This is a genomic window from Streptomyces sp. NPDC033178 (assembly GCF_055577685.1).
The window spans coordinates 1-205,730 of the sequence record NZ_JBVIPT010000021.1; the positions used below are offsets into that span (position 1 = coordinate 1).

At 70.3% G+C, this 205,730-nt stretch carries 160 protein-coding genes, 1 tRNA gene, 1 rRNA gene, 1 pseudogene and 1 riboswitch; of the genes and pseudogenes, 108 read left to right on the plus strand and 55 right to left on the minus strand.

Annotated features, from left to right (window positions below; genetic code table 11):
- The 3 genes from rrf to ACZ5VQ_RS39570 form a co-directional block, all read left to right on the plus strand.
- Positions 1-94: ribosomal RNA gene (gene rrf, locus ACZ5VQ_RS39560) — 5S ribosomal RNA — on the plus strand; the annotation flags it as partial.
- A gap of 114 nt (positions 95-208) precedes the next feature.
- Positions 209-871: a DegT/DnrJ/EryC1/StrS family aminotransferase gene (locus ACZ5VQ_RS39565; RefSeq protein WP_469109348.1), complete on the plus strand. Its 663-nt coding sequence runs from the start codon at positions 209-211 to the stop codon at positions 869-871.
- 82 nt (positions 872-953) lie between these two features.
- Positions 954-1,026: transfer RNA gene (locus ACZ5VQ_RS39570), tRNA-Thr, on the plus strand.
- A gap of 72 nt (positions 1,027-1,098) precedes the next feature.
- Here ACZ5VQ_RS39570 and ACZ5VQ_RS39575 read toward each other — a convergent pair.
- Positions 1,099-3,846 carry a SpoIIE family protein phosphatase gene (locus ACZ5VQ_RS39575; protein ID WP_469109243.1) on the minus strand — a complete coding sequence of 916 codons (2,748 nt, stop codon included), beginning with the start codon at positions 3,844-3,846 and terminating at the stop codon, positions 1,099-1,101.
- 321 nt (positions 3,847-4,167) lie between these two features.
- Between ACZ5VQ_RS39575 and ACZ5VQ_RS39580 the strand changes: the two genes are divergently transcribed.
- The 9 genes from ACZ5VQ_RS39580 to ACZ5VQ_RS39620 all read left to right on the plus strand — a co-directional run bounded on the left by ACZ5VQ_RS39580 (position 4,168) and on the right by ACZ5VQ_RS39620 (position 18,868).
- Positions 4,168-9,654: a HAMP domain-containing protein gene (locus tag ACZ5VQ_RS39580; RefSeq protein WP_469109244.1), complete on the plus strand. Its 5,487-nt coding sequence runs from the start codon at positions 4,168-4,170 to the stop codon at positions 9,652-9,654.
- A gap of 305 nt (positions 9,655-9,959) precedes the next feature.
- Positions 9,960-10,646 (plus strand): response regulator, encoded by a 687-nt coding sequence (locus ACZ5VQ_RS39585; protein WP_469109245.1) that lies wholly within the window; start codon positions 9,960-9,962, stop codon positions 10,644-10,646.
- Between the two features lie 214 nt (positions 10,647-10,860).
- Positions 10,861-13,626, plus strand: coding sequence for a DNA translocase FtsK (locus tag ACZ5VQ_RS39590; protein ID WP_469109246.1), 2,766 nt, complete (start codon positions 10,861-10,863; stop codon positions 13,624-13,626).
- A gap of 289 nt (positions 13,627-13,915) precedes the next feature.
- Complete coding sequence (locus tag ACZ5VQ_RS39595; RefSeq protein WP_469109247.1) at positions 13,916-14,758, plus strand: helix-turn-helix domain-containing protein; 843 nt, start codon at positions 13,916-13,918, stop codon at positions 14,756-14,758.
- A 112-nt stretch (positions 14,759-14,870) separates the two neighbouring features.
- Positions 14,871-16,361 (plus strand): 30S ribosomal protein S12 methylthiotransferase RimO, encoded by a 1,491-nt coding sequence (gene rimO / locus ACZ5VQ_RS39600; RefSeq protein WP_469109248.1) that lies wholly within the window; start codon positions 14,871-14,873, stop codon positions 16,359-16,361.
- Positions 16,358-17,113, plus strand: a complete 756-nt coding sequence (gene pgsA, locus ACZ5VQ_RS39605; protein WP_469109249.1) for a CDP-diacylglycerol--glycerol-3-phosphate 3-phosphatidyltransferase — start codon at positions 16,358-16,360, stop codon at positions 17,111-17,113. Before rimO ends, pgsA begins: the two co-directional genes overlap by 4 nt.
- Positions 17,110-17,655, plus strand: coding sequence for a CinA family protein (locus ACZ5VQ_RS39610; protein WP_200395531.1), 546 nt, complete (start codon positions 17,110-17,112; stop codon positions 17,653-17,655). The genes pgsA and ACZ5VQ_RS39610 overlap by 4 nt, the downstream gene beginning before the upstream one ends.
- A gap of 109 nt (positions 17,656-17,764) precedes the next feature.
- On the plus strand, positions 17,765-18,139 hold the full coding sequence (locus tag ACZ5VQ_RS39615; RefSeq protein WP_055509692.1) for a helix-turn-helix domain-containing protein: 375 nt from the start codon (positions 17,765-17,767) through the stop codon (positions 18,137-18,139).
- A 258-nt stretch (positions 18,140-18,397) separates the two neighbouring features.
- Positions 18,398-18,868, plus strand: coding sequence for a Dps family protein (locus tag ACZ5VQ_RS39620; RefSeq protein WP_306937386.1), 471 nt, complete (start codon positions 18,398-18,400; stop codon positions 18,866-18,868).
- Positions 18,869-19,480: 612 nt separating this feature from the next.
- Here ACZ5VQ_RS39620 and ACZ5VQ_RS39625 read toward each other — a convergent pair.
- From ACZ5VQ_RS39625 to ACZ5VQ_RS39635, 3 genes are all read right to left on the minus strand, one after another.
- A complete protein-coding gene (locus tag ACZ5VQ_RS39625; RefSeq protein WP_469109250.1) occupies positions 19,481-20,245 on the minus strand; it encodes an SDR family NAD(P)-dependent oxidoreductase in 765 nt (254 codons plus the stop codon).
- An 80-nt stretch (positions 20,246-20,325) separates the two neighbouring features.
- Positions 20,326-21,126: an Fpg/Nei family DNA glycosylase gene (locus tag ACZ5VQ_RS39630; RefSeq protein ID WP_469109251.1), complete on the minus strand. Its 801-nt coding sequence runs from the start codon at positions 21,124-21,126 to the stop codon at positions 20,326-20,328.
- Between the two features lie 150 nt (positions 21,127-21,276).
- A complete protein-coding gene (locus ACZ5VQ_RS39635; protein ID WP_469109252.1) occupies positions 21,277-26,262 on the minus strand; it encodes an ATP-dependent helicase in 4,986 nt (1,661 codons plus the stop codon).
- A 191-nt stretch (positions 26,263-26,453) separates the two neighbouring features.
- On the opposite strand from ACZ5VQ_RS39635, the gene ACZ5VQ_RS39640 reads away from it, so the two are divergent.
- Genes ACZ5VQ_RS39640 through ACZ5VQ_RS39650 form a run of 3 tightly spaced genes read left to right on the plus strand, consistent with a single transcriptional unit; the run spans position 26,454 to position 28,383 of the window.
- Positions 26,454-27,446 (plus strand): AraC family transcriptional regulator, encoded by a 993-nt coding sequence (locus ACZ5VQ_RS39640; RefSeq protein WP_469109253.1) that lies wholly within the window; start codon positions 26,454-26,456, stop codon positions 27,444-27,446.
- On the plus strand, positions 27,347-28,078 hold the full coding sequence (locus tag ACZ5VQ_RS39645) for an AzlC family ABC transporter permease (protein ID WP_469109349.1): 732 nt from the start codon (positions 27,347-27,349) through the stop codon (positions 28,076-28,078). Before ACZ5VQ_RS39640 ends, ACZ5VQ_RS39645 begins: the two co-directional genes overlap by 100 nt.
- Positions 28,075-28,383 (plus strand): AzlD domain-containing protein, encoded by a 309-nt coding sequence (locus ACZ5VQ_RS39650; protein ID WP_359715782.1) that lies wholly within the window; start codon positions 28,075-28,077, stop codon positions 28,381-28,383. The genes ACZ5VQ_RS39645 and ACZ5VQ_RS39650 overlap by 4 nt, the downstream gene beginning before the upstream one ends.
- A gap of 144 nt (positions 28,384-28,527) precedes the next feature.
- Here ACZ5VQ_RS39650 and ACZ5VQ_RS39655 read toward each other — a convergent pair whose 3' ends face one another.
- A complete protein-coding gene (locus ACZ5VQ_RS39655) occupies positions 28,528-29,472 on the minus strand; it encodes a hypothetical protein (protein WP_469109254.1) in 945 nt (314 codons plus the stop codon).
- Between the two features lie 80 nt (positions 29,473-29,552).
- Between ACZ5VQ_RS39655 and ACZ5VQ_RS39660 the strand changes: the two genes are divergently transcribed.
- The 6 genes from ACZ5VQ_RS39660 (at position 29,553) to ACZ5VQ_RS39685 (ending at position 37,137) form a co-directional block, all read left to right on the plus strand.
- Complete coding sequence (locus ACZ5VQ_RS39660; protein ID WP_055618504.1) at positions 29,553-29,747, plus strand: DUF3046 domain-containing protein; 195 nt, start codon at positions 29,553-29,555, stop codon at positions 29,745-29,747.
- A gap of 60 nt (positions 29,748-29,807) precedes the next feature.
- Positions 29,808-31,067 carry an AI-2E family transporter gene (locus ACZ5VQ_RS39665; RefSeq protein ID WP_469109255.1) on the plus strand — a complete coding sequence of 420 codons (1,260 nt, stop codon included), beginning with the start codon at positions 29,808-29,810 and terminating at the stop codon, positions 31,065-31,067.
- 274 nt (positions 31,068-31,341) lie between these two features.
- Complete coding sequence (gene recA, locus ACZ5VQ_RS39670; RefSeq protein ID WP_362079241.1) at positions 31,342-32,469, plus strand: recombinase RecA; 1,128 nt, start codon at positions 31,342-31,344, stop codon at positions 32,467-32,469.
- 3 nt (positions 32,470-32,472) lie between these two features.
- Positions 32,473-33,474 (plus strand): recombination regulator RecX, encoded by a 1,002-nt coding sequence (gene recX / locus ACZ5VQ_RS39675; RefSeq protein ID WP_469109256.1) that lies wholly within the window; start codon positions 32,473-32,475, stop codon positions 33,472-33,474.
- A 388-nt stretch (positions 33,475-33,862) separates the two neighbouring features.
- Complete coding sequence (locus ACZ5VQ_RS39680) at positions 33,863-34,609, plus strand: helix-turn-helix domain-containing protein (RefSeq protein ID WP_469109257.1); 747 nt, start codon at positions 33,863-33,865, stop codon at positions 34,607-34,609.
- Positions 34,606-37,137, plus strand: a complete 2,532-nt coding sequence (locus ACZ5VQ_RS39685; protein ID WP_469109258.1) for an ABC transporter permease — start codon at positions 34,606-34,608, stop codon at positions 37,135-37,137. Before ACZ5VQ_RS39680 ends, ACZ5VQ_RS39685 begins: the two co-directional genes overlap by 4 nt.
- Positions 37,138-37,366: 229 nt before the next feature.
- Here ACZ5VQ_RS39685 and ACZ5VQ_RS39690 read toward each other — a convergent pair whose 3' ends face one another.
- The 8 genes from ACZ5VQ_RS39690 to ACZ5VQ_RS39725 all read right to left on the minus strand — a co-directional run bounded on the left by ACZ5VQ_RS39690 (position 37,367) and on the right by ACZ5VQ_RS39725 (position 43,734).
- Positions 37,367-37,825: a rhodanese-like domain-containing protein gene (locus ACZ5VQ_RS39690; protein WP_469109259.1), complete on the minus strand. Its 459-nt coding sequence runs from the start codon at positions 37,823-37,825 to the stop codon at positions 37,367-37,369.
- Positions 37,822-38,367, minus strand: coding sequence for a cupin domain-containing protein (locus ACZ5VQ_RS39695; protein WP_469109260.1), 546 nt, complete (start codon positions 38,365-38,367; stop codon positions 37,822-37,824). Before ACZ5VQ_RS39695 ends, ACZ5VQ_RS39690 begins: the two co-directional genes overlap by 4 nt.
- Positions 38,368-38,447: 80 nt before the next feature.
- Entirely contained in the window at positions 38,448-38,534 is an 87-nt protein-coding gene (locus tag ACZ5VQ_RS39700) for a putative leader peptide (RefSeq protein WP_313960178.1), read from the minus strand.
- Positions 38,535-38,599: 65 nt separating this feature from the next.
- Complete coding sequence (locus tag ACZ5VQ_RS39705) at positions 38,600-40,195, minus strand: FAD-dependent monooxygenase (protein ID WP_469109261.1); 1,596 nt, start codon at positions 40,193-40,195, stop codon at positions 38,600-38,602.
- 190 nt (positions 40,196-40,385) lie between these two features.
- Complete coding sequence (locus ACZ5VQ_RS39710; RefSeq protein WP_362079262.1) at positions 40,386-41,300, minus strand: amino acid ABC transporter permease; 915 nt, start codon at positions 41,298-41,300, stop codon at positions 40,386-40,388.
- Positions 41,297-41,962, minus strand: coding sequence for an amino acid ABC transporter permease (locus ACZ5VQ_RS39715; RefSeq protein WP_359943436.1), 666 nt, complete (start codon positions 41,960-41,962; stop codon positions 41,297-41,299). Before ACZ5VQ_RS39715 ends, ACZ5VQ_RS39710 begins: the two co-directional genes overlap by 4 nt.
- A gap of 89 nt (positions 41,963-42,051) precedes the next feature.
- Positions 42,052-42,897 (minus strand): glutamate ABC transporter substrate-binding protein, encoded by an 846-nt coding sequence (locus ACZ5VQ_RS39720; protein ID WP_469109262.1) that lies wholly within the window; start codon positions 42,895-42,897, stop codon positions 42,052-42,054.
- A gap of 60 nt (positions 42,898-42,957) precedes the next feature.
- Positions 42,958-43,734 carry an amino acid ABC transporter ATP-binding protein gene (locus ACZ5VQ_RS39725; protein ID WP_143638069.1) on the minus strand — a complete coding sequence of 259 codons (777 nt, stop codon included), beginning with the start codon at positions 43,732-43,734 and terminating at the stop codon, positions 42,958-42,960.
- 280 nt (positions 43,735-44,014) lie between these two features.
- Here ACZ5VQ_RS39725 and ACZ5VQ_RS39730 point away from each other — a divergent pair, with 280 nt between their 5' ends.
- Together ACZ5VQ_RS39730 and ACZ5VQ_RS39735 are read left to right on the plus strand one after the other, a co-directional pair.
- A complete protein-coding gene (locus tag ACZ5VQ_RS39730; protein WP_362079268.1) occupies positions 44,015-44,701 on the plus strand; it encodes a response regulator transcription factor in 687 nt (228 codons plus the stop codon).
- A 9-nt stretch (positions 44,702-44,710) separates the two neighbouring features.
- Positions 44,711-46,114: a sensor histidine kinase gene (locus ACZ5VQ_RS39735; RefSeq protein ID WP_469109263.1), complete on the plus strand. Its 1,404-nt coding sequence runs from the start codon at positions 44,711-44,713 to the stop codon at positions 46,112-46,114.
- A 67-nt stretch (positions 46,115-46,181) separates the two neighbouring features.
- Here the strand turns inward: ACZ5VQ_RS39735 and ACZ5VQ_RS39740 are convergent, their stop codons facing one another.
- Positions 46,182-47,180, minus strand: coding sequence for a TAXI family TRAP transporter solute-binding subunit (locus tag ACZ5VQ_RS39740; protein WP_469109264.1), 999 nt, complete (start codon positions 47,178-47,180; stop codon positions 46,182-46,184).
- Positions 47,181-47,313: 133 nt separating this feature from the next.
- Between ACZ5VQ_RS39740 and miaB the strand changes: the two genes are divergently transcribed.
- Positions 47,314-48,834, plus strand: a complete 1,521-nt coding sequence (gene miaB, locus ACZ5VQ_RS39745) for a tRNA (N6-isopentenyl adenosine(37)-C2)-methylthiotransferase MiaB (protein WP_469109265.1) — start codon at positions 47,314-47,316, stop codon at positions 48,832-48,834.
- A gap of 85 nt (positions 48,835-48,919) precedes the next feature.
- A complete protein-coding gene (locus ACZ5VQ_RS39750; protein ID WP_469109266.1) occupies positions 48,920-49,711 on the plus strand; it encodes a class III extradiol dioxygenase subunit B-like domain-containing protein in 792 nt (263 codons plus the stop codon).
- 491 nt (positions 49,712-50,202) lie between these two features.
- Here the strand turns inward: ACZ5VQ_RS39750 and ACZ5VQ_RS39755 are convergent, their stop codons facing one another.
- Together ACZ5VQ_RS39755 and ACZ5VQ_RS39760 are read right to left on the minus strand one after the other, a co-directional pair.
- Positions 50,203-50,487, minus strand: coding sequence for an antitoxin (locus tag ACZ5VQ_RS39755; RefSeq protein ID WP_362079285.1), 285 nt, complete (start codon positions 50,485-50,487; stop codon positions 50,203-50,205).
- Between the two features lie 24 nt (positions 50,488-50,511).
- The gene (locus ACZ5VQ_RS39760) at positions 50,512-50,796 is read right to left on the minus strand and encodes a hypothetical protein (protein ID WP_469109267.1); all 285 of its coding nucleotides are present in this window, start codon (positions 50,794-50,796) and stop codon (positions 50,512-50,514) included.
- Positions 50,797-50,978: 182 nt separating this feature from the next.
- Between ACZ5VQ_RS39760 and miaA the strand changes: the two genes are divergently transcribed.
- The 6 genes from miaA (at position 50,979) to hflX (ending at position 59,171) form a co-directional block, all read left to right on the plus strand.
- Entirely contained in the window at positions 50,979-51,917 is a 939-nt protein-coding gene (gene miaA, locus ACZ5VQ_RS39765) for a tRNA (adenosine(37)-N6)-dimethylallyltransferase MiaA (protein ID WP_466778511.1), read from the plus strand.
- 108 nt (positions 51,918-52,025) lie between these two features.
- On the plus strand, positions 52,026-52,547 hold the full coding sequence (locus tag ACZ5VQ_RS39770) for a hypothetical protein (protein WP_362079468.1): 522 nt from the start codon (positions 52,026-52,028) through the stop codon (positions 52,545-52,547).
- 159 nt (positions 52,548-52,706) lie between these two features.
- Positions 52,707-53,576: a diaminopimelate epimerase gene (dapF, locus tag ACZ5VQ_RS39775; protein ID WP_469109268.1), complete on the plus strand. Its 870-nt coding sequence runs from the start codon at positions 52,707-52,709 to the stop codon at positions 53,574-53,576.
- 172 nt (positions 53,577-53,748) lie between these two features.
- Positions 53,749-55,890 (plus strand): RelA/SpoT family protein, encoded by a 2,142-nt coding sequence (locus tag ACZ5VQ_RS39780; protein ID WP_469109269.1) that lies wholly within the window; start codon positions 53,749-53,751, stop codon positions 55,888-55,890.
- An 87-nt stretch (positions 55,891-55,977) separates the two neighbouring features.
- A complete protein-coding gene (locus ACZ5VQ_RS39785; RefSeq protein WP_469109270.1) occupies positions 55,978-57,495 on the plus strand; it encodes a M1 family metallopeptidase in 1,518 nt (505 codons plus the stop codon).
- 182 nt (positions 57,496-57,677) lie between these two features.
- Entirely contained in the window at positions 57,678-59,171 is a 1,494-nt protein-coding gene (gene hflX / locus ACZ5VQ_RS39790) for a GTPase HflX (RefSeq protein ID WP_469109271.1), read from the plus strand.
- 104 nt (positions 59,172-59,275) lie between these two features.
- On the opposite strand, the gene ACZ5VQ_RS39795 is transcribed toward hflX, so the two are convergent.
- Both ACZ5VQ_RS39795 and ACZ5VQ_RS39800 read right to left on the minus strand, forming a co-directional pair.
- Entirely contained in the window at positions 59,276-60,475 is a 1,200-nt protein-coding gene (locus ACZ5VQ_RS39795; RefSeq protein WP_469109272.1) for a trypsin-like serine peptidase, read from the minus strand.
- 245 nt (positions 60,476-60,720) lie between these two features.
- Positions 60,721-61,950 carry a trypsin-like serine peptidase gene (locus tag ACZ5VQ_RS39800; protein ID WP_469109273.1) on the minus strand — a complete coding sequence of 410 codons (1,230 nt, stop codon included), beginning with the start codon at positions 61,948-61,950 and terminating at the stop codon, positions 60,721-60,723.
- Positions 61,951-62,283: 333 nt separating this feature from the next.
- Here ACZ5VQ_RS39800 and ACZ5VQ_RS39805 point away from each other — a divergent pair, with 333 nt between their 5' ends.
- The 5 genes from ACZ5VQ_RS39805 to ACZ5VQ_RS39825 all read left to right on the plus strand — a co-directional run bounded on the left by ACZ5VQ_RS39805 (position 62,284) and on the right by ACZ5VQ_RS39825 (position 71,194).
- Entirely contained in the window at positions 62,284-63,792 is a 1,509-nt protein-coding gene (locus ACZ5VQ_RS39805) for a diaminobutyrate--2-oxoglutarate transaminase family protein (protein WP_469109274.1), read from the plus strand.
- A 243-nt stretch (positions 63,793-64,035) separates the two neighbouring features.
- Positions 64,036-66,150, plus strand: coding sequence for an IucA/IucC family protein (locus ACZ5VQ_RS39810; protein WP_469109275.1), 2,115 nt, complete (start codon positions 64,036-64,038; stop codon positions 66,148-66,150).
- Positions 66,151-66,189: 39 nt separating this feature from the next.
- Complete coding sequence (locus tag ACZ5VQ_RS39815; RefSeq protein WP_469109276.1) at positions 66,190-67,041, plus strand: GNAT family N-acetyltransferase; 852 nt, start codon at positions 66,190-66,192, stop codon at positions 67,039-67,041.
- A 57-nt stretch (positions 67,042-67,098) separates the two neighbouring features.
- The gene (locus ACZ5VQ_RS39820) at positions 67,099-69,057 is read left to right on the plus strand and encodes an IucA/IucC family protein (RefSeq protein ID WP_469109277.1); all 1,959 of its coding nucleotides are present in this window, start codon (positions 67,099-67,101) and stop codon (positions 69,055-69,057) included.
- A 124-nt stretch (positions 69,058-69,181) separates the two neighbouring features.
- Positions 69,182-71,194, plus strand: coding sequence for an ATP-dependent DNA helicase (locus ACZ5VQ_RS39825; protein WP_469109278.1), 2,013 nt, complete (start codon positions 69,182-69,184; stop codon positions 71,192-71,194).
- Between the two features lie 116 nt (positions 71,195-71,310).
- Here ACZ5VQ_RS39825 and lexA read toward each other — a convergent pair whose 3' ends face one another.
- Positions 71,311-72,090: a transcriptional repressor LexA gene (gene lexA, locus ACZ5VQ_RS39830; protein ID WP_362079322.1), complete on the minus strand. Its 780-nt coding sequence runs from the start codon at positions 72,088-72,090 to the stop codon at positions 71,311-71,313.
- Positions 72,091-72,611: 521 nt separating this feature from the next.
- Here lexA and nrdR point away from each other — a divergent pair.
- Positions 72,612-73,163, plus strand: coding sequence for a transcriptional regulator NrdR (gene nrdR, locus ACZ5VQ_RS39835; RefSeq protein ID WP_469109279.1), 552 nt, complete (start codon positions 72,612-72,614; stop codon positions 73,161-73,163).
- Between the two features lie 148 nt (positions 73,164-73,311).
- Positions 73,312-76,206: a vitamin B12-dependent ribonucleotide reductase gene (locus tag ACZ5VQ_RS39840; protein ID WP_469109280.1), complete on the plus strand. Its 2,895-nt coding sequence runs from the start codon at positions 73,312-73,314 to the stop codon at positions 76,204-76,206.
- 88 nt (positions 76,207-76,294) lie between these two features.
- On the opposite strand, the gene ACZ5VQ_RS39845 is transcribed toward ACZ5VQ_RS39840, so the two are convergent.
- Positions 76,295-76,828: a TerD family protein gene (locus tag ACZ5VQ_RS39845; RefSeq protein ID WP_469109281.1), complete on the minus strand. Its 534-nt coding sequence runs from the start codon at positions 76,826-76,828 to the stop codon at positions 76,295-76,297.
- 154 nt (positions 76,829-76,982) lie between these two features.
- Between ACZ5VQ_RS39845 and ACZ5VQ_RS39850 the strand changes: the two genes are divergently transcribed.
- The 4 genes from ACZ5VQ_RS39850 (at position 76,983) to ACZ5VQ_RS39865 (ending at position 81,428) form a co-directional block, all read left to right on the plus strand.
- Positions 76,983-77,588 carry a YdbC family protein gene (locus ACZ5VQ_RS39850; RefSeq protein WP_055617265.1) on the plus strand — a complete coding sequence of 202 codons (606 nt, stop codon included), beginning with the start codon at positions 76,983-76,985 and terminating at the stop codon, positions 77,586-77,588.
- Between the two features lie 82 nt (positions 77,589-77,670).
- On the plus strand, positions 77,671-78,330 hold the full coding sequence (locus tag ACZ5VQ_RS39855) for a histidine phosphatase family protein (RefSeq protein WP_200395492.1): 660 nt from the start codon (positions 77,671-77,673) through the stop codon (positions 78,328-78,330).
- 12 nt (positions 78,331-78,342) lie between these two features.
- Positions 78,343-79,254: an ADP-ribosylglycohydrolase family protein gene (locus ACZ5VQ_RS39860; protein WP_469109282.1), complete on the plus strand. Its 912-nt coding sequence runs from the start codon at positions 78,343-78,345 to the stop codon at positions 79,252-79,254.
- A 374-nt stretch (positions 79,255-79,628) separates the two neighbouring features.
- Complete coding sequence (locus ACZ5VQ_RS39865; protein WP_469109283.1) at positions 79,629-81,428, plus strand: DUF4153 domain-containing protein; 1,800 nt, start codon at positions 79,629-79,631, stop codon at positions 81,426-81,428.
- A gap of 178 nt (positions 81,429-81,606) precedes the next feature.
- Here the strand turns inward: ACZ5VQ_RS39865 and ACZ5VQ_RS39870 are convergent, their stop codons facing one another.
- Positions 81,607-83,160: an MFS transporter gene (locus ACZ5VQ_RS39870; protein WP_469109284.1), complete on the minus strand. Its 1,554-nt coding sequence runs from the start codon at positions 83,158-83,160 to the stop codon at positions 81,607-81,609.
- A gap of 204 nt (positions 83,161-83,364) precedes the next feature.
- On the opposite strand from ACZ5VQ_RS39870, the gene ACZ5VQ_RS39875 reads away from it, so the two are divergent.
- From ACZ5VQ_RS39875 to ACZ5VQ_RS39885, 3 genes are all read left to right on the plus strand, one after another.
- Complete coding sequence (locus ACZ5VQ_RS39875) at positions 83,365-83,988, plus strand: TetR/AcrR family transcriptional regulator (RefSeq protein ID WP_469109285.1); 624 nt, start codon at positions 83,365-83,367, stop codon at positions 83,986-83,988.
- 93 nt (positions 83,989-84,081) lie between these two features.
- On the plus strand, positions 84,082-84,783 hold the full coding sequence (locus ACZ5VQ_RS39880; RefSeq protein WP_469109286.1) for a ribonuclease HII: 702 nt from the start codon (positions 84,082-84,084) through the stop codon (positions 84,781-84,783).
- A 68-nt stretch (positions 84,784-84,851) separates the two neighbouring features.
- Positions 84,852-85,481 carry a hypothetical protein gene (locus ACZ5VQ_RS39885; RefSeq protein WP_469109287.1) on the plus strand — a complete coding sequence of 210 codons (630 nt, stop codon included), beginning with the start codon at positions 84,852-84,854 and terminating at the stop codon, positions 85,479-85,481.
- Between the two features lie 605 nt (positions 85,482-86,086).
- On the opposite strand, the gene ACZ5VQ_RS39890 is transcribed toward ACZ5VQ_RS39885, so the two are convergent.
- The 3 genes from ACZ5VQ_RS39890 to ACZ5VQ_RS39900 all read right to left on the minus strand — a co-directional run bounded on the left by ACZ5VQ_RS39890 (position 86,087) and on the right by ACZ5VQ_RS39900 (position 89,367).
- Positions 86,087-86,713, minus strand: a complete 627-nt coding sequence (locus ACZ5VQ_RS39890) for a hypothetical protein (RefSeq protein WP_469109288.1) — start codon at positions 86,711-86,713, stop codon at positions 86,087-86,089.
- A 223-nt stretch (positions 86,714-86,936) separates the two neighbouring features.
- Complete coding sequence (locus tag ACZ5VQ_RS39895; RefSeq protein ID WP_469109289.1) at positions 86,937-89,099, minus strand: RecQ family ATP-dependent DNA helicase; 2,163 nt, start codon at positions 89,097-89,099, stop codon at positions 86,937-86,939.
- Between the two features lie 28 nt (positions 89,100-89,127).
- On the minus strand, positions 89,128-89,367 hold the full coding sequence (locus ACZ5VQ_RS39900; protein WP_469109354.1) for a hypothetical protein: 240 nt from the start codon (positions 89,365-89,367) through the stop codon (positions 89,128-89,130).
- On the opposite strand from ACZ5VQ_RS39900, the gene ACZ5VQ_RS39905 reads away from it, so the two are divergent.
- The 7 genes from ACZ5VQ_RS39905 to ACZ5VQ_RS39935 all read left to right on the plus strand — a co-directional run bounded on the left by ACZ5VQ_RS39905 (position 89,278) and on the right by ACZ5VQ_RS39935 (position 100,682).
- Positions 89,278-91,059 carry a DUF4192 domain-containing protein gene (locus tag ACZ5VQ_RS39905; protein ID WP_469109350.1) on the plus strand — a complete coding sequence of 594 codons (1,782 nt, stop codon included), beginning with the start codon at positions 89,278-89,280 and terminating at the stop codon, positions 91,057-91,059. The two genes, ACZ5VQ_RS39900 and ACZ5VQ_RS39905, sit on opposite strands and share 90 nt — an antisense overlap.
- 734 nt (positions 91,060-91,793) lie before the next feature.
- Positions 91,794-93,869: a glycogen debranching N-terminal domain-containing protein gene (locus ACZ5VQ_RS39910; protein ID WP_469109290.1), complete on the plus strand. Its 2,076-nt coding sequence runs from the start codon at positions 91,794-91,796 to the stop codon at positions 93,867-93,869.
- A gap of 128 nt (positions 93,870-93,997) precedes the next feature.
- Positions 93,998-94,756 carry an NUDIX hydrolase gene (locus tag ACZ5VQ_RS39915; RefSeq protein ID WP_200395482.1) on the plus strand — a complete coding sequence of 253 codons (759 nt, stop codon included), beginning with the start codon at positions 93,998-94,000 and terminating at the stop codon, positions 94,754-94,756.
- A 217-nt stretch (positions 94,757-94,973) separates the two neighbouring features.
- Positions 94,974-96,737, plus strand: a complete 1,764-nt coding sequence (locus ACZ5VQ_RS39920) for an ABC transporter ATP-binding protein (RefSeq protein ID WP_469109291.1) — start codon at positions 94,974-94,976, stop codon at positions 96,735-96,737.
- Positions 96,738-96,899: 162 nt separating this feature from the next.
- Entirely contained in the window at positions 96,900-97,787 is an 888-nt protein-coding gene (locus ACZ5VQ_RS39925; RefSeq protein WP_469109292.1) for a FadR/GntR family transcriptional regulator, read from the plus strand.
- A 399-nt stretch (positions 97,788-98,186) separates the two neighbouring features.
- Positions 98,187-99,734, plus strand: a complete 1,548-nt coding sequence (locus tag ACZ5VQ_RS39930) for an RNA polymerase sigma factor (RefSeq protein ID WP_362079365.1) — start codon at positions 98,187-98,189, stop codon at positions 99,732-99,734.
- 132 nt (positions 99,735-99,866) lie between these two features.
- Positions 99,867-100,682 (plus strand): S1 family serine peptidase, encoded by an 816-nt coding sequence (locus ACZ5VQ_RS39935; protein WP_469109293.1) that lies wholly within the window; start codon positions 99,867-99,869, stop codon positions 100,680-100,682.
- 137 nt (positions 100,683-100,819) lie between these two features.
- Here ACZ5VQ_RS39935 and ACZ5VQ_RS39940 read toward each other — a convergent pair whose 3' ends face one another.
- Positions 100,820-101,050: a DUF7455 domain-containing protein gene (locus ACZ5VQ_RS39940; RefSeq protein WP_055513118.1), complete on the minus strand. Its 231-nt coding sequence runs from the start codon at positions 101,048-101,050 to the stop codon at positions 100,820-100,822.
- A 441-nt stretch (positions 101,051-101,491) separates the two neighbouring features.
- On the opposite strand from ACZ5VQ_RS39940, the gene ACZ5VQ_RS39945 reads away from it, so the two are divergent.
- The 6 genes from ACZ5VQ_RS39945 (at position 101,492) to ACZ5VQ_RS39970 (ending at position 108,393) form a co-directional block, all read left to right on the plus strand.
- Complete coding sequence (locus ACZ5VQ_RS39945) at positions 101,492-103,615, plus strand: DNA gyrase/topoisomerase IV subunit B (RefSeq protein ID WP_269648658.1); 2,124 nt, start codon at positions 101,492-101,494, stop codon at positions 103,613-103,615.
- Between the two features lie 240 nt (positions 103,616-103,855).
- A complete protein-coding gene (locus tag ACZ5VQ_RS39950) occupies positions 103,856-104,380 on the plus strand; it encodes a DUF1453 domain-containing protein (RefSeq protein ID WP_469109294.1) in 525 nt (174 codons plus the stop codon).
- The gene (locus ACZ5VQ_RS39955) at positions 104,377-105,528 is read left to right on the plus strand and encodes a sensor histidine kinase (RefSeq protein ID WP_469109295.1); all 1,152 of its coding nucleotides are present in this window, start codon (positions 104,377-104,379) and stop codon (positions 105,526-105,528) included. The genes ACZ5VQ_RS39950 and ACZ5VQ_RS39955 overlap by 4 nt, the downstream gene beginning before the upstream one ends.
- Positions 105,525-106,211 carry a response regulator transcription factor gene (locus ACZ5VQ_RS39960; RefSeq protein WP_469109296.1) on the plus strand — a complete coding sequence of 229 codons (687 nt, stop codon included), beginning with the start codon at positions 105,525-105,527 and terminating at the stop codon, positions 106,209-106,211. Before ACZ5VQ_RS39955 ends, ACZ5VQ_RS39960 begins: the two co-directional genes overlap by 4 nt.
- 104 nt (positions 106,212-106,315) lie before the next feature.
- Positions 106,316-106,804 carry a DUF485 domain-containing protein gene (locus ACZ5VQ_RS39965; protein ID WP_362079383.1) on the plus strand — a complete coding sequence of 163 codons (489 nt, stop codon included), beginning with the start codon at positions 106,316-106,318 and terminating at the stop codon, positions 106,802-106,804.
- Positions 106,801-108,393, plus strand: coding sequence for a solute symporter family protein (locus ACZ5VQ_RS39970; protein ID WP_307520947.1), 1,593 nt, complete (start codon positions 106,801-106,803; stop codon positions 108,391-108,393). The genes ACZ5VQ_RS39965 and ACZ5VQ_RS39970 overlap by 4 nt, the downstream gene beginning before the upstream one ends.
- 85 nt (positions 108,394-108,478) lie before the next feature.
- Here ACZ5VQ_RS39970 and ACZ5VQ_RS39975 read toward each other — a convergent pair whose 3' ends face one another.
- A complete protein-coding gene (locus ACZ5VQ_RS39975; RefSeq protein ID WP_362079389.1) occupies positions 108,479-109,171 on the minus strand; it encodes a response regulator in 693 nt (230 codons plus the stop codon).
- 160 nt (positions 109,172-109,331) lie between these two features.
- On the opposite strand from ACZ5VQ_RS39975, the gene ACZ5VQ_RS39980 reads away from it, so the two are divergent.
- Both ACZ5VQ_RS39980 and ACZ5VQ_RS39985 read left to right on the plus strand, forming a co-directional pair.
- Positions 109,332-109,838, plus strand: coding sequence for a hypothetical protein (locus ACZ5VQ_RS39980; protein ID WP_469109297.1), 507 nt, complete (start codon positions 109,332-109,334; stop codon positions 109,836-109,838).
- A gap of 229 nt (positions 109,839-110,067) precedes the next feature.
- The gene (locus ACZ5VQ_RS39985) at positions 110,068-111,123 is read left to right on the plus strand and encodes an ABC transporter substrate-binding protein (RefSeq protein WP_469109298.1); all 1,056 of its coding nucleotides are present in this window, start codon (positions 110,068-110,070) and stop codon (positions 111,121-111,123) included.
- A gap of 136 nt (positions 111,124-111,259) precedes the next feature.
- On the opposite strand, the gene ACZ5VQ_RS39990 is transcribed toward ACZ5VQ_RS39985, so the two are convergent.
- From ACZ5VQ_RS39990 to ACZ5VQ_RS40005, 4 genes are all read right to left on the minus strand, one after another.
- Positions 111,260-111,940 carry a response regulator gene (locus ACZ5VQ_RS39990; RefSeq protein ID WP_200395468.1) on the minus strand — a complete coding sequence of 227 codons (681 nt, stop codon included), beginning with the start codon at positions 111,938-111,940 and terminating at the stop codon, positions 111,260-111,262.
- Positions 111,937-113,619: a sensor histidine kinase gene (locus ACZ5VQ_RS39995; protein ID WP_469109299.1), complete on the minus strand. Its 1,683-nt coding sequence runs from the start codon at positions 113,617-113,619 to the stop codon at positions 111,937-111,939. Before ACZ5VQ_RS39995 ends, ACZ5VQ_RS39990 begins: the two co-directional genes overlap by 4 nt.
- Before the next feature lie 72 nt (positions 113,620-113,691).
- The gene (locus tag ACZ5VQ_RS40000; protein ID WP_469109300.1) at positions 113,692-114,642 is read right to left on the minus strand and encodes a sucrase ferredoxin; all 951 of its coding nucleotides are present in this window, start codon (positions 114,640-114,642) and stop codon (positions 113,692-113,694) included.
- A gap of 51 nt (positions 114,643-114,693) precedes the next feature.
- Positions 114,694-115,953, minus strand: coding sequence for a citrate synthase (locus ACZ5VQ_RS40005; protein WP_469109301.1), 1,260 nt, complete (start codon positions 115,951-115,953; stop codon positions 114,694-114,696).
- A gap of 97 nt (positions 115,954-116,050) precedes the next feature.
- Here ACZ5VQ_RS40005 and ACZ5VQ_RS40010 point away from each other — a divergent pair, with 97 nt between their 5' ends.
- Positions 116,051-117,217 carry a citrate synthase gene (locus tag ACZ5VQ_RS40010; RefSeq protein ID WP_469109302.1) on the plus strand — a complete coding sequence of 389 codons (1,167 nt, stop codon included), beginning with the start codon at positions 116,051-116,053 and terminating at the stop codon, positions 117,215-117,217.
- Positions 117,218-117,494: 277 nt separating this feature from the next.
- On the opposite strand, the gene ACZ5VQ_RS40015 is transcribed toward ACZ5VQ_RS40010, so the two are convergent.
- The gene (locus ACZ5VQ_RS40015; RefSeq protein ID WP_143638156.1) at positions 117,495-117,731 is read right to left on the minus strand and encodes a hypothetical protein; all 237 of its coding nucleotides are present in this window, start codon (positions 117,729-117,731) and stop codon (positions 117,495-117,497) included.
- Positions 117,732-117,940: 209 nt separating this feature from the next.
- A complete protein-coding gene (locus tag ACZ5VQ_RS40020) occupies positions 117,941-118,483 on the minus strand; it encodes a DUF6082 family protein (protein ID WP_361995455.1) in 543 nt (180 codons plus the stop codon).
- Positions 118,484-118,805: 322 nt separating this feature from the next.
- Here ACZ5VQ_RS40020 and ACZ5VQ_RS40025 point away from each other — a divergent pair, with 322 nt between their 5' ends.
- A complete protein-coding gene (locus tag ACZ5VQ_RS40025) occupies positions 118,806-119,987 on the plus strand; it encodes a CobW family GTP-binding protein (RefSeq protein WP_469109303.1) in 1,182 nt (393 codons plus the stop codon).
- Here ACZ5VQ_RS40025 and ACZ5VQ_RS40030 read toward each other — a convergent pair.
- On the minus strand, positions 119,984-122,434 hold the full coding sequence (locus ACZ5VQ_RS40030) for a DNA gyrase/topoisomerase IV subunit A (RefSeq protein ID WP_469109304.1): 2,451 nt from the start codon (positions 122,432-122,434) through the stop codon (positions 119,984-119,986). The two genes, ACZ5VQ_RS40025 and ACZ5VQ_RS40030, sit on opposite strands and share 4 nt — an antisense overlap.
- 373 nt (positions 122,435-122,807) lie before the next feature.
- Between ACZ5VQ_RS40030 and ACZ5VQ_RS40035 the strand changes: the two genes are divergently transcribed.
- From ACZ5VQ_RS40035 to ACZ5VQ_RS40050, 4 genes are all read left to right on the plus strand, one after another.
- Positions 122,808-124,169, plus strand: coding sequence for a M16 family metallopeptidase (locus ACZ5VQ_RS40035; RefSeq protein ID WP_469109305.1), 1,362 nt, complete (start codon positions 122,808-122,810; stop codon positions 124,167-124,169).
- Entirely contained in the window at positions 124,166-125,554 is a 1,389-nt protein-coding gene (locus tag ACZ5VQ_RS40040; protein WP_469109306.1) for a M16 family metallopeptidase, read from the plus strand. Before ACZ5VQ_RS40035 ends, ACZ5VQ_RS40040 begins: the two co-directional genes overlap by 4 nt.
- A gap of 237 nt (positions 125,555-125,791) precedes the next feature.
- A riboswitch (cyclic di-AMP (ydaO/yuaA leader) is annotated at positions 125,792-125,952 on the plus strand.
- A 12-nt stretch (positions 125,953-125,964) separates the two neighbouring features.
- A complete protein-coding gene (locus ACZ5VQ_RS40045; RefSeq protein ID WP_469109307.1) occupies positions 125,965-126,738 on the plus strand; it encodes a M23 family metallopeptidase in 774 nt (257 codons plus the stop codon).
- Between the two features lie 321 nt (positions 126,739-127,059).
- Positions 127,060-127,755, plus strand: a complete 696-nt coding sequence (locus ACZ5VQ_RS40050; RefSeq protein ID WP_200395457.1) for a GntR family transcriptional regulator — start codon at positions 127,060-127,062, stop codon at positions 127,753-127,755.
- A gap of 334 nt (positions 127,756-128,089) precedes the next feature.
- Here the strand turns inward: ACZ5VQ_RS40050 and ACZ5VQ_RS40055 are convergent, their stop codons facing one another.
- Positions 128,090-128,371, minus strand: a complete 282-nt coding sequence (locus tag ACZ5VQ_RS40055) for an HPr family phosphocarrier protein (protein WP_003981826.1) — start codon at positions 128,369-128,371, stop codon at positions 128,090-128,092.
- Between the two features lie 289 nt (positions 128,372-128,660).
- Between ACZ5VQ_RS40055 and ACZ5VQ_RS40060 the strand changes: the two genes are divergently transcribed.
- From ACZ5VQ_RS40060 to ACZ5VQ_RS40075, 4 genes are read left to right on the plus strand one after another with little or no spacing between them, the layout of a single operon-like run.
- On the plus strand, positions 128,661-131,501 hold the full coding sequence (locus ACZ5VQ_RS40060) for a bifunctional acetate--CoA ligase family protein/GNAT family N-acetyltransferase (RefSeq protein ID WP_469109308.1): 2,841 nt from the start codon (positions 128,661-128,663) through the stop codon (positions 131,499-131,501).
- Positions 131,502-131,542: 41 nt separating this feature from the next.
- On the plus strand, positions 131,543-132,130 hold the full coding sequence (locus tag ACZ5VQ_RS40065; RefSeq protein WP_143638176.1) for a DUF5998 family protein: 588 nt from the start codon (positions 131,543-131,545) through the stop codon (positions 132,128-132,130).
- On the plus strand, positions 132,130-133,317 hold the full coding sequence (locus ACZ5VQ_RS40070) for an alkaline phosphatase family protein (protein ID WP_469109309.1): 1,188 nt from the start codon (positions 132,130-132,132) through the stop codon (positions 133,315-133,317). The genes ACZ5VQ_RS40065 and ACZ5VQ_RS40070 overlap by 1 nt, the downstream gene beginning before the upstream one ends.
- Before the next feature lie 52 nt (positions 133,318-133,369).
- Positions 133,370-134,026: a thymidine kinase gene (locus ACZ5VQ_RS40075; protein ID WP_362079430.1), complete on the plus strand. Its 657-nt coding sequence runs from the start codon at positions 133,370-133,372 to the stop codon at positions 134,024-134,026.
- Between the two features lie 98 nt (positions 134,027-134,124).
- Here the strand turns inward: ACZ5VQ_RS40075 and ACZ5VQ_RS40080 are convergent, their stop codons facing one another.
- Positions 134,125-134,919 (minus strand): VOC family protein, encoded by a 795-nt coding sequence (locus ACZ5VQ_RS40080; protein ID WP_362079433.1) that lies wholly within the window; start codon positions 134,917-134,919, stop codon positions 134,125-134,127.
- A 314-nt stretch (positions 134,920-135,233) separates the two neighbouring features.
- Here ACZ5VQ_RS40080 and ACZ5VQ_RS40085 point away from each other — a divergent pair, with 314 nt between their 5' ends.
- Entirely contained in the window at positions 135,234-136,061 is an 828-nt protein-coding gene (locus ACZ5VQ_RS40085; protein ID WP_469109310.1) for a sulfurtransferase, read from the plus strand.
- 150 nt (positions 136,062-136,211) lie between these two features.
- Here ACZ5VQ_RS40085 and sepH read toward each other — a convergent pair whose 3' ends face one another.
- From sepH to ACZ5VQ_RS40100, 3 genes are all read right to left on the minus strand, one after another.
- The gene (gene sepH, locus ACZ5VQ_RS40090) at positions 136,212-137,300 is read right to left on the minus strand and encodes a septation protein SepH (RefSeq protein ID WP_469109311.1); all 1,089 of its coding nucleotides are present in this window, start codon (positions 137,298-137,300) and stop codon (positions 136,212-136,214) included.
- Between the two features lie 463 nt (positions 137,301-137,763).
- A complete protein-coding gene (locus tag ACZ5VQ_RS40095; protein WP_469109312.1) occupies positions 137,764-139,083 on the minus strand; it encodes a D-arabinono-1,4-lactone oxidase in 1,320 nt (439 codons plus the stop codon).
- Complete coding sequence (locus tag ACZ5VQ_RS40100; protein ID WP_469109313.1) at positions 139,043-140,281, minus strand: MFS transporter; 1,239 nt, start codon at positions 140,279-140,281, stop codon at positions 139,043-139,045. The genes ACZ5VQ_RS40095 and ACZ5VQ_RS40100 overlap by 41 nt, the downstream gene beginning before the upstream one ends.
- A gap of 162 nt (positions 140,282-140,443) precedes the next feature.
- Between ACZ5VQ_RS40100 and ACZ5VQ_RS40105 the strand changes: the two genes are divergently transcribed.
- Together ACZ5VQ_RS40105 and ACZ5VQ_RS40110 are read left to right on the plus strand one after the other, a co-directional pair.
- Positions 140,444-141,571 carry a ferrochelatase gene (locus ACZ5VQ_RS40105; RefSeq protein WP_469109314.1) on the plus strand — a complete coding sequence of 376 codons (1,128 nt, stop codon included), beginning with the start codon at positions 140,444-140,446 and terminating at the stop codon, positions 141,569-141,571.
- Positions 141,568-142,392: an inositol monophosphatase family protein gene (locus tag ACZ5VQ_RS40110; RefSeq protein ID WP_469109315.1), complete on the plus strand. Its 825-nt coding sequence runs from the start codon at positions 141,568-141,570 to the stop codon at positions 142,390-142,392. Before ACZ5VQ_RS40105 ends, ACZ5VQ_RS40110 begins: the two co-directional genes overlap by 4 nt.
- A 100-nt stretch (positions 142,393-142,492) precedes the next feature.
- On the opposite strand, the gene ACZ5VQ_RS40115 is transcribed toward ACZ5VQ_RS40110, so the two are convergent.
- On the minus strand, positions 142,493-142,666 hold the full coding sequence (locus ACZ5VQ_RS40115) for a hypothetical protein (protein WP_189841132.1): 174 nt from the start codon (positions 142,664-142,666) through the stop codon (positions 142,493-142,495).
- 391 nt (positions 142,667-143,057) lie between these two features.
- On the opposite strand from ACZ5VQ_RS40115, the gene ACZ5VQ_RS40120 reads away from it, so the two are divergent.
- The 4 genes from ACZ5VQ_RS40120 (at position 143,058) to ACZ5VQ_RS40135 (ending at position 146,550) form a co-directional block, all read left to right on the plus strand.
- Positions 143,058-143,711 (plus strand): response regulator transcription factor, encoded by a 654-nt coding sequence (locus ACZ5VQ_RS40120; RefSeq protein WP_055615445.1) that lies wholly within the window; start codon positions 143,058-143,060, stop codon positions 143,709-143,711.
- 6 nt (positions 143,712-143,717) lie between these two features.
- Positions 143,718-144,950: a sensor histidine kinase gene (locus ACZ5VQ_RS40125; RefSeq protein WP_362079480.1), complete on the plus strand. Its 1,233-nt coding sequence runs from the start codon at positions 143,718-143,720 to the stop codon at positions 144,948-144,950.
- Between the two features lie 393 nt (positions 144,951-145,343).
- Positions 145,344-145,640, plus strand: coding sequence for a DUF4193 domain-containing protein (locus tag ACZ5VQ_RS40130; RefSeq protein ID WP_005481602.1), 297 nt, complete (start codon positions 145,344-145,346; stop codon positions 145,638-145,640).
- Between the two features lie 13 nt (positions 145,641-145,653).
- The gene (locus tag ACZ5VQ_RS40135; RefSeq protein WP_469109316.1) at positions 145,654-146,550 is read left to right on the plus strand and encodes a hypothetical protein; all 897 of its coding nucleotides are present in this window, start codon (positions 145,654-145,656) and stop codon (positions 146,548-146,550) included.
- Between the two features lie 150 nt (positions 146,551-146,700).
- On the opposite strand, the gene ACZ5VQ_RS40140 is transcribed toward ACZ5VQ_RS40135, so the two are convergent.
- Positions 146,701-147,165, minus strand: coding sequence for a DUF3093 domain-containing protein (locus tag ACZ5VQ_RS40140; RefSeq protein WP_200395445.1), 465 nt, complete (start codon positions 147,163-147,165; stop codon positions 146,701-146,703).
- A gap of 58 nt (positions 147,166-147,223) precedes the next feature.
- Here ACZ5VQ_RS40140 and ACZ5VQ_RS40145 point away from each other — a divergent pair, with 58 nt between their 5' ends.
- The 3 genes from ACZ5VQ_RS40145 to ACZ5VQ_RS40155 are packed head-to-tail and all read left to right on the plus strand — an operon-like array spanning position 147,224 to position 149,089.
- On the plus strand, positions 147,224-147,808 hold the full coding sequence (locus ACZ5VQ_RS40145) for a PaaI family thioesterase (protein WP_469109317.1): 585 nt from the start codon (positions 147,224-147,226) through the stop codon (positions 147,806-147,808).
- Positions 147,805-148,326, plus strand: coding sequence for a dUTP diphosphatase (gene dut / locus ACZ5VQ_RS40150; protein ID WP_469109318.1), 522 nt, complete (start codon positions 147,805-147,807; stop codon positions 148,324-148,326). The genes ACZ5VQ_RS40145 and dut overlap by 4 nt, the downstream gene beginning before the upstream one ends.
- A 1-nt stretch (position 148,327) precedes the next feature.
- Positions 148,328-149,089: a DUF3710 domain-containing protein gene (locus ACZ5VQ_RS40155; protein WP_055615449.1), complete on the plus strand. Its 762-nt coding sequence runs from the start codon at positions 148,328-148,330 to the stop codon at positions 149,087-149,089.
- 80 nt (positions 149,090-149,169) lie between these two features.
- Here the strand turns inward: ACZ5VQ_RS40155 and ACZ5VQ_RS40160 are convergent, their stop codons facing one another.
- From ACZ5VQ_RS40160 to ACZ5VQ_RS40175, 4 genes are all read right to left on the minus strand, one after another.
- Positions 149,170-150,531 carry a carotenoid oxygenase family protein gene (locus tag ACZ5VQ_RS40160; RefSeq protein ID WP_469109319.1) on the minus strand — a complete coding sequence of 454 codons (1,362 nt, stop codon included), beginning with the start codon at positions 150,529-150,531 and terminating at the stop codon, positions 149,170-149,172.
- A gap of 126 nt (positions 150,532-150,657) precedes the next feature.
- Positions 150,658-151,179 (minus strand): SRPBCC family protein, encoded by a 522-nt coding sequence (locus tag ACZ5VQ_RS40165; RefSeq protein ID WP_469109320.1) that lies wholly within the window; start codon positions 151,177-151,179, stop codon positions 150,658-150,660.
- 35 nt (positions 151,180-151,214) lie between these two features.
- Positions 151,215-152,672, minus strand: a complete 1,458-nt coding sequence (locus ACZ5VQ_RS40170; RefSeq protein ID WP_469109321.1) for an MFS transporter — start codon at positions 152,670-152,672, stop codon at positions 151,215-151,217.
- A 173-nt stretch (positions 152,673-152,845) separates the two neighbouring features.
- Positions 152,846-153,412 (minus strand): TetR/AcrR family transcriptional regulator, encoded by a 567-nt coding sequence (locus tag ACZ5VQ_RS40175; protein ID WP_362085541.1) that lies wholly within the window; start codon positions 153,410-153,412, stop codon positions 152,846-152,848.
- Positions 153,413-153,610: 198 nt separating this feature from the next.
- Between ACZ5VQ_RS40175 and ACZ5VQ_RS40180 the strand changes: the two genes are divergently transcribed.
- The 7 genes from ACZ5VQ_RS40180 to ACZ5VQ_RS40210 all read left to right on the plus strand — a co-directional run bounded on the left by ACZ5VQ_RS40180 (position 153,611) and on the right by ACZ5VQ_RS40210 (position 161,395).
- A complete protein-coding gene (locus ACZ5VQ_RS40180) occupies positions 153,611-154,510 on the plus strand; it encodes a peptidoglycan-binding domain-containing protein (RefSeq protein ID WP_469109322.1) in 900 nt (299 codons plus the stop codon).
- 196 nt (positions 154,511-154,706) lie between these two features.
- The gene (locus ACZ5VQ_RS40185) at positions 154,707-155,933 is read left to right on the plus strand and encodes an alginate lyase family protein (RefSeq protein WP_469109323.1); all 1,227 of its coding nucleotides are present in this window, start codon (positions 154,707-154,709) and stop codon (positions 155,931-155,933) included.
- A 59-nt stretch (positions 155,934-155,992) separates the two neighbouring features.
- The gene (locus ACZ5VQ_RS40190) at positions 155,993-156,685 is read left to right on the plus strand and encodes an ABC transporter ATP-binding protein (protein ID WP_055615456.1); all 693 of its coding nucleotides are present in this window, start codon (positions 155,993-155,995) and stop codon (positions 156,683-156,685) included.
- A gap of 181 nt (positions 156,686-156,866) precedes the next feature.
- Positions 156,867-159,425, plus strand: coding sequence for a sensor histidine kinase (locus tag ACZ5VQ_RS40195; RefSeq protein ID WP_469109324.1), 2,559 nt, complete (start codon positions 156,867-156,869; stop codon positions 159,423-159,425).
- Positions 159,422-160,105, plus strand: a complete 684-nt coding sequence (locus ACZ5VQ_RS40200) for a response regulator (RefSeq protein WP_362085552.1) — start codon at positions 159,422-159,424, stop codon at positions 160,103-160,105. Before ACZ5VQ_RS40195 ends, ACZ5VQ_RS40200 begins: the two co-directional genes overlap by 4 nt.
- A gap of 168 nt (positions 160,106-160,273) precedes the next feature.
- The gene (locus tag ACZ5VQ_RS40205) at positions 160,274-160,672 is read left to right on the plus strand and encodes an OB-fold nucleic acid binding domain-containing protein (RefSeq protein ID WP_143638218.1); all 399 of its coding nucleotides are present in this window, start codon (positions 160,274-160,276) and stop codon (positions 160,670-160,672) included.
- A 3-nt stretch (positions 160,673-160,675) separates the two neighbouring features.
- The gene (locus ACZ5VQ_RS40210; RefSeq protein ID WP_266760783.1) at positions 160,676-161,395 is read left to right on the plus strand and encodes a DUF3159 domain-containing protein; all 720 of its coding nucleotides are present in this window, start codon (positions 160,676-160,678) and stop codon (positions 161,393-161,395) included.
- A 143-nt stretch (positions 161,396-161,538) separates the two neighbouring features.
- On the opposite strand, the gene ACZ5VQ_RS40215 is transcribed toward ACZ5VQ_RS40210, so the two are convergent.
- Positions 161,539-162,216 carry a potassium channel family protein gene (locus ACZ5VQ_RS40215; protein ID WP_143638222.1) on the minus strand — a complete coding sequence of 226 codons (678 nt, stop codon included), beginning with the start codon at positions 162,214-162,216 and terminating at the stop codon, positions 161,539-161,541.
- Entirely contained in the window at positions 162,216-162,887 is a 672-nt protein-coding gene (locus ACZ5VQ_RS40220) for a potassium channel family protein (RefSeq protein WP_055615461.1), read from the minus strand. The genes ACZ5VQ_RS40215 and ACZ5VQ_RS40220 overlap by 1 nt, the downstream gene beginning before the upstream one ends.
- Positions 162,888-163,324: 437 nt before the next feature.
- On the opposite strand from ACZ5VQ_RS40220, the gene ACZ5VQ_RS40225 reads away from it, so the two are divergent.
- Both ACZ5VQ_RS40225 and ACZ5VQ_RS40230 read left to right on the plus strand, forming a co-directional pair.
- A complete protein-coding gene (locus ACZ5VQ_RS40225) occupies positions 163,325-165,376 on the plus strand; it encodes an APC family permease (RefSeq protein ID WP_469109325.1) in 2,052 nt (683 codons plus the stop codon).
- 113 nt (positions 165,377-165,489) lie between these two features.
- Complete coding sequence (locus ACZ5VQ_RS40230; protein WP_362085560.1) at positions 165,490-166,830, plus strand: class I SAM-dependent RNA methyltransferase; 1,341 nt, start codon at positions 165,490-165,492, stop codon at positions 166,828-166,830.
- A gap of 63 nt (positions 166,831-166,893) precedes the next feature.
- On the opposite strand, the gene ACZ5VQ_RS40235 is transcribed toward ACZ5VQ_RS40230, so the two are convergent.
- Entirely contained in the window at positions 166,894-167,487 is a 594-nt protein-coding gene (locus ACZ5VQ_RS40235; protein WP_469109326.1) for a TetR/AcrR family transcriptional regulator, read from the minus strand.
- 119 nt (positions 167,488-167,606) lie between these two features.
- Here ACZ5VQ_RS40235 and ACZ5VQ_RS40240 point away from each other — a divergent pair, with 119 nt between their 5' ends.
- The gene (locus tag ACZ5VQ_RS40240; protein ID WP_469109351.1) at positions 167,607-168,383 is read left to right on the plus strand and encodes an NADPH-dependent F420 reductase; all 777 of its coding nucleotides are present in this window, start codon (positions 167,607-167,609) and stop codon (positions 168,381-168,383) included.
- A 124-nt stretch (positions 168,384-168,507) separates the two neighbouring features.
- Here the strand turns inward: ACZ5VQ_RS40240 and ACZ5VQ_RS40245 are convergent, their stop codons facing one another.
- A complete protein-coding gene (locus ACZ5VQ_RS40245; protein WP_469109327.1) occupies positions 168,508-168,963 on the minus strand; it encodes a MarR family winged helix-turn-helix transcriptional regulator in 456 nt (151 codons plus the stop codon).
- Positions 168,964-169,195: 232 nt separating this feature from the next.
- On the opposite strand from ACZ5VQ_RS40245, the gene ACZ5VQ_RS40250 reads away from it, so the two are divergent.
- On the plus strand, positions 169,196-170,671 hold the full coding sequence (locus ACZ5VQ_RS40250; RefSeq protein ID WP_469109328.1) for an MFS transporter: 1,476 nt from the start codon (positions 169,196-169,198) through the stop codon (positions 170,669-170,671).
- A gap of 69 nt (positions 170,672-170,740) precedes the next feature.
- Here the strand turns inward: ACZ5VQ_RS40250 and ACZ5VQ_RS40255 are convergent, their stop codons facing one another.
- Both ACZ5VQ_RS40255 and ACZ5VQ_RS40260 read right to left on the minus strand, forming a co-directional pair.
- Positions 170,741-172,393 (minus strand): hypothetical protein, encoded by a 1,653-nt coding sequence (locus ACZ5VQ_RS40255; protein ID WP_469109352.1) that lies wholly within the window; start codon positions 172,391-172,393, stop codon positions 170,741-170,743.
- 221 nt (positions 172,394-172,614) lie between these two features.
- Positions 172,615-176,643 carry a molybdopterin-dependent oxidoreductase gene (locus tag ACZ5VQ_RS40260; RefSeq protein WP_469109353.1) on the minus strand — a complete coding sequence of 1,343 codons (4,029 nt, stop codon included), beginning with the start codon at positions 176,641-176,643 and terminating at the stop codon, positions 172,615-172,617.
- A gap of 353 nt (positions 176,644-176,996) precedes the next feature.
- Here ACZ5VQ_RS40260 and ACZ5VQ_RS40265 point away from each other — a divergent pair, with 353 nt between their 5' ends.
- The 4 genes from ACZ5VQ_RS40265 (at position 176,997) to ACZ5VQ_RS40280 (ending at position 179,840) form a co-directional block, all read left to right on the plus strand.
- Positions 176,997-177,386, plus strand: coding sequence for a cell division protein SepF (locus ACZ5VQ_RS40265; protein WP_200395422.1), 390 nt, complete (start codon positions 176,997-176,999; stop codon positions 177,384-177,386).
- Positions 177,387-177,619: 233 nt separating this feature from the next.
- Positions 177,620-178,813 (plus strand): AAA family ATPase, encoded by a 1,194-nt coding sequence (locus ACZ5VQ_RS40270; RefSeq protein ID WP_469109329.1) that lies wholly within the window; start codon positions 177,620-177,622, stop codon positions 178,811-178,813.
- Entirely contained in the window at positions 178,810-179,142 is a 333-nt protein-coding gene (locus ACZ5VQ_RS40275) for a nucleotide pyrophosphohydrolase (protein WP_469109330.1), read from the plus strand. Before ACZ5VQ_RS40270 ends, ACZ5VQ_RS40275 begins: the two co-directional genes overlap by 4 nt.
- Positions 179,143-179,378: 236 nt before the next feature.
- Entirely contained in the window at positions 179,379-179,840 is a 462-nt protein-coding gene (locus ACZ5VQ_RS40280; RefSeq protein WP_362085578.1) for a DUF6099 family protein, read from the plus strand.
- A 100-nt stretch (positions 179,841-179,940) separates the two neighbouring features.
- Here the strand turns inward: ACZ5VQ_RS40280 and ACZ5VQ_RS40285 are convergent, their stop codons facing one another.
- Positions 179,941-180,099 carry a hypothetical protein gene (locus ACZ5VQ_RS40285; protein ID WP_469109331.1) on the minus strand — a complete coding sequence of 53 codons (159 nt, stop codon included), beginning with the start codon at positions 180,097-180,099 and terminating at the stop codon, positions 179,941-179,943.
- 236 nt (positions 180,100-180,335) lie between these two features.
- On the opposite strand from ACZ5VQ_RS40285, the gene ACZ5VQ_RS40290 reads away from it, so the two are divergent.
- Positions 180,336-181,259: an LLM class F420-dependent oxidoreductase gene (locus ACZ5VQ_RS40290; RefSeq protein WP_469109332.1), complete on the plus strand. Its 924-nt coding sequence runs from the start codon at positions 180,336-180,338 to the stop codon at positions 181,257-181,259.
- 191 nt (positions 181,260-181,450) lie between these two features.
- Here ACZ5VQ_RS40290 and ACZ5VQ_RS40295 read toward each other — a convergent pair whose 3' ends face one another.
- The 4 genes from ACZ5VQ_RS40295 to ACZ5VQ_RS40310 all read right to left on the minus strand — a co-directional run bounded on the left by ACZ5VQ_RS40295 (position 181,451) and on the right by ACZ5VQ_RS40310 (position 185,696).
- Positions 181,451-182,104 (minus strand): response regulator, encoded by a 654-nt coding sequence (locus tag ACZ5VQ_RS40295; protein ID WP_469109333.1) that lies wholly within the window; start codon positions 182,102-182,104, stop codon positions 181,451-181,453.
- 4 nt (positions 182,105-182,108) lie between these two features.
- Positions 182,109-183,605 carry a sensor histidine kinase gene (locus ACZ5VQ_RS40300; protein WP_469109334.1) on the minus strand — a complete coding sequence of 499 codons (1,497 nt, stop codon included), beginning with the start codon at positions 183,603-183,605 and terminating at the stop codon, positions 182,109-182,111.
- A 108-nt stretch (positions 183,606-183,713) separates the two neighbouring features.
- Positions 183,714-184,991: a hypothetical protein gene (locus tag ACZ5VQ_RS40305; protein WP_469109335.1), complete on the minus strand. Its 1,278-nt coding sequence runs from the start codon at positions 184,989-184,991 to the stop codon at positions 183,714-183,716.
- Between the two features lie 267 nt (positions 184,992-185,258).
- Positions 185,259-185,696 (minus strand): cytidine/deoxycytidylate deaminase family protein, encoded by a 438-nt coding sequence (locus ACZ5VQ_RS40310; RefSeq protein ID WP_469109336.1) that lies wholly within the window; start codon positions 185,694-185,696, stop codon positions 185,259-185,261.
- Between the two features lie 268 nt (positions 185,697-185,964).
- Here ACZ5VQ_RS40310 and ACZ5VQ_RS40315 point away from each other — a divergent pair, with 268 nt between their 5' ends.
- The 12 genes and pseudogenes from ACZ5VQ_RS40315 to ACZ5VQ_RS40370 all read left to right on the plus strand — a co-directional run bounded on the left by ACZ5VQ_RS40315 (position 185,965) and on the right by ACZ5VQ_RS40370 (position 205,542).
- Positions 185,965-186,507 (plus strand): pyridoxamine 5'-phosphate oxidase family protein, encoded by a 543-nt coding sequence (locus tag ACZ5VQ_RS40315; protein WP_469109337.1) that lies wholly within the window; start codon positions 185,965-185,967, stop codon positions 186,505-186,507.
- A gap of 459 nt (positions 186,508-186,966) precedes the next feature.
- Positions 186,967-188,448, plus strand: a complete 1,482-nt coding sequence (locus tag ACZ5VQ_RS40320; protein WP_469109338.1) for a 3' terminal RNA ribose 2'-O-methyltransferase Hen1 — start codon at positions 186,967-186,969, stop codon at positions 188,446-188,448.
- The gene (locus ACZ5VQ_RS40325) at positions 188,445-191,015 is read left to right on the plus strand and encodes a polynucleotide kinase-phosphatase (RefSeq protein WP_469109339.1); all 2,571 of its coding nucleotides are present in this window, start codon (positions 188,445-188,447) and stop codon (positions 191,013-191,015) included. Before ACZ5VQ_RS40320 ends, ACZ5VQ_RS40325 begins: the two co-directional genes overlap by 4 nt.
- Before the next feature lie 128 nt (positions 191,016-191,143).
- Positions 191,144-192,718 carry a VMAP-C domain-containing protein gene (locus tag ACZ5VQ_RS40330; protein WP_469109340.1) on the plus strand — a complete coding sequence of 525 codons (1,575 nt, stop codon included), beginning with the start codon at positions 191,144-191,146 and terminating at the stop codon, positions 192,716-192,718.
- Positions 192,715-193,773, plus strand: a complete 1,059-nt coding sequence (locus ACZ5VQ_RS40335) for an AAA family ATPase (protein ID WP_469109341.1) — start codon at positions 192,715-192,717, stop codon at positions 193,771-193,773. The genes ACZ5VQ_RS40330 and ACZ5VQ_RS40335 overlap by 4 nt, the downstream gene beginning before the upstream one ends.
- Positions 193,773-198,035, plus strand: coding sequence for an FxSxx-COOH system tetratricopeptide repeat protein (fxsT, locus tag ACZ5VQ_RS40340; RefSeq protein WP_469109342.1), 4,263 nt, complete (start codon positions 193,773-193,775; stop codon positions 198,033-198,035). Before ACZ5VQ_RS40335 ends, fxsT (ACZ5VQ_RS40340) begins: the two co-directional genes overlap by 1 nt.
- A 71-nt stretch (positions 198,036-198,106) precedes the next feature.
- Entirely contained in the window at positions 198,107-198,235 is a 129-nt protein-coding gene (locus tag ACZ5VQ_RS40345) for a hypothetical protein (RefSeq protein WP_469109343.1), read from the plus strand.
- A gap of 342 nt (positions 198,236-198,577) precedes the next feature.
- Positions 198,578-200,266 carry an HEXXH motif domain-containing protein gene (locus tag ACZ5VQ_RS40350; protein ID WP_469109344.1) on the plus strand — a complete coding sequence of 563 codons (1,689 nt, stop codon included), beginning with the start codon at positions 198,578-198,580 and terminating at the stop codon, positions 200,264-200,266.
- Positions 200,267-200,504: 238 nt separating this feature from the next.
- Entirely contained in the window at positions 200,505-203,042 is a 2,538-nt protein-coding gene (gene fxsT, locus ACZ5VQ_RS40355; protein ID WP_469109345.1) for an FxSxx-COOH system tetratricopeptide repeat protein, read from the plus strand.
- 293 nt (positions 203,043-203,335) lie between these two features.
- Positions 203,336-203,545 carry a hypothetical protein gene (locus ACZ5VQ_RS40360; protein WP_469109346.1) on the plus strand — a complete coding sequence of 70 codons (210 nt, stop codon included), beginning with the start codon at positions 203,336-203,338 and terminating at the stop codon, positions 203,543-203,545.
- Between the two features lie 272 nt (positions 203,546-203,817).
- Positions 203,818-204,048: pseudogene (locus ACZ5VQ_RS40365) on the plus strand (IS5/IS1182 family transposase); the annotation flags it as partial.
- A gap of 234 nt (positions 204,049-204,282) precedes the next feature.
- Positions 204,283-205,542 carry an IS256 family transposase gene (locus ACZ5VQ_RS40370; RefSeq protein ID WP_469109347.1) on the plus strand — a complete coding sequence of 420 codons (1,260 nt, stop codon included), beginning with the start codon at positions 204,283-204,285 and terminating at the stop codon, positions 205,540-205,542.
- Positions 205,543-205,730: the final 188 nt, after the last annotated feature.

Here is a 205,730-nt window from a genome sequence, read left to right on the forward strand (position 1 = left end):
AACGCCCGGTTACATTCCGAACCCGGAAGCTAAGCCTTACAGCGCCGATGGTACTGCAGGGGGGACCCTGTGGGAGAGTAGGACACCGCCGAACTATTATTAATAGAGCTGGTCCCTGAACTTCGGTTCAGGGACCAGCTCTTTTTTGTTGTGCGTCACTTGGAGTTCACGTTGCGCGACCAACATCCGTCACATGGGTACTGCTGCAATGCTCCGGGCCGCGGGCGTGGGAATCGGTGACGAGGTCATCGTGCCGGCGTTCGGCAACGCCGAGGTCGCCGAGGCCGTGATCCAGGCCGGTGCGATGCCAGTCTTCGCCGACATAGACCCGGCCACGTACTGCCTGGACGTCGTCGAGGTGAACGCGGCCGTCGGTCCTCGGACGGTCGCTGTCGTCGCCGTGCACCGCTTCGGGCGGCCCGCTGACATCGCGAGGCTCCGGGATGTCGGGCAGCGGCACGGGCTGCTCGTGCTGGAGCAGGGCGAGTCCGAGGCGCCGTACGACGAGATCGAGGAGCGCAGGGCGCATGCGGCGTTCCTCGACGGGCGGTTGAGGGGCGTGCGGACGCCGGTGCGCGGCATCGGACACACGTACCAGCAGTACGTCGTGCGGGTGCCGGGGAACGGGCGGCCGGACCGGGACGCCTTCGCGCGGGCCGTGCGGGCCAAGGGAGTCGAGTGCCGGGTGCCGGTGAAGACGCCCGTGCACCGGATGCCCGTGTTCCGGCGGGACGTCTGTCTGCCGGAGACCGAGCGGGCCGCCGACGAGACACTGGCTCTGCCTGTCGACGCCTCGTTGTCGAAGCGGGAGATGCAGCGGATGGTGTCCGCGTGCAATGCGCTCGGTGGGCTCCTGCAGCCCGCCTTCTAGCGTCCGAACAGGGTTGGGAGCACGCCGCCGTTCGGGGTATGATCTATTCCGTTGCCACGAGGGAGACCTCGAAAAGTAACTGGCCCCCCTAGCTCAGTCGGCAGAGCGTCTCCATGGTAAGGAGAAGGTCAACGGTTCGATTCCGTTGGGGGGCTCAGACAAAAAGGCCTCCGCCCTTGTGGGCGGGGGCCTTTCGTGTGTCCGGGATCGGTTCCCCCGGGCCGGGATCAGTCGTTCTGAAGGCCGGGAACGCGCATCGCGAGAATGGCCATGTCGTCCGACGGGGCGTCCGACGCGAAGCGTTCCACTGCGCGCATGATGCGAGCTGCCACTGCTCCGGCCGTGAGGCCCGTGCAGGTGGTGAGGACGTCGATGAGGCCGTCGTCGCCCAACATGCGGGTGCCCTCGCGGCGTTCGGTGACGCCGTCCGTCACGCACAGCAGGACGTCGCCCGGGTCGAGCGTGATCGTCTGCTCGTACAGTTCCAGGTCTTCCATCACGCCGAGGAGCGGCTGAGGTTCGGCGGCCGGTTCGACCGTGCCGTCCTGGCGGAGGCGCAGGGGGAGCGGGTGGCCGGCGCAGACGACCTTGAGAAGCGCCGAGCCGTCCTCCTGGGGCCACAACTCCCCGTAGAGGAGCGTCAGGAAGCGGCTGCGGGCGCCCTCGTCGAGGATCGCGGAGTTCAGGCGCTCCAGGACCGCAGGGCCGCCGAAACCCTCGCGGGCGAGCAGACGCAGCGCGTGCCGGGCGAGGCCCGTGACCGCGGCCGCCTCCGGGCCCGTACCGCAGACGTCTCCGATGGCGAAGCCGTAGGCGCCGTCGCGGATGGGGAAGAGGTCGTAGAAGTCGCCGCCGACTTCGTTGCCCTCGCCCGCCGCGCGGTAGATGACCTCGACCTCCACGCCGTCGATCTGGGGGAGTTCCGGGGGCAGGAGGCTGCGCTGGAGGGACTGGCTGATGGCCGTGCGCTCCGAGTACAGGCGGGCGTTGTCGAGGGCCAGGGCGGCCCTGCGGCTCAAGTCCTCGGCGAGTTCCAGGATTTCCTGGCGGAAGTGTTCGTCCGACGGCTTGCCGAGCGTCAGCATGCCGATGACGCGGTTGCGGGCCACCAGGGGGAGTACGACGGTCTCGCCGCCGACCGCGGCGGCCGTCTGCAGGGTCGTACCGATGCCGGAGCTCACCGTGGCGGGCTCGCCCAGGCCGAGGCTGCGCATGGAGGTGCGCAGGGCGGCCTGGTGGGCGGCCTCCGCGGGAGCGGCCCAGACGCGGGCCCCCGGGGTCGGGACGGGGTCCGGAGGGGCGATCTTCGACAGGAGGGCCTTGAGGCCGTCGATGCGGTCCTCGTCCTCGTGCAGGACGTACGAAAGATAGGGATCCGATGCCTGGTCGGCGATCGTGTAGACGGCGCACCAGGTGGCCAGGGTCGGGACCGTCATCTGGGCCATCAGGGCCAGTGTCTGGTCGCGGTCCAGCGTGCCCGCGAGGAGGTCCGAGGCCTCGACGAGGAAGGACAGGGAACCGCGGCGCAGGCGCTCCAGCTCGCCCAGGCGCGCCGACTCCACGGCGAGCGCGATGCGGTCGGCGGCGAACTGGAGGCGCAGGGCCTCCTCGTTCGAGTACCGCCCCTGGGCCTCGGCCGCGACGCCGAGCGAACCGGTCAGGCGGCCCTCGACCTTGAGGGGGACCGTGACGACCGAGCGCATGCCCGTGCCGCTGAGCAGCGGTACGGCGCCCGGAACGACCGTCAGGTCCTCGTGCACGGCGGGCATACGGGCCGAGCCGTAGCGGCCGGGGCCCGCTTCCACGGGGACGCGGGCGAAGCGCTGGCGGGCCGAGGGGAGGCCGGTGGAGGCGCGGACCTCCAACTCCGTTTCGTCGTCGGTCGCCAGGAGGAGGAAGGCGGAGTCGCCGTCGAGCATGTCGCGGGCGCGCTCCACCGTGCGCTGGAGGAGGCCGTCCAGGTCGTCCGGGGCCGGCGAGCCGATGAAGACCTCGAAGGGGTCCGACGCCTGGCCCTCCGAACTGGTGGTCGTGTCCGAGGCGTTGACGCGCAGCGGGGTCTGCAGGACGGCGCGTTCGTGGTCGCGGACGAGAAGGCAGACCGTCGAGGGTTCGCCGCCGGTGTCCCGGACGCGCAGATGCGAGGCGTAGACCGGCGTCACACGGCCGTTGGCGGCGCGGAGGCCGTAACTGCCCTCCCAGCGGGAGAGCTGGAGCGCCTCGACGATGCCGGTGCTGGTGCCGGGCGTGTGCGGCCAGGCGGCGAGATCGGTGAGGGGCTTGCCGATGACCTGCTCGGCCGCGTACCCGAAGAGTTCCTCCGCGTCCTCGTTCCAGGCGTTGATGGCGCCGGTGCGGTCGATCTGGATGACCGCCACACGTACGCGGCCGTCGGCGAGCGGGAGGAGGTTGGCCGGGAGGGCGGGGCCGGCCGTACGGGTGCCCACCGAGCGTTCCGGCAGTTCCAGCTGGAACCAGACCTGCTTGTGCGTGGGTGTGTACTCGACGCCCCAGCGGCCGGCCAGGGCTGCGCAGAGCTGCAGGCCGCGGCCGCCCTCGCGGTCTGGGCTGCCCATGTTGATGGCGGCCGCCTGGAGTGGAATCTCACGTTCCGGGTAGCGGTCCCCCACCTCGATCCGTACGCCCTCGTCGCTGCGCAGGCACAGGACGTCGGCGGACGTGCCCGCGTGCACCACGGCATTGGTGACAAGCTCGCTGGTGAGGACCACGGCGTCGTCGACGATGTCGGCAAAGCCCCAACCCTGGAGGGTGTCACGGACGAAGGACCGAGCGGTCGCGACGGACCGCCCGACAGGATCGAAGCTGGCGGCCGCGCGCGCGGTGATCACAGAACTCCTTGTCCGGTTGTCGGAGGGCAGCGCTGCGTGGCCGACCCGCTCCTGCCGTGGCAGGGGCTGGTTCCCCGTCGGCCGGGGATCCTGGGGTGGTCCCCCGGGATGCAGTTCGGTGGTCATGGTGCGGTGCCCCTCCGATGCCTGCCCGCTCGTGCTCGTGCCACCGCCCAGGCCGGAAGGACCGGCGTGGCTGGACAGCCGCATGCAAGGTTACTTACCTTCGCCGTCCATGCGGATGCCGGTCACCACTGTTTCCACTCCGGAGCGTGTGTGCGGACCATGTGCGAAGCTGCCGAACTGTTATGGCCTGGTTCAGCCATGGTGAAACACTGGGCAAGCTTCCAGGGAAGGTCCGGGCAGGCAGAGTGCCTTCCAGTACGCCGAGCAGTAGTACCCGAGTACGCCGAGCAGTAAATGGTCGACCCTTGCGGGAGGGACACAGTGGAGTCTGGCGCAGCGACGCGGGGCACTAAAACGCGCGCGAAAGGCGGACAGTCCCTGAGTAACCAGCGCAAACCACGCAATGGCACCACCGACGTGGACACGGCTGCCCTGAACAGGCTGCTGGCGGCCCTGGTGTCGATGCGGGACGGCAACTTCCGTAAGCGGCTCACGGTCTCGGGCGATGGTGTGATGTCCGAGATTGCGGCGGTCTTCAATGAAGTGGCTGACCGAAATCTGCATCTGACGGGCGAGCTGGCGCGTGTGCGGCGCATGGTCGGCCGTGAGGGGAAGTTGACGGAGCGGCTGGAGTCGGGCGCTTGCGAGGGCTCCTGGGCCACCGCGATCGACAACTCCAACGCGCTGGTCGACGATCTCGTGCGGCCCGTCTCCGAGGTCGGGCGGGTGCTGTCCGCCGTGGCGGAGGGCGATCTGTCGCCGCGTATGGAGCTGCGGGCGCAGGCCGCGGACGGGAACGGGCATCCGCTGCGCGGAGAGTTCCTGAAGGTCGGGCGCACGGTCAACAACCTGGTCGACCAGCTGTCGACGTTCACCGACGAGGTCACGCGCGTGGCCAGCGAGGTGGGCACCGAGGGCAAGCTGGGCGGACAGGCGCGAGTGCGTGGAATGTCCGGTTCGTGGAAGGACCTCACGGACTCGGTCAACACCATGGCGTACCGGCTGACGGCTCAGGTGCGGGACATCGCGCTCGTGACCACGGCGGTCGCCAAGGGCGACTTGTCCCGGAAGGTCACGGTTCACGTGGCCGGCGAGATGCTGGAGCTCAAGAACACCGTCAACACGATGGTGGACCAGCTGTCCTCTTTCTCCTCCGAGGTGACGCGAGTCGCGCGCGAGGTGGGCACCGAGGGGGAGCTCGGCGGCCAGGCACAGGTGCCAGGTGTGGCGGGTGTGTGGAAGGACCTCACCGATTCGGTGAATCTTATGGCCGGCAATCTCACCGCACAGGTGCGCGGGATTGCCCAGGTGACGACCGCGGTGGCCAACGGTGACCTGTCGCAGAAGGTGACCGTGTCGGCGCGCGGCGAGGTCGCGCAGCTCGCCGAGACGATCAACCAGATGACCGAGACGCTGCGTACGTTCGCGGACGAGGTCACCCGCGTGGCCAACGAGGTCGGTGGCGAGGGGCGGCTCGGCGGGCAGGCGAACGTGCCGGGTGCGGCGGGAACGTGGAAGGACCTCACCGATTCGGTGAACACGGTCTTCCGGAATCTCACCACTCAGGTGCGGGACATCGCCACGGTGACGACGGCGGTGGCCAGCGGTGACCTGTCGCAGAAGGTCAGCGTCGAGGTCGCCGGCGAGATGCTGGAACTGAAGAACACCGTCAACACGATGGTCGACCAGCTGTCGAGCTTCGGTGCCGAGGTGACCCGCGTGGCGCGGGAGATCGGTGTCGAGGGTGAGCTGGGCGGCCAGGCGGCGGTGCCGGGCGCGGCCGGTACGTGGAAGGACCTCACGGACTCCGTCAACACGGCGTTCCGGAACCTCACCGGACAGGTGAGGAACATCGCCCAGGTGACGACGGCGGTGGCGAACGGCGACCTGTCGCAGAAGGTCACCGTGGACGTTTCCGGAGAGATGCTCCAGCTGAAGAACACCGTGAACACGATGGTGGACCAGCTCTCGAACTTCGCCGACCAGGTGACGCGGATGGCGCGTGACGTGGGCACGGAGGGCCGGCTGGGCGGCCAGGCGCGCGTGGACGGTGTGTCCGGCACCTGGAAGGACCTCACCGACTCCGTCAACTTCATGGCGGGCAACCTGACGTCCCAGGTGCGGCAGATCGCCCAGGTGACGACGGCGGTCGCCCGGGGTGACCTGTCGCAGAAGATCGAGGTCGACGCGCGCGGCGAGATCCTGGAGCTCAAGAACACCATCAACACGATGGTCGACCAGCTCAGCGCCTTCGCCGAGCAGGTGACCAGGGTGGCCCGTGAGGTGGGCACGGACGGCCGGCTGGGCGGTCAGGCGCAGGTGCCCGGCGTCGCCGGTGTCTGGCGCGACCTGACCGACTCCGTGAACGGCATGGCCGGCAACCTCACCGCCCAGGTGCGCAACATCGCGCAGGTCGCGACGGCGGTGGCCCGGGGCGACCTGTCGCAGAAGATCGACGTGGATGCGCGCGGCGAGATCCTGGAGCTCAAGAACACCCTCAACACGATGGTGGACCAGCTCTCGAACTTCGCCGAGCAGGTCACGCGGGTCGCCCGCGAGGTGGGCACGGAGGGCATCCTCGGCGGACAGGCCGAAGTGCAGGGTGTCTCCGGCACCTGGAAGGACCTCACGCAGTCCGTGAACTTCATGGCGAACAACCTGACCATTCAGGTGCGCAACATCGCCGAGGTCACGACCGCGGTCGCCATGGGCGACCTGTCCAAGAAGATCACCGTCGACGCCAAGGGCGAGATCCTCGAACTGGTCACGACCGTCAACACGATGGTCGACCAGCTGTCGTCGTTCGCCGAGCAGGTGACCCGGGTGGCCCGCGAGGTGGGCACCGAGGGCCAGTTGGGCGGCCAGGCGCGGGTGCCCGGGGTCACGGGCATCTGGAAGGACCTGAGCGACAACGTCAACCTGATGGCCTACAACCTCACCATGCAGGTGCGGAACATCTCGCAGGTCGCGGCGGCCGTCGCCAACGGCGACCTGACGCGGACGGTGACGATCGAGGCGCGCGGCGAGGTCGCGCAGCTCGCCGACACCTTCAACACCATGGTGAAGACGCTGAGTTCGTTCGCGGACCAGGTCACCAAGGTGGCCCGCGAGGTGGGTACGGACGGCATCCTCGGCGGCCAGGCGCGCGTACCGGGTGTGTCCGGTACGTGGAAGGACCTCACCGAGTCCGTGAACGGCATGGCGTCCAACCTCACCGGCCAGGTGCGCAACATCGCGATGGTCACCACGGCCATCGCCAAGGGCGACCTGACCAAGAAGATCGACATCGACGCGCGCGGCGAGATCCTGGAGCTGAAGACCACCATCAACACGATGGTCGACCAGCTGTCGTCCTTCGCGGAGGAGGTCACCCGAGTCGCCCGCGAGGTGGGCACGGAGGGCCAGTTGGGCGGCCAGGCGCGTGTCCGTGACGTCGACGGCACCTGGCGCGACCTCACCGAGTCGGTGAACGAGATGGCCGGGAACCTCACCCGGCAGGTGCGTGCCATCGCGCGCGTGGCGACCGCGGTGACCCGTGGTGACCTCAATCTGAAGATCGACGTGGACGCCTCCGGCGAGATCCAGGAACTTCAGGACTACATCAACAAGATGATCGCCAACCTCCGCGACACCACCATCGCCAACAAGGAGCAGGACTGGCTGAAGGGCAACCTCGCCCGGATCTCCGGTCTGATGCAGGGCCGGCGCGACCTTGCCGACGTGGCCTCGTTGATCATGAGCGAGCTGACTCCGGTGGTCTCGGCGCAGCACGGCGCGTTCTTCCTGGCGATGCCGCTGGACGACGGCAAGGACGTGGGCGCCGCGCACGACGACTCGTACGAGCTGCGCATGCTCGGGTCGTACGGGTACTCCATGGGCTCCATGCCGACGTCGTTCAGGCCCGGTGAGACGCTGATCGGGACGGCGGCCAAGGAGAAGCGGACGATTCTCGTGGAGAACGTGCCGCCGGGGTATCTGAAGATCGCCTCCGGGCTCGGTGAGGCGCCTCCCGCGCATGTCATCGTGCTGCCGGTGCTCTTCGAAGGGACCGTCCTCGGCGTGATCGAGCTGGCGTCGTTCCACTCGTTCACGCACATCCAGAAGGACTTCCTCAGCCAGATCGCCGAGATGATCGCGACGAGCGTCAACACGATCGCGGTCAACACGAAGACCGAGGTACTGCTCAAGCAGTCGCAGGAGTTGACCGAGCAGCTGCGGGAGCGGTCGGCCGAGCTGGAGAACCGGCAGAAGGCCCTCCAGGCGTCCAACGCCGAGCTGGAGGAGAAGGCCGAGCTGCTGGCCCAGCAGAACCGCGACATCGAGGTCAAGAACACCGAGATCGAGGAGGCGCGGCAGGTCCTGGAGGAGCGCGCCGAGCAACTCGCGGTCTCCATGCGCTACAAGAGCGAGTTCCTCGCCAACATGTCGCACGAGCTGCGTACGCCGCTCAACTCGCTGCTGATCCTGGCCAAGCTGCTCGCCGACAACGCGGACTCCAACCTCACCCCGAAGCAGGTCGAGTTCGCCGAGACGATCCACGGCGCGGGGTCCGACCTGCTCCAGCTGATCAACGACATCCTCGACCTTTCGAAGGTCGAGGCGGGCAAGATGGACGTGTCGCCGACGCGGATCGCGCTGGTCCAACTCGTCGACTACGTAGAGGCCACTTTCCGTCCGCTGACGGCAGAGAAGGGCCTCGATTTCTCCGTACGGGTGTCGCCGGAACTGCCGGCCACGCTGCACACGGACGAACAGCGGCTCCTCCAGGTGCTGCGCAACCTGCTCTCCAACGCGGTGAAGTTCACCGACTCCGGAGCGGTCGAACTGGTCATCCGGCCCGCGGGCGCGGAGGTGCCGGTCGCCATCCGGGAACAGCTCCTGGAGGCGGGCTCGCTGCGGGACGCGGACGCCGATCTGATCGCGTTCTCCGTGGCGGACACGGGAATCGGGATCGCGGCCAGCAAGATGCGCGTGATCTTCGAGGCGTTCAAGCAGGCGGACGGCACGACGAGCCGCAAGTACGGCGGTACGGGACTGGGGTTGTCCATCTCCCGGGAGATCGCGCGGCTGCTGGGCGGCGAGATCCACGCGCAGAGCGAACCGGGACGCGGCTCGACCTTCACGCTGTATTTGCCGCTGCACCCGAGCGAACTGCCCCCGCAGGGCTATCCGCAACTCGGTACGCCCATGGAGAACGGGGCGCTTCCGGCGGGTTCGGACGACGAGAACGGGGGCCATGTGGAGACCCCCGCCGAGGTCAAGTCGTACCAGGAGACACAGAACGGGGCCGCCGCGCTCTTCAGGCGGCGTCGCAGGGCGATGCCCTCGGCCCAGCAGCGGCCCGCCCTTCCGGGGCCGCAGACGCAGGCCAGGGACACCTGGTCCGTTGCCGACGAGGAGACGTCCGTGCACTCGCGCGGTGTCATCCGCTTCGAGGGCGAGAAGGTGCTGATCGTCGACGACGACATCCGCAACGTGTTCGCGCTCACCAGCGTCCTGGAGCAGCACGGGCTGTCGGTGCTGTACGCCGAGAACGGCCGCGAGGGCATCGAAGTGCTGGAACAGCACGACGATGTGACGGTCGTCCTGATGGACATCATGATGCCCGAGATGGACGGATACGCGACCACGACGGCGATCCGTCGGATGCCCCAGTTCGCCGGGCTGCCGATCATCGCGCTCACCGCCAAGGCGATGAAGGGCGACCGGGAGAAGGCGATCGAGTCGGGCGCTTCCGACTACGTGACGAAACCGGTCGATCCCGATCATCTGCTCGCGGTGATGCAGCAGTGGATGAGCGGACAGTGACAGGGTGACAGGGTGGCGGGAGTGATCGGCAGGCCGGGAACGGCCGGGTGGCCAGGGGTGTCCGGGCGGTGGCCCGGGCTCGCCGGGCTGTTGACTGAGTGTGCCCGAGGCGGTGTAGAAACCCGGGATTCGGGGAACCTTCTGGTCTCCCGCTACGTTTCTGCTACGTGCACAGTGACATCGCGGTGACAGGGTGTGGCGACAGGCGGGGTGCGGCTACCATGACCGGCACAAGGACGGGCGACGCAAGGGAGTCGTCCCCTGGGGCGGCGCCCGGTGCACTGCCGGGGCGAGGAGGGCGGGCCATGGTGCAGAAGGCCAAGATCCTCCTGGTCGATGACCGGCCGGAGAATCTGCTGGCGCTGGAGGCGATTCTCTCCGCGCTCGATCAGACACTGGTTCGGGCATCTTCCGGGGAGGAAGCGCTCAAAGCACTGCTCACGGACGACTTCGCGGTCATTCTGCTGGACGTCCAGATGCCAGGCATGGACGGTTTCGAAACCGCCGCGCACATCAAGAGGCGAGAACGGACCCGGGACATCCCGATCATCTTCCTCACGGCGATCAACCACGGCCCGCACCACACCTTCCGGGGATACGCGGCGGGTGCGGTGGACTACATCTCGAAGCCGTTCGACCCGTGGGTGCTGCGCGCGAAGGTCTCGGTCTTCGTAGAGCTCTACATGAAGAACTGCCAACTCCGGGAGCAGGCCGCGCTGCTGCGGCTCCAGCTCGAAGGCGGGGGCGGCAAGGCGTCGGTCGGCAACACCAAGGAGCCTGCCGGGCTGCTCGCCGAACTCTCCGCGCGGCTCGCGGCTGTCGAGGAGCAGGCCGAGGCCCTCTCCAAGCAGCTCGACGACGACTCGGCTGACGCGGCGGCGGTGGCAACCGCGGCCCATCTCGAACGCAAACTCACGGGGTTGCGGCGGGCGCTGGACGCGTTGGAACCGGGGACGGGGAGCGGGGCGGCCTCGCTGCCCTCGCAGAACTGAGTCGCACCGGGTTCGTCAAGACCGGTGTGTGGCTTACGGGTTGGTGGGCGCGGACCGTGCCCACGCGGCGGAGCCGCACATGGTGCGGCCCCGCGCCCCTTACGGGCTTCGCCGGTTGAGGCGGCGTCAGTTCGGTGCCCTCTGTGGGCGACACGAACGGGTGAAGCAGTAGGCACACGTGTCCGCAGTGGTCTCCACCGGTAACCTCACACTCATGGCCCCACGTCAGTCCGCAGCCAAGAAGGCGCCCGCGAAGAAGGCGGCCGCTCCGCGGAAGGCTGCGGCGAAGAAGGCCCCCGCGAAGAAAGCTCCGGCGAAAAAGGCGCCCGCGAAGAAGGCCGCGACCAAGAAAGCCGCTCCTCCGAAGCCGGCGCCCAATCCGACCGGGGGCGTGTACAGGCTGGTGCGCGCCCTGTGGCTGGGAGTCGCGCACGCCGTCGGCGCCGTGTTCCGCGGCATAGGGCGGGGCGCGAAGGGGCTCGACCCGGCGCATCGAAAGGACGGTCTCGCGCTGCTGCTGCTCGGGCTGGCACTGATTGTCGCCGCCGGGACCTGGTCCAACCTCCGTGGTCCGGTGGGTGATCTCGTCGAGATGCTGGTGACCGGTGCCTTCGGTCGCCTCGACCTGCTCGTGCCGATACTGCTCGGGGTCATCGCCGCGCGCCTCATCCGGCACCCCGAGAAGCCCGAGGCCAACGGCCGCATCGTGATCGGTCTGTCCGCGCTCGCCATCGGTGTGCTCGGCCAGGTCCACATCGCCTGCGGAGCGCCCGCGCGCAGCGACGGCATGCAGGCGATAAGGGACGCGGGCGGGCTCATCGGCTGGGGTGCGGCGACACCGCTGACGTACACGATGGGCGAGGTCCTCGCCGTGCCGCTCCTCGTGCTGGTCACGGTCTTCGGGCTGCTGGTGGTCACCGCGACACCGGTCAACGCCATTCCCCAGCGGCTGCGCATGCTGGGCGCCCGGCTCGGCCTCGTACACCCTCGTGAGACCGACGACGGTTTCGGCGAGGACGACGAGCGCTACGACGACCAGTGGCGCGAAGCGCTGCCCGCGAGCCCCCGGCGGCGCCGGGCGGCGTCCGAGGAGTACGACCCGGACAGTGCCGAGCAGGAGGCGCTCTCCGCGCGCCGGAGCCGCCGCAGGCGGCCCGCCGTGCAGCAGCCCGCGCTGGACAGGCCCATGGACGCCGTGGACGTGGCAGCGGCCGCCGCCGCGGCGCTCGACGGTGCCGTGATGCACGGGATGCCTCCCAGCGCGCTGGTGGCCGATCTGACGCAGGGCGTCGGCGTGGACCGCGGGGACCGTCAGGACACCGGCGGACAGGACTCGGGCGGGCGCGGGGAGCCGACGCCGGTGCCCGCCGCGCGTGCCAAGGGGACCAAGGGCGCCAGGCCCAAGCAGGAGATGCTCAAGGCCGAGGTCGCCGACCTGACCAAGCCCGCTCCCGAGGCACCGCGCGACCTGCCTCCGCGCGCCGAGCAGCTCCAGCTTTCCGGCGACATCACCTACTCCCTGCCGTCGCTCGACCTCCTGGAGCGCGGCGGCCCCGGCAAGACGCGCAGCGCCGCCAACGACGCCGTGGTCGCCTCGCTCACGAACGTCTTCATGGAGTTCAAGGTCGACGCCGCCGTCACCGGCTTCACCCGCGGCCCGACCGTCACGCGGTACGAGGTCGAGCTCGGCCCCGCCGTGAAGGTCGAGCGGATCACGGCGCTGGCCAAGAACATCGCGTACGCCGTCGCCAGCCCGGACGTGCGGATCATCAGCCCGATCCCCGGCAAGTCCGCGGTCGGCATCGAGATCCCCAACACCGACCGCGAGATGGTCAACCTGGGCGATGTGCTGCGCCTCGCGGACGCCGCCGAGGACGACCACCCGATGCTGGTCGCACTCGGCAAGGACGTCGAGGGCGGCTATGTGATGGCCAACCTGGCGAAGATGCCGCACGTCCTGGTGGCCGGAGCGACCGGTTCCGGTAAGTCCTCATGCATCAACTGCCTGATCACGTCCGTCATGGTCCGCGCGACCCCCGAGGACGTGCGCATGGTCCTCGTCGACCCCAAGCGCGTCGAGCTGACCGCGTACGAGGGCATCCCGCACCTGATCACGCCGATCATCACCAACCCGAAGCGGGCCGCCGAGGCGCTGCAGTGGGTCGTACGGGAGATGGATCTGCGGTACGACGACCTGGCGGCGTTCGGGTACCGGCACATCGACGACTTCAACCAGGCCATCCGCGACGGCAAGCTCAAGACGCCGGAAGGCAGCGAGCGGGAGCTCAAGACCTATCCGTATCTGCTGGTGATCGTCGATGAGCTCGCCGACCTGATGATGGTCGCGCCACGGGACGTCGAGGACTCGATCGTGCGCATCACGCAGCTCGCGCGTGCGGCCGGCATCCACCTGGTGCTCGCCACGCAGCGGCCGTCCGTGGACGTCGTCACCGGTCTGATCAAGGCGAACGTGCCGTCGCGGCTCGCCTTCGCCACGTCGTCGCTCGCGGACTCGCGGGTCATCCTCGACCAGCCCGGCGCCGAGAAGCTGATCGGCAAGGGCGACGGGCTCTTCCTGCCGATGGGGGCGAACAAGCCGACCCGTATGCAGGGCGCGTTCGTCACCGAGGACGAGGTCGCCGCCGTCGTCCAGCACTGCAAGGACCAGATGGCGCCGGTCTTCCGGGACGACGTCACCGTGGGCACCAAGCAGAAGAAGGAGATCGACGAGGACATCGGCGACGACCTCGACCTGCTGTGCCAGGCCGCCGAACTGGTCGTCTCCACGCAGTTCGGGTCGACCTCGATGCTCCAGCGCAAGCTGCGCGTCGGCTTCGCCAAGGCCGGTCGGCTGATGGACCTCATGGAGTCCCGCAACATCGTCGGTCCGAGCGAGGGTTCCAAGGCACGTGATGTTCTTGTGAAACCTGACGAGATGGACGGAGTGCTCGCGGTGATCCGTGGGGAGGCTCATCCGTAGAGAAACGGGGAAGTCCGTTTCCTCTTGCGGATGGGCCACGGCCACGTGGGTGAGCACGTCAGGGCCACGTGGGTGATTCGAACGTGACTCACCCGTAAGGGAACCGTGAGCAACCGTTTCCCTTCGTCGCACGTCAAGTTGAGGGAAGCGAAAGACGCGTGTCCCACCATCAGGATGACCGGCCGTTCTGATGGCGTACAAAGTCCCACCGCCCGGTTGCCCCACCCTTTCGCAACCCCCCTAGACTGAACCTCCAGCACAGGTGGCTACACGCTCGAAAGGCGCCCCCGTGTCCATCGGCAACTCCCCTGACGACAACTCCCCTCAGGACGAGCCTCCCATCGAAAAGGCTGATCGCCCTTCGATCGGCCGTGCTCTGCAGCAGGCGCGCATCGCGGCGGGGCTGACAGTCGACGACGTCAGTAACGCCACCCGGGTCCGCATCGCCATCGTGCACGCGATCGAACAGGACGACTTCACGCCCTGCGGCGGCGACGTGTACGCGCGCGGTCACCTCAAGACGCTGGCGCGCGCCGTCCACCTCGATCCGGCGCCCCTCCTCGCCCAGTACGACGACGATCACGGCGGGCGGCCCGCGCCGACCCCCGCGGCACCGATGTTCGAGGCCGAGCGGATCCGTCCGGAGCGCCGGGGTCCCAACTGGACCGCCGCCATGGTCGCCGCGATCGTCGCGGTGATCGGCTTCGTCGGGTTCACGATGGTCAAGGACGACTCGGACGGCTCGAAGACGCAGGTCGCCGAGGGATCCACGCCCACCGCCAGCAAGCCCGTCAAGACCAAGCCGACCGCGACCAAGCCCGCCGACCCCAAGCCCGACCCGTCGGACAGCGCCATCGCGGCCGCGCCGCAGGACAAGGTGACCGTCCAGGTGACCGCCCCCGACGGGCGCAGCTGGATCTCCGCCAAGGACCACAACGGCCGACTGCTCTTCGACGGCTTCCTGAAGCAGGGCGACTCCAAGACCTTCCAGGACAAGGAGAAGATCGACCTCGTCCTCGGTGACGCGGGAGCCCTCCAGCTCTACGTCAACGGCAAGAAGATCGAGGACGAGTTCCAGCCCGGTGGCGTCGAGCGCCTCACCTACACGAAGGGCGACCCCGAGGTCGGATGACCGACCCCGAGGTCGGACAAGCGACCTCAAGGGGCATGCGGGTACGGGGTTGGCCAAGATCGGCCAACCCCGTCGACGTGGGCTGTCAGTGGGACGAAGTAGTCTTGAGCCCATGCCTGAACGCCGTACCGTCGCACTCGTCACTCTTGGCTGCGCCCGTAACGAGGTGGACTCGGAGGAGCTCGCAGGCCGCTTGGAGGCGGACGGCTGGCACCTCGTGGAGGACGCCGAGAACGCGGACGTCGCGGTCGTCAACACCTGTGGCTTCGTCGAGGCCGCCAAGAAGGACTCCGTCGACGCCCTCCTGGAGGCCAACGACCTCAAGGGCCATGGAAGAACGCAGGCCGTGGTCGCCGTCGGCTGCATGGCCGAGCGGTACGGCAAGGAGCTCGCCGAGGCCCTGCCCGAGGCCGACGGAGTGCTCGGCTTCGACGACTACGCCGACATCTCCGACCGGCTCCAGACCATCCTGAACGGCGGCATCCACGCCGCCCACACCCCGCGCGACCGGCGCAAGCTGCTGCCGATCAGCCCGGCCGAGCGGCAGAGCGCGGGCACGGAGGTCGCCCTTCCGGGGCACGCTCCCGTCGATCTTCCGGAGGGCATCGCTCCGGAGTCCGGCCCCCGCGCACCCCTGCGCCGCCGGCTCGACGGCTCACCGGTCGCCTCGGTGAAGCTGGCCTCCGGCTGCGACCGACGCTGCTCCTTCTGCGCCATCCCGTCCTTCCGCGGCTCCTTCATCTCGCGGCGGCCGTCCGACGTCCTGGGCGAGACGCGCTGGCTGGCCGAGCAGGGCGTCAAGGAGGTCATGCTGGTCTCCGAGAACAACACCTCGTACGGCAAGGACCTCGGCGACATCCGCCTCCTGGAGACGCTGCTGCCCGAGCTCGCCGACGTCGACGGGATCGAGCGGGTGCGGGTCAGCTACCTCCAGCCCGCCGAGATGCGGCCCGGGCTCATCGACGCACTGACCTCGACGCCGAAGATCGCGCCCTACTTCGACCTGTCCTTCCAGCACTCCGCCCCCGGGGTGCTCCGCGCGATGCGGCGCTTCGGGAGCACCGACCAGTTCCTGCAGCTGCTCGACACGATCCGCTCCAAGGCCCCGCAGGCCGGTGTGCGGTCCAACTTCATCGTGGGCTTCCCCGGCGAGACCGCGGACGACCTGGCGGAGCTGGAGCGCTTCCTGACCGGCGCGCGGCTGGACGCGATCGGCGTCTTCGGGTACTCCGACGAGGACGGCACCGAAGCGGCGACGTACGAGAACAAGCTGGACGAGGACGTCGTCGCCGAGCGGCTCGCGCGCGTGTCCCGGCTCGCCGAGGAGCTGGTCTCCCAGCGGGCGGAGGAGCGCGTCGGGGAGACCTTGCAGGTGCTGGTCGAGTCCCTGGGCTCCGCCGGTTCCGACGGCGAGGAGGAGCCCGCGTACGGCCGTGCCGCGCATCAGGCACCCGAGACCGACGGCCAGGTGCTGTTCACAAGCGGCGAAGGTCTCACCGTCGGCCGTATGGTCGAGGCGAAGGTAGTCGGTACGGAAGGTGTCGACCTGGTGGCCGAGCCGCTCCCGGGCTCGCTCGCATGTACAGAGGAGGCGGCCAGATGACCGGAGTCCCGGCATCCGCGGCGGGCGGCCCCGGTGCGCCCGGTACGCGTGGTGCTGCCGGCGCTTCCAGCGCCTCCGGCAAGGGAACCTCCGGTACGGGTGCCACCGGTACCCAGGGCTCGAAGACACCACGGGGCGCGAAGCTGAGCGCCGCGGCCGTCAACCAGGCCAGCCTGTGGAACGTGGCCAACCTCCTCACCATGCTCCGGCTCGTGCTCGTGCCGGGCTTCGTGGCGCTGATGCTGGCCGACGGCGGGTACGACCCCGTGTGGCGGGCTTGGGCCTGGGCCGCCTTCGCCGTAGCCATGATCACGGACGTCTTCGACGGTCATCTGGCGCGTACGTACAACCTCGTCACCGACTTCGGGAAGATCGCCGACCCGATCGCAGACAAGGCGATCATGGGAGCGGCGCTCATCTGTCTCTCCTCGCTCGGCGATCTGCCATGGTGGGTGACGGGCGTGATCCTCGGGCGTGAACTGGGGATCACCCTCCTGCGCTTCGTGGTGATCCGTTACGGCGTGATCCCCGCCAGCCGCGGCGGCAAGATAAAGACGCTGACGCAGGGAGTGGCCGTCGGGATGTACGTCCTGGCGCTGACGGGGCCGCTGGCGACCCTGAGGTTCTGGGTGATGGCTGTGGCGGTCGCCCTGACTGTCGTCACCGGGCTCGACTATGTGAGACAGGCCATTGTGCTGCGGCGTCAGGGACTGGCCGACCGAAAGGCCGCCGCCGAGGAGGCGGAAGCGTGACCTCCACGGCCGCCGAAGTGCTGCGACTACTCACGGTGAGGGGCGAGACGCTCGCTGTGGCCGAGTCGCTGACCGGCGGTCTGGTGGCGGCGGACCTCGCGGCGGTGCCCGGAGCCTCCAAGGCATTCCGCGGCTCGGTGACCGCGTACGCCACCGACCTCAAGCGCGATGTACTCGGCGTCGACGCCACTCTGCTGGATCAGCGCGGAGCGGTGGATCCGCAGGTCGCGGCCCAGATGGCGGCCGGCGCTCGCAAGGTGCTCGGCGCGGACTGGGGCATCTCGACGACCGGTGTCGCCGGCCCCGAACCCCAGGACGGACAGCCCGTCGGCACGGTTTTCGTTGCCGTGGACGGGCCGCACGGCACCTCCGGCGAAGGCGTTCTTGGCGGGAAAGTGGTGGCGTTGCGGTTGAACGGCTCCCGGACGGAAATCCGTATGGAGAGTGTACGGAGCGTGCTCGCACTGCTTCTGGAGCAGCTCGTGGGCGAACTCACTGAGAATGAGCGGGCACAGGATACGGAACAGAACGGGGGGTTTTGATGTTTGCAGCCCTGAGTGAACACGACATCGCTCCCCGCACGGCCGCGGCGCAAGGCGGTACGGTGGGGCGAGAAGGATGCGGCTACGCGGTCCGAGGAGGGAGCCACCGATGATTCTGCTCCGTCGCCTGCTTGGTGACGTGCTGCGTCGGCAGCGCCAGCGCCAGGGCCGTACTCTGCGCGAAGTCTCCTCGTCCGCCCGAGTTTCACTCGGCTATCTTTCCGAGGTGGAGCGGGGGCAGAAGGAGGCTTCCTCTGAGCTGCTCTCCGCGATCTGCGACGCGCTGGACGTACGGATGTCCGAGCTCATGCGGGAAGTGAGCGACGAGCTCGCACTCGCCGAGCTGGCCCGGTCGGCAGCGGCTACCGAGCCTGTGCCCACACCGGTGCGCCCGAGGCTCAATTCCGTATCGGTGACCGGTGTGCCGCCGGAACGGGTGACCATCAAGGCGCCTGCGGAGGCGGTCGACGTCGTCGCCGCCTGACGCTCACGGGCTCGCGCCCGCGAGCTGAGATGCGAAGAACTGTGTGAGAGCCCCGGCCGGGGCCTTCTCCGGGGAGACCTGGAGGGGGCGGTCGGGGCTTTTGCGTAGGCGGGTGAGGGTCGGGGAGGGCGTGGGCCGGGGGAGGGCGTGGGTCGATGACGCGGCGGGGTTTGTCAGCGTTTGCCGGTAAGGGGCGGGGCGGCCATGGTGGAGGAGCGGGGGCTGAAGCCGGGGGTCGTTGCTGACCGGAGGATGTCCATGTACGTCGTGAAGAGCCCGTTGACCGATGCTGATCTGAAGACCGTGGCCGAGGCGCTGCAGGGTGCGCTGGTCGATCTGGTGGATCTGTCACTCGTGGCGAAGCAGATTCACTGGAACGTGGTCGGACCGCGCTTCCGGTCCATCCATCTCCAGCTCGACGAGGTCGTGGACACCGCCCGGCTGCACTCCGACACCGTGGCCGAGCGTGCCTCCACGCTCGGGGTCTCGCCGGACGGACGTGCGGCGACCGTCGCGACCAGCAGCGGCATCGGGGCCACGCCGGACGGGTGGGTGAAGGACACCGACGCGGTGGGGGCGCTGGTGGACGCACTCGCAGCCGTCATCGAGCGGATGCGGGAGCGGGTCGGGGCGACGGGGGAGGCGGATCCGGTGAGCCAGGACATCTTCATCGGGATCACCGCGGATCTTGAGAAGCATCACTGGATGTTCCAGGCGGAGAACGGGTGAGGGTGGCTCTGCCGGGTTACGTGGGCTGTGGCTGTGGCTGTGGGGTTGGGGATGGCCTCGGCTTCGGTTTTGGGTGTGCGGTTGTGGGGCGGGCGCCGGTGGTGTGCGCCGGGCGCCCCATTCGTGTCGATGCGCCCTGTCGATGGGTGAACTCGGCGGTCTAGCGTCGGGCGTCCGGCTGGAGGTGGTGCCATGGCGGGGCGGATGGGGCGAATAGGCAGGTGGGGGCTGGCTCTCGGAGTTGGAGGGCTGTGGTGGTGGGCCGTGATGCGGCTGGCGTTCGCGTCGGACGCCGGCGTGCTGGAGGGGGCGGTCGCGGCCGGCGGGTGGGGGCTGAGTCTGCTTCCGGTGCACTGTGTGCCGAAGGGGCGCGCTGCGGGCGCGGCCGGGTCGGACCAGTGGGCGCGGCGCGTTTCGGAGGCTTGGCGGAGGAGGCGGGGGCCGCTTCTGGGGCGCGGGGGGTCTTCCTGAGGCGCTTTCCGAAGGGCTTCGGAAAGCCTGGGCGAGCTTGGGATGGGCTCGCGGCGGCTTCGGGGAAGGGCTCTGGAGGAGGCGTGCGCCGGTGGATGGGGGAGGGCGGCGGGTGGGTGCGGGGCGTGCGTCGGTGCCTCGCTACCAGGGCATTGCCACGCCCCCGTTGGGACGGAGGATCTGGCCCGTTGTGAACGACGAGGCGTCGGAGGCGAGATGCAGGACCGCGTGAGCGATGTCCTCCGGCTCACCGACCCGGCCCAGTGGTGACATCCGGGCCATGAACCCCTCGGTCCGCACCTGGGCCTCGCCGTCGTGGCGGTCCGTCATGGGCGTACGGATCCAGCCCGGCGCCACCGCGTTGACGCGGATGCCGTGCGGGCCCATCTCCGTCGCCAGGGTCTTCGTCAGCTGGACGACGGCTGCCTTCGCCGCTCCGTAGCAGAGCAGGCCCGGTCCGCCGGTGTCGACGGCTCCGGACGCCATCGTGACGATGCTGCCGCGCGTGCCTGACGCGATCATCGTGAGGGCCGCCTCCTGGCAGGCGTACAGGACACCCTTGAAGTTGACGCCGAGTACACGGTCGAGGTCCTCGTCCCGGGTCTCCAGGACCGGGCTGCTGTGCATGATCCCGGCGACCGCGGCCATGACGTCCAGGCGCTCACAGGCCGCGACCGCCTCCTTGAGCTGGGCGCGGTCGGTGACGTCGAGGGGGTGCGGGTGTGCGGTACCACCCGTGTCCTTGATGAGGGCCGCTGTCTCGTCCAGACCCTGGGCGTCGCGGTCCGCGCAGTGGACGGTGGCACCCGCCTCCGCGAGCAGCACGGCACTGGCGCGGCCGATACCGCTTGCCGCGCCGGTGACGAAAGCGGTGCGTCCGGTGAGGTCGTACGCCGTGACGGACATGAAGGGACCGTACGAGGGTTTCTGACGGGTCGTCAATTGGTCGTGCGTGGCGGGTTGTACGCGGTGGGGCCGGCCATTGGTCAGGGGTGCGGGGACGGGCCCGGCTGGCAGGTCGGGCACCAGTACGTGGGGCGCTCTCTGGAGCCGTCGCCCTGGTTCGCGGTGCGGATCGACGTGCGGCAGCGCAGACAGGGGCGGGGTGCGCGGCCGTAGACGTACAGGTTCTGGTCGTGGCGGCCTGTGGTGCTGCGGGCCGGGCGGTCGCGGTTGGCTTCGAGGAGCTTCCTGGCGAGGGCGGGCAGACGGGCGGCGTGTTCGGCGGGGAGGGCGCCGATGGGGAGCCAGGGGGTCGCGCGGAGCAGGAAGCAGAGCTCGCTCTTGTAGATGTTGCCGATGCCGGCGAGGTTGCGCTGGTCGAGGAGGGCCTCACCGAGGGGGCGGGCCGGGTCGCGCAGGAGGTTCGCCAGGGCCTTGCCGGGGTCCCAGTCCGGGCCCAGGAGGTCGGGGCCGAGGTGGCCGACGGCTCGTTCCTCGTCGGTGGTGCGGAGCAGATCCAGTACGGGGAGCCGGTAGCCCACGGCCGTGCGGTCGGCGGTGCCGAGGATCACCCGGATCTGGTGGCCCGGGCCGCCGCTCCAGCGCTCGCCCGGGGCGTACACCTTCCAGGAGCCGTCCATCCGAAGATGCGAGTGCAGGGTCAGGCCGCCCTCGATGCGGGTGAGCAGGTGCTTTCCGCGCGGAGTGACGTCCAGGACCGTGCGTCCGGTGAGGTCGGCCGTGGCGTACTTGGGCACCCTGAGGTCGGAGCGGGTGAGTACGTGGCCCGCGAGCGCGGTGTGCAGGCGCCGGGCGGTCTGCCAGACGGTGTCTCCTTCGGGCATGGGGTCCAGGGTGGCACGGGGCGGGCGGTGTGTCTTGTGTGGCGGGGAAGGCCGAGGAGGGGGCCGGGCGGGCAGCGAGGGGAGCGGGTGGGGACAGGACCGGTGGCGACGGGTGGGCGTTGGGCGGGCGGCTCTACGCCGCGGGCTGCTCTACGCGCGGAGGCGCAGCCCTCGTGGGGTCGCGTGGAAACCGGCTCCTTCCAGGAGGGTGCCGAAGGGGGATGTCAGTGCGGAGGCGCCGTTGACCCGCTCCACCGTGACCGTGCCGAGGGATCCCGCGCGGGCGGCCGCGGCGAGTGCCTCGGCGGCTGTGCGCAGGCGTGGGTCGTGGAGCGCAGAGTCGTCGGGGGGTGAACTGTCGGAGGGCGAGCCGTCAAGGGTGGACGGCCAGGCCAGGAGCGTTTTGCCGCCGCGCTCCATGTAGAGGGTCAGCTCGCCGTCCACCAGCACGACCAGGGAGCCCGCCTTGCGGCCCGGCTTGTGACCGGCGCCGGTGGGGGGTTCTGGCCAGGGGAGGGCCGCGCCGTAGGCGTTCGCGGGGTCCGCGGCGGCGAGCACGATGGCGCGGTTGCCGTTGCCCGCGCGCGTACGGGAGGCGGGGCCTCCGGGGAAGGCCTGCGGGGCCGTACGGGGGGTGTCGGCGAAGCGGGGCGGATATCGGTGGTCGGAGTCGGGCGTCGGGGCACCGGGGAAGGGCGGTCCGGAACCGTCGCGCAAGGAGTACGGGTCGTTGTCCGACCGGAGTGCGTCGGAGGCGGGGAAGCCCGTGTCGCCCATGTCGTCGAAGGGGGCCGGGTGTTCGGTGGGGCCGTCGGTGGGACCCGGTGTGCGTGCGCCCGGGCGGCCGCCGGGCAGGGGCATGCCCGGGAATCCGGGCTCCGGCAGGGCTTCGCCCCGCTCGCGGGCGTTGGCCGCCGCGCGCAGCCGGTCCACCGCGCCGTCCATCGCGAACTGGGCGGCGCCGAGTCCCTCCACCACATAGCCGCGGCGGGCCTGGCCGCTCTCCTCGAAGGCGGACAGGATGCGGTAGACGGCGGAGAAGCCGCCCTCCACGCCCTCCGCGGCGACCGCGCCCCGGGTGACCACGCCGTGCCGGTCGAGCAGGGTCCGGGCCAGGGCATGTGCGCGGACCGTGGCGTCGGGCTCGAGACCGGGGAGCAGTGACCAGCGGCCCGCGACGGTCGGCGGGCCCGTCCGGGACTGGGGGCGTGCGGCGGCCGTCAGGCTTCCGTACCGTCCGCGGGGCACCGTCCGTTTCGCGCGGTGCGCGGTGGAACCGGCGGTGCGGCCCGAGCCGAGGAGGGAGCGCATCGGGCCGAGTGTGTCGTTCGTCAGACGGCCCGACCAGGCCAGGTCCCAGATGGCGTCGGCGAGTTGGGGATCGGTGGCATCGGGGTGTGTGGTGGCACGGATCTGGTCGGTGATCTGGCGGAAGAAGAGGCCGTAGCCCCCGGAGAGGGCGTCCAGGACGGACTGGTGGAGCGCGGTCAGCTCCAGGGGATGCGGGGGTGGCAGGAGGAGGGGAGCGGTGTCCGCCAGGTAGACGGACACCCAGCCGTCCTTGCCGGGGAGCGCGCCCGCCCCGGCCCAGACGACCTCTCCTGCGGCGGTCAGCTCGTCGAGCATGGCGGGGGCGTAGTGCGCGACGCGGGACGGCAGGACGAGCTTCTCCAGTGCAGACGCGGGCACCGAAGCGCCCTGCAACTGCTCGATGGCGCGCACGAGTCCGTCGATGCCGCGCAGGCCGTGTCCGCTGCCGAGGTGCTGCCACTGCGGCAGGAACTGTGCGAGCGCGGCGGGCGGCACCGGCTCCAGCTCATGGCGCAGCGCGGCCAGCGAACGGCGCCGCAGCCGGCGCAGCACCGTCGCGTCGCACCACTCCTGACCGATCCCCGCCGGGTGGAACTCCCCTTGGACGACGCGACCGGCCGCGGCGAGCCTCTGCAGTGCCCCTTCGGTCACGGCCGGACCCAGGCCGAAGCGGGCCGCCGCCGTGGTCGAGGTGAACGGGCCGTGCGTGCGCGCGTACCGGGCGAGGAGGTCGCCGAGCGGGTCCTTGACCGGTTCGGTGAAGGCCTCCGGGACGCCGACCGGCAGCGCCGTGCCGAGCGCGTCACGCAGCCGGCCCGCGTCCTCGATCGCCGCCCAGTGGTCTGCCCCGCCGATCCGGACCCGGATGGCGCGGCGGGCCGAAGCCAGGTCCCGGGCCCACTCCGGTTCGGCGCCGCGCTCGGCCAGTTCGGCGTCGGTGAGCGGGCCGAGCATCCGCAGGAGGTCCGCGACGCTTTCGGTGTCCTTGGCGCGGCGGTCTTCCGTGAGCCACTGGAGCTCGCTCTCCAGCTCCGTCAGGACGTCGGCGTCCAGGAGCTCGCGCAGCTCCGCCTGGCCGAGGAGCTCGGCGAGCAGACGCGAGTCCAGCGACAGGGCCGCGGCACGCCGCTCGGCGAGCGGGGAGTCTCCCTCGTACAGGAACTGGGCGACATAGCCGAACAGCAGTGACCGGGCGAAGGGTGACGGCTCCTGTGTCGTGACCTCGACGAGCCGCACCTTGCGGGACTCCAGGTCACCCATCAGTTCCGTGAGGCCCGGTACGTCGAAGACGTCCTGGAGGCATTCGCGAACCGCTTCCAGAACGATGGGGAAGGAGCCGTACTCGCTGGCCACCTGGAGTAGTTGGGCGGCGCGTTGGCGCTGCTGCCACAGGGGGGTGCGCTTGCCGGGGCTGCGGCGCGGCAGGAGCAGGGCGCGGGCGGCGCATTCGCGGAAGCGGGACGCGAACAGGGCGGAGCCGCCGACCTGGTCGGTGACGATCTGGTTGACCTCTCCCTTGTCGAACGCGACGTCCGCCGCGCCCACGGGGGCCTGCTCCGAGTCGTACTCCGTGCCCAGCTTGGTGGGTTCCTGGTCGAGCAGGTCCAGGCCCATCAGGTCGGCGTCCGGGAGGCGCAGGACGATGCCGTCGTCGGCGTGCATGACCTGGGCGTCCATGCCGTACCGCTCGGAGAGGCGGGCGCCCAGCGCGAGGGCCCACGGGGCGTGGACCTGGGCGCCGAAGGGCGAGTGCACGACGACCCGCCAGTCGCCCAGCTCGTCACGGAAGCGCTCGACGACGATGGTGCGGTCATCCGGGATGTGGCCGCAGGCCTCGCGCTGTTCGGCCAGGTAGGACAGGATGTTTTCGGCGGCCCAGGCATCCAGGCCCGCCGCGAGGAGGCGTAGGCGGGCGTCGTCCTTGGGCAGTGATCCGACCTCGCGCAGGAAGGCGCCCACCGCGCGGCCCAGTTCGAGCGGACGCCCGAGCTGGTCGCCCTTCCAGAACGGCAGTCTGCCCGGCACACCGGGGGCGGGGGACACCAGGACGCGGTCGCGCGTGATGTCCTCGATGCGCCAGGAGCTGGTGCCGAGCGTGAAGACGTCTCCCACCCGGGACTCGTAGACCATCTCCTCGTCGAGCTCGCCGACCCGGCCGCCGCCCTTCTTGGGGTCGGCGCCGGCGAGGAAGACCCCGAAGAGGCCGCGGTCGGGGATGGTGCCGCCGGAGGTGACGGCGAGGCGCTGGGCGCCGGGGCGGCCCGTGACCGTACCGGCGACGCGGTCCCACACCACACGCGGCCGCAACTCGGCGAAGGCGTCGGAGGGGTAGCGGCCCGCGAGCATGTCGAGCACCGCCGTGAACGCCGACTCCGGAAGTGACGCGAAGGGGGCCGCGCGGCGGACCGTGGTGAGCAGGTCGTCGACCTGCCAGGTGTCGAGCGCGGTCATGGCGACGAGCTGCTGGGCCAGCACGTCCAGGGGGTTGGTGGGGATGCGGAGGGACTCGATGGAGCCGGTGCGCATCCGCTCGGTGACCACGGCGGCCTGTACGAGGTCGCCCCGGTACTTGGGGAAGACCACGCCTGTGGAGACCGCCCCGACCTGGTGGCCCGCACGGCCCACGCGCTGGAGGCCGGACGCCACGGACGGGGGTGACTCGACCTGGACGACGAGGTCCACCGCGCCCATGTCGATGCCGAGCTCCAGGCTGGACGTTGCGACCACCGCGGGCAGGCGGCCCGCCTTCAGGTCCTCCTCGACGAGGGCGCGCTGCTCCTTGGAGACCGAGCCGTGGTGGGCGCGGGCGATGACCGGCGGGGCACCTTGGGCCGCCCCCGAGCCCCCCATCAGCTCGGCCGGCGCGTGGTGCTCCTCCAGGGGCTCGCCCGTCGCCCTCTCGTACGCGATCTCGTTGAGCCGGTTGCAGAGGCGCTCCGCCAGACGGCGTGAGTTGGCGAAGACGATCGTCGAGCGGTGGGACTGGACCAGGTCGGCGATCCTCTCCTCGACGTGCGGCCAGATCGAAGGGCGCTCGGCTCCCGTGTCGGAGTCCGCGACGGGGGAGCCGCCGAGCTCGCCCAGGTCCTCGACGGGCACGACCACGGAGAGGTCGAATTCCTTGCCGGACGGGGGCTGGACGATCTCGACCCTGCGGTGGGGGGAGAGGTAGCGGGCGACCTCGTCCACCGGGCGGACGGTGGCGGAGAGGCCGATGCGGCGGGCCTGCTTCGGGAGCAGTTCGTCCAGGCGCTCCAGGGTGAGGGCGAGGTGGGCGCCGCGTTTCGTGCCCGCGACCGCGTGCACCTCGTCCAGGATCACCGTCTCGATGCCTGTCAGCGCGTCGCGCGTGGCCGACGTGAGCATCAGGAACAGCGACTCCGGGGTCGTGATCAGGATGTCGGGCGGGCGGGTGGACAGTGCGCGTCGCTCGGCGGGCGGGGTGTCGCCGGAGCGGATGCCGACCTTCACCTCGGGCTCGGGCAGGCCCAGGCGCACCGCCTCCTGCCGGATGCCGGTCAGCGGGCTGCGCAGGTTTCGCTCCACGTCGACCGCCAGGGCCTTCAGCGGTGACACGTACAGGACCCGGCAGCGCTTCTTCGGGTCGGCGGGGGGTGGGGTCGAGGCCAGCTGGTCCAGGGCGGCGAGGAACGCGGCCAGGGTCTTGCCCGAGCCGGTGGGGGCCACGACCAGCACGTCCGAGCCCTCGCCGATGGCTCGCCACGCTCCGGCCTGGGCCGCGGTGGGCGCGTCGAAGGCACCCGTGAACCAGGCACGGGTCGCTGGTGAGAAGCCGTCCAGGGCTCGGTGTGCGGAGCTGACCATGCGTCCATCCTGCACCCGGCCACTGACATCGGGGCTGACCTGCGGAGGGATCGGTTGTGAGGGGTTGGTGGCGAGGGGTTGGCTGCGAGCCGGTGGGTTGCGCGGCCGCTGTCGCTGTGAGTCGGGGCCGGCGGCTGCGGGGCGTGGGATGTGCCCGTCCCGTGTTTGCCCCGATGGCGGAGACTGGGGGCATGGCTGGAGCGGGGAAGGAGCGGGCTCGGCACTGGCAGTATGCGGAGCTGCCCGGTGTCGATCTGCTGCGGGCTCGGTATGTGCAGAAGACCTTTGTCCGGCATACGCATGAGAACTTCGTCATCGCCGCAATCACCGATGGTGTCGAGGTCTTCCGTCACGGCGGGGCGGATCAGTACGTGGGGGTCGGTTCGCTGGCGCTGGTCAACCCCGATACGTCGCACACGGGGCGGGCAGGAGTGCCCGAGGGCTGGCGGTACGGGGCCGTCTATCCGTCGCCGGAGCTGGTTGCGGAGATCGCTGCTGAGACCACCGCTCTTCGTGGTACTCCGGGGTTCGTGAGCCCGGTTCTCGATGATCCGTACGCCGTGACGCTGGTCCATCAGGTGTTGCGGGCCGCCGAGGAGGGCAACGCGCTGGCAGCCGACACGTTGTTGCGCGTTGCTGTGACCCGGCTGCTGCGGGTGAACGGAGGGCCACTGCCGGAGCGGGTCCTGCGGACCGCGGGAGCCAGGGTGGCGGCACGCGCGCGTGCCGTTCTCGAGGAACAGATCGTGGAGCCGCCCACCCTGGAGCGGCTCGCCGCCGATCTGGGGACCAGTCCCTTCGCGCTGTTGCGCGCTTTTCGGGACGCCTATGGGATGCCCCCGCACGCGTGGCTGACCGACGTCCGGGTACGGCGCGCGCGTCGGTTGCTGGACTCGGGTGTCGCGCCCGCGGAGGCGGCCGTCGCGGTGGGGTTCACGGACCAGCCGCACCTCAATCGGCACTTCACGCGGATCGTGGGCGTGCCGCCGGGCGCGTACCAGCGCGAGCGCAAGAACGTACAAGAATCGCGGCGGCAGATTCTCGTACCGTCCGGGGCGTGGCAGAACATGCAGCTCTCGCAGACATACGCAGTGAAGACGGCGGAAAACCCGACGCCGCCGTCGTACGGGACGCCCTCGGAGTCGGGGTTGCCGTCGGACTGTCCGGTTTCGCCTTCGGAGTGACCTCGGTGGGCAGCGGGCTCACGCTGCTGCAGACCTGCGCACTGAGTCTTCTGGTGTTCACCGGCGCCTCCCAGTTCGCCCTGGTGGGTGCGCTGGCCGGCGGGGGCAACCCGTTCACGGCCGCGGCGGGCGCGTTCTTCCTGGGGGTGCGCAACGCCTTCTACGGGCTGCGGCTGTCGCAGTTGCTGGCCCTCCCGCGCGCGGTGCGGCCTTTCGCCGCCCAGTGGGTCATCGACGAGACCACGGCCGTGGCCCTCGCCCAGCCCACGCGGCGCAGCGTACGGATCGGCTTCACCGTCACCGGGCTCACCCTCTACGTGTTGTGGAACCTCACCACGCTGCTCGGCGCGCTCGGCGCCGACGCCATCGGCGACACCGACGCCTGGGGCCTGGACGCGGCCGGGCCCGCCGTCTTTCTGGCGCTGCTCGCGCCCATGATCAAGACCACCATGGAGCGGGTTGTCGCGGGACTCGCGGTCGTCCTCGGGCTCGGGCTGTTGCCTGTCCTGCCTGCCGGTGTCCCCGTCCTGGTGGCCGCGCTCGCCGCCCCGGCCGTCCTGTGGGCGGAAGGGCGCCGCCGGACGCGTACCGGGCCGGACGAAGACGACGACACCGTGGGGGAGGGGCGTTGAACATCTGGATCGCCATCGGCCTCACCGCCGTCGGTTGCTATGCCGTCAAGCTCATCGGGCTGCTGATTCCTGCGGGCCTGCTGGAGCGGCCGCTCGTCCAGCGGCTCGCCGCACTGTTGCCCGTCGCCCTCCTGGCCGCCCTCACGGCCCAGCAGACCTTCGCCGACGGACGCGTCCTGGTGCTGGACGCGAAGGCGGCGGGGCTTGCCGCGGCCGCCGTGGCGCTGGTGTTGCGTGCCCCGTTCCTGCTGGTCGTCGCCGCGGCCGTGCTCGTCACGGCGGGGGTGCGGGCGATGACCGGCTGAGGAGGGGCCGGGCCGAGGTGATCTGGGCTGAGGAGGGGGCACGCGTGCGTGTGCCCCCTGATCAAGGCCCTGCCGACGATCGGAAGCGGCACCTCACGACCGGTGATCGGCTTGGCCAGGACGGCGAGCGGACGGGCGACGGCGTCATCCGACGGACAGTCCATGGGCCCGCAGGGTGCGCAGGGCCTCGATCGTCACGATCGGGCGTGCCTCCAGGGCCGCACTCGGTGCCCACTGGCGCCGGCGGATCGGCCAGCCGCCGTCCTCCTGCTGCCGGCTCACCAGGAACTCCAGGGAGCCCGTCATCTCGGCGTCGGTGAACCACGCGCGCGCGAGTGAGCCCGGGGTCTTCGCGTAGTCGTACGGGAAGAGGTGCTCTCCGGGCGCGTAACCGGGGGCCACGGGGAATGCGTCAAGACGTGCCGGGTCCAGCGCCGCGAGCCGGTGCTCGCGCACCAGGCGGCCGAGCCGGTCGGCGGCCGCCTCCGCGCGCGGGCGGTCGGGCGCCGAGTCCAGGAAGGCCACGGCCGCCTCGATCTCGTACGGATGCGACTTGTCCAGGGAGTCCACCGCCTGCCAGCAGAAGTCGGTGGCCCTGAACAGCCAGGCGTGCCAGACCTCGTTGCGGTGCAACAGGCCCACCACGGGGCCGGTGGCGAGAAGTTCGCTGGGCGGGTCGTCGACGATCGGCAGGAAGGGCGCCGCCGGATAGCCGCGCTGGCTGGGATGGATCGTCGGCAGTGCGCCGTCCTGCGTCGACACGGAGGTCAGATAGCGGCACATGCGCTCCACCCGCTGCCCGTCACAGCGCCCGATCGAGTCCAGGACGCGCAGCGCGTGCCCGGTGTGCAGGGGCTGGCTGACCGGGCCGCGCAGACCGGGTTCCAGTGCGTGACCGTACCCGTCGTCCTCGTTGCGGTAGGCGGACAGCGCGGTCTCGACCGCGTCGGCGCCGCCGCCCAGGAAGTGGTACGCGAAACGGCGCTGCTCCAGCACGCGCGCGGTGAGCCAGACGAAGCGCTCGGCGCGGGCGAGGGGGGTGTGCGCCGGGGGCGTCGGGGGGAGTGGGGATGCTCCTGTTTCGGCCATGAGTCAGACCGTAGGACGGAAAGCGTTCTCGGCAAGCGCTCCCGGCTCGGGCCCACTCTCAGGGGCGGGATACTGGAGTCATGCGGTTGACGGTCTTCTGGCAGCGAATGGCGGATCACTTCGGAGCGGGGTACGCCGATACCTTCGCGCGCGACCACGTGATGTCGGAACTCGGCGGACGCACGGTGCGGCAGGCGCTGGACGCGGGCTGGGAGGCGAAGGACGTGTGGCGCGCGGTGTGTACAGCGGTGAACGTTCCCTACGAAAACCGCTGACGGGACCCGAAGATCCGGGGCCAGGGGTCGATTGTCGGAGGTGTGGGCGAGACTTGGTCCGTGGCATCGACAGATGAGACCGCGCACGTCGGTCAGCAGGCATCCCCGCTCGGCACGACACCCCCCAGGCCCCCGGCCGGGAGCGCGGCCGGGACGGGTGCCCGCATGCCGCGCTGGCTGCCGCGCGCCATGGTGCTCGCCCTCACTCTCATCGCCTGTTTCCAGCTGGGCAGCTGGGCCTTCCACGAGCTGACCGGGCTGCTGATCAACATCCTGATCGCGTTCTTCCTGGCCCTCGCCATCGAGCCCGCGGTGAGCTGGATGGCCTCGTACGGCATGCGCAGGGGCCTGGCCACCGGGATCGTGTTCCTCTTCGTGATGATCGCCAGCGCGGGCTTCGTCACGCTGCTCGGCTCGATGCTCGCGGGACAGATCATCGACATGGTCGAGGACTTCCCGAAGTACGTCGACTCGGTGATCAGCTGGATCAACACGACCTTCCACACGGAGCTCAGCCGCGTCGACATCCAGGAGGGCCTGCTGCGCTCCGACTGGCTGCGGAAGTACGTGCAGAACAGCGCGAGCGGTGTCCTGGACGTGTCCACACAAGTGCTGGGCGGACTCTTCCAGCTCCTGACGATCACACTGTTCGCCTTCTACTTCGCCGCCGACGGCCCGCGGCTGCGGCGCGCCCTGTGTTCCGTACTGCCGCCCGCCCGGCAGGCCGAGGTGCTGCGCGCGTGGGAGATCGCCGTCAACAAGACCGGCGGCTATCTGTACTCGCGCGGGCTGATGGCCCTGATCTCCGGCGTCGCGCACTACATCCTGCTGGAGTCCCTCGGCGTGAACTACGCGCCCGTGCTCGCCGTCTGGGTGGGTCTGGTCTCCCAGTTCATCCCCACCATCGGTACGTACCTCGCGGGCTCCCTGCCGATGCTGATCGCCTTCACGGTCGACCCCTGGTACGCGCTGTGGGTGCTGCTCTTCGTCGTGGTCTACCAGCAGTTCGAGAACTACGTGCTGCAGCCCAAGCTGACCGCGAAGACCGTGGACATCCACCCGGCGGTCGCCTTCGGGTCGGTCATCGCGGGCACTGCACTCCTCGGCGCCGTCGGCGCGCTGATCGCCATCCCGGCGGTCGCCACGCTGCAGGCCTTCCTGGGGGCCTACGTGAAGCGGTACGACGTCACGGACGACCCCCGGGTCCACGGGCGCCGCGAGCGGGGCACGAGCACTCTCCTCGCACGCATACGACGCGCGCTGAAGGGGCCCCGGGAGGCGCGGCCGGCGGAGGACGAAGAACCCCGCGACGCCTCCTAGCGCACCGGCGCGGCGCCCGTACGACCCTGGAAACAGCCGGGAGATACGGCCCGCGACACGCTCCCGTCGAAGCGCGTGGTGCGCTTGACACCAAAATCGAACATCCATTCTGATGGAGGCTCCGGCGAAGCCCGAGACAGGACGTCGACGGGGATTTTGGTGGAGAAGCGCCCGAGTTATCCACAGGCCGGACGGGCGTCGGGGCGCATTGTCAGTGGCAGGCGTTAGCGTCTTTGACGTGAAGCGATCGACACAAGCAAATCGGGTGGAACCAATGGCAGCAGGCACTGACCGCGAGAAGGCGCTCGACACCGCACTCGCACAGATTGAACGGCAATTCGGGAAGGGCGCGGTGATGCGCCTCGGCGAGCGGCCGAACGAGCCCATCGAGGTCATCCCCACCGGGTCGACCGCACTCGATGTCGCCCTCGGCGTCGGCGGTCTGCCGCGCGGCCGAGTGGTCGAGGTGTACGGCCCGGAGTCCTCCGGCAAGACGACCCTGACCCTGCACGCGGTGGCGAACGCGCAGAAGGCCGGCGGCCAGGTGGCCTTCGTCGACGCGGAGCACGCCCTCGACCCCGAGTACGCGAAGAAGCTCGGCGTCGACATCGACAACCTGATCCTGTCGCAGCCGGACAACGGCGAGCAGGCTCTGGAGATCGTGGACATGCTGGTGCGATCCGGCGCCCTCGACCTCATCGTCATCGACTCCGTCGCAGCCCTCGTCCCGCGCGCGGAGATCGAGGGCGAGATGGGCGACTCACACGTGGGTCTCCAGGCCCGGCTGATGAGTCAGGCGCTCCGCAAGATCACCGGCGCGCTGAGCCAGTCCCAGACCACCGCGATCTTCATCAACCAGCTGCGCGAGAAGATTGGCGTGATGTTCGGCTCCCCGGAGACCACGACCGGTGGCCGGGCGCTCAAGTTCTACGCCTCGGTGCGGCTCGACATCCGCCGTATCGAGACGCTGAAGGACGGCACGGACGCGGTCGGCAACCGCACCCGCGTCAAGGTCGTCAAGAACAAGGTCGCCCCGCCCTTCAAGCAGGCCGAGTTCGACATCCTCTACGGGCAGGGCATCAGCCGCGAGGGCGGCTTGATCGACATGGGCGTGGAGAACGGCTTCGTCCGCAAGGCCGGCGCCTGGTACACGTACGAGGGCGACCAGCTCGGCCAGGGCAAGGAGAACGCGCGCAACTTCCTCAAGGACAACCCCGACCTCGCCAACGAGATCGAGAAGAAGATCCTGGAGAAGCTGGGCGTCGGTGTGAAGCCGGAGAAGCCCACCGCCGAGCCGGGCGCGGACGCGGCGGTGTCGGCAGCGTCGGACGAGGCCGCGAAGACGGTTCCCGCTCCCGCCGCCAAGGCCGTCAAGCCCAAGGCCGCGGCGGCCAAGAGCTAGTCCGTGACACGGCGAACCGACTGGGCCGAGTACGTCCACCCCGCAGCCTCCGAAGGGAAGAGGCGCGGGGGTGGCAGCGGCACGGCCGGAGACAGCGACAGGGCGTACGACGTTGACGGGCCGTACGGTCTCGGGGCCTGGGACGCCGAGGCCGCGTACGGCGATCCGGAGGGGGACGGGCGGCCGGACGACGGTCCGCGCCGCGATGACGGTCCGCGCCGCGATGACGGTCCGTACCGCGGCGACGATCCGCGGGACGGTGACACCACGCCGAGCGGCGGATCGCGTCGCGGCTCCGGCCGGCGCGGTGACGATGGCTGGTCGTACGGGGGCGACGGGCCGCAGGGCACGGGGGAGCGGGATGCTGGAGCCCCGCGCGGTGGCGGCCGTGGTGGACGTGGCCGCGGTCGGCGGCGTGGTTTCGGCGAATCGACTGCAGGCGGCGACCCACAGGACGGAGGCCCCTCTTCCTCGTCGAGGGCCGAGAAGGGGGAGCCCCCAGGGGACCCGGCTGAGCGGGCGCGGGGCATCTGCCTGCGCCTGCTCACCGGGACCCCGCGCACGCGGAAACAACTCGCGGACGCGTTGCGCAAGCGCGAGATCCCGGACGACGTGGCGGACGAGGTGCTCTCCCGCTTCGAAGAGGTCGGGCTGATCAACGACAGTGCCTTCGCGGACGCCTGGGTGGAGTCACGGCATCACGGCCGGGGCCTGGCCCGGCGGGCGCTCGCCCGGGAGCTGCGGACCAAGGGCGTGGACTCCGCACTGATCGACGAGGCCGTCGGACAGCTCGACTCCGAGCAGGAGGAGACGACCGCACGCGAGCTCGTCGCCCGCAGGCTGCGCTCCACACGCGGCCTCGACCGCGACAAGCGGATACGACGCCTCGCGAGCATGCTCGCCCGCAAGGGCTACTCCGAAGGCATGGCCCTCAGAGTGGTCCGGCAGGCGTTGGAGGAAGAAGGCGAGGACACGGAGTTCCTCGATGACGGCGAGGGCTTCTGAGACAGGCCCTTGAGGAGGCGTGAGGTTGCCTCCGGGCCGACCTGTTCCGGGCCCCGGGCACGGTGGACGCGCGGGGGCGCCCATCGCGTCCGGGGCCGGGACGGGTGGAGCGGGGCAGGGCGGAGGCCAGCTGGGCGGAGCGCGTGCTTCCGACACCAGCGCCAGCACCGATGTCAGCGCCGACGCCAGCGCCAGCTCCGATGTCAGCGCCGACATCGGAGTCGGAAGCCCGCGCCGGCGCCGGAGAGCCTCGACCCTGACCCCGGACGAGTGACAACTCCCTTCCGGGGAGCCCCTGTTGCCATGAGCGATGGTGGGGTTAACCCCCGGTCCAAGACGCTGGCCGACCGCAATGCACAGACCCCTGTGCACAGGCGACTGTGTACGCATGGCACAGGAACCCGGCGCCACCGACCCCGCTGAGCCGGGACACACACGTCCCGATCCCGCGAAGCCCGAGCACACAGCTCCCGACCCCGACCCTCGCCCGGCCCCCGTCGAGCTCTCCGACCTCGCCGCGCTCAAGGCACTTGCCCAGCCCCGGCGGCAGTGGATGCTGCAGCACCTCACCGTGCACGGCCCCGCCACATCCGCGACGCTCGCCAGGGCGCTCGGGCTCAACACCGGGGCCACCAGCTACCACCTGCGCGAACTCGCGCGCTACGGCTTCGTCGAGGAGACGGGTGCCGCCGGACACGGCCGCGAACGTTGGTGGCGAGCCGTCCCCGGTGACCGTCGCTTCCCGCCGCGCAGCCGCCAGAGCCCCGAGATGCGGCTCGTGATGGACGAGCTGAACCACCACGCGTACGCCGCCGACCTCGAACTCTTCGAGCAACTCCAGCGGGACGCGGCCGACGAGCCATGGGCCGACGCCTTCCCGTACTCGCGAGGCACGATCCGGCTGACGCTCCCCGAACTGCGCGAGTTCTTCGAGGAGTACATCGCGCTCCTCAACCGCTACAAGCGCCCCGAGGCGGACACGCCGGCCGACGCACGCACGGTACTCACCCGGTTCCTGGCCTTCCCCGCCCAGGCCGCCTCCGCAGAAGCGCCCACCCGCGATACCTCGCCCGACTCGGCGCCCGGCTCCACTCCTGACACCGCAGACGACGGAAGAGAGACCGAGACCTCATGATGCTTCGCTACGCCCTGCGGACCGTCCGCCACCGCAAAGGCGGATTCCTCGGTGCCTTCCTCGCCCTGATGTGCGCGGCCGCACTCATCACGGCCTGCGGCACCCTCCTCGAAACCGGACTGCGCGGCACCATCGGCACCGAGCGCTACGCCGCCACCCCCGTCGTGGTCTCCGCCGACCAGAACGTCCACCGGACCACCGTCAAGCACAAGAAGGGCAAGACGAAGACCAAACACAAGGCCAAGCCCATCGCCGAACGGGCCTGGTTGTCCGAGAACCTCACCACGACGCTCAGCCGAGTCCCCGGCGCCGATCGCGTCATCCCCGAACTGACCTTCCTCGCCGAGCCGTTGACGCCCACCGGCACAGGCGGTCGCACCACCTACGGCCACGCTTGGGACTCCGCGGCCCTCACCCCGTACACCCTCACCACCGGAACCCCGCCCCGCGCCCGGGACGACCTGGTCGTCGACCGCTACCTCGCCGACCGAGCCCGGCTGAAGCCGGGCGACCGCCTGACCGTCCAGTCCACCCGGAGCCCGCGCACGTATCGCGTCACCGGCATCGCCGCTCCCACCGGAGACGAGATACGCCACCAGACCTCGCTCTTCTTCTCCACCGCTGAAGCCCGGCACCTCGCCGCGCACCCCGGGCGGGTCACGGCGATCGGCGTCGTCCCGGCGAAGGGCACCGACACCGCCGACCTCAAAGCGGCCGTGGCCAAGGCGCTGCGCGGCACGACCGCGCAGGTCAGCTCGGGTGACGAGCGCGGTCCCGTCGAGTTCCTGGACGCGGCCGCCGCGCGGATCAAGCTCGTCAGCATGGGCGGAGCGATGGGCGGCACGTCCCTGCTCGTCGCCGTACTCGTGGTCGTCGGCACCTTCGCGCTCTCCGTGCAACAGAGGCACCGCGAACTCGCCCTGCTGCGCGCCATCGCCGCCACACCAGGACAGATCCGCAAGCTCCTCGGCCGCGAGGCACTGCTTGTCGGCGCGGCAGCCGGAGTGGCCGGAGCGCTCGCGGGGCTGCCGCTCGGCGGCTGGCTGCACGGCAGATTCGTCGCCCTGGGCGCCGTGCCCGCCACGCTTCAGCACACCGTCAGTGTGTTCCCGGTGTTCGCTGCCATCGCCGCCACGCTCATGGGTGCCTGGGCCGCCGCCCGTGTCTCCTCACGCCGCATCGCCCGTATTCGCCCGGCCGAGGCGCTCGCCGAGGCCGCCGCCGAGCGCGGCCGCCCCGCCTGGGGGCGCATCCTCGCGGGGCTCGTGCTGCTCGCCGGAGGTACGGTCCTCGTCGCCGTACTCAGCATCCTGCGCACCGAGCCGGCGTCGACTCCCGTGACGTTCCTGGCCGTTGTCGTCCTCGCCTCGGCCGTCGCGCTGCTCGGCCCGCTCCTGGTGAGGGCGGCCGCGGCGGTCCTGGGCGCCCCGCTGCGACTCAGCGGCCCGGGCGGCAGGCTCGCCACCGCCAATCTGCGGGGCAACGCCGCCCGCATGGCCTCCGTTGTCACGCCGCTCACCCTCCTCATCGGTATGACCTGCACCGTCCTCTTCGTCCAGCCGACCCTGGGACACGCCGCGCGCACCCAGGCCCGCGAGGGCATCCGCGCGGACTGGGTCCTCACCGCCGAGGGCCCCGGCGTCCCGGCGCAGGCCGCACGGCAGTTGCGTACGGACCGCGATGCCGCCACCGAGGTCGTCCGGACGACCGTCCGTGTCGGCCTCGACAAGTACGCGGCACAGGGCGTCAGCCCCGCCGGCCTGACCCGCACCTGGGACCCCGACGTCACCGCGGGCTCCCTCGCCGAGCTTACGTACAACACCGTCGCCGTCAGTGAACTCGCCGCGGACCAGCTCCACTTGAAGCCCGGCAGCACGCTGAAGCTCACCCTCGGGGACGGCACGCCCGCCACCCTCACCGTCGTCGCCGTCTACGCCAAGGGACTCGGCTTCGGCGACCTCACCATGGCCCACGACCTGGTCGCCCGCCACGTCGACAACCCGCTCGCGGCCACCGTCCTCGTCTCCACCGCCCGTTCACAGGAAGAACTCGCGGCCGCCGTCCGGAAGTTCCCGGGCGTCCGGGTCGTCTCGCCGGCCGCCGCGGACTCGTTGCAGGCCGAGCGCCTGCAGGCGAACGCCGAGGTCAACTACTTCGCCATGGGGCTCGTTCTCGCCTTCACCGCCATCGCGGTCGTCAACACGCTCGCCATGTCGGTCTCCGAGCGCGTACGGGAGTTCGCATTGCTCCGCCTCGCCGGTGCCACGCGGCGCCAGGTACTGCGGATGCTGCGGATCGAGGCCCTGTCGGTGCTGCTCCTGGCCACGACCCTCGGCAGCGGCATCGCGCTCGCTGTCCTCACGGCCTTCAGCATCGGGATGACAGGCAGCGCGGCGCCGGCCGTCACACCCCTGGTGTACGTGACGGTGGTCGCCGCCGCCGGACTGCTCGCCCTCGTCGGCACCGCGCTGCCGGGCCGGGTGGCCCTCAAGGCGCGGCCGGTCACGGTGGCAACGGCCAGGGAGTGACCTGAGGGGGCTGGGGGTAAGGGGTGGTGCGCAATGGTGGGGGCCCCTTACACGAAGGGGCCCCCACCGCTACATATGCCCAAGTAGGCGCCGGAGTACGCCGGCGGGGGAGGCTCTGTGTACGGCAGGAATCGCTGCCACGCACTCCGGGCAGGGGCGTGTGCCTCCGACCTGGTCCAGGCAGGGCCGCGGCTCCGACCCGCGCACACAGTTGTGACGGACGCCGGGATCAGGAAGTCTGACCGGAGCCGCAACCGGAGCTCTGACCGGAGGTCTGGGATGCCACCGGCAGGCCGGCCGCACGCCAGGCCTGGAAGCCGCCCACCAGATCTGTCGCCCGGTGCAGTCCCAACTGGCGCAGGGACGCGGCCGCGAGGCTCGATGCGTAGCCCTCGTTGCAGACGATCACGACGCGCAGGGCGTGGCTCGTCGCTTCGGGAGCGCGATGGCTGCCCTGGGGGTCGAGCCGCCACTCCAGTTCGTTGCGCTCGACGACGAGGGCGCCGGGAATCAGCCCGTCGCGCTCGCGCAGTGCCGCGTACCGGATGTCGACCAGCAGGGCCTCGCCCGCCCGCGCGGCCTCGTGGGCGGCGTCGGCCTCGACCCGGTCGAGGTCCTCACGAACCCGCTCAAGCAACTCGTCGATCCCGACCGGGGTTTCGGCTCGCAGGGGACCTTCGGCGGTCACTGCCAGTCCGCCGGGCGCTCGACCTGCTCAAGGCGCAGGACGTGGCCGCTGCGGCTGTAGCGGCGGATCCGCGGCAGCGGCGGGTAGTACGCGTGGACGGAGATCGCGTGCTCCTGCGTGGACTCGTTGAGCACCTCGTGCACATGGTGGCGACCGAAGGAACGGCCCTTGCCGGCCCCCAGACGCCGTTCACGGTCGATGCCCTCGGTCAGTTCGAGGGTCTTCCAGCCGTCGGTGGGCAGCCGCGCGGTGAGCGAGTGCTCCTTGAGCTCGCCCGACGCCGTGAGGAAGGCGCCGACCGACTCGGCGTGGTCGTGCCAGCCGGTGCCCGTACCGGGCGGCCAGCCGATGAGCCAGGCCTCGCTGCCGCCGGGGCCTTCGAGGCGTACCCACGTACGGCCCTCGGGATCGAGAGGGAGAGAGGCGATCAGCTCGGCGTCACCGGCCGTGCGCCGGACGAAGTCGAGCAGCTCGGCCTGCGTAGGGCCGTGAGCCGGAGCGGCGGCAGAGGCAGCGGGCGTCAGGGAAGGGGAGACAGACACGGGTACCGTCCTGGTTCAGCGTTCGCGTGGGAGCGCGCGGGAACGACGTCGCGACGCGCGCGGGTGGAGAGGATGCGAATTCAGCAGGACGGGCGACACACGCAGCCCGCATAGCGGACGAGGTCCATATGGACCCTCCGCCACAGGCGCACACAGGTGTCGGTCACGATCCGGAGTACACCATGACGGTCCGGACCGGTCAACTCAGTGTCACCGACTGGACAGCGCGCACTCAGGAGGTACCCGCAGCGGCCTCCGCCGTGGCCCGGGGGCCGCCCAGAGCCGCCTCCGCCGCCTCGTACAGATCCGCCGGGCGCACCCCGCTCAACGCCGTGACCAGGTGTCCGTCGGGGCGGATCAGCAGCACCGTGTGCGCCGCCGCACCCGGGTAGCTCTCGGCGACCAGCAGCTCGGCGTGGTGCGGCAGCGCGGTCACGGCGGCCGCGAGGCGCGGCATGATCCCGGCCGTCACCCAGTGCTTGCGCTCCCACACCCCGGTCCCCGGCGCGATCAGCAGGACCAGCAGCGCCCCGTGGCCCAGCCGGTCCCGCAGCCGTACGAAGGAACCGTCCTCCGCCGTCACCCGTACATCGGCAACCTGGTCGCCCACCGCCGTACCGACCTCGGCCGACGACTCGGCGCGTGGAGGCGAGAGAGGCGAATCGGCGTACGCCCCCGGCGCGCCCAGCGGGCCGCGCCCCAGATGACCGTCGGTGAGCAACGAGTCATGGCCGCGGGCCGACCCGGGCACCGCGGAGCGGAGTCCTCCGGCACGCAGTATCGGCAGCGCCTGGTCCGCGGCGCGCAGGCGCGCGGCGACGACCGCGCGCCGCTCCACCTGGTAACTGTCGAGCAGCGCCTCGTGCGGGCCGTGGTGCCAGGCGAGGGACAGCTTCCACGCGAGGTTGTCGGCGTCCCGCAGCCCGTCGTCGAGGCCCTGCGTACCGAGCGCACCGAGCAGATGCGCGGCGTCCCCGGCCAGGAAGACACGGCCGGCCCGCCACCGGCGCGCCAGCCGGTGGTGCACCGTGTGGACTCCGGTGTCCAGCAGCTCGTACGGGGGTGTGGTGCCCCCGCTCCAGCCCGCGAGGGTCTCGCGGACGCGCGCCACCAGCAGATCCGGCGTGACCAGGTCCTTGCCCGGCGGCAGCAGCCAGTCCAGGCGCCACACGTCGTCGGCGAGCGGGCGGGCGGTCACCTCCCCGGCCGAGGGGCCCGACGTCCGCCACGGCGGCATCCGGTGCAACAACGCCTCGCCGGGCCACGGAAGTTCCGTACGCAGCGCGGCGACGGCGTGTCGCTCCACGGCGGTGCGACCGGGGAAGCGGATGTCCTGGAGCTTGCGCACCGTCGAGCGCGGTCCGTCGCAGCCGATCAGGTAGCTGCCGCGCCACCAGGTGCCCTTGGGTTCGCGGGTGTGCGCCGTGACACCCGAGGTCTCCTGCTCGATCGAGTCGAGGCGGCTGTCCACGGCGACCTTGACCAGACGCTCGGTCGCGATGGCGGCCCTGAGCGCGGCGGTCAGTACGTGCTGGGGGACGTGCAGCGGTGCGGGCTCGTCGTCGCCGAACGTGATCTGCCGCATCACCTGCTTGCGCCGCATCGACCGCCATCCGGCCCAACGGAAACCGGCCTCGGCGAGCGGGAACCCCGTCAGCCGCTCGACCAGCGCGGTGGTGTCCTCGCGCAGTACGACGGTCCGCGCGAGCCTCTGTTCGTCCTTGCCGGGACCCTCGTCCAGCACGATGGACGGGACCTCCTGGCGGGCCAGCGCCAGGGCGAGCGTGAGTCCGACGGGCCCCGCTCCGACGATGATCACCGGGTCCACGACGCGGCGCCCCCTGCCCGGAGAGGTGTACCGAGGGTCTTACCGGGAGTGGCAGGTGGAGCGGGGTGCACGATCACAGAACGTATGCAACCCATTGCCGGTGCTTGCGTCAAGTGACGGAGGCAGTGGCGATCATGCCACTGCCTCCGGTTGCTCACATCTCGTCAGTTCTTCGGTCTGCGAGGGTCGTTCACGGACCCTTGTCGACCTCGTGGGTGACGTCCACGTGGTCGCCGGGGGCACTGAGCTCGTCGACCGCGTCCACTCCGAGGACCGCGCCGGTGGACTTCTTGCCGCGGCGCAGCCTGCCCTCCAGCCAGCTGGCGAAGGACGTGAGGGAGAAGTTGATCGCGATGTAGATCGCGGCCACGACCGTGAAGCTGGCGATGGTGTTCGCGCCGTAGTAGCCGCTCATCGTGTTCGCCGAGGCGAGCAGCTCGGAGAAGGTGAGGATCGCGCCGCCGAGCGCCGTGTCCTTCACGATCACCACGAGCTGGCTGACGATCGCCGGCAGCATCGCCGTGACCGCCTGCGGCAGCAGGATGAACCGCATCACCTGGTTCTTGCGCAGACCGACCGCCAACGCGGCCTCGGCCTGACCCCTGGGCAGCGACAGGATGCCTGCCCGGACGATCTCCGCGAGGACCGAGGAGTTGTAGAGCACCAGGCCGGTGACGACCGCGTACAGCGGACGGTCGTCCGAGCTGACGCCCGTGTACTCGGAGTACGCCGCGAGGGCGAAGATCATCAGAATCAGGACCGGAATGGAGCGGAAGAACTCCACCACGGCGCCGGCCGGGATACGGACCCAGGCATGCTCGGACAGACGGGCGATACCGAAAACCGCACCGAGCGGCAACGCGATGAGCATCGCGAGCGCCGCTGCGATGAGCGTGTTCTTCAGGCCCGGCCAGATGTAGACCGTCCAGGCCTCCGTGCCGGTGAAGAACGGCTTCCACAGGACCCACTCGAGCTGGCCCTTGTCGTCGAGCGTCTTGAACACCCACCACAGCACCGCGGCGAGGGCCACCAGGAACAGCACCGTGAAGATGACGTTCCGGCGCTTGGCACGCGGCCCCTGTGCGTCGTAGAGGACCGAGCTCATCGCTTCACCGCCACCTTCTTGCTCACCCAACCGAGAATCAGGCCCGTCGGCAGGGTGAGGCACATGAATCCGACGGCGAACACGGCCGCGATCAGCAGTAGCTGTGCCTCGTTCTCGATCATTTCCTTCATCAGCAGAGCCGCTTCGCCCACACCGATCGCGGCCGCCACCGTGGTGTTCTTCGTCAGCGCGATGAGTACGTTAGCCAGCGGGCCGACCACCGAGCGGAACGCCTGCGGCAGCACGATCAGCGTCAGGACCTGGGTGAAGTTCAGGCCGATGGCGCGGGCCGCCTCCGCCTGGCCGACGGGCACCGTGTTGATACCGGACCGCAGCGCCTCGCACACGAAGGCCGAGGTGTACAGGATCAGGCCGAGCACGGCGAGCCGAAAGTTGATGGTGTCGAACTTGTCCGCACCGAGACTGATGCCCAGCGTCTGGTTGAGGCCGAGCGAGGAGAACAGAATGATCACGGTGAGCGGGATGTTCCGCACGATGTTGACGTAGGCGGTCCCGAAACCGCGCATCAGAGGCACCGGACCGACACGCATGGCGGCCAGGAGGGTTCCCCAGATCAGGGAGCCGATGCCTGAGAGGACGGTGAGCTGCACCGTCGTCCAGAAGGCTTCCCACAGGTCGTAACCTTCAAGAAAGTCGAACACGATCTCCCGCGCTTCCGCGTGTGTGGAGGGCTCTTTCGAGCAGGTGCGCCGCCCCCGGGGGCGGCGCACCTGTCACATCAGGACCCGCTTCACTTGACGATGTTGCCGATCTTCGGGGCGGGCTCGTTCTTGTAGTTCGCCGGGCCGAAGTTGGCCGTCACGGCCTTCTCCCACGCACCGTCGGCGACCATCTTCTCGAGAGCCGTGTTGATCTTGGCCTTGAGGTCGCTGCCGTTCTTGACGCCGATGCCGTAGTTCTCGTTGGTCATCTTGAAGCCGCCGAGCTTGAACTTGCCCTTGAAGCTCGCCTGGGATGCGTAGCCGGCGAGGATCGAGTCGTCCGTGGTCAGCGCGTCGATGGCCTTGTTCTGCACACCGGTGAGGCATGCCGAGTACGTCGGGTACTCCTGGAGCTGCGCCTTGGGAGCGAGCTTCTCCTTGACGTTCTGCGCCGAGGTCGAGCCCACCACCGAACACAGCTTCTTGTCGTTGAGGTCCGCCGGCGACTTGATCGAGTCGTCGTCGGCACGGACGAGGACGTCCTGGTGGGCCAGGAGGTACGGACCGGCGAAGTCGACCTTCGCGTCACGCTCGTCGTTGATCGAGTAGGAGGCGGCGATGAAGTCGACGTCACCACGCTGGAGCATGGTCTCGCGGTCGGCGCTCTTCGCTTCCTTCCACTGGATCTGGTCCGCGTTGTAACCGAGCTGCTTGGCGACGTACGTCGCGACGTCGACGTCGAAGCCCTCGTAGCCCTGCGGCGTTTTCTGGCCGATACCGGGCTGATCGAACTTGATGCCGATGGTGATCTTCTTGCTGCCGCCGGAGCCGGTGTCAGCGCTGTCGCTGTCCTTGTCGTCCGAACCGCACGCGGTGGCCGTGAGGGCGAGTGCGAGGACGGCGGCCGAGGCGGCGGTGACCTTGCGGAGCTTCATGGTGAACATCCTTTGAGTGGTGAAGATGTGCGATCCGTCGGTGGCGGGTGACGCAGGCCGTCAGTGGTGCAGGATCTTCGACAGGAAGTCCTTCGCCCGGTCGCTGCGGGGGTTGCTGAAGAACTGGTCCGGCACAGCCTCTTCGACGATGCGCCCGTCCGCCATGAAGACGACGCGGTTGGCGGCCGAACGGGCGAAACCCATCTCGTGTGTGACTACAACCATCGTCATCCCGTCACGCGCAAGCTGCTGCATGACTTCGAGGACCTCGTTGATCATCTCCGGGTCGAGAGCCGACGTCGGCTCGTCGAAGAGCATGACCTTGGGGTCCATCGCCAGCGCCCGCGCGATCGCGACACGCTGCTGCTGGCCACCGGAGAGCTGCGCGGGGTACTTGTCCGCCTGCGTGGCGACACCCACCCGGTCGAGCAGCCCGCGGGCCTTCTCCTCCGCGGCCTTCTTGTCCGCCTTACGGACCTTGAGCTGGCCCAGCATCACGTTCTCGAGCACCGTCTTGTGCGCGAAGAGGTTGAAGGACTGGAAGACCATGCCGACATCGGCCCGCAGCCGGGCCAGTTCCTTGCCCTCCTCGGGCAGCGGCTTGCCGTCGATCGAGATGTCTCCCGAGTCGATCATCTCCAGGCGGTTGATGGCGCGGCACAGGGTGGACTTTCCGGACCCGGAGGGCCCGATGACCACGACGACCTCACCACGCGCGATCGTCAGGTCGATGTCCTGCAGCACGTGCAACGCACCGAAGTGCTTGTTGACGTTCTTCAGTACGACCAGATCGTCGGCCGCGGGTACGGCGTCCTTGGTCACCGATACTTCGGTCATCGGCCTCTTGCTCCGTCCTCCTCGGTTGCGGAGGACAGTAGTGATGCCGCACGACCAGCGTCATTACATCTGAGGGGAAATTGAGCATAACGATCTGGTAGCAACCGGACACTCTTCGTGAAGGCCGCGGCGGGCACGTACCGGCTGCGTAACGGAACTCGGCCGCGCCCCGAACACACTTGACGCCGTCAGCGTCATCGGACTGACTTCCAGGGGGCACGCGCGCGTGCCCACGTCTATCCACCGAAAACGTACGACCGATGAACCGAAGGGGGCCGGGATGAGACTGCTCCTCGTCGAGGACGACAATCACGTGGCCGCCGCTCTGTCCGCGGTCCTCGCACGTCACGGCTTCGACGTCACCCACGCGCGCAGCGGCGAGGAGGCCCTCCAGGCGCTCGTCCCCGAAGGCGCCGGCTTCGGAGTGGTGCTCCTCGACCTCGGCCTGCCCGACCAGGACGGCTACGAGGTCTGCGGCAAGATCCGCAAGCGCACCAGCATCCCCGTGATCATGGTCACCGCGCGCGCCGACGTGCGCTCCCGGATCCACGGCCTCAACCTCGGCGCCGACGACTACGTGGTGAAGCCGTACGACACCGGGGAGCTCCTCGCCCGTATCCACGCCGTCAGCCGGCGCACCGTCGCCGACGAGGCCGCGGCCCCCGGTGAGACCGCGCTGCACCTCGGGTCCGTACGGATCGAACTGCCCACCCGTCAGGTCAGCGTGGACGGTTCGGTTGTCCAACTGACCCGCAAGGAGTTCGACCTTCTCGCCCTCCTCGCCCAGCGTCCCGGCGTCGTGTTCCGGCGGGAACAGATCATCAGCGAGGTCTGGCGCACCAGCTGGGAGGGGACAGGCCGCACCCTGGAGGTGCACGTCGCGTCCCTGCGCTCCAAGCTGCGCATGCCGGCCCTGATCGAGACCGTGCGCGGCGTCGGGTACCGGCTCGTCGCGCCCGCCGCGTAGCGGGGCCAGGTGCGCGCACGTCTCCTCCCGCTGCTCATCGTCCTGATGGCGGCGGTACTGCTCGCCCTCGGCGTCCCCCTCGCCGTCAGCCTGGCGGCCGCCCAGCAGCAGAAGGTGGTCGTCGACCGGATCGACGACACGGCCCGCTTCGCGTCCCTCGCACAGTTCGTCACCGACCCGCCCAAGGGCTCACGGGTCGAGTCCTCGGACGAGCGCCTCAACACGCTCGGCAGGGAACTCATCAAGTACAACGGGCTGTACGGCATCAAGGTCGGCGTGTTCTACCGCGACACCATCATGGCCAAGGCGCCCGTGGACTGGTACATCCCCGTGAAGGGCGAGGCCCGTGACGCCTTCGACGAGGCCTTCCAGAGCCGCCGCAGCCACGACCCCGCACAGGTCTGGCCGTGGCAACGGGACCGTCTCGTCGTGGCGTCCCCCGTCATCCGGGACGGTGACGTCATCGCCGTCGTGGTCACCGACTCGCCCACCGGGCAGATGCGCTCGAAGATCCTGCGCGGCTGGCTGGTCATCGGCGTCGGCGAGATCGCCGCGATGCTCCTCGCGCTCAGCGCCGCGCTGCGCCTGACCGGCTGGGTGCTGCGGCCCGTACGCGTCCTCGACGCCACCACCCACGACATCGCGACCGGCCGCCTGAAGTCCCGCGTCGCGGCCGCGGGCGGGCCGCCGGAACTCAGACGCCTGGCCCGGTCGTTCAACGAGATGGCCGACAACGTCGAGGACGTGCTGGAACAGCAGCGCGCCTTCGTCGCCGACGCCTCGCACCAGCTGCGCAACCCCCTGTCCGCCCTGCTGCTGCGCATCGAACTGCTCGCCCTGGAACTCCCCGAGGGCAACGAGGAGATCGCCTCCGTCCGCACCGAGGGCAAGCGCCTCGCGCAGGTCCTGGACGATCTCCTGGACCTCGCCCTCGCCGAGCACGCCGAGGCGGACCTGCGGCTCACCGACATCGGCGAGCTGACCGCCGAGCGCGTGGCGTCCTGGTCGCCGGTCGCCGACGACAAGGGCGTACGACTCGTCGGGACCTGCCCCGCCACGACCGCCTGGGCCGACCCCGTCGCCCTGTCCAGCGCCCTGGACGCGGTGATCGACAACGCACTGAAGTTCACCCCCGAAGGAGAGTCCGTCGAGGTCGAGGTGGCGTCCAACGGCGAGGTCTCGACCATCGTCGTCACCGACCTCGGTCCCGGCCTCACAGACGAGGAACTCACCCGCGTCGGCGACCGCTTCTGGCGCAGCCCCGGCCACCAGAACATCAAGGGCTCGGGCCTCGGCCTGTCCATCTCCCGGGCCCTGCTCTCGGCGGGCGGCGGCGCCATCGCGTACGAGCACCACGAGCCGCACGGCCTGAAGGTGACGGTGAGCGTGCCGCGGACGGTGCCGGGAGCCTGAAACCGCCCCGCGAGCGGCGCCCGTGCCGTGCCTGTGCCGTCGCCCCGGCCTGCCGCCGTACGAACCGCTACGGCTTGACCGAGCGGTAGTAGCGGCTCGCACCCTCGTCCAGGTCCAGCGGATCGGTGTAGATGGCGGTCCGCAGGTCCACACGCTGTGCCGCGTGCACCTCCTCGCCGATGCGGTCGCGACTGTGGATCACCGTGCGGGTCATCCCCTCGGTCAGCTCCGTGTCCGTTCCCGCCCGGGTGACCAGCAGGTTCGCCACCGCCACCGTCTGCACGGATTCTCCGGACTGGGCACGGGGATAGGCATCGGCCGGCATGACGGCGGACCGGTAGTACTCGGCTTCCTGCCCTTGCTTGTGCAGTTCCTCCACGAGGTCGGGGGTGATCTGGAGCAGCCTGATGTCGGATCTGTTCGAGAGGTCGCTCACTGCTTTCGTCGGGAGCCCGCCGGACCAGAAGAAGGCGTCGATCTTCTTCGATTCGAGCAGCTCCGGCATTTCTCCTATGCCTACGGACACCGGCTGGATGTCCTTGTCCAGGTCGAGGCCGGCCGCTTCCAGCACATGCTCGGCGATCAGCCGCACCCCGGAGCCGCGCGGCCCCACCGCGACCCGCTTGCCCTTCAGCTCCGCGATGGTCTCGACGGGGGAGCTCTGGGGGACGATCACGTGCACGTAGTCGTCGTACAGCCGGGCACAGCCGCGGAGCAGTTCCGCGCCCCGGCCGCCCTCCCGCTGGTACTTCGCCACCGCGTCGGCGGCCGCGATGGTGAAATCGGCCTGCCCGGTGGCGACCCGCTGCACGTTCTGCTGCGAGCCCACGCTTCCTTCGAGCTCCACCTTCAGACGAGGCATGTCCTTCGCGAGCGCCTCCTGCAGCAGCGTCCCGTACAGCTGGTACACGCCGGACGCCGACCCCGTACTGAAGGACACCGTCCCGCCCGGTGAGCTCTTGCCCAGGGGCAGCAGCCACCACAGGAGCAGCCCGAAGGCCACGAAGGCGGCGGCCGAACCCTGCAGGGCCCGGCGTCTGCCAATACGGGAAAATGCCTGGAACATGGGCGCGATCCTGCCAGCACACCGCCCACGATGACCAGGGCCGGGCCCCCGGAGGCGGGCGCCGCGGCCCGCACGCCCCCGCACGACAGGCGCCAGGGCCGGACGTACTCCGGGCACCGCCTACCCTTGTCGCATGAGCAGCAGCGACCGGAGCCGTGCAGTGGACCTGACGAGAACGTATGAAGTACGCACTTACGGATGTCAGATGAACGTCCACGACTCGGAACGGCTCTCCGGACTGCTCGAGGACGCCGGGTACGTACGCGCGCCCGACGGCTCCGACGGTGACGCCGACGTCGTCGTCTTCAACACCTGCGCGGTGCGGGAGAACGCCGACAACCGTCTCTACGGGAACCTCGGCAGGCTCGCGCCGATGAAGACGAAGCGGCCCGGCATGCAGATCGCCGTCGGCGGCTGCCTCGCCCAGAAGGACCGCGACACCATCGTGAAGAAGGCGCCCTGGGTGGACGTCGTCTTCGGTACGCACAACATCGGCAAGCTGCCCGTCCTCCTGGAGCGCGCCCGCGTACAGGAAGAGGCACAGGTCGAGATCGCCGAGTCGCTCGAAGCGTTCCCCTCGACGCTGCCGACCCGCCGCGAGAGCGCGTACGCGGCCTGGGTCTCCATCTCCGTCGGCTGCAACAACACGTGCACCTTCTGCATCGTCCCGGCGCTGCGCGGCAAGGAGAAGGACCGCAGGACCGGCGACATCCTCGCCGAGATCGAGGCCCTGGTCGGCGAGGGCGTCTCCGAGATCACGCTGCTCGGGCAGAACGTAAACGCTTACGGCTCCGACATCGGCGACCGTGAGGCCTTCAGCAAGCTCCTGCGGGCCTGCGGGAAGATCGAGGGCCTGGAACGCGTCCGCTTCACCTCGCCGCACCCGCGCGACTTCACGGACGACGTCATCGCCGCGATGGCCGAGACACCGAACGTCATGCCGCAGCTGCACATGCCGATGCAGTCCGGTTCGGACACCGTCCTGAAGGCGATGCGCCGCTCGTACCGGCAGGAGCGCTACCTCGGGATCATCGACAAGGTCCGCGCCGCGATCCCGCACGCCGCGATCACCACCGACATCATCGTGGGCTTCCCCGGCGAGACCGAGGAGGACTTCGAGCAGACCCTGCACGCGGTCCGCGAGGCCCGCTTCGCGCAAGCGTTCACGTTCCAGTACTCCAAGCGCCCCGGCACCCCGGCGGCCACCATGGAGGGGCAGATCCCCAAGGAGGTCGTGCAGGCGCGCTACGAGCGTCTCGTCGCCCTCCAGGAGGAGATCTCCTGGGACGAGAACAAGAAGCAGGTCGGCCGCACGCTGGAGCTGATGGTCGCCGAGGGCGAGGGCCGCAAGGACGGCGCCACCCACCGCCTCTCCGGCCGCGCCGCCGACAACCGCCTGGTGCACTTCACCAAGCCCGACACCGAGGTCCGCCCCGGCGACGTCGTCACCGTCGAGATCACGTACGCCGCTCCGCACCACCTGCTCGCCGAGGGCGCCGTCCTCGACGTGCGCCGCACGCGCGCGGGGGACGCCTGGGACAAGCGCAACGCCACCGAGGCCGCCAAGCCGGTGGGCGTCATGCTGGGGCTGCCGAAGATCGGGGCGCCTGAGCCGCTGCCGGTCGCCACGGGCAGCGGGTGCGGCTGCGACTGAGGGTCTGCCGCAACACGGACGGGGAAGTGACACCCGGCCGCCGAGGAGTGCCGTCCGGCCGTCGCACGGGGCTACGCTGCCGATCATGCTTGTCGCCGCTGCCGTCTGCCCCTGCCCGCCCCTCCTCGTGCCCGACGTCGCCGCGGGCGCCGCACCCGAACTGGACGCCGCGCGTGCCGCCTGCGCGGACGCGCTGGGGGTACTGGCCGCCGCGCGGCCCGACCGGCTGGTGGTCGTGGGTCCCGCCGCGCAGAGCGGCCGTGGACCCCACCCGGAGGGCGCGCGGGGCACGTTCCACGGCTTCGGCGTGGATCTCGACGTCAGGCTGGGGCGGAACGAGGATCGGCTGGGCCGGAATGGAGATCGCCTGGGCCAGAACAGGGCCCGGACGCCAGAGGGCCCGGCCGGATCCGGACCCGTCGAGGGCGCCGATCGGCCCCTGCCGCCGTCGCTCGCGGTCGCTGCCTGGCTGCTCGGTCGTACGGACTGGTCGGACGCCCCCGTCGAAGGTCTCGGCGTGGGGGAACCTCTCGCGGCCGAGCGGTGTATCCAAAGCGGAAGGGAAATCGCCGCGCGGGCCGAGAGAGTGGCGTTGCTGGTGATGGGCGACGCCAGCGCATGCCGCACGCTCAAGGCACCCGGGTATCTGGACGACCGGGCGGCAGGCTTCGACGCGGAGGTGGCGCATGCGCTCGGAACGGCCGACGTGGCCGCGCTCAAGACGCTGGACGCGGAGCTGGCGTACGAGCTGAAAGCCTCCGGCCGCGCGCCCTGGCAGGTGCTCGCGGGCGCGGCCGAGGGGGCGGGGCTCGCGGGGTCGCTCCTGTACGAGGACGCGCCTTACGGCGTGGGATACGTGGTGGCGGCCTGGTCGTAGTGACTGGGCCGGGTGTGGGGCTTGGGCCTGGCGTAGGCCCCCTGCCTGGCGTAGGACCCGGCTTGGCGTAGGACCCGGCTTGGCGTAGGACCCGGCTTGGCGTAGGACCCGGCTTGGCGTAGGACCCGGCTTGGCGTAGGACCGGAGCCGGCCGGTCTGCGCGCCCGGGGTGGTCGGTCGTAGCGTCCGAGACGGTCGTAGCACCTGGGGCGGTTGTAGTGACCGCGCTCGCCCTGGCCCTGTGCTGGTCGTGGTGCCGGCGCGTGTCGGGTGCGCGGCACCGTCGGGATGCCATCTGTGCCTTCAGTGCCTTCTGTGCCCCTGCCGGGACTCGGGCAGGGGCGAAGCCGACAGACGCGGGGCGGCAGGTAGGGGGGCGGCGGGGGTGACAGGCACGGGGCGGCGGGACCGCGGGGCGCCAGGATGCCGCCAACACGGCGGACGGCCCGGAGCTCAACGTGCTCCGAGGCCGTCCGCCGATGTGGTGTCGCTCAGGATGCCGAGGGCGGTGATGCCGGGGGAGACGGGGGCGTCGCGCCGCCGTCCGTACCGTCACCCTCCTTGTGCGCGAGTCGGTCCAGGGCGCCCTTGGCCTTGCCCGTGCCCGTCTGGATCTTGTCGCTGTACTTGCCCTTGGTCTTCTCATCGGCCAGCTTCGCGGCCTTGTCGAGACCCTGCTCGATCTTGTCGATCTTTCCCCCGTGCTGCTGCGCGAGGTCGGAGACCTTCTCCTTGGCAGGCGCGAGCCTGGCCTTCAGGTTGTCCAGGAGACCCATGGTTCACCTTCCCTCGCGGGACAGTTACTTGCGGGCGCCCTCGCCGGCCTCGCTGTCGGCCGCCTCCTCGGCGGACTGCTGCTTGGGGATCTCGACGCCCTCCGCCGCGGAGTCCTCGGACTCCGCCGACTCCGTCGCCGCTCCGGACTCGGCCTCGGTCTCGGCCTTCGCCGACCCCTTCGCCGCGTCCTCCGCATCCGCCCCGGACTCGGCCGTCACCGTGTCGGCCTCGGCCTCAGCGGTCGACGCCTCCTCCGAACCCTTGGACTTAGGCCCATCTTTACGAAGAAGCCGTGCAAAAACGCCCATATCATCTCCATACTCTACTCATGTGGGCGAAATTCCGCGCTGCCCGGTGCGTCCCATTGCGTCGCCCGGGTCACCGGCCCTCACGACCGGCGGCTGGAACCTCGCAACAGGCAACGACCCCGGCCCCGCGCCGTCACGTAGCTCGTTCGAGAAGAGGCCCCGAGGTTTGCGAGACTGTTGCGGTGAGTAGTCCTGCCCCCGCCCCGCGGGTCATCGCCGTCGTCGGTCCCACCGCGGCGGGAAAGTCCGATCTCGGCGTCCATCTGGCCCAACGCCTGGGCGGCGAGGTCGTCAACGCCGACTCGATGCAGCTCTACCGGGGGATGGACGTCGGTACCGCCAAGCTGACGCCCGAGGAACGGGGCGGCATCCCGCACCACCTCCTGGACATCTGGGACGTGACGGTCACGGCGAGCGTCGCCGAGTACCAGCGCCTCGCGCGCGACCGCATCGACGCACTCCTGACCGAGGGACGCTGGCCGATCCTCGTCGGCGGCTCCGGGCTGTACGTCCGGGGAGCCGTCGACAACCTGGAGTTCCCCGGCACCGACCCGGAAGTACGGGCCCGCCTGGAGGAGGAGCTCACCCTGCGTGGCTCCGGTGCCCTGCATGCCCGGCTCGCCGTCGCCGACCCCGAGGCCGCCCACGCGATCCTGCCCAGCAACGGCCGCCGGATCGTCCGGGCCCTGGAGGTCATCGAGATCACCGGCAAGCCGTTCACCGCCAACCTCCCCGGCCACGACTCCGTCTACGACACCGTGCAGATCGGCGTCGACGTGGCGCGCCCCGAGCTCGACGACCGCATCGCCCTGCGGGTGGACCGCATGTGGGAGGCCGGCCTCGTCGAGGAAGTGCGCGCACTGGAGGCGCAAGGGTTGCGCGAGGGGCGTACGGCGTCGCGCGCCCTCGGCTACCAGCAGGTGCTCGCGGCGCTCTCGGGGGAGTGCACGGAGGACGAGGCGCGTGCCGAGACCGTACGGGCCACCAAGCGCTTCGCGCGCCGTCAGGATTCCTGGTTCAGACGCGATCCACGGGTGCATTGGCTGAGTGGGGCTGCGGCGGATCTCACAGAACTTCCGCAGCTCGCGCTGGCATTGGTCGAACGACCGGTCACAGCCTGATCACGTCCTGGCATCGGGACGCTCCGGCCGTCATCCCGGTCTCCGAGGCCGTGCCATCATCGAGCTTCGATCGACCAAGTGGAGTCCGAGTTGGGAGGGCGCGTGGCGATGGAGGCCGGCCCTCGCGACACCGCACAAGGCGCGGAACAAGGCACCGCCACCGGCGGGGCGCACGACACCGCACAGGAGCAGCAGGACCCCGATGAGGACCGACTGAGCCCGGACGGGCCCGACGAGATCACCGGCGGGGTCACCGCCGACGGTCCCGAGCCCGACGAGATGTTCCCGGGGCCCGAGGTCGAGGTCGAGCTGCGGCCACAGCGGCGCATGCGCATCTGGCAGCTCGCACCCATCGTGAGCCTCGCCGCACTCGGCTCCCTGATGTTCGCCTTCCCGCTCGCCTTCGACTTCGGCGACAGCGGGGCCATGATCGCCATGCTCGGCCTGCTGATCTGCTCCTGTGCCGCCGGCTGGGGCATGATGGCCGCCCGCCGCGTGGGTTACACGTGGCCAGGCCTCCCGCAGCGCGGCTCCGGCCGCCGCCCGGACTGGCGGGTCGTGATCGCGTACGCGGTCGTCGTCGCCGCGGTCGTGGTGCTTGCTGTGGGGCGCGTGGCGCGGCTGCGCTGAGCCTTCTGGGCGGCCTGCCCGGCGTGCGCGGTCCTGCTGCCTGACAGGTTCCGCCCCTGAGGCCTCTGTCGGTGAGGTCCGGTTGCCTGTGAGGTCCGCCGTGGTCCGGCTGCCGGACCACACGGCCGGGTTGTCGTACCGACCCCTTACGATCGAGGAATGAGCACGCGGATCGCCTTCCTCAAGGGGCACGGGACCGAGAACGACTTCGTGATCATCCCCGACCCCGAGAACGTCATCGACCTGCCCCCGGCCGCCGTCGCCGCCCTGTGCGACCGCCGCGCGGGCATTGGCGGGGACGGTCTGCTGCACGTCGTGCGGTCCGCGGCGCACCCCGAGGCACAGGCGATGGCGGCCGAAGCGGAATGGTTCATGGACTACCGCAACGGCGACGGCTCGATCGCGGAGATGTGCGGCAACGGAGTTCGTGTGTTCGCCCACTACCTCCAGCGCGCCGGACATGTGGCCGAAGGTGACATCGCCGTCGCCACGCGCGGAGGCGTCAAGACGGTGCACATCGCCAAGGAGGGCGACATCACCGTCGGCATGGGCAAGGCGCTCCTCCCCGAAGGGGACGTCACCGTGAGCGTCGGCGACCGCAGCTGGCCCGCGCGCAACGTCAACATGGGCAACCCCCACGCGGTCGCCTTCGTGGAGGACCTCGACCACGCCGGAGATCTGTACACGGCGCCGCCGTTCAGCCCCGCCTCCGCGTACCCGGACGGCGTGAACGTCGAGTTCGTCGTCGACCGTGGTCTTCGTCACGTCGCTCTGCGTGTCCACGAGCGCGGCTCCGGCGAGACCCGCTCGTGCGGCACGGGCGCGTGCGCCGTGGCCGTGGCGACGGCACGCAGGGACGGCGCCGACCCCGCGGTGACCGGCGCACCGGCGACGTACACGGTCGATGTGCCCGGCGGGCGTCTGGTGATCACCGAGCGGCCCGACGGCGAGATCGAGATGACCGGGCCCGCGGTGATCGTCGCAGAGGGTGAGATCGACGCCGGATGGCTCGAAACCGCGACCCCCTGAACCTTCGCTCGAATGGGTGATCCGTTTCACGCTCGGCGAGAGGCGGTCAGCCGGGCGTGGTGGGCTCGGTAGCATCAAGCACCGGCCCGGACGGGGGAACGACGCCATCCCCAGAGCCGCGCAGTACGCCATGGGGCACCCCGTCCGCCGGTCCACGCAGCCGGAGGTGCCCATGAGTGCGGAGGCCACGAACCCCGCGACGCCCGGCCCCATGACGCCCGGGGCACAGCGCAGGAGAAGCCGCCCCCGGATCGACCTGCGACGCCTCGGCCGGGCCGCTCTCCTGGGGCCCACAGTCCGCGGCCGGCTGCCCGACGCGATCGGCCACGTGGTCGAGGCCCATCGCGCCCACCATCCCGACGCCGACCTGGACCCGCTGCGCCGCGCGTACGTCCTCGCCGAGTCCTCGCACCGCGGCCAGATGCGCAAGAGCGGCGAGCCGTACATCACGCACCCGCTCGCCGTGACGCTGATCCTCGCCGAACTCGGCGCGGAGACCACGACTTTGACGGCGTCTCTGCTCCACGACACCGTCGAGGACACGGAAGTGACACTCGATCAGGTGCGTGAGGAGTTCGGCGAGGAGGTCCGCTATCTCGTCGACGGCGTGACGAAGCTGGAGAAGGTCGACTACGGGGCGGCCGCCGAGCCCGAGACGTTCCGCAAGATGCTCGTCGCCACCGGCAGCGACGTACGCGTGATGTCGATCAAGCTCGCCGACCGGCTGCACAACATGCGCACCCTCGGCGTGATGCGCCCCGAGAAACAGGCACGCATCGCCAAGGTGACGAGGGACGTGCTGATCCCGCTCGCCGAACGCCTGGGTGTGCAGGCCCTGAAGACCGAGCTGGAGGACCTCGTCTTCGCGATTCTGCACCCCGAGGAGTACGCCCACACCCGCGAACTCATCGTCAACAACGCCTCGCGCGCCGACGATCCGCTCGACGAGATCGCCGAAGAGGTGCGGGTGGTCCTGCGCGAGGCCGGTCTGCAGGCCGAAGTCCTCATCCGGCCACGGCACTTCGTGTCCGTGCACCGTGTCTCGCGCAAGCGCGGCGAGCTGCGCGGCTCCGACTTCGGACGCCTCCTGGTGCTCGTGAACGAGGACGCCGACTGCTACGGGGTCCTCGGCGAACTGCACACCTGTCTCACGCCCGTGGTCTCGGAGTTCAAGGACTTCATCGCCGTCCCCAAGTTCAACCTGTACCAGTCGCTGCACACCGCGGTCGCCCGCACCGACGGCCAGGTCGCCGAAGTCCTCATCCGTACGCACCAGATGCACAAGGTCGCCGAGGCCGGCGTCATCGCGCTCGGCAATCCCTACGCTCCTCCTTCGGAGGAGCAGACGGACGGCGACGGCACGCGCGTCGGCGACGCGGTGGACGGCGAGCGCGCCGACCCGACCCGTCCCGGATGGCTCTCCCGCCTCCTCGACTGGCAGGAGGCGGCCCCGGACCCCGACACGTTCTGGTCGACGCTCCGCGAGGACCTCGCCCAGGACCGGGAGATCACCGTCTACCGGCCCGACGGCGGCACACTCGGGCTGCCCGCGGGCGCCAGTTGTGTCGACGCCGCGTACGCCCAGTACGGCGAGGACGCGCACGCCTGCATCGGCGCGCGCGTCAACGGCCGCCTGGTGAGGCTCAGTACGGTCCTGAGCGACGGCGACACCGTGCAACTGCTCATGGGCCAGGACGCGGCCTCCGAGCCCTCCAGGGAGTGGCTGGAGCACGCGCACACGCCCGTGGCGCGGATCGCCATCACCCGCTGGCTGGCCGCGCACCCCTCACCCGCGACACCGCCCGAGGCGCCCGCCACGACCCGCCGCCCCTCCGCGGACGCGCCCGCCGCGCGCCCGGCCGCCGCGGACGTCGTCGTCGACCACCCCGGCGCGACCGTACGCCTCGCGGGCTGTTGTACGCCCGTGCCGCCCGACGACATCACCGGCTTCGCCGTACGCGGCGGAGTGGTGACCGTGCACCGCGTCGAGTGCGCGGGCGTGACCCGCATGAAGGACCTAGGGCGCACGGAGGTCTCGGTGCGCTGGGGCGACACCTCGGAGTGCCGCGTCACCCTCTTCGTCGAGTCCTTCGGCCGGCCCCACCTGCTCGCCGACCTCACCGAGGCCATCGCCCTGGAGGGCGTCGACATCGTCTCGGCGACCGTCGAACCGCCCAGCCAGCAGCGAGTACGTCACACCTACACGCTCCAACTCCCCGACGCCGCCCACCTTCCCGTGCTGATGCGCGCGATGCGCAACGTTCCGGGTGTCTTCGACGTGGGCCGCGCACAGCACCAGACGACGACTCCGTAGAACAGCGACTCGGCGGAAAGCGCCCGTTCGGGTGGGCTCGGCGCGAGTCGTCGCCGCGGGGCGGGCGGTCGCTGATAGCCGTGGTCCATGCTGCGCACCCCCAGGACCACCCCCCGTACCGGGACGCCACGTCAGAAGGTCCCCCGACGGCTCCGCACGGCGTTCCTCGCCTCCGCCGCCTCCGTCTGCCTCATCGCCGCGAGCGCCCCCGCTCCGGCCCCGCTCGGCATCGGCGACCGGCTCTTCCCGCACCTGGGCAACCCCGGGTACGACGTCACGGCGTACGACCTCGCCTTCACCTATCCCGGCAGCAACAGCAAGCCGCTGCCGGCCGTCACCACGATCGTGGCCAGGCCGACAGACTGGCTGGAGCAGGTCAATCTTGACTACTCGCTCGGAACAGTGCGATCCGTCGAGGTCAACGGCGAGCCCGCGGAGTTCCGGAGTGCCGGGGAGGACCTGGTGGTCACACCCGCGGAGCCGCTGCCGCCCGGCATCCGGATGCGGATCACCGTGCGCCACGACAGCAACCCCGTGTCGAGCAAGGACCAGGACAGCGGCTGGGTGCGGACCGAGGACGGCCTCGCGATGGCCAACCAGGCCGACGCCGGCCACCGGGTCTTCCCGAGCAACGACCACCCCTCGGACAAGGCCCTGTTCACCTTCCGGGTCACCGCGCCCAACGGCTACACGGCTGTCGCCAACGGGCTGCCCCTGGACGTGAACCGGCGCGCCGCGGCGACCACCTGGACGTACCGGACCGAGCACCCCATGGCCACCGAGCTGGCCCAGATCTCCATCGGCCGCTCCTCCGTGCTGCACCGGAGCGGGCCGGACGGCCTTCCCGTGCGCGACGTCGTACCCACCAAGGACCGCGAGCTGCTGGAACCGTGGCTCAGGAAGACACCCGACCAGATCGCCTGGATGCAGGAGAAGGTCGGCGACTACCCCTTCGAGACCTACGGGCTGCTGATCGCCGAGGCCCGCACCGGGTTCGAACTGGAGACACAGACGCTCTCCCTCTTCGAGAAGGAGCTCTTCACGCGGCCCGAGTACCCGAAGTGGTACGTCGAGGCGATCATGGTGCACGAACTGGCGCACCAGTGGTTCGGCGACAGCGTCTCCCCGCGCACCTGGTCAGACCTGTGGCTCAACGAGGGCCACGCCACCTGGTACGAGGCCCTCTACGCCGAGGAGAAGGCCGACAAGCCCATGGAGGCGCGGATGCGTGCCGCCTATCGGGCCTCCGACACCTGGCGCGCCACGGGAGGCCCGCCCGCCGCGCCCAAGGGGGCCGCGCCCGGCGAGAAGCTCAGCATCTTCCGCCCGAACGTCTACGACGGCAGCGCCCTGGTCCTGTACGCGCTGCGCGAGGAGATCGGCCGCCGCTCCTTCGAGCAGCTGGAGCGGACCTGGGTGAGCACCCACCGCGACGGGGTCGCGGACACCGCGGACTTCACGCGCCTCGCCTCGGGCATCGCGGACCGTGATCTGAGCGGATTCTTCGAGGCATGGCTCTACGGGGAGAAGACCCCGCCCATGCCGGGCCACCCCGACTGGCGCAGCGAGAAGCCCGTGGAGAAGCCCGCCAAGCCCACGCGATAGCCGCAAAACCCGATGACGAGACGGGCCGTGCCGTGCGAACATCTTCACGTCGACGCCACTTCGGGTCGGCGGCACGGCCCTTCGGAATCCGGACGGGAATCTCCCGGCGGCCCCGGACGTTGTCGTGAATGTCGGACGGAAGTCCGTCGTCCCACAGGTATCCCCATCGACGTAAGGACCCAATGACCTCCTCTTCTTCCCCTTCCCAGGACACGCAGAGCTTCGCGCAGAACTACCCCGACGGTCTTCGGGCCGATGCCCTGATGGAAGAGGACGTCGCCTGGAGCCACGAGGTCGACGGAGACCGGGACGGCGACCAGTTCGACCGCTCCGAGCGTGCGGCCCTGCGCCGCGTCGCTGGCCTCTCCACCGAGCTCGAGGACGTCACCGAGGTCGAGTACCGACAGCTCCGTCTGGAGCGCGTGGTGCTCGTCGGTGTGTGGACCTCCGGGACCGCGACCGATTCGGAGAACTCCCTCGCGGAGCTCGCCGCCCTCGCCGAAACCGCGGGCGCGCTCGTGCTCGACGGCGTCATCCAGCGCCGCGACAAGCCCGACGCGGCCACCTACATCGGCTCCGGCAAGGCCAACGAGCTGCGGGACATCGTGCTGGAGACCGGCGCGGACACCGTCATCTGTGACGGTGAGCTCTCGCCGGGCCAGCTGATCCACCTCGAAGACGTCGTCAAGGTCAAGGTCATCGACCGTACGGCCCTGATCCTCGACATCTTCGCCCAGCACGCCAAGTCCCGAGAGGGCAAGGCACAGGTCGCGCTCGCGCAGATGCAGTACATGCTGCCGAGGCTGCGAGGCTGGGGTCAGTCTCTGTCCCGTCAGATGGGCGGCGGCAAGGGCGGCGGCCTCGCCACCCGTGGTCCCGGTGAGACCAAGATCGAGACCGACCGGCGCCGCATCCGCGAGAAGATGGCGAAGATGCGCCGGGAGATCGCGGACATGAAGGTCGGGCGCGAGATCAAGCGCCAGGAGCGCCGGCGCAACAAGGTGCCCTCGGTGGCGATCGCCGGCTACACCAACGCCGGCAAGTCCTCGCTGCTCAACCGCCTCACGGGCGCGGGCGTGCTGGTGCAGAACGAGCTGTTCGCCACCCTCGACCCGACCGTGCGCCGTGCCGAGACGCCCAGCGGGCGGATCTACACACTCGCGGACACCGTCGGCTTCGTCCGGCACCTGCCGCACCACCTCGTCGAGGCGTTCCGCTCCACGATGGAGGAGGTCGGGGACTCCGACCTGATCCTGCACGTGGTCGACGGTTCGCACCCGGCGCCGGAGGAGCAGCTGGCAGCCGTGCGCGAGGTCGTCCGCGACGTGGGTGCCACCAAGGTGTCCGAGATCGTGGTGATCAACAAGGCGGACGCGGCCGACCCGCTGGTGCTCCAGCGGCTCATGCGGAACGAGAAGCGGTCCATCGCCGTCTCGGCCCGCACGGGCCAGGGCATCGCCGAACTGCTCGCGCTCATCGACGTGGAACTGCCGCACCCCTCGGTCGAGATCGAGGTGCTCGTGCCGTACACGCTCGGCCGACTGGTCGCGCGCGCCCACTCCGAGGGCGAGGTGATCTCCGAGGAGCACACTCCGGAGGGCACCCTGCTCAAGGTGCGGGTGCACGAGGAGCTGGCGGCGGAGCTGGCGGCGTACGTTCCGGTGCCGGCTGTCTGATCCGATCGCATACGGCGAAGGCCCGCCCCCTCTGGCAGGGGGCGGGCCTTCGCCGTATCCGTGGCGCGGATGCCCTGGGCGTGGCGCCGACGTGCCTACGGCGCCTACTTGGCGCCGTACTCCTTGCTCATGTTGTCGAAGAGCGTCTTGGCGCCCTGGCCCAGCTGCGGTCCCGCGAGCCAGGTGTTGTCGGCCGGGCCGATCGAGGTGTTCGAGACGAGCACGGTCTTGCCGTCGACGACCCGGAACCAGCCGCCGCCCGACGACCCGCCGGTCATGGTGCAGCCGATGCGGTACATCGTCGGCAGGCTCGGGCTGAGCGAGAGCCTGCCCGGCCGGTCGACGCACTTGTGCATGATCAGACCGTTGTACGGCGGCGCGGCCGGGTAACCCCAGGCGCCCATCGTGCCCGCGTCCGCCGCGGCGGGGGTGGAGAAGTCGACGTCCAGCGCCGTACCGACGGTCTCCTCAAGGGACTTGGAGCCCGACTCCGGCTTCACGTGCAGCACCGCGTAGTCGTACGCGGCACCCGCGCCGCCCGACTCAGAGCCGCCCTTGATCCACTCGTTCGAGGTAGACGCCCAGTCCGCCCAGTACTGGCCGTACGGGGAGATCTCCTGCTGTGTCGCGTTGGCCAGCTCGGCCTCGGACTTGCCGAGGTCGTTGTAGGCGGGCACGAAGGCGATGTTGCGGTACCAGCCGCCGCCACCGCCCGCGTGGACACAGTGGCCGGCGGTCCACACGAGGTTGGACTTCCCCGGGTTGCGCGGGTCCTTGACGACCGTGCCGGAGCAGACCATCGAGCCCTCGGGGGAGTCGAAGAAGACCTTCCCGACCGGGGCGGCGTTGTCGTGGTACGGGGTCTCTTCCCGCGTCGCGGTGACCGGTGCAGGCGCCGGGTCGCTCACGCCCTGGTCGGCCGAGGCGTCCTTCGCGGAGATCGTCTTGTCCGGGTCCTTGGCGGACTTCATCCGCTCGGGCTTCCAGAGGCCCTCGATCACCGGGTTGACGAAGTCCTCGGCCTCAGTGAGCCACTTGTCCTTGTCCCAGTTCTTCCATTCGCCGTCCTTCCAGTCGTCGACATCGATGCCGTGTTCCTTGAGCCTGTCGGCGATGTCGGCCGGAATCTCGATCTTGTCGCCGCCGGAGGCCCCGGAGCCGCCGGCGACCGGCTTGTCGGCGGCGTTGTCGTCGCCCGACTCGCAGGCGGTGGCGGTGAGAGTCAGAGTCGCCGCCAGCCCGGCGGCGACGAGGACGCGGCGCCGCCCGCGCATCCCCGAGAAGGACGGACGTGTGGAACGCATCGTGTTGTTACCCCCGATAGAACGTGCAGCTTTCGTCTGCGGGTCAGGCGCGAAGAGCGCGAAAAGGGCTCTCCGCGGAGCCCGTGTCACCGCGACACCCCACTATGCCCGGGGAGTCGAGGACGAACGGCGGCCGGGCGGTGAAGGTTTCCGTGAGGCCCCACCCTGCCGCCGTCCGTCCTCGTGCCGCTACTGCTGTGCTGCTACGGCTACGCCGCTGTTGCCGCGTCGCTACTGCCGCGCTGCTACTGCTGCGCCGCGAACTTCTTGCTCACCGCGTCGTAGATCCCCTTGGCCTCCGTGCCCAGGTGCGGGCCCGCGAGCCAGCCCGCGGTCACCGGGCCGATCGAGGTGTTGGACACCAACGAGGGCTTGCCGTCCGAACCCGCCGCGACCCAGCCGCCGCCCGACGAACCGCCGGTCATGGTGCAGCCGATGCGGTACATCGTCGGCTCGGACTCGGCGATCGAGAGCCGGCCCGGCTTGTCCGCGCACTGGAACATGGTCTCCCCGTCGAACGGCTTCGCCGCCGGGTAGCCGGTCGCGGTGATGTCCCCGACCTCCGACACGGCCGGAGCGTTGAAGTCCACCGGGAGCGCCGAACCGACGGTCTCCTCAAGGGACTTGCCCCCGCTGCCCTTCTCCGGCGTGACATGAATGACCGCGAAGTCGTACGAGGCGCCGTCGCCGCCCGTCGCGCCACCCTGCTCGATCCACTGGTCCGAGGTCTGCGCCCAGTCACCCCACCACAGACCGTACGGAGCGACCTCTTCCTTGGTGGCGGTCGCGAGCTCCGCCGCCGACATGGCGTCGTTGTTGTACGAGGGCACGAAGGCGATGTTGCGGTACCAGCCGCCCTTCTTGCCGGCGTGCACACAGTGGCCCGCGGTCCACACGAGGTTGGACTTGCCCGGGTGGGCCGGGTCCTCGACCACGGTCGCCGAGCAGACCATCGTGCCCTCGGGGGAGTCGAAGAACACCTTGCCCGCCTCGGGCGCGTTCTCGTGGTACGCCGCCGGGACGGCCTTCGCCTCCACGGGCGCGGGCTCCGGGTCGGTCACGCCCTGGTCACCCGAGAGGTCGTTCTCGTCGACGCCCTTGCCCTGGTCCGGATCCTCGGCCTCGCGCATACGGTCCGGGTCCCACAGATCCTTGATGATCGGGTTGATGTAGTCCCCGGCCTCGCGCAGCCAGTCGTCCTTGTCCCAGTTCTTCCAGGCGCCGCCCTTCCACTGGTCGATGTCGATCCCGTGCTCTTTGAGCCTGTCCTTGATGTTGTCCGGGATCTTGATCTTGCCGTCACCCGCCGCGGACGCCGACGCCTGAGCGCCCGCGTCGGTGTCCTCCTCCGAACCGCAGGCGGTGGCGGTCAGCGCCAGGGCGGTGGCCAGTCCGACCGCGGCCAGTATGGGGGAGGTTCTGCGGCGCGAGCTCCTCCCTCGACGGGCGGCGAAGAGCGGGCGTATGGGTCGCATGGTGTGACTCCCCCTGGAGGTGAACGAACAACTCTGTGCTGCCACATGGGACTTCGTACGGATCCGGTGACCCGGATGTGTCCGACGTGGACCGTGGGTGCTGATCAGCGGGGATTCGCTGAACGGCACCACAGACTATGCCGTTGCTGTGGGGGACTTCCGACGGAACCGCAACGGTTCCGTCACGGCAAGGATCTTCGCCCCACCGTTGCCCCTCGCGGTCCTCGTCGTTGGTACGTACGGGGGACGTTCCGGCTGCGTTCATTCCCCTGTCGCCTCCCACCGGGCGGCCGAGCAACTCGCCTCTTCTGGACAGCGGGAGGACCGACAGACGTGGCTGTGACCGAGTCTGCGCCCGAGACGGCGCCCGCGATGCCCGAGGCCGCGGGGGCGCGCGCGACACAGGAGAACGTCGGGGCGCGCACGGCGCACGAGGGGATCCTGCGGCGCCAGGCGGCGCGTGAATCCGCGGCGCGCACCTATGCACGCGCCCTGCCGATCGTCCCCGTCCGCGCGCGAGGCCTGACGATCGAGGGTGCCGACGGGAACCGCTACCTCGACTGCCTCTCGGGCGCCGGGACGCTGGCCCTCGGCCACAACCACCCGGTCGTACTGGAAGCCATCAGGAAGGTCCTCGACTCCGGGGCGCCGTTGCAGGTCCTCGACCTGGCCACGCCTGTCAAGGACGCCTTCACCACCGAGCTGTTCCGCACGCTGCCGCCCGGTCTCGCCGACCACGCGCGTGTGCAGTTCTGCGGGCCCGCCGGTACGGACGCCGTGGAGGCCGCCCTGAAACTCGTGCGCGCCGCGACCGGGCGCAGCGGGATTCTCGCCTTCGCCGGCGCGTACCACGGGATGACCGCGGGGGCGCTCGCGGCATCCGGGGGCGCGTCCGACGTACGTGTCGCGCGCCTGCCCTATCCGCAGGACTACCGCTGTCCGTTCGGCGTCGGCGGCGAGCCGGGTGCCGAACTCGCCTCGCGCTGGACCGAGTCCATCCTCGACGACACCAAGTCCGGCGTGCCGAACCCCGCCGGGATGATCCTGGAACCTGTGCAGGGTGAGGGCGGAGTGATTCCGGCCCGCGACGACTGGATGCGGCGGATGCGGGAGATCACCTCGGCGCGCTCCATCCCGCTGATCGCCGACGAGATCCAGACGGGAGTCGGGCGGACCGGCGCCTTCTGGGCGGTGGAGCACAGCGGCATCACACCCGACGTGATGGTCCTCTCCAAGGCCATCGGCGGCAGCCTGCCGCTGGCGGTCGTCGTCTTCCGCGAGGACCTCGACGTGTGGGAACCGGGCGCCCACGCGGGCACGTTCCGCGGCAACCAGCTCGCCATGGCCGCCGGCGCCGCGACGCTCGCGTACGTCCGCGAGAACGGCCTCGCCGAGCGGGCCGCGGCTCTGGGCACCCGCATGATCGCCCAACTCCAGAGCCTTGCCGACGACTTCGGCTGCGTCGGCGACGTGCGCGGCCGTGGGCTGATGATCGGCGTCGAACTCGTGGACCCCGAGAAGCCGCCGTCGTCCCCCGGCGGACCGCCTCCCGCGGCTCCCGAACTGGCGGCCGCCGTCCAGAGGGAGTGCCTGCGCCGCGGGCTGATCGTGGAACTCGGCGGACGGAACTCCAGTGTGGTGCGTCTGCTTCCACCGCTCACGATCACCGACGAACAGGCGAGCGCGGTGCTCAACCGGCTGGCGGACGCGGTGTCGGAGGTCGCCAAGGCGCACACCGGCTCGGCGGCCGAGGCCACCCGGCGGACAGCGACCGGGCGCACCCAAATGGTCGGGCACGCCCAGGGCACCGAGCACACCCAACGGGGCGAGCGATCCGGATAGCAGCCGGTCCACTGGACGGCTCGGCAGTGGGGCCCCGGAGACGTCGTCCTCCGGCGCCACCCGCGAGGCACCACCGGAACTGCCTCCTTCGCCCCGCACCCCCGAATCCAACCCCGCACCCCTGCAAACCGGACGACACCCGCACTCGCACCCGCGTCAACCAGGAATCGCACGGGTCCAACGCACGCCGGAACAGCCCCGGTTCGTCACCGCACGAACCTGAACCACCCCCGAGGAAGCCTCTTGAACGCCATCCCCGCACCCGACGGCCACCCCTACACCCACGAGCGAGGAGGGCGCGGCACACAGGCCCCGCTCGGGTCGGGGGCCGAATCGGTCCCCAGGCAGAAGACAGGGTCCCAGGAGTCCGAACGGCTGCGCGGCGCCACCACCGACCTGCTGGAACACCCCGATCCCCACACCGCGGCCCAGGCCGCCGCCATCGAGAACCTGCTGCGCTGCTGGGTACGTGAGCACGACCTCGCCGCCCCCGACGACGGCACCCTCCGCATCTCCCTCCCCGCGAGCGGCACAGCCCTGGTCGTTCCGGTCCACTACTGGTCCCCCACGGGATGGCACCGCCTCGGCCCGCCCTACCTCTCCGACGCCCCCGACCAGGCGCCTCCCACGGACGCGGTGACCCTCGCCGCCCTCCTGGGACGGGAGACCCCGACGACCGGAGCGCCCACCCAGCCGACCGCCCTCACGGCCCCGGACGCTCCCCACGCCTCCACCGCCCCGGACGCTCCCGCCGAGCCAATCGCCTCCGACGCCCCGGATACTCTTGGCGAACCCCAAGCCTCCGGTGCCCCAGACGCTCCTGCCGAGCCCCACGCCTCCGCCACGACGGACGCCCTCGACGCCCCCGCCCACTCCCACGCCTCGGTCGACGGCGGTGACCTGGTCGGCCGAGTCGCCGACTCCGTACGGCGGACCGTCGTCTTCATCACGGACCGCCGGGAAAATCCCGCCGACGGCCCCGACCTCTTCCTCTCGGCCGAGCAGGCGCTGCTGCTCGGCCATCCGCTGCACCCCACCCCGAAGAGCCGCGAGGGACTTTCCGGGGCCGAAACCCGCCTCTACTCACCAGAGTTGCGCGGCTCCTTCCCCCTGCACTGGATGGCCGTCGCCCCCTCCGCGCTCGCCACTGACTCGGCCTGGACCGAGCGAGGCCGCCTCGTGCCCGCAGAGCAGCTCACCACCCGGCTTGCCGGCGCCGGACTGCGGCTGCCCGACGGATACGCCGTGCTGCCGATGCACCCCTGGCAGGTCCGCGAGATCCGCCACCGCCCGGATACGGCGAAACTTCTGGACGCCGGCCTGCTCCTGGACCTCGGTCCCCATGGCTGCCCGTGGTACCCCACCTCCTCCGTACGCACCCTCTACCGCTCCGGCGCCGCCGCGATGCTGAAGCTCTCGCTGGGCCTGCGCATCACCAACTCCCGCCGGGAGAACCTCCGCAAGGAACTCCACCGCGGTGTCGAGGTCCACCGGCTGCTGCGCGCCGGCCTCGCCGAACAGTGGCAGGCCGCCCACCCGGGCTTCGACATCGTCCGCGACCCGGCCTGGCTCGCGGTGAACGACCCGGACGGCAACCCCGTGCCCGGCCTCGACGTGATGATCCGCCACAATCCGTTCACGCCGACGGACGACGTCTCCTGCGTCGCCGGACTCGTCTCGCCCAGGCCCCAGGCCCAGTCCACCGGACAGCAGCACCCCGAGCAGAGCAGGACCACGACACGGGCCAGGCTCACCGAGATCGTCACCCGGCTCGCCGGACGCACGGGCCGGCCACGCGGCGCCGTCGCCGCCGAGTGGTTCCTGCGCTACCTGGAGCAGGTCGTCCGCCCCGCCCTCTGGCTGGACAGCGAGGCGGGCATCGCGCTGGAGGCCCACCAGCAGAACACCCTGCTCCTGCTGGACCAGGAAGGGTGGCCCGCGGGCGGCCGCTACCGCGACAACCAGGGCTACTACTTCCGCGAGTCCCGGCGCGCGGAACTGAACGAACGGCTCCCCGGCATCGGCGAGAACAGCGACACGTTCGTCTCCGACGAGGTCACCGACGAGCGCTTCGCCTACTACCTCGGCATCAACAACGTGCTCGGCCTCATCGGGGCCTTCGGCTCCCAGCGCCTCGCCGACGAACGGCTGCTGCTCGCCGCCTTCCGCCGGTTCCTAACCGACGTCGCCACGGGGTCCGCCCGACTGCGTACCTCCCTGCCCGCCCAGTTGCTCGACTCACCCGTGCTGCGCTGCAAGGCCAACCTGCTGACCCGGCTGCACGGCCTCGACGAACTCGTAGGTCCCGTCGACACCCAGTCCGTCTACGTCACCATCGCCAACCCCCTTCATTCCTGAGGAACATGACCCACCCCGTCTCCTGAGAGGAGCGTCGCCGTGCCTCCCACCGATGCGAGCACCGACGCCGGTACCGCCCCCCACACCACCGCCGGCAGCGACACGGGTCCCGGTGCGGACACCGAGGACACCCTCGATCTGCGCCTGCCCGACGAATTCCTCGCCTTCTTCGCAGAGAAGGCCGGGGAAGCGAAGGCCGAGGCGGCCGGGGGAGCCGCGGAACGGGCAGAGCGGAACGGCGGGGGCCGGAACACGGTGGACACGGCGCGGGGCTCGGCGCCGGGCACAGCGTGGCCCGCCCCGGTCGCCCCGGCCGGAGACGACTTGCTCGACCGCGTCGGTGACTGGGGGCCGATCGCCACCGCCGCGGGCGTCTTCCATCTGGCCCCCGTACACCTCGACCGAGACCTCCCGCTCATCAGCCGCTGGATGAACGACCCTGCGGTGGCCGCTTTCTGGGAGCTCTCCGGACCCGGGACGGCGACCGAGGACCACCTGCGTGCCCAGCTCGGCGGCGACGGACGCAGCGTCCCCTGTCTCGGCGTGCTGGACGGCACGCCGATGAGCTACTGGGAGATCTACCGGGCGGACCTCGATCCCCTGGCCCGCCACTATCCCGCCCGCCTTCACGACACCGGTATCCACCTCCTCATCGGCGGTGTCGCCAATCGTGGGCGTGGACTCGGCACGACTCTGCTCAGAGCCGTCTCCGACCTCGTCCTCGACCGTCGTCCCTCATGCGCACGCGTCATCGCTGAACCCGACCTCCGCAACATCCCCTCCGTGTCCGCCTTTCTCAGTGCCGGCTTCCGGTTCTCCGCCGAGGTCGATCTGCCCGACAAGAAGGCAGCCCTCATGGTCCGGGACCGGGCCCTGCGCGATCTGTTGTAGCGCCGTCACTTTTAGTACACCGCTCGCCCCGATCAGGTTCCCAGTCGAGGAGTCCCCGTGCCGAACCCGTCCGCCGCCCCGACTCCCGGAGAGCCGTCGTGGCTCTACGACCCGCCCGAACTGAGCCCGGAGCGATGGGAAAGAGCGGGGCGCCGCCTGCTCGCCAAGATGATCGGGGAGTTCGCGCACGAGGAGATCCTGGTACCCGAGGCGGACGGGAACCACGCAGGTGCTGCGGCGCCAGCCACCTGCCCTCCCAAGGCCATGGCACCGGTCGGAGCCCCGGACCCCAGAGGAGACGATTCGCCGCCCGCCGCAGGCGCCGATGACGAGCGTTCGTACACCCTCCGCCTCGACGCCGGCGGCATCGTCGGCTTCCGTGCCCGCCGCGGCGCGTACGACAGCTGGCAGGTCGATCCCGCTTCACTCACCTTGACCGAGGCAGCCGCAGCGACCAGCGAGACCCCGGGACCGGAACCCTCGCGCCGCTACACCGACCCCCTCGACTTCCTCACCCGCGCCCGCGCCACCCTCGGGCTCGACGGCGCCACCCTCGGCCACGTCATCAGAGAACTGACCACCACACTCGCGGCGGACGCGCGCCTCGACCACACAGCGTTGCCCGCCGCCCGGCTCGCCGATCTCGGATACGCCGAGCTGGAAGGCCATCAGACGGGCCACCCCTGGATCGTCCTCAACAAAGGCCGCCTTGGCTTCTCCGCCACGGACGCCGCCCACTGGGCACCCGAGGGCCGCAGAGGGACGGCCCTGCCGTGGATCGCGGTGCACACCTCACTGGCCACCTACCGGGGCGTCGCGGGCCTGGAGACCGCCGACGAGCTCTATGCGCGCGAGCTCGATCCCGCCACCAGGGAGTCCTACGCCGTCGCACTACGCGCGCGTGGGCTCACGCCGGAGTCGTATCTCTACCTGCCCGTGCACCCCTGGCAGTGGAACGACGTCGTGCTGCCGCTCTTCGCGCCCTCCGTCGCCGTCGGCGCCATCGTTCCGCTGCCCCCGGACGCCGATTTACGCCTGCCCCAGCAGTCGGTCCGTACCTTCCTCAACACCTCACGCCCGGACCGGCACACCGTCAAACTGCCGCTGTCCGTCCTCAACACCCTGGTGTGGCGCGGCCTACCGACGGAACGCACTCTCGCGGCACCCGCCGTCACCGCCTGGATGCACGGCCTGCGCGACGCGGACCCCTTCCTGCGCGACACCTGCGGCGTCATCCTCCTCGGCGAGGTCGCGTCCGTCACCGTCGGGCACCCCGTGTACGACACGCTGCCGGAGGTCCCGTACCAGTACAAGGAGTTGCTGGGCGCGATCTGGCGCGAGCCGCTCGCCCGCCATCTGGCGCCCGGCGAACGCGCCCGCACCCTGGCCGCTGTCCTGCACACCGATCCTGACGGCCGAGCCTTCACGGCCGAGCTCGTCGAGCGCTCGGGCCTGGCCCCGCGGGTCTGGCTGCGCCGTCTCTTCGCCGCGTTGCTGCCGCCCCTGCTGCACTTCCTCTACCGCTACGGCACTGTGTTCAGCCCACACGGCGAGAACGCGATCGTTGTCTTCGACGACCACGACGTACCCGTCCGGCTCGCGGTGAAGGACTTCGTGGACGACGTGAACGTCAGCGCCGAGCGGCTGCCCGAGCACGCCTCCATGCCGGACGACGTACGGGCCGTTCTGCTCACGGAACCGGCCGCTTTCCTCACGCAGTTCATCCACTCCGGGCTCTTCGTCGGGGTCTTTCGCTACCTGGCACCGCTCTGCGAGGCGCAACTGGGTGTTCCGGAGGCCGAGTTCTGGTCGCTCGTACGGGCGGAGATCCTCCGTCACCACAGGCTCTTCCCGGAGCTCAAGGAGCGTTACGAAACGTTCGACCTGCTCACTCCGCGTATCGAGAGGCTGTGCCTCAACCGCAACCGGCTGCACCTGGACGGCTACCGTGACCGCCCCCAGCGCCCGCACGCCGCCGTGCACGGCACCGTTCCGAACCCGCTGCACCAGCCGTGATCACCGACGACGTGACCGACCCCGTCACCGACCCCGTCACCGACCGTGCACCCGTCTTGATCGCGTCCCTCGGCCCGGCCTTGATCGACCGGTTGTCAGTGCGGCCCCGTAGGGTGGTCGGGCTATGACAGAGCCCTCACTCCCCGAACTCCTGCATGCCGCCGTCACAGCCGTCGGCGGTACGGAGCGCCCTGGCCAGGTGACCATGGCCGAAGCCGTCGAGCAGGCCATCGACGACGGCTCCCATCTGCTGGTCCAGGCCGGCACGGGTACCGGAAAGTCGCTCGGATACCTGGTGCCCGCGCTCGCGCACGGGGAGCGGGTCGTCGTGGCGACGGCCACCCTGGCGCTCCAGCGCCAGCTCGTGGAGCGGGACCTGCCGCGCACGGTGGACGCGCTGCATCCACTGCTGCGCCGCCGCCCCGAGTTCGCGATGCTCAAGGGCCGGTCGAACTACATGTGCCTGCACCGCCTCCATGAAGGCGTTCCGCAGGACGAGGAGGAGGGCCTCTTCGACCAGTTCGAGGCGGCCGCTCCCACCAGCAAGCTGGGCCAGGACCTGCTGCGGATGCGGGACTGGGCGGACGAGACCGAGACGGGCGACCGTGACGATCTCACCCCGGGTGTCTCGGACCGTGCCTGGTCACAGATCTCGGTGTCCTCCAGGGAGTGCCTCGGCGCCTCGAAGTGTGCCTACGGAGCGGAGTGCTTCGCCGAGATGGCCCGCGAGCGCGCCAAGCTCGCCGAGGTCGTCGTCACCAACCACGCCCTCCTCGCGATCGACGCCATCGAAGGCGCCCCGGTCCTCCCGCAGCACGAGGTGCTGATCGTGGACGAGGCGCACGAGCTGGTCTCCCGCGTCACCGGAGTCGCGACCGGCGAGCTCACCCCGGGCCAGGTCAACCGCGCCGTGCGCCGCGTCTCGAAGCTCGTGAACGAGAAGGCGGCCGACCAGCTCCAGACAGCCGCCGAGGGCTTCGAGCGTCTGATGGAGCTCGCTCCGCCCGGCCGCCTGGAGGAGGTCCCCGAGGATCTCGGGTACGCGCTGATGGCCCTGCGGGACGCCGCGCGTACGGTCATCTCGGCGATCGGAGCGACCCGCGACAAGTCCGTCAGCGACGAGGACGCGGTCCGTAAACAGGCCCTCGCCTCAGTGGAGTCGGTCCACGACGTGGCGGAGCGGATCACGAACGGCTCGGAGTGGGACGTCGTCTGGTACGAGCGGCACGACCGCTTCGGCGCCTCCCTGCGAGTCGCCCCGATGTCCGTGTCGGGCCTGCTGCGCGAGAAGCTCTTCACGGATCGCTCCGTCGTCCTGGCCTCGGCCACGCTCAAGCTCGGCGGCGACTTCAACGGCGTGGGCGCCTCACTGGGCCTGGCCCCGGAAGGCATCGAGGGTGAGGACATCCCGCCCTGGAAGGGCATCGACGTCGGTTCGCCCTTCGACTACGGCAAGCAGGGCATCCTGTACGTCGCGAAACACCTCGCGCGCCCCGCGCGTGACAGTGACCGCGGGGACATGCTCGACGAGCTCACCGAGCTGATCCAGGCCGCCGGCGGTCGCACGCTCGGCCTGTTCTCCTCGATGCGGGCAGCCCAGCTCGCCGCGGAGGAACTGCGCTCCCGCATCCCGGAGTTCCCCATCCTGCTCCAGGGCGAGGAGACGCTCGGCGAGCTGATCAAGAACTTCGCGGCGGACCCGAAGACCTGCCTCTTCGGCACACTCTCGCTCTGGCAGGGCGTGGACGTCCCGGGCGCCAGCTGCCAGCTGGTCGTCATGGACAAGATCCCTTTTCCTCGCCCCGACGACCCGCTGATGAGCGCCCGCCAGAAGGCGGTCGAGGACGCCGGGGGCAACGGCTTCATGGCCGTCGCGGCCACCCATGCGGCCTTGCTGATGGCCCAGGGCGCCGGCCGTCTCGTACGGGCGACGGGGGACCGCGGTGTGGTCGCCGTGCTGGACCAGCGGCTCGCCACGGCTCGGTACGGCAGCTATCTGAAGGCGTCACTGCCCGAGTTCTGGTTCACCACGGACCGTAACCAGGTGCGAAGGTCCCTGGCCGCCATCGACGAGGTGGCGAAGAAGGCGGAACAAGACACACAGGGCACAGAAGAGGCCAAGGCAGAAGAGGGGTAGACGTCAGTGGCCTGCCCCCGGCCTCAGCCGGGGGAAGGCCACTGACGTGCGCAACCGGGGACAGCACAGGGCCCCGGAACCGGCGCAGGGGTCCCGGGGCCCGGTCAGGGGCGGAGTCAGATCCGCCGCAGCACCGCCACGACCTTGCCGAGGATGGTGGCCTCGTCGCCGGGGATCGGCTGGTACGCGGAGTTGTGCGGGAGCAGCCAGACGTGGCCGTCCTCGCGCTTGAAGCGCTTGACCGTGGCCTCGCCGTCCAGCATGGCCGCCACGATGTCGCCGTTCTCCGCGACCGGCTGGCGGCGGACCGTCACCCAGTCTCCGTCACAGATCGCGGCCTCGATCATCGAGTCTCCGACGACCTTCAGGACGAACAGCTCGCCGTCACCCACCAGCTGCCGGGGCAGCGGGAACACGTCCTCGACCGACTCCTCGGCGAGGATCGGGCCACCGGCGGCGATCCGGCCGACCAGCGGGACGTACGACGCGGCCGGCTTGCCCGCCGTGTCGGTGGGCTGCGCGCTGGACTGGTCGGACCCCCGGACCTCGTAGGCCCGCGGTCGGTGCGGGTCGCGGCGCAGGAAGCCCTTGCGCTCCAGTGCCATCAGCTGGTGTGCGACCGAGGACGTGCTGGAGAGGCCCACGGCCTGTCCGATCTCCCGCATCGACGGCGGGTATCCGCGCCGCTGCACAGAGTCCCTGATGACCTCGATCACCCGGCGCTGCCGGTCGGTGAGTCCGGAGCTGTCCGCCCGGATACCTGGAGGTCGGCCCGGCAGGGAGCGTGTGGGCTTGGGCCCCTCCTGGTTCACTTCATTCATGGCATGCACCGGCTCAAATCGGCCCTGGGAGCGGTCCTGGGCAGTGATGGTGGCACTGTCTGCGGTGGTGGTCACGTCGGCCCCTCTCGTTCGTCTCCCTGCTGGACAACGGTAGTTGCTTTCGAAAGGTTGCGCCAAACACACGTTCGAGTGAAAAAGTGTGGATGGCCTGACGTGATCACGTGTCTGGGTGTATGGCTAACGCTGCACCGGGCGGACAAAAGCGCTCATTGCTGTACTCTTCACCGCCGGGGCGATGGCCTTGTGGGCCGGAGCGGGGCGAGGGCCAGTCTGCCACCAGGTGTCCCGTCGGCCGGGAACCGGCCCCCTGCCCCTGTGGCGCCCACCGTATCCCCGTACGCCTCTCACGGGTATGGCCGTGCGGCACATGCCAATACGGGTCCGACACGCGCGCCGGGTGCGAATTTACGAGCCAATCCCCACATCTAGTGGTTGGATTGCAACAGCAGCCCAGAAGTTGTGGTCCCCCGGTCTTCCGGACCCATGGTCATCGCCTATGCTGGGGGCTGCTTCGAGGGGCTCAAGGGCCCTGTCGAGGCTATTGAGTCGTGCTTGTGAAGGAGGGTTGGAGTCCGATGCACTGCCCCTTCTGCAGGCACCCCGACAGCCGTGTCGTCGACAGCCGTACGACGGACGACGGTACGTCGATCCGCAGGCGCCGCCAGTGTCCCGACTGCTCCCGTCGTTTCACGACCGTGGAGACGTGCTCGCTCATGGTGGTCAAGCGGTCCGGAGTCACCGAGCCCTTCAGTCGTACCAAGGTCATCAACGGCGTGCGCAAGGCGTGCCAGGGAAGGCCTGTCACGGAGGACGCACTCGCTCAGCTCGGCCAGCGGGTCGAGGAGGCGGTGCGGGCCACCGGAAGCGCCGAACTGACCACCCACGACGTGGGACTGGCCATACTCGGCCCCTTGCAGGAGCTCGACCTCGTCGCCTATCTGCGCTTCGCGTCCGTGTACCGGGCGTTCGACTCGCTGGAGGACTTCGAGGCCGCCATCACTGAACTCAGGGAAGAGACGCAGCCCCCCGCCGCGGCCGACGAAGACGCGGGCGAGGGGTGCCAGGGAATCGACCGCGGGTCCGGAGTGACTGTAGAAGTCCCCGTGCCCGCCAGCGCCGCCGACTGACGAGAGGGGCCGGCCCGGCCCGGACGGCGGCGACCACAGACCTGTTGCGAGCGGACGCGTACGCGGAGCTCGTGGCATTCAGACACACACCGTGCCACGGGAAGAACGAGGCACTTCTGGGCGTTTTAGCCCGATACAGGGAGGCGGCATGACAGAGACGGCGAGCGGTCCGGCACGGAGTTCCCGAGCCAAGGGGACGAAGGCGAACAAGGGACTGCGCATCGAGCGGATCCACACGACCCCGGGGGTGCACCCGTACGACGAGGTCGAGTGGGCGAGCCGTGACGTCGTCATGACCAACTGGCGCGACGGCTCGGTCAATTTCGAGCAGCGTGGCGTCGAGTTCCCCGCCGAGTGGGCGGTGAACGCGGTCAACATCGTCACCAGCAAGTACTTCCGCGGCGCTGTGGGCACCCCGCAGCGCGAGGTGAGCCTCAAGCAGCTCATCGACCGCATCGTGAAGACGTACCGGAAGGCCGGCGAGGACAACAAGTACTTCGCCTCGCCCGCCGACGCCGAGATCTTCGAGCACGAGCTGGCCTACGCCCTCCTGCACCAGATCTTCAGCTTCAACAGCCCGGTGTGGTTCAACGTCGGTACGCCCCAGCCCCAGCAGGTCTCCGCCTGCTTCATCCTGGCCGTCGACGACTCCATGGAGTCGATCCTCGACTGGTACAAGGAAGAGGGAATGATCTTCAAGGGTGGCTCGGGCGCCGGCCTGAACCTCTCCCGTATCCGTTCCTCCAAGGAACTGCTCTCCTCGGGCGGCAACGCCTCGGGTCCCGTCTCCTTCATGCGCGGTGCCGACGCCTCCGCAGGAACGATCAAGTCGGGCGGCGCCACCCGCCGCGCGGCCAAGATGGTCATCCTCGACGTCGACCACCCCGACATCGAGGGCTTCATCGAGACCAAGGTGAAGGAAGAGGAGAAGATCCGTGCCCTTCGGGACGCGGGCTTCGACATGGACCTGGGCGGCGACGACATCACGTCCGTCCAGTACCAGAACGCCAACAACTCGGTCCGCGTGAACGACGAGTTCATGAAGGCCGTGGAGAACGGCGACAAGTTCGGCCTGCGCGCCCGTATGACCGGCGAGGTCATCGAGGAGGTCGACGCCAAGGAGCTCTTCCGCAAGATGGCCGAGGCGGCCTGGGCCTGCGCCGACCCCGGCATCCAGTACGACGACACCATCAACGCCTGGCACACCTGCCCGGAGTCCGGCCGGATCAACGGCTCGAACCCGTGCAGCGAGTACATGCACCTGGACAACACGTCCTGCAACCTCGCCTCGCTGAACCTGATGAAGTTCCTGAAGGACGACGGCCTGGGCCACCAGTCCTTCGAGGTCGAGCGCTTCTCGCAGGTCGTCGAGCTGGTCATCACCGCGATGGACATCTCCATCTGCTTCGCTGACTTCCCGACGCAGAAGATCGGCGAGAACACCCGCGCCTTCCGCCAGCTGGGCATCGGCTACGCCAACCTCGGCGCCCTCCTGATGGCGACCGGCCACGCGTACGACTCCGACGGCGGCCGCTCCCTCGCCGGCGCCATCACCTCGCTGATGACCGGCACCTCGTACAAGCGCTCCGCGGAACTCGCCGCGGTCGTCGGCCCGTACGACGGCTACGCCCGCAACGCGCAGCCGCACCAGCGCGTCATGAAGCAGCACTCCGACGCCAACGCCGTGGCGGTCCGCGTGGACGACCTGGACTCGCCGGTCTGGGCCGCCGCCACGGAGGCCTGGCAGGACGTGCTGCGCCTCGGCGAGAAGAACGGCTTCCGCAACGCGCAGGCCTCGGTCATCGCCCCGACCGGCACCATCGGTCTCGCGATGTCCTGCGACACCACCGGCCTTGAGCCCGACCTCGCGCTGGTCAAGTTCAAGAAGCTGGTCGGCGGCGGCTCGATGCAGATCGTCAACGGCACCGTCCCGCAGGCCCTGCGCCGCCTGGGCTACCAGGAGGAGCAGATCGAGGCGATCGTCGCCCACATCGCCGACCACGGCAATGTCGTCGACGCCCCGGGCCTCAAGCACGAGCACTACGAGGTCTTCGACTGCGCCATGGGCGAGCGCTCCATCTCCGCGATGGGCCACGTCCGCATGATGGCCGCGATCCAGCCGTGGATCTCCGGCGCGCTCTCCAAGACGGTCAACCTGCCGGAGACGGCGACCGTCGAGGACGTCGAAGAGGTCTACTTCGAGGCGTGGAAGATGGGCGTCAAGGCGCTCGCGATCTACCGCGACAACTGCAAGGTCGGCCAGCCTCTCTCCGCGAAGACCAAGGAGAAGGAGAAGGTCGAGGTCACGGCCAAGGCCGAGGAGACCATCCGTACCGCGGTCGAGAAGGTCGTCGAGTACCGCCCGGTCCGCAAGCGTCTCCCCAAGGGACGTCCCGGCATCACCACCTCCTTCACGGTGGGCGGCGCCGAGGGCTACATGACCGCCAACTCCTACCCGGACGACGGTCTCGGCGAGGTCTTCCTGAAGATGTCCAAGCAAGGCTCCACCCTCGCGGGCATGATGGACGCCTTCTCGATCGCCGTCTCCGTAGGCCTGCAGTACGGCGTGCCCCTGGAGACGTACGTCTCGAAGTTCACCAACATGCGCTTCGAGCCGGCCGGTATGACGGACGACCCGGACGTGCGGATGGCGCAGTCGATCGTCGACTACATCTTCCGCCGCCTGGCGCTCGACTTCCTGCCCTTCGAGACGCGCTCCGCGCTCGGCATCCACTCCGCCGACGAGCGTCAGCGTCACCTGGAGACGGGCTCGTACGAGCCGACCGACGAAGAGCTGGACGTCGAGGGTCTCGCCCAGTCCGCGCCCCGCGCTCAGGAACTGAAGGCTGTCGCCGCGCCGAAGGCCGTGGTCGAGGCGGCCAAGCCCGCCCCTCAGCAGGCCCACACCAGCGCCGAACTGGTGGAGATGCAGCTGGGTATCCAGGCGGACGCCCCCCTGTGCTTCTCCTGCGGTACGAAGATGCAGCGGGCCGGCTCCTGCTACATCTGCGAGGGCTGCGGCTCTACCAGCGGCTGCAGCTGATCCGCACCGGCAGTTGATCCACATACCGTGAGGGGCGGTACGGCCACCGGCCGTACCGCCCCTTCGGCGTGCGTGAGTGCGTTGCGGGTCAGGACTCCTGGGGGCTGCCCATGATCCTGGCGAAGGTCGCCGGGTCGGCGTCGAAGCCGCGGATGTCCGATCGGAAGGTCCACTCTCCGGAGTCGTCGCGCACGAAGTCCGCGACTGTCGTGGCCGTCGACCCCAGAACGCTGCCGAAATCACCCTCGGCCAGGACGTTGTAGCCCTCGCGGATCCGCAGGCCCGGGTTGTGCACGCCGACGAAGGTGGACCGTCCGGAGCGCTGCTGGATGGCGACGCCGACGACCACGCGCGCGTACCGCTTGTCGAGGCGGGTGAGCTCCAGGGTCATCACCTCGTCCCAGCCGAAGCCCTTGCCGTCCTTGCTGTCCCGGTTGAGATAGATCGTGCCGTCCGGTGAGCGGCTGTCGAAGTGCACTACGTAGTCAGGGTTTTTGTGTGTGTCGGTCGCGAGGTAGGTGGCGGCGACGATGTCGAGATCGGTGGCCGGTTCGCCTGTGGGACTGGGATCCCATTTCACCGAGATCTCGACCTTGTTGATGCCCTTGTTGAGGCCGTTCACCGGTTCTCCCCTCGTGGTCACCCTGTGTCGGGCGCCTCAACTGCCTGGCAGGTGAGGCGTGTTGCCCATCGTGCCACGCGCATGGGGGCGCACGGGCGGCCGCAGTCCGCCCGAGCGTGACCGACGCCACGTTCCTGGGCCGTACGATGGCGCGGTGCTGGTCAAGTGGATTCGCTGCACCGTGGTGGACCGCCGCGGTTTTGAACGGGGGCAGCGGAAATGGGCGGGACTTCTGGGGGAGCCGGGTTTCCGGGGGCAGGGCGGGGGCTGGAGCCGGGGAAGGCCCGGGGTGGCCCACATCTTCGCCTTCTGGGAGAGCCGTGCCTTCTACGACTCCTTCATGGCGCGCTCCCATGACCGGCTGGCCGCTGCCCAGTCGGGCACCTTCAAGGACGCGCAGAGCAAACTCTTCGATCACCGTTTCGACGTGAAGACCGGCTTCGAGCCGCGCTTCACGGAGACCGATCTGGTCCGGGTGGCGCACTGTCGCGTCCACGAGGAGCGCGCCGAGCACTTCGCGCTGATGCAGGAGAAGGTGTGGAACCCGGCGATGGCCGGCTCGCCCGGAATGGTGAGGGGTCTGTTCGGCGAGGCGCCCGGCCACGAGTTCCTGGTCCTGTCCATGTGGCAGTCGGCCGCCGAGCACGGCAAATACCGGGCCGAGCGGGTGGAGCGGCTCGCCCTGCGGGCCCAGCTGGAGGCCGACGTCGCGGCGCTCACGGGCGACATCGTCCAGTTGGAACCGTCCTGGACGGTCTGAGACGCGCGCGATTCATGTGACCTGTGCCGTATAGAGCCCGTACGAGTGCTCGATCGGGCGTAACTCGATCTAGGGTTTCGGTATGGCACGTCCACGGCGCATCGTCCTTGTCCGGCACGGCGAGTCGGTGGGCAATGCCGATGACTCGGTGTACGAACGTGAACCCGACCACGCCCTGGCGCTCACCGAGAAGGGGTGGCGGCAGGCGGAGGAGACGGGCACACGCATCCGAGAGGTCCTCGGCGACGAGCGCGTAAGCGTTTACGTCTCCCCGTACCGCCGCACGCACGAGACCTTCCGGGCCTTCCACCTCGACCCGGGGAAGGTACGCGTACGCGAGGAGCCGCGGCTGCGCGAACAGGACTGGGGAAACTGGCAGGACCGGGACGACGTACGGCTGCAGAAGGCGTACCGCGACGCGTACGGGCACTTCTTCTACCGCTTCGCGCAGGGCGAGTCCGGCGCCGACGTGTACGACCGGGTCGGCGGCTTCCTGGAGAGCCTCTTCCGGAGCTTCGAGGCCCCCGATCACCCGCCGAACGTGCTCCTCGTGACCCACGGCCTCGCCATGCGGCTGTTCTGCATGCGCTGGTTCCACTGGACGGTCGCGGAATTCGAGTCGCTGTCGAACCCGGGGAACGCGGAGGTGCGCATGCTCGTTCTCGGGGAGGACGGCAAGTACACCCTCGACCGTCCTTTCGAACGCTGGCGTGATCCGGAACCGTACGGAGTCACCGGATAGAGTGGCAGGGCGATGACCGCTGACTCCTCTCCCGATTGGCGCCTGGACCGCGCCCTGGCCAGCCTGCGCGGACTCGCGGTCGGGGACGCGCTGGGCTCGCAGTTCTTCGTGCCCGCGAACTATCCGCTGCTCAAGCGCCGCGGGCTGCCGCCCGGCCCCTGGCAGTGGACCGACGACACGGAAATGGCCTCCTCCGTAGTGGCCACTCTGGCCGTCCACCGCCGCATCGATCAGGACGCGCTGGCCCGCTCCTTCGCCGAGCACCACGACTTCGACCGCGGTTACGGACCAGCGGTCAACCGGCTGTTGCGGCAGGTCCGGGAAGGCGGCGACTGGCGCGAGCTGGCCTCGGCCCTGTTCAAGGGACAGGGCTCGTGGGGGAACGGCGCGGCGATGCGGATCGCTCCCCTGGGCGCCTGGTACGCGGACGATCCGGAGCAGGCCACGCACCAGGCCGAGATCTCGGCCTACCCCACGCACCAGCACCGCGAAGCCGTGGTCGGCGCCATGGCCGTGGCCGCGGCGGCCGCGCTGACCGCCGCGCCGGGCGGTCCACCGAGCCCCGGGGCGCTGCTCGACGGCGTCATCGCCCTGGTGCCGCGCAGTGCGGTGGAGGCCGGTCTGCGGCGCGCCCGGGACATGCTCGACTACGGCGACACGACGACCGTTGCCGCGGTCCTCGGCTGCGGGCGGCGTACGACCGCGCACGACACCGTGCCGTTCGCCCTCTGGTCGGCGGCGCGGGCCCTCGGTGACTACGAAGAGGGCTTCTGGGCGACCGCCCAGGTCGGCGGCGACATGGACACGACCTGCGCCATCGTCGGAGGCGTCGTGGCCGCGGGGAAGGCCGGGGCGCCGCCCGCGGAGTGGGTGGAGCGGACCGAGGCGGTTCCGGAGTGGCTGTCGGCGAAAGTCGCTGGTTGAGGCCGGAAGCGGGGGCCGCAGGTTAGCCGGCGGCGAGGGTCGTGGGCCAAGGCTGTGGATGAGGGCTGCGGGGCAGGGCTTGCGTTCGGCTGTCGGCGTGGGCGCCGGGCCTGCTCGTTCCCTCCCGCCCCATGCGTCTGTCACTGTCACAGCACTGCCACAGAGAGCCTGTGACCGGCTGCGCCGCGTGTCCCACGGTTAGCCTTTCCGCCACGCCGCCCGTTGATCATCACGGGCGTGCGCCGACGAGACACCGGTCCCTGGGCTTCCGCGGCAGCCACGAGCCGCGCTGCCCGGACCGGTCGGGAGGGGGTCCCGTGTCCGACACGCCGTCCGAGGCCGAGCCGAGAGGGTCGGCCTCGAAGGATTCAGGGGTGAAGCCCGGCACCGATGCCGAGGAGCCCGAAGCGCCGGAGGCGACCGAGGTGCCGGAGGCGCCCGCGGACGAGGTGCCCGCGGCCCGCACCGGTTCAGTCGGGGCTGGTTCGAGTGGGTCCGGTTCGCGCGGGACGGATTCGGGCGGGACGGATTCGGGCGGGACGGATTCGGGCGGGACGGATTCGGGCGGGACGGATTCGGGCGGGACGGATTCGGGCGGGACCGATTCCAGGAAACGCAGCGTCGCCACGCGAGACGTCGACCGGCAGGGCGCCGACGATGAAGAGGGCGAAGAGTGGGACGGCCCCGTAGTCGAGTCCTGGTTCGCCGGCGTCCAGGCGGAGCGCCCGGCCCCCATCAGCAACGCGACGCTCTGGGCCGCCCTTGCGACCGGGGTACTCAGCATGCTCCTGCTCGGCGACGGCCTGGCCCTCAACCTCCTGCTGGTGGCGATACCGGCCGCGCTCGGCGCGTCCTACGCGGCTCAGGCAGCGGGCCGGCGACCGCACCGCTGGACACTGGTGTGGGGCGTGGGAGGGCTTGCCCTGCTGAGCGTGCCGGCGCTTCGCGACGCCGACTGGCCGTCGTTCCTCGCCGTCGTGGCCGCCGTGGCGGCGGGCTCGCTCGCCCTGCACGGCGGTCGCACCTGGACAGGGGTGCTGTTCGGCCCGATCGGTCTCTACACCTCGCTGGTCACCGGTCCCCTCTGGGGCTGGAGCGGCCTGCGGGAGCGGTCCGGTGGTGCCCGGGGCAACCTGGGCCCGGTGGTCCGCGCGCTCGCCGTCGCCGTGGTCCTGCTGGTGGTCTTCGGCGCGCTCTTCGCCGGGGCGGACGCCGCCTTCGCGGACCTTCTAAGCGGTCTCGTGCCGGACGCGTCGGTTTCGGGAGGGCCCTGGCACGCCGTCCTGTTCGTGATCGGCGTGGTCGGGGCGCTGGTGGTGGCCCACACGGCCGCCGCACCCGTTCAGTGGGACCGCGTCGAGGTTCCGGCGGGCCGCCCTCGCGGACGCGTCGAGTGGGCGCTGCCCCTGATCGTGCTCGCCGCGCTCTTCGCGGTCTTCAACGCTGTCCAGCTCGCCGTCCTGTTCGGCGGATACGACGCCGTGCTGGACAAGACCGGCCAGACGTACGCCGAGTACGCGCGCCAGGGCTTCTGGCAGCTGCTGCTGGTCACGCTCCTCACCCTGCTCGTCATCGTCTTCGCCCTGCGCTGGGCCCCTCGTGACAGCTCCGGCGACTGGACGCTGGTGCGTGCCGTCCTCGGAACGCTGTGCGTCCTCGCGCTCGTCGTCGTGGCCTCGGCGGTGCGGCGCATGGACATGTACGTGGAGGCGTACGGGCTGACGCGACTGAGGATCTCCGTGGTCAGCGTGGAGCTCTGGCTCGGTCTGGTCATCGTGCTCATCATGGCGGCCGGCGTCTGGGGCGCCCGCTGGCTGCCGCGTGCGGTCCTGGCGAGCGCCGCCGCGGGGGTGCTCGCCTTCGGGCTGGTGTCGCCGGACGCCCTGATCGCCGAGCGCAACGTCCAGCGGTACGAGGCGAAGGGCTCGTTCGACCTCGACTACGCGCGCGGGCTGTCCGCCGACGCCGCACCGGCTCTCGACAAACTTGACGAGCCGCTGCGTTCCTGTGCTCTGCAGTCCATCGCGCTGGGCCTGGCGGGGGCGGACGAGTCCTGGTACGCCACCAGTCTGGGGGAGGCGCGCGCCCGGGACATCCTCGACCGACGGCCGCTGTCCCCCGACGTCGACTGGAGCGTGTGCAACCGACTGGGCACCGAGCTGGCGTACCGCTGAGAGGGGTCGCGCACGGACCCTGCGTACCAGCCTGCGAGGAATCCTCGTTGACAGGCCCGTACGAACAGGGATGTTCGGTCTCCGATCCGTGCGAGCAGTGATCCACGACGTCGGACGCGTACGAACGACAAGGCCGGGCCGCCGTCCTGGGGACGGCGGCCCGGCCTTGTCGTGTCGCTCAGCCCGCGGCGGGTCCGGCCCCTGCCGTGCCCGCCAGGGCGTCGAGGTCGCTCTTGCGGACCCGGATCACCAACGCGGCGACGGCCAGGGCGAGCACCGCCATCGCGACGGCCGGGATGAAGGCCGTGGAGATCCCCTGGGACAGCACCTCGTGGCTCCAGGGAGCAGGCAGCTGCTGGGTCTTGGCGAACTCCGCCTTCTGTTCGGCCGAGGCGGTGGCCATGAAGTCCGCTACCTGCTTCTCCGCCTCGTCACGGCTGGCCGTGCCGAAGACCGTGGTCAGGATGGAGAGGCCGAGCGAACCGCCCACCTGCTGCGTGGCGTTGAGCAGGCCGGATGCCGCTCCCGCCTCGTGCACGGCGACCCCGGAGACCGCTGTCAGGGTCAGCGTCACGAAGTTCAGACCCATGCCGAAGGCGAACAGCAGCATCGGACCGAGCACCCCGCCGACGTACGTACTCCCGGGGTCCATGAAGGTCAGCCAGCCGAGCCCGAGTGCGACGAGGGCCGAGCCGACGATCATGAACGGCTTCGGGCCGAGCACCGGCAGGAACCGCTGCGACAGACCCGCACCGACGGCGATCGCGACCGTCACGGGGAGGAAGGCCAGGCCTGCCTCGATCGGCGTGTAGCTCAACACGTTCTGCACGAAGAGAACGATGAAGAAGAACATGCCGAACATCGCCGCGGCCAGGCTCAACATGATCACGTACGTACCGGAGCGGTTGCGGTCGGCGAACATCCGCAGCGGTGTGATCGGTTCCTTCGCCCGGGACTCGACCAGCGCGAAGGCGGCCAGTAGGACCACAGCCGCGCCGAAGGACCCGATGGTGAGGCTGTCACGCCAGCCCTCTTCCGCGGCCCGGATGAAGCCGTAGACGAGCGAAGCCATACCGGCCGTCGAGGTCAGCGCGCCCGCGATGTCGAAGCGCCCCGGATGCCGTTCGGACTCGCTGATGTAGAGCGGCGCGAGCACGGCGATCAGCACACCGATGGGTACGTTGACGAAGAGCACCCAGCGCCAGTCGAGCCACTCGGTGAGCATGCCGCCGGCCAGCAGACCGATCGCGCCGCCGCCTGCCGAGACCGCGGCGAAGACTCCGAACGCCCTGTTGCGCTCGGGCCCTTCGGGAAACGTCGTGGTGATCAGTGCCAGCGAGGTCGGTGACGCGATCGCCCCACCGACACCCTGGAGGGCGCGTGCGGCCAGCAACTGCCAGGGCTCCTGGGCGAATCCGCCGAGCAGCGAGGCAAGCGTGAAGAGCAGGATGCCGGTCATGAAGACCCGGCGACGGCCGAGGATGTCACCGGCCCGGCCGCCGAGCAGCAGCAGACCGCCGAAGGTGAGTGTGTACGCGCTGACGACCCAGGTGAGGTCGGTGGTGGAGAACTCGAGCGCGTTTTGAATGTGCGGGAGGGCTATGTTCACAATCGTCGCGTCGAGTACCACCATGAGTTGGCAGGCCGCGATGACGGTGAGCGCGATGCCGGGATGCCCCTCCCGGCGGGCCGCTCCTGGCTTCGGTTCCTTGGTCAATGGAGAGGTTGTCACTATCAAGTCCCCCACGAGTGCCTTAGTGAACGCTCGCGTTCACTGCCGCGTCAAACGGTAGTGAGTCCCCGACAGTGAACGCAAGCGTTCACTGAAGTCGCTGCCGCTTTGCGTTACTTGACCGCTTGCGGACCCCCGGTCCGCACGGCACGTCTGCACGCGCGTGCGTGCGTGCCGCTTGCCCGCTCAGACGGAGACACGCTCATGGTTACTTCGAGTTGGACGGCCGCCTCCGCTCAGGCGGCCTCCCCGCGCCGCCGTGGTGCCGTACTCGAACGTGCGATCCTCGAAGCCGCGCTGGATCAGCTCAGTACGGTCGGCTGGAACGGACTCACGATGGAGGGCGTCGCCGCCGGCGCCCAGACCGGCAAGGCCGCGGTCTACCGCCGCTGGCCGTCGAAGGAGGATCTGGTCGCGGACGCACTCCAGGCGGGGCTGCCGCCGTTCGAGGACGTGCCCGACATGGGGAGCGTGCGGGACGACCTGCTGGAGCTGTGCCGCCGCGCGCGCGAGGCGATGTTCTCGCGCCCCGGGTTCGCACTGCGCTCGGTGATTCACGAATGTGACGCATCGCAGGCCCAGCGCTTCCAGGAGGTGATCTTCGGAGGTGCCGTGGAGCCGACCATCCGGCTGCTCGGTGAGGTCGTCGACCGTGGAATCCAGCGGGGAGAGGTGCGGCCCGACGCGGCGAACTCGTATGTCTTCGACGTCATTCCGGCGATGATGATGTACCGGTCCAAGGTGTGCGCGAGCGAATGGAGCGAGCGGGACATCGAGGAGATGATCGACCGGCTCATGGTTCCGCTGCTGCGGCCGACGAGTGAGTGAGCGGTCTCTGTGACCGTGGGGCCGGAGCGCCGAGGTTGCCTGGGGAAACCTGGGTGTCGCGTGGGGTTCCGAGCGGCGTAGGCTGAGGGCGCCATGCCGTACGAACCACCAACCCACACTGTCGAGCGCTCCCTGCGCGCCACGACCGGAGCGAAGGTCATCGCCGGTGTCGACGAGGTGGGCCGAGGCGCCTGGGCCGGCCCGGTCACCGTCTGCGCGGCGATCACGGGCCTGCGCCGCCCGCCCGAAGGCCTCACCGACTCCAAACTCCTGACCGTCAAGAGGCGCACCGCGCTCGCCGAGATACTGGCGAACTGGGTGACGTCGTACGCCCTCGGGCACGCCTCTCCGGAGGAGATCGACGACATGGGGATGACGGCTGCGCTGCGACTGGCCGCCTGCCGTGCCCTCGAAGCCCTGCCGGTGCGTCCCGACGCGGTCATCCTCGACGGGAAGCACGACTACCTCGGGGATCCCTGGCGGGTCCGTACGGTGATCAAGGGCGACCAGTCCTGCGTCGCCGTCGCGGCGGCCTCGGTGATCGCCAAGGTGCAGCGCGACAAAATGATGGCCGAACTGGGTATCGACCATGCAGACTTCGGTTTTGCGGCCAACGCCGGGTATCCGTCACCGGTACACAAGGCCGCGCTGGAGATGCGGGGCCCCACCCCGTACCACCGGATGACGTGGGCGTATCTTGATGCGCTGCCCCAGTGGCGGCACCTCAAGAAGGTCCGCAGCTGGGCGGATGGAAGCGTTCCGGAGATCGAAGGGCAGCTCGGCTTCGATTTCTGACGGTTCCGCTCGCACTCATGTGCCACCCGCCGAGGCGACTCGCACCGGCGTTTGATAAAAATCAGCTCATGCCTCTCATTCCCGAGGAGCCTCAGATTCACGAGAGTGCCCAGGGTCCCCGCGCCACTCCGGCCGCCGGCCGTACCGCGCCGACCCCCCGTCCCGTACCCGGACCCCGTCCCGCGGCTCCGCCGCGTCCTGGCCGTCCGGGTCCTGTCCGGCCTGCGCCGCCGGTGCAACGCACGCCGCGCGACACGGCCGTGGCCAAGCCGGGGCCATCCGCCCCGGCGGCCCCCACCGCCCCCTCGACTCCGCAGATCCAGCTGATCCCGGCCTCGGCCGAGGGCGCGCTGGACGCGGCCGAGGAAGCGGTCGACCTGCTCCTTGACTCGGGCCGCGTCCCCGGTGAGGTTCTGGTGATCACCACCGGCGAACCGCACCCGTGGGCCGCGCACGAGCTCTCGTTCGGCGAGGCCGCCTACTGGGCCCAGCACGACGCGGGAGACGACGTCTTCTACGCCGACGCGTCCGCCCTCGGTCGTGCCGCGTCCCGGCCCGTGGTCGTCGTCGCCGTGAACGGCGGAGCCGACGCCACTGCCGCCACCGCCCTGCCGCTGGCTCTCGGCCGAGCCGGCACCCTGCTGATCGTCTGCGGGGATCCGCAGCAGATCAACTCGGTGCTGGGCGCGGGGGTCTGAGACCCCCGTTCTTCTGGGGGTACTCGGGGGGTGGAGTGCCACTGCGGCCCAGGCTGCGGTGGCATGAGCACGGCGGACGGTTCGACGTGTGCCGGTACGGGGGGACGTGCCGGCCGCCGCGGCGCGGCTGTCAGGGGCTGCGTGGTCGGCGGGGCCGTTCGGCGTTGTTGTCGCACGTGTACGAGCACCGCGCGTGTACGAGCGCGCCGTGTGTGTACGAGCGCGCCGCGTGTGTACGAGGGGACCGTGCGGGTTCGAGGGTGTGTGTGGGCGCCTCGGTGTCGTCACTTGGGTGAGCTCTTGTACGGGGTGCCCCTCCCGTGCGCGCTGAGCCCTTGTATGCGCTGAAGGTCTGTACGTGTTGAGGGTTTGTACGTGTGCCCTTGTGCGGGTTCGGGGCACCGGGTTGGCCTCTGCCTCGCGGTCTTCGGTTCCCTTGCAGTCTTCTGCAGTCTTCGGCCGACCGGTGTTGTGGCCGTCTGCCCGTCCTGCCTCAGCGAGGCCGGTGGTCCTCCGTGGCTACGCGGCGGTCGGTGGGGCCAGTGCTGAGGGTCTGCCGGACGAACGGCCGACCAGTGCCGCGTGCGGCGGTCGCGGGCTCCGCCTCAGCGGGCCGCCGCGCGGCGCAGCACCTCCGAGGCCGAGCCACCGGTGCGTGGCTGAATGGCCTCGACCGCGGCGAGGGCGTCCAGGGACTCCGGCTTCGAGTCCGCGCTCGGCCGACGTCCGCCGCGTCCTTCGCCGAGAACCTGCCAGCCCCCACGCGTCAGCGTGATGTACGCCCCGCAACGCAGCCCGTGCAGCGTGCAGGCGTCCCGCAACCCCCACATCCACGCCCCGTCCTCCTCCGTCCATCGCCCGTCGCCCTCACGGCAGTAGAGCAGGACGGCCGTACGCACCGGGGTGCGGCGCCGCAGGTCGTGCGGGATGACCCGGCGCAGCTGCGCGAGCAGCGCGTTGCGGAACATCCAGCCGTCCGCAGGGGCCGGCCGCCGGACGAACGAGGCGCTGGCCCTGAGCCGTTCGTCCGGATCGAGGACGGCGACGATCGCGGTGTCCGGCCCGGGCCGATGCCGGGAGTGCAGCCCGCTGACGATTTCCCGGGGATTGCGCAGCAGCGGAATCCCCGCGGCGGCCCATTCGGCGGGTTCGAGCATCCGGGCGAGTGAGTTGGCGGAAGTGGCGGACGTCGACATCGATGCCGCCGAGGACGGAGCGAATCCGAAGGTCACGGTCCTCCCTTCGGCTACGCGCCCATACAACGGGCGGGGGTCGGACTTGGGGGAGCGCACCGCGACACAGCCCGAACGGGCGGCCCTGAAAGGACCGCGCGGGGCGCGAGGCCAATTCTTCCTGTCGAACTTGGTTGCGGCAACGAGCAATTGGGGCCACCGACCGTTATCCGGTGATCCGCCTCATATATCCCTGCCCGTAACCTGCTCTGTCACGCCTGGATCACCCTTGCACGGCAAGGACCAGCGGCAACACCCCCTGTGCACCGGCCCGCCGGAGCAGACGTGCGGCCACCGCCAGTGTCCAGCCGGTCTCGGTCGAGTCGTCCACGAGCAGGACGGGTCCCTTGGCCTGGGCCAGCGTGTCGGCCAGACCGGGCGGCACCACGAGCGCCCCGTCGAGGGCCTTCAACCGCTGCGCGCTGTTGCTCCTGGAGACCTGCGCCGCCCCGGCTCCCGGGGCGTACTCGATGGAACCCAGCCGGGGCAGGCGTCCGACCTCGGCGATCCGGGCGCCCAGCGACTGGATCAGGCGCGGTCGGCCGTGCGAGGCCATGGTGACGACACCGACGGGGCGAGGCTGGGCGTCGGGGCTCCCCGAAGCCCAGCCGCCGGGACCCTTCGCCCAGTCGGCCAGCACACCGACCACGGCCTTCGCCACATCGTCCGGAACGGGCTCGTCAGGGGCCTGGGGCGAGAGCATCGGCCGCAGCCGGTTGCCCCAGCCGATGTCCGAGAGCCGTCCCAACGCCCGCCCGGACGCGGCCTGTTCACCGGCCGGAATGCGCCCCTTCAGGTCGACACCGACCGCAGGCAGGCCCGTCGGCCACATCTTCCGGGGCTCGACCTCGACACCCGCCCGGCCCAGCTCACCACGCGCGGAGTCCAGGGACGACGAGGACACGGCGTCGGTGAACCGGGGACCCGCGCACATGTCGCAGCGACCGCACGGAGTGGCTCCCTCGTCGTCCAGCTGGCGCCGCAGGAACTCCATCCGGCAGCCGGTCGTCGTCACGTAGTCGCGCATCGCCTGTTGCTCGGCCGCACGCTGTTTGGCGACCCAGGCATAGCGCTCGGTGTCGTACGTCCACGGGTCGCCCGTGGAGATCCAGCCGCCCTTGACGCGGTGCACCGCGCCGTCCACGTCCAGGACCTTGAGCATCGTCTCCAGACGTGACCTGCGCAGCTCCACCAAGGGTTCGAGCGCGGGCAGCGACAGCGGCCGACCGGCCTGGGCGAGGACGTCCAGGGTGCGCCGGACCTGCTCCTCCGGAGGAAAGGCGATCGACGCGAAGTACTGCCAGATCGCCTGGTCCTCCTTGCCCGGCAGGAGCAGCACCTCGGCATGTTCCACGCCGCGCCCCGCACGGCCGACCTGCTGGTAGTACGCGATGGGGGAGGACGGCGACCCCAGGTGCACCACGAACCCGAGGTCGGGCTTGTCGAATCCCATGCCCAGCGCCGACGTGGCCACGAGGGCCTTGACGCGGTTGGCGAGCAGATCCTCCTCGGCCTGCTGCCGGTCCGCGTTCTCCGTCTTCCCGGTGTACGAGGCCACTGTGTGCCCGCACTGGCGAAGGAACGCGGTGACCTCCTCGGCCGCGGCCACCGTGAGCGTGTAGATGATTCCGGAGCCGGGCAGCTCGCCCAGATGCTCGGCCAGCCAGGCCATCCGGTGTGCGGCGTCCGGCAGTTGCAGCACACCGAGGCTCAGGCTCTCCCGGTCCAGCGGGCCGCGCAGGACGAGAGCGTCCGTGCTGCCACCTGTGCCCAGCTGCTCGGCGACATCGGCCGTCACGCGCGCGTTGGCCGTGGCGGTGGTGGCGAGGACCGGGACGCCCGGCGGCAGATCCGCGAGCATCGTGCGCAGCCGACGGTAGTCCGGCCGGAAGTCGTGGCCCCAGTCGGAGATGCAGTGTGCTTCGTCGACCACGAGGAGGCCGGTCGCGGCGGCGAGCTTGGGCAGCACCTGATCGCGGAAGTCCGGATTGTTGAGCCGCTCGGGGCTCACCAGGAGGACGTCCACCTCGCCCGCGGCCACCTCGTCCTGGATCGTGTCCCATTCCTCGGTGTTGGACGAGTTGATGGTCCGCGCCCGGATGCCGGCGCGCGCGGCCGCCTCCACCTGGTTGCGCATGAGGGCCAGGAGCGGGGAGACGATGACGGTGGGACCCGCGCCCTGCTCCCTCAGCAGCGCCGTCGCCACGAAGTACACGGCGGACTTGCCCCAGCCGGTGCGCTGCACGACCAGGGCTCTGCGCTTGTCGGCCACCAGTGCCTCGATGGCGCGCCACTGGTCCTCGCGCAGCCGGGCGTCACCCGCCGGGGCGCCGACGAGGCGGGCGAGGACGATGTCGGCCGCGGTGCGCAGCTCTGCGTTGCTCATGACCCCATGCAACCCGATGGGTCGGACATCACGCGAATGAGGCGGTCAGCCTGTGGACAAGTTCTGACGTGATCATGGCCGTGGTTATCCACAGGTCAAAGCGGAACGCCGGGATCCGCGGGATGGTCACGGCATGACGAATCACAGCGAAGCAGCCGGGAATCTCGGCGACGGTGACATGAGCGGATGCGGCGAGCGTGGCGAGCGCGAGGGGTTGGAAGGGCAGGGCGAAGTCGGTGACGGACGTGGGGCAGGGCGTGGCGGGCATGGCTCAGCGCGTGGCGGACAGGGCTCAGAGCACGGTGTGGACAGTTCAGGTAGCGGTGGGCGCGGTTCGGCGAACGGAGTACATGGTTCGGGGAGCGGAGGGCACGGCTCGGGACCGGGTGCACGGGGTGTGGGCCGTGGAGGTGAGAGCCGTGTCGGCCCCGCACACGGCGCGTCCGGAGTCCCGTTCGCCGAGCATCAGGTCACACTCCGCACTCCCGCCGAACTGGCAGACGCGCTCCCATACCTGCTCGGATACCGGCCCGAGGACAGCATCGTGCTCGCCGCCCTGCACGACAGGGACGGGCGCGGCAGGTTCGGCGGACGGGCCCGGCTCGGCATCCCGGGCAACGCGGACGACTGGGCGTCCGTCGCCCGCCAGCTGACCGATGGACTAGTGAAGGGCAGCGAACGCAGGGGCGCGCTGCCCGAGAGCATGGTCGCCTTCCTCTGCCAGGACCCCAAGGACGGAGAGTCGGCCCGGGAAGTCATGGAACGACTGCGCCCACTCGCGCAGTTGCTGCGCACGGCCTGTGGTGCCCTGGACGTGCCCGTGATCGAGGCCCTGTGCATCTCGGACGGCCGCTTCTGGTCGTACTGCTGCCCCAGTGAGCAGTGCTGCCCGTCCGACGGGACACCCATGGGGCTGCCCGGCACGTCTGTGCTGGCCGCCGCAGCCACCTACGCCGGCCTTCAGATTCGGGGATCCCTGCGGGAGTTCAGGGCGAGGCTCATTCCGTGGGAGACCGCGGCCGCACTGGAGCAGGAGTCCGCGCTCAACGCGGTGAGCATGGCGCTGATCCCCCGAATCCTGGACGACGAGAGCCGCACAGCTGTGGCGACCGAGACCTTGGACCTGGCTCATCGGGTCATGCGCCGATTCGCCGACACCACGTCTGCGGCGGGTGCGCCGGGTGTTTCCGGTGTGTCTGCTGCATCTGCTGTGTCCGGTGCCGCAGGTGTGTCCGGCGCCCTGTCGGCGGATCTCCGGGACGACGAACTCCTGCGCCACGACGAGGCAGCCACCTTGATTCTCGGCCTCCAGGACCGTGCGACGCGCGACCGGGCGGCGGAGTGGATGGAGGGCGACGAGGCCGGCCCCGCCCTTCGTCTCTGGCGGGCTCTCGCCCGACGCTGTGTCGGCCCGTACGGCGAGCATGCCGCGGCGCCGCTCACCCTCGTGGGATGGGTCGCTTGGTCCTCCGGTGACGAGCTGGAGGCTCGCGAAGCCCTGGCAATGGCCCTCGGAGCGGATCCGGGATACCTGTTCGCCCGCCTTCTCCACCAGGCGTGCAACGAGGGACTGGACCCGGAGTCGATTCGCCGCTGCCTCCGCAAGGAACGTGTGGCTCGTGCCGACGCGGAGGTGATCGTGTCCTCGGAGTCCTCGGAGTCCTCGGAGCCCTCGGAGCCCACGGAGTCGCCGGTCGACGCCGGCGGACCGTCCGGGCCCGCCTCGACACCGTCGACCCGGGTGGCTTCCCGTCGCCGACGCAAGCCGCGATCGGCGGGGAGCGCGGTGAGCCGACCGGGTTCCCGGGCCTCAGGGACCGTGGGCGCACGCCGTCCCCGGGCCGGCGCCGGCGGCTCCGCGGCGTCGGAAGCACCCACCGGGGCAGGTGACGGTACGGGCGATGGTGCCCGGTCCCGACGAGGGGGCGGTCGGCATGGGGCAAAGCAAGGCGAGACATGAGGGTGGGGGAGCGGCGCCGAACGATTTGGCCGACTCGGTCCGGATGGTCGCCCTGGCTGCTGCGGGTGATGGCTTGGGGGCTGGCAGGGCTCGGGTTGGTGTGGGGGTCTGCCGGACTTGGGGGATGCGGAGTGGGGTGCGTGGTCGGGTCCCGGGAAGTGCGTCCGACCCGAGGCGTCGGCCGGAAGGCGCACGCGGTCCGAGCGGCCCGCCGAAGGCGAGTGGAGTGGCGCTCCGCGAGGCGGAGGGCGTTGCCCGGTTCCGGGCCGCCGGACGCGGCGAAGGCGACGAAGCGGTTGTTGTGCCACTCGCCCCCGTCGTTCTCTGCCTGCGGCCCTTCCCGGCCGGAGCTCCTGACCGGGACCTCCCGCAGGCGACAGCCGGTCGGCACATGTGCCACCCCCAGAGCGGGGTCCTCCGCGTATGCCGCCCCCAGACCGGCCTCGCTCCGGCTCTCGGCCGCACGTACCCAAGCGTGACGTCAGGGCAGCCCGCGCACGCACGCGCCCACCCCGCTCCGGGGAGCAGCCGCGACCGCACCCCGGAGCCCTCGGCTCACCGCCAATCGGTCGGCTTCCGTGAACCGGGGCGTGACCCGGGACAGGCCCGTTCCGTTCACCTGAGTGGCGCAGCCCGCGGCCGGGCCGTGCCATCGCATCGAACCCGCCCTTCCGGAGCCCCTCACACGCCGCTGAGTGCGCACTCAGCGCACGGAGCACAGAAGAAGCCGCCCCATGCCCCTGCCCACCCAGTCCTCCACTCAGCACGACAACCACCCTCTGCTCCGCAGGCCCGCACAGCTCCCCATAACCCCCGGAGGTGCCACAACTCCGAAGGCACCCCTGTCCCTGCCGCACCCGACGGCGAATCTGCCTCCCGCGCACAACGCGCTGATCTGCGTTGCGCTGCCCGGGCTTGCTGTCTCCACGGAGGACGGCCAGCTGACCGGGCAGGGACTGGAGGGCTTCTACCGCGCGGGCCGACGCATGCTCTCCCGATGCCGACTGCGCGTTGCGGGGCGGGAGCCTCTCCCGATCCAGGCCCGGATGATCGCGGCCGACCAGGCCCGTTTCGTGGCGACACTGAGTCTGTTCGCCGATGGCGGCCCCGACCCGGATGTCATCGTCGAGCGGATGCGATACGCGGACGGCACGGAGCGGATCACTCTGCGCAGCGCGGCCCACCGCCATCTGCGCCTGCCCGTCGAGGTGTCGCTCGGCACGGACCTGGCGGAACTGGGCGCGGTCGCCTCAGGGCGGGCCGGTCCCGAGCTGCCTGCCAGCGTTCACGACTCGGGCATGCGGTGGTCCTGCGCCACCGGGCACTCCGTCGTTACGGCCAACCCGCCGCCCTCGGACGCGCTGGCCTCCGCGGGGCTGCTCCGATGGGAGCTCGAACTGCCACCCGGCGACACCCGAAGCGTGGAGCTGAGAGTGCGGCCGACCGGTGCAGGTCCCATCCGGGTCGTCGCCCGCGCTGCCACGAGTCCGCTTGCCCCCGCACGGGCCGTGAGCGACGACCCAAGAGTCGAGGCGCTCCTGCGCACCAGCATCGAGGACCTCCAGGCCCTGTTGCTGCGTGACCCCGCGAATCCGTCCGACAACCACCTCGCGGCCGGTGCGCCTTGGCGCTGCGGCATGGCACCGGCCGATGCGCTGGCGGCGGCGCGCATGACCCTGCCGCTGGGCACGCGGCTCGCCGCGGGCACCCTGCGCACCCTCGCACGCACCCAACTGGTGGGCGCGGGGCCGCGATCCGGACTGCTCCCCGGGCCGCGACGGCACGCCGGTACACACCTGCCACCGAGCTGCACGGGTGAAGAGGCGACCCTCCTGTTCCCCGTCGTGCTCGCGGAAGCCAGGCGCTGGGGGCTCCCTGAACAGGAGACAGAGGAACTGCTCCCTGTGGCCGAGCGCTGCCTGCAGTGGCTGCGGACGGCGGTCGGCGACGGCACGTATCTGTCCGACCCGCGCCCCGGCGGACCGTGGCGCTGCGAGACCCAGGCGCACGCCCACCGGGCCGCGCTGCTGGGCGCCGATCTCCTCGACGCGTACGGCAGGGGAGGCGGCCCCGAGTTGCGGGGGTGGGCTCGCGAAATGAGAGCCGCGTTCCAGGAGGACTTCTGGATCGAGGACAGGGGAGGCGGCAGACCGGCCGCGGCCCGCCTGCCGGACGGACGGATCGTGCCGCACCTCGGCGCGGCCGGCGTGCACCTCCTCGACACCGGGCTGCTCGGCGTGGGCACCCCGGCCCAGGGGCTGCTCGACAAGGTACAGACGGAACAGCTGGCACGGCTGCTCGGCGGGCCCGCCATGGACTCGGGCTGGGGACTGCGCAGCCTCGGCGCGAAGGAGGTGGCGTACAACCCGTTCGGGCATCGAGGCGGGGCCGTGCGTGTCCACGAGACGGCTGTCGCCGTCGCGGGACTGGCCGCGGCGGGCTACGAAAGGGAGGCGAGTTCACTGCTGAGGGGTGTGCTGTCGGCGGCAGAGGCCTTCGGGCACCGGCTGCCGGAGATGTACGCGGGGGAGCAGCGCACGGAAGGCGGTGCCCCGCTGCCGCATCCGGCGGCCTGCCGGCCCGCGGCCACGGCCGCGGCCGCAGGGGTCCTTCTGCTCACCACCCTCGCCGGAATCCGTCCGGACGCCCCTGCCGGGACGGTGACGCTGCGGCCGGTCCGTGGCGCGCCCCTGGGCGAGATCGGGCTGACCGGCCTGCGCGTCGCGGGTGCCCCCTTCTCCGTACGCGTCAGCAGGCTCGGCCTCGCCATGGTCGAGGAGGCTGCCGACGGGCTCCAGCTGGGAGTGTGAGCGGGCGGAAGCCGACGAGGGGCGGGTCGGTGGTGTCCCCGGTGCCCATTCCGGAGAGCAGTGGATCAGCCACTGAAGCGACCGACGAAGGGAGTGTTTATCGTCAGGCAGACGACTATGATCGCGACATGCCCTACGACCCGTCAGCCTTCCCGCCGTTTGCCGTCACCGTTGACCTGGTCGTGCTGACCGTGCGTCGCCATGCCCTGTGCGCGTTGGCGGTACGGAGGGGTGAGCCGCCCTTTCAGGGGCGGTGGGCGCTGCCCGGCGGCTTCGTACGGCCGGACGAGGACCTGGCGCAGGCGGCGGCGCGGGAACTGGGTGAGGAGACCGGGCTCTGCGCCCATGACCCGGCCGCCCCCGCCCAGGCCAACGGCGCGCACCTGGAGCAGCTCGCCACCTATGGGGACCCGAAGCGTGACCCGCGGATGAGGGTCGTCAGCGTCGCCCACCTCGCGCTCGCCCCCGATCTGCCGGCGCCCAGGGCCGGCGGAGACGCGAACAGCGCGCGCTGGGCCCCCGTCGAGGAACTGCTTCAGCGGGGCGGCTACGGCCGCGACGGCGAACAGGCCGCGCCGCTGGCCTTCGACCACGCACAGATCCTGGCGGACGGTGTGGAGCGCGCCCGCTCGAAGATCGAGTACTCGTCGCTGGCGACCGCCTTCTGCCCGCCGGAGTTCACGGTCGGTGAACTGCGCCGGGTGTACGAGGCGGTGTGGGGCGTGGCGCTCGACCCCCGTAACTTCCACCGCAAGGTGACCGGCACCCCGGGATTCCTCGTCCCCACGGGCGGTACGACGACCCGCCAGGGCGGCCGCCCGGCCCAGCTGTTCCGCGCGGGCGGCGCCACGCTGCTCAACCCGCCGATGCTCCGCCCCGAGGTCTGACGCCGCTCCTGGAGTGTTGCCGAGACCGGACAGTGCCGAGACGGGCGCGGCCTGGAGAATTCGTGCCGAGACCGGGCATGGCCCCGAGATTCGTGCCGAGACCTGAGGTCACCCCGAGATTCGCAGTCAGGCCAAGTGGCCGGACGGGGACGGGGCATGCCGTCCAGCGCGCTCAAGATGCCCGAAAAACCGTACATATCGCGCTATCTTGCTTTGGGTGATCCAGGCCATCGGACTGACCAGCAACGCCCGCAAGGAGCTTCCCCCCGCCGTCGACGACGTCTCCTTCGAGGTGCCCGCGGGCCGCGTCACAGCGCTCCTCGGAGCCCCGGGAGCGGGCAAGACGACGGCGCTCAGGCTCATGCTCGAACTCCAACAGGGCCGCGGAATCACCTACTTCAGAGGCCGCCCGCTGCATCGCATCGCCCATCCCTCGCGCGAGGTCGGCGTGCTCCTCGGAGAGGTCCCCGGCCACCCGGCACGCACGGTCCGCGGTCAACTCCGCATGCTGTGCGCCGCGACAGGCGTGCCGGCCCGGCGCGCCGACGACGTCCTTGAGGTGGTGGGCCTGGTCAGCCTGCGCGACCAACGTCTGAGCACACTCTCGCGGGGCATGGACCGTCGCCTCGGTCTGGCCTGCGCACTGCTGTCCGACCCGCACACGCTCGTGCTCGACGACGCCGCCGACGGGCTCTCCGTGCGCGAGGGTCGCTGGCTGCACGGAATTCTGCGGGCCCACGCCGCCGGGGGCGGCACCGTGCTGTTCGCCACGGGCGACCCGAAGGAGGCCGCGCGGACCGCCGACCGTGTCGTCACGCTGGAGGAGGGCAGGCTCGTCGCCGACCAGGACGTCACCGACTTCGCCCGCACCCGTCTCCGGCCCCGCGTCGCCGTCCGCAGCCCGCACGCCGCCCGGCTCAGCGCCCTGCTCACCAAGGAGGCCCGCACCGCGCGACGCTCCGTGGAGGTCGTACGGGAGGACGGCAACCGCCTCTCCGTGTACGGCAGCACGTGCGCCGACATCGGCGAAACCGCTTACCGCCACAGCATCCTCGTACACCAACTCGCGGATGAAATCGGCGACATGGGGCCCGTTCCCGCGCGGCACCCGGGAGGTGACTCCCAGGAGGGCGAGCGGCCCGTGCGCACCGCGGAGGCGGAGGGCGCGAACGAGCTGTCTCCCCTGCCGCCGCCCATCACCGTCAGGCCGGGCTCCAGCCCCTTGCGGCCGCTGCGCTACGAACTGCGCCGTGCGGCCGGGGTCGCCACCGGTTACCTCACCGCGGTCGCCGTGCTCCTCGCCTCAGCTCTGATCTCCCTGCTCCTGGCCAGAGCGGGGCACACCCCGCAGCCGCGTCTGCTCGCCGCGTGGCCACGGGATTTCCCTCTGCCGCCCGCGGCGCTCGGCGCGGGGCTGCTCGGTGCCATCGCCTTCGGTGACGAGTTCCGCCATCCCGCGCTGGCCGCCGATCGCGGGAACGTCCCCCGCCGCCTGGGTCTGCTCGCCGCCAAACTCGTCGTCGCCGCCGCCACCGCGCTGCTGCTGGCCCTCCTCGCGGTGGGTGTGGACGCCGAACTGCTCTACCTCGTCTACGGACGGGAGCTCACGGGAGTTCCCGAGGACTGGCTTTCGCTGAGCGTGAGTTGGATCGGTCTCGTGGTGGGCTGCGCCTGGGCTGGTGTCCTGGCGGCTGGCATCTTCCGGTCGACGACCGCCGGACTCGCGGCGGTGCTGGCCGTACCGGTCCTCGTCGTACCGCTCGTACAGAAGGTCCTGGAGGGACCGTCTGTGCGGACCGCCGCCGGGTTCTCGACCCGGCTGCGCGAGCTCGTGCTGGTGCAGTGGCCGTTCGGAGGCGAGCGCTATGTGGGTGCTGTGGCGCGAGTGATCGCCCAACCCGTCGGCGGCGCACTGATGTTGTCGATCAGTGCCCTGCTCTGCGCATACCTGCTCACCACCCTACGGAGCAGAGTCCGATGACGACGGCCCGTGCACATGCGTTCCCTTCATGTGCGCAACTCCACGCAGAACGCCCATTTCTTTCCGATAAGGCGTCAATTGCGACGGGGTGAGCGATCACCCTTTCGTGTGCTTTTCACCAAAGACCTCAAGGGAGTTGGAGACGGAGCCGACAAAGGATCCGTGAGTACCCTTGCGCACACCATGATGACCGCCGCCCGTTCCGCAGACTCCGGCCTCGCCGGCCCGGGCGAACTCGACCGCTACCCCTATGGGGAGGTTCCCGGCGCAGACCGCGTCAGCGCCTCCGTGTGGGACGGCACGGACCCGGAGCTGGGCCGCATGGGCCGACGTGCCGCCGGCAGCCGCGGCCGTGGCCTGCATGGCCAACTGGTCCAGCAGCTGGGGCAGATGATCGTCTCCGGCGACCTGGGCGCGGACCGCCCGCTGGTGCCCGAGGAGATCGGCCAGCGATTCGAGGTCTCCCGTACCGTCGTCCGTGAGTCGCTCCGCGTTCTTGAGGCGAAGGGCCTGGTCAGCGCCCGTCCCAATGTCGGCACGCGCGTACGTCCGGTCAGCGACTGGAACCTCCTCGACCCGGACATCATCGAGTGGCGGGCCTTCGGGCCGCAGCGCGACGACCAGCGCCGCGAGCTGAGCGAGCTGCGCTGGACGATCGAACCGCTCGCCGCCCGCCTCGCCGCCGGACACGGCCGGGAGGAGGTGCAGCAGCGACTCGCCGACATGGTCGAGATCATGGGCCACTCCATGGCGCAGGGTGACGCGCTCACCTTCTCGCGCGCCGACGCGGAGTTCCACTCCCTGCTCATCCAGGTCGCAGGCAACCGCATGCTGGAGCATCTCTCCGGGATCGTGTCCGCCGCGCTCCAGGTGTCCGGCAACCCGGTCACGGGCTGCGACCGGCCGACCGAGGCGTCCCTCGGGCACCACGCCCGCATCGTCGACGCCCTCGCCGCCGGCGACGGAGGGGCCGCCGAGACCGCCATGCGCCAACTGCTCACCGTCCACCCCGAGGTGGAGCGCGTCGTGCCCGCGCCGCGCGAGCACTGACCGCGCACCGAGGGCGGCGCGGTCGGTGGCGGGTGCCCCGTGCGGCATCGCTTGGCCGGCGAACCATCTGCCGCCGGACCCCCTGGATGCTTCTGAATCCGGCGGGGTCCGGCGGTGTGATGGGGTACTGAGGTCGACGGCTGACCACCTCTGACCGTATCTGGGAGCTTTTGAGCACTTACGGGGTGTGACTCGGGCCACGCAGATTGGGCGTAACGCTCCACGGGGCAGCGCGATGACCTAAGAGGTGACAGCCGAGTAGGGAATACAGACGCCGTTCAAGGCGCTGTGACTCTTCCCGGCCCTCGCCCGCGCCGTCGGCCCATCCCCAAGTCGGCGGTCGTCGGCTCCTGTCCGTACCGGACGGGGCCGGAAGCCGTTTTCCAACGTTCCGAGAGGTTGTTCGTGTCGGCCAGCACATCCCGTACGCTCCCGCCGGAGATCGCCGAGTCCGTCTCTGTCATGGCGCTCATTGAGCGGGGAAAGGCTGAGGGGCAGATCGCCGGCGATGACGTGCGTCGGGCCTTCGAAGCTGACCAGATTCCGGCCACTCAGTGGAAGAACGTACTGCGCAGCCTCAACCAGATCCTCGAGGAAGAGGGTGTGACGCTGATGGTCAGTGCCGCGGAGCCCAAGCGCACCCGAAAGAGCGTCGCAGCGAAGAGTCCGGCCAAGCGCACCGCCACCAAGACCGTCGCGGCGAAGACGGCGACGGCCAAGAAGGCCACCGCCACCGCCGCCCCGGCGATGCCTGCCGCAGACGCTTCCGCCGAGGACGCAGCCGAGAAGAAGGTCGCTGCCAAGAAGGCGACGGCCAAGAAGGCCGTAGCGAAGAAGACCGTCGCGAAGAAGGCGACGGCGAAGAAGACCACCGCCAAGAAGGACGACGCCGAGATCGTCGACGACGAGGCGGCCGAGGAGACCCCCGGTGCGGCCAAGGCCGGTGGCGAGGAGCCCGCCGAGGACGGCGCCCAGGGCTTCGTCCTGTCCGACGAGGACGAGGACGACGCGCCCGCGCAGCAGGTCGCCGCGGCCGGTGCCACGGCCGACCCCGTCAAGGATTACCTCAAGCAGATCGGCAAGGTCCCGCTGCTCAACGCCGAGCAGGAGGTCGAGCTCGCCAAGCGCATCGAGGCCGGTCTGTTCGCCGAGGACAAGCTGGCCAACGCCGACAAGCTCGCCCCGAAGCTCAAGCGCGAGCTGGAGATCATCGCCGAGGACGGCCGCCGCGCCAAGAACCACCTCCTGGAGGCCAACCTCCGTCTGGTGGTCTCCCTGGCCAAGCGCTACACCGGCCGCGGCATGCTCTTCCTGGACCTCATCCAGGAGGGCAACCTCGGTCTGATCCGTGCGGTGGAAAAGTTTGACTACACCAAGGGCTACAAGTTCTCGACGTATGCCACGTGGTGGATCCGTCAGGCGATCACCCGCGCCATGGCCGACCAGGCCCGCACCATCCGTATCCCGGTGCACATGGTCGAGGTCATCAACAAGCTCGCGCGCGTGCAGCGCCAGATGCTCCAGGACCTGGGCCGCGAGCCCACCCCGGAGGAGCTGGCCAAGGAACTCGACATGACCCCGGAGAAGGTCATCGAGGTCCAGAAGTACGGCCGTGAGCCGATCTCCCTCCACACCCCCCTGGGTGAGGACGGCGACAGCGAGTTCGGTGACCTCATCGAGGACTCCGAGGCGGTCGTCCCGGCCGACGCGGTCAGCTTCACGCTCCTCCAGGAGCAGCTGCACTCGGTCCTGGACACCCTGTCCGAGCGCGAGGCCGGCGTCGTCTCGATGCGCTTCGGTCTCACCGACGGTCAGCCGAAGACCCTCGACGAGATCGGCAAGGTGTACGGCGTGACGCGCGAGCGCATCCGCCAGATCGAGTCCAAGACGATGTCGAAGCTGCGTCATCCGTCGCGCTCGCAGGTGCTGCGCGACTACCTCGACTAGGTCTCGGCCGTACGTCACCGAGGGCCCGGTTTCCCGCTCAGGGAGCCGGGCCCTCGGTCTGTGCGGAGTGCGGAGTGCCGCCATCTGGATCACGCTGGGTGTCTCATGACAACCCCAGAGTGAGGAGCGCGCATGCCTCGTCCCTTTGCCCGAGCGCTGGCCGTCGCGGCCACGGCGGCCGTCATACCGTTGGCCTGCCCGGCCCCCGCGACGGCCGATGTCATCATTGGCGGCTACCCGGTCGAGATCTCCGAGAGTCCCTGGACGGTAGCCGTGTCCAGCCGTGACCGGTTCGGGGGTACGCGTGCCGGACAGTTCTGCGGGGGTGTGGTGATCAGCCGCTCGACGGTGCTGACCGCGGCCCACTGTCTGAGCAAGGAGGTGCTGGGCGCACCCCCACGGCAGGTTCTCGATCTGAAGGTGATCGCGGGCCGCGGGGATCTGCTGTCGGCCGAGGGCAGGGAGATCGCTGTACGCGACACCTGGATCAACCCGCGCTACGACAGCTACACGAACGCCGGAGACTTCGCCGTACTCACTCTCGCGGAGCCCCTCGCCGCGAGCGCGGTCATCCCCATGGCGGGCACCGGAGACGCCGCGTACAAGCCCGGCCCCGGAGCAGTGGTCTACGGCTGGGGCGACACCACGGGGAGCGGCGACTACGCGACCGCTCTGCGGGCCGCGCGTGTGCAGGTACTGCCCGACGCGCTCTGTGATGAGGCCTATCCGGGGAGCGCGGACGGAACGTACGTGGCCGCTTCCATGCTGTGCGCGGGGGAGAGGGAGGGTGGCCGGGACGCCTGTCAGGGGGACAGTGGCGGGCCGTTGGTCGCTCAGGGCCGGCTGATCGGCCTCGTGTCGTGGGGGAGCGGCTGTGGGCGGCCCGGCAGCCCCGGTGTCTACACGCGGGTCTCGGAGGTCGTCAGGACGCTCGGAGCGGGCCGCTGAGGGCCCTTCTGTGGCCCTGACAGGTGCGGGCGGCCTCACGGCCTCAGGGAGCACGAGCGCGGGCGGCCGCCCCTGGATAGGAGCGGCCGCCCGGTCACCGGCCTGTGCCGGAGATGGCTCGTCGTCTGCGCGAAGTGTCAGTGCTCTTCGTCGTTGGCGCTTGCCGGGGCGGCAGTCAACCGCTCCGTCTCGTCCTGTATCTCAGCGGCGATCTTCTTGAGTTCCGGCTCGAACTTGCGCCCATGGTGGGCACAGAAGAGCAGCTCACCACCGCTGAGGAGGACGACGCGCAGATATGCCTGGGCGCCGCAACGGTCGCAGCGGTCAGCGGCCGTCAGCGGGCTCGCGGGGGTCAGAACAGTAGTCACGTCGCCTCTTCTCTAGCTCGACGAGCTGTCGTACCAGGGTCAACATCCAACCAGGCCGAAAACGTTCCCGCTCGTGGCTCTTCCTCGAAAAAAATCTTTCCGAGTCGGCTGTCTGCTGCCGGTTGGCGGCGAATGAGCCGTATTGCGTGTCTTCGTGTCTTACGGGTTCGCGCTCTGTCAGGTTCAGTCCTCACCGGCTGGCTTGCCGGTTGTTCTTGAGGACGTGCCCGGAGCCTAAATGGTTCATGCCTGGAAGGGAACGTGATATGTACTTCACTCCAACGAGGGATCGAACAAGCATGCGACGCTGGTCTAGTCTGAGTTTCGGACGAGGGTGGCGTTACAACGGCTCTACCAGGCCTCGGTACCCTCGGAGCGGCGACCGAAGCCGGGCCCTTACCCAAAAGGGCCACACCTGAAATTCAGCGAGGAGCGAACCGCGTGACCGCCGAGACGTCCGTGCCGTCCACAGCGCTGCTGACCGGAGCAGACCGGGACGGTTCCAACTACACCGCGCGGCACCTGCTCGTCCTCGAGGGACTCGAGGCCGTGCGGAAGCGCCCGGGTATGTACATCGGGTCGACCGACAGCCGCGGTCTGATGCACTGCCTGTGGGAGATCATCGACAACTCCGTGGACGAGGCCCTCGGAGGCTACTGCGACCACATCGACGTGACCCTTCACGACGACGGCTCGGTCGAGGTGCGCGACAACGGCCGGGGCATCCCGGTCGACGTCGAGCCCAAGACCGGCATGTCCGGCGTCGAGGTCGTGATGACCAAGCTGCACGCCGGCGGCAAGTTCGGCGGCGGCTCGTACGCGGCCTCCGGCGGCCTGCACGGCGTGGGCGCCTCCGTGGTGAACGCGCTCTCGGCCCGTCTGGACGTCCAGGTGGACCGCGGAGGCCACACCCATGAGGTGAGCTTCCGCCGCGGCACCCCTGGAGCGTTCAAGGGGGACGGGGCCGATGCCGCCTTTGACGCGTCGGCCGGGCTGCGCAAGCTCAAGAGGATCCCCAAGACCCGCACCGGCACGCGTGTGCGCTACTGGGCCGACCGGCAGATCTTCCTCAAGGACGCGAAGCTCTCCCTGGAGCACCTGCACCAGCGCGCCCGGCAGACCGCCTTCCTGGTGCCCGGCCTGACCATCGTCGTCCGCGACGAGTTCGGGCTCGGCGAGGGCGGCAGCAAGGGTGAGGAGTCCTTCCGCTTCGACGGCGGAATCAGCGAGTTCTGCGAGTACCTGGCAAGCGACAAGCCCGTCTGCGATGTCCTCCGCTTCTCCGGGCAGGGCACCTTCAAGGAGACGGTCCCGGTCCTGGACGACCACGGGCAGATGACGCCCACCGAGGTCACCCGGGAACTTGGCGTCGACGTGGCGATGCGCTGGGGGACGGGCTACGACACGACCCTGAAGTCGTTCGTGAACATCATCGCCACTCCCAAGGGCGGCACCCATGTGGCGGGCTTCGAGCAGGCCGTCGCCAAGACGATGAACGAGGTGCTGCGCACCAAGAAGCTGCTGCGCGTCGCCGAGGACGACATCGTCAAGGACGACGCCCTGGAAGGCCTCACGGCTGTTGTCACGGTCCGCCTCGCCGAACCGCAGTTCGAGGGTCAGACCAAGGAGGTCCTCGGTACGTCGGCGGCCCGCCGGATCGTGACGAACGTGGTCTCCAAGGAGCTCAAGGACTTCCTGACCTCCACGAAGCGGGATGCCGCCGCGCAGGCCCGGGTCGTCATGGAGAAGGCGGTCTCCGCCGCCCGCACGCGCATCGCGGCCCGTCAGCACAAGGACGCGCAGCGCAGGAAGACGGCCCTGGAGTCCTCCTCGCTGCCGGCCAAGCTCGCCGACTGCCGCAGCGACGACGTGGACCGCAGTGAGCTGTTCATCGTCGAGGGAGACTCCGCGCTGGGCACCGCCAAGCTCGCCCGGAACTCCGAGTTCCAGGCGCTGCTGCCGATCCGCGGAAAGATCCTCAACGTCCAGAAGGCGTCCGTCACGGACATGCTGAAGAACGCCGAGTGCGGCGCGATCATCCAGGTCATAGGAGCGGGGTCGGGCCGGACCTTCGACATCGACGCGGCGCGCTACGGGAAGATCATTCTTCTCGTCGACGCCGATGTCGACGGCGCGCACATCCGCATCCTGCTGCTGACGCTCTTCCAGCGCTACATGCGGCCGATGGTCGAGGCGGGGCGGGTGTTCGCGGCGGTGCCGCCGCTGCACCGCATCGAGCTCAGCCAGCCCAAGAAGGGCCAGGACAAGTACATCTACACGTACTCGGACCGCGAGCTGCGAGAGACCGTGCTGGAGCTCCAGCGCAAGAACGTGCGGTACAAGGACTCGATCCAGCGCTACAAGGGCCTCGGCGAGATGGACGCCGACCAGCTGGCCGAGACGACCATGGACCCGCGCTTCCGTACGCTGCGCCGGATCAACATCTCAGACCTGGAGGCCTCCGAGCAGGTGTTCGACCTGCTGATGGGCAACGACGTCGCCCCGCGCAAGGAGTTCATCTCCAGCTCCGCGGCGACGCTGGACCGCTCGCGCATCGACGCCTAGACGGTCGAGTGAGCCCGTCGGGACCGCGAGGGGTCCCGTCGGGCGCCGGGCCCTCCGGGGCCAGCGGAGAGGGGGACGTCCGTGAGGGCGTCTCCACCCGCGGGTGGAGACGGGGCGCCTCCGGGATCCACCCATGATCCACCCTGGCTCCGATCTGCCGACCTGCCCCTTTCCGTAGCGTCGAAGGCGTCGACAGCGCCCGCTGCCGACACCCGCTCTTCCTCGCACACGGAGGCCGCGATGTCCGGGCTAGTCGATGCCTTGGCGATCCTCGCCGTTGTCGTCCTGGCGATCGCCCGTCAGTTCCGCACCCGTCGGATAACGACGGACAGGAGCTGGTGGGTCGTGCCCGCGGTCCTGGTCTTCCTGGCTCTGCGCGAACCGGGCCTGCTCGACCCCGACCACCGGACGCTGTCGGTCCTCCTGCTCGGCACCGAACTCCTCATCGGCCTGGCCACCGGCGTCGGCTGGGCGTGGACCACTCGGATGTGGAGGACACCGGACGGCACGGTGTGGAGCAGGAGCAGCAAGGCCGGCGCCCTCGTCTGGACCGTCGGGATAGCTCTGCGGGCGGGCTTGTTCGGCCTCGGCGCCGCCCTCGGCCTGCGCCAGGACAGCTCTGCCCTGCTCCTCGCACTCGCGGTGACGCTGCTGGTGCGTTCCGGGATCATGGTCCGGCGGGCACAGACACTGCCCCCGGCGAGCCGGCAGAGCACGGCGTACGGTGACGGCATGCCCCGGCCCTCGCGGAAGGAGCGTGTATGACGGACAACGTCTGGATGCTCTGGCCCTCCCGCGAGGCGCTCTCCCGAGTGGGAGTGCACAGGGCCCGGCGTGCGCTCGCCGGGGTCGCGCGCATCTTCGCCGTCGGTGTCCTCCTGGTGACGACCTTCACGGACAGCGACCTGCACGGCTGGGGGGTCGCAGGGGCTGTTCTGGGAGTCCTTGTCTGCGGACTCGGGGTCTGGGGTTTCTGGAGGGCCACGCTCGAGCATCGCCTGCTTCCCTCCTTGGGTTTGCTCGTGCTGCTCTTCGCCGTCGCGACGCTGGCGGAGAGCGCGGGGTTGCGGGTTCCTGCCCTCGTCGTGTGGTGCGTCTGCGCCGTCAGCGCCATGGAACGGCTGCCGCTCGCTGCGGCACTGCCCGCAAGCGCCGTGGCTCTGGGGACGTACGCGGCCATGAACAACGACGCCTGGCTGACCACCCTGGCCACGAGCGTGGGGCTTGCTCTGGCCGGATACGTGCTGCGGCTGGACGCTGAGGCCCGGGGCAGCGCCCAGCGGCTCCTCGCCCAGGAGCGGGCCGCACGGGCGGCCGAGGCGGAGTCGGCGGCGCTCGCGGAGCGGGCCCGGATCGCACGGGAGATCCATGACGTGCTGGCGCACAGCCTCTCGGCGCAACTCGTGCACCTGGAGGCGGCACGGCTGTTGATCGAGAAGGGAGCGGAGCGGGACCAGATCCTCGACCGGGTCGTGGCAGCACGGGGAATGGCCCGCGAAGGCCTCGCCGAGACCAGGCAGGCACTCTCCGCGCTGCGCGGGGAACTGTCCCCGCTGGAGGAGTTCCTGAGCGAACTGGTCGCCGACACCGACGGCGCCGATGTCACCGTCACGGGTGAACGGCGTCTGTTGTCGGCCGAGGCGTCGCAGGCGGTGCGCAGGGTCGCCCAGGAAGCACTGACGAACGTCCGGAAGCACGCACCCGGGGCCAAGATCCGCATACGCCTGGACTACGGCGAGCACGAAGTGATGTTGAACGTGAGGGATTCGGGAGCGCCGCCGGGTGAATTCACACACTCCGGTGCCGGATACGGTCTGCTCGGAATGCGGGAGCGGGCCGAACTGCTGGGTGGCTCGCTGGAGGCCGGGCCGTACGAGGAGGGGTTCGTGGTGACGCTGAAGGTGCCTGTATGACGGAGGAGGAAGGCGGGGCACCGGCCCGTGTCGTTGTGGCGGACGATCAGACCGTGGTGCGTGAGGGCATCGTGATGCTGCTCGGGCTGCTGTCAGGGATCGAGGTCGTCGGGGCCGCCACCGATGGGCACGAGGCCGTGCGGCTGGTGGCCGAACTCGACCCGGACGTCGTGCTGATGGACCTGCGCATGCCCCGCTGCGACGGAGTGGAGGCGACCAGACGCATCCGGGCCGAACACCCCAGGACACAGGTCGTCGTGCTCACCACCTACGCGGACGACGCCTCGCTGTTCCCCGCGCTCAGGGCCGGGGCCCGCGGCTATCTCACCAAGGACGCGGGCGGCGACGAGATCGTACGGGCCGTGCGGAGTGTGCTGTCGGGGGACGCAGGGCTCTCCCCGAGCATTCAACGACGCCTGCTGGAGCGGCTGTCCGAGCCGGCACCGGCCGTTCCCGCGGAGGGCGCCGAGGCACCGGACGGGCTGACCGTGCGGGAGACGGAGGTGCTCGTGCTGATCGCCGACGGTCTGACCAACCAGGAGATCGCCCGCAAGCTGCATGTCTCGACGGCCACCGTGAAGACCCACATCAACAACTTGTTCGCCAAGACGGGGCTCAAGGACCGTGCGCAGGCGGTCCGTTACGCCTTCGGGAAGGGACTTGTGCGGCCACCAGGGGGGTGAGTCACCTGATGGGGTGAAGAGCGCGGAGAGAAGAGTCTGGGATCTTCCCGATCTGTCCATCCTTGGGCACGCGGCCGAAACGGGCAGCGGACAAGGAGAGTTCGGTGGAGAAGTACGACGGTCCCGACTCCGGAAAGGTCCGGTTCGACGACCCCTGGTACGACGCGCTCGCCTCCGGCTGGGGCGAGTTGGACAGTACGGGTGCGCCCGCTCCCGCCGTGCCGCCCGCGCGCGGAGAGCAGGAGGACCGGACCGCCCGTGCGGCCGACGTCTATCTGGAGGTGCAGCGCAGCGCGGCCTTCCAGGAGGTGCGCAGCCGGTACCGGAGGTTCGTGGTCCCGGCCGTCGCCGTCTTCTTCACCTGGTACGTGGGCTATGTGGTGACGGCGACGACGGCTCCGGATTTCATGGCGCAGCCCGTCGCCGGTGCGGTGAACGTGGCGATGCTCGCGGGGCTGGGGCAGTTCCTCACGACGTTCCTGTTCACCTGGGCGTACGCACGGCACGCCCGGCTGCGCAGAGACCGCGCCGCACTCGATCTGCGTTGGGACACACAGGAACTGACGCGAAGCGTCGCGGGTGGTGACCGGTGACCGGGAACCATCAGACGTTGGCGCTGCTGCTGTTCAGCGTGTTCGTCGCGGTCACCCTGGGGATCACGACCTGGGTGAGCCGCCACCGGCATGGTTCGGCGGAGGAGTTCTACGCGGGCGGACGGCTCTTCTCGCCCATGGAGAATGGTTTTGCCATCGCGGGCGACTACATGTCCGCCGCGTCCTTCCTCGGCATCTCGGGGCTGATCGCGCTCTTCGGCTATGACGGGCTGCTGTACTCGGTGGGCTTTCTCGTCGCCTGGCTCGTCGTGTTGTTCCTCGTCGCCGAACTGGTGCGCAACTGCGGGCGGTTCACGCTCGCGGACGTCGTCGCGGCCCGCATGAGCGAACGACCCGTGCGGATCGCGGCGGGCACATCCTCGGTGACCGTGTCCGTTCTGTACCTGGTGGCGCAGATGGTGGGTGCGGGCAGCCTGGTCGCGCTGCTGCTGGGCGGTACGAGCGAGGCGGCGCAGGCTTGGACGGTCATCGGCGTCGGGGCACTGATGGTCATCTATGTGTCGATGGGAGGGATGCGGGCCACCACGTGGATCCAGATCGTCAAGGCGGTCCTGCTGATGGGCGGGGCGATCGCGCTGACCGTGCTCGTTCTGGTGCGGTTCCACGGGGACTTCGACCAGTTGCTGCGTACGGCGGCGGATCGGAGTGGGCACGGGAAGTCGTTCCTCGCGCCGGGGCTGAGGTACGGCGGGGACTGGACCGCGCGCCTGGACTTCATCAGCCTGGGCCTCGCGCTCGTGCTGGGCACGGCGGGGCTGCCGCACATCCTGTCGCGCTTCTACACCGTGCCGACCGCGCGAGCCGCACGCCGCTCGGTCGTCTGGGCCATCGGTCTGATCGGCGGGTTCTACCTGATGACGATCGTGCTGGGCTTCGGGGCGGCGGCGATCGTCGGCCCCGATGCCGTACGCGGGTCGAACGCGGCCGGGAACACAGCGGTTCCGCTGCTGGCGCTGGACCTGGGCGGTGGCGCCGGTTCCACCGGAGGAACGGTTCTGTTCGCGATCGTCGCCGCGATCGCCTTCGCCACGATCCTCGCGGTGGTCGCCGGAATCACGCTCGCCTCCTCGGCGTCCGTGGCCCATGACCTGTACGCGTCCCTGCGACGACGGCGTGCGAAGCCGCGCAGCGAGGTGGCCGTGGCGCGGACCGCCGCGGTCGGCATCGGCGTCGTCGCCATCGCGCTGGGCCTGCTCGCGCGCGACCTCAACGTGGCCTTCCTGGTGGGGCTTGCCTTCGCCGTCGCCGCGTCGGCGAATCTGCCGGTGCTGCTGTACTCGCTGTTCTGGCGGAACTTCACGACGCGCGGCGCGGTGTGGTCCGTGTACGGCGGCCTCGTGCCGGCCCTGGTGCTCGTCGTGCTGTCTCCGGTGGTGACGGGCAGCCCCGCGTCGCTGTTCCCGGGAGTCGACCTGCAGTACTTTCCGCTGGAGAACCCGGGCCTGGTGTCGATCCCGCTCGGCTTCCTGGCGGGCTGGCTCGGCACGGTCACCTCGGCGGAGCCGCCGGACGAGGCCAAGCACGCCGAAACCGAGGTACGGGCCCTTACGGGGGCTGGAGCGGTCTGACCGGCGGGCGAGGGGGAAGTTCGGCGGGACGCCCTCAGGCGACGCCCACGAAGCCTTCAGCTGCGGTCCGGCAGGGCTCACCGGCTCAAGGCGCAACCCACGCGTAGCGGTGTTCCGGGCGCCCTGTGTCCCCGTACTTGAGTGAGAGCCGGAGACGGCCCGCCTGTTCCAGGTGGCGGAGGTAGCGCTGGGCGGTGGAGCGACTGAGGCCCGTTTCGGTGGCGACCTCGTGGGCCGAGAGGGGGTGATCGGCCTGGTGGAGGACGGTGCAGATCAGGTCCGTGGTCGGCTCCGAGTGACCGGTGGGCAGACCCGGCGAGGACGGGGCGGGCGTCGTACGAAGGGCGCCGAACATACGGTCGACCTGTTCCTGCCCTGCCACGCCCTGGTCGCTGACTCTGTCGACGGTGCGGCGCAGTGCGGCGTACGACTCGAGCCGCGTTCGCAGCGCTGCGAACGTGAACGGCTTGACCAGGTAGTGCAGAGCGCCCAGACGCATCGCGGCCCGTACGGTTTCCACGTCGCCGGCGGCGGTGATCATGATGACGTCCGCGCCCATGCCCAGTTCCCGCATCTGCTGGACGAGTTCGAGGCCTGTCCGGTCGGGAAGATAGTGGTCGAGCAGGATCAGGTCGACGGGCTCCCGGCCCGCCGCGTCCAGGGCCTGGGCGGCGCTGTGCGCACGGGCGGCCACCCGGAAGCCGGGAACCTTCCCCACGAACTTGGCGTTGATTTCGGCGACACGGAAGTCGTCGTCCACGACCAGGACGTCAATCATCGGGCCTCTCCCCCCGAGCCGGGCGAGCGGTGAGCCCGTGCTGTCGGCCCCAGTGTTGTGGAGTGAGCAGAAAGAGCACAACACCCTTCTGTAATCAGAAGAACGCCTTGCGCACACAAGACTGATGCCGTGGCGCAGGCCACGGCTACGGTCGCGGGGCATGAGCGCAGACACTGGCCCCGCCGTCGCACTGCGAGGCGTGCGCAAGGTCTTCACAACCCCGCCGGGGGAACTGCACACGGCCGCCATCGGACTCGATCCGACCGTGGGACGCTGCGGGTTCACGGCCGTAGCGGCCCCCACAGGCCGAGGCAGGTCGACCACACCGACCCTCGTCAGCGGTCTCGAAGAACTTATGGAGTGCGAAGCCGTGGTGCGGGACGAACCACTCGACCTGCGGGAGGTCACGCGCGACTTGGTCGTCCCCTGGACGCTCACCGCACCAGCCGCTGCAAAAGCCCCCGAGACCGCTGAGGCCGCCAGGACGACCCGTTCGGTCTCCCCCGCGCGGACCGCCCACGGAAGCCGGGCCGTTGTCGCCGCCCCCTGCCGGCTGCCCCTGGCAGACGACACGTGGTCCCTGGCAACGAGCGGCCGCCGGGTGACGCTCCAGGAGAGGCTCCCCACGTTCGCTGAGCGCCGTATCTCCCGGTGGACGCCGTTGTAGACCGAGAGTCGAACTCCCTTCTCAGAGCACGCGCAGGCCCGAATGCCCCTCCTAGGTCCCCGTTTTGTCGAGCGCCTCCCCAGGAGGCGCATTTCGCAGACAGCCCTCTCCAGGACACCGGTTTTCCTTCGGCGCCGGTCTCTCGGCGGAGCGGCCGGTTCCCCCGTCACCGGCCGCTCCGAGGCACCCGTTTTCCCGCACCGCCTTCTTCACAAGGACGTGAACGAACATGCCCAAGACCCTCAGACACGGGTCGCTGGCAGCCGCCGGCCTGCTTGTCCTCTCCTCGCTCACCGCCTGCGCCAACGACGTGGCCGGATCGGCCGCCGCCGCCGACGAGGCGGGCGGCAAGGGAGAGAAGGTCAAAATCATGGTCGGCGGCCTGGACAAGGTCATCTACCTGCCTGCGATGCTCACCGAGCGGCTCGGCTACTTCGACGACGAGGGCCTCGACGTGGAGCTGCTGGGCGAGCATGCCGGTGTGGAGGCCGAGACCGCGCTCGTCTCCGGGCAGGTGCAAGGAGCCGTCGGCTTCTACGACCACACCCTCGATCTGCAGGTCAAGGGCGAGGAAGTCCAGTCGGTGGTGCAGTTCTCGCACGCGCCCGGTGAGGTCCAGATCGTCTCCGACAAGGCGGCGACCGAGATCAGCTCACCGGAGGACTTCAAGGGCAAGAGGCTCGGCGTCACCGGCCTCGGCTCCTCGACCGACTTCCTCACCAAGTATCTCGCCGTCAAGAACGGTGTGTCCGTCAGCGAGTTCAAGACCGTCCCGGTCGGCGCGGGAGAGAGCTTCATCTCCGCGCTCAAGAAGGGCTCCATCGACGGCGGCATGACGACCGACCCGACCGTCGCCACGATTTTGGCGGAGAACAGCGGCAAGGTGCTCCTCGACATGCGCACCCCGGAGGGTTCCGACGAGGCGCTCGGCGGGGCGTACCCGTCGTCCAGCCTCTACATGCAGACGGAATGGGTGAACGACAACAAGGAGACGGTCCAGAAGCTGGCCAACGCCTTCGTGAAGACCCTCAAGTGGATGGCCGGGCACAGCGCCAGTGAGATCGCCGACGAGATGCCGGACGGCTACTCGAAGGGCAGCCGGACGCTCTACGCCAGCGCGATCCAGAGCACCATGCCGATGTTCACCCAGGACGGTGTGATGCCCGAGGACGGTCCCAAGACCGTCGAGAAGGTCCTCAAGGAGTTCAACCCCGACATCAAGAACGCCGACGTGGACCTCAGCAGGACGTACACCACGGAGTTCGTGGACAAGGTCGAGGACTGACCCCCGACCAGCGTGGACTGAACCCCCCGACCAGCGGTCTTCCCCGACCGCAGGCTGAGCTCCTGTGTACGGCTGAACTCCCCTGACAGCCGTACACAGGCGGGTGCGGTCGCTTCCCCGTACCGCGGCCGTGTCCTCAGGCGCGGGTCGCCCAGACGTAACGGTGCTCCGGGCGGCCCGCGTCACCGTATTTCAGGGTCAGCGTGGCCCGTCCCGTGCGCTCCAGGAGCTTCAGATAGCGCTGGGCGGTCTGGCGGCTGAGTCCGGTCCGGTCGGCGATCTCCTGGGCCGACAGAGGGCCTTCCGCGGTCACCAGCGCCCGGCGCACGGCCTCCGCCGTGGTGGGGGAGTGCCCTTTGGGCAGACCCGGCTCCGAGCCCGCGGACAGGGCACCGAAGATCCGGTCGACCTCGGCCTGTTCGGCCTCGCCGCCGCCGTCGAGGGTGCGGCGCAGGTCCGCGTACGCCTCCAGCTTGGCGCGCAGGCCGGCGAAGGCGAACGGTTTCACCAGGTACTGGAGTGCGCCCTGTCGCATCGCCGCCTGGACCGTGGAGACGTCACGGGCCGCGGTCACCATGATCACGTCGGCCTGATGGCCGCGTCTGCGCATCTCCTGGACGACCGCGAGGCCCGTCTCGTCCGGCAGATAGTGGTCGAGGAGTACCAGGTCCAGCCGGGGCAGCGCCTCCAGCTGCCGCAGCGCCTCCGCCGCGGAATGTGCCTCGCCCGCGACATGGAAGCCCGCGACCTTCTCCACGTAGGCGGCGTTGACCCGGGCGACCCGGATGTCGTCGTCCACGACCAGTACCTCGATCATCGCGACTCCTCGTTGACGGTCGTGGCGGCACTCTTCAGTACGGGGCCGGGCGTGGGCTCCGGTGCGAGTCCCGGCTCCGCCAGTGCCTCCGGCAGCACGATGGTGAACTCGGCGCCTCCGCCGTCCGCCTCCGAGACGCGGGCGCTGCCACCTTGACGCTCGGCGAGCCTGCGCACCAGGGAGAGGCCGATCCCGCGCTTTCGGTGGGCCGGGGGCTTCTTGGTGGACCACCCGTCCGTGAAGATCAACTCACGCTGTTCGGCAGGAATTCCAGGGCCTGTGTCACGCACCCTGAGGACGGCCGTACGCCCTTCCGCGCGCAGTTCGACCTCCACGCGCGCGTGGAGAGTGCCCGCGGCGGCGTCGAGCGCGTTGTCGACGAGGTTCCCGACGATCGTGACCAGCCCCCTCGGGTCGATCAAGCGGTCCGGGAACAGCGTCGTGTCCGAGATCCACAGGGCCACTCCGCGCTCCGTGGCGACGGTGGCCTTGCCCACCAGGAGGGCGGCGAGCAACGGGTCATGGATCTTCTCCGTGACCTGTTCGGCGGTCGCCCGGTGGTCGCCGACCACCTCGCCGATGAACTCCACGGCGTCGTCGTACATCTCCAGGTCCAGCAGCCCGAGCAGCGTGTGCATGCGGTTGGCGTGCTCGTGGTCCTGGGCGCGCAGGGCGTCGATCAGGCCGCGGGTGGAGTCGAGTTCGCGGCCCAGCTGCTCCAGTTCGGTGCGGTCACGCAGGGTGGCTACAGCACCGCCGTCGTCGGTGGGCATGCGGTTGGCGACCAGCACACGCTGACCGCGGACGGTGAGCAGGTCGGTTCCGGTGACGGTCCCGGCCAGCACATCGGTCGTACGACCCTCTCCGAGCGCGGTGTCGAGAGGCTGTCCGACAGCCTCGTCGCCGATCCCGAGCAGGCGCCGGGCCTCGTCGTTGAGGAGCCGGATCCTGCCCTCGCGGTCCAGCGCGACGACGCCCTCCCTGATGCCGTGCAGCATCGCCTCGCGCTCCGCCAGGAGCCCGGCGATGTCCGAGAAGGCCAGGTCACGGGTCTGCCGTTGCACCCGTCGTGAGATCAGGTAGGCGGCCAGCGCGCCGACGGCCAGGGCTCCTCCGGCGTACGCGAAGAGCCCGGGGATCGCGTGGATGAGGCGGGCGCGCACGCTGTCGTACTCGATGCCGACCGAGACCGCGCCGACGATCTGGCCGTCGGTGTCGCGCAACGGAACCTTGCCGCGTGCCGAGCGGCCCAGGGTGCCGCTGTCGATCTCCATGACCTCCCGGCCGGACAGGGCGGACCTGGGATCGGTCGAGACGTGTCCGCCGATCTCGGCGGGGTTCGTGTGCGACCAGCGGGTGCCGTGGACGTTCATCACGACGACGTACTCGGCTCCGCTGGCCTTGCGGATCCGCTCCGCCTCGGCCTGTACGGGTCCGTCGGCCGAGGCCGGTGTGGACTTCAGCTCCTCGGCGAGCCTCGGCTGCGCCGCCGTGGTCTGCGCGATCGCGAGAGCGCGGCGCATCGCCTGGTCGTCCAGCTGTTCGCTCAGCGGGGCGAGGAACAGACCGGTCGCGAGGACGGCGACTCCGGCGGCGATCGCCACCTGCATCAGCAGCACCTGCGAGAACATCCGCTTCGGCATGCCCAGGCGGAGTCGTCGAGGGGGAGTGGGGCTCATGCCTACGACGGTACGGGGAGGGGCGCGCGGTGCCGTAGGGGGTGTGGTGTGGATCTCGTTTGGGAGGGGCGGTCAGTGGGCCGCGGGGCGCGCGACAGCCGTACGGGACAGCTCGCGCACCGCTATCACGTCCATCCGGGCCGGAGAGCCGAGAGCCGAGCCGCAGCTTTCGGGGCGGGGCGGCAGGGCCGCGCCCTGGGCGACCGTGACGAGCCAGTGGCGGCCGTCGGTGTGGGCGACCGTCACCTCCCAGCGGGGCGCCGACCCCTCCGTACGGACAACGCTCAGCGCGTCCGCGACGTCCTCGTGGGCCGCCGTGCGCACAGCCAGTTCGGCGGCCTGGGCGGGACGCTCCCAGGCAGAGCTCCCGCGGCACCCCTCGGTCACGACACGGCCCTCCCGTACGCCCTGGAGGATCTCCTTGACGGCATGAGCCTCGGCTCGCCCGTACGCGTATCCGAACGGCAGTACGAGGAGGGTGGGAGAGAAGCGGTGGCCCCCCAGGTGCGTGACCTCCCATATGCCGTCCACTCCGGAGGCGGCGAGTTCGGCGGCGAGGGGGCGGCCCAGAAGGGCGCAGCAGCGGTCGCGCTTGCCGTTCGTGCACACGAGCGCGAGCGGGTCGCCGGTGTGCGGGGCGCCGTCGAGGGTCGTGTCGAAGGTCTCGGGCAGGCCCTCGCCCAGTTCGGCGAAGTCAAGTTCGAGTAGTCGCTCGGGGGCAGACGTGGTGGCCTTGTGCAGCCATACGTTTCCCGGGGTGGTGTGGGCCGCGTACACCTGGCGCTCGGCGACCGTGTGGCAGTCGGCGTGGCGGCCCGGGCGCCGGATCAGCGCGATGCGTACGCCGGTGCCCTCGGCGGCCTGCTCCAGCGCTCGGCCGAGTGAGGGGTCCAGGTGGCTCGATGTCAGCGCTTTGGCGCCCCAGGGGCCGGGCTGTTCGACCAGCAGCCACGTCCTCGCGGTGGCGGCGGTCCCCGCGAGGGGCTCCTCCAGGTCCCGTGAGACCTTCGCGCACGTACTCACAGAGGTGAGCCTAACCTGACTTGACCGGGGTGACTTCCGGGGCGGGTGGTGTCACTGCTCCGGAAGTGGCTGAGGGGGCCGTGCGCCTACGTAGTGTCCGCTCGGGCGCATGCGCAACGGGGCCTCGTCGTACTCCTCCAGCACATGGGCGATCCAGCCCGCCGTGCGGGCCACCGCGAAGATCGTCTCGCCCGCCGAGGCGTGCATGCCGGACGTGGCCGTGAGGACGGCGAGGGCCAGGTCGACGTTGGCGTGCAGGGGTACGTGTCGAGCCGTGGTGTCCACGATGTCGCGGGCCGCGGCAAGGGCGGGGGCGGTGCCGGGAACGTCCTCCAGGAGGCCGAACAGCACACGCGCGCGTGGGTCCTCGCCCGGGTAGAGGCGGTGGCCGAGCCCCGGGACGCGGCGGCCGGCCCGCAGCTCGTCCGCGACCACCGGCACAGCCGTGCCCCGGTCCAGGACGTCGAGCAGCATCCGGTGCGCCAGGCCGCTGGCCGCTCCGTGCAACGGGCCTTCGAGGACGCCGAGGCCGGCAGAGACGGCGGCGTACGCGTGGGCGCGGGCCGAGGCGGCGACCCGAACCGCCAGCGTCGAGGCGGCCAGGTCGTGGTCGACGAGCAGCGCGAGTGCGGTGTCCAGGGCGCGCAGGGACGCCTCATCGGCTTCGCGGCCGCTGAGCCTGGCCCACAGGCGGTGCGCGAGCGAGCTGCCGCCCCGATGGTCGTGACTCTTGGGAGGTAGGGCGTCGACGAGCGTCGGGATCAGCGTGCGGGCCGTGCCCAGCACGGCCTGTTCGGAGAGGTCGAAGCGCAGCGGGTCGGTGGTCGCCGCGGCGATGGCCGCGACGCGGAGCCGGTCGGTCGGGCCCGTGTGCTCGGGCAGCGCGTCGACGGCACGGCGGGCGACGGCGACGGATGCCTCCGGTGCTGTGAACGTGGCACCCGGGCGCAGGACGCCCGTCCACAGCCACTCGGCGACCTCTTCGTAGGAGTGGCGCGCGGCCAGTTCGGTCGCGTCGACCCCTCGGAAGTAGTACCGGTCCTTGTCGATCAAGGTGATCCGGGTGCGTACGGACAGCTTGCCGGCGGCCGGTGAACTCTCGGCCGGCTCGCGCCTGTTGCGACGTGCGAGAGCCTCCACCTCCTTGGTGTCGAAGGTGCTGCCCCGGCCCTCTGTGCTGCGCCGGCTGCTGAGCTGGCCGCGGCTCACATACGCGTAGACCGTCTCGGGCTTCACTCCGAGCAGTTCGGCGGCTTGCTTGGTGCTGATCCGCCGCGCGTCGTACGCGAGGGCCGGTTCTTGATCCGTCATGAGCATCACCGTATCTGTGGAGTTCAATATTGATTGAATCAATATTGACAGGGATTAAGTCAAGCATGGACAGTCAAATCAAGTCCAGGGAGGAAACATGCCGATCAACCGGGCCGCGACCGCTTCTGTCGACGTACCACGAGGCCTCGCGGGCGTCGTCGTCACCGACACCGTGCTGGGTGACGTCAGGGGGGTTGAGGGGTTCTACCACTATCGCCAGTACTCGGCCGTCGACCTCGCACGGACCCGCGGCTTCGAGGACGTGTGGCATCTGCTGGTGCACGGTGAACTGCCGGACGCGGCGCAGCGTTCCGCCTTTGCCGCGCGGACCGCGGAACCGCGGCGGCTGCCGGCTGAGGTGCGGGCCGTACTGCCCGCGATCGCCGCGGCAAGCGGGAGGTCAGGGGCGCTCGCCGGGATGCGCACCGCGTTGTCGCTGCTCGGTGCGGCGAGGGGGTTCCGGCCGGTGTACGACATTGACGCCGAACAGCGCCGAGCGGACGCGCTCGCCGCGTCGGCGGCCGTGCCGACGTTGCTGGCGGCGCTCCACCGGCTCGGGCAGGGTCTCGAACCGATCGAGCCGCGTGACGATCTGCCCTACGCCGCCAACTACCTCTACATGCTGACGGGTTCGGAACCGGATCCGGAACGGGCGAGGGCGATCGAGCAGTACTTGATCTCGACCATTGACCATGGATTCAATGCATCAACATTCACGGCACGGGTGATCACGTCGACGGGGGCGGACGTGGCGGCCTGTCTCGGCGGTGCGGTGGGAGCCCTCTCCGGTCCGCTCCACGGGGGCGCCCCGAGCCGGGCCCTGGACACCCTCGACGCGATCGGGACTCCCGACCGTATCGACGCCTGGATCCGCGAACGGGTCCTCGCCGGCGACCGCATCATGGGCTTCGGCCACCCCGTCTACCGCACCGAGGACCCGCGCTCGCGCATGCTCCGCGGCATCGCCCAGCAATTCGGCGGCCCCCTGGTCGAGTTCGCGGTCGAGGTCGAACGCCAGGTGGAAGCGATCCTCGCGGAGCTCAAGCCCGGCCGGGAACTCCACACGAACGTGGAGTTCTACGCGGGCGTCGTCATGGAACTCTGCAGCCTGCCACGCGAGATGTTCACGCCGACCTTCGCCGCGGCCCGCGTCGTCGGCTGGAGCGCCAACATCCTGGAGCAGGCGGAGGACCCGAAGATCATCCGCCCGGCGGCACGGTATGTGGGGCCGGGGGCGCCGGTTGCGGTGCCCGCGGTGGCCTGAGGGTCACGCATCCGACGTAGGGCACGGTATGCGACGCGTACGCGCGAGGTCCGGCACCGTTCGGATGCCGGACCTCGGGAAGTCCGGATCGAGCGGTCGGCGAGGTTTGCGCCGACCTTCTCGGTAGGCCCCTGTCGTGACGGAGTGGTGCGCGGGGCGTGGTGGCTGTGTGGGGCGGGCTGGAACGGCACCGTCTCCCGGAGGCGAACCTCAACGGGGTGACCGGATGGACCTCAACAGTTGACGGGATCGTCCATACGACAGCCCTGCGGTCGCGTTACGCGTCAGGGATGTCTGCCTTGGCGCGGACCAGCGTCTCTCTGCTGACGATGACGATGCGTTCATAGTCCGCGCGTGCTGCGTCAGGGGGGAGTTCTTGGTCGAGCGCCGCGGTGGCCTCTGTTCCGATGACTGCGAAGTTCCCGTCGCTGAGTTCAAAAATGTCCGGACATGAGTCGCCGGACAGACTGCCTCGTTCGCGTGGGGACGCACCGATGCGGCGCACGATCTTCAATTCCTGTCCTCGTGTCTAGGCGTGAAGGCCCCGGGCCTCACGTCTGGACGGTTGAGGGCAGAGTTGAGGGCGGGGCCAGAGTACCCCGTTGAGGGGGGGCCAGGATACAAGGGCCTGCATACCGTTACGGGTGCGGTTGGCTACTGGAGATGTCGGGTGCTCACGGAGTTGACGGTGAGGCAGATGGCCGCATGGTGAGTCAACTGGCCTTATTCCAGTGGCGGTTCACCGACGACCCACCATTCTTCGGTGTCCGCCTCGTCCAGATCGCGGATCAGGACGTCCACCATTCGGCCGACCCTGGCCTCCTCGGAGTTGTCCTCGAGGCTGGCCCGATGGGGTCGGTGAGCCTCCCAGTAGTCTCGAAAAATGGGGTTGAGGCAGATCATGCGAAGGTGACCGTGCAGCTCCTCCCAGTTGACGACACCGACGCGGTAGGCAAGCAGGGCGTTGGTGTAGAGCGCGTTGGCGAAGAGGTACTGGCGTCGCTGCGTGGGGGAGTCCACCTGGACGTTGCTGTAGACAGCGGCAAGATCGGGATCCTCCATCGCCCTGCTCAGCAGGTAGAACTGGAGACGCTGCTGCTCGGTCAGCATGGCCTGCCTGTCACTCCGCTCGACTTCCGCGACCCGCAGCCGCAGTTCCTCGTACCGGCGTTCTTGGGCGGCCAGCGCTGCGAGTGCCCCCGCTGCAAAGGCGAGCCCCGCTGTGACCGCGGAGCTCAGCCTTTGCTTCCCAGATTGTGTGACCATGTCAACCCCCGAATCAGGCGACCGTCCGCCGGTCGTCGGTGTGGGTCGCCAGGGGGCGGACCGGCGAGCGGTGGGCGGCGCGCTTGCCGTCTCCCAGGGTGCCGAGCGGCTCTGATCGGCAGGGAGGCGGAGAGGAGGCGCACGGAGGGAAGCGCGGGTCGCGCAACTCGGCGCCATGCCAGACGTGTGCCCCGCGAGCGCCGCTAACAATCGTTCACTTCGAGGGCTTTCCACCGGCTCGTATCCTGGGTCGGCATTCGTTTCCCGTCGTGAGAGCCGGTCCGTGAGCCGGTGCACGCATTGGTGTGAGAGAGGTCGCGCGTTGAGTCAGGCGAGCCCCCAGCAGATCCCGGTCATCGTCCTCGCCGGCTTTCTGGGGTCCGGCAAGACCACTCTGCTCAACCATCTCCTGCACCGCAGCGGAGGCAGTCGTATCGGGGCGATCGTCAATGATTTCGGTGCCATCGAGATCGATGCGATGGCCGTGGCGGGGGCGCTCGGGGACTCCACCGTCTCCCTGGGGAACGGGTGTCTGTGCTGTGCCGTGGACGCCAGTGAGCTCGACGTCTTCCTGGACCGGCTCACTCAGCCCTCCGCCCGGATCGACGTCATCGTCATCGAGGCGAGCGGGCTGGCCGAGCCCCAGGAACTGGTCAAGATGCTCCTGGCCAGCGAGAACCCGCGCATCGTCTACGGCGGGCTCGTGGAGGTCGTCGACGCCGCGGAGTTCGACGCGACCCGCCAGAAGCATCCCGAGATCGACCGGCACCTCGCCATCGCCGATCTGGTCGTCGTCAACAAGGCGGACCGCGCGACGGATCCCGACCGTGTGATGGCCCTCGTCCGGTCCCTGACCGACCGCGCCGCCGCCGTCGTGTCCGCCTCGTACGGACGGATCGACCCCGAGTTCCTCTTCGACCGCAGGCCCACGGAGGAGCGCATCGGGCAGCTCTCCTTCGACGACCTGCACCGGGACGAGGAGGGCGACGGCGGGCAGGATGGATCTCCTCAGCCCCACGGCCCCCATGGACCCCACGACCATCTCGACCCCCGCGGTCATCACGGCCATCCCGGCCACCTGCACTCCGCCTACGAGTCTCTCGCCATCACCTCCGAAGTGCCCCTCAGCCCCCGGCGGTTGATGGACTTCCTCGACAGCAGGCCCGAGGGTCTCTACCGGATCAAGGGGTACGTCGACTTCGGTGCCGCCGACCCCCGCAACCGGTACGCCGTGCACGCCGTCGGTCGTTTCCTGCGCTTCTACCCGGAGCCCTGGGCCCCGGGCGAGCGCCTCAGCCAGCTCGTCCTCATCGGCTCGGGCATCGACACCCTCGCCCTCGGCAAGGAGCTGGAGGCGTGCAAAGAGGACGCCCCACACGCCGACGAGCACAGCATGTGGGGCGTCCTCCGCTACGTACAGGAGCGGGAGGGGGAGACGGAGGTGGCGCAGGACCCGGACGGTCGGGCCGGGGGCGCCGACGTGCCGGGTGCCTACGACGTCTAGACCGGGCCCGCCACCACCGAAACCGTCTTCGCCAGTGAGACGCCCGAGCCGTCCCGGCGCGGGTCCATCTCGGGCAGCTCCGCGGGCGTCCCGTCCTTCTGCGCGGCCCGGGCCGGGGCGGGACCTGCCCACGCGAGGCTCAGACAGTCCTCGCCCTTCAGGAACCGCTGGCAGCGCACGCCACCCGTGGCACGGCCCTTGCGCGGGTACTGGTCGAAGGGCGTCAGCTTGGCCGTCGTCTGGACCGAGTCGTCCAGCGTGCCACGCGAGCCGGCCACAGTGAACACCACCGCGTCCACCGCCGGGTCCACCACTGTGAACGAGATCACCTTGGTGTTGTCCGTGAGCTTGATACCCGTCATACCGCCCGCGGGCCGGCCCTGCGGGCGGACCTGGGAGGCCTGGTAGCGCAGCAACTGGGCGTCGTCGGTGATGAAGACCAGGTCCTCCTCGCCGGTTCGCAGCTCGGCCGCGCCGACGATCCGGTCACCGTCCTTGAGCGTGATGACCTCCAGCTCCTCCTTGTTGGAGGGATAGTCGGGCACCACGCGCTTGACGACACCCTGCTGCGTGCCGAGGGCGAGCCCCGGTGACGACTCATCGAGCGTCGTCAGACAGACGATGTCCTCGTCGCCCTCCAGGGTCAGGAACTCCGAGACCGGCGCGCCCCCCGAGAGGTTGGGCGCCGCCGTGGTGTCCGGCAGCTGCGGGAGGTCGATGACGTTGATCCGCAGCAGCCGGCCGGCGGACGTGACCGCGCCGATCTCGCCCTGCGCGGTCGCCGGGACGGCGGAGAGGATCAGGTCGTGCTTGGCGCGCTTGCCGTCGCTCTCCCCGAAGGGGTCACCGTTGGCCGTACGCGCAAGGAGCTTCGTCGACGACAGGAGCACGCGGCACGGGTCGTCGGCCACCTGGAGCGGCACGGTCGTGGCGGCGGAACCGGCGGACTCCAGCAGGACCGTACGCCGCTCGGTGCCGAACTTCTTGGCCACCGCGGCCAGTTCGGACGACACGAGCTTGCGCAGCTCGGAGTCCGACTCCAGGATGCCGGTCAGCTCGTCGATCTCGCCGTTGAGCCGGTCGCGCTCGGTCTCCAGCTCGATGCGGTCGAACTTGGTGAGCCGGCGCAGCGGCGTGTCCAGGATGTACTGCGTCTGGATCTCGCTCAGCGAGAAGTGCTCGATCAGGCGCTGCTTGGCCTGGGCGGAGTTGTCGCTGGAGCGGATGAGACGGATGACCTCGTCGATGTCCAGCAGGGCGACGAGCAGGCCCTCGACCAGGTGCAGCCGGTCGCGCTTCTTGGTGCGGCGGAACTCGCTGCGGCGGCGCACGACCTCGAAGCGGTGGTCGAGGTACACCTCCAGGAGTTCCTTGAGGCCCAGCGTGAGCGGCTGGCCGTCCACCAGGGCCACGTTGTTGATGCCGAAGGACTCCTCCATGGGCGTCAGTTTGTAGAGCTGCTCCAGGACGGCCTCCGGCACGAAGCCGTTCTTGATCTCGATGACCAGGCGCAGGCCGTGCGCACGGTCGGTGAGGTCCTTGACGTCCGCGATGCCCTGCAGCTTCTTCGAGCCGACCAGGTCCTTGATCTTGGCGATCACCTTCTCCGGGCCGACCGTGAACGGCAGCTCGGTGACGACGATGCCCTTGCGGCGCGCCGTCACGTTCTCCACGGACACCGTCGCGCGGATCTTGAAGGTGCCGCGGCCCGTCTCGTACGCGTCCCTGATGCCGGTGAGGCCCACGATGCGGCCGCCCGTGGGCAGGTCGGGGCCCGGGACGTGCTTCATGAGCGTCTCGAGATCGGCGCCCGGGTGGCGGATCAGGTGACGGGCGGCGGCGATGACCTCGCCGAGGTTGTGCGGCGCCATGTTCGTCGCCATGCCGACCGCGATGCCCGACGAGCCGTTGACCAGGAGGTTCGGGTAGGCCGCCGGGAGGACCGACGGCTCCTGCTCCTGGCCGTCGTAGTTCGGGGAGAAGTCGACCGTGTTCTCGTCGATCGACTCCGTCATCAGGGACGTCGCGTCGGCCATCCGCGCCTCGGTGTACCGCATGGCGGCCGGCGGGTCGTCGTTGCCCAGTGAACCGAAGTTGCCGTGGCCGTCGACCAGGGGCAGGCGCATGGAGAAGGGCTGGGCCAGGCGGACCAGGGCGTCGTAGATCGACGCGTCGCCGTGGGGGTGGAGCTTACCCATGACCTCGCCGACGACGCGGGCGCACTTCACATAGCCGCGGTCGGGACGCAGGCCCATCTCGTTCATCTGGTAGACGATGCGGCGATGCACCGGCTTGAGGCCGTCGCGGGCGTCCGGCAGGGCTCGGGAGTAGATGACCGAGTACGCGTACTCGAGGAAGGAGCCCTGCATCTCGTCGACGACGTCGATGTCGAGGATGCGCTCCTCGAAGTCGTCTGGCGGCGGGGTCTTCGTGCTGCGGCGGGCCATCGCTGCTGCGACTCCTTCACAGTCTCTGCCGGGGCATGAACGGGTTCTGACGGGCTCCATTGTGGACCGGCCCACTGACAACGCGGACCACGACCCGTCCGTACGGGCCTCCCGAGCCGGTTGTCCGGCCGCCCCAACAGGCGTCGCGGGCCGCCTTTCCGGCCTTTTCCACAGGCCTCGGAAGCGGCGAGGCCGCGGGCCCGCACAGGGCTTCGGAGGCCGTGCGGCCGCACGAGCGTACGGGCTCCCGGCGCCGCCCGCGTGCTCGCTCTCGGCGTACGCGCCGCGGGAACTTCGCCAGCTGTCCGCGCGCTTGCATACAGTGGCACGACTAGCAGGAATTCAGCAGTTTTCCGCGATCGAAGGGACGTACATGCCCATGGGTCACACGGCCACAGCTGAGGCCGGTTCCGGCGGCCTGACAGCGACCGAGCACCGCCTGGCCAACGGCCTGCGTGTGGTGCTCTCCGAGGACCACCTGACCCCGGTCGCGGCGGTGTGCCTCTGGTACGACGTCGGTTCGCGCCACGAGGTCAAGGGCCGCACCGGACTTGCCCACCTCTTCGAGCACCTGATGTTCCAGGGCTCGGGGCAGGTGAAGGGCAACGGCCACTTCGAACTGGTGCAGGGCGCGGGCGGTTCGCTCAACGGCACGACCAGTTTCGAGCGCACCAACTACTTCGAGACCATGCCCACCCACCAGCTGGAGCTCGCTCTCTGGCTGGAGGCCGACCGCATGGGCTCGCTGCTCGCCGCGCTCGACGAAGAGTCCATGGAGAACCAGCGGGACGTCGTCAAGAACGAGCGCCGGCAGCGCTACGACAACGTCCCCTATGGCACCGCTTTCGAGAAGCTGACCGCCCTCGCCTACCCGGAGGGCCACCCTTACCACCACACCCCGATCGGGTCGATGGCGGACCTGGACGCGGCCACCCTGGAGGACGCGCGCGCGTTCTTCCGCACCTACTACGCGCCCAACAACGCCGTTCTCTCGATCGTCGGAGACATCGACCCGGAGCAGACGCTCGCCTGGGTCGAGAAGTACTTCGGCTCGATCGCGGGCCACGACGGCAAGCCCGCCCCGCGTGACGGCGCGCTGCCCGAGACCATCGGCGAGCAGCTGCGCGAGGTCGTCGAGGAGGAGGTCCCGGCCCGTGCGCTGATGGCCGCCTACCGGCTTCCGGAGGACGGCACGCGCGCGTGCGACGCGGCGGACCTGGCCCTGACCGTGCTCGGCGGCGGCGAGTCGTCCCGGCTCTACAACCGGCTCGTACGCCGTGACCGCACCGCCGTCGCGGCCGGGTTCGGCCTGCTGCGCCTCGCGGGAGCACCCTCCCTGGGGTGGCTCGACGTGAAGACGTCCGGCGACGTCGAGGTGCCGGTGATCGAGACCGCCGTCGACGAGGAGCTCGCCCGGTTCGCCGAGGAGGGCCCCACGGCCGAGGAAATGGACCGCGCCCAGGCCCAGTTGGAGCGCGAGTGGCTGGACCGCCTCGGTACGGTCGCGGGCCGCGCCGACGAACTGTGCCGGTACGCGGTGCTGTTCGGCGACCCGCAGCTCGCCCTGACGGCCGTCCAGCGCGTCCTCGACGTCACGGCCGAGGAGGTCCAGGAGGTCGCCAAGGCCCGTCTGCGCCCCGACAACCGCGCGGTGCTGGTCTACGAGCCGACCGTCGCCGAAGAGGCCCAAGAGACCGACGCCGCTGACGACACCGACGAGGAGGCGGCCAAGTGACCGAGCTCGCCACGATGGAATTCCACCCGCAGCCCCAGGCCGGCGAGGCCAGGCCCTGGGCCTTCCCGGCCCCCGAGCGAGGCGCGCTCGACAACGGCCTGACCCTGCTGCGCTGCCACCGCCCCGGCCAGCAGGTCGTCGCCGTCGAAATCCTCCTGGCGGCCCCGCTGGAGGCCGAGCCGCAGGGTCTGGACGGCATTGCCACGATCATGGCGCGTGCCTTCACCGAGGGAACCGACAAGCACTCCGCCGAGGAGTTCGCCGCCGAGCTGGAGCGCTGCGGCGCCACCCTCGACGCGCACGCCGACCACCCCGGCGTACGGATCAGCCTCGAAGTCCCCGTCTCCCGGCTCCCCAAGGCGCTCGGTCTGCTCGCCGACGCCCTCAGGGCACCCGCCTTCGAGGACAGCGAGATCGAGCGGCTGGTGCGCAACCGGCTCGACGAGATCCCGCACGAGACCGCCAATCCGGCCCGCCGCGCCGCCAAGGAGCTCTCCAGGCAGCTCTTCCCGGCGACCTCGCGCATGTCGCGGCCGCGCCAGGGCACCGAGGAGACGGTCACCGCGATCGACTCGGCGGGCGTCCGCGCCTTCTACGAGAAGCACGTCCGCCCCGCCACCGCGACCGCCGTGGTGGTCGGCGACCTCACCGGCGTCGACCTCGACGCGCTGCTCGGGGACACGCTCGGCGCCTGGACGGGATCGCAGGCCGATGCCCGCCCCATTCCGCCGGTGACCGCCGACGACACCGGCCGCGTGATCATCGTCGACCGTCCCGGAGCCGTCCAGACGCAGCTGCTCATCGGCCGCGTCGGCGCCGACCGGCACGACCGCGTGTGGCCCGCCCAGGTGCTCGGCACGTACTGCCTCGGCGGCACCCTCACCTCGCGCCTGGACCGCGTTCTGCGTGAGGAAAAGGGATACACCTACGGTGTGCGGGCGTTCGGCCAGGTGCTGCGCTCCGCGCCGGACGGGACGGGCGCCGCGATGCTCGCCATCAGCGGCTCCGTGGACACCCCGAACACCGGCCCGGCGCTCGACGACCTCTGGAAGGTGCTGCGCACCCTCGCGGCCGAGGGCCTCACCGACGCCGAGCGCGACATCGCCGTGCAGAACCTCGTGGGTGTGGCGCCGCTGAAGTACGAGACGGCCGCCGCCGTCGCGGGCACCCTCGCCGACCAGGTCGAGCAGTACCTGCCGGACGACTTCCAGGCGACGTTGTACCAACAGCTCGCCGCGACGGGCACCGTGGAGGCCACCGCGGCCGCCGTGAGCGCCTTCCCGGTGGACCGTCTGGTGACCGTCCTCGTCGGTGACGCCTCGCAGATCGAGGAGCCGGTCCGAGCCCTCGGAATCGGCGAAGTCAGCGTCGTGACAGCGGAGTAGAACGCGGAGTGGAACAGCGCCACTCCGTGGGAGAACCCAGGTGACTGAAGAGTCGCCTGGGTTCTCCTTTTGCCCGGACTTCGGCCCCGACCAGTGAGTTGTCCGTATTGGTAGGGAGGTTGCCTGTCTGCCCTGTGGCATGCGCTACAAAACCCTTGATCCGTTTGTTGATTGAAAGACGCCCCGCTTAGCGTCGGTCCGGCTGTTCGTCAGGCAGTGCGCCGCGCCCGCGGCACCGGACAGTCATCGCCGAGTCCCCGTACGGCGCGAGCCAGGGGAGCCGGGGACCCATATGTAGTCCCTGGGGTGAATCGGACGCCCTTCCCGAAGGGGGTCCGTAGGAGACCTTCCTGCTCCGAACCCGTCAGCTAACCCGGTAGGCGAGAAGGAAGGAAAGGACCAGCCACTTCATGGCGTTCACTCGCGCCGCCGGGAAGCACCGTCGTCCCAGCCGTATGAAGCGCACGACCAACCGGACCGTCGGCGTCGCCGCACTCGCCACCACCGGTGTCGTCGGCACCCTGGCTGCTCCCGCACTCGCCGCCGAGAGCCCGGCCGAGCAGACCCTGACCCAGGCGATCACCATCGGCGACTCGGTCGCCGACCAGATCGACGCCCAGGCCGCCGCCCAGCAGCAGGCCGCCGACGAGACCGCCGCCCGCGAGAAGGCCGAGGCCGCCGCCAAGGAGCGCGCCAAGGAAGCCGCGGAGAAGGCCAAGAAGGAGCGCGAGGTCAAGGCCCGAGCCGCCCGCGCGGCCGAGCGCGAGCGGCTGCTGAAGTCGTACACCGCGCCCATCTCCGGCTCGTACGTCTCCACCGGCTACAAGGCCGGTGGCGCCGTCTGGTCCTCCGGCAGCCACACCGGCATCGACTTCCACGCCGCCAGCGGCACCGCCGTGCACGCGGTGGGCGCCGGCACCGTCGTGGAGGCCGGCTGGGGCGGCTCGTACGGCAACGAGGTCGTCATCAAGATGAACGACGGCACCTACACGCAGTACGGGCACATGTCGTCCCTCGGTGTCTCGGTCGGCCAGACGGTCACCCCGGGCCAGCAGATAGGCCTCTCCGGGGCGACCGGCAACGTCACCGGTGCGCACCTGCACTTCGAGGCGCGGACGAGCGCGGAGTACGGTTCGGACATCGACCCGCTCGGATACCTGCGCCAGCACGGCGTGAACGTCTGACGGCTGGCGACAGCCCTCCCACGCGACGCCCTCCCGCGCGGACAGCCGCTCCACGCGGGAGCTCTCCCGCGCAGACACCTCTCCCGAAGGCCCCGGCTCACCGAGCCGGGGCCTTCGCGCGGTCCTGATCACTTCCTGATGGCTTCTCGACCACTTCCCGACCGACTTCGCACCGGACGACTGCCTGTTCAGAAGCGAGGTGTGTCCAAAAAATATCCACGGATTCCGGTCCGCCATCGGAATTTCCCGCTCTCTGCAATAGAGTCACCGAACAAGCGTCAATCGACCGCGTTTCGCGGGGGTTAAGGCGGAGGTCCGGTCATGCGTATTCCCGCGCACTCGGTATGCACGGCGATCCGTGACGACATCGTCGCGGGTGTCTACGAGCGCGGCGGCCGGCTCACCGAAGAACTGCTCGCGCGCCGGTACGGCGTCTCGCGGGTCCCCGTGCGGGAGGCTCTGCGCACGCTGGAGGCGGAGGGATTCGTCGTCACGCGCAGGCACGCGGGCGCGTGCGTCGCGGAACCCACCGAGCAGGAGGCCGCCGACCTCCTGGAGATGCGCATGCTGCTGGAGCCGCTGGGTGCCGCGCGCGCCGCCCAGCGCCGCACCGAGGCGCACCTCAAGGTGCTGCGCGGCCTGGTCAGGCTGGGCCAGGAGCGGGCCAGGAGGGGCAATAGCGAGGATCTGCGCTCGCTCGGCGGCTGGTTCCACGAGACGCTCGCACAGGCGTCTGGAAGCCCCGCGCTGACCTCCACGCTCGCCCAGTTGCGGCACAAGATCGCCTGGATGTATTCGGTCGAGGCGCCCGCCCACCCCGCCGAGTCCTGGGCCGAGCACGGCGCCATCGTGGACGCCGTCGCGCGCGGCGACAACGACCGGGCCAGGGCGATCACGGCGTTGCACACCGAGCGGGCGATGGCCGCGCACCGGCTGCGCTTTCCCGGCGGCGGTGACCGCGCGGAGCGTGTGAGGACTTCGCAACATCCCGTAAACACGGCGGGCCTGCGGCATTAACAGTGGCGCCGTATACAAAGAGAGTTATTCGCAGGGGTCTATTTCTGCTGCCCCTTTTTTTCACGTGCCGGGAATTTCCGCGGACGTGATTCCCGCATGCGCGGAACCGGATGAGCGGAACTCGGTGCGCGGGGCATGTGAAAAAGCCGGGACGGTGCCGACGGCGAGGCGGAAAGCCGCGCACCGGCGTGATGTACGGACAAAACGGCGGCGAGGTCACGGGAAACGGCGGTGTCAGGGGCGGGCAAAGCGCCGCTCGCCGCGCAGACGGAAACGGCGGAGCCGCGTCACCCGGTACAGGTGGACGCGGCTCCGCCGCACGTGGTCCGCGAGATCAGACGGTCTCGGGAAGCTCCTCAAGGCCCTCGGCGACCAGCTTCGCCAGGCGGTCGAGCGCGGCGTCCGCGCCCTCAGCGTCGGAGGCCAGGACGATTTCCTCGCCGCCCTGGGCGCCCAGGCCGAGAACCGCGAGCATCGAGGCGGCGTTGACGGGGTTGCCGTCGGCCTTGGCGATCGTCACGGGGACGCCGGAGGCCGTGGCGGCCCGGACGAAGATGGAGGCGGGACGGGCGTGAAGGCCCTCGGCCCAGCCGACGTTGACGCGGCGCTCAGCCATGTGATGCTGCCCTTCAGATGTCTCACGGTTGTCTAGACCATTGTTCCATATCGTGAAGCGTGCCCCGGGCGGGTGCGGATTCCGGGCCCGAGGCGGCTTCGGTCCCCCAAGACTGCCTCGCGCCCCTGCCGGACGCGAGCCCGCCGTCGCCGGGACGTGAACCGCTGGGGCGTGACCCCCTGGACCACGACCCCGGGACGCGTACCGGCACGTACCGACGCGCGCCCGGGACATGAACCCCCGCGACCAGGACCGGCCGTTGTCGGACCCGAGTCGTACTCTGGGGCCCATGCAGACCTCGCCGGACCGGCACGAGTACCCCGCTCACTGGGAGGCCGACGTCGTGCTGCGCGACGGCGGCACCGCGCGCATCCGGCCGATCACGGCCGACGACGCCGACCGCCTGGTCAGCTTCTACGAGCAGGTGTCCGACGAGTCGAAGTACTACCGCTTCTTCGCGCCGTATCCGCGCCTGTCCGCCAAGGACGTCCACCGCTTCACGCACCACGACTTTGTGGACCGGGTGGGACTCGCGGCCACGGTCGGCGGCGAGTTCATCGCCACCGTACGCTACGACCGCATCAACGCCGACGGCCTCCCCGCCTCGTCCCCCGCGGACGAGGCCGAGGTCGCCTTCCTCGTGCAGGACGCCCACCAGGGCCGCGGTGTGGCGTCGGCCCTGCTGGAGCACATCGCGGCCGTCGCCCGTGAGCGCGACATCCGCCGCTTCGCCGCCGAGGTGCTGCCCGCCAACAACAAGATGATCAAGGTGTTCACGGACGCCGGGTACCAGCAGAAGCGCCACTTCGAGGACGGCGTCGTACGCCTGGAGTTCGACCTGGAGCCCACCGACCGCTCGCTCGCCGTGCAGCGCGCGCGGGAGCAGCGGGCGGAGGGACGCTCCGTGGCCAGGCTCCTCGCGCCGGGCTCGGTCGCCGTCATCGGCGCGGGCCGCACACCCGGGGGAGTGGGCCGCAGTGTCCTGGAGAACCTCCGCGAAGCGGGCTTCACCGGGCGCCTGTACGCGGTGAACGGGGCCCTTCAGGAGAAGGAGCTCGGCGGAGTGCCGGCGTACAGCTCCGTCCGGGACATCCCCGAGCCCGTCGACCTCGCAGTCGTCGCCGTCCGGGCCGAGCGCGTCCCCGAAGTCGTCGCCGAGTGCGGTGAACACGGGGTGCAGGGGCTCGTCGTGGTCTCCGCGGGGTACGCCGAGAGCGGCCCCGAAGGCAGGGAGCGCCAACGCGAGCTCGTGCGCCAGGCGCGTACGTACGGGATGCGGATCATCGGACCGAACGCCTTCGGAGTCATCAACACCTCCCCCCAGGTGCGGCTCAACGCCTCGCTCGCACCGGAGATGCCGCGCGCCGGGCGGATCGGCCTCTTCGCGCAGTCTGGCGCCATCGGCATCGCGCTGCTGTCCCGGCTGCACCGGCGCGGCGGCGGGGTCACCGGCGTGACCGGCGTGTCGACGTTCGTCTCCTCGGGCAACCGCGCGGACGTGTCCGGCAACGACGTCCTTCAGTACTGGTACGAGGACCCCGACACCGATGTCGCCCTCATGTACCTCGAATCCATCGGGAACCCGAGGAAGTTCACCCGCCTCGCGCGGCGCACGGCGGCGGCGAAGCCGCTGGTCGTCGTCCAGGGCGCGCGCCACGGCGGGGCCGCGCCCCAAGGTCATGCCGTCCGGGCCACCCGGCTGCCGCACGCGACGGTGTCGGCGCTGCTCCGGCAGGCCGGCGTCATCCGGGTGGACACGATCACCGAGCTGGTCGACGCGGGCCTGCTCCTGGCGCGCCAGCCCCTGCCGACCGGGCCGCGGGTGGCGATCCTCGGGAACTCCGAGTCCCTCGGACTGCTGACGTACGACGCGTGCCTCGCCGAGGGTCTGCGACCGTTGCCCCCGGTGGACCTGACCACGGCCGCCTCGGCCGAGGACTTCCGCGCCGCGCTGACGCACGCGCTGGCCGACGACGCCTGCGACGCCGTCGTGGTCACCGCGATCCCGGCGGTGGGGGAGGCCTCCACTGCCGACGCCGCCCTGGCGGAGGCGCTGCGGTCGGCCTCCGCCGCCGCTCCCGCCAAGCCGGTCCTCGTGGTCCACGTCGAGCTGGGCGGCCTCGCGGAGGCGCTGTCCGCGGCCGCCAGCACCGCGCCCCAGGCGGCTCCCGCAGCGCTCCCGTTCTCGGGCAGCAACCACCCCGTCCGCCCGGCGGACCGCCCGCCGACGGTGGCGGAAGTCCCCGAGGCCGAGGCCGACTCCCGCCTCATCCCCGCCTACCCCGCCGCCGAGCGAGCCGTCCGCGCCCTCGCCGAGGCCGTGAGATACGGCCAGTGGCGGCGCGAGGCCGCCGACCCCGGTCGAGTCCCCGAGTACGAGGACATCGACGAGAGGGGCGCGGCCGAACAGATCGACGGACTGCTCGGTGACGGTGGCATGGGCGGCCTCACCCTCGGCCCCGAAGACACCTGCGCCCTGCTGGGGCGGTACGGCATCGACGTCCGCCGTGCCCTCCCCGCGCCCACGCCCGACGAGGCAGTCGCCGCCGCGGAGCGCCTCGGCTACCCCGTGGCGCTCAAGACCACCGCCCCCCACCTGCGCCACCGCGCCGACCTCGGCGGCGTACGGCTGGATCTGGCGGACGAGGAGCAACTGCGCCGGGCGTACGCCGAGTTGACCAGCCTCTTCGGGACGCCCGAGGAGCTGCGCCCGGTGGTCCAGGCGATGGCACCGCGCGGCGTCGACACGGTCGTACGGGCGGTCATCGACCCGGCGGCCGGAGCGGTGCTCTCCTTCGGGCTCGCCGGGGCCCCGTCGGAGCTGCTCGGAGACACCGCGCACCGACTGATTCCGGTCACCGACCGGGACACGGCCTCGCTGGTCCGGTCGATCCGGACCGCACCACTCCTCTTCGGCTGGCGGGGCTCCGCGCCTGCGGACACGGCGGCACTGGAGGAACTGCTGCTGCGCCTGTCACGCCTTGTCGACGACCACCCCGAGGTCGTCTCCGTGTCCCTGGAGCCCGTCGTCGTGGCCCCGCACGGGCTGAGCGCGCTCGGCGCCTCCGTACGGCTCGCGCCGCCGCCCGTCCGCGACGACCTCGGTCCGCGCACGCTTCCTGTGTACTGAGCGGTGCCTCGCAGTCAGTGCGCCCCCGTAGGATGGACGTCATGGCCAAGACCAGTACGACGACCCAGGGGCTGCGAGCGGCGATCGAGCGCAGCGGCTACTACCCGGCCCTCGTGGCCGAGGCTGTGGAGGCCGCTGTGGGCGGCGAGCCCATCCGGTCGTATCTGGTCCATCAGGAGACGACGTTCGACGCCAACGAGGTGCGTCGGCACGTGACGGTGCTCGTCCTCACGGGCAACCGTTTCATCGTGAGCCACACCGACGAACAGGCGGCGGACAGTACGTCCCCGACGCCGTACGCGACCACGTCGACCGAGTCCGTGAAGCTTGGCCGGATCTCGTCGGTGGTTCTCAGCCGGGTCGTCGCCAATCCGGAGAAGTACGTTCCGGGGACGCTGCCCCGCGAGGTCGTCCTCACCATCGGCTGGGGCGCGGTCGCCCGTATCGACCTGGAGCCGGCCGCCTGCGGCGACCCCAACTGCGAGGCGGACCACGGGTACACGGGCAGTTCGACGGCCGACGACCTGAGCCTGCGCGTCAGCGAGGCCGGAGACGGCCCGGACGCCGTGCGGCAGACGCTCGCCTTCGCGCAGTCGCTCTCCGAGGCGACCGCGGACGTCACCCGCTGATGTCCCAGCAAGTCTGGGACCACCCGGAACCACTCTCCCTCGACTCCGCTCCCGTACCCGAGTACGGGGCCGGTTCGCTCGCCGACCTGCTGCCCACCCTGGCCGCGGGCATGGACGTCCCGGACGTCACCGCCTCGCTCACAGAACTGAGCCCGGCCGACCGGAACTGCGTCTTCCTGATCGACGGCCTCGGCTGGGAGCAGCTGAAGACGCATCCGGACGAGGCCCCGTTCATGACCTCCCTCCTGGGCAGCTCGCGCGGCGGCACCGGCCGCCCGATCACAGCGGGCTACCCCGCGACCACCGCGACCTCCCTGGCCTCGGTCGGTACGGGCCTGCCGCCGGGCGCGCACGGCCTGCCCGGCTACACCGCGCGCAACCCGGAGACTGGCGAGCTGATGAACCAGCTCCGCTGGCAGCCGTGGACGCAGCCGGGCAAGTGGCAGCCGTACCCCACCGTGTTCCAGCTGGCCGACGCGGCGGGTGTGCACACGGCCCAGGTCTCGTCCCCGCACTTCCAGAACACCCCGCTGACCAAGGTCGCCCTCAGCGGCGGCACCTTCCACGGGCGGCTCACCGGCGAGGACCGTATGGACCTCGCGGCCGAGCAACTGGCCGCCGGTGACCGCTCGCTGGTCTACACGTACTACGCGGAGGTCGACGGCAAGGGCCACCGCTTCGGCGTCGACTCGGACCCCTGGCGCGGACAACTCATGTACGTGGACCGGCTGGTCCAGCGCCTGGCCGAGCAACTGCCCCCGCGCACCGCCCTGTACGTGACGGCGGACCACGGCATGATCGACATCCCCTTCGACGAGCAGCACCGCATCGACTTCGACGAGGACTGGGAGCTGCGCGCCGGAGTCGCCCTTCTCGGCGGCGAGGGCCGCGCCCGGCACGTCTACGCGGTCCCGGGCGCAGAGTCGGACGTCCTGACCTGCTGGCGCGAGGTGCTCGGCGAGCAGTTCTGGGTGGCCTCGCGGGACGAGGCGATCGCGGCGGGCTGGTTCGGCCCGCACATCGACGAGCGGGTGTACGCGCGCATCGGTGACGTGGTCGCGGCCGCCCGCGACGACGTGCTGATCATCGCGTCCGAGCGGGAGCCGAAGGAGTCGGCGATGGTCGGCAACCACGGCTCGATGACACCGGTCGAGCAGCACATCCCGCTCCTGGAAGTACGTTCCTGACCCTCCCCGCCCGCCCAGCGATCCCCTCATGCCGAAAGGTGCTCAACTCCCCATGCCCGAGCTGGTGTTCTTCTCCGGAACCATGGACTGCGGGAAGTCGACACTGGCTCTCCAGATCGAGCACAACCGCTCGGCCCGCGGCCTGCAGGGCATGATCTTCACCCGCGACGACCGCGCGGGCGAGGGCAAGCTGTCCTCCCGCCTCGGCCTGGTCACGGACGCGGTGGAGGTCGAGGACGACCAGGACGTGTACGCGTACGTCGTCGACCACCTCTCGCGGGGCGGCCGCGCGGACTACGTCATCGCGGACGAGGCGCAGTTCCTCGCACCCGAGCAGATCGACCAACTCGCCCGGGTGGTCGACGACCTGGGCATCGACGTCTTCGCCTTCGGCATCACGACGGACTTTCGCTCCAAGCTCTTCCCCGGCTCCCAGCGCCTCGTCGAACTCGCCGACCGGGTCGAGGTCCTCCAGGTCGAGGCCCTCTGCTGGTGCGGCGCCCGCGCCACCCACAACGCTCGCACCATAGGCGGCCACATGGTCGTCGAGGGCGCCCAGGTCGTCGTCGGTGACGTCGACCAGTCGGAGGACATCGGCTACGAGGTCCTGTGCCGCCGGCATCACAGCCGACGGACGACCGCCGCCAGCGCCCGCGCGGGCGTGCTCTCCCCGGACGTGCTGCCGGTGGACGCGGTGTCCCGGACCTGAGGGGCCAGTCTGCCCGTGGAGGGCCTGTCTGCCCGTGGAGGGCGGCCTGTCTGCCCGTGAGGGGGCCGCCCGGCCCCGAAGGAGCGCCGGAGCTCTCCTCAGTGAGTCGTCCGCACCACCGAGAACACCGCCCCCTCCGGGTCCGCCACCGTGGCGATACGGCCGTGCGGGGCGTCACGGGCCGGCTTGAGGACATGGCCGCCCAGGTCGAGCAGATGGGCGAGCGACGCGTCCACGTCCGCGACCTCGAAGTACGTCATCCAATGGGGTCCCCGGTCGCGAGGCAGGGAGTTGCCGACGCCGTGGATGCCCGCCACCGGGCGCCCCTTGATGTACAGGGTGATGTAGTCGAAGTCGGCGGAGACGACAGGCTCCTCCTCGAAACCGAAGACCGTCTCGTAGAACTTGGCGACGCCGGAGGAGTCGCGGGTCATCAGCTCGTTCCAGGTGGGGGTGCCCGGGACGCCGGTGATGCCCGTGCCGAGGTGGGCCGCGGCCTGCCAGACGCCGAACACGGCGCCCGCCGGGTCCGAGGCGATCGCCAGCCGCCCGGCGTCCTCCGCGTCGAGCGGGCCGACCCCGACCGTGCCGCCGCAGTGCCGGACCGTCTCCGCCGTCAGATCGACGTCGTCCGAGGCGAAGTAGGGCGTCCAGGCGATGGGCAGATGACGGTCGGGCGGGAGCTGGCCGATACCCGCCACCTCCTGGCCGTCGAGCTGCGCCCGCACGTACGAGCCGAGGTGCTGCGGGCCGGGCTGGAACTCCCAGCCGAACAGATCCCCGTAGAACTCCTGGGTCGCGGCCATCCCGTGCACCATCAGGCTCACCCAGCAGGGTGTGCCGGGCGTGTGCGCAGTGCCGTTCAGGTCGGCCGACCCCCGTGCCTCGGTCATCGTCACCCTCTCCTCGGCGCCTCGTGGGGCCGCTTCACTTCCACTACCGAACCGCGTGTTCCGCCGCCGTGCGCTTTCCGCGCCCGGTGCCGATGTTCGCACCACCAGGGACACGGCGCGCCCCGGCCGGATGGCCCATGGCGGGAGGATGCCCGAATTGCTGGTTCCCATCCGTTTCCCCGCCATTGCCTGCTGATGTCCATCAGGCATACAGCGTGTGGCCGGGCCCGCACGCCGAGTGGTCGGGGCGGCCCGGCCGAGCAGAGTAGCCGGACCTGGACGATGCGGCCACCCCGTGCGCAAGGATGGTGGCCATGAACGCCATCATCTCCGCACCCGAACTCGCGAGCGACCTGGCGGGTCCGAATCCGCCGGTCGTCCTGGACATCCGCTGGCAGCTGGGCGGCCCGAACCTGCGCTCCGCCTACGAGGAGGCGCACATTCCGGGGGCCGTCTACGTGGACCTGGACTCGGAACTCGCCGCCCCCGCCGGGGCGGCGGGCCGTCATCCGCTGCCCGACATGGAGGTCTTCGGAGCGGCCGTGCGGGCGGCCGGAGTGTCCGAGAACCGGGATGTGGTCGTGTACGACGGAGGGCTCGGCTGGGCCGCCGCGCGCGCCTGGTGGCTGCTGCGCTGGACGGGTCATCCGTCGGTGCGTGTGCTTGACGGCGGCCTCGCCGCCTGGAGCGGCCCGGTCGAGTCCGGCAGCCCGTCGCCCTCCGCCGGCACCTTCGTACCGGCCCCCGGCGCACTGTCCCTCCTCGACGCCGACGGCGCCGCGGCGCTGGCCCGCACCGGTCTGCTCCTGGACGCCCGGGCCGCCGAGCGCTACCGGGGCGACGTCGAGCCCATCGACCGCGTCGGCGGGCACATCCCCGGGGCGGTCTCCGCCCCCACCACGGAGAACGTGGCCGAATCCGGCCACTTCCGCCCCGCCGCGGACCTCGCCGACCACTTCAAGTCGCTGGGCGCGACCGGCACTTCCGAGGTCGGCGTCTACTGCGGCTCGGGCGTCTCCGGCGCGCACGAGGTCCTCGCGCTGACGGTCGCGGGCATCCCGGCCGCGCTGTACGTGGGTTCCTGGTCGGAGTGGTCCCAGGACGACAAGCGCCCGGTGGCCACGGGACCGGACCCGCAGTAGCCGCGGCAGCTCCACGGACGCGTCCGGCACGGCCTCGGCGGAAGCAGCGGCGCCGGCTGCGGCTGTGGCGGTAGGCGTCCGTGAGGAAGAACGGCGCACGGCAGCGGAAAGGGCTCGCACCAAGGTGGTGCGAGCCCTTTCCGGCATGTCCTAGTCCTGCTTCTTCCTGCGTGTCCCGAAGACGATCTCGTCCCAGCTCGGTACGGCCGCTCTGCGTCCGGGACGGACCCCGTCCGCCTCGGCCTGCCGGTCGGTCGCACCGATCAGCCGGTCGCGGTGACTGGCCACCGAGCGCGGCATGAGCACGTCCGCGTACGCGGAACCGGCCGAGGCCGCGGGAGCCGGGGGCTCCTCCGCCTCGGGCTCCGCGTCGAGCGGTTCCTCCGCCTCGGGACGCTCCGTGGTGGAGGTGGTCGAGGCGGCGGGAACGGGAGCGGTCGACGGACGCTCGGGCACCACCATGTCGCCGCGGAAGCTGGGCACCGCCTCCAGGAGACTGGTGAGCGAGTCGCGCTCGCTCGCGGTCTCCTCCAGGTCCGGCTCGGGCGACGGCGAGGGCAGGCTCGGCCGCTCCGTCTGCCGGTCCAGGGCACGGTCCATCGGACGGTCGCGCGGCAGCCGGGCGATGCGCGGCACGAACGGGAAGCTGGGCTCGGCCGCGGCGAGGTCGTCGGACTCGCCGATCAGCGAGCGCGCCTCGTCGTCCACGGCCTGTACGAGCCGCCGGGGCGGGTCGTACGTCCAGCTCGCCGAGTGCGGTTCGCCCGCCACCCGGTAGACCAGCAGGACCTCCCAGGTGCCGTCGTCACGGCGCCAGGAGTCCCACTGGACGGTCTCCTTGTCGGCACCGCGCAGCGTAAGCCGCTCCTGCACCGCCTCGCCGAGTTGGGGACCGGTGGTTTCGCCTGGGCGGCGGACAGGGGTCTTCCGGGCACGCTCCGCCATGAAGGCACGCTCGGCGAGCACGGGTCCCTCGAAGCGACGCACCCGGTCGACGGGGATACCGGCGAGCGATGCGACCTCTTCGGCGGACGCTCCCGCACGTATACGTGCCTGGATGTCTCGGGGGCGGAGATGGCTCTCCACCTCGATCTCGATCTGGCCGAGGCGGGGACGGTCGCCGCGTACGGCGGCGCGCAGACGCTCATCGATCGGAAGCGTGTACTCCGTGCTGTCCGCAGCCTTCAGCACCAGCCGTGTGCCGTCGTTAGAGACGGCCACGACACGCAGTTCGGGCATGGGGACCTCCCGGGTGGTGCCTGCCGACGTCACGTGCGTCGCTGCTTCCGCTAGTCGAGTGTGGCCTGCCCGGGTGCAGCCTGCCACAACCTTGCCGAGTTGCCCGGCGTGTCGGGCGGTGGCCCGGGATCGCCGTTATGGCACGGTTACCTATTCGCAACGCTAAGTGACGAACTCCATCACCCTGTGCAACGAGCCCCCTCCCGGCGGTCCTGGAAGGCCCCGGACGCCCTGGCGAGTGTCCGGACCCAGGGCTCGCAACAGTACTCCATTCGGGCCACTTGCGTGGATCGGCACGCCGCCGAACTTCTGTCCGGGGGCGGGAGTTGGCCACCCGGGGCGACGTTCCGGTGACCATGGCGCGTGGCGCGCTTCACGGAATCACCGCAAACGGAACTAATCGTTTCGCCTGTACGTCCTCTTCTCGCGCGGGCGTCTCGAAGCCTCGTGCAAACGTCCGTGTCTACTCGCCCAGCACCCGGCGCAAGTAGTCGTTCCCGAACCGCCGTTCAGGGTCGAGCCGGTCCCGCAGCTCGGTGAACTCTCCGAAGCGCGGGTAGACATCGGCGAAGTACTCCGCGTCGCGCGTGTGCACCTTGCCCCAGTGCGGCCGCCCGTCGTGCGCGGTGAAGATCCGCTCGGCGGCGCTGAAGTACGCCTGGTACGGCGTGCCCCGGAACATGTGGACGGCGATGTACGCGGTGTCCCGGCCGGACGCGGTGGAGAGCGTGATGTCGTCCGCGGGCGCCGTACGCACCTCCACCGGGAAACTGATGCGCAGGGGCGAACGGTCGACCATGGCCTTCAGTTCGCGCAGCGTCTCGACGAGGGCCGCGCGCGGAACGGCGAACTCCATCTCCGTGAAGCGGACCCGGCGCGGGGAAGTGAAGACCTTGTAGGGAATGTCGGTGTAGGTGCGAGCGGACAGGGCGCGGCTGGAGATCCTGGCGATCGAGGGGATCGTGGCGGGCACGGCCCGGCCCACGTAATTGGCCACCTGGAAGACGCCGTTGGAGAGGAACTCGTCCTCGAAGAGGCCGCGGACTGTTCCGACCGGTCTCTCCGGGCCCGCGCTGCGGTTGTTGCGCTTGGTGTTGCAGTTGCCGGTGTGCGGGAACCAGTAGAACTCGAAGTGCTCGTTCTCCGTGAACAGTTCGTCGAAGGAACCCGTCACCTCGTCGAAACTCATCGGCTCCTCACGGGCCGTGAGAAGAAAAGTGGGCTCTACGGAGAAGGTGATCGCGGTGATGATCCCCAGGGCGCCGATCCCGACGCGGGCCGCCGCGAACACCTCGGGGTTCTCTTTCTCCGAGCAGCTGAGGACCGAGCCGTCGGCGGTCACCAGCTCGAGGCCCGTGATCTGGGCGGCTATCGAGGCGGAGTCGCGGCCGGTGCCGTGCGTCCCGGTGCTGACCGCTCCCGAGACCGTCTGCTCCATGATGTCGCCCATGTTCGTGAGCGACAGTCCCTCGCGCGCTAGAGCCAGGTTGAGACGCTTGAGCGGGGTGCCCGCCTCAACAGTGACGGTGCCTGCCTCACGATCAACCTTGCGGATCCCGGTCAACAGTTGAGGGCGGATCAACACACCGTCGGTGGCGGCGGCCGCGGTGAAGGAGTGGCCGGTGCCGACGGCCTTCACCCTGAGCCCGTCCTCCGCGGCCTGGCGCACGGCGGCGGAGAGTTCCTCGACGGAGGCCGGAGTGACCTCCCGGGCCGGCCGGGCGGTGACGTTCCCCGCCCAGTTACGCCAGGTGCCGCTCTTCCCGCTCACTGTGCTGTTCATGGGTCCCCTCCCGCTGCGGAACCGGCCTGCAGAGCCGGCGATACCCCAGGAATCCCACCGCGACCGCGACGGCTCCGGCCGCGACCGGAACCCCGTACCCGGCCCGCGCCCCGGCCGTGTCGATCACCCAGCCGGACAGGGAGGAGCCGAGCGCGACCCCGACCATGAGCCCGGTGCTCACCCACGTCATGCCTTCGGTCAGTTTCGCGCGAGGTACGTGCAGTTCGACGAGGGCCATCGTCGTGATCATCGTCGGCGCGATGGAGAGGCCCGCAACGAACAGCGCCACGGCCAGGAACGGCAAGTTTCCGACCAGTAGGAGGGGGATCATACTCACGGCCATGGTGCATACGCCCAGCAGCCACCTGCGGGCGGGCGCTCCGCCGAGGCGCAGGAGCCCGAACACGGCCCCCGCCAGACAGGAGCCCGCCGCGTACACGGCCAGGACGACGCTGGCGGCCCCCTTGTGGCCCTGTTCGTCGGCGAACGCGACGGTGACCACGTCGACCGCCCCGAAGATCGCCCCCGTCGCCACGAAGGTGGCCACCAGGACCTGCAGTCCGGCCGAGCGCAGGGCCGAGCCGCCCGTGTGGTGCTCGCGCGGATGCGGCGGGGGCTCGGTGGCGCGCTGGGAGGTCAGCCAGAAGACGCCGGCCGCCAGGAAGCAGGCAGCGAGCAGCGGCCCCGCCTCCGGGAACCAGACCGTGGACAGACCGATGGAGAAGATCGGTCCGAAGATGAAGCAGATCTCGTCGACGACGGACTCGAACGCGTACGCGGTGTGCAGCTGGGGCTTGCCCCGGAACAGGTACGCCCAACGCGCCCGGGTCATCGCGCCGATGCTCGGTACGCAGCCGATGCCGGCCGAGCAGAGGAACAGCACCCAGTCCGGCCAGTCGAAGTGCGCGGCCAGCAGCAGCCCGGCGGACGCGGCGAGCGCGAACAGCGTGGCGGGGCGCAGCACGCGCCGCTGCCCGTGCCGGTCCACCAGGCGGGATATCTGGGGGCCGAACACCGCGGCGGACAGCGCCATGGTCGCCGAGAGCGCGCCCGCGAGCCCGTATCGCCCGGTGAGCTGCGAGATCATCGTGACCACGCCGATGCCCATCATCGACAGCGGCATCCGGCCGAGGAGACCCGCGGTGGTGAAGCCCTTGGAGCCGGGGGCGGCGAACAGGGCGCGGTAGGGGCTGGGCACGGGGGTCTCCGGGAGCGGTCCGGTAAGGCGTGAATGTGGCTGATACAGCTTACGAGTCAGGTGACCCTAACTCATATGCGGATGTCGGCCATCACTCCGTCCGCGCGCTGTCCGGCACCCCGCCGTTGTCCGGCTGTCGGAGCCGGATGGCAGGATCGAGACATGCGAGACGCGCTCGATGCCACCCCCTACGACGCCCTGCTCCTGCTCTCGTTCGGCGGCCCCGAGGGCCCCGACGACGTGGTCCCGTTCCTGGAGAACGTGACGCGTGGAAGGGGCATCCCCAAGGAACGCCTCAAGGAAGTGGGGCAGCACTACTTCCTGTTCGGCGGGGTCAGCCCCATCAACGACCAGAACCGCGCCCTGCTGGACGCCCTCCGCAAGGACTTCGCGGAGCACGGGCTCGACCTGCCGGTGTACTGGGGCAACCGGAACTGGGGGCCGTATCTGACCGACACCCTGCGCGAGATGGTCGCCGACGGCCGCCGCCGGGTGCTGGTGCTCGCCACGAGCGCGTACGCCTCGTACTCGGGCTGCCGGCAGTACCGCGAGGACCTCGCCGGGGCCCTGGCCACCCTGGAGGGCGAGGGCCTGGAGCCGCCGCGCGTCGACAAGCTGCGGCACTACTTCAACCACCCCGGCTTCCTGGAGCCCATGATCGAGGGTCTCCTGAAGTCCCTCGCGGACCTCCCCGAGGACGTCCGAGCGGGCGCGCATCTCGCCTTCACGACCCACTCGATCCCGAACGCCTCGGCGGACACCTCGGGCCCGGTCGAGGACCACGGCGACGGCGGTGCGTACGTGAAACAGCACCTGGACGTCGCACGGCTCGTCGCCGACGCCGTGCGTGAGCGGACCGGGATCGACCACCCCTGGCAGCTCGTCTACCAGTCGCGCTCGGGCGCCCCGCACATCCCCTGGCTGGAGCCGGACGTCTGCGACCACCTGGAGGAGCTGCACGGCGCCGGCGTCCCGGCCGTCGTCATGGCACCCATCGGGTTCGTCTCGGACCACATGGAGGTCCTGTACGACCTCGACACGGAGGCCACGGCCAAGGCCAAGGAGCTGGGCCTGCCGGTCCGCCGCTCGGCCACCGTGGGCGCCGACCCGCGGTTCGCCGCCGCGATCCGCGAGCTGGTCCTGGAGCGGGCCGCCGCGGAGAGCGGCCGGGCCGTGACGCCCTGCGCGCTCGGAGCCCTGGGCCCGAGCCACAACCTGTGTCCCGTGGGCTGCTGCCCGGCCCGCGCCCCCAAGCCCGCAGCCGCGGGCGCCGACAGCCCGTACGCATGAGGAGCACCGTGACCGCCACAGCGAACGACGAGCTGAAGGCCGAGCTACTGGAGATCGCGCTCGACGCGGCCCACCGCGCGGGTGCCTTCCTGCGCGACGGCCGCCCGGACGACCTCGGCGTCGCCGCCACCAAGTCCAGTGCCGTCGACGTCGTCACCGAAATGGACATCGCGTCCGAGAAGCTGATCACCGGCCTGCTGGCCGACCGCAGGCCGCACGACGGCGTGCTCGGCGAGGAGGGCGCCAGCGTCGAGGGCAGCAGCGGCGTCCAGTGGGTGATCGACCCGATCGACGGCACGGTCAACTACCTGTACGGGCTGCCCAGCTGGTCCGTGTCCATCGCGGCCCTCAAGGACGGCGAGACCGTCGTCGGAGTGGTGCACGCCCCGATGCGCGCGGAGACCTACCGGGCCGTCCTGGGGCAGGGCGCGTACGTGAACGACCGCCCCGCGCGCGTGCGGCCCGCCCCCGCCTTCGGGCTGGCCCTCGTCGGTACCGGCTTCGGCTACCTCGCCGAGCGCCGGGCCCGGCAGGCCGAGGTGGTCGGACACCTGATCCCCCAGGTCCGGGACATCCGCCGCGGCGGCTCGGCGGCGATCGACCTGTGCGACGTGGCGACGGGCCGCCTGGACGCGTACTACGAGCGAGGCCTGAACGCCTGGGACTACGCCGCCGGCGACCTGATCGCCCGCGAGGCGGGCGCCCTGACCGGCGGCCGCCCCGGAGACCCCCTCTCCACGGACCTGACCGTCGCGGCCCCGCCCGGCCTCTTCGAACCGCTCCAGGCCCGCCTGGAGGAACTGGGCGCCTGGCACGACTGACACCGCGTACAACAAGGGCTGCCCCCAGGCGAACCGAGCCCGAAAAAACGGACGCCCCGGCACTGGATCGATGCCGGGGCCCCGCTTTTGTGCGAGCTGATCAGACGCGTGACGCGCCGACCTCCACGCCATGCTCGGCGGCAAGGCGGTGCAGATCGTCGAGCTCTGCCTGCTCGACCTCCGCGAGGAAGTCGTCGCCGGTCTCGCGAGCCATCGTCAGGTCGGACTCGGTCGCCCTTATGCGCTGCAGAAGTCCTGCGGTGAATGCGTCCATGCTGCGCCCCCTCGTCCTGGGTCGTGGGTCGGTGGCACGGGGGTGTGCCGTTCGGAAGGGGCGATCACGTCTCCAGGGTGCCCAGCGCTGCCCGCACTGGGCGGCGACGGTGCCGGACACCCACGCCCGCCCTGCGGAAGCGGACCGTGACGTACCGCATGGTGGTGCGGCACAAGCAGAGCGTGATCGCGGGGTGTAAAGCCGTCCTCCCCCCGCTCCCTTCCACGGAAACCTCAACCGCACGAGAAAATCTGGCATTCCCCGGCCCCCGCACCCGCCTTACAGCCGACTTATGGCCGAAAAGGGCAGGATGGAGACTCAACCCGCGACAGACCCTGCCCGCGTGCGCCGAAGAGGCGCTACGCGGGTGGACAGAGGAAGGACAAGCGACGTGCGCGTACTCGTCGTCGAGGACGAGCAACTGCTCGCCGATGCGGTGGCCACCGGACTGCGCCGGGAGGCCATGGCCGTCGACGTCGTGTACGACGGCGCGGCCGCCCTGGAGCGCATCGGCGTCAACGACTACGACGTGGTCGTCCTCGACCGTGACCTCCCCCTCGTGCACGGCGACGACGTCTGCCGGAAGATCGTCGAGCTCGGCATGCCCACACGCGTGCTGATGCTCACGGCCTCCGGAGACGTCAGCGACCGTGTGGAGGGCCTGGAGATCGGCGCCGACGACTACCTCCCCAAGCCCTTCGCGTTCAGCGAGCTGACGGCACGCGTGCGTGCCCTCGGCCGGCGTACGAGCATGCCGCTGCCGCCCGTCCTGGAGCGTGCCGGGATCAAGCTCGACCCCAACCGCCGCGAGGTCTTCCGCGACGGCAAGGAGGTCCAGCTCGCGCCCAAGGAGTTCGCCGTCCTGGAGGTGCTGCTGCGCAGCGAGGGCGCCGTCGTCTCCGCCGAGCAGCTCCTGGAGAAGGCCTGGGACGAGAACACCGACCCGTTCACCAACGTCGTGCGCGTCACGGTGATGACCCTGCGCCGCAAGCTCGGCGAGCCCCCGGTCATCGTCACGGTGCCCGGTTCCGGCTACCGGATCTGATCCGTGGTGGCCACGACGCCCGCGCCCCCGACGGCGCCTCCGAAGCCCACCTGGGACCCGCGGAAGCCGGAGCCCCCGTTCCCGTGGCTGCGTCCGACCATCCGGATACGGCTCACGCTGCTGTACGGCGGGATGTTCCTGATCGCGGGCATCCTCCTGCTGTCGATCATCTATCTGCTCGCCGCCCAGGCTCTGAACGTGGGCAGTGACCTGCCCTTCAGGATCGTCTCCGGCGGCGTGACCAGTCCTACCTGCAACTTCCCGTCCGAGCCGTCGGCGACCGAGCTCAACAACGCGATGAACGCGTGTGTCAACGAGCAGCGCCAGCACGCCCTGGACAACCTCCTCAGCCGCTCGCTCCTCGCCCTCCTGGGCCTCGCGGTCATCGCGTTCGCCTTCGGCTACGCGATGGCCGGGCGGGTGCTGTCGCCGCTCGGCCGGATCACGCGCACCGCGCGCGCGGTGGCGGGGTCGGACCTGTCGCGGCGGATCGAGCTGGACGGTCCTGACGACGAGTTCAAGGAGCTGGCGGACACCTTCGACGACATGCTGGAGCGGCTGCAGAGAGCCTTCACGGCCCAGCAGCGGTTCGTCGGGAACGCCTCACACGAGCTGCGGACGCCGCTCGCGATCAACCGCACGCTCCTTGAGGTCCACCTGTCCGATCCGGGGGCGCCCGTGGAGCTGCAGCAGCTCGGCAAGACGCTGCTCGCCACGAACGAGCGCAGCGAGCAGCTCGTAGAGGGCCTGCTGCTGCTCGCCCGCAGCGACAACCAGATCGTCGAACGCAAGCCGGTCGATCTCGCCGAGGTCGCCTCGCAGGCCATCGACCAGGCCCGTGGCGAGGCGGAGGCGAAGGGCGTGACGATCCGCGGGAAGCGCGATGCCGCGGTCGTCCAGGGCAGCGGCGTCCTCCTGGAGCGGATCGCCCTGAACCTCGTCCAGAACGCCGTGCGGTACAACGTGGCGGAGGAAGGCTGGGTCGAGGTGACCACGGAGGTGCAGCACGGTCAGGCGGTTCTCGTGGTCTCCAATACGGGGCCCGTGGTGCCCGCGTACGAGATCGACAATCTTTTCGAGCCTTTCCGGCGACTGCGTACGGAGCGGACGGGCAGTGACAAAGGTGTGGGTCTCGGCCTGTCGATCGCCAGGTCGGTGGCCCGTGCCCATGGCGGTCATATCGCCGCGGAACCGCGTGAGGGGGGTGGGCTGGTGATGCGAGTAACCCTGCCTGTCTGAGACCATGTCGCCGACACGCGAGGATGTTCGCTTTGCGCGGAATTTTCTGGGCAGGCAGAGGGCTGCCTCGTGTGTGATCGATCACAAGGGCGAATTTCCGGCCATCTACTCTCCGTGATCAAGAAGGCTGTCGTAAAGCCGGGAACATCCGGGTTTTCGGGGGTCGAGATCACGGGAAGTACACGGTGAGACGCCTTTGAAGTGCGGCATTCGGACCGTGTACGGTCCCGTTCGCCATCCAAGCCGATCACTCTTGAGGGGTCCGATTGGGTGTCGATTGAGTAACAGACCTTGATGTGAGGCAAAATCTCCGCCTCGGGTCGGGCACAAGTCCGGCCTCTCACGCGTTACGTGCGCTGGAGACACCGCAGACACCCAGAGGGGGAGAGCGACATGGCAACGGATTACGACACCCCACGCAAGACCGACGACGACGTCGATTCGGACAGCCTTGAAGAACTGAAGGCTCGCCGGAACGACAAGTCGACTTCGGCGGTCGACGTGGACGAGTTCGAGGCTGCAGAAGGCCTGGAACTGCCCGGCGCGGACCTCTCGAACGAGGAGTTGGCCGTCCGGGTCCTGCCGAAGCAGCAGGACGAGTTCACCTGCATGAGCTGCTTCCTGGTCCACCACCGCAGCCAGCTGGCCCGCGAGAAGAACGGCCAGCCGATCTGCCGCGACTGCGACTGAGGCAGGGTCGGCCGTGACAGGCTCGACCCCGCCCTGGAAGCGCCGCTTTCGTGACCAGGGAGCGGCCGGTCCGTCCTCGGACGGCATGCGTGACGACGAGCGGGGCCACCCAGCCTCGCTCGAAGCAGGGGACGCGACAGGCGCCTCCGGTGCCCTGGAGGTGCCGGTTCCAAAGGCGCCTGTCGCCAAACGCAGGGCCGCCGCGGTCGGCCACGGGGTCAAGGAAGGTGTCCGTAAGGGCGGCAGCCGCGCCAGGGCGGGCCTGGCGTACCTCACCGACCGCATCATCGAGAACGCCCCGCGTATCCCCGTACGGGACCTCACGACCCTCCGCAGGCAGTTCCCGGGCCTCGGCCCGGAGCAGCTCGCGGACAAGCTCGTGGCGGGCGCCTGCAACGCGACCTCCACGGTGGGCGCGGGAATCGGCGCGGCCGCGATGATGCCGGTACCTCCGGCGATGCCCACGGAGCTGGCCGCCGAGATCACCGGCGTGGCCGCGATCGAGATGAAGATGATCGCGGAGTTGTACGAGGTCTACGGCCTGCGGCCGCCGGGCAGTCTGAGAGAGCGCTCCACCACGTATCTGAGTTCGTGGTCGGAGGAGCGCGGAATCGACGTGACCAAACCGTCGACGCTCAACGCGGCCCTCGGAGGCCAGCTGAAGCGCGAGCTGCGCCAGCAGATCATGAAGCGCATGGTCAGAAATCTGCCGAACCTGATGCCGTTCATGGTCGGCGCCGCCGTCGGGGCGGTCATGAACCGCCGTGACACGAGAAAGCTCGCGGAGCGCATCCGCAAGGACCTCCGCAAGGCTCAGGTGCCGTGGGACGCGCTGCCGGCGCTGCCGCCCCTGGAGAAGCCCGCCGATCCGCTGCGCGTCGGGGAGATCCCCAAGGAGCTGGGGCGCTGACCCCTGGCCGAATCAGGCAAAGTTCTGACCCGCGGAAGGGAAAGTTTCCGTACGGGACACGAGTGCGAGCAAGGCCCAAACTCGGCCGGGAGCCGGGAGCCGGGAGCCGGGAGCCGGGAGCCGGGAGCCGGGAGCCGGGTCCAGGCCGGGCTACGCCGTCGTCGTTCGTGCCGCTTCCAGTGCCGCCGCCAGGCGCTCCGGCTCGCGGGTCGACAGGTACAGGTACGGCGTCGGGTCGGCCGGGTCGGTGACCTCGACGCGGAGTGCCGTCGGAATGTAGGAGCGCAGGAGCATGAAGGCGCGGGTGTCGGCCTTGAACGTGCGCCAGGCGCGCGTCTCCTCCGGGTCGAGGACATGGGCCTCGCCGAGGGCCGAGACCGGGATCTTCGCGTCGCCCGCGATCAGGGAACCGGCCACCACACGGATCCGCACGGAGCCGTACGAACTGGCCGCCACCGCCGCGACCGCCGTGCCGCCGACGAGGCCCCCCAGCAGGGGAAGCGTGCCGAACGGCAGCAGGATCAGGGCCATCGAGAGACCCACCAGCAGGCTGATGAACCACCAGGAACGGGGCGCGGTCAGACGTTCTTCGTACGGCGAGGCGGAAAGCTGCATACGGCCTAGCCTGCCACGGTGCGTGCGCGGCGCTGACGCGGAGGTAAGGTCTGCGCCTGTGAGTGGTACATCTTCAGCTCTGCGGCCCCCGGCCGACGCCGTGGCGCCGGTGAGGCATCCCGACGCGCCCGCGGCCGGCGAGCTGCTCGGCGCGCACTACGGCGAGTGCTTCGGCTGCGGCGGAGAGCAGCCGCACGGACTGCACCTGGAGGCCCGCGCGGGCGAGGGGGTGAGGATCACCGCCGAGTTCACCGTGAAGCCGGCCCACCAGGGCGCTCCCGGCCTCGCGCACGGCGGAGTCCTCGCGAGCGCACTCGACGAGACCCTCGGCTCGCTGAACTGGCTGCTGCGCACCATCGCCGTGACCGGACGGCTGGAGACCGACTTCGTACGGCCCGTGCCCGTCGGCACCGTGCTGTATCTGGAGGCCGAGGTGACGGCGGTGGCGGGGCGCAAGATCTACTCGTCCGCCACCGGACGGATCGGGGGCCCGGACGGGCCCGTCGCCGTGCGCGCGGACGCCCTGTTCCTGGAGGTGAAGGTGGAGCACTTCATCGACAACGGCCGCCCGGAGGAGATCCGTGCGGCCATGGACGACCCCGACCAGGTCCGTCGTGCCCGTGCCTTCGAGGTGAACCCGTGACCCCGACCCCGACTCCGGTGGGCGTGCTGATCAAGCGCGTCGATCCGGACGTACCGCTTCCGGAATACGCGCACCCCGGTGACGCCGGCGCGGACCTCCGGACGACGGAGAACCGCGTACTGGAACCCGGAGAGAGGGCCGTGCTGCCCACGGGAGTGTGCATCGCGCTCCCTGAGGGGTACGCGGCCTTCGTGCACCCGCGTTCCGGGCTCGCCGCCCGCTGCGGTGTCGCTCTGGTGAATGCCCCGGGGACGGTTGATGCCGGGTACCGTGGGGAGATCAAGGTGATCGTGGTGAATCTCGACCCGCGCGAGTCCGTGCGGTTCGAGCGCTTCGACCGGATTGCCCAACTGGTCGTCCAGCAGGTCGAGAAGGTTCGCTTCCAGGAGGTGGCGGAGCTTCCCGACTCGGCGCGGGCCGCACGGGGCTTCGGGTCCACCGGCGGGCATGCCGCCGTGGGCGGCACAACGGGTGGGAATCGATACGCTTCGGTCGTATCCGACCGGGAAGGACAGTGACGTGTTCGGACGTCGCAAGAAGGGCAGTGCCGCCGAGGACGCGGCGGGCGAGGCCGAGCAGGTCGTCGACAGTGTCGACACTGAGGCGGACGACGCGGAGCGCGAGCGCGTGAGGCTTGAGCCCGAGCCGCGCCCCGACGGCCCCTGGGACAGCACAGAGGTCCGGGATCCGGCCGAGGGCCGGGTCGACCTGGGCGGTCTCTTCGTGCCCGGGGTCGACGGCATGGAGCTCCGGGTGGAGGTCGCGGGCGACGCCATCGTCGCGGCGACCGTGGTGCTCAAGGACAGCGCCGTCCAGCTGCAGGCCTTCGCCGCCCCCAAGCGCGAGGGCATCTGGGGCGAGGTGCGCGAGGAGATCGCCACCGGCATCACGCAGCAGGGCGGTGTCATCGACGAGGTCGAGGGCCCGCTGGGCTGGGAGCTGCGCGCGCAGGTACCGGTGCAGCTGCCGGACGGGACGGGTGGCTTCCAGGTCGTCCGGTTCATCGGCGTGGACGGGCCCCGGTGGTTCCTGCGCGGAGTGATCTCCGGCCAGGGCGCCGTGCAGCCGCAGTCCGGCGGCGTACTGGAGTCGATCTTCCGGGACACCGTGGTGGTCCGTGGTGAGGGTCCGATGGCCCCGCGCGACCCGATCGTGCTGAAGCTGCCGGACGACGCGCAGATGGTCGCCGAGGGCGTCCAGCAGGAGGAGCAGGCCGGTTCCCGCTTCTCCGGCGGCATGGGTCAGCTGCAGCGCGGACCGGAGATCACCGAGGTCCGGTAGCCGCGTAGACGGAAGTACGGCGTTGGGCCGCGCTCCCCTCGGGGGGAGCGCGGCCCAACGCCGTTTCCCGGGACCTTCCGTCAGGCGGCGTCCGGGATCCACGAGCCGTGGATCATCGCCGGTACGCGGCGTGGCAGACGGACCGTCGCGACCGGCGGCAGGGACAGGTCCGAGGCGTCCAGGACGAGCAGCCTGGACGCGTCGGCGTTCAGGTCGCTGACGACGGTGAGCAGGTACCCGGCGTCCTCGTGGGAGGAGTCGGTGGCGTCGGCCGCGGGGACGAACACCGCCTCGCTGGGCAGTTGGCCGTTGCCGAACGGCAGCAGCTGGCGGGTGCCGTCCCGGCGGTCGTACTTGACCAGCGTGTGGTTGCCGATGCCCAGGTCGTCGGGGAACGACAGCGCGTACTGGTAGCGGTGTTCGCGGCCTATGAAGGCGTCGTTGATGGTGGGGAACTCGACGGTGAGATCGTCGGTCTGCTCCTCCTTCACGCGGCCCGCCGCGAGGTCGACGGTCCAACGCCTCGTCCTGGAACCGGAGTTGGGCTCCGCGCCGCGGTCCGGGGCGCCGACCCACCAGTTCCAGGAGCGCTGCCAGCCGGTACGGCCCACCGTCGGGCCTTCGACGACGATCCGGCCGTACGCGTCCTCGTAGGCGTTGGCGAAGTGCATCCCGTACCCCTGGTCGATCTCGAACCAGCGGATGCGGGCCGCGCCTCCCGCGCCGCGCGGCATGACCCCGATACGGGACCGCTGGGCGTCGCTCCAGCCGTACGGGATGCCGGAGTGCTCGGCCGGGTCGAAGGTGACCGAGCCCTCCAGGAACACGACGTGGTGCTCGGTGATGGCGAAGTCGTGCTTGAGCGCGGCGCTCGCGTCCGGGACCTCCTGGGTGTCGAGGACCTGGCCGTCGGGCGAGGCCACGTGGTGGATCAGATAGGGCGGGAACGGGGACGAGGAGAAGAAGTGCAGTTCGCCGGTGGCCGGGTCCTCCTTGGGGTGCGCGGTCATCGCCGAGGTCAGCCTGCCGCCGAAGTCGTACGCGCCCACGGTCTCCAGGTCGGCGGTCAGCTCGAAGGGGAGGTTCGCCTCGCACAGCGCGAGGAGGCGTCCGGCGTGCTCGATGACGTGGGTGCCCGCGGTGCTGGCGGTCAGGTCGGGGCCCCGCTCGGTCATATAGGGGGCGCCTTCGAGCGCCGAGGTGTGCACCCAGCGGTTGCGGTACCACTCCGCGCGCCCCTCACGCAGCCGTACGCCGTGCACCATGCCGCTGCCCTTGAACCAGTGGGTGGGGGTGATGCCGGGCTTCGGGTTGTGGCTGTTGCGGATCAGCCGGCCGGTCAGCTCGGGCGGCAGCGTCCCCTCGACGGGGAGCGCGGTGGCGGTGATCTCGTCGGTGACGGGGGTGTAGTGGCCGGTCAGGTAGGGCTTGTCGACACTCATGACGGTGACCTTTCTGGTGGGTTCGCGTCTGGTGGGTTCTCGCTCGTGGAGCGGGTTCTCGTGGAGTGGGGGGATGAGGGGGCGGGTGACACCGGCGTACGCGGGCACCTCGCGCGCTGTACGGCGTCAGCGGCGGCGCTCGGCCTCGGAGCGCAGCCGCCCCAGCCAGCTCTCCAGGGACTGCCGCAGCGCCTCCCGCATCTCCTCGGGGTGCTCCTCGACCGGGACTCCGGCCCAGGACTCCTCGGTGCGGACCGTCACGGTCCGCTCGCCGGTCGCCTCGCCGGTCTCCTCGAAGGTCCAGACGTGGACGCCCTCGATACCGTGCGCCGGACCACCCCAGACGATCCGCTCGCCGGGCACGACCTCGCGGATCGTGGACGTGATGTCGAGGCCGTGGGTGAGCCACCGGAAGGAGGCGCCCGGGACGAGCGGGCTGCCGAAGTCGACGCTCTCGATGTCCGGGTTCCAGTCGGCCCAGGAGCCTATGTCCGTGTGCAGGGCCCATACGGTCGCGAGCGGGGCGTCGACGGTGGTCGAGAGGCGTACGACTACGGGGGCGTCCTCGTCGACGGAGTGGCCGGGTGTGTTCTTGGCGCTCTTGGCGTTTTCGGCGTTCCTGGTGTTCTTGGCGTTCTCGGCGGTCATGGCGGGATCTCCTTCTCTGGGTGTCGGACGGGCGTTCAGCGGGTGGGAGCGGGAGCCGGGGCCTGCTCGGTGTGGGGCTGTGCCGCGAGGCGGCGGGACAGGAGGGGAGTCAGCACGGCGCCGACGGCGAGTACGGCCGCCGAGACGAGGAAGGCGAGCCGGTAGCCCTCGGTGAGGGCCGCCGCGGGGGAGTGGTGGTGCGCGGCCGCGGCCGTGCGGGAGGCGGCGAGCGTGCCGAGGACGGCCAGGCCCACGGCTCCGCCGATCTGCCGGGTGGTGTTGACCAGGCCGCTCGCCAGTCCCGAGTCGGCGGGCCGTACGCCGGTCACGGCGGCCCCGGTGAGCTGGACGAACGCGGTGCCGAGGCCGAGGCCGATCACGAGGATCGGGCCGAGCAGGTCGGTCGGGTAGCTGCCGTCCGCCGTGATCCGGGACAGCCACAGCAGTCCGGCGGCCTGGGTGAGCAGACCCGCGGCGAGCGTGACGTGCGGGCCGAGCCGGCGGGCGAGCCGCGGGGCGAACCAGGACCCGAGCATGTTCGCGGCCGCCAGGGGGAGTTGGGACAGCCCCGTCTCCAACGGCCCGGCGCCGAGGACCTGTTGCTGATAGAGCGGCAGGAAGAAGAACAGGCCGACCCAGACCGCGCCGAGCAGCGTCATGACGAGGTTGGCGGGCGCGACCAGCCCCTCCGTCCACAGGCGCGGCGGCAGCAGCGGAGCGGGGTGGCGCCGCTCGACCAGGAGGAACAGCGTGAGCAGGACGGCCGCCGTGCCCAGGGAGCCGAGCACCCAGGGGTCGGTCCAGCCGGAGCGTCCGGCCGACGTGAGCCCGTACACCAGCGCGACCAGTCCGGCCGTGACGGTGAGGGTGCCGACGAGGTCGAGCCGCCGGGGAGCGTCGTCGTCGGGCGGTGAGGCGGGGACCAGCACCAGGGTGCCGACGAGCACGACGGCCGCGCCGAGTCCGGAGACGTGGAAGACCCACGGCCAGCCCAGGCCCTCGGTGAGCACCCCGCCGAGCAGGACTCCGGCGGCTCCGCCGGCGCCCGACACCGCGCCCCAGACCCCAAGTGCCCTGGCACGTCCGGGCCCCGGCGGGAAGAGCCGCATGACCAGGGAGAGCGCGGCGGGCGCCACGGCGGCGGCTCCTACGCCCTGTGCGGTGCGGGCGGTGATCAGCGTCCACGGGCCGGTGGCGAGACCCGCGGCGACCGAGGCCGCGGTGAACAGCGCGAGGCCTCCGAGGAGGACGTGGCGCCGGCCCACCAGGTCGGCGGTCCGTCCGCCCAGCAGGAGCAGCGCTCCGAAGGCGAGGCCGTAGGAGTTCACGACCCAGGACATGCCGGTGTCCGACAGTCCGGCGCCGTCGCGGACCGCGGGCAGGGCGACGTTGACGACGGACGTGCTGAGCGCGACAGCGAACTGGGCGGCGGCGAGGACCGCGAGGGCGGCGCCGGGGCGGACCGCCCTTGCTCCCTTTCGCGTACTGGACATCGGGTTCCCTTTCTCGCGGATTCCTGTGAGTTCCTGTGAGTTCTTGGGCGCCAGGAGGGTGTGTGGAGTATGTGTGGTTGACCACTCACTCTTTGGTTCAAAAGAGAGGCGGGGCTGTCGAGGTGTGAAGGGTGACCCCTCAGTGACTCCTGGCCCCGCCGGCGGCGGTTGTGTCAGTAGTGCCGGATGCCCGCCGTGAGTGTGCGCGTCCATGGGGCGTCCACATCCTGCGCCTCCATCGACACCACGAGATGGCAGAGCATGCCGACGGCGAAGAACTCCTGGACCTGCCGGTCGTCGCCCCCTGAGGCGCCGCGCACGTACTCCACGGTGCGGGCGTACCCCGCGCGGACGGCGTCCCGGATCGCGGGGACGGAGACCGCGGCGGCCTGGGCGTGCAGCTGGACGAGCAGCAGGTCGTTGTCGCTGATCAGGCGGGCGTAGGCGTCGCCCATCGAGGAGAGTACCGCCTCCGGTGAGCTGCCCTTCGCCTCGGCCGCGCCCCCTTCCAGGCTCTCGCGCACCCTGACGAAGCAGTGCTCGACGACCGCGGCGAACAGGGACTCCTTGTTCGGGAACAGCCGGTAGACGTACGCCTGGGAGATTCCGGCGGCCTTGGCCACCTCCGTGGTCGTCGTGCCGAAGTAGCCCCGTGAGGCGAAGGCGCCGATGGCGGTGCGGAGCACCGTCTCGCGGCGCTCCTCGGCGGTGGACAGGTGGCGGCGTCGTTCCGTCTGCATGTGAGTACTCAACCACTCACACATTTTCGTCGTCAAGAGCAGGGGCCACTCGTTGCGCTGAAAAAACAAAGAAACGTCTGAACCGGAACCCGTGAGTGGCTACGCTGCGTCACCCAGGGCGGAGTTGACGCCGAACCGTCAACTCGCCTGTACCACCCACGACTTACCGACCTACGTAAAAGAGCACGGGGGCCCGGCATGGGTACGAACTGGATCGAGAAGGCGCAGCGGCTGGGCGACGGGAGCATCGGAGGCGCGATGGACCATCCGTCGATCCCCGGCCGCGTCGTCTGGCACACCACGGAGAGCGGCGCCGGCGACGACGCGTTCCGTTCCGTGTCGGCGTATCTGATCAGCGTCTCCGCCGAGCCGCACCTGCTGTACGACCCGACGACCGATCGGCTCGGCCAGTACGGGCCGCTGAACGCGAGCGCCCGCGCGCTGCGCAACGACGGTTCGACGAGGACCAACCGCGTCGGCAAGGTCTGCATCCAGATCGAGGTGCTCGGGCGGGCGGGCAAGCCGTTCACCGCCACCTGGAAGCCGGGGCCCAACTACCGGGCCATGATGGCCGCGATCCGCTCCTGGAAGATCCCGGACACCTTCCCGGCCGGCCGCCTCGCGACCTCGGGCGCCGACGCGACCAACCGCCCCCGGACGATCTGGATGAGCAAGGGCGGCCACTACGGCCACGCCAACATCCCGGGCAACGACCACTGGGACCCGGGCAACATCGACAAGTCCGCGCTCTTCGAGGCGGCCCCGATCGGGAAGCCCGCGACGGGTGACACGCCGTCCAAGCCGTCGAAGCCGGTCGTCGACCTCAGCAACGTCGTCGCTGCCGCGCGCCGCGACCCGGGTCTGCCCCAGGGCGGCAAGACCCACAAGTCGGACGTCCTCGTCGTCGAAAAGGCCCTCGTCGCCGAGGGGTTGCTGCCCGCCCAGTGGGCCGACGGCTCCTTCGGCAGCAGGACCGTCGAGGCGTACGCGAGCCTCCAGCGCCGGTACGGCTTCAGCGGTACGGACGCCAACGGCATCCCGGGCCAGACGACGCTGAAGCGGCTCGGCAAGGAGCACGGCTTCACGGTCAAGGCCTGAGTCCCGGCGAAACGGCCCGTAGGGCTCCGGACGACTTCCGGAGCCCCACGGGCCGTTGTCGTTCCCGGCGCTCCCTCCTGCTCCTCTCCCGCTCCTTTTCTGCTGCCTTTTCTCTTGACGTGAAATTGGTCCGTACCTATGGTCACCGCCAACGCCTGTGTTCATAAAGGCATTCCGTGTTCACATACGAGAACGGATGTCCCCCACAATGCTGAACACCCCGGTACCTCCACGTCATCGCCGCAGATCCCGCTTCGCGCTCGTCGGGACCGTCGCCGCCCTCCTGGCGGGCGCCCTCGCCTGGCCCGCCGCCGACCGTGCCGAGGCGGCTCCCGCCACCTTCACGCACCCCGGAGTCACCGTCTCCCGCGGCCAGTTGGACTTCGCCCGGCAACAGGTCAACGCCGGCGCACAGCCCTGGAAGGGCGCGTACGACCAGATGCTGGCGAGCAAGTACGGCTCGCTCACGCGCACCCCGAAGCCACGGGCCGTCGTCGAGTGCGGCTCGTACTCGAACCCCAACAACGGCTGCACCGACGAGCGTGAGGACGCGATCGCGGCGTACACCCAGGCCCTCGCCTGGTACGTCACACGGGACGCGCGGTACGCGAGGAAGGCGATCGAGCTGATGGACGCCTGGTCCGCGACGATCCGGGACCACACCAACAGCAATGCCCCGCTGCAGACCGGCTGGGCCGGCTCGTCCTGGCCCAAGGCCGCCGAGATCATCAAGTACACGTACGACGGCGGCTGGGCGAACTCCGGCCGCTTCGCGACCATGCTGCGCACCGTGTACCTCCCCGAGATCATCAACGGCTCGAACTCCAACGGCAACTGGGAGCTGTCGATGATGGAGGCGGCCGTCGGCATCTCCGTCTTCCTGGAGGACAAGGCGTCGTACGACAAGGCCATGGCGAAGTTCCGCACCCGTACGGCCGCGTTCGTGTACCTGTCCTCCGACGGCGCGCTGCCGAAGACCGTGCCGAGCCAGAACCTCGACACCGCACAGAAGATCATCAACTACTGGCACGGGCAGTCGACCTTCGTCAACGGGCTCACCCAGGAGACCTGCCGCGACCTCACGCACACCGGATACGGCATCTCCGCGATCTCGCACGTCGCCGAGACCAGCCGCATCCAGGGCCAGGACCTGTACGGCACCGACGTCGGCGAGCGGCTGCGGCACGCGCTCGGCTTCCAGGCCAAGTACCAGCTGGGCGAGGCGCCCCCGAGCTGGCTGTGCGGCGGGTCGCTGCACCTCGGGCTCGGGCCCGTCACCGAGGTCGGCCACAACGCCCTGAGCAACCGCCTCGGCCACGTCATGACCAACACCGAGCGGCTGACGCTGCAGAACCGTCCGGCGGGGAGCAACAACCTCTTCGTCGCCTGGGAGACGCTCACGCACGGCGACAACCCGAACTGAGACGTTGCCCGACCGGGCGCCGGACGGTGATACTGGCGCCCGGTCCACGGGGGAGGGTCATGAGCCAGGTCGTCACCGAAACGATGGTGCGCGTCGAGAACGTCCACCGCTCGTACGGCAGCGGAGCCACCGCCGTACACGCCCTGCGCGGCGTCTCGTTCGACATACCGCGCGGTGAACTCGTCGCCCTCAAGGGGCGGTCGGGGTCCGGCAAGACCACACTGCTCAACCTCGTCGGCGGGCTCGACGAACCGGACGACGGGCGGATCACCGTCGACGGGCTCGACCTCTCCGGGCTCGGCGAGAACGGGCTGCTGGAGCTGCGCCGGGACCGTATCGGCTTCGTCTTCCAGTCCTTCGGTCTCATCCCGATCCTGACGGCCGCCGAGAACGTGGGCGTGCCGATGCGGCTGCGCCGGGCCGAGCCGCGCGAGCGCGAGGAGCGCGTCGAGCTGCTGCTCTCCCTGGTCGGGCTCGCGGACCACGCGGCGCAGCGGCCCGGCGAGCTCTCCGGCGGGCAGCAGCAGCGCGTGGCCATCGCCCGCGCCCTCGCGAACGAGCCCGCGCTCCTCATCGCCGACGAGCCCACAGGGCAGCTCGACGCCGAGACAGGTATCGCGGTGATGGAGCTGCTGCGGGCGGTCGTCCGCAGTGAGCGGGTCACCGCGCTCGTCGCCACCCACGACGCGGCCCTCCTGGACCTCGCCGACCGGGTCCTGGAGCTGAGCGACGGCGAGATCGTCGAGCACTGAGGCCGGGACCGTGGAGCGCTGAGGCCCGGTTCGTGGAGCGCGGACGCCCGGAGGGGTCCGCGGCCGTGCGTCAGGGTTCTGTCAAGGACGTCCCGCACCCCACCCCTCACCCCATTTGTCAGGATTGTTGGCCGTAAGGTCGACGCAGCGTACGCAGTGCGTTTGGGAAGACAATGGGGCCATGGGACGCGGCAAGCTTCGGATCTACCTCGGTGCGGCACCGGGCGTCGGCAAGACGTACGCGATGCTGTCCGAGGCACACCGCCGCGTCGAGCGAGGCACGGACTGCGTGGTGGCCTTCGTCGAGCACTACGACCGGCCGCGCACCGAGGTGATGCTGCACGGGCTGGAGCGGATCCCCCGCCGGGAGATCCCCTACCGGGACACCGTCTTCACCGAGATGGACGTCGACGCCGTCCTGGAGCGCGCCCCGGCCGTCGCCCTGGTGGACGAACTGGCCCACACGAATGTCCCCGGCTCACGGAACGCCAAGCGCTGGCAGGACGTCGAGGAACTCCTCACCGCCGGGATCGACGTCGTCTCGACGGTCAACATCCAGCATCTGGAGTCGCTCGGTGACGTCGTCGAGTCGATAACGGGAGTACGGCAGCGCGAGACCGTCCCGGACGAGGTGGTGCGCCGGGCCGACCAGATCGAGCTCGTCGACATGTCCCCGCAGGCGCTGCGCCGCCGGATGGCGCACGGCAACATCTACAAGCCCGACAAGGTCGACGCGGCCCTCTCCAACTACTTCCGCCCGGGCAACCTCACCGCCCTGCGCGAGCTGGCCCTCCTCTGGGTCGCCGACCGCGTCGACGAGTACCTCCAGCAGTACCGCGGCGAGCACGGCATCCGCTCCACCTGGCAGGCCCGCGAACGCATCGTCGTGGGCCTGACCGGCGGACCCGAGGGCCGTACGCTGATCCGCCGCGCCGCCCGGCTGGCGGAGAAGGGCGCCGGTGGCGAGGTGCTCGCCGTCTACATCGCCCGCAGCGACGGACTGACCTCGGCCTCGCCCAAGGAACTCGCCGTCCAGCGCACCCTCGCCGAGGACCTCGGCGGCACCTTCCACCACGTCATCGGGGACGACATCCCGTCCGCGCTGCTGGAGTTCGCCCGCGGAGTCAACGCCTCCCAGATCGTGCTGGGCTCCTCGCGGCGCAAGGCCTGGCAGTACGTGCTCGGCCCCGGCGTCGGAGCCACGGTCGCCCGGGAGTCGGGGCCCGACCTGGACGTGCACATCGTCACGCACGACGCGGTCGGCAAGGGGCGCGGACTGCCGGCCGCGCGGGGATCGCGGCTCGGCCGGTCCCGGATCATCGCGGGCTGGCTGGTCGGTGTCGTCGGCCCGGCCCTCCTCGCCCTGCTGCTGACTCACGGCGCGTCGAACCTCGGGCTCGCCAACGACATGCTGCTCTTCCTGACGCTGATCGTGGCGGCGGCCCTCCTTGGCGGGCTGCTCCCGGCGCTCGCCTCGGCGGCCCTCGGCTCGCTGTTGCTGAACTACTACTTCACCCCGCCGCTGCACCGGATGACCATCGCGGACCCCAAGAACATCGTCGCCATCGTGATCTTCGTGGGCGTCGCGGTGTCGGTGGCCTCAGTGGTGGACCTGGCCGCCCGCCGCACCCACCAGGCCGCCCGGCTGAGGGCCGAGTCCGAGATCCTCTCCTTCCTGGCCGGCAGCGTCCTGCGTGGCGAGACCAGCCTGGACGCCCTGCTGGAGCGGGTCCGCGAGACCTTCGGCATGGAGTCGGTGGCCCTGCTGGAGCGGGAGAGCGACGTGGACCCGTGGACCTGTGCGGGCAGTGTCGGCCCGCACCCGCCGACGCTCCCCGAGGACGCGGACGTCGACATGCCGGTCGGCGACCACACCGCGCTCGCCCTCTCGGGCCGGGTCCTGCCCGCCGAGGACCGCCGGGTGCTCGCCGCCTTCGCCGCCCAGGCCGTCGTCGTCCTGGACCGCAAACGCCTCCAGGAGGAGGCCGAGCAGGCCCGCGCACTCGCCGAGGGCAACCGCATCCGTACGGCGCTGCTGGCCGCCGTCAGCCATGACCTGCGGACCCCGCTGGCCGCGATCAAGGCCGCCGTGTCGTCCCTCAGATCCGACGACGTGGCCTGGTCCGAGGAGGACGAGGCCGAGCTCCTGGAAGGCATCGAGGCGGGCGCCGACCGGCTCGACCACCTGGTCGGCAACCTCCTCGACATGTCCCGCCTGCAGACCGGCACGGTCACTCCGCTGATCCGCGAGATCGACCTCGACGAGGTCGTCCCGATGGCGCTCGGCGGCGTACCGGAGGACAGCGTCGAGCTGGAGATCCCCGAGACGCTGCCCATGGTCGCCGTCGACCCGGGCCTGCTGGAGCGCTCGGTGGCCAACATCGTCGAGAACGCCGTCAAGTACAGCCCCGCAGGCGAGCGGGTCCTGGTCGCCGCCAGCGCGCTCGGAGACCGCGTGGAGGTACGCGTGGTGGACCGTGGCCGCGGGGTCCCGGACGAGGCGAAGGACCGTATATTCGCGCCCTTCCAGCGGTACGGGGACGCCCCGCGCGGCTCCGGAGTGGGCCTCGGCCTCGCGGTCGCCCGGGGCTTCGCCGAGGCCATGGGCGGCACCCTCGACGCCGAGGACACCCCCGGCGGCGGCCTCACCATGGTCCTCACTCTCAGGGCGGCCCCCGCCCACCCGACACCCTTCGCGGACGTCGCAGCACTCGTACAACCGGAAAGGCAGGCTTCATGACCCGCGTCCTCGTGGTCGACGACGAGCCGCAGATCACCCGAGCCCTCGTGATCAACCTCAAGGCACGCAAGTACGAGGTCGACGCGGCCCCCGACGGCGCCACCGCGCTGCAGCTCGCGGCCGCCCGGCACCCCGACGTCGTCGTGCTCGACCTGGGCCTGCCCGACATGGACGGCGTCGAGGTGATCAAGGGGCTGCGCGGCTGGACGCGCGTGCCGATCCTGGTGCTGTCCGCCCGGCACTCCTCCGACGAGAAGGTCGAGGCCCTCGACGCGGGCGCCGACGACTACGTGACCAAGCCCTTCGGCATGGACGAGCTGCTCGCCCGGCTGAGGGCCGCCGTCCGCCGTGCCGAGCCCACCGGGGGCGACGAGGAGGACGTGATCGTCGAGACCGACGACTTCACCGTCGACCTGGCCGCCAAGAAGGTCAACCGGGACGGCCGCGACGTGCGCCTCACCCCGACCGAGTGGCACCTCCTGGAGGTGCTGGTGCGCAACACGGGCCGCCTGGTCAGCCAGAAACAGCTGCTCCAGGAGGTCTGGGGCCCCTCCTACGGCACCGAGACGAACTATCTGCGGGTCTACATGGCCCAGTTGCGCCGCAAGCTGGAAACGGACCCGGCGCATCCCCGGCACTTCATTACCGAGCCGGGGATGGGGTACCGGTTCGAAAGGTGAGCGCCGAGTCGGCCGGGGGTCCGGGGGTTGCCCCCCGGGGGGAAGCAGCATTACGGAGCCGGGGATGGGGTACCGGTTCGAGAAGTGAGCCCGGTTCGGGTCGTACGTCGGTTCGAGTGACGGCACCAGGGGTACGTAGACGTCAGCGCCCCCCGGTACGCTTCAGATATGAGCGCTGTTCCTCGTTCCGAAAAGCCTGCGGGCCGGTTCCGGCGGATGATCGACCGGCTCTCCTCGTCCCAGCAGGACCTGGAGTCGGAGGAGCTGCGCGAGGACACGGAGACCGCGGGCTGTACGCGTATCGGTGACTGCCGTGACCGACAGGTGGTCACCGTTACTGGTACCTTGCGCACGGTCACCCTGCGCCCGAGGGCCGGTGTCCCGGCCCTGGAGGCCGAGCTGTTCGACGGTTCGGCCGCCCTGGACGTGGTGTGGCTCGGCAGGCGCTCCATAGTGGGGATAGAACCGGGGCGCAAGCTGATCGCATCGGGCCGGATCTCGATGAGCCGGGGCCGCCGGGTGCTGTTCAATCCCAAATACGAACTCAGACCCCTCGGACGGGAGTAGCCGGTGACGTCGCTCGACAAGCCGACCGAAGACGCCCAGCGGGATTCGCGGGCGGTGACCGAGGCCGCGCTCTTCGAGGCGTTCGGCGGTCTGCGGGGCATGATCGAGACGGTCCTGCCGGGCCTGCTCTTCGTCACGATCTTCACGATCAACAAGGATCTGCACTCGGCGGCCATCGCGGCCCTCGGTGTCTCGATCCTGCTGGTCGTGGTCCGCCTGGTCATGAAGGACACCGTCAAGCACGCCTTCAGCGGCGTCTTCGGTGTGGCCTTCGGCGTGGTCTTCGCGATGATGACGGGCAACGCGAAGGACTTCTACCTGCCGGGCATGCTCTACACGCTCGGCCTCGCCCTCGCCTACATCATCACGACGCTTGCGGGAGTCCCGCTGATCGGGCTCATTCTCGGCCCGGTCTTCAAGGAGAACCTCTCCTGGCGTACGCGCAATCCGGGGCGCAAGACGGCGTACGCGAAGGCCAGTTGGGCCTGGGGCCTCATTCTGCTCGCCAAGTGCGCGATCCTGTTCCCGCTGTACTGGTGGGCCGACACGACTCAGTTCGGCTGGGTCCTGATCGCCCTGAAGATCCCGCCGTTCCTGCTCGCGGTCTGGCTCACGTGGGTCTTCCTGGCGAAGGCGCCGCCGCCGATCGATGTCTTTGCGGAGATGGAGGCGGAGGAGCGCGCGGCGGAGGAACGGGAGTCTGCTGCTCGGTCCGCCGACTAGGTACGCGGTGCCTGTGTGGGCCGCTGGGGGCTGCCGCCCCCAAACCCCCGCATCGGCCTGAACGGCCTCGTCCTCAAACGCCGGACGGGCTGAAATGGGGCGCCCGGAGTTTTCCGGGCGCCCCATTTCCGTGTTCCAGACCGTCAGCCCGTCGTCTCCTCGCGGCGTACCGACAGCAGGTCCTCCAGCTGTTCCTCGCGGGCCTGGGCCGCCACGAAGAGGAGTTCGTCGCCCGCTTCCAGGGAGTCCTCCCGGGTGGGGGTGAGGACCCGGGTGCCGCGGATGATGGTGACGAGGGACGTGTCCTCGGGCCAGGCCACTTCGCCGACCTGGGTGCCCGCGAGGGCGGACTCGGGGGGCAGGGTCAGTTCGACGAGGTTGGCGTCGCCGTGGCTGAAGCGGAGCAGGCGGACCAGGTCGCCGACGCTCACCGCCTCCTCGACCAGGGCCGACATCAGACGGGGGGTCGAGACGGCCACGTCCACGCCCCACGACTCGTTGAACAGCCATTCGTTCTTGGGGTTGTTGACGCGGGCGACGACCCGCGGGACCCCGTACTCCGTCTTGGCGAGGAGCGACACGACGAGGTTCACCTTGTCGTCGCCCGTCGCCGCGATGACCACGTTGCACCGCTGCAGCGCGGCCTCGTCCAGCGAAGTGATCTCGCAGGCGTCGGCGAGCAGCCACTCCGCCTGCGGGACGCGCTCGACCGAGATGGCGGTCGGCGCCTTGTCGATCAGGAGGACCTCGTGCCCGTTCTCCAGGAGCTCGCCCGCGATCGAGCGGCCCACCGCACCGGCACCGGCAATGGCGACCCTCATCAGTGACCGCCTTCTTCCTCGGGGCCCTCGGCGAACGACGCCTCGACCTTCTCGACGTCGTCCGTACGCATCATCACGTGCACCAGGTCGCCCTCCTGCAGCACCGTCTGCGAGGTGGGCAGCACCGCCTCGCCCAGCCGGGTGAGGAAGGCCACGCGCACACCGGTCTCCTCCTGGAGCCGGCTGATCCGCTGGCCGACCCACGCCGTCGACGCGTGCACCTCGGCGAGCTGCACCCCGCCCGTGGGGTCGCGCCACAGCGGCTCGGCACCCGACGGCAGCAGCCGGCGCAGCATCTGGTCGGCGGTCCAGCGCACGGTGGCGACCGTCGGAATGCCCAGCCGCTGGTAGACCTCGGCACGGCGAGGGTCGTAGATACGCGCCGCGACGTTCTCGATGCCGAACATCTCGCGGGCCACCCGGGCAGCGATGATGTTCGAGTTGTCACCGCTGGAGACGGCGGCGAAGGCGCCGGCGTCCTCGATGCCCGCCTCGCGCAGGGTGTCCTGGTCGAAGCCGATGCCGGTGACACGACGGCCGCCGAACCCGGAGCCCAGTCGTCGGAAGGCGGTGGGGTCCTGGTCGATCACGGCGACCGTATGCCCCTGTTGCTCCAGGGTCTGGGCAAGAGCGGAACCCACTCTTCCGCAGCCCATGATGACGATGTGCACGACCGTCCTTCCGGTGTGAAAAGTTGCTGCTCAGGCTGACACGCGTAAGACAGCGTCTCAGACCGACGCCCAAGCTACACACGCGCGGTCCGCGGGGGGCACCCCCGTGCGCGATCGCCCGCGGGATCCTGGCGATCAGCGGCGGCTGATGCTGCGGACGCTGACGAGAGTGAGGATCCCGAGGCCTACGAGTCCGGCGGCGGCACCGATGAGTTCCGCGGTGGCGTGCATGGAACCTCCATGAAGTGGCAAGGGGCGGCAAAGTTTTGGCTTTTTTCATATAGGCATGCGGCTCCGCCCGGCGGTGGAATCCGCAACCGGGCCCGTACGGGATTTCACTCGGAGGGCAGACGAGGGACGGCCGCTGCGTCCTCCGGGCGACGCCGAGGGCGGGGGAGGGTGGGCGTGGCCGTGTTCGACCGCTTACGATCCTCTGCGTGTCCAAACTGACCGACGTGCCCAAACGGATCTTGATCGGGCGCGCACTGCGCAGTGACCGGCTCGGAGAGACACTCCTGCCGAAGCGCATCGCACTCCCCGTCTTCGCCTCCGACCCGCTCTCCTCCGTGGCGTACGCACCCGGGGAAGTGCTCCTAGTCCTTTCCATCGCGGGCGTGTCGGCCTATCACTTCAGCCCCTGGATCGCCGTCGCGGTCGTCGTGCTGATGTTCACCGTTGTGGCCTCGTACCGGCAGAACGTGCACGCCTACCCCAGCGGCGGCGGGGACTACGAGGTGGCCAACACCAACCTCGGGCCCAAGGCCGGCCTCACCGTCGCCAGCGCGCTGCTCGTCGACTACGTCCTGACCGTCGCGGTGTCGATCTCGTCCGGCATCGAGAACCTCGGCTCGGCCATCCCGTTCGTCGTCGAGCACAAGGTGCTCTGCGCGATCGCCGTGATCGTGCTGCTCACGCTGATGAACCTGCGCGGGGTCAAGGAGTCCGGAAAACTCTTCGCGATCCCGACGTACGTCTTCGTGGTGGGCGTCTTCCTGATGATCGCGTGGGGTGCGTTCCGCGGGATTGTCCTGGACGACACCATGAAGGCGCCGACCGCCGACTTCGAGATCAAGGCCGAGCACCAGGGGCTCGCGGGCTTCGCCCTCGTCTTCCTGCTGCTGCGCGCCTTCTCCTCCGGCTGTGCCGCTCTCACGGGCGTCGAGGCGATCTCCAACGGCGTCCCGGCCTTCCGCAAGCCCAAGTCCAAGAACGCGGCGAGCACGCTCGCGGCCATGGGCCTGCTCGCCGTCACCATGTTCTGCGGCATCATCGGCCTGGCCATGGCGACCAACGTCCGCATGGCCGAGAACCCCGCGCACGACCTGCTGAAGAACGGCGTCGAGGTCGGCGGCGACTACGTCCAGAACCCGGTGATCTCCCAGGTCGCCGAGGCCGTGTTCGGTGACGGCAGCTTCCTGTTCATCGTGCTCGCCGCGGCCACCGCGCTCGTGCTCTTCCTCGCCGCGAACACCGCGTACAACGGTTTCCCGCTGCTCGGCTCGATCCTCGCGCAGGACCGCTACCTGCCGCGCCAGCTGCACACGCGTGGCGACCGCCTCGCCTTCTCGAACGGCATCGTGCTGCTCGCCGGCGCGGCCATCCTGCTCGTCTGGGTCTACGGCGCCGACTCGACGCGGCTCATCCAGCTCTACATCGTCGGCGTGTTCGTGTCCTTCACGCTCAGCCAGACCGGCATGGTCCGGCACTGGAACCGCCACCTGGCCACCGAGAAGGACCAGGCCAAGCGCCGCCACATGGTCCGCTCCCGGGCGATCAACGCGTTCGGCGCCTTCTTCACCGGACTGGTCCTGGTCGTCGTCCTCGTCACCAAGTTCACGCACGGCGCCTGGGTCGCGCTGCTCGGCATGGTGATCTTCTACGCCACGATGTCCGCGATCCGGAAGCACTACGACCGGGTCGCCGAGGAGATCGCCGCGCCCGAGGGCCCGTCCGACGACAGCGTGCGCCCCTCCCGGGTCCACTCCGTCGTGCTGATCTCGAAGATCCACCGGCCGACGCTGCGGGCCCTCGCGTACGCCAAGCTGATGCGCTCCGACACCCTGGAGGCGCTCAGCGTCAACGTCGACCCGGCCGAGACGAAGGCCCTGCGCGAGGAGTGGGAGCGGCGCGGCATCGACGTACCGCTGAAGGTCCTCGACTCGCCGTACCGCGAGATCACACGGCCGGTCATCGAGTACGTGAAGGGGCTGCGACGTGAGTCGCCGCGCGACGCGGTGTCGGTGATCATCCCCGAGTACGTGGTCGGCCACTGGTACGAGCAACTGCTGCACAACCAGAGCGCGCTGCGGCTCAAGGGGCGGCTGCTGTTCACACCGGGCGTGATGGTGACGTCCGTGCCGTACCAGCTGGAGTCGTCCGAGGTGGCCAAGAAGCGGGCCCGCAAGCGGCAGGACTGGAACGCGCCGGGTTCCGTGCGGCGTGGCCCGGCCGAGGACCGGCCGAAGGAGCCGTCGTCCCCGAAGAGCTGAGAAGCAGGGGCTCACGGGCTCGTGGGCTCGTGGTGAGCGGCCGGGCGGTGTCCACGTAGACTGGTGGGCTGTTGTCCGGCCGTTCCCCATTTCGCATCTGGAGTCACCCCGCCATGCAGGCAGAACCGAAGAAATCGCCGGCGGGGTCGCTCGTGGGGCAGGAGTACGAGGTCGAGATCGGCCCCGTCGCGCACGGCGGGCACTGCATCGCCCGTACCGACGCCGGCCAGGTCCTCTTCGTACGGCACGCGCTGCCCGGCGAGCGGGTCGTCGCACGGGTGACGGAGGGCGAGGAGGACTCGCGCTTCCTGCGGGCGGACGCGGTGACCGTGCTGGAGGCGTCCAAGGACCGCGTCGAGGCGCCCTGCCCGTACGCCGGGCCGGGCCGCTGCGGTGGCTGCGACTGGCAGCACGCCAAGCCGGGCGCACAGCGGCGGCTCAAGGGCGAGGTCGTCGCCGAGCAGCTGCAGCGGCTCGCGGGCCTCACCCCGGAGGAGGCCGGCTGGGACGGCACGGTGATGCCGGCCGAGGGCGACAAGCTGCCCGCCGGTGAGGTTCCCGCCTGGCGTACGCGCGTGCAGTACGCGGTCGACGAGGACGGCAACGCCGGTCTGCGCCGCCACCGTTCGCACGAGGTCGAGCCGATCGAGCACTGCATGATCGCCGCGCCCGGGGTCTCCGAGCTGGGCATCGAGGAGCGCGACTGGTCCGGCATGGAGTCGGTCGAGGCGATCGCGGCGACCGGCTCGCAGGACCGCATGGTGATCCTCGAACCGCGTCCCGGCGCCCGTCTGCCCCTGGTCGAACTCGACAAGCCCGTCTCCGTGATGCGCGTCGAGGAGCACGACGGCGGTATCCACCGCGTCCACGGCCGCGCCTTCGTCCGCGAGCGCGCCGACGGCCGTACGCACCGGGTCGGCAGCGGCGGCTTCTGGCAGGTCCACCCGATGGCGGCCGACACCCTGGTCAAGGCCGTCATGCAGGGCCTGCTCCCGCGCAAGGGCGACATGGCCCTCGACCTCTACTGCGGCGTCGGCCTCTTCGCCGGCGCGCTGGCCGACCGCCTCGGCGACAAGGGCGCGGTCCTCGGCATCGAGTCCGGCAAGCGCGCGGTGGAGGACGCCAAGCACAACCTCGCCGCGTTCGACCGCGTCCGCATCGAACAGGGCAAGGTCGACACGGTCCTCCCGCGCACCGGCATCACCGAGGTCGACCTCATCGTCCTCGACCCGCCCCGCGCCGGCGCCGGCAAGAAAACGGTCCAGCACCTCGCCTCCCTCGGCGCCCGCAAGATCGCGTACGTGGCCTGCGATCCGGCGGCGCTGGCGCGGGACCTGGCGTACTTCCGGGAGGGCGGGTACCGGGTGCGGACGCTGCGGGCGTTCGATCTGTTCCCGATGACTCATCACGTGGAGTGCGTGGCGATTCTGGAGCCCGTCTCGAAGGGTGCCTGAACCGGCTGAACCGGGGGTGCTCGTAGCCGCTGTCGTGGTGCGTGTCCGTCGAGTGCGCCTTGGTCAGTGTGGTGCGAGTGCCGCGAAGGCCTCGTCCAGGAGGTCGACCAGGTCCAGGTGGCCGTTGGATGCGGTCCAGTGGTCGAGGGCGACGTTCAGGCAGTCCAGGGCGGCGGCGGCTCGTACGGATCGGCCCAGCGTTGTGGAGGCCGCGGAGTCGTCGCGCTCGGCCAGGGCCTCGACCAGGGCCGGGCGCCAGCCGTGCTGCTTCTCCAACTGGCGGGCGCACAGGGCGGGGGTGTCCTGTACGAGGCGTGTCATCTCCAGGGAGCCCGTCGGGTCCCGGCGGTAGCGTTCGACGACCGTGTCCAGTGCCCGGCGCAGGGCCGTCCAGTCGTCCTCGTCCGCGGGGCGGGCCCGGAGGGCGTCGGCGACCTGGGTGCCGTGGGCGTTGAAGGCGCCGAGGACCGCGTCCTCCTTGGTGCCGAAGTAGCGCAGGAAGGTGCTGCGGGACACCCCGGCAGCCGCCGCCAGGTCGTCGAGGGTGACCTTGGCGAAGCCCTCCTGGCGGAACAACTCGAAGGCCACCTGGGCCAGTTCGGCTCGCACGGCCGCCCTGGCGATGTCTCGCGTGTTCGTACGCGCCGCTCCAGTCACCCCGTGATCGTACCCCTTGACCGAGCCTGGATCGCAGGAGAGAGTCTTGGTGGCATGTATGACACTGAGTTTCATCTATGCCACCGACTATCGACTATCGACTACCGATTGCCATCGATATTCATCGAAGGGGATTCGACACCGTGGCCCAGACCCTTGGAATCATCGGCAGCGGCATGATCGGCGGAGCTCTGGCCCGCCTCGCCGTCGCCGCCGGACTGAACGTCGTCGCGAGCAACTCCCGCGGCCCGGACACCCTCGGCGACCTCGTCGCCGAACTCGGAGAGCGGGCCCGCGCCGCCCTGCCCGCCGAAGCCGCGCGGGCCGGTGACCTGGTGGTGGCGACCGTCCCGCTGCGCGCCTACGACCGGTTGCCCGTGGAAGCCCTGGCGGGCAGGACGGTGATCGACACGATGAACTACTACCCGGACCGCGACGGCCGCATCGCCGAGCTGGACTCGGGCGAGCTGACCTCCAGTGCCCTCGTGCAGCGGCATCTGGAGGGTGCGCGTCTGGTCAAGGCGTTCAACAACATCGACTTCCGGCGCCTGTTCACCAGTGCCCGGACCGCCGGTGCCGCCGACCGCAGCGCCCTGCCCGTCGCCGGTGACGACCCCGCGGCAAAGGCGGACGTGGCCCGCCTCCTCGACGTCCTCGGCTACGACGCGGTCGACATCGGCACCCTCGCCGACAGTTGGCGCAGCGAACCCAACACCCCGGTCTACGTCCAGCCGTACATGGCGGAGCGGCCCGAGGGGCTGAGTGAGGAAGAGATGGGGCGCTGGTTCTTCGAGACCCCTGGCGTTCCGGTGCCCGTCGGCCGGGTGAAGGAGCTCACGGATGCTGCTGTCCGGGGCCCGGTGGGCGGTCCTCCCTCGGCCGTCCCCAGGCGCTGAGTCCGGCAGCCTCAGTACGGGGGCTCACTGGTGCTCACTCCGTCCTTGCCGTGCACGATCTCGGCGTGTGCGCCGTCCCGCGCGATCCAGTCGCTGGTGTGCGCGGTGAGGGGGAGCCCTGGTCTCAACTCCTCGGCCAGGGGCGCCCGTCGTAGTGTTCGACGTCGCGGTTCAGGCGGCTGAGCAGGGCCGCGAACTCGGCGACCTCCTCGGGCGTCCAGTCGGCCACCACCTTCTCCAGGCCTCGGATGTTCTCGGCGCGGTCGGCGGTCAGCCGTCGCTCGCCCTCGGCGGTGATGGCGAACTTGCGGGCGACGCCCCCGTCCGGGTCGGGGATGCGCTCCACGGCGCCGGCGCGCAGCATGGCGGCGGTCTGCCGGTTGAGGGTGGAGACGTCCAGACCGAAGGCGGCGCTGAGCCGGCCGATGGACATCGGACCCTCCGCCCGGATGCGGCTGAGCAGGAGATAGGCGCTGCGGTCGAGCCGCCCGTTCAGACCCCGTGCGTGCGGGGTGAGCAGGTGGATGTGGCGCCCGAGCAGCATGGCCTCGAACTCGACCAGGGGTGTGGGCTTGTCCATGCGGGGTTCCTCGACTCCTGGAGGGGTGTTCTGGGCCTGCTGGGGGCGTCTCCCCTCCTGGTCCGCGCGGCGCGGCGCGGCACCGCACCGCATCGCCGAATGGGGGCGGCGCGGTGGGCGATATGCATAATGCATTAGGAATGTACGATGCACATTCTATGCATGCCGCATTCCTGCCGTGCAGTGCGTCGCGCCCGCCGTGATCCGGAAGCGCAAGAGGGAGAGTCCCCCCGTGGAAAGTCCTGACAGTCCCAAGGCCGAGCCCCGCTCAGGCGGTGTCGTCGGCATCCTCGCCTTCGCGGGCATCGTGGCCGCGCTCACACAGACCCTGGTCGTGCCGCTGATCGGTGACCTGCCGAAGCTGCTCGACACCAGCGCCTCGAACGCCTCGTGGGTGATCACCGCCACGCTGCTGGCGGCGGCGGTGGCGACGCCCGTCGCGGGACGCCTCGGTGACATGTACGGCAAGCGGCGCATGCTCCTGGCCTCGCTGATACCGCTCGTCGTGGGCTCGATCGTCTGCGCCCTGTCCTCCTCGGTGATCCCGATGATCACCGGACGCGGTCTGCAGGGCCTCGGCATGGGCGTGGTGCCCCTGGGCATCAGCCTCCTGCGCGACGTGGTGTCGAAGGAGAAGCTGGGCTCGTCCATCGCGATCATGAGCGCGTCCATGGGCGTGGGCGGTGCGCTCGGTCTGCCGTTCTCCGCGGCGATCGCCGAGAACACCAGCTGGCGCGTGCTGTTCTGGGTCGTCGCGGCCCTGGCCCTCGCGGTCGGCACCCTGATCTGGTTCGTCGTGCCCGTCGGCCGGGCGAACACCGCCGCGGGCAGCAGCTTCGACCTGCTCGGCGCGGCCGGCCTGGGCGTCGCGCTCGTCTGTCTGCTCCTCGGCGTCTCCAAGGGCGCCGACTGGGGCTGGGGAAGCGGCACCACCCTCGGACTGCTCGGCGCCGCGGTCGTCGTCCTGCTGGCCTGGGGCTGGTGGGAGCTGCGGACGCGCGAGCCGCTGGTCGACCTCCGGGTGACCGCCCGCCCGCAGGTGCTGATGACGAACATCGCCTCGATCCTGGTCGGCTTCTCGATGTACGCCCAGTCGCTGGTCGTGCCCCAGCTGCTCCAGCTGCCCGAGGCCACCGGCTACGGCCTCGGCCAGTCGATGCTGGCCATGGGTCTGTGGATGGCCCCCGCGGGCCTGATGATGATGGTGATGTCGCCGATCGGCGCCAAGATCTCGGCCGCCCGCGGCCCCAAGGTCACCCTGACCATCGGCGCGCTGATCATCTCCCTCGGCTACGGCATCTCCCTGCCGATGATCGGCACCGACTCGCCGCTGGGCCTGCTCGCCGTGACCGTCGTCGCCAACACGGGCGTGGGCTTCGCGTACGGCGCGATGCCGGCCCTCATCATGAGCGCGGTGCCCCAGTCGGAGACGGCCTCCGCCAACAGCTTCAACACGCTGATGCGCTCGATCGGCAGCTCCGTGTCGGCCGCCGTGATGGCGGTGGTCCTGGCCCAGATGACCACGGACTTCGGCGGGTTCGCCCTGCCGTCCGAGGACGGGTTCCGGGTCGCCATGCTGATCGGCTCCGGTGTGGCCCTCGTGGCCGCGGCCGTCGCCTTCCTCATCCCGGTCCCGAAGGCGGCCGCCGACCCGGAGCCCGGCACGGCACCGGACACCACCCCCGAGACGGCCGAGGCCAAGGCCTGACACGGCGACAGTGCCCCCCTGGCCCCCGGGCTCGGTCCCGACCAGGCCGAGCCCTGACCCCTCCCGGGGTCAGGGCTCGACCCGTACGTCCGTGCTCGACAGCGTCATCGGCTCCCCCGTGAAGGCCCGCAACCGGATCCGTACACCGTGCCGGGGAAGCGTGAACCCGCCCGTGGGCGGCCGGAGTTCGTACGTCGCCGAGGTGTGGCGGGCGAGGGCGGCCGGGCCTCGTGCCACCGACCAGTAGCGGGACATGCCCTGACCCGTGGTGAGGGTGAAGTGGGGCCGCAGGTCGTCGTCGCCGAGGTTGGTGACGCGCACGGTCAGATCGGCCAGGGCCGTGCGGCCGACGAGGCGTTCATCGAGCACGGTCATGCGGAGCGGCGGCGCGCTCGTCGCCGCGACGGTCACGCCCGCCGCCGCCGGTACCAGGAGGAGCACGCTCAGCCCGGCACGGGCGCGCCGCCCGAGCCCGAGCCGCGGCTGCCACGCCGTCGCGAACGACGCGGGCGGCGCGGTGAGGGCCGCCGCCACCCACAGCGGTGTCATCAGCAGGTAGTAGCCGTCCTGGGAACGGGTCGCCAGATAGAACGCGCACCAGGGCAGGACGGCCGCCGCAGGACCGAGACGCCGTGCGAACAGGACGAACAGCGCGAGCAGGGCCGCGGCCAGCAGCAGGCTCGCGTACGAGTACCAGACCAACCGGCCGCTGCCGTCCGTGAGGTAGAGCGAGATGCCCACCAGACCCTGGCCGTGGACGACCGCGCCCTGGGTCAGCGGCAGCGCGATGCCGGAGAGCCAGTCGTGGGGCTGCCGCACGATGAAGTACGTGTTGATCAGCAGCCAGACCGTCGCGGCCACCGCCACGAACCGGCCCACGACACGGGCGGACTCGCGCGGCCCCAGCTCCCCACGGCGCACCGCGTAGATCCCGGCAAGCAGGAACGGCGCCAGAAACCACGGCAGTTGCTGCGCCGCGCACGCCGCCCCGAGGCATGCCGCCCGTGCCAGACCGGCGGGACCGAGCCGGCCGCCTGCTCCCGTCCCCGGCCAGCGCACCACCACCGGCACGAGCAGCGCCAGCGCGACGACCGCCGGATAGCCGAGCCGCGCGTAGTCGGGGAGCAGCCCGAAACCGAGGCACACCAGAGTGGCCGCGGACCGCCAGGGAACGGGCAGCAGCCACCACATGACGACCGCGCCGACCAGCAGAGCACCGGTGCTCACCAGCGTCGCGGCCGTCGCCCCGTGCCCCACCCCCACGAACGGCGCCGTGAGCAGCACGGACAGGGGCGGATAGCCGTACGTGAAGTCGTAGCCGCCGGTCGCCGTCGGCGTGAGCGCCACCCCGTGGCCGAACAGCCCGGGCCACGGCTGCCCGTAGACCGGGAGGCCGTGGGCCAGTTGCCGCGCGGCCCGTGTGGTGAGCAGGGACTCGTCGCTGCCGCCGTGGTCCATGGCGTACGCGCAGAGGGTGAGCGTGACTGCCGTGACGAGGACGCACAGGTCGAGCCGGGCGAGCGAACGGCCGCGGCGTACCACCAGGACCAGGACACCTGTCGTGAGGATCGACGCGTAACAGACCGAGATGACCGCTGCCACGAGCGGGCGGTGGCTCGCGGCCTGCGCCCACACCGGACGCGTACCGATGAAGAGGCCGATGTCGGCGAGCAGGGTCAGGAGCCGGTGCCACTGCGCGGGCGTCTCGTCCGCGGACGACACCTCCGACACCTGCGCGGGTGTCCGCAGACCGGCTGTCGAGGGCCTTGTCTCTGTCACGTACACGGCATCGGAAGCTAGTGCGCGGTGGTGAGCACCAGGATGCCGGAGGTGAAGAGCCCGGTGTGAGGCCGGTAAGAGCAACCCGTGGCCGCTCGGCGGGGGGGCATCCCCCGCAACAAGCTGCTCCACAAGCCGTTCCCGAAGCCGCCGCTGAAGAGCTGTCAGTAGACATCCCTGACGTACCGCTTGTCCGCCGCGAGTTGCTTCACGTACGCGGCGGCCTCGGTCTCGCTCAGGCCGCCGTGCGTGACGGCGATGTCCCGCAGGGCCCGGTCGACGTCCTTGGCCATGCGGGAGGCGTCACCGCAGACGTAGAAGCGGGCGCCGCTCTGCAGCCAGGACCACAGTTCCGGCCCGTGCTCGCGCATCCGGTCCTGGACGTAGACCTTGGCGCGCTGGTCGCGGGAGAACGCCGTGTCCAGACGGGTGAGGGTGCCGTCGTCGACGAAGCCCGTCAGTTCGTCCTCGTAGTAGAAGTCGGTGGCCCGGTGCTGCTCGCCGAAGAACAGCCAGTTGGGCGCCCGGTGGCCGAGGGCCCGCCGCTCCTGGAGAAAGCCGACGAAGGGCGCGACCCCGGTGCCGGGCCCGACCATCACCATCGGGGTCGCCGGGTCCGCCGGGGGCCTGAAATGCGGGGAGCGCTGCACGAACACCGGTACCGGCGTGTCCGGTTCGGCGTCGGCGAGGAAGGGCGAGCAGACACCGCCGCGGACCTGTCCGCCGAGGTTCTCGTACCGCACGACGGACACCGTCAGCGACACGAGGTGCGGATCGACGAGCGGGCTGGACGATATGGAGTACAGGCGTGACTGGAGCCGTTTCAGGACCCCGGCCCACTCCTGGGCGCTCGCCCGTACGGGGTGCTCGGCGATGACGTCGACGGCCTGCCGTCCCCAACTCCACTTGGCCAGCCCGTCCTTGTTGTCCGGGCGCAGCAGCCTCTTCAACTCCCGGTTGTCACCGGTCCGTTCGGCCACGAAGCGCAGCAGGTCCGGGGTGATCCTGGTGATGTCGAGATGGCGGCCGAGCGCGTCGGCGAAGGAGGTGTTGCCAACTCCGTTCACATCGACGGTCGTTGAGGCGTCCAGCCCGGCCACCTCCAGCCATTCCGCCACCAGAGTGGGGGAGTTGACCGGCCGCACACCGAGCGCGTCCCCGGCCTCGTACGTCAGCGGGGTCTCGCTGTCCCTCGTGTCGAAGGTGAACCTCCGGACCTCCTTGCCCGCGCCGGGCAGGCTGAGCAGCCGGTTGCCGGTGAGCCGGGCGGTGACGGGGGCGGGCTTCCGCGACGCGGGTGGAGCGCTCGGAGCCGGTGCGGGAGCGTCCTGCTGACCGGGCACGAGCGCGGTGAGCACCTGGTCGAGCCAGGCCTGCGCGGAGGGCTCGTAGTCCGGCTCGCAGTCCGTACGCGGAGCGAGCCGCACCCCTCCCAACTCGTCCAGCCGCCGGTCGAGTCGGCGACCGTGCCCGCAGAAGTCGTCGTACGAGGAGTCTCCGAGGGCCAGTACGGCATAGCGCACGCCGTCCATGCGCGGCGGCTCGGAAGCGGCCAGCGCGGCCCAGAAGCCGGAGCCGTTGTCGGGCGCGTCTCCGTCGCCGAACGTGCTCGTGATCAGCAGCAGATCCGCCCCCGGCGGCAGCGCACGAGGGTCGGCGTCGTCCATCCCGAGGAGCGTCGCCCGGTGCCCGGTCGCGGTGATCCGCTCGGCCGCCGCGACCGCGAACTCCTCGGCGTTACCGGTCTGCGAGGCCCAGAGGACGACTACTTCGCGCAGGGGAGTGGCCGGGGCCTGCTGGGCCGGTGCGGTCTGAGCCGCTCGCGAGTACATCCCGGCGAGGACGCCGTTCACCCACAGGGCGTGGTCCGGGCTGAAGGGGGCGTCCGGCGGCAGTACGGGCACACCGGGGGCGCCCGCGGGAAGCCCGGCGAGGAATCCGGTGAGGTACTGGCGTTCCTGGGCGGTGAGGACGGGGGGAGGAGCGGGCGTGAGGCCGAGGGCACCGGCCATCTCAGCCCCTCCGGCGTTTGAGGAGCGGGGGCCTGGGGGCAGCGCCCCCAGCGGGGTACGGGGCAGCGCCCCGCTTTCGGGAAGGGGTGGGGTGGGGGAGGAAACCCTCACCACCGAGACCGCACACACCTTCAACTCCGGCTGAAACGACACAGGATCAACGGCGTCACTGGTGACGGCATTGACGCTCAGATACTCCCCGAACAGGTCGTTCCAGTGGAACGGCGCGAACAGGCACCCCGGCTGCACCCGGTCCGTCACCACCGCGGGCAGCACGGCCCGCCCCCGCCGCGAGGCGACCTCGACCCGGTCACCCTCGGCCACGCCGAGCACCGAGGCGTCCTCCGGATGCACCTCCACGAACGGCCCGGGATCGAGCTTGTTGAGCTTGGCCACCCGCCCCGTCTTGGTGAGCGTGTGCCACTGGTGCTGAAGCCGTCCGGTGTTGAGCACGAAGGGAAAGTCGTCGTCCGGCATCTCGGCGGCGGGCATGTGCGGCCGGGCATGGAACACGGCCCGCCCACTGGCCGTGGGAAAAACCGGACCCCCATCCACGGACTCCACGTACCGGATCGGATTCCGGTCGGCCCCGTCCTCCCGCGCGGCCGGCCACTGCACGGACGTCTCCCGCAGCCGCTCGTACGTCACACCCCGCAGATCCCAGCCGGTCTTCGGGTTCCACGCGCGCTTGATCTCCTCGAAGATCTCCTCCGCGCTCTCGTACGAGAACCCCTTCTCGTACCCCATCGCGCAGGCGACCCGTGCGATGAGCCGCCAGTCCGCGAGGGCCTCGCCGGGCGGCTCGACGGCGGCCCGGGCGAGCGTGAGGTTGCGCTCGCTGTTGATGAGGACGCCCTCGGTCTCGGTCCACATCGCACCCGGGAGGACGACATCGGCGTACGCGTTGGTCTCGGTCTCGGCGAAGACGTCCTGCGTGACGACGAACTCGGCGGCCTCAAGACCCTCGATGACGGTCCGGCGGTTGGCCACCGAGGCGACGGGGTTGGTGCAGATGATCCAGCAGGCCTTGATCTCGCCGTCGGCCATCTTCTGGAACATCTCGATCGTGCCCTTGCCGACCCCGTCCTTGCGGAGGGTGTCCGGCGGCAGCTCCCACAGCTCCTCGACGAAGGCACGCTCGTCGTCGACGAGCACGGACCGCTGCCCCGGCAGACCGGGCCCCATGTACCCCATCTCGCGGCCGCCCATGGCATTGGGCTGCCCGGTGAGCGAGAAGGGCCCGGACCCCGGGCGGCAGATCGCACCGGTGGCGAGATGCAGGTTGACCAGCGCGTTCGTGTTCCAGGTGCCGTGTGTGGACTGGTTGAGCCCCATGGTCCACAGGCTCATCCACTCGGCCGCTTCGCCGATCAGCCGCGCGGCCTCACGGATGTCGTCCTCCGGGATGCCGGTGGTCTCCGCGACGACCGCGGGCGGGTAGTCGGCGAGGAAATCGGGCATGGCCTCCCAGCCCTCGGTGCGGTCCGCGACGAAGCCGGGATCCGTGTGCCCGTTCTCGTGGAGGAGGTACAGCAGCCCGTTCAGCAGGGAGAGGTCCGTCCCCGGCCTGATCCGCAGGAACAGATCGGCCTTGTCGGCGGTGGCGGTGCGCCGCGGGTCGACGACGATCACCTTCGCGCCCGCCGACTTCACCCGGTCCATCATCCGCAGGAACAGGATCGGATGGCAGTCGGCCATGTTCGAGCCGATGACGAGGAAGACGTCCGCCTTCTCGAAGTCCTGGTACGAGCCGGGCGGCCCGTCGGCCCCCAGCGACAGCTTGTAGCCGGCGCCCGCGCTCGCCATGCACAGCCGCGAGTTCGACTCGATCTGGTTCGTCCGTACGAACCCCTTGGCCAGCTTGTTCGCCAGGTACTGGGCCTCCAGGCTCATCTGCCCGGAGACGTAGAAGGCGAAGGCGTCGGGACCGTGCTCGTCGATGATCGCGCGCAGCCGCCGCGCCGTCTCGGCGATCGCCGCGTCGACGGGTGCCGGCACCGGCTCCGCCCCGCGGTCGTCCCGTACGAGGGCGGTGGACAGCCGTCCCGGCGCGGCGAGCATGTCGGCGGTGGTCGCGCCCTTCGTGCACAGCCGGCCGCGGTTCGCCGGATGCGCCTTGTCCCCGGACGCCTTCAGGACCGTACGCCGACCGTCGGGGCCCATCCCGATGTCGAGGACCATGCCGCAGCCCACACCGCAGTACGAGCAGACCGTGCGCACCTGCGACGTGGGGGTGGTGGTGCTCACACGCTGCCTTTCTCCGGCCTTTCCGAGCCTCTCCGAGGGGAACCTCGGTCCATGAGCGTACGAATTGCCCGTTACGCCTGTGTCACGTGACGCGATCATGAGGAGTTACACGCGCCACACAGCCGCCGTCGGCAAGGTGTGAGGGAACCCGGAGGTGTGACAGGGGTGTGAGGGGACGCATAGGGGCGCGGTCCGCCGCGGACCGTGTCGCATTGGGCCGAACGGGTGATCATGCGCAAGAATTGCCCGGTGCAGGCAATCAGTGCGAGTCAGGTCGGGGGGAACCGGTGAACAGCCACGACGTCACCGATGAACAGTGGGAAGGACTCGCCCAGGTCGTACCGCTGCGTGGTCGCGACGCCTGGCCCTCGGCGGTCGGCCACCGGGCCATACCGGAGGCGGAGACCGAGGCGCGACGCCGTTTCGTGGTGCTCCGGGTCAATGTCTTCGCGGACGCCCGCGAGGTCGCCGAGACCCTGATGGCCGGCATCCCGGTCCTCCTGGACCTCACCAGCGCCGAGACGGACGTCGCCAAGCGCGTCCTCGACTTCAGTACGGGTGTCGTCTTCGGCCTCGCGAGCGGGATGCACCGGGTCGACCGGAACGTCTTCCTGCTCACACCCCCTGGAACCGAGGTGCGGGGGCTGATGGAGGGGGCGGGGATTCCCGGGGTGTGACGCGCGGGGTCCGACGTTCGGGGTGCGGCTCCTGGGGTGCGACGCTCGGGGTGTTGCGCGCGGGGCGTGATTCCTGCGCCGGGATGTGACGCGCGGGGTGTTGTACGCGGGCGTGACTCCGGGGCGTGATTTCCGGCGGGCCGGGGTGTCAACCCTCGGTCCGGTCCCCCGTTCGTAGGAAGGTTTCGCGGACGAAACGGTTCCGCCTGGTCGCGGAGCCCTACCGTCCGGATATGACCGTGTCATCTCTCGGGTCCCGCGCGCAGGCCGAGGCGCGTCCGGACCGGCCGAGCGTCGTCGAACTGAGGCTCACCGCGTTCGCCGCGCACCGCCGCGCCGGATTCCCGCTCGGACCGCTCAGCCTCTTCGCCGGCCCCAGCGGCAGCGGCAAATCAAGTGCCCTGCGGGCGTACGAGGCACTCGCCCGGCTCGGCGGCGGCGCCGAACTGGACGAGGTGTTCCCGGACCCGGTCGCGTGCGTGCCGGAACGGGCCCGCCCCGACGCCCAGCGGCGGCGCGGCTTCCGCATCGGCTGCACGGCGGACGGCCCCGAGGGTCCCGTACGGCTCGACGTCGCCGTGCAGGCCGAGCCCGAACTGCGCATCGTGGGCGAGCGGTTGACAGCGGGCGGGCTGACCCTGCTGGAGACCGCGCTGCGCGATCCGAGCAGGCGATCCGTGCAGGCGGCCTGGCACACGGCCGGCTCGTCCCCGGTGACCCGGGCGCCACTGCCCGACGACCGTCTCGGCACACCGCTCCTGCCGCTCCGAGTCGCCGGAAAGACGGACGGCCAGCGCCAAGTCCTCGCAGCCGCCGAGCAGATGGTGGTCGCCCTGCGGTCGGTCTTCGCCTGCGACCCGCTGCCCCGTTCCATGCGCACGGCGGTGCCGCTCGGCGCGGGACGGCTGCTGCGCGGCTGCGGCAACCTCGCCGAAGTGCTGTGGCGTACGCGGTCGGAGTGCGGGCGTCGGCACGGGCTTCTGGTCGACGCGGTCCGCGCGGGATGCGCGGGCCCGGTCCTCGACCTGCTGGCCGAGCGGCCGGTCGGCGATATCGGCAGGATCGGCGGTATCGGCGGGATCGATGGGACGGTCCAGGCGCTGCTCGACCGGGGCGATGGGCTGCGCACACCGCTCGGGCGGCTGGGGGACGGGGAGTTGAGGTACCTCGCACTGGCCCTGGTGCTGCTCACCGGGCCCGGCGTGCTGGAGGTCGACACGGCGGGCGAGGTGCCCGCGGCCTTGCAGACGCTCACCGTTCTCGCCGACGGCTTCGACCGCGATCTGGACGTACGGCAGCGGGAGGGGCTCGTACGGCTGGCGGCGCGGATGTGCGAGCGCGGGCACATCCGGCTGGTGGGGGCCGTGAGCGACGCGTCCTGGGCGGCGGGGGTGGGCGGCGTGACGGTGGTAGACCTTGAGCCGTGACCGAACTTGATGTGGCGATGTTGCAGCGCAGGCTGGCCGAGTTCGCGGCGGCGCGGAACTGGGAGCAGTACCACACGCCCAAGAACCTCGTCGCCGCGCTCAGCGTGGAGGCGTCCGAACTCGTCGAGATCTTCCAGTGGTTGACGCCCGAGGAGTCGGCCCGGGTGATGGACGACCCGGAGCGGGCTTCCCGTGTGACGGACGAAGTCGCCGACGTGCTCGCGTACTTGCTGCAGGTGTGCGAGGTGCTCGGTATCGATGTCCTTGCGGCGCTCGATGCGAAGATCGACCGGAATGAACGGAGGTTTCCGGTGGGGGAGGGGTCGTGACAGTCCGCTTGATGGCCGCTTCATGTCCGCATGGCTCCATGAGGCGCCCCCGAAAAGGGACTTGAAGACCCTGTTTGTCACTCTCCGGAGTTGTTGATCTGTCCACAATCAATTCCGTGTCCACAGATTTCAGGCTTCCTCTGGCTTTTCGTCCCGATGCACTTCACTCTGGGTAGTGGACAGGCGGAGTTCGGGCAGGCGTGTGAAGAGCGCGTCGGGACAGACGGGGTCAGCGCATGGACGCGGTGCGGCTCATCGGCGCGAGCAGGTGTGCCCTGATGGGGAGCGCGGACGCTCCCGGGATCATGGCGGAGGCCTGGCAGGCGCAGGCCCTCGCCCAGGCGATAGGCAGTCGGCTGGCGGTGTCCGGGCCGCCCGAATTACGGGGCGAGGCGCTGGGGTTGACCGAGTTGGCGGGGCGGGGGTGCGGGGTGCTGGATGCGCCGGTGCTCGATGTGGGGAGGCTGCGGGCCGCCCAGCTCACCGAGCTCGGCGATGCGCGCCTTGCTCTGCTCGACCTCGGGGGGTTGCTCGGCGAGGTCGGGATAGCCCTCGTCGGGATAGCCTGCGCGGCCACCGACGAGGGGACGTACTGGCAGTGCATGGAAGCGATCGACGCGGCGGACGAGTCCCGGGACCGGGTGCTGGAGATGCTCCGAAGACTTGCGGTGCGGGATCAGGGGGCGGCGGCGGGGTAGGGGGATTCTTTCGCCCCCGCCGCCCCTTCCCATTCCCGTCCCTTTTCGGGGGCCAGCCCCCGAACCCCCGCTCCTCAAACGCCGGAGGGGCTGATTTTCATCAGGCTCGGTCGAGCCCCTCGGCCGGGTTCGGGCGCTCGGCCGACTGTTGGAAATCCGCGTCGAGTTGGGACAGATCCGCGTTGAGCGCCGCCATCAGCTCCTCCATCTGCTGCAGCAAACCCTTGGGCTGCGATGACGGAACGGCTTCCTGGGACATGACGGCCTCCTCGGCCTTCGCCCTCCCCCACGGGGAGAACCAGCAACGCACCGGCCGACCGCCGGCGACGGGTGCCGGGCGGTCCGGCTCCGCCCGAGCCAACGATCACCGCCCAGACGGGTCACTGGCCCGGTATCCCCCACGCACACGGTTGACGGATTTTCACCCGACCGGGGACGCGGAGGACCGGCGGGACCGATGGGGTTGACCGACGTTCGACCGTGCAGGATGGAGGCATGGATCTTCGAATCTTCACCGAGCCCCAGCAGGGCGCCACCTACGACACCCTTCTCGCTGTCGCCAAGGCCACCGAAGACCTCGGCTTCGACGCGTTCTTCCGTTCCGACCACTACCTCCGCATGGGTTCCGCGGACGGCCTCCCGGGCCCCACGGACGCCTGGATCACCCTCGCTGGACTTGCCCGCGAGACCAAGCGCATCCGCCTCGGCACACTGATGACCGCAGGTACGTTCCGCCTGCCCGGCGTCCTGGCGATCCAGGTCGCCCAGGTCGACCAGATGTCCGGCGGCCGCGTCGAACTGGGCCTGGGCGCCGGTTGGTTCGAGGAGGAGCACAAGGCGTACGGCATCCCCTTCCCCAAGGAGAAGTTCGCCCGTCTGGAGGAGCAACTGGCAATCGTCACCGGGCTGTGGGAGACGAAGGTCGGCGAGACCTTCAGCTTCGACGGCACGTACTACCAGCTCACCGACTCGCCCGCGCTGCCCAAGCCGGCACAGCCCAAGGTGCCCGTGCTCATCGGCGGTCACGGTGCCAGCCGTACCCCGCGCCTCGCGGGCCGTTACGCCGACGAGTTCAACATGCCGTTCGCGTCGGTCGAGGACAGCGAGCGCCAGTTCGGCCGGGTGCGGGCGGCGGCGGAGGACACCGGCCGCAAGGGCACCGACCTCGTCTACTCCAACGCGCTCGTCGCCTGCGTCGGCAAGGACGACGCGGAGGTCGCCCGCCGCGCCGCCGCGATCGGCCGCGAGGTGGAGGAGCTGAAGGCGAACGGGCTGGCCGGTACCCCGGACGAGGTTGTCGAAAAGATCGGCCGCTACGCAGAGGTCGGTTCCCAGCGGGTCTACCTCCAGATCCTCGACCTCGACGATCTGGACCACCTGGACCTGATCTCCTCCCAGGTGCAGTCGCAGCTGCAGTAACGGGGGGGGGTGGTCGCGGTTCGGTAATCCGTCGGCCGGTGACTGTCATGAGGCTCGTCCCGGTCCCTGGCCGACGGAAGCACCTTGGCGGGGACCGGGACCGGGACCGAAACCCGGCCGAGGAGGCAGGACCGGGAACCGAGGGCCGCTCCCCCTCGTGAGCGACCCCTGTCTGTGCCGCGGACCCCGCCTCAGCAGTCGGCCAGCAACCCCGCGTCATGGGCCAGGACCGCTGCCTGGACGCGGTTGGCGCAGCCGGTGCGGGTCAGGATCCGGCTGATGTGGGCCTTGACCGTGCCGGCGCTCATGTACAGCTGGTCGGCGATCTCCGCGTTGGACAGACCCGTACCGAGCAGCCGCAGGACATCCCGTTCGGCCGGGGTCAATTCCTCGGTCCTGTGCAGGGCGGCCTCGGTGTCACGGCCGGACCGCACGTGCCGTTCGAGCAGTTGGCGGGTGATCCGGGGCGCAAGGACCGGCTCCCCCTTCGCGGCGAGCTGCACGGCGCGGATCAGTTCGGTGGGACCGGTGTCCTTGAGGAGGAAACCGCTCGCCCCGGCCCGCAGGGCCCGGGTCACGCTCGCCTCCTCGCCGAACGCCGTCAGCATCACCACACATGTACGGGGCGAGAGCCGGGCGATGTCCTCGGCGGCCGCGATGCCGTCCCGGGTCGGCATCTGGATGTCGAGCAGGGCGACGTCGATGTCCTGGGCGCGGCAGGCCGCGGCGGCCTCCAGGCCGTCGCCCGCTTCGGCAACGACCTCGATGTCGTCGGCGTTCTCCAGGATCAGCCGGATTCCGACGCGCATCAGCGCTTCGTCGTCGGCGACCAGCACTCGGATCATCAGCTCATCCTAGGGCCGCCATCACCAGCAGGACGATCAGGAAGCCCGCCGTGGGCAGGACGACGAGCACCGCCGTGCAGCCGGCACCGAGGACACGCGGCCAGGTCAGGGTCTGGGCCGACAACGGGGAGTTGGACCCCGGCCGCCAGGTCTCGCCGTTGCCGGAAGGAGGGCGGGGCGCGGGCGGAAGGGGTTCGGCGCCGGTGTGGGTACGGGCTTCCGAGGGCATGGGCACTGGCCCGTTCGGCGCGTGGAACGGCAGCCATGCCGTCACGCGGAAGCCGCCGTCCGGCAGGGCACCCGCCCCGAAGGTGCCGCCGAGCAACGAGATCCGTTCCTGAAGTCCGGCCAGCCCGCTGCTCGTTCCCCCCTGGGAGTCGCCCGGCACGCGTGGCACCCCGTTGGTGACGTACACCTCGATCCCCGCGTCCGTGCCCTTGACCTCCACCAGGGTGGGCGCGCCGGACGCGTGTTTCAGCACGTTCGTCAGCCCTTCGCGGACCACCCGGTGGATGGCTTGCCGGACACGGGCGCCCACCTCGACCGTGTCGGGCACCGACCAGGCCAGCTCGACGGGGCCGCCACCCGTCTGCCCGGACTGGGCCACCAGGGCGGTGATGTCCTCGTACGTTCCCCGGTCGCCCCCGGTCTCGTCCGCGGGGTCCGACAGGTCCGAGTGCCGCAGGACGCCGAGGATCTCGCGGAGCTCCTCCATGGCCGTTCCCGCGGTCGTGCGCAGCAGCTCCACCTGTCCGGCCAGGGGAGGGGCCTGGCGTGCGGCGGCGAGTTCCAGCGCCCCGGCGTGCACCGAGATCAGGCTCAGCCGGTGGCCCAGGAGGTCGTGCATCTCCCGTGCGATCCGGGTCCGTTCCTCCATCCGGGCCGCCGCGGCGGTCAGCGTACGGGTCTGCTCCAGATAGGCGTTGCGCTCCCGCAGGAGGTCGACCAGGGGCCGTCGCCGACCCAGCATGGTGCCGGCCAGGGTGGGGAGCAGCAGGAGGAGTACGGCGGATACGGCGTTCTCCGCCAGCTTCATCGGCAGGCTCTCCCACCGGAACAGGCCCCCGGCGACGGTCAGTCCGCCGAGCGCGGCGCAGGCCACCCCGACGATCCGCCATGCGCGCCGCGGCGGCGCGATACGGCGGGTGGCGGACAGCACGATCAGCGGTACCACCGCCAGCACCCATACGTTGGCACCCGCCGGCAGCGGAAAGGTGCCCAGGACCGCGGCGACCGGCCGGCCGCGCCGCGCGGCGACGAGCAGCACCGCCCACAACGCCTCCAGCACCGCGAGCACCGGCCGGTCCGGCGGTATCAGCAGCAGCGGGATCAGCCCGAAGGCCGCCGCCAGGGCGCACACCAGTCCCTCGGCGACGACCGTACGGCGTGGAGCGGCCCGTACCGCGGCCCGGATCCCGGCCGCCTCGCGGCGCAACCGGCGTGCCGGACCGGTCAGCCCGCGCGTCGGTGGTCCGGGCAACTGGCTTTGTTCTTCCGTCACTTGACTCATGTTCGCCTCTGCCCCCGGCATCGCGGATCCGCGCGTCACGGATCCGCCGAAGGAACGGTATCCACGGCAGGTAGGAGTGTTGCCGGGCGGTCCCCGATGTCACGCGCCCGGCCGCAGACCCAGCTCCGCCCGCAACGCGGCGGTGTACACCCGCTCGGCGGCCAGCAGCCGTCCGACCGTCCGGCCCTCGTCCCCCGCCTCGGCGTCGACCGCGGGCGCTTCGAGCAGCGCGGCCAGCAGGTGGACCGTACCGACCGTGGGCGAACCCTGCTCGGCGGCGATGAGCTGCGCGGCCGCCCTGGCCTGCTGGGCGGAGTCGGAGAGCTGTGTCTGGTCGAGGCCGCCGACCGGCGCGTCGATGGTCGCCGAACGCGCCAGGAACCCGTGCCGTACGCCGTGTCGGCGCAGGAGTTCGGCGGCCGTACTGACGGACGCGAGGTCCTCGGGCAGCGACCGGCCGGCAACCGCCAAAGCCCGGTCCAGGGCCAGGATTCCCAGCAGGAGGTCCACGGGCTCCGTCCTGCCGCGCCCGTACCGCGCCACCTGCCGTGCGGCCTCGACGGTCACCGCGAACATCACCGGTGAGCCGTAGATGGACGACCCGGCGGTCCACGACGTGATCGCGCGGGACAGGCGGTTGCCGCTCCTGCCCAGCGTGCCGGCCCTGCGGAGAAGCAGGACGCCACGGGATTCCGGTCCCTCGGTCTCCGCCAAGGCCTTCGCGTCCAGTGTGTCGAGTGCCGAGGCCGCGGCGGCCAGGTCCAGCCTCTCCACGACCATTGCTTCCCGGGCGCGGCTCGCCGGCAGGTTCAGCAGGGCCCGCGCCACGTGCCGACAGCGCACCGCGACCGTCCCTTCGGCACGGGCCGACCTGAGCGCGAGCAGCAGACACATCCGCGTCGCGTCGGTCATCCCCGGCAGCGACCGGCTGCTCTCGCCGGCCGGTTCTTTCGCTTTGCGCGAGCCACGCGACTGGCTGTTCCTGAGTCCGAGACGCCACTGCGCCTCGCGCCAGGCGGCGGTGACCTCGGCCTCGTCCTCGTCGGTGGCGTCCACCGGAGTGCTGCCGTACCCGTCGTCGTTCGCCCAAGCAGCTCCAGCGCTCCCGGCCCGGCCCGCGACCAGACCGCTGACCGAGCCGGCCTTCCGCATCCCGGGGGCTATCGCCGAACCGGCGTCCGTCTCACCCATCACGAGCGCGGACAACAGGTTCTCGGTGCCCACGGCCGACGACTCGAACTTGACCGCGCCGCGCAGCGCCTCCACGAGCAGTTCCACGACGTCGAGCTCGAACTCCGTGGGCGCTCCGGCCAATGCGGCCGACCCGGCCATGGCGGTGGCGTCGGTGTGTACTCCGGTGGTCGGTCGCTGGTGCATCGAGCGTTCCCCTCGGGCTGCGGTGGCCTGACGAGACCGACGCTAGACGGCCACCACACGCCACGGCGTCGGCCGACCGGCCAAGCTCGCGGTCCGACCGGCCAGGCGTGCGGTCCGATCGGCCCGGGCGTCGTCCGCGTGCAGCAGGGACTGCAGGCCGATTCCCCGTGAGGCCTGGTGAGGTTTCCGACCGTCGTGCCGTCGTGCCGTCGTGGTGGGAGCCGGTGCCGCAGCAGGCGCCGTACGTCCTGTTCACGTCCGGTGGTGTCAGCTTGTGCTGAGTGGGTCGGGCTGCTCGGTGTCGAGCTGGTGGTCGGCCCAGATGTAGCTTTCGGGAAGCAGGTCGGTGATCGAGACGGTCCGGAGGCGGTCGCCCGCCCCGACGATGACCTTCAGGGCCGGGAAGTAGTCGACAAGGACCTGGCGGCACCGTCCGCACGGAGGAACGACCCCCCGGTCGCGGTCGCCCACGGCGACGATCGTGTCCAGCTCGTAGGCGCCCTCGGCGGCTGCCGTGCCGAGGAGAACCAGCTCGGCGCAGGGGCCGCCGGTGAAGTGGTAGGCGTTCACCGCGGTGACGATCCGGCCGTCCTGGGCACGGGCTGCGGCTGCCATGGTGTGGTTGTCGCCCCGGCAGCGAGTGCGAGCGACGTGGGCCGCGGCCTGGATGAGTTCGTGGTCGACGTGGTCGCTCTGCGCGGTCATCTTCTCTGCCTTCGTCAGGTGTCAGGCGACGTTGACCCGCGTGACGATGGTGCGCAAGCGAATATCGGCGGTGTGCGTGTACCGCCGGATGACGCAGCGGTGGATCGGGCTTTCGGACGGGCAGGTGACGGAAGCGGTGGCAAAAGCCCGCGGATCTGCAGACGGGGTCGCGGAGGAAGGTTCGGCAGGGATGTCGAGAACGGCGTGGCGGCTCCGTCCCAGAGGCAGAAGCGACCACCGTGGTCGCACGGCCCTCGGGAGGCTCACCATGACGAACGACCGGATCGCCGAGATCCTCAATCGCCCGCTGAGCCAGGAGCTGCTGGCTCGTGACCTCTGCCGTCTGGCCTATGTGGCCAAGGACGGGACACCGCGGAACATCCCGATCGCCTTCGCCTGGAACGGCAAGGAGGCCGTGATGTGCACGTCGAAGAACGCCCCGAAGCTGGCTTCGCTCCGTCAGAACCCGGCCGTCGCCATCACGATCGACACCGAGGTGCACCCGCCCAAGATCCTCCTCGTCCGCGGCACCGTTGAACTCGACGAGGTCGACGGCATTCCCGAGGAGTACCTGGAGATGAACGGCTCGTACGAGATGACGGCCGAGCAACGGGTCGAGTGGGAGGCCGAGATCCGCTCACTCTACGACGGCATGGTCCGCATCGTGATGACGCCGACGTGGGCGAAGCTGATCGACTTCGAGACGACCCTGCCCAGCGCCGTCGAGGAACTCGTCCAGCAGCGAGCGGAACGTCAGCGGCGGAGTGGCGACGGCGCGTGGTCCGACGGGCCAGGAACGTCGACGTCATGACCGAGGTCGGACTGGCTTTCCGGGGGCGAATGCCCTGGCCGATTACTGCGCGAGAGCCGGGTAGAGAACGGTGACCTGTGCGGAGAGTGCGGTGTGCACTGGCGACATTCGCCCGTGTCTTCACCCCACCGTCGACCTGGGGGTCGTCGGGGGAGCCTGACGTGAGGTGCCGGGCGGCCCAACCGCCGGGTTCGCGCTGAAAATACATGACTTTGTCCTTGGCCTCCGCTGTACGTTGTGCTGGCGCATCGAAGGAGGGGCGTTGCGTGGGCGGCCCACCGTGGCGCGGCGTACTCACCGCCATGAGGTCGACGAAGGGCCAGGAGCAGTGACCACCGAGGTGCGCTCTCCCATCGCTGAGGTCCACAGGTGCCCGGCACGTGTGCACGCGCTGCGCACCCGGGCCCTGCCCGCCGATGTGTTTCCGCAGGTCAGAAGAGTTCTCGAGGTATTCCCACCATGTTCTTGACGATCAGTACCACCGGCACCCCGGAGCGCCCCGCGACCGACCTCGGTTTCCTGCTGCACAAGCATCCCGACAAGGCGCAGGAGTTCTCCACGTCCTACGGCAAGGCGCATGTCGTCTACCCCGAGGCGAGCGTGGAGCGCTGTACGGCGGCGCTGTTGCTGGAGGTCGACGCGGTGGCACTGGTCCGGCGCGGCAAGGGCAAGGGCCGCGGCGGAGCTCCGGACGCGGCTCTCGCCCAGTACGTCAACGACCGGCCGTACGCCGCCTCGTCCCTGCTCGCCGTGGCGCTGAGCAGCGTGTTCTCCAGCGCGATGAAGGGCACCTGCCAGGCGAAGCCCGACCTGCCCGCGCGTCCGCTGCCCCTGCGCGTCGAGGTGCCCGCGCTGCCGGCCCGCGGCGGCGCCGACCTCGTACGGGCGCTGTTCGAGCCGCTCGGCTGGACGGTGAGTGCCGAACCCGTGGCGCTGGACACCGAGTTCCCCGAGTGGGGCGACTCGCGGTACGTGAGCCTCGTACTGGAAGGTGAGCAGCGGCTCGCCGACGCGTTGCGGCATCTGTACGTCCTGCTGCCGGTGCTCGACGACGCCAAGCACTACTGGGTGTCGTCCGACGAGGTCGACAAGCTGCTGCGGGCCGGGGAGGGCTGGCTGCCGGACCACCCGGAGCAGAAGCTGATCACCAGCCGCTATCTGTCCCGCCGTTGGTCGCTGACCCGGCAGGCCATGGAGCGCCTCGAACTCGTACGGCTCGCCGAGACGGACGACAGCGCGGTCGAGGAGATCGACAACGCCGTCGACGAACAGACGGACACCGAGGAGAAGCCCGTACCGCTCGCCGTCCGGCGACGCGACGCGATCGTCGGCGCGCTGAAGGGCACCGATGCCGCGCGGGTCCTCGATCTGGGCTGTGGGCAGGGCCAGTTGGTGCAGGAGCTGCTCAAGGACACGCGGTTCACCGAGATCGTCGGTGTGGACGTCTCGATGCGCGCCCTCACCATCGCCTCCCGGCGGCTCAAGCTGGACCGGATGGGCGAGCGGCAGTCCGAGCGCGTCAAGCTCGTCCAGGGCTCGCTCGCCTACACCGACAAGCGGCTCAAGGGATACGACGCCGCCGTGCTGAGCGAGGTCATCGAGCACCTCGACCTGCCGCGGCTGCCCGCCCTGGAGTACGCGGTGTTCGGTTCGGCGCGCCCCAGGACAGTGATCGTGACGACGCCGAACGTCGAGTACAACGTCCGCTGGGATACCCTCCCCGCCGGCCACGTCCGGCACGGCGACCACCGCTTCGAGTGGACGCGCGAGGAGTTCCGCGGCTGGGCGGGGACGGTGGCCGAACGGCACGGGTACGGCGTGGAGTTCGTGCCGGTCGGACCGGACGACCCCGAGGTCGGACCGCCCACACAGATGGCCGTCTTCACGGTGGGCGCCCAGAACACGAAGGACCAGAACACGAAGGAGGAGAAGGCCGCATGACCAGCACCGACAACAAGGTTCGTTCCCTGCCCGTCACAGACCTGTCCCTCGTCGTGCTGATCGGCGCGTCCGGTTCGGGCAAGTCCACCTTCGCCCGCAGGCACTTCAAGCCGACCGAGGTCATCTCGTCGGACTTCTGCCGCGGCCTCGTCGCCGACGACGAGAACGACCAGAGCGCCAGCGGCGACGCCTTCGATGTCCTGCACTACATCGCGGGCAAGCGCCTCGCGGCGGGCCGGCGCACGGTCGTCGACGCGACCAACGTGCAGCAGGAGAGCCGCAAGCAGCTCATCGAGCTGGCCAGGAAGCACGACGTACTGCCCATCGCCATCGTGCTCGACGTGCCCGAGGAGGTGTGCGCCGAACGCAACGCCTCCCGCACCGACCGCGCCGACATGCCGCGCCGCGTAATCCAGCGCCACACCCGTGAACTCCGGCGCTCCCTGCGGCACTTGGAGCGCGAGGGGTTCCGGAAGGTGCACGTCCTGCGGGGTGTGGCGGAGGCCGAGAGCGCAGAGGTCCGTACCGAGAAGCGGTACAACGACCTGACCCACCTCACCGGTCCGTTCGACATCATCGGCGACATCCACGGCTGTGCCTCCGAACTGGAGTCGTTGCTGGGCAAGTTGGGCTACGCGGACGGCGCGCACCCCGAGGGGCGTACGGCCGTGTTCGTCGGCGACCTCGTCGACCGTGGCCCGGACACCCCGGGCGTCCTGCGTCGCGTGATGTCCATGGTCGGCTCGGGCGCCGCCCTGTGCGTTCCGGGCAACCACGAGAACAAGTACGGCCGTTACCTCAAGGGCCGCAAGGTCCAGCACACCCACGGCCTCGCCGAGACCATCGAGCAGATGGAGGTCGAGAGCGACGAATTCAAGGAGCGGGTACGGGAGTTCGTGGACGGACTCATCAGCCACTACGTCCTCGACGGCGGCCGGCTCGTCGTCTGCCACGCCGGACTGCCCGAGAAGTACCACGGGCGTACGTCGGGCCGGGTGCGCTCGCACGCGCTGTACGGCGACACCACCGGTGAGACCGACGAGTTCGGGCTGCCGGTGCGCTACCCGTGGGCCGAGGACTACCGGGGCCGGGCGGCCGTGGTCTACGGCCACACTCCGGTCCCGGAGGCCACCTGGCTGAACAACACCATCTGCCTGGACACCGGTGCCGTGTTCGGCGGCAAGCTGACCGCGCTGCGCTGGCCGGAGCGCGAACTCGTCGACGTACCGGCCGAGCGGGTCTGGTACGAGCCGGTCAAGCCGCTGGCCTCCGAGGCACCCGGCGGACACGAGGGGCGTCCGCTGGACCTCGCGGACGTGCACGGCCGCCGGGTCGTCGAGACCCGGCACGCCGGACGTGTCTCCGTACGCGAGGAGAACGCGGCCGCGGCGCTTGAGGTCATGAGCCGCTTCGCCGTGGACCCGCGGCTGATGCCGTATCTGCCGCCGACCATGGCGCCCACCGCCACCTCCAAGGTGGAGGCCCGCGGCGGAGCCGCTGATGAATACTTCCTGGAGCACCCGGTCGAGGCGTTCGAGCAGTACCGGGCCGACGGGGTCGCGCGGGTCGTGTGCGAGGAGAAGCACATGGGGTCGCGAGCGGTGGCGCTGGTGTGCCGGGACGAGGAAGTCGCACGCGAGCGGTTCGGCGCAGGCGGTGGCGTGTCGGGCTCGCTGTACACCCGCACCGGACGCCCCTTCTTCGACGACTCCGCCGTCACCGAGGAGATCCTCGGGCGGGTACGTGCCGCCGTCACCGAGGCGGGTCTGTGGGAGGAGCTGGAGACGGACTGGGTGCTGCTCGACGCCGAGCTGCTGCCCTGGTCGCTCAAGGCCTCCGGGCTGCTGCGCTCGCAGTACGCCGCGGTGGGCGCGGCGGCCGGAGCCGTCTTCCCGGGAGCGGTGGCCGCGCTCGAAGGTGCCGCCGCGCGTGGTGTCGACGTACAGAACCTGCTGGCCAAGCAGCGGGAACGGGCCGCCGACGCCGCCTCCTTCACCGACGCGTACCGCCGCTACTGCTGGACCACGTCCGGCCTGGACGGCGTACGCCTCGCTCCCTTCCAGATCCTCGCCGTGCGGGGCCGGAGCCTCGCGGCCCTGCCGCACGAGGAGCAGCTCGCCCTGATCGACCGGCTGGTGGCGGGCGACCCGTCAGGCCTCCTCCAGACCACCCGGCGCCTCTTCGTCGACACGGGCGATCCCGAGTCGGTGCGGGCCGGTGTCGACTGGTGGCTGGAGATGACCGGCCGCGGCGGCGAGGGCATGGTCGTCAAGCCCGACCGGGCGGTGGTGCGCGGCGCGGACGGGCGGCTGGTCCAGCCCGGCATCAAGTGCCGGGGTCGCGAATACCTCCGGATCATCTACGGCCCCGAGTACACCCGCCCCGAGAACCTCGACCGCCTCCGCGGCCGCTTCCTCAACCACAAGCGGTCGCTGGCCCTGCGCGAGTACGCCCTGGGCCTGGAGGCCCTTGACCGGCTCGCGGAGGGGGAGCCGCTGTGGCGGGTGCATGAGGCTGTGTTCGCGGTGCTGGCGTTGGAGTCGGAGCCGGTGGATCCGCGGTTGTGAACGGTGGGGGCGGTGCGCCGTCGCCCACCACGCACCACGGTCGTTGCTGGTGCGGGGACCTGGTTCACCGCGACGTCACGTGCTAGTTTCGCTGGTCGGTCCAAATGCCGCCTCATGGGGGAAGGTCGGTGGAGACAGCGGCGGAATTAGGTGAGTTCGGACGTGCGTCGGCTAGAGACCTTCTGTTCCGCCTGACCGAGACGCTGTGCGGGCTGAGCTGCCTTGAGGACCAGGCCGGACGCCAGTACTTCGCCGGGGTCCTGTCGGAGCAACTGAACGCCTCCGTCGACGTGCGGGGAGTGAAGCAGCGCGAAGACGTCGTCATCCTGGTGCGGACGGCGCTCGGCGTGCCCGATGGGGAACGCGTCCTGGCCGATGTCGTGCGTGTCTTCGAAGGATCTGCCGCCGCTGCCGAGATCGAACGATTACTCGCGCCGGTCGGCACCGGCCCGCTGCCTGCGGGACCGCTGGCCGAGCAGGACGCGAATGCCGCACTCGCCCTCCTGGGGACCGTCGCCGGGAGCGTGTCCGCGAGCGGTTTGCGCGACGGCCTGGCGGGGGAGTTGCATTTCGATCTGCCGATGGGACTCACCTCCGCCCAGCTTTTCGCCTACGTACGCGAACTCAACGTCCAGCCGGACGGACTTCCGCCGGCAGTTCTGCTCATGGACCATGCAGCCCAGCTGACCAGGGTTGCCGACCGTCGGTCCGCGCTGTCGTCCTGGGCGCAGGACTGGGCGCGGCGTGCGGGTCTACTTCCGATGCTCGAACAGCGGCGTGCCGAACGGATCGCCGCTGCGGTGGATCCAACGATTCCACGCTGCCTGGTCGTAGCCGTCGAACCGGCTCGCGACGGTACGGGTGACGTCGTCGTCCGGCCATGGCTGAACACCGTTCCCGGCCGCTGGCACCCGCAGCCCGGGGAACCCGAGACGACCAGCCTCGGCAGTCTCGGCATGGCGGTCGAGCGCGCTCTTCGGCAGGTCGTCAGGCTTTCCCCCGCGGCGCATGAGGTGACCTCTGTGGATGCCGAGTCCGCGCTGCCTTACGTCGAGTTCGTCCTTCCCTACGACCTGATCAACCACGATGTGGCGGGGATGACCTTCAGGCCGGGGGACGGCAGGCCACTGCCGCTGGGGCTGAAGTACGGAGTGCACCTGCGCAGCCTGGAACGAATGCGTACCGAGGATTCCCTGGTCCGAGCCCAGTGGTTGGAGCGGTGGAACACGCTGCAGACCCGCGGGATCGAGGTGCACGGTTGGCGAGCCTCCGACCTTCGTGGTCTGGGTGAGTGGCAGGCCGCCCTGGCGGTGAGGCCCAGCCGCACGGCCACGGTGCTCGACGCACCCGACGGAGGGCCGGCGACGGAGGTGCTGAAGGCGGCCATCGCCGAGGGGATCGGTCTCGCCGTGTGGGACCGCAGAGGCGAATTCGTGGCGGAACGCCGGGAGGTGGTCACGGCCGTCTTCGCCGCCGTACGCACGCCCGCCCAACTCCCCGTCACGATCCACCGCCTCAGGCGGATCGCTCAGCTCCATGCGGACGGACCACTGTTGCTGGGCCGGCACATCGCGTTCCTGTGGGACGACCCGCACCGGCTCGTGGACATGCAGCCCGTCACTGACTTCGACGTCGAGCGGGAACACGGAGTCGGCCATTCCGACAGCATGAGCACCATCGACAGCGAGGAGACCCCGGTATGAGCGGCCCCGATCTGGTGGGCGAGCACGGCTGGCGCTTCTTTCACGCTACGGGGGTTGCACCGACAGGACCTCCACCCCAGCTGCCGGAGCCTCCCCCATGGCGTCGGTTCGGGGGCGGACCCGCACAGCCTCCGCCACCTGACGACGAGGAGGCTGCGCTGCGTCGGCTGGGCCACGTCGATATCGTGCCGCACCTGGACGGCGACAGTGTCGACGCCGTCAACGCCGCCCTGCTGCTGCGGCGACCGCTACTCGTCACCGGGGCACCCGGGGTGGGCAAGTCCACTCTCGCCTACCTGCTCGCCCGCGAACTCGGCCTCGGCCGCGTCCTCGAATGGAACATCGTCAGCCGCACCAGGCTGCGCGACGGTCTGTACGAGCACGACGCCATGGGGCGGGCCCAGGCCATCGGTGCCTGGCGAGCAGGCCTGACGACCGGCACGGACGAGCGCGCGGAAGCCGGCGAGGAACACCCTCGGCCGCCGTACCTGGGTGACTACATCACCTTGGGCCCGCTGGGCACCGCGCTGTTACCGCACGACCGCCCCCGCGTCCTCCTCATCGACGAACTCGACAAGAGCGACATCGACCTGCCCAACGACCTGCTCCATGTCATGGAGAACGGCAGCTACGACATCCCGGAACTGGTGCGGGATGCCCAGGACGTCGCGCAAGTACACACCAGCGACCCCGACCGGTTCGCGGACGTGCGGCACGGACGGGTGGAATGCAAGGAGTTCCCGGTCGTGGTCATCACCAGTAACGGGGAACGGGAATTCCCTGCCGCATTCCGCAGACGATGCCTCCCCCTGGAGATGCCAGTTCCCACCCGGCAGCAACTGCTCGCCATCGTGGCGAGCCACCTGGGGACCTGCCCGCCAGGCGCGGACGATCTGGTCGACCTCTTCGCCACACGGGTGGAGGCGGGCGGCACACACTCGCTGGACCAACTGCTCAACGCCGTCCAAATGACCACCGCGGGCGTCTTCCGAAACGACCAGCGGGGGCGCAAGCTCATGGAGATGCTGCTGCGCGACCTTGCCAAGGGGCGCTGATGGACGGTTTACCCAGGGAGCGCGCGCCCGGATTCGAAGCTGGACACACAGACTCGCCGGAGTCCGCTCCGCGCTGGCAGGAGTTGGCCGATGCCGTCTGGCTGAGCGCGCACTGGATCAGGGCAGGCCGCACGCCCACGGTCGCCGACACTGCGCGGACGGACACCGGCGTACGGACCACAGACGCCGTGGTGCCACCGTCTGGGCGGTCGTCCGAGCCGGGGCCAATCGCTGCCCAGGCGGCCGCCGTCGACGGTGAACCGCTGCCCCTCCCGGACCCGGAGGGCTCCGGTCAGATGCAGCTGAAACGGCCCCTTCTGCCACGTCAGCGGCCCGGCACACCGGTACCGGGCGGTAGCCGGTCAGCACGGATGGCCCGTGCCCTGCACCGGCTGGCGCGTCATGTGCCGTCCCATGACGCCGTGCGGCTCGACGAGGAAGCCACAGCGGAGCAGGGGGTGTTCGACGAACTGTGGATGCCGTGGTTCCGCCCGGCGGATGCCACCGCGTTCGACCTGGTCCTCCTGGTCGACGACGCCCCCACCATGGCGATCTGGAGCCGGGAGGCGACGGCTCTGCACGCGGCGGCCGAACAGAGCGGGGCCTTCCGGGCTGTACGCACCGTCAAGCTGGTCGTCCCCCGCTCCGGGAATCCGTCGCTGCGATGGGGCGCGGGACGGATGCCGGTCGACCCCGGAGAGATCCTCAACGGGCGGGCGGACCGAGTCTTCCTCGTGGTCACGGACGGTCTGGGGCACGGCTGGGCAGGACCCGCCGCCGACCGGCTGCTCGACCGCCTCGGCCGAGCGGGCCCTACGGCCCTGGTCCACTTGTTGCCCCCGCACCTGCGCCACCGTTCCTCGCTGTACCCGCACCAGGCAGTCCTGGAGGCAGGTGGTTTCGGCGTGTCCAACACCCGCCTGTGCCACTGGGAGCCGGCGGTGGGTCCCGACCCCCTGCGGCCGCTGCCCGACACAAACGGGTCCTCCGTGCCAGTGCCCGTGCTGTCCCTGAAGCCGGGTTCGCTGGCGGCCTGGGCCGACCTGGTCGTCGGGGAGCGCGGAGTACGCCGCGATCTGCCCGTAGTCCTGGCGGGCACCCTCGCCAAGGGCGCACCTGCACCTGGACTGCGCGCCCCCCGGCTGAGGACGGCCGCCCTCGCCGCTGTACACCGCTTCCTCACCCTTGCCACCCCTGGCGCACGCCGACTTGCCACCCAACTGGCTGTCGTGCCACTGGAGTTCGAACTGGTGGATCAGCTGCGGCGACGCACCATGCCCGATACCGGCCCCGACCACCTCGCCGAGATCCTGATGGGCGGACTCATCGACTGGGACAGCGGCAAGGGCCCCCCGGAGTTCGCCGACGGAGTGCGCGAGGCGCTGTTGGCCACCACCACTCGGTCCCAGCTCGCGCGCACAGTCGCGGTGGTGGGCGCGCTGCCCGCCGCGGGCGAGCGGGGCGTTGCCCTTCGTGCCGCCCTGCACGATCCGGTCGGCACCACGTTGCCCGATCCCGGCGACCGGGAGTGGCGACGCACGGAAATGGCCGTCATGCGCGCGTTGTCCGGGCCTTACACCGAGCGGGCGCGACGCATCGAGGCGGGCGCCGACATCGCATCGGTGCCCGACGGTGAGTCGCGGGCGACGGCCGAGACGGTGAGTCCTTCGCCCACGCACGGCACACCACTTGAAGCGGAACAGACAGGATGTTCCGCCCGGACCAGGGAACTCGTGGAGGCATCGCCGGGCATGGAGAGCAAGGTGACGGGAACACCAGCACTACTGGTGAACGTTCCCCTGAGGAACACGTCGTTCGTCGGTCGGCAAGCGCTCCTGAGAGCCGTCGAGGAACAGTTGGGCGCCCAGGACACCGCGGCCGTGCTGCCGCATGCGTTGCACGGCATGGGTGGCGTCGGAAAGTCACAGCTGGCGCTGGAGTACATCTACACCCACATGTACGACTACAGCGTCATCTGCTGGATCTCCGCCGAGCGGGAGAGCCTCATCCTGTCCTCGCTGGCGACCTTGGCCTCTCAGTTCGGCATCACGCCCGCGGGACAGGACAGCGCCGCGAACATGGCCGTGCCCGCCGTCCTGGATGCGCTGCGGACCGGGGTTCCGCACGGCAACTGGCTGCTCGTCTTCGACAACGCCGAGGACGTGGAGGTAGCGCGCCGGTATTTTCCCGCCAATGGGCCCGGCAAGGTCATCGTCACCTCCCGCAACCGCGCCTGGGAGCGGGTGGCCACCCCGCTGCCGGTCAACGTTTTCGAACGGCAGGAGTCCGTCGAACTGCTCCAGAAGCGCTCGCCGGACCTGACGGTCGAGGACGCCGACCGGCTCGCCGAAGTTCTGGGTGATCTGCCGCTCGCCGTGGAGCAGGCGGGTGCCTGGCGCGCCGTCACCGGGATGCCCGTCGACGAGTATCTCGACCTGCTCGCCCAGCGCAGTCCTGAGATCCTGGAGCTCGACCCGGCGCCCGACTATCCCGTCTCGGTGGCGGCTGCCTGGGACATTTCACTGGAGCACCTTCAGGAGAACAATCCCGGTGCCCGGCAACTCGTCGACGTCTGCGCCAACATGGCTCCCGAGCCAATTCCGCGCTCCATGCTCCGGGGCAGCCGGGGGGTCAATCTCACGCCCGAGATCGATCCCCTGCTGCGGGAGTCGATCCGGCTGAACCGGGCCATTCGCGACCTCAGCCAGTTCTCCCTGATCAAGGTGGACCCGCGATCGAACACCGTGCAGATGCACCGGATGCTGCAGACCGTGCTCCTCGCCAAGCTGCAGCCCGAAGAGCGGGAACGGATGCGGGATGCCGCCCACCAGTTGCTGTCGGCCGCCAAACCGGGCCACTACGCGTCGTCTCTGGAATGGCGGGAGTACCAGGCCCTGCTGCCCCACCTGCTCACCTCCCAGGCGGTGACCAGCACGGACACCTGGGTTCGGGAACTCGTACACGACACCGCGTTTTTCCTCTACTACTGGGGCGACTACCAAGGGGCGCTGAGCTTGGCCCGGCAGGCTTACGACACCTGGCTCGAGACCTCCGGCGAGGAGGACATCTTCGTCATCCGCATCATGAAGATCTTCGCCTTCCTGTTGCGCGTTGTCGGGCAAGTGGCCGAGTCCATCCCGCTGACGGAGCGGGCCCTGGCGGTGTCACGCCGTATCGGTGTCGCTCCGGAGGACCTTGTCGACTCGCTCTGCGTCATGGCGGACGCCCGGCGCTACGGAGGCAGGTTCCATGAGGCGCGCGACCTGGGCCAGGAGGCCACGGAGCTGGCCCGCTCGCAGTTCGGCGCGGACGATCCCACCACCTTGTGGGCCAACCACAGTTGGGCCGTCGACCTGCGGCTGTGCGGTCAGTTCCGGGAAGCGATGCCGCTGGACCAGGAGAACGCGCAGATGCGGGAGCAGCTCTACGGCCCTGCCAACTTCCTGACCCTCAACACCCTCAACGCTCTCTCCACCGACATGCGCGAGAGTGGAGACTATCCAGGCTCCCGTGACTTCCAGGAGGACGTCCATCGCCGGGCTCGTGCCGCGCTCGGTGAGGACAACCCGCTCACCCTGCGCATCGCCCGCAACCTCGCTGTCTGCCGGCGCCGTGACGGGGCGCTCGCCGAAGGGGCCCGGCTCAGCGAGGAGACACTGCGCCGCTTCGTCGTCCGCTACGGGTCCGACCACGTCGACTCGCTTGCGACGGCGATCAACCTGTCCGTCGACCTGCGCCTGGCCGGAGACCTTGACGGCTCGCGTCAGCTGGCAGAGGAGACCGCCCAGCGATATGCGCGTCTGCTCGGCGAGAGCCATGCGTTCACTCTGCTGTCCAAGGCCAACCTGGCCGCGACCTTGCGAGCCTTCGGAGCCCTCGACGCCGCAGAGGAACTAGAGGACGATGCCGCCCGTCTGCTGGCCGAGACGGTGGGACCTCACCACGTGACGACTCTCACCGTCGAACTCGGCCGGGCCAACACGGTCTATGCCCGGCTGGACTTCGACCGGGCGCGCGAGATCGACGAAGCAGGCCTGCCGCTGCTGGCCGAGGTCGCCGGCGAACAACACCCGCTGACGCTGGCCTGCACCGCGAATCTGGCTCTGGACCTCAGAGGGCTGGGCCGGGGCACCGAGGCGGACCGGTTGCAGCGGACGGCGGTGGACGGGCTCAGCCACGTGGTCCGCTCGTTGCATCCCTGGCTCCTCGCAACACGGCAGCGTCGTCGCATCGAATGCGACCTGTCACCGATGCCGCTGTAGACCGGACAGGTTGGACCGACTCGGTAGAATGGATCCGGCCATCCGAGCGAGCGTCCGGCTTCCATCGGGCGGTGGCGTCGCGCGCGTGTACGACCCAACTCGCCCTGGGGCTGCGCGTGCTCGCTTCTACACCCGAGGCGCGAAATCTCGTGACCGTCATGTGCAATGATCTGGCGGTCACCGGTTTCGACCACGCGTGACCGGCACCCGGTAGCGGAACGTAGTGGCAAAGAGGGGAAGTATCTTGCACCGGCCGCAGATCCAGCCGTCCGGAGCTCCGTCAGATACCCGTGGGCAGACTCCCGGGACCGGCGTCCCATGCTGGGAGTCGGACCTGCTGGATCTGGCTCACGTGTCTGTCTCCGCCCTCGACTCCGTAGCCCCTCTCAGCCGGGCCGACCGGCTCCTGGACGAGGTGCTGCGCCCACGCGGCAGCATGCGGGGCGGCGGCGAGCCAGGCAGGGCGGAGTAGCAACGTCACCTCTCGTACCCGACGGAGGTCTCCGGGAATGAGTCCCGAGCAGCCCCATCATCCACTCCGGATGCCTGGCCACCTTTTCGAGGAATTGGCCGCCGGGGGTGGTTCACCGGAGGCACTGGCCTTCCTGGAGCGTGGCGAAAGGGCACGCAGACTACTGCTCCTGCGTACGCTCCAGGCGCGCCTCGACTCCCTGCCCGCACCGCTCTCGCCGCCCGCAGACCTGTGGAGAGCTCTCGTCTCCGCGGCCGAACAGGACCCTGAAGCGGTCGACCGACTGCTGCTCGTCCCGCAGGTCGGTGGCTGGCTGGCGCACGTCCTGCGTCAGATACATGGCACCGCGCAGGGTGCGCCTCTGTGGGCGGAGACGGGCCGGCTTGGAGCGCTGGCGATCACGGCGGCGCTCCGTGCGCGCTCGGAGGCCGATCTCGTCGTCCCGCTTGTCGACGGCGCGTTGCACCTTCCCGGTCTGGGAACGGTCCGCCTGATGGATCCCGGGTCCGAGCCCGCCACCGGCCGAGCCTGGACGAGTGGAGGCGAGCTGACCCTGACAGCGCCTGTGTCGCACTCCTCTGCTCCCTCCCTTTCCTCGCTCATGCTCACCTGTCTGCCCGAGACCGTCGCCGTACGCGAGGAGACCGGCCAGGTGGAGGACGGGCCCCGGTGGATTCCACTGCGCACACTCACCCACCACGCCTCATCGGGGGCCGTCGCCATCCCGCTCGACGACCTCGATCCGTACCGTGATCTCGGCGAGCCCGTGACCCCCGCCCGGCTCGACGCCGACGAAGCCGCCATGTGGCAGGACATGTTCGACGAGGCCGCCGCGATACTCATCGGGACAGGCCGCGAAGCGGGACCCGGCCGACTCGACCCTGCAGCCATCAGGGCCGTGGTCCCTTGGGGACGTACGAGCGTCGACCCACCGCCCTCCCCCGACGTACGGGTTTCCGCCACGAGCGGCGATTCCTACGCCGCCATGCTCATCGCCCGACCCGCTTCCCCGGTCTCCCTCGCCGAGACGCTTGTTCACGAGTTCCAGCACAGCAAGCTCGCCGCCATGCTCCATCTCTTCCCGCTCCTCGACGACGACCGCGCGGAGTGCTACTACGCCCCCTGGCGCGCCGACCCGCGTCATCTCACCGGCCTCCTGCACGGCGCATACGCCTTCACCGGCGTCGCCGGATTCTGGCGGGACCTGCTGCCCGAGCCGGAGCACGCCGAGACGGCCGCCTACCACTTCGCCCTGCGCCGCTTACAGAGTCGGCTGGTCGTACGCACCCTGCGGATGAGCGGGCGGCTCACCGCTCAGGGGCGGGCCCTTGCGGCGGGGCTCGCCCGCACACTGGATGGCTGGCTGCGTGAACCCGTCGACCGGGCAGCCCTGCTCCGGGCCCGCACGGCTGCCGCGCTGCACCGTACGGAGTGGCGGCTGCGCAACGTCGCGTCGCAGGATGCGCGCGCAGAGCGCGAGGCGTCGACGTCCCGCACTCTCGTGTTCCGTGTCGATCGCCCCAGTTGGCCCGACGTTCGCACCCAAGCGTTCGCCGAACATCCTGCCGTCCCACGCACCGCCGACGAGCACCTGGCCGTCGGAGACGCTGCCACTGCACTTGAGTTGTACGCTGACGCTCTGGCCGCCGACCCGGCCGACCTCCATCTCCTCGCCGGCTGGATCGTGGCCCAATCGGCCCTTGCCCCCGGCCGCGACAGCCGCCGCATGCTGGCTTGCCCCGAACGGCTCCGGCCCTGATCCGTGTAGACGGGCTTCAGCGAGGGCTGCAGCGCTTTGAGTCTTACTTGGCATTTCTGTCCCGTACGGTCCAACTCGACGACCTACGCGGTGGTTTGGCCCATCTGGCGCAGACTGTTGAGAGAACGTTCCGAGCGGGACCGGCCGCATCGTCGCGAGTCTCCTCGGGTTCTCCCGTACTGCCGCGCAACGTGAAGTGCTCGGCCCATCCGGCAACGGATGCGCCGAGCATGAAGGCATGGAGGTCGAGTCACACATGCAGAGCACCACGCCCACACCGTCGCTACTGGTGAACGTCCCGCCGCGGAATGCATCATTCACCGGGCGAGGCGGACAACTTGACGAGATCAAGCGGCAGTTGGGCGATCAAGGCAGCGCGGCCGCGCAGCCGCACGCGTTGCACGGCATGGGCGGTGTGGGGAAGTCGCAGCTGGCCCTTGAGTACATCTACATGCACCAGCAGGACTACAAGGTGATCTGCTGGATCCCCGCCGAGCGGGAGAGCCTCATCCTGACCGCGCTCGCGGGCCTGGCGGCCCGGCTGCGGCTCACCCCCGCGGGGCACGACGGTGTGGGCGCTCCTGCCGCCAACACGGCTGTGCCCGCCGTCCTGGAGGCGCTGCGCACCGGGGTTCCGTACGACAAATGGCTCCTGGTGTTCGACAACGCAGAAAACGTCGAGGCGGTGCGTTCGTACTTCCCCGCCAATGGACCGGGGAAGATCATCGTCACCTCCCGCAACCGCGACTGGGGACGGGTGGCCACGCCATTGCCGGTGAACGTCTTCGAGCGTGAAGAGTCCGTCCAGCTGCTCCAGAAGCGCTCTCCGGACCTGTCCGCGGCCGACGCGGACCGGCTTGCCGAGGCCCTCGGCGACCTGCCGCTCGCCGTTGAGCAGGCAGGGGCATGGCGTGCTGTCACGGGCATGCTCGTGGAGGACTACCTCGCCCTGCTGGACCAGCGCAGCCCGGAGATCCTCCATCTCGACCCGGCCCCCGACTATCCGGTCTCCGTAGCCGCGGCCTGGGACATCTCACTGGAGCGGATCAAGGAGAGCAACCCGGGCGCCCGTGAACTCCTCGACATCTGCGCCTGCATGGCACCCGAGCCCGTCCCGCTCTCCATGCTGCGCGGCAAACGGGGCGTCGACATCACTCCCCACGTCGACCCCCTCCTGCGCGAGTCGATCAAGTTGAGCCGGGCCATCCGGGACCTGAACCAGTTTTCCCTGGTGCGGCTGGACCTGCGTTCCGACACCCTTCAGATGCACCGACTGCTGCAGAACGTGCTCCTGGCCAAACTGGGCCCCGACGAGCGAGAGCGTATGCGGGAGGCCGCACACAAGCTCCTCTCGGCTGCCAAGCCCGGCCACCACGCCTCCTCCCTCGAGTGGCCCGCCTATCAGGCGCTGCTGCCACACGTCCTCACCTCCCAGGCGAAGGACAGCACGGACACCTGGACGCGCGAACTGGTCTACGACACCGTGCTGTTCCTCTACTACTGGGGCGACCACGAGAATGCCGTCGACCTGGCCCGGCAGACCTGGACCACCTGGCTCGCGGCCTCGGGCGAGGAGAACATCCACGTCATCCGCATCACCAAGATCTTCGCCTTCCTGCTCCGTGTCGTCGGTGAGCTCGCCGAGTCCGTTCCGCTCAACGAAGGGGCTCTGGAGGTCTCGCGGCGGGTGGACGTCGCCGCGGAGGACCTCATCGACTCCATGACGCAGTTGGCGGACGCGCGGCGCTACCAGGGCCTGTTCAACGAGGCACGCGAACTCGACCAGGAAGCCACCGAGCGGGCCGGGAGCCTGTTCGGGCCGGAGGACCCCAGCACCCTCCAGGCGGCGCACGGCTGGGGCGTCTCGTTGCGCCTGTGCGGCGAGTTCCGCACAGCACTGCCCCTGGACCAGGAGACGGGCCGGTTGCGTGACCTGCTCTTCGGGCCCAACAGCAGCCTGACCCTGAACACCCTCAACGGACTCGCGATCGACATGCGCGAGAGCGGCGACTACCCGGGCGCTCGTGACTTCCAGGAGGACGTCTACCGCAGGGTGCGTGACTCACTAGGCGAGGAGAACCCACTCACCCTGCGCGTCGCCCGCAACCTGGCGGTCTGCAGGCGTCGCGACGGAGCGATCGCCGAGGCCGCCAAGCTCTCCGAGGAGACGCTGCGCCGCCTGGTGACCGGCTATGGCCGCGACCACGCGGACGCGCTGTCCACAGCGATCAACGTCACTGTCGACCGTCGCCTCACGGGTGACCTCGACGGGTCGCGTCAGCTCGGCGAGGACACCGTGCAACGCTATGAGCAGCGCCTCGGCAAGAACCACGCGTACACCCTCCTTGCCAAGGCCAACCTGGCCGCGACCATGCGTGCCCTCGGCAATCTCGGCAAGGCACAGGAGCTGGAGGACGACTCGGCGCGCAGGCTCACCGACACGCTGGGTTCCGGTCATGTGACGACCGCGACCGTCGTGCTCGGCCAGGCCAGCACGGCGTACGCGCGTCTGGACTTCGACCGGGCCTGCGAGATCGACCAGGTCAATCTGCCCCTGCTGGCCGAGGTCGCAGGTGTGGATCACCCGCTGACACTGTCGTGTTCCGCGAATCTCTCGCTCGACCTTCGGGGCCTGGGGCGCGGGGCCGAGGCGGACGAACTGGAGCAGAGGGCGGTGGACGGGTTCACCCGGGTGGTTCGCGCCGACCACCCCTGGCTTCTCGCGGCCCGCCAGCGGCGGCGCATCGAGTGCGACATGGCGCCCATGCCGCTCTAGAACTGCGACGCGACCGGGGTGGCACTGAGCACCACCCCGGTGGTGCCGTGTCGTGTTCATCCGACGTCTGAACAAATCATCTCTGCGAAGCTTCGGTGTCCGAGGCAGAAAGATGGGGTGATGGGGGTTGAGCTGGAACTGCACTTGGGGCGGCCCTCGCGCAAAGGGTTGTCCCGGGACACCGTGCTGCGGGGGTCATGCCAGCATGGCGAAGCGTTGGCGCTGGCCCTGAGCACGCTCGACCGGCACGGCTCGGCAAGCTTGGCTGGGTAGATCCACATGGCGACACGCTGTTGAACGAGCAGGAAGCCCAAGTTGCCCGTCAGGAAGTCACCGTCCTGTCCCAGCGGCGTTCTGGCGAGCAGCAGAAGACGGCTCTGCTGGATCTTGCAGAGCATCCTGAAGCGTGTGCGGCGACGCCGGGCAGCTACTTGTGGTTCATGGTCGACCAGGGCCTGCCTCAAAGTGAGGTCAGGAGCCAGTCGTTGATGACGGCGGTGTAGAGGATGGCTTCGCATCGGACGGCGAGTCTGTTGTATCCGGTGGCGTCGGCGTGGGGCTGTAGGCCGTGTCGGCCCGGACCTTCTCGGGCCGTGTGCGGGGACGGTCTGCGCCGATGCGCGGGATGTTGACGTCGTCCAGGACGGTCTGGAACCGCGGCGAGGCACCGCGCTGCCCGGCGGTCACGACAAGGGACAGCACCTTCTGGCTCTGTTCACATGCCAGGTGAATCCTCGTGGTCAGTCCGGCCGCGTCTGGCGGGTCTGCAGGGGGTGATGGGACGTGGGCGAAGCTCCTGGAGCGCGTGCAGGTCAAGGATGATGCGGCGGGCGCGGTGGAGTGAACGGCGTCGGTGGACTCCACTGTCGACCGTGCCAACCAGCATGCCGCCGGAGCCCGCAGAGGGACACCGGCCTCGGACGAACTGGAAGATCCGCTACATCAGGTACCTGGCCAGACGCTGGGCCGGTCCTCCGGCGGGGTGACCACCAAGGTCCACCGCGCAGCCCGCGAAGTGCAGCATCATCGCGTCAGGCTCATAGTGTCCCCAGCTGTCCAGTTGTCGACCGAGCCGTCCGGCCCGATGGTGTCCCGCCGAGTGGTGTAGCTGGTCAACGTTCGTGAACGCGCGGTGTCTGCCCGGGGCGTGCACCCGCTGCTGCTGCCCGCTCCCTGAACAAGGGCAGGCCATCGCGCAAGTCTCCCTGGTGAACGGGCAGTTCAACCGGAGGAGTGCACGATGGCCTTGTCTCAGTCTGACCTGATGCGACTGCTTCAGTCACTACGTACGGCCGACGGAGTTGAGACGATCAGGATGCTGTGCGAGCGCATCCTGCAGGAACTCATCGAGGCCGAGGCGACCGAGACCATCGGTGCCGCCCCGGGCGAGCACTCAAGCGAGCGCACGACTTGGCGCAACGGTCACCGTGACCGGCTATTGACCACGCAGGCCGGCGACCTGGACCTGAAGATCCCCAAGGTGCGGACCGGGTCGTTCTTCCCCTCGCTGCTCGAGCGGCGCCGGCGCATCGACCGGGCCCTGTTCGCCGTGGTGATGGAGGCATACGTGCACGGCGTCTCGACCCGCTCGGTCGACGACCTGGTCAATGCACTCGGGGCGGACAGCGGCATTTCGAAGTCGCAGGTGTCACGGATCTGCGGCGAACTGGACGAAGAACTGGTTGCGTTCAAGGAACGGCCGCTGGACCACACCGTCTTTCCTTACGTCTTCCTGGACGCGACCTACTGCAAGGCCCGGGTGAACCACCGGATCGTGTCCCAGGCCGTGGTCATCGGCACCGGCATCTCCGTGACCGGTCACCGCGAGATCCTCGGGCTGATGGTCGGCGACAGCGAGTCGAAGCCGTTCTGGACGAAGTTCCTGCGTTCCTTACGGGCCCGCGGCCTGGAGAACGTCCAGTTGGTCATCTCCGACAGCCACAGCCACAGCCACAGCGGCCTGGTGGCCGCGATCCGCACCATTTTCCTCGGCTCGGCCTGGCAAAGGTGCCGGGTCCACTTCGTCCGAGACGTCTTCGGCGTGATCGCAAAGGGTTCAGGAGAGATGGTCGCCGCGACCATCCGCACCGTCTTCGCGCAGACCATCGGCGAGGCCGTCCGCACCCAGCTGAACGTGGTGGCCGACATGCTCGGACGGCAGTTCCCCCAGGTCAAGAGGATGCTGCTGGACGCCGCGGTCGACATCACCGCCTTCGCCGACTTCCCGCCCGCGCACTGGAAGAAGATCTGGTCCACCAACCCGCTGGAGCGGCTGAACCGGGAGACCAAACGGCGGGCTGACGTCGTCCAGGTCTTCCCCAACCCCGCAGCCCTCGACCGGCTCGCCGCCGCGGTCCTGGCCGAACTCCACGACGAATGGCAGTTCTTCGACCGCCGCTATCTCTCCGAAGCCTCCATGGCCGAACTCCTAACGACGCAGCCGACCGCGGACGATCACCAGTTTCCGCCACGGCAGAAACCGAATCAGCTCGACCAGTGACTACACCACTCGGCGGGATACCATCTCCGGCCCGAGCCGTCGTACGTATGCGCCACCTGGGCCCAACACCCCTAGAATACTGATGAATTGACCTACCAGAAGCGGTCGTACGGGGACGTTGACCCGTGTCACGGGGGGCGCATGGCGGCGGTTGTCTTCATTCACGGGACAGGGGTACGTGAACCAGG

Bases quoted from the DNA above. Each gene is read 5' to 3' on its own strand.
- ACZ5VQ_RS39565 (WP_469109348.1), top strand. From the start codon at position 209: ATGCTCCGGGCCGCGGGCGTGGGAATCGGTGACGAGGTCATCGTGCCG.
- ACZ5VQ_RS39575 (WP_469109243.1), bottom strand. From the start codon at position 3,846: ATGACCACCGAACTGCATCCCGGGGGACCACCCCAGGATCCCCGGCCG.
- ACZ5VQ_RS39585 (WP_469109245.1), top strand. From the start codon at position 9,960: ATGGTGCAGAAGGCCAAGATCCTCCTGGTCGATGACCGGCCGGAGAAT.
- ACZ5VQ_RS39590 (WP_469109246.1), top strand. From the start codon at position 10,861: ATGGCCCCACGTCAGTCCGCAGCCAAGAAGGCGCCCGCGAAGAAGGCG.
- rimO (WP_469109248.1), top strand. From the start codon at position 14,871: ATGCCTGAACGCCGTACCGTCGCACTCGTCACTCTTGGCTGCGCCCGT.
- pgsA (WP_469109249.1), top strand. From the start codon at position 16,358: ATGACCGGAGTCCCGGCATCCGCGGCGGGCGGCCCCGGTGCGCCCGGT.
- ACZ5VQ_RS39615 (WP_055509692.1), top strand. From the start codon at position 17,765: ATGATTCTGCTCCGTCGCCTGCTTGGTGACGTGCTGCGTCGGCAGCGC.
- ACZ5VQ_RS39620 (WP_306937386.1), top strand. From the start codon at position 18,398: ATGTACGTCGTGAAGAGCCCGTTGACCGATGCTGATCTGAAGACCGTG.
- ACZ5VQ_RS39625 (WP_469109250.1), bottom strand. From the start codon at position 20,245: ATGTCCGTCACGGCGTACGACCTCACCGGACGCACCGCTTTCGTCACC.
- ACZ5VQ_RS39630 (WP_469109251.1), bottom strand. From the start codon at position 21,126: ATGCCCGAAGGAGACACCGTCTGGCAGACCGCCCGGCGCCTGCACACC.
- ACZ5VQ_RS39635 (WP_469109252.1), bottom strand. From the start codon at position 26,262: ATGGTCAGCTCCGCACACCGAGCCCTGGACGGCTTCTCACCAGCGACC.
- ACZ5VQ_RS39640 (WP_469109253.1), top strand. From the start codon at position 26,454: ATGGCTGGAGCGGGGAAGGAGCGGGCTCGGCACTGGCAGTATGCGGAG.
- ACZ5VQ_RS39655 (WP_469109254.1), bottom strand. From the start codon at position 29,472: ATGGCCGAAACAGGAGCATCCCCACTCCCCCCGACGCCCCCGGCGCAC.
- ACZ5VQ_RS39660 (WP_055618504.1), top strand. From the start codon at position 29,553: ATGCGGTTGACGGTCTTCTGGCAGCGAATGGCGGATCACTTCGGAGCG.
- recA (WP_362079241.1), top strand. From the start codon at position 31,342: ATGGCAGCAGGCACTGACCGCGAGAAGGCGCTCGACACCGCACTCGCA.
- ACZ5VQ_RS39680 (WP_469109257.1), top strand. From the start codon at position 33,863: ATGGCACAGGAACCCGGCGCCACCGACCCCGCTGAGCCGGGACACACA.
- ACZ5VQ_RS39685 (WP_469109258.1), top strand. From the start codon at position 34,606: ATGATGCTTCGCTACGCCCTGCGGACCGTCCGCCACCGCAAAGGCGGA.
- ACZ5VQ_RS39710 (WP_362079262.1), bottom strand. From the start codon at position 41,300: ATGAGCTCGGTCCTCTACGACGCACAGGGGCCGCGTGCCAAGCGCCGG.
- ACZ5VQ_RS39720 (WP_469109262.1), bottom strand. From the start codon at position 42,897: ATGAAGCTCCGCAAGGTCACCGCCGCCTCGGCCGCCGTCCTCGCACTC.
- ACZ5VQ_RS39725 (WP_143638069.1), bottom strand. From the start codon at position 43,734: ATGACCGAAGTATCGGTGACCAAGGACGCCGTACCCGCGGCCGACGAT.
- ACZ5VQ_RS39730 (WP_362079268.1), top strand. From the start codon at position 44,015: ATGAGACTGCTCCTCGTCGAGGACGACAATCACGTGGCCGCCGCTCTG.
- ACZ5VQ_RS39740 (WP_469109264.1), bottom strand. From the start codon at position 47,180: ATGTTCCAGGCATTTTCCCGTATTGGCAGACGCCGGGCCCTGCAGGGT.
- miaB (WP_469109265.1), top strand. From the start codon at position 47,314: ATGAGCAGCAGCGACCGGAGCCGTGCAGTGGACCTGACGAGAACGTAT.
- ACZ5VQ_RS39750 (WP_469109266.1), top strand. From the start codon at position 48,920: ATGCTTGTCGCCGCTGCCGTCTGCCCCTGCCCGCCCCTCCTCGTGCCC.
- ACZ5VQ_RS39755 (WP_362079285.1), bottom strand. From the start codon at position 50,487: ATGGGTCTCCTGGACAACCTGAAGGCCAGGCTCGCGCCTGCCAAGGAG.
- ACZ5VQ_RS39760 (WP_469109267.1), bottom strand. From the start codon at position 50,796: ATGGGCGTTTTTGCACGGCTTCTTCGTAAAGATGGGCCTAAGTCCAAG.
- ACZ5VQ_RS39770 (WP_362079468.1), top strand. From the start codon at position 52,026: ATGGAGGCCGGCCCTCGCGACACCGCACAAGGCGCGGAACAAGGCACC.
- dapF (WP_469109268.1), top strand. From the start codon at position 52,707: ATGAGCACGCGGATCGCCTTCCTCAAGGGGCACGGGACCGAGAACGAC.
- ACZ5VQ_RS39780 (WP_469109269.1), top strand. From the start codon at position 53,749: ATGAGTGCGGAGGCCACGAACCCCGCGACGCCCGGCCCCATGACGCCC.
- ACZ5VQ_RS39785 (WP_469109270.1), top strand. From the start codon at position 55,978: ATGCTGCGCACCCCCAGGACCACCCCCCGTACCGGGACGCCACGTCAG.
- hflX (WP_469109271.1), top strand. From the start codon at position 57,678: ATGACCTCCTCTTCTTCCCCTTCCCAGGACACGCAGAGCTTCGCGCAG.
- ACZ5VQ_RS39795 (WP_469109272.1), bottom strand. From the start codon at position 60,475: ATGCGTTCCACACGTCCGTCCTTCTCGGGGATGCGCGGGCGGCGCCGC.
- ACZ5VQ_RS39800 (WP_469109273.1), bottom strand. From the start codon at position 61,950: ATGCGACCCATACGCCCGCTCTTCGCCGCCCGTCGAGGGAGGAGCTCG.
- ACZ5VQ_RS39825 (WP_469109278.1), top strand. From the start codon at position 69,182: ATGACAGAGCCCTCACTCCCCGAACTCCTGCATGCCGCCGTCACAGCC.
- nrdR (WP_469109279.1), top strand. From the start codon at position 72,612: ATGCACTGCCCCTTCTGCAGGCACCCCGACAGCCGTGTCGTCGACAGC.
- ACZ5VQ_RS39840 (WP_469109280.1), top strand. From the start codon at position 73,312: ATGACAGAGACGGCGAGCGGTCCGGCACGGAGTTCCCGAGCCAAGGGG.
- ACZ5VQ_RS39855 (WP_200395492.1), top strand. From the start codon at position 77,671: ATGGCACGTCCACGGCGCATCGTCCTTGTCCGGCACGGCGAGTCGGTG.
- ACZ5VQ_RS39860 (WP_469109282.1), top strand. From the start codon at position 78,343: ATGACCGCTGACTCCTCTCCCGATTGGCGCCTGGACCGCGCCCTGGCC.
- ACZ5VQ_RS39875 (WP_469109285.1), top strand. From the start codon at position 83,365: ATGGTTACTTCGAGTTGGACGGCCGCCTCCGCTCAGGCGGCCTCCCCG.
- ACZ5VQ_RS39880 (WP_469109286.1), top strand. From the start codon at position 84,082: ATGCCGTACGAACCACCAACCCACACTGTCGAGCGCTCCCTGCGCGCC.
- ACZ5VQ_RS39885 (WP_469109287.1), top strand. From the start codon at position 84,852: ATGCCTCTCATTCCCGAGGAGCCTCAGATTCACGAGAGTGCCCAGGGT.
- ACZ5VQ_RS39895 (WP_469109289.1), bottom strand. From the start codon at position 89,099: ATGAGCAACGCAGAGCTGCGCACCGCGGCCGACATCGTCCTCGCCCGC.
- ACZ5VQ_RS39905 (WP_469109350.1), top strand. From the start codon at position 89,278: ATGAGCGGATGCGGCGAGCGTGGCGAGCGCGAGGGGTTGGAAGGGCAG.
- ACZ5VQ_RS39900 (WP_469109354.1), bottom strand. From the start codon at position 89,367: ATGCCCGCCACGCCCTGCCCCACGTCCGTCACCGACTTCGCCCTGCCC.
- ACZ5VQ_RS39910 (WP_469109290.1), top strand. From the start codon at position 91,794: ATGCCCCTGCCCACCCAGTCCTCCACTCAGCACGACAACCACCCTCTG.
- ACZ5VQ_RS39915 (WP_200395482.1), top strand. From the start codon at position 93,998: ATGCCCTACGACCCGTCAGCCTTCCCGCCGTTTGCCGTCACCGTTGAC.
- ACZ5VQ_RS39935 (WP_469109293.1), top strand. From the start codon at position 99,867: ATGCCTCGTCCCTTTGCCCGAGCGCTGGCCGTCGCGGCCACGGCGGCC.
- ACZ5VQ_RS39950 (WP_469109294.1), top strand. From the start codon at position 103,856: ATGTCCGGGCTAGTCGATGCCTTGGCGATCCTCGCCGTTGTCGTCCTG.
- ACZ5VQ_RS39955 (WP_469109295.1), top strand. From the start codon at position 104,377: ATGACGGACAACGTCTGGATGCTCTGGCCCTCCCGCGAGGCGCTCTCC.
- ACZ5VQ_RS39960 (WP_469109296.1), top strand. From the start codon at position 105,525: ATGACGGAGGAGGAAGGCGGGGCACCGGCCCGTGTCGTTGTGGCGGAC.
- ACZ5VQ_RS39975 (WP_362079389.1), bottom strand. From the start codon at position 109,171: ATGATTGACGTCCTGGTCGTGGACGACGACTTCCGTGTCGCCGAAATC.
- ACZ5VQ_RS39980 (WP_469109297.1), top strand. From the start codon at position 109,332: ATGAGCGCAGACACTGGCCCCGCCGTCGCACTGCGAGGCGTGCGCAAG.
- ACZ5VQ_RS39985 (WP_469109298.1), top strand. From the start codon at position 110,068: ATGCCCAAGACCCTCAGACACGGGTCGCTGGCAGCCGCCGGCCTGCTT.
- ACZ5VQ_RS39990 (WP_200395468.1), bottom strand. From the start codon at position 111,940: ATGATCGAGGTACTGGTCGTGGACGACGACATCCGGGTCGCCCGGGTC.
- ACZ5VQ_RS39995 (WP_469109299.1), bottom strand. From the start codon at position 113,619: ATGAGCCCCACTCCCCCTCGACGACTCCGCCTGGGCATGCCGAAGCGG.
- ACZ5VQ_RS40005 (WP_469109301.1), bottom strand. From the start codon at position 115,953: ATGACGGATCAAGAACCGGCCCTCGCGTACGACGCGCGGCGGATCAGC.
- ACZ5VQ_RS40010 (WP_469109302.1), top strand. From the start codon at position 116,051: ATGCCGATCAACCGGGCCGCGACCGCTTCTGTCGACGTACCACGAGGC.
- ACZ5VQ_RS40020 (WP_361995455.1), bottom strand. From the start codon at position 118,483: ATGGTCACACAATCTGGGAAGCAAAGGCTGAGCTCCGCGGTCACAGCG.
- ACZ5VQ_RS40030 (WP_469109304.1), bottom strand. From the start codon at position 122,434: ATGGCCCGCCGCAGCACGAAGACCCCGCCGCCAGACGACTTCGAGGAG.
- ACZ5VQ_RS40035 (WP_469109305.1), top strand. From the start codon at position 122,808: ATGCCCATGGGTCACACGGCCACAGCTGAGGCCGGTTCCGGCGGCCTG.
- ACZ5VQ_RS40045 (WP_469109307.1), top strand. From the start codon at position 125,965: ATGGCGTTCACTCGCGCCGCCGGGAAGCACCGTCGTCCCAGCCGTATG.
- ACZ5VQ_RS40050 (WP_200395457.1), top strand. From the start codon at position 127,060: ATGCGTATTCCCGCGCACTCGGTATGCACGGCGATCCGTGACGACATC.
- ACZ5VQ_RS40055 (WP_003981826.1), bottom strand. From the start codon at position 128,371: ATGGCTGAGCGCCGCGTCAACGTCGGCTGGGCCGAGGGCCTTCACGCC.
- ACZ5VQ_RS40060 (WP_469109308.1), top strand. From the start codon at position 128,661: ATGCAGACCTCGCCGGACCGGCACGAGTACCCCGCTCACTGGGAGGCC.
- ACZ5VQ_RS40065 (WP_143638176.1), top strand. From the start codon at position 131,543: ATGGCCAAGACCAGTACGACGACCCAGGGGCTGCGAGCGGCGATCGAG.
- ACZ5VQ_RS40070 (WP_469109309.1), top strand. From the start codon at position 132,130: ATGTCCCAGCAAGTCTGGGACCACCCGGAACCACTCTCCCTCGACTCC.
- ACZ5VQ_RS40075 (WP_362079430.1), top strand. From the start codon at position 133,370: ATGCCCGAGCTGGTGTTCTTCTCCGGAACCATGGACTGCGGGAAGTCG.
- ACZ5VQ_RS40080 (WP_362079433.1), bottom strand. From the start codon at position 134,919: ATGACCGAGGCACGGGGGTCGGCCGACCTGAACGGCACTGCGCACACG.
- ACZ5VQ_RS40085 (WP_469109310.1), top strand. From the start codon at position 135,234: ATGAACGCCATCATCTCCGCACCCGAACTCGCGAGCGACCTGGCGGGT.
- sepH (WP_469109311.1), bottom strand. From the start codon at position 137,300: ATGCCCGAACTGCGTGTCGTGGCCGTCTCTAACGACGGCACACGGCTG.
- ACZ5VQ_RS40095 (WP_469109312.1), bottom strand. From the start codon at position 139,083: ATGAACAGCACAGTGAGCGGGAAGAGCGGCACCTGGCGTAACTGGGCG.
- ACZ5VQ_RS40105 (WP_469109314.1), top strand. From the start codon at position 140,444: ATGCGAGACGCGCTCGATGCCACCCCCTACGACGCCCTGCTCCTGCTC.
- ACZ5VQ_RS40110 (WP_469109315.1), top strand. From the start codon at position 141,568: ATGAGGAGCACCGTGACCGCCACAGCGAACGACGAGCTGAAGGCCGAG.
- ACZ5VQ_RS40115 (WP_189841132.1), bottom strand. From the start codon at position 142,666: ATGGACGCATTCACCGCAGGACTTCTGCAGCGCATAAGGGCGACCGAG.
- ACZ5VQ_RS40130 (WP_005481602.1), top strand. From the start codon at position 145,344: ATGGCAACGGATTACGACACCCCACGCAAGACCGACGACGACGTCGAT.
- ACZ5VQ_RS40140 (WP_200395445.1), bottom strand. From the start codon at position 147,165: ATGCAGCTTTCCGCCTCGCCGTACGAAGAACGTCTGACCGCGCCCCGT.
- ACZ5VQ_RS40160 (WP_469109319.1), bottom strand. From the start codon at position 150,531: ATGAGTGTCGACAAGCCCTACCTGACCGGCCACTACACCCCCGTCACC.
- ACZ5VQ_RS40165 (WP_469109320.1), bottom strand. From the start codon at position 151,179: ATGACCGCCGAGAACGCCAAGAACACCAGGAACGCCGAAAACGCCAAG.
- ACZ5VQ_RS40170 (WP_469109321.1), bottom strand. From the start codon at position 152,672: ATGTCCAGTACGCGAAAGGGAGCAAGGGCGGTCCGCCCCGGCGCCGCC.
- ACZ5VQ_RS40175 (WP_362085541.1), bottom strand. From the start codon at position 153,412: ATGCAGACGGAACGACGCCGCCACCTGTCCACCGCCGAGGAGCGCCGC.
- ACZ5VQ_RS40180 (WP_469109322.1), top strand. From the start codon at position 153,611: ATGGGTACGAACTGGATCGAGAAGGCGCAGCGGCTGGGCGACGGGAGC.
- ACZ5VQ_RS40185 (WP_469109323.1), top strand. From the start codon at position 154,707: ATGTCCCCCACAATGCTGAACACCCCGGTACCTCCACGTCATCGCCGC.
- ACZ5VQ_RS40190 (WP_055615456.1), top strand. From the start codon at position 155,993: ATGAGCCAGGTCGTCACCGAAACGATGGTGCGCGTCGAGAACGTCCAC.
- ACZ5VQ_RS40195 (WP_469109324.1), top strand. From the start codon at position 156,867: ATGGGACGCGGCAAGCTTCGGATCTACCTCGGTGCGGCACCGGGCGTC.
- ACZ5VQ_RS40200 (WP_362085552.1), top strand. From the start codon at position 159,422: ATGACCCGCGTCCTCGTGGTCGACGACGAGCCGCAGATCACCCGAGCC.
- ACZ5VQ_RS40205 (WP_143638218.1), top strand. From the start codon at position 160,274: ATGAGCGCTGTTCCTCGTTCCGAAAAGCCTGCGGGCCGGTTCCGGCGG.
- ACZ5VQ_RS40215 (WP_143638222.1), bottom strand. From the start codon at position 162,216: ATGAGGGTCGCCATTGCCGGTGCCGGTGCGGTGGGCCGCTCGATCGCG.
- ACZ5VQ_RS40230 (WP_362085560.1), top strand. From the start codon at position 165,490: ATGCAGGCAGAACCGAAGAAATCGCCGGCGGGGTCGCTCGTGGGGCAG.
- ACZ5VQ_RS40245 (WP_469109327.1), bottom strand. From the start codon at position 168,963: ATGGACAAGCCCACACCCCTGGTCGAGTTCGAGGCCATGCTGCTCGGG.
- ACZ5VQ_RS40260 (WP_469109353.1), bottom strand. From the start codon at position 176,643: ATGGTCCTCGACATCGGGATGGGCCCCGACGGTCGGCGTACGGTCCTG.
- ACZ5VQ_RS40270 (WP_469109329.1), top strand. From the start codon at position 177,620: ATGACCGTGTCATCTCTCGGGTCCCGCGCGCAGGCCGAGGCGCGTCCG.
- ACZ5VQ_RS40280 (WP_362085578.1), top strand. From the start codon at position 179,379: ATGGACGCGGTGCGGCTCATCGGCGCGAGCAGGTGTGCCCTGATGGGG.
- ACZ5VQ_RS40285 (WP_469109331.1), bottom strand. From the start codon at position 180,099: ATGTCCCAGGAAGCCGTTCCGTCATCGCAGCCCAAGGGTTTGCTGCAG.
- ACZ5VQ_RS40290 (WP_469109332.1), top strand. From the start codon at position 180,336: ATGGATCTTCGAATCTTCACCGAGCCCCAGCAGGGCGCCACCTACGAC.
- ACZ5VQ_RS40295 (WP_469109333.1), bottom strand. From the start codon at position 182,104: ATGATCCGAGTGCTGGTCGCCGACGACGAAGCGCTGATGCGCGTCGGA.
- ACZ5VQ_RS40305 (WP_469109335.1), bottom strand. From the start codon at position 184,991: ATGCACCAGCGACCGACCACCGGAGTACACACCGACGCCACCGCCATG.
- ACZ5VQ_RS40310 (WP_469109336.1), bottom strand. From the start codon at position 185,696: ATGACCGCGCAGAGCGACCACGTCGACCACGAACTCATCCAGGCCGCG.
- ACZ5VQ_RS40315 (WP_469109337.1), top strand. From the start codon at position 185,965: ATGACGAACGACCGGATCGCCGAGATCCTCAATCGCCCGCTGAGCCAG.
- ACZ5VQ_RS40320 (WP_469109338.1), top strand. From the start codon at position 186,967: ATGTTCTTGACGATCAGTACCACCGGCACCCCGGAGCGCCCCGCGACC.
- ACZ5VQ_RS40325 (WP_469109339.1), top strand. From the start codon at position 188,445: ATGACCAGCACCGACAACAAGGTTCGTTCCCTGCCCGTCACAGACCTG.
- ACZ5VQ_RS40335 (WP_469109341.1), top strand. From the start codon at position 192,715: ATGAGCGGCCCCGATCTGGTGGGCGAGCACGGCTGGCGCTTCTTTCAC.
- fxsT (WP_469109342.1), top strand. From the start codon at position 193,773: ATGGACGGTTTACCCAGGGAGCGCGCGCCCGGATTCGAAGCTGGACAC.
- ACZ5VQ_RS40350 (WP_469109344.1), top strand. From the start codon at position 198,578: ATGCCTGGCCACCTTTTCGAGGAATTGGCCGCCGGGGGTGGTTCACCG.
- fxsT (WP_469109345.1), top strand. From the start codon at position 200,505: ATGGAGGTCGAGTCACACATGCAGAGCACCACGCCCACACCGTCGCTA.
- ACZ5VQ_RS40370 (WP_469109347.1), top strand. From the start codon at position 204,283: ATGGCCTTGTCTCAGTCTGACCTGATGCGACTGCTTCAGTCACTACGT.